Genomic DNA, 223609 nt, shown 5'->3' on the forward strand with positions numbered 1-223609 from the left:
TACCGAATTGTAACACATATCGCGGTTAAATTCTTTCAACTCGTGCCTTAGGTTACCTTTTGAAATCGCAATGGTTCCCGCTGGCAATGCCATTAATTCGGCATGTGGCGGATTATCATTTCAAAACGGTTAAACCTCTCGCATTCGCAGCATTATTCGTCAGCCCGCCCCCTGTGTGAGACGAAACGAGTAGGGCAACCTACTGGGATTCTTTGGAAAATACCCGCAATCCGCCAACCCATGTCTCCAGGACCGTCGTTTCATAGAGATCGGACGGCGAAGCGATCATGGGGTCGCGGTCGATTACAATGAAGTCGGCGCGCTCGCCCGGGACCAGTTTTCCGAATCGCCCTTCGGCAAAAGCAGCGTAGGCTCCGTCCGAAGTAAAACCTTTCAGCGCTTGTTCTCGCGAGACGCGTTCTTCTGCCCGCCAGCCGCCGAACGGTTCGCCATTCGCATCGGTCCGCGAGATCGCCGCAGCGAGTCCCGGGAAGGGATTCGGCGATTCGACCGGAGCGTCCGATCCAAAGGCGAGCTGACCACCGGTCTGCAAAATCGTCTGCCAGGCATAGGCGCCTTCGAGCCGGGGCTCGTCGAGGCGCGCCTCGGCCATGATGCGATCGGACGTCTGGTGGACCGGCTGCATCGAAGCGATGATCCCGTGCTCGCCGAATTTGGCGAGGTCCGAGGTGTCGACGATCTGCGCGTGCTCGATGCGCCAGCGGCGGTCGCCGCCATAGGTCGGCGCGAGTTCGCCGATCGCGTTCAGTACTTCGGCATTCGCCGCATCGCCGATCGCATGGATCGCGAGCTGGAAGTTGTCGAGCGCCGCGCGGCTCATCAGGTTGCGCAGGCGGGTGGGGGATTGCAGTGGCAGGCCCTTGTTGCCCGCTTCGTCGGCATAGTCTTCCTTGAGCCACGCCCCGCGCGATCCCAGCGCGCCGTCGAGATAGAGCTTCACGCCATTGAGACGCAGCCGGTCGTCATACAGCCAGGCCGAGGGGCCGGGTCCGCCGATCAGCTCCATCTGCTCGGTCCCGGACGCGTAGGAAATGATGCGCATGCGCAGCGTCCCGATGTCGCCCGCACGGCGGAAAGCCTGCCAGTCTTCGATGCTGGTGCCCATGTCGGCGCCGGTGGTGATGCCATAGGACAAAAGGATGTCCTGCGCTTTCTGCAAGGCGAGGTCGCGATCCGCCGGTGTCGGTTCGGGCACCACGCGCTGGACGAGCGAGGATGCCGCATCGACGAAGATACCCGAGGGCTTGCGCGAACCCGGCAGCCGCTCGATGCGCCCGCCATCCGGCGACACGCTGCTCTCGTCGATCCCAGCAGCCTTGAGAGCGGCGGTGTTGGCCCAGCCTGCATGGCCGTCCACCCGCTCGAGCCACACCGGGCGGTCCGATACCGCCGCATCGAGCTCGGCTGCGGTCGGGAAGCGGCCGAGGCCCCACTTCACCTGGTTCCAGCCGCGCCCGATGATCCACGGGCGGCCGGGATATTCGGCTGCATAGGCGGCGATCTTAGCCTGCGCTTCCTCGAGCGAATTGGTGTCCGACAAATCGAGGGTGAGCGCGCCGAAGCCGATGCCCATCACGTGAAGGTGCGAATCGATCAGCCCGGGGATGACGAAGCGCCCATCGCCATCGACGCGGTGGTCGACCTCAGCCGGTCGGCGGTCGCCCGCATCGAGCACCTGAAGGATGCGGCCATCGTCGTCGATCCACAGGCCAGTGAAGCGATCGACCTTGCCGTTTTCATCGATCGCAATGCCCTGGACATTGTCGACCAGCGTGTCTGCCGATGCCGAAGTCGCGGCGAGCGCGGCGAGGCTGGCTGCCGCATATGCGAAGAATTTCATCGTCGGTCGTTTCCTTCTGGAACCCTGCTTGTCGGCGCGTCGCCATGCCATTCCCGTGTCGCCTGCATTGCAGGGGCCGGGCAGTGCAATGGCTGCGCCTGAGAACATGGACAGCGGGTTAGGATAGATTCCGGGACATGCAAATGCTTCACCCGCGCGAAGACACAATTCGGTTCCCCAATTCCGACAATTCCCCTACGTCGCGCGGCCATGACGGGAAATGCACTCGAAGAACTGACTATCGACCACGTGCGCGCTGCGGCCGAACGGATTCGCGGCGCGGTGGTTCGCACGCCGACCATGTACAGCAAGACGCTGTCGGAAATTACCGGCGCGGATATCTGGCTGAAGTTCGAGAACCTGCAGTTCACCGCCGCCTACAAGGAGCGCGGCGCGCTCAACGCCTTGCTGCAACTGACCGAGGAGCAGCGCAATCGCGGCGTGATCGCGGCCTCGGCCGGCAACCACTCGCAAGGGCTGAGCTACCACGGCACGCGTCTCGGCGTACCTGTCACCATCGTGATGCCGCGCCCGACGCCGACCGTGAAGGTCATGCAGACCGAGAGCGTCGGCGGCAACGTCGTGCTCGAAGGCGAGACTTTCGACGATGCCTATGCGCATGCGCGCAAGCTCGAGAAGGAGCTCGGCCTCACCTTCGTTCACCCGTTCGACGATCCGCATGTCGCGGCAGGGGCAGGGACGGTCGCGCTCGAAATGCTCGAGGATGCGCCCGAGCTCGACTGCATCGTCACCCCGATCGGCGGGGGCGGCCTGATTTCAGGGATGGCCACGGTCGCCAAGGCGCTGCGGCCGGAGATCGAGGTGGTCGGCGTACAGGCGGAGCTGTTCCCCTCGATGTATTCGAAGGTGAAGGGCGAAGCGCGCGATTGCGGCGGCGACACGCTGGCCGAAGGTATCGCGGTGAAGGCGCCGGGCGAGTTTACCTCGCAAATCATTGCCGAGCGGGTCGACGACATCATCCTCGTCGGGGAGGAATGGCTGGAACAGGCGGTCTCGCTGTTGCTCCAGATCGAGAAAACCGTGGTCGAGGGTGCGGGTGCTGCCGGTCTCGCCGCGGTTCTCGCCAATCCCGAGCGGTTCGCCGGCAAGACCATCGGCCTCGTGCTGTGCGGCGGCAATATCGACACCCGCCTGCTCGCCAATGTCCTGCTGCGCGATCTTGCCCGCTCGGGCCGACTCGCGCGCCTCCGCGTCACGCTGAAGGACCGCCCGGGTGCGCTTTACAAGGTGATGAAGGAGTTCGACGAGCACAACGTCAACATCATCGAGATCTACCACCAGCGTATTTTTACCAGTTTGCCGGCCAAGGGTCTCATAACCGATATCGAGTGCGAAGCGCGCGACCGTAAACAACTCGATGCGCTGATCGAGGCGTTGAGAAACAAGGGTTATTCGGTGAGTCTCGTCGAACTCAACTGAGGCTCGTTTCACCGGCCTTCTGTGCAAATTAACCCTGATCCGACCATGTTTGATGGTTAAGGGACTTTTACCGCCGCCCCGGGACGGGCATAAGAGTTGTCCTGCAAAAAGCAGCGATTCTCGCAGCTATAGAGGAACAGCTTCGACCCGTGTCGGCCCCAGTTCGCTTCCCCCGCTTTTTCGTCACGTCGCCTGCGCCGTGCCCCTACCTGCCGGGTAAGAGCGAACGAAAGGTCTTCACCGAGCTGAAGGGCCCGCATGCCGACGAGCTCAACGAAGCTCTCGGCCGGATCGGTTTCCGCCGCAGCCAGACCGTCGCCTACCGCCCGAGCTGCCTCGATTGCCAGGCCTGCGTTTCGGTCCGCGTCGTCGCCGACGAATTCAAGCCGAGCGCGACGCAGCGCAAGAACATCCGCCGCAACCGCGATCTCGTGACTTCGGAATGCCGCCCGTGGGCGACCGAGGAACAATTCGAGCTGCTCCAGCGCTATCTCGGCGTGCGCCACCCCGAAGGCGGGATGGCCAGCATGGACGAGATCGATTACGCGGATATGGTGGAACATACGCCGGTAACGAGCTATGTCATTGAATATAGGGAGCCCTCGGAAGGGTCGGAGCCGGGTCGCCTTGTCGGCGCCTGCCTGACCGATCGACAGGGCGACGGGTTGTCGATGATTTATTCGTTCTACGACCCTGAGCATGAGGCAAGGTCGGGTCTTGGGAACTATATCATCCTGGATCACATTCGCCGCGCTGCGGCGCAGGGCTTGCCCTATGTCTACCTCGGTTACTGGGTCGATGGCTCCGACCGGATGCAATACAAGGTCCGCTACCGCCCGCTCGAAAAGCTCGGCCGTGGCGGGTGGGAGCGTTTCTCCCGCGACGAGCAGGACGCCGTTATCCGGCGCACCCTCGAACCCAGTAAGTCCGTGCCTGTCGACGGCATGGCGGCAAAGAACCCGACCTTCGCCAAATAACAGCCCTTTCCGCCTGACTGCCGCCGTCCTCGCCCTCGCGGCGATGGCGCAGCCTGCGTTTGCGCAGGATCGCAATGCGCCGCCACGGCTCGAAGACCTGATCCCGGATTCCGCGGTCGAAGACCCCGAAGCATGGGCAGGTGCGTCCGAGGAAGACGCCGTCGCGGAGGGCGAAGAGGCGGCAGCCGACGCGAGCGAACTCGATCCCGAAACCCCGATGGCCGAATTGCCCGAGCTGTCGGTCGAATGGCCGGACGAGGTCGAACTCCCGCCTTTCGAGCCGCTCGATCCGGAAGAGGACGCCAGGCTCGCTGCGGACGACGTGCCGCTCCTTCCGCCGCTACCCGAATCCGAGCTGGTCGAAATCGACGACGAACTGGTCCTCGCCCTCCCGCAGGATGAAGCGCTGTTCCCGCAGCGCCGCGAATTCATCGAGCGTTTCTCCGGCCTGTCGACGATCGAGGAACTGGACGGCGACGACGACAGCATCGCCCAGCTTGCCGCCCGTGCGCGCGAGGACGAGGAGCTGCTCATCCAGCTGCTGCGCATCTACGGTTATTACGACGCGCAGGTCGTCCGCTCGGTCGGCGGCATACGTCCGGGCGAGGACAATGGCGACACGCAACCGGTCGTGCGGTTCGATATCATCCCCGGCGTGCGCTACAATTTCGGCGAGATCGACCTCGGCAATCTGGCGAGCGCTCCCGATGCCGAGGCCTTGCGCGAAACCTTCGCCATCCAGACCGGCGATCCGCTGTCGAGCGACCGCATCGTCGAGCAACAGTTCGAACTCGACAAGGCCCTCGGCGAAACCGGCTACGCCTTCGCCGAGATCGATGCGCCCGAATTGCTGATCGACCACCGCGAAGTCTCCGGCGACCTGACCATGCCGGTCGAGCCGAACGGCAAATATGTCTTCGGCGGGGTCGAGAGCAATCTGCCGGACTTCCTGTCGAGCCGCCACCTCCAGACCATCGCGCGTTTCGAGGAAGGCGATGTCTACCAGCGCAGCCTCCAGTTCGACCTGCGCCGCGCGATTACCTCGACCGGCCTCGTCTCGAGCGTCACGGTAACCCCGCGCGAAGTGGAAGCGCCGAGCGGGGAGGAACCGGGCGCGGTGATCCTCGATGTCGAAATGGCCAAGGCCGAACTGCGCACTATCGCGGGGGCGATCGGCTACGGTTCGGAAGATGGTTTCCAGATCCAGGCGAGCTGGGAGCATCGCAATCTGTTCCCGCCCGAAGGCGCACTCAAAGTGTCGGCCATTCTCGGCACGAAGCAGCAGCTGGCGAGCGTAAGTTTCAAGCGGAACAATTTCCGCGCGCGCGACCAGGTGCTGACGCTCGATGCCTATGCGAGCGACATCGAAACCGACGCGGTCGAAGCGCGCACCGTGGCTTTCGTCAGCTCGTTCGAGCGGCTGTCGAACCTGCTGTTCCAGAAGCCCTTCAGCTGGTCGCTCGGCGCGGGCGTGCTCTACACTGACGAACGCAACCGAGTGATCGGCGGCGTGCCGCGGCCGCGTCAGGAATATCTGATCGGCGGCTTCTTCGGCCGCGCGACCATCGACACGAGCGATTCGTTGCTCGATCCGACCGAAGGGTTCCGCGTGACCGGATACCTTTCGCCCGAGGCGTCGCGTTCGATCGGCACGACCAGCTTCTACGTTCGCTCGCAGGTCGATGCCGCATTCTACCAGTCGGTCGGCGAAGGCACCGTGCTCGCCGGGCGCGCACGATTTGCCAGCATTCCCGGAGCCGCCCTGTTCCGCATCGCACCCTCGCGCAGGCTCTATGCCGGCGGCGGCGGATCGATCCGTGGCTATGGCTACCAGGCAGTCGGCCCCAAGAACGATTTCGGCGAACCGACCGGCGGCCGCTCGCTGGTCGAGGTATCGGCCGAAGCGCGGATCGACACCGGCCTGATGGACGGCGCCGTCTCCATCGTGCCCTTCATCGACGCCGGCACCGTCTCGCTCGGATCCGTCCCCGATTTCCGCTTCATCAAATACGGCGCGGGCGTGGGCCTTCGCTATGACACGGGCTTCGGCCCGATCCGCGTCGACGTCGGCGTGCCGCTCAATCCCGACCAGTTCGACAGCAAGGTCGCGGTCTATGTTTCGCTGGGCCAGGCTTTCTGATGTCGGAAGAAACGGAAGACCTGCCCGAAGAGACGCCGACCAAGCGTACCAGCTGGCCGCGCCGGCTGATCAAGTGGTCGGGCCGCATCCTGCTTGCGCTTTTGCTGGTGGTCACGGCGGGGCTGCTGGTCCTCAATTCGCCGATCGGCAAGCGCTTCATCACCGACCAGATCGCGAAGATGGCGCCTGCATCGGGCCTGCGGATCGAGATCGGCCGGATCGAGGGCGACCTTTACGACGATGCGATCCTGCACGACGTGGTGCTGTCCGACCCGAAGGGACGCTTCCTCACCATACCGCGAGTGGAGCTCGACTGGCGCCCGCTCAACTGGTTCACGTCCGGTCTCGACGTGCGCAAGCTGGTGGCCGAGCGCGGGACGCTGCTGCGCATGCCGGAGCTCGAACCGGGCGATCCCGACGCGCCGATCCTGCCCGATTTCGACATCCGCGTGGACCGTTTCGAGATCAACGAGTTCACCATTGCCGAAGGCGTCATCGACGAGAAGAGCCATCCGCTCGACCTGTCCGGCAAGGCGGACATCCGCTCAGGCCGCGCGCTGCTCGAAACCGAGGGGCAGTTCGGCAAGACCGACAGCTTCGCATTCCTGCTCGATGCGGAACCCGATGGCGACAAGTTCGACCTGGATGCGCGCTACGACGCGGATGAAGGCGGCGTGCTGGCAACCATGCTCGGCGCCGATGCTCCCTATACCGGCAGGCTGGTCGGCGACGGCACCTGGACCAAGTGGGACGGCGCTCTGGTCGTGCGTCGGCGCGATGCCCGCTTTGCCGCCCTGACCATCGAGAACCGCGCCGGGGAGTACACCATCGCGGGGCAAATCCGCCCGGCCGGGGCGCTCGAAGGCCTGCTTGCAAATGCCAGCGGCCCGGTGCTCTCGGTAGGCGCGATCGGGACGCTGGAAGACAGCGTGCTCGACGGCGAAATCGCCCTGCGCAGCCGCGCCCTGCGCCTGTTCGCCGATGGCGCGCTCGACCTTGCGGACAATGCGGCCGAGCGGGTCGTTTTCCGCGCGAATTTGCTCGATCCGGAGCTGTTCGGCGAAAGCCTGCGCCTCGAGGATGCGCGCCTCGCGGGCACCATCGATGGCGCGTTCCGCGACCTGTCGATCACCCACCGTCTCGAAGCATCGCGCCTTGTCTCGGGCGATGTGACTGTCGCCGATATCGCCCAGGCCGGGACGGCCCGCTACGATGGCAACCGCTGGCTCCTGCCGCTCGATGCGAGTGTCGCGTCCGTCGAAACCGGCAATGAATTTTTCGATTCACGCCTGCGCGGTGGCACGCTGGGCGGTACGCTGGTGTACACGGGCCGCGAATTGCGTTCCGACGACCTGCGCGTTGCCTTCCCCGACCTGACAGCGCAGCTTGCGCTGTTCGGCGATCTCCCGGCCGGGAATTATGGCATTGCCGGACCGGTCAATGCGCGCGGCATCGCGCTCGAGAACATCGGCACGGCAAGCGGCACGGCGAATATCCGCCTAGGTATCCCAGCCAATGGTGCCTGGAGCCTGCAGGCCGCGCTCGATGCCAGTGTCGGACAGATCAGCAACGACACCATCGCCAACCTCGCCGGCGATCCGATCAGGCTGGCAGGCAATCTGTCGCTGTCCTCGGGCGCGCCCATTGCGTTCAACGACTTCACCCTGCGCGCCGAGCGCCTCACCATGACGCTCGACGGGCGGATCGAGGAAGGCACGCCTTCGCTGGTCGGCAGCGGGACGCAGGCGCAATATGGCGACTTCACAGTTACCGCGACGCTGGCCGACGATGGACCGCGCGCCGAGCTGGTTTTCGCCTCGCCGCTACCGGCCGCCGGGCTTGAGAACGTGCGCGTCGCGCTCGCGCCTTCCGAGAATGGTTTCGATATCGAGACCGAGGGCGGCTCGCTCCTCGGACCGTTCAGCGGTGAGCTCGAATTTATCTCACCCGAGGGTGGGCCGAGCAGCATCGCGATCGAAAGGCTCGATGTCTGGAAGTCGCGCGTGACCGGCAATCTCGAACTGACAGACGGCGGAGCGAACGGGCGGCTCGCGGTATCGGGCGGCGGTCTCGACGGGCGGATCGGGCTTGCAACGCGCGACGGCGGGCAGGGCTTCGCGATCGATCTCGAGGCGAACCAGGCCGAGTTCGCCGGGCCGACCACAATTCGCCTCGGGCGCGCAGACATCGAGGCGCGCGGGTTCATCCCGGGCAGCGCATCGCTCACCCGCGAGACACTGCTAGAAGGCAGCCTCTATGCCGAGGGGCTGGACTTCGGCGGAGTGTTCCTCGGCCGGGCGGCAGCGAATGCGAATCTCAAGGGCGGACGCGGCGAAGTGACCGCTTCGCTTTCGGGCCGCCGCGGAAGCCGTTTCGGATTGCAGGTCAATGCCGACATCATGCCCGAACGCATCGCGGTCGCCGGGCGCGGCACCTATGCCGGCGAGCAGATCCGCTTCCCGCGCCGTGCGGTCTTCACGGCTCTGGGCGACGGTGGCTGGGAGCTCCAACCGACGCAGCTGTCCTATGGCGACGGCGCGACGATCGTCTCCGGCTCCTTCGGCGGAGGCGATACGAAGCTGCGCTTGCAGATGGACGAGATGCCGCTCTCGCTGGTCGACCTCGCGGTGACCGATATCGGCCTTGGCGGGACCATCTCGGGCGTCGTCGATTACAACGACAGCACCGGCGCTCCGCCGACCGGCGAGGCGCGGGTCAAGGTCGACGACCTCACGCGTTCCGGCCTCGTCCTCACATCGCGCCCGGTCGACCTCGCCCTCGTGGCGGATCTGACGCCGAGCGCATTCGCCGCACGCGCGGTGATCGACGATAGCGGGAAGCGGCTCGGCCGCGTGCAGGCGCGGGTCAGCAACATGGCCGCTTCGGGTTCGCTGTTCGACCGCGTGCTGGAAGGCGACCTGCTTGCCCAGCTGCGCTACGACGGTCCGGCGGATGCGCTCTGGCGGCTCGCTGCGATCGAGGGTTTCGACCTCACCGGCCCGCTCTCGGCAGCAGCCAATGCGACCGGCACGCTTGCCGATCCGCGCGTGCGCGGCTCCATCTCGAGCGACAATTTGCGGGTCCGCAGCCTCATTTCCGGGACCGACGTGAAGAACGTCTCGGCGCGCGGCACCTTTGCCGGATCGCGTCTGCGCCTCACGCGCTTCTCCGGTTCGACCGACAATGGCGGGACCGTCTCGGGAAGCGGCACGGTGGACCTCGTCGACCTGGGCGAGCGCGGTCCGGCGATGGATATCAAGATCGCCGCGAAGAACGCGCAGTTGCTCAATGCGAATGGCCTTAGCGCGACGCTGACCGGTCCGCTGCGCATCGTCTCCAACGGCATCGGCGGAACGATTGCCGGGCGGGTGCGGGTTGATCGCGCGAACTGGCGCCTGGGTGTCGCGGCCGATGACTTGAGCCTGCCGCAAATCCGCACGCGCGAGATCAACATCCCTGCCGATATCAGGCCGCCGCGCGCTGCGAGCCAGCCGTGGCGCTATCTCGTCGATGCTACGGCGACGAGCCGGATCGATGTCGACGGCATGGGGCTCGACAGCGAGTGGGGCGCGGACATCATCCTGCGCGGCACGACCGACGACCCGCGTATCGGCGGCGAAGCGCGGGTGGTGCGCGGATCCTACAGCTTTGCGGGCACGCGGTTCGAACTGACGCGCGGCCAGATCGACTTCGACGAAAACGTGCCGATCGACCCGCGCCTCGACATTCGCGCCGAAACGCAGAAGGACGGTCTCGATGTCACCGTGTTCGTGACCGGAAATGCGCTGCAGCCGGAAATCCGCTTCGAATCGAGCCCGCCTCTGCCCGAGGAGGAAATCCTCGCCCGCCTGCTGTTCGGCGGCTCGATCGCGAACCTCTCGGCGACCGACGCGCTGCAACTGGGTGCCGCAGTCGCGAGCCTGCGCGGCGGGGGCGGTATGGACCCGATCAACAAGCTGCGCAGCGCAATCGGCCTCGACCGCCTGCGTATCGTCAGCGCCGATCCCGCGCTCAATCGCGGCACCGGCGTCGCGCTCGGCAAGAATATCGGTCGCCGGTTCTACATCGAGATCATCACCGACGGGCGCGGCTACAGCGCGACCGAGGTCGAGTTCCGCGTGACGAACTGGCTGTCCCTGCTCGCCACGGTCTCCACCATTGGGCGCGAGAGCGTCGTCGCGGAGATCAGCCGCGACTACTAGTTCGCGGCGGGCTCCTCTGCGGGCAGCGAAACGAGCGGCTGGTCGATCTGCAACAGCGCGCCATTGCCGGTAATCGTTTCATCGGCTGCAAGACGCGTTGTCGCGGTGCCACCCGAATGCCGGGCCACGATGACATCCCCGTCGAGCGAGAATTCCACCGTTCCGCTGCCGAATGTCGAGACCGTCACCGGCCCGCCATTCGTCTCGATGGCCGAGCGGATCGAGGCGGAATCGAGCTGGCCGGGAAGGATATGTTCACGCAAGACGGCTGCGACGAGCGCTTCTTCGCCCTCGTTCACGCTCAGCGAGCCATTGGCCGGCGCAAGCAGCGTATAGCCGCCCGGCCCGTCGAACACGCCGGACAGGCCGGTCGCCGAAAGCGCCGCAGCAACGTCCGTCGTCAGCGAATTGCCCTCGACCGCTTCCATCATGCTGCCGGCTTCCTGCGGCCCGGCGGGATCGCTCTCGGCGGTGCACGCGGCAAGGGGAAGGGCGACGCTCGCGGCGAGCGCGATCAGGTTGCGTTTCATCGGGTTCTCCCTCAATCGACCAGAAGTTCGATCGCCGCCGCGACGAGGCGCGTTTCGGGGTCGATCTGGTACACATAGCCATCGGAATAACGGTAATAGGCGTCCTGCCTGTCGTAGTAGCGATCGCGATAGGCGTAGGGGACGTTGTAGACGTCGTAGCCCCTCGGAACCGGCTGCCCGACAGTGAAGTCGTCGCCCGTCAGCAGGGCGGCGATCGAGGTGATGGCCGCCGTTTCCGGATCGACGCGGTAGACCACGTTGTTGGCGTAGCGATAGCGATCGCGCTCGAGGCCATAGTAATCGACGTAATAGTCGCGCAGCTGGACCGGCTGGTAATAGTCGGGCCACGGATTGCCGATGCTCAGCGCGCCGCCGAGCAGCGGGATCGAGGCGGAAATCCGGCCGCCGTCGCCAAGGCGCAGCAGGAAGCCGTCGTCGTAGAAGAAACGTCCGCCGCCTAGGCCGCCGTAGCCGAAGAAGTTCGGATTGTAGGCGCGCTTCTTGGCGAGGCCCGGAGGCTGGCAGCCGTTGTATTTCTTCGCGAGGCCGGGCGGGCACCCGTCGTAAAGAGCCACACGGCGATCGTAGTCGCGCAGGACCGAGAAACCGCGGTCGCTCTGGACGAAACCACCGCGGTCGTTACCGCGTCGCACGGCAGGAGCGTTACCGTTGCCATTACCGCGCCCGTTTCCGCGCGCCTCGACAGGAAGGACGCGCGAAGCGGCGCGGGACGCATTGCCGTTTCCATTGCCATTTCCGCGATTGCCCTGGGCGTTCTGGTTGCCCTGGTTCGCGCGGCGGAGATCCGGGCCGCGATCATTCCCGCGCGTCTGCACGCCGCGGTTCGCATTGCCGTTCCCGCGGTCGGCCCGGTCGTTGCCGCGCTGTTTCGCGCCGCCACCGGAGTTGCCGCGCTCTGCCTTGGCGGACTGGTTGCCCTTACCCTGACCCTGGCCCTGTCCGTTGTTCTTGCCCGGCTGGGCCGCGAGCGGGGCGAGCGCGGTCGCCGCGAGGGCGAGGCCGGCTGCCGTTGCCGTGAGAATTCGCATTTCCACATCTCCTTTGGCAGACCAAACGGTCTCGCTGCCAACCCGGTTCCAGCAGGCTAATGCGCGTGGTTACCCGGACGCATAGAGTTCCGCCTCTGCCGCACGGCGGCGGGTCAGGCCCTTCAGAATGCGGCCAGCTGCACGATTCCAGCGACCGAATTCCGCCTTCGCAGCGCAGAAATCGCCGCTGCGGTGCAGCTTGGTGAGGGTCGCCCGCGCGATCGCGCCGGTATTGTAGTGGAAGCTGACCAGCGCGTCGAACTGCGCCTGCGTTGTCGGCGCGCCATCGAGTGCCCGGCCAACTTCGCGCGCATAGCGTTCGAGATCGCGCGCTAGCCGCTCGTCGCACTCGCCCTGTGTCCACACCGTGCCCGGTCCGATGCCCGTGCCGGTCGCGCCCCAGCCGATGGTCCACGGATCGCCGCCGCTTGCGGGATCTGGATAGGCCTCGACCATGCCGTCGGTTCGCAGCCGTGCGCAGCCCTCGAACCGCTTGATGAGCGCGATGCCCTGCGGCCCGACCTGTTGGAAAGTTACACATGTTACGCTGTTCGCTTGTGTTGGCGCGTGGCCATCGAGCGCGGCATCGAGGCGGTCGACCTCGTGCTGGCGAAAGCCCCGGCCGAGAATGGCGCGAACGGTGTCGAACACGGGCTTGCGGATAGTCGTCATGGCTTGGTCTCCGGGAAAAAGGGGTGGGGAGACCGGACCAGTTGGCAGAATTCTTCCGAGTAGGAAAATGCAGCGATCTATAAAAGGCATTAAGTCACTGAATTAATAGGGTAAAGCCGACGATCAGCGCGACTGCGAAGTAGCCCGCGCAAAGAAGAAGGGCGCCCGGATCGCTCCGGACGCCCTTTCCTGTCTCGAAAAACCGAGGCGCTTACGCGCTGTAGTACATGTCGAACTCGACCGGGCTCGGCGTGGTTTCCCAACGCGAGACTTCTTCCCACTTGAGTTCGCAATAGGCTTCGATCTGGTCCTTGGTGAACACGTCGCCCTTGAGCAGGAACTCGTGGTCCGCTTCGAGCGATTCCAGCGCTTCGCGCAGGCTGCCGCAGACGGTCGGAACATCGGCGAGCTCTGCCGGCGGCAGGTCGTAGAGGTTCTTGTCCATCGCTTCGCCCGGGTGGATCTTGTTCTGGATCCCGTCGAGGCCGGCCATCAGCAGCGCCGAGTAGGCGAGATACGGGTTGGCCATCGCATCGGGGAAGCGGAACTCGACGCGCTTCGCCTTCTCGCCCGCACCGTAGGGGATGCGGCAGGAAGCGGAGCGGTTGCGCGCCGAATAGGCGAGCAGGACCGGAGCCTCGAAGCCCGGGACCAGGCGCTTGTAGCTGTTGGTCGTCGGGTTGGTGAAGGCGTTCAGCGCCTTGGCGTGCTTGATGACGCCGCCGATGTAATAGAGGCAGTTGTCCGACAGGCCGGCATAGCCATTGCCCGCGAAGGTCGGCTTGCCATTGTCCCAGATCGACATGTGGGTGTGCATGCCAGAGCCGTTATCGTCCTTGATCGGCTTCGGCATGAAGGTCGCGGTCTTGCCATAGGCATGGGCGACCTGGTGCACGACGTACTTGTAGATCTGCATCTGGTCGGCGGTGTGGACCAGCGTCGAGAAGGTCAGGCCGAGTTCGTGCTGGGCTGCGGCGACTTCGTGGTGGTGCTTGTCGCAGTTGAGGCCCATCTCGATCATGGTCGCGACCATTTCGCCGCGGATGTCGACTGCGCTGTCGACCGGAGCGACCGGGAAGTAACCGCCCTTGGCGCGCGGACGGTGGGCGAGGTTGCCCGCTTCGAATTCCTTGCCCGAGTTGGTCGGCAGCTCGACATCGTCGATCGCGAAGCCCGAACCGGCATAGCCGTCTTCGAAGCGCACGTCGTCGAACATGAAGAACTCGGCTTCAGGGCCGACGTAGACGGTGTCGCCGACACCGAGTGTCTTCATGTAGTTTTCCGCGCGCTTGGCGGTCGTGCGCGGGTCGCGGCTGTACCAGTCGCCGGTCGAGGGTTCGACGATGTCGCAGAAGACGATCATCATCGGGGTCGCGCTGAACGGGTCCATGTAGACGCGCTCGAGATCCGGCTTGAGGATCATGTCGCTCTCGTTGATCACCTTCCAGCCGGCGATCGAGGAGCCGTCGAACATCAGGCCGTCCTCGAACTCGTCTTCGCCCATGACGCTGGCGACCATCGAGAGGTGCTGCCATTTGCCCTTGGGATCGGTGAAACGCAGATCGACCCATTCGATCTCGTTTTCCTTGATCTGTTTCACGATGTCTTTTGCAGATGCCATGTTCGATCCTCTTTGGTGTCTCAGGGCAGTGAATATCCGGCCTGTCGCGCCCGCCCCCGGGGCGCGGCGGCCCTATCGGTCAAATCGCGTCGTCGTCCTTTTCGCCCGTGCGAATGCGCAGCGCGCTCTCGATCGGGGAAACGAAAATCTTGCCGTCGCCGATGCGGCCCGTCTGGGCGGAGGCTGCAATCGCTTCCACCACCTGCTCGGCGAGCGTGTCGGACACGACCACCTCGAGCTTCACCTTGGGCAGGAAATCGACGACGTATTCGGCACCGCGATAGAGTTCCGTGTGGCCCTTCTGGCGCCCGAAGCCCTTGGCCTCGGTGACGGTGATGCCGGACACGCCGACTTCGTGCAGCGCCTCCTTCACCTCGTCGAGCTTGAAGGGTTTGATGATCGCTTCGATCTTCTTCACGTGATCCCTCTTGTCCTGCGCCTTTGGCCGACACCGCATTGCGGTACCGGCGACGGCACGATGCCTCGCGTTTTCTATAATCAAGAAGCGTGCCAATCGGCTCGAAGTTCCGGTGGCACAGCGGATCGTTCGGGAATCGACGCAATTGCGTCGGTCGGGGCGGACAGGGCTCAGGCAGCAGACGGAAAATCGGGCCGCATTTGCTCGGATTCACGGCAAGCCCTGCCTAATTTTTAGGCAGAAAGCGAGAGCCCCGTTTCCTCCGGCAAGCCGCACATCAGGTTGAGCGACTGGACCGCGGCCCCGCTCGCTCCCTTGCCGAGGTTGTCGAGCAAGGCGACGAGCCGCGCCTGCGAGCCATCGGCCGAGCCGTAAACTGCAAGCTTCATGCCGTCCCACGGCGCGGCATCCTTGCGCAGCAGCAGTTCGGCAGGCGCCTCGTCCGAGGTATCGACCGTCACGATTGCCGACCCGGCGTAGAATTCCGCCAGCGCATCGCGCAGGTCTCCCACTGAACCAGCCCCGCCAATCGCGCTGAGCGGCAGCGGAACTTCCACCGCCATGCCGCGCATCGCGTCGACCACGGCGGGTGCAAAAACGGGCGGGTGGGCGAGGCCGGCATAGCGCTGCATTTCGGGCAGGTGCTTGTGCCCCATGGCGAGGCCGTAGCCGCGCCAGGCGATGCCGCGATCTTCCTCGAACCGGTCGATCAGCGCATTGCCGCCGCCGGAAAAACCCGAAACCGCGTTGACCGTAAAGGGCCAGTCGGCAGGTAGCAGCCCGGCGCGCACAAGCGGCGCGACGAGGGCGAGGAAGCCGGTCGGATAGCAGCCCGGATTGGCGACGAAACGCGCCGAGGCGACGGTCTTGCGCCCGACCAGTTCGGGAAAGCCGTAGGCCCAGCCATCGGCAACGCGGTGCGCGGTCGAGGCGTCGATCACGCGGGTCGCCGGGTTGTCGATCAGCGCGACGCTTTCGCGCGCGGCATCGTCGGGCAGGCACAGGATTGCGACGTCGCAGGCGTTGATCGCCTCGCGCCGGGCGCCGGTGTCCTTGCGCTTGTCGTCACCGAGGACGAGCAGTTCGAACTCGCTGCGGTTCGCCAGGCGGTCGCGGATTTCGAGGCCGGTCGTGCCTGCCGCGCCGTCGATAAAGATCGTGCTGGTCACTGCCCGTCGGGCGCGAGCGCGGAAAGCGGGATCCAGCCGCTCGGCCCTTCCGGACCGACGCAGCCCCACGCCCAGTTGCCGGCCGTATCGAGCAGTTCGAAACCGCTCCCGGCAGCAAGCGTCGCGACTTCCGTGCCGTCCTCGCGGCCTGCAAGGCGCAGGACGACATCGGCATCGCCGATCGTGCGCTGCTGCGGCACGGCATAATGCGGCACGAGGTAACGACCGGCGAGTGCGATATGCGCGATATCACCGCGCAGCGGCAGCGTACCCGGCGCGGGTCGCTTGACCGGCCCGTCGAGCCGTAGAGCCTCTGTCGGCACCTGGTACTGCTTTGCTTCGCTCACTGTCGTTTCGTCTGCCTGTCTGGTGCTGGCCGCACAAGCGGTGGCGCGCGCTTATCCTCGGATAACGTTCACGGCAAGGTCGGCGCGCAAAATCACGCCTTTCCGTAGCGACCCTGCAGCATGTGGAATGCCGCGCGCAGGCCATATGCCGCGCCGCCCTTGGGCCGCCCGGGCTTGGCCGTGGGGCGCCATGCGAAGGTGTCGAAATGCGCCCAGTCGATCCCTTCGCCGACGAAGCGGTCGAGGAAGAGGCCTGCGACGCTCGCCCCGGCAAAGGCATTGCCATGCGCGTTGTTGAGATCGGCGATGTCCGAATTGAGCCATTCGCGATAGGCTTCGGGCAGCGGCAGGCGCCATGGCTCGTCGTCATGCGCCTTGCCTGCCTCGATCAACTCCGCGGCGGTTTCGTCGCGCCGGGTCATCAGCGCGGGCAGGTCCGGGCCGAGCGCGACGCGCGCAGCGCCGGTCAGGGTCGCGAAGTCGATGATGAATTCCGGCTCCTCCTCGCTCGCACGGCTCAGCGCATCGCCGAGGATGAGGCGGCCTTCGGCATCGGTGTTGCCGATCTCCACCGTCAGCCCCTTGCGCGTCCTGAGCACGTCGCCCGGGCGGAAACTGTTCGAGGAAATCGCGTTCTCGACTGCGGGGACGAGCACATGCAGGCGCACCGGCAGCTTCGCGCCCATCACCAGGTCGGCGAGCGCGAGGGCGTGGGCCGAGCCGCCCATGTCCTTCTTCATCAGCTTCATGCCGGCAGCGCTCTTCACGTCGAGGCCGCCGGAATCGAAGGCGACACCCTTGCCGACGATGGCGATCTTCGGGTGCTTCTCGTCGCCCCATTCGAGGCGGATGAGGCGCGGCGCGTGGCTGCGTGCGGCAGCGCGGCCGACGGCGTGGATCATCGGGTAATCCTGCTCCAGCGCATCGCCCTTGGTGACGGTGAACCTGGCATTGTGGCGCTTGGCGATGGTCTCCGCCTCGGCCTCGATCGCAGCAGGACCCATGTCCTCGGCCGGCGTGTTGACCATGTCGCACACGAGCGCGGTCGCAGTCGCTTCGGCGACGGCGGCGTCGATCTTCTTGACCTCCTTGGTCAGCAGCACCCGCGCGCCGGTCGGCTTTTCTTCCTTGGCATAGCGGTCGAAGCGGTATTGCCCGGTGATCCAGCCGAACATGGCGGGGCCCGGTTCGCCTTCCGCGCGCCGATAGGTGCCTTCGGGCAGCGCCTCGGCCAGTTTCGCCATGCACCAGCTCGACAGCTCGTCCGGATTGGCGACACCGCCCACTGCGAACCAGCTGTCGCCATCGGGCACGATGCCGACCTGGTAACCGCCGCCGTCGAACTTCTGCGCCTCGAGCGCGGCACGCTGGCCGGCCGAAAGCGACTTCGCCCAGGCGGGGAAGCCGTCGGCATTGACGAGGTGGATGGTGATGGCGTCTTGCCCGCGGTCGGGCTGGATCAGGTCGCTGTAATCGGTCATGCCATTCCTACTAGCCGAACGCGCGCGCGTTCCAAGCTCGCAATTCGTGCGCGCAGTCGCTACATGGCAGCGCATGACCGAATACCAGCTGATCGAAGGCGACGAGACCGTCTACCGCGACGGGTCCATCAAGCTCCACGGGCCGGAAGGCTTCGAGGGGATGCGCAAGGCCGGACGCCTTGCCGCGACCATCCTCGACGAGATCGCGCAATATGTCGTGCCCGGCGTCACCACCGGCGAACTCGACGAGCGCATCCTGTCGATGATGCTCGACGGCGGCTCGGTGCCCGCGACCATGGGCTATCGCGGCTATGCGCACAGCTGCTGCATCTCGATCAACCACGTGGTGTGCCACGGCATCCCGAGCGAAAAGACGCTGAAGGATGGCGACATCGTCAATATCGACGTGACCCCGCTGCTCGACGGCTGGCACGGCGATACCAGCCGCATGTTCCTCGTTGGTGACGTGCCCTTGAAGGCGCGCCGACTGGTCGACGTGACCTACGAATGCCTCATGATCGGTATCGAGAAAGCCCAGCCCGGCGCGCGGCTCGGCGATATCGGTGCCGCGATCGAAGAGCACGCCCGCCAATTCCGCTACGGCGTGGTGCGCGAGTTCTGCGGCCACGGCCTCGGCCGCCTGTTCCACGACGCGCCCGAAGTCGTCCATGCAGCGAAGGCGGGGACGGGCCCGGAGCTCAAGCCCGGCATGTTCTTCACCATCGAACCGATGATCAACCTCGGCAAGCCGTGGGTGAAGCTGCTCAACGACGGCTGGACTGCGGTGACGCGCGACAAGTCGCTTTCTGCGCAGTTCGAGCATTCGATCGGCATTACTGAAACCGGCAACGAGATCTTCACGCTGAGCCCGAAAGGACAGCACCAGCCGCCTTACGATATCTGATAGTTTCCAACCGCAATCGAGGGGGATGAGCGATGAGAGACAATCTGAAACGCGCGGGGCTTTCGATCCTCGCAGGCACCAGCCTTGCGCTGGCCGCTTGCGGAGGCGCTGGCGAGACGGCCGAGGGCGACGATCCGGGCATGCCCGAGATCACGACCTACGATGCCGACGTCGAGCCTGATACGATCGCCATACCGGACTGGTTTCCCGACACGATCTACCTTCCCGTGGATTTCCGGCCGCTCGGCAAGATGGAGATCGGGACGCGCAATTATCTCCTGCGCGGCACGACTGCGATCGACCCGGCGCAACTGATGGAAACCTACCGGACCAAGCTTGCCGAGGCGGGCTACGAGGTCACGCCGGTCGAGCGGATGGCAGAGCCTGACAGGGAAGTCGTCTTCAAGGGGAACGGGCTGGAGAGCGGACGCGTCAGCTATTCCGAGATCGACGGACGCGACCAGCTCCAGATCGATTTCGCGAAGGAATAGCGGGCGGGCAGCCTAACCCTCGCGTGCGGCCCGGATGGCTGCGGCGCCGGCAAACGGCGTGATTGCGACCAGCACGAGACTGATAGCCGCGCACAGCGCGACGGCGCCGTAGTCCTGCCTTTCGAGCGCGCCTGCCCCGAAGATCAGCACCGGCACCGCCAGCGGGATCAGCAGGAGGCCCGACAGCGCCGCTCCGCCGCGAAGACCTGCGGTAAGCGCAGCGATTGTCACGCCGATCGCGGCGAGGCCCGGCGTCCCGGCGATAAGGCCGATGAGCACGAAATGCAGCGCCGGCCCGTCGAGGTTGAGCAGGGCTGCTGCCGGAAAGCAGGCGACCAGCAGGAATGGCGCGAAGCTTAGCCAGTGGGCGATGAGGCGGATCGCGACGACCAGTTCCTCGCTCACGCCGCGTAGCGCCAGCTGGTCGAACACGCCTGCATCGAGGTCGGGCTGGATCAGCCGATCGAGCGGCAGGATGCTGGCAAGCAGCGCCGCGACCCAGATCACCCCGCCGCCGGTCTTGAGCAGCGTCGGCGCGTCCGGTCCGACGGCGAAGGGAAACAACATCGCCACCGCGAGGAAGAACAATAGCGGCAGCACGCTGCCACCGCTGCGTCCGCCCGGCATGAGCGTGGCGAGGTCGCGTTTGAGCAGCGGGCCGATCACGCGGCGAACTCCCCGATTTCGAGGCGCGAAAGCCCGTCCATGCGGAACGGCTGGTGCGATGCGACGACCGCGATGCCGCCTGCCGCGCAATGCTCCGCCACCAGCGTCTCGACCAGCTCGACTGCCGCGCTGTCGAGGCCGTTCAATGGCTCGTCGAGCAGCCAGATCGGGCAATGCTGGCCGAGCAGGCGGGCAAGGGCGGCGCGCTTGCGCTGGCCGGTCGAGAGGTAGCGCACCGGCACGTCGAGCAATTCGCCGAGGCCGAGGCGCACGAACTCGTTGTCCGCCGCACCGTCGATCCGCTGCCAGAAGCCCAGCGCCTTGCCGAGCGGCGTTCGCTCGTCGAGGGCGGGGCGCTCGTCGATCAGGCCGATCGCGCCGCTCCGCTCGACCTCGCCCGCATAGGGCGAAAGCAGCCCTGCAAGGATGCGGATGAGGCTCGATTTGCCGATGCCGTTGGGGCCGGCAAGATGCAGCGCTTCACCCGGTGCGAGGCTGAGGTCCAGCCTGCTGAACAGGATGCGCTCGCCGCGCCGACAGGCCAGTTCACGCGCGGTTATGCTGCACTCTTGCATGAGGGCGAGCACTAGGCGAAAGCGCCACGCGTAACAAGCGAAGGGAGCAGCGCGAATGTCCGTAGCCGAATTGACCCAGTCCGAGCGCGAGGACCTGCTGACGGCGCATCCCCAGTGGTCGCTCGCCCGCGACGGCAAGGCGATCGAACGCAAGCTGCAGTTCGAGGATTTCAACGAGGCATTCGGCTTCATGACGCGCGTCGCGCTGCTTGCCGACAAGCACGACCACCATCCCGAATGGTTCAACGTCTACAACAAAGTCGAGATCACTCTGACCACGCACGATGCGGGCGGCCTGTCGGTTCGCGACGTCGCCATGGCGGCGGCGATAGACGCGATGGTGGGCTGAACGCAGCTTGCGCTCGCTCGCCGCCCTCCTGCTGGCTTTCGGGCTCGTCCTTCCGGCGGCTGCGCAGGACGAGCAGGAAAAGCCCTCCTGGGTCGGCGTGTGGGAAGGGACCATCGGTCGCTATCCGGTCGTCGTGTGCCTCGACCAGCGCCGCAATGGCGACGGGCAGGGCAGCTATTACTACCTCAGCCAGCTGAAGCCGATCCGGCTGGAAAGCCGCGAGAGCATCGACAGCTGGATCGAGGGCAGCTCTTACAGCGAAGACGGATCGCAAGACCCGCCACGCTGGGCGATCGCGAGCGTCTCCCACGATCGCATTGGCGGCAGCTGGCATCAGGGCGAGCGGAACTTGCCGATCGCTCTTACCCGCATTCCAGAGGGTGCGGAGGAAAGCTGGTTCGCCTGCGAGTCGAGAAACTACCTCGAGCCCCGGTCCTTCGCGCCAGACTTCGAGACGAGCGCGGACAGTATCGAGGGACTGGATTTCGCCCGAATGACGTTCCTCCCGCCTGCGCACCTCGAAGACGTGCATGTCGGCGGCTTCTCCTTCGCCCCGTCGCAGCCCGGCGATCCCGCGATACTCGACTGGCTCGCCGCGCGCCTGCCGAGCGGGAAGGTCGAGGACGATGTCATGCAATGCATGGCCGGCGCGATTTCGCTGCACGGTGTCGATGGCTATTTCGAGCGCTCGCACAGTCCGGTCTTCGCCAATGGTCAGCTGCTATCGCTCGTCAGCGGCAACAGCAGCTATTGCGGCGGCGCGCATCCCAATCACTGGCAGGAATATTTCACTTTCGACCGGCAATCGGGCGAGCAGCTGGACCCGGCCGACTGGTTCGTCGCGGAAGGCATTGCGCGCGGCGAATATGGCGGCGTGCTGATGCAACCGGCCCTGCGCGCGATCGTCATGCAGCGCTGGCCGGACGAAGAGACGGACAACCGCGAATGCGCGGGCTTCGCATCGGATCATGAGTGGTGGAGCTACCTGGTCGAGCGCGACGGCATTCGCTTCCAGCCCGACCTCGCCCACGCCATCACGCCGTGCGAATATGAAGTCTCCGTGCCGTGGGGCGAGCTCGAACCCGTGCTCAGCGAAGGCGGCAAGGCACTGCGCCAGCGCGCGGAGCGCTAGCGTCCGAGCGGGCGCAGGCTCGAGCGGGTCTGCTTGCGCACGCGGCCCGGCATCCAGCGCGCGGCGAAACCCATCTGCTTGGCGGTCTTGCCGACCAGCGTGTGCAGCTTGTCGCTGTGAACCGCCTGCCATGCCGCATCGGCGACTTCGCTGACGGGCGTGATTTCCAGTCCCGCATCCTCGACCCGCTGGCGGACGCTTTCGTTGGTCTTGGCATTGGGGCTGTGTTCGAGCAGCGGCGTGTCGATGAAGCTTGGGCACAGCGAGCGCACGTTGATGCCGTCTTCCGCCCATTCGCCATCGAGGCTCTCGGTCAGCGCGCGCACGCCGAACTTGGTCGCCGAATAGACGCTCGCACCCGGCGTTCCGTAAATCCCGGCCGCGCTCGCGGTGTTGAGCAGGCAGCTTCCCGGCGCGGTCTTCTTGAGGTGCGGATAGGCCGCCTGCGCACCGAACAGCGCGCCCTTCAGGTTGATGTCGAGGCAGCGCTCGATTTCCTCGACGCTGTTGTCGACCAGCGATCCGCCGATCGGGATGCCGGCATTGTTTGCCAGCACGTCGATCCGGCCGCCTGCGGCCTTGGAAAACGCATCGAGCGCTACGTCCCATGCAGCGCGGTCGCGCACGTCGAATGTGTGGCAATAGGAAAAGCCACCGGGCAGCATTTCGGCAGTGGTCGCCATGCCTTCGGCATCGATATCGCCGAGGCCGACGAACCAGCCCTCCGCCCCGAATTTGCGAGCGATCGCGCGCCCGATTCCCGACGCGCCGCCGGTGATGAAGATAGCCTTGCGCTCGCTCATGTCGTCCTCTCCCAAAAAACAAGCCGCGCGAGATGGGTAATCCCGCGCGGCCCGTTTGGCCAGAAACTTAATCCGCGAGTCAGCCGCCGAGTGCGTCCGTCAGGCCCTGGACGTGCTCGGCACCCTCGACGATTTCCGCAGTCGAGCCGGAGACCGTGTCGCCGATCGGCTCCGAGCGTCCGCCGAGGCAAGTCGCGAGGAAATTCTCGGTGATCGCGTTGAAGGCGATGTTGTTGTTCGGCTTGGCGAAGCCGTGGCCTTCGTCCGGGAAGAGGACATAGGTCACCGGGATGTTCGCCTGCTTCATCGCATCGACGATCTGGTCGCTTTCCGCCTGCTTGACGCGCGGGTCGTTGGCGCCCTGTCCGATCAGCAGCGGCTTGGTGATCTCGCCGGCCTTGTAGAGCGGGCTGCGCTCTTTCAGCAGGGCGAGGCCTTCCTCGGTGTTCGGGTTGCCCATGCGCTCGTGGAACTGCGCGATCATCGGCTCCCAGTAGGGCGGGATCGATGCGAGCAGGGTCTCGAGATTGGACGGGCCGACGATGTCGACGCCGCAGGCAAAGGTTTCCGGCGTGAAGGTCAGGCCGGCAAGCGTCGCATAGCCGCCGTAGGAGCCGCCCATGATGGCGACCTTGTCCTTGCCGGTGATGCCCTTTTCGATCGCCCAGTTCACCGCGTCGATCAGGTCGTCATGCATCGCCTCGCCCCATTCGAGGTCGCCGGCGGAGATGAAGTCCTTGCCGAAGCCGGTCGAGCCGCGGAAGTTCACGCTCATCACGGCATAGCCGCGGTTGGCGAGCCACTGGTGGTAGCTGTTGTAGCCATAGCCGTCGCGCGCCCACGGGCCGCCATGGACCAGCAGCACCATCGGCACCGCTTCGTCCGGCACGCCGTCGCCATCGCTGTCGCTGCCCGGCGGGAGCGTCAGGTAGGACGGCAGGGTGAGCCCGTCGCGGCTGGTGATTTCGAGCGGCCACATCGGCTGCAGCGGCGCGCCGACCAGTTCGGGGCGGGTGGTGTAGAACTCGGTCAGCGTGCCGGCCGAGCGGTCGTAGATGAAGGTCTTGGACGGCGCGGTCAGCGGATCGTTCCACACGACCCACTTGGTGTCGTCCTCGGTCCGCGACTGCACGCCGAACTCGCCTTCCAGCCGTTCGCCGAGCCAGTCGAGCGAGGCCTTCACGTCCGGGTCGATCGCGGTCCATTCGGTGGTGAGATAGGTGAAGCTGTATGCCTCGATCTCGCCCGTCTTGGGATCGGCCATCGCGCCGCCGATGTCGGCCTTCTCGTTCTCCGCGATAACGGTCTTCTCGCCGGTCGCGACGTCCTGCGCGATCAGCGCGGCGGTGTTCCTTCCGCGGCTGTCGATCCAGTACATCGTCTTGCCGTCGGTGGTGAAGCCTGCCGGCTGGGTGGTCAGCGAATCCGCGAGGCCCGTGCTTTCGGTCGCCTCGGCAGCAACCTCGCCATCGGTGATCGGGAAGAAGTCCATCCCGCCGCTCGGGTTCGGGCGGATCGCCATGCGCAGGTCGAGATTGTCGTCGGCGAGGAAGCCGGCGAAGCCGTTGTTCTCCATCACCAGCGTCAGTTCGCCCGTGTTGAGGTCGAGCAGGTGCGCATCGAAGAAGCGCGCGTCGCGGTTGTTGAGGCCGACGAGGATCTTGTCGCGGATCGTCTCCGACGTGCCGATCACCTGGACGCGGGTGTCCTCGAACGGGGTGAGGTCGGTTTCCTCGCCGCTTTCGATGTTGATGCCGTAGAGCAGGAAGTTCTCGTCGCCGCCCTTGTCCTGGATGTAGAGCAGGCTCTGGCTGTCGGGCGACCAGAAATACTGGCGGATCGGGCGGTCGGTGGCAGAGGTCATCGCCTTTGCGCTCGAAGGATCGTCGGCCGGGGCGAGCCAGACGTTGAGCACGCCGTCCTTGGGCGCAAGCCAGCTGAGCCATTTGCCATCGGGGCTGATCCGGCCCGCAGTGCGCGTCGGATTGCCGAACAGGTTTTCGCGCGGGATCAGGGGGGCGGCTTCGGCGGTGTGGTTCATCGATACTCCGTCGGATTTGTGATGGTCGGCGCTTGCCGCATTGGGCACGGCCATGGCGAGAGCGGCCATGGCACAACCGGCGAGCAGCGTCTTTTGTTTCATTGAAAACATTCGGTTCCTCCCAAGGTTTGACAAGGGTGCTTTACATACGCCGCGATCACCTCGCCATGTCGTTTCGACGAACTGCCGACCAGATGCGACCATCGTCCCGCATGCGCGCATCGTGGAAGCGCGAGACCGGTTAACGCCCGCCTAGGCAGCCTACCGAATTGTTATTGCACGACGAAGGCCGGAATATGTCTTGCCCGTGACCGCATTTCGGATGGCCGGGCGCAGGGGAGGCAAGAGCGTGGCGAAGCGATCAGGAACGGGGCCGAAGCAGCCATGGCGCAAGCCGGGTGTCCGTCAGGTAACCCCGATCGGGAGAACAGCCGGCGGGGTCGTGAAGCGCGCTTCGACCGAGACGATATTCTACTTTCCGTCCTGAACTGCGCCGCCTCAGAGCGCGGGATTGTTGTAGCTGTGCCAGGTCAGGATGGCGATGGACCCGCGATGCGGGCTCCAATCGTCGGCTAGCGCGCGGGTGGTCTTCTCGCTCGGGCGCTCTTCGTGGCCGAGGATCTTGCCGATGCCTGCCTGCACGGCGAGGTCGCCCGCGGGCCAGATGTCGGGGCGTCCTTCGGCGAACAGCAGGTAGATTTCCGCCGACCAGCGCCCGATGCCCTTGATCCGGGTGAGCTGTTCGATCGCTTCCTCATCATCGGCCGGCAGCTTCTCGAAATCGACCTCGCCCGCTTCGACCAGTTCGCACAGGCTGCGGGCATAGCCCTGCTTCTGGCGCGAGAGGCCGCAGGCGCGCAGCGTGTCGAAATCGCGCTCCAGCAAGCAGGCGGGGGTGAAGTCTTCGCCCAGTTCCGCCTCCAGCTTGTTCCACATCGAAGATGCCGCCGCGACCGAGACCTGCTGGCCGACGATCGTGCGCAGAAGCGTCTTGTAGCCGGTCGGCCGGATGCGCGGTTCGGGATAGCCGACGCGCTCCAGCGCACGCGCTATTCCGGGCTCGCGCGCGGCGACATGGTCGATGCCCGCCCTGATCTGTTCTGCGCTCAATCCCATGGCCGCGTTTGTCCCGTCCCTTGCCAAATGCGCGACCTTTGCTTAGCAGCCGCGCCCGAAGGCCTTTTGGTCGAAAGCAAACGGAAAGCAAAGCCACATGCCCAAGCTGATCGTCGTCAACCGTGCCGGTGAAGAAAGCGAAGTCCAGGTCGAGGACGGCCTGACCGTGATGGAAGCCATTCGCGACAACGGCTTCGACGAGCTGCTCGCGCTGTGCGGCGGTTGTTGCTCGTGCGCGACCTGCCACGTCCATGTCGACCCCGCCTTCCAGGACAAGCTGCCGGAAATGAGCGAGGACGAGGACGACCTGCTCGAATCCTCCGACCACCGCGAAGCCAATTCGCGCCTGTCGTGCCAGATCCCCTTCACGGGCGAGCTCGACGGCCTAAAGGTCACGATCGCGCCGGAAGATTGATTTGCATACGGCGTAGCGCATCTGCGTTGCGCCTGCCGTGGGGGCGGCCTAGCTCGCTGGCATGATTGCTCCTCCCCCGCGCAAAGATACGCTCGAACTGATCGGTAATACCCCGCTCGTCCTGCTCAAGGGAGCGAGCGAGGAAGCCGGCTGCGAAATCTACGGCAAGTGCGAGTTTGCCAATCCCGGTGCCTCGGTGAAGGACCGGGCGGCGCTCGGCATCATCCGCGATGCGGAGGCGAGCGGCGACCTGAAGCCCGGCGGCTGCGTGGTCGAGGGGACGGCAGGCAATACCGGCATCGGCATCGCGCTGGTTGCCAATGCGCTCGGCTACCGGACGATCATCGTGATGCCGGACAACCAGTCGAAGGAAAAGATGGACACGCTGCGCGCGCTCGGCGCCGAGCTGGTGACCGTCCCGCCGACCAAATATTCCGACTGCAACCACTTCGTCCACACCTCGCGCCGCCTGGCGGAGGACACCGAGGGCGCGATCTGGGCCAACCAGTTCGACAACACCGCCAACCGCAAGGCGCATATCGAAGGCACCGCGAAGGAGCTGTGGGATCAGCTCGAAGGCCGCATCGACGGCTTCACCTGCGCGGCAGGGACGGGCGGCACGATCGCGGGCGTGGGCATGGGCCTCAAGGAATTCGACGAGAACGTGCGCATCGCGCTGACCGACCCGCATGGCGCGGCGCTCTACAACTATTTCGCCAATGGCGAGCTCAAGGCCGAAGGTTCCTCCGTCGCAGAGGGCATCGGGCAGGGCCGGATCACCGCCAATCTCGAAGGCGCGCCGATCGACACGCAGTTCCGCATTTCCGACGAGGTCGGCCTCGGCTGGGTCGCCCGCCTGCTGCGCGAGGAGGGGCTGTGCCTCGGCCTGTCGAGCGGGATCAACGTCGCGGGCGCGATCGAGCTCGGCAAGCAACTAGTCGCCGAAGGGCGCAAGGATGCGCGCGTGGCGACGATCCTGTGCGACACCGGATTCCGCTATCTCTCGACGCTCTACAACCGCGAATGGCTCGAGGCGAAGGACCTCCCGGTATTCGACTGGCTGGCCGACTGACGCGTCTAATCCGATTGACGCTGCACCTGCGCGCCCTGTAGCGTCGCGCGCATGGCAACGAACTTGCTGGAACGAATTTTAAAGCAGCCCGACAAGGATGCTCCCCCGCCGCCGCTCGGCGGGACGCGGTCGGAAGCTGCGCATCGCCTGCAGATCGGCCTGTCCGGCATTGCTGCCATGGTCCTGCTGGTTGCGCTGGCCGATACCATCCTCAGCCGCGCCGAGCAGACCGAGGCTTCCGCCGTGCCTGAAGCGGCGGCGACCGTAAAACCGAGCGAGACTGCGGTTCCGCAGCACGACCCGCTTGCCGAAGCGGGCGTCGTGCCCGACCTGCCGGCATCGCCCACTCCCACGCCGTCGCAGGAGCCCGCCATCCTTCCCGAACAGGGCGGAGGCAGTGGCGAGGACTAAGCTCGCGCTCGGCGCGGTCCTGCTCGTTTTCGTGCTGGCTTTCATCGCGTGGAGCGTGGCCCCGCGCGAGCGGGAGAAGCCCGCGCTCGGCCTCATGACATCGCTGCCGATCTACTGGTCCGAGGCAAGCTCGATCGAGGACATGCTGGCGCAGGATAGCGAGCCGCACTGGGTCCGCGCGCGGCTGGAGGAAGACTTCCGCCTCGTCCCGCTCGACAGCCTCGCCGTGCCGGGAAGCGCGGGCGAGGTCTCCGAGAGGCTGGCCCCGCTCGAGCGCCTGCTGCTCGCACAGCCGGCCGCCTTGCCGCCTGCCGACCTGGTCGCGCTCGACAGCTGGGTGAGGGGAGGAGGGCACCTGCTCCTGTTCGCCGACCCGATGCTCACCGCGCACAGCGAATTCGGCCTCGGCGACCGGCGCCGCCCGCAGGCCATCGTGATGATCGATCCGCTGCTCGCCCGCTGGGGCCTCGACCTCCTGTTCGATGAAGAGCAGACGGCAGGCGAGCGGTTGGAGGCTTTCGATACCGGCACGGTCCGATCCGGCCCGGTGAACCTGCCGGGACGTCTGGCAACGCGCGAAGGTTTCCCGACGGCTATGGAAGCTTGCTGGATCGCGGCAAACGGCCTTACCGCAAACTGTTCGATCGGTGCGGGCGAGGTGCTGGTCGTCGCCGATGCCGCCCTGCTGGAGGAACCGGACGATGGCGTCCTTACCGGCCGGGAAGAGGCCCTCGACCATCTTCTCGGGAGCCTTTCATGGCCGGGCTGACGAGTCGCACGGGAATTTGCGGGCAGGGAGCGGGACTCGCATGGGGACTCTACGGGAAAGCACGGAACTTGCTGGCTTTTCAGGGCTGTGACAGGCTTGATGAGAGGGGCGCGTTAAGGAAATATCTGCAATAAAAACAACACTCTGACGGGTTTTCCCGGGTAATCCCTTAATTTTCCCTTTTATCCCCGCGTGCTGCGGGTTAATACCGTCTTCCATCAGACAGGTTGTCTTTCGCTGCGCTTCGTGGGGACGAAGCGAGCCGCCATCGCTTACGCGCGGGCGGAGACGGGGAAGGCGTGCCTGCGGCAGGGAATGGCGAGGGGTGCGAAAGTCGCAGTGACGGGAGTGCGGGTCAGCTACAGCGGACAGGCCTATTCGCCGGCAGGCGACAAGGGCCGTTTCGTGCTGCCTCCGCGGTTCCGCAAGGCCGTGAAAGAGGCCAGCGGCGACAACCGCATCCTGTGCATCGACAAGCACCCCAAGTGGAAATGCCTCGTCGGCTTCGGCCTCTCGCGCGAGGAAGAACTGCACGACCAGCTCGAGCGCGAATACGAGTCCGCCGACCGCCACGGCCGCGACTTCGACTACGACGAGCGCATGAGCCAGCTGTTCGGTTTCGAGCAGGTCCCCTTCGACGACAGCGGCCGTTTCGTGATGCCGACCTTCCTGCTCGGCTTGGCCGATATTTCCGACGGCCTGTTCTTCCGCGGCGGTGGCCGGTTCTTCACGATCTGGAATCCGGAACAGCTCTACAAGATGGGCCCCGAATGGGAGGCTGCGCAGGCCGCCTGCCGCGTGCTCGTGGACGAAGCCGGATCGAAGGGGCGCAAGAAATGAGCGCTTCTGACACCCAAGCTCCCCACATCCCCGTCCTGCTCGACGAAGTGATCGCCGCGCTCGCCCCGCAGCCCGGCGACGTGATCATCGACGCCACCTTCGGTGCAGGCGGCTACACCCGCGCGCTGCTCGATGCCGGCGCGACCGTCCATGCCTTCGACCGCGATCCCGACGCGATCGAGGCAGGAAGCAAATGGCCCGAAACGCGCGAAGACCCGCCGGCTCTCGTGCTGCACCCGCGCCGCTTTTCCGAAATGCTCGACGCCATGAACGAGGCGGGCATCCGCCAGGTCGACGGCGTGACGATGGATATCGGCGTTTCCTCCATGCAGCTCGACCAGGCCGAGCGCGGCTTCGCCTTCTCCAGCGACGGCCCGCTCGACATGCGCATGAGCCAGGAGGGCGAAAGCGCCGCCGATTTTCTCAACACCGCCGACGAGGCGACCATTGCCGACGTCCTCTACCAGTATGGCGAGGAGCGCCAGTCGCGCCGCGTCGCGCGCGCCATCGTGGCGGCCCGTCCGCTGGAGACGACCGGCGAGCTGGCCCGCGTCGTGCGCAAGGCGCTGGGTCACAAGCCGCACGACAAGAAAGACCCTGCGACCCGCAGCTTTCAGGCGATCCGCATCCATGTGAATGCCGAGCTCGACGAACTGGCCGAAGGCCTCGCCGCTGCCGAAGCGCTGCTGCGCGAAGGCGGGCGGCTCGCGGTGGTGAGCTTCCACAGCCTCGAGGATCGCATCGTCAAGCGCTACTTGCGCGAAGCATCGCAGACCGGCGGCGGCTCGCGCCACCTGCCGCAGGTCGATACGGCAGAGCCGATCTACCGCAAGGTCTCCAAGGCGATCCGCCCGGGCGAGGCGGAGCTTGCCCGCAACCCGCGCGCCCGCTCCTCCACCCTGCGCCACGCGATCCGCACGGGCACTCCGGCGAGGGAGGCGGCATGATGTCGACCGGATCCCGCCTGCGCCAGATCGGCTGGGCCGTTGCGCTCTCCATCTGCATCACCGGCTTCGTCGCGCTGACGTTCCGGGTGAACGCGGTGAAGAGCGAAGTGCGCCTTGCCGAGCGCCAGATCATCGCGCTCGAACGCGAAAAGCAGCTGCTCGAAACCGAGTTCCAGACCCGCGCCAACCAGCAGCAGCTGGCCGACTGGAACCGCCTCGAATTCGGCTATGAAGCGCCGACTGCCAAGCAGTACCTCGAAAACGAGCGCCAGCTTGCAGCGCTCGGCGTGCCGCGCGGTATCGGCGCGCCAGATCCCATTCGCGTCGCCCGCGCGCCTGTCGCAGCGGAAGAGGAGGGCCTGCTCGCCATGGTCTCGCCGCTGACCGGCGAAGCGCTGGAAGACAACCAGCCGGCGCGCGAGAAGGACGAGCCGCGCTCGCCCATGTCGGCGCAGCGCTCGCTCGCCGACCGCCTCGCCATGGACAACCCGCTGCGCGGTGCATCGGTCGAGGTGAACGAATGAATGCGCTGACGATCAGCACGGCGATTTCGACCGGCCGTGTGCAGCTCGTCACCATGCGCCAGACCTCGCTCGACACCGCACGGATGCGGGTGCTCTGGGTCGCGGTCATTTTCGCGCTGGTTGCTGCCGCTGCGGTCATGCGCATCGCCTATTTCGGCGTAAGCGACCGCGCGATCCGCGCGACCTCGCTCGAAGAGGCGCTGATGCCGCCGCGCGGCGAGCTGACCGATCGCAACGGGGTCCCGCTCGCACGCGCATTTCCTGCCTATGCGCTGTGGTACAACCCGAAGGCGCTGGGCGATCCGTCCGATCCGCTGGTGAAAAGCCCGCAAGAGGTCGCCGCGCGCCTGAAGGCGATCTTCCCCGAGATCGACGAAGTCGAAGTCGCCGAGAAGCTCGCCTCGGGCCGCGCCGGTTACCTTCGCCGCCGCGTGCTGCCCGAAGACGCCAACCGCGTGCAGGACATCGGCGAGCTTGCCCTCGAACTCCCGCGCGAAACGGAACGGCACTATCCGCAAGGCGCGATGGCCGCGCACGTCCTCGGCTTCGTCGATTCCGAAGGTCGCGGCAAGGTCGGCATGGAACAGGTGCTCGACGAACACCTGAGCAATCCCGTCACCCGCAACCAGCCCGTCGCGCTGTCGATCGACATGCGCGTGCAGGGCGCGCTTGAAGACGAGCTGCGCCGCGGCATGCTGTCGGTCAACGCAATGGGCGCTGCCGGTATCGTGCTCGACGTCGATACGGGCGAAGTCCTCGCCCTCGCATCGCTGCCCGAATTCGATCCCAACAAGATCGACGCCGAGGGCCAGAAATACATGTTCAACCGGGTGACCAACCAGGTCTACGAGCTCGGTTCGACGTTCAAGCCGCTCTCCGTCGCAGCCGCCATCGATGCAGGCGTCGTGCGCGATTTCGGCAAGCGCTACGATGCCAGCCCCGTGAAAGTCGGGCGCTTCTCCATCAAGGACAGCCACGCCATGGGGCCGAGCCTCAACGTGGCCGAGACGCTGATCCATTCCTCGAACACCACGACCGCGCGCATTGCCGACGAACTGGGCGCGGAAAAGCTGCGCCGCACGATGATCGACCTCGGCATGAACGAGCGGCCCTACATCGAGCTTCCCGCGAAGGGGCATCCGATCTGGCCGGGCGACGACTGGCCGCGCTTGCGCAACATGACCGTGAGCTACGGCCACGGCATCGCGGTTACTCCGCTCCACCTCGCGAGCGCCTATGCGGCGATGGTCAATGGCGGCATCTGGCGGCCTGCGACGATGAAGAAGCTCGAAGCGGGCGAAGCGCCCAAGGGTCGCAGGGTATTCAAGGCATCGACCTCCAGCCGCATGCGCCAGCTGCTGCGCATGATCGCGATCTACGGCACCGGCCGCAATGCCGATGCACCGGGCTTCCGCGTCGGCGGCAAGACGGGTTCGGCGGAAAAGCCGGGCAGCGGCGGCTACCGCCGCACCTCGCTCGTATCGACCTTCGCCGCAGCCTTCCCGATGGACCGCCCGCGATACGTCGTCGTGACCATGCTCGACGAGCCCAAGGGCACCACCGCAAGCTCCTTCCAGCGCACCGCCGCATGGAACGCCGCGCCGATCGTCGGCCGCCTCGTCCCGCGCATCGGCCCGCTGCTCGGCGTCATGCCCGACGACACGCGTGACGTGGACATCTCCGACCTGAAGCCGCTGATCGGGAAGGAGCACTGATGCGCCTTTCCGCTCTCGCAGCCAGTGCCGGCGTGACCCTGTCCGAAGGGGCGGAGGCGCAAGTCACCGGTTTCGCCATCGACAATCGCAAGGTCGCACCCGGCACCGTGTTCGGTGCTTTCCAGGGCAGCAAGGTCAATGGCGAGGACTTCATCCCCGCCGCCATCGAAGCCGGTGCGGTCGCCGTCATCGCGCGGCCCGAAGCCCGGGTCGAAGGCGCGATCCACATCGCGAGCGTCGAACCGCGCAAGACCTTTGCCGAGATCGCCGCGAAGTTCTTCACCCCCGTCCCCGCCACCGTCGTCGCAGTTACCGGGACCAACGGCAAGACCTCGACGGTCGAGATGACGCGCCAGCTCTGGCGCATGGCGGGCCACCGCGCCGCCAGCATCGGCACGCTCGGTGTTACCACGCCGGAGGAAAGCGTCTCGACCGGGCTGACGACGCCCGACATCGTCACCTTCCTGTCGAACATGAGCGGCCTTGCGCGCGAAGGCGTGAGCCACGTCGCCTACGAGGCATCGAGCCACGGCCTCAGCCAGTATCGCAACGAGGGGCTGCGCGTCGCCGCGGCGGGCTTCACCAATTTCAGCCGCGACCACCTCGATTACCACAAGGACATGGAAGACTACTTCGCAGCCAAGATGCGGCTGTTCGACGAAGTGGTCGCCGACGATGCGACGGCTGTGGTCTGGACCGGCGATAGCGAGTGGGCCGGCCGGGCCATCGAACATGCGAAGAAACGGAACCTTCGCCTGTTCACGGTGGGGGAGCAGGGGGAAACGATCCGCCTGCTCACCCATACGCCGACCCAGCTGGGGCAGGAACTCACCATCGAATTCGACGGCCAGCAGCGCACCATCAAGCTGCCGCTGATCGGCGCCTACCAGTCGGCCAATGCGCTCGTCGCAGCCGGCCTCGTCATCGCGACGGGCGGTGATCCTTCGCAGACGCTCGATGCCGTCTCGCGCCTCCAGCCGGTGCGGGGTCGTCTCGAGCGGGCAGTCATCAGCGGGCAAGGTACGCCGGTCTACATCGACTACGCGCACACGCCCGACGCTCTCGAAGCCGCGCTGGTCGCACTTCGCCCCCACGTCAAAGGCCGCCTGATCTGCGTATTTGGCGCGGGCGGCGACCGCGACCAGGGCAAGCGAGGGCCGATGGGCGAGGCCGCATCGCGCTTTGCCGACCACGTCATCGTCACCGACGACAACCCGCGCGGAGAGGACCCGGCGGAAATCCGCCGCGCGATCCTCGAAGGGGCGGGCGAGAACGTGACGGAAGTCGGCGACCGGCGCGAGGCGATCTGCCGCGCGATCGAGTTTGCAGAAGGCGAGGACATCGTCCTCATCGCAGGAAAAGGCCACGAGAAGGGCCAGATAATCGGGTCGGGAGACACTATGCGGGTTTTGCCGTTCGACGATGTCGAAGTCGCGCGCGAATGCGCGACGGCGCTCAACAAGGAAGCATGGGGCAAGGGCGAATGAGCGTCGCGAAGAAGATCCATCCGGCGCTGCGCGAATGGCCGCTCAACCTGCGCGACCGCCTGCCGCTCGCGCTGTGGGACAGCGAGGCGATTGCCGAGGCGACCGGCGGCACGGCGAGTGCGGCCTTCCAGTGCGCCGGCGTCGAGATCGACAGCCGCGACGTGCGCGAAGGCGACCTGTTCTTCGCGCTCAAGGGCGAGGCGATGGACGGCCACCGCTTCATCGACAAGGCATTCGAAAACGGCGCGGTCGCTGCCGTCGTCGACCGCCCCGTCGAGTATCCGCACATCCTGGTCGAGGACACGGGCGAAGCCCTACGCAGCCTCGCCGCCGCCGCGCGCGACCGTTCGAGCGCCGTCCGCATCGGCGTGACCGGCTCGGTCGGCAAGACCGGCGTCAAGGAAGCGATCTTCACCGCGCTCGAACGCGCGAGCCGGGGCAACACGCACCGCAGCGTGCGTAGCTACAACAACCATGTCGGCGTGCCCCTCTCGCTCGCCCGCATGCCCTCGCGCAGCCGCTTCGGCGTGTTCGAGATGGGCATGAACCACGCGCAGGAGATTTCCGGCCTCACCGCGCAGGTGAAGCCGCATGTCGCGGTCATCACCACCATCGCGCCCGCCCATATCGAGAACCTCGGCTCGATGGAGGCTATCGCCGACGCCAAGGCGGAGATTTTCGAAGGCCTCGTCGAAGGCGGCACTGCCGTCATCCCGGCCGACAGCGACTGGTTCGAACAATTGCGCGACCAGGCGATCAAGCAGGGCGCACGCGTCGTCTCCTTCGGCCGGTCGGACAAGGCGGATGTGCGCCTGCTCGATGCGATCCCCTCGGCCAATGGCGGCTCGCTCGTCACTGCCGACATGGGCAGCGAGCGCGTGTGCTTCACCGTCGCCGAACCGGGCGATCACTGGATTTCCAACTCACTCGCCGTGATGGCGGCGGTCCGTGCGGCCGGGGGCGACCTCGGCGCTGCGGGACTCGCGCTTGCGGAGATGGGCGGATTGAAGGGACGCGGTGCGCGTCACGAGCTTCGCGTGCCCAAGGGCAAGGCGCTGCTGATCGACGAAAGCTACAATGCCAATCCCGCCTCGATGCGCGCGACCCTGCGCCAGCTGGGCCAGACGCCGGCCACCCGCCGCGTCGCCGTGCTCGGCAGCATGAAGGAACTCGGTGATTTTGCTGACCGTTTCCACGAACAGCTCGCCGAACCGCTGGCCGAGGCGAAAGTCGATTACGCGTTGCTGGTGGGCGACGAGATGCGCGCCCTCGTGCGGCACTTGGGGAAAGGCGGCGGCAATGCGCTTGCCGAGGGACTCAGCTTCGCCCATTGCCAAGGACCTGCCGAGGCGATCGCGGCACTGGAGGAATACGGGCTGAACGCGGGCGACGCGGTGCTGGTCAAGGGCTCCAACTCGGTCGGCCTGGGCAAAGTGGTAGCTCATTTTACGAGCCGGGATGGCTGAATGCTTTATCTGATTGCCGAGTGGCTGAACTTCGAGGGCCTGTTCAACCTCGTCCGTTACCAGACCTTCCGCTCGGGTGCGACGCTGATGACCGCGCTGGTCATCGGCCTGATTATCGGTCCGCGTTTCATCAGCATGCTGCGTGTCCGCCAGGGCAAGGGGCAGCCGATCCGTAGCGACGGGCCCCAGACCCACCTCGCCAAGGTCGGCACGCCGACGATGGGCGGCCTGATGATCCTCATCGCGCTGACCGTATCCATGCTGCTGTGGATGGACCTGCGCAGCCCGTTCGTTTGGGCCTGCCTCGCGGTGACCGTCGGCTTCGGCCTGATCGGCTTCATGGACGATTACGACAAGGTGACGAAGAACAGCCACCGCGGCGTGTCGGGCAAGGTCCGCCTGCTGATGGAATTCGCTGTCGCTGGCGTCGCGAGCTATTTGATCGTCAGCCAGATCAACACCAACCTCTACGTGCCCTTCGTCTCCGGCGTCTCGATCCCGCTCGGGCCGTTCTACTACGTCTTCGCAGCCTTCGTCATCGTCGGCGCGGGCAATGCGGTGAACCTGACCGACGGGCTGGACGGGCTGGCAACCATGCCGGTCATCATCGCCGCTGGCACTTTCGCGCTGATCGCCTACCTCGTCGGCCGCGTCGACTATTCGGAATACCTCGGCATCCCGCATGTGCCGGGCGCGGGCGAACTGGCGATCCTGTGCGCCGCGATCATGGGGGCGGGGCTCGCCTTCCTGTGGTTCAATGCGCCGCCGGCCGCCGTCTTCATGGGCGACACCGGCAGCCTCGCACTCGGCGGGGCGCTCGGCGCGATTGCCGTGGCGAGCCACCACGAGATCGTCCTTGGCATCGTCGGCGGCCTGTTCGTGGCCGAAGCGCTGTCGGTCATCATCCAGGTCTTCTGGTTCAAGCGAACCGGCAAGCGCATTTTCCGCATGGCGCCGATCCACCACCACTTCGAACAGAAGGGCTGGGCGGAATCGACCGTCGTGATCCGTTTCTGGATCATCTCCATCGTCCTTGCACTCATGGGGCTGGCAACGCTCAAGCTGAGATGATCACCTCCCCCGCCTTTGCCGGCAAGCGGTATGCCATCCTCGGTCTCGCCAGATCGGGCCTCGCGGCGGCGGAAGCACTGCTCGCCAGCGGGGCCGAGGTCGTGGCGTGGGACCGGCAGGACGTTGCCCGCGAAAAGCTCGAAGGGCGTTGCCGCATCGCCGATCCGCTCGACATCGACCTGACCGGTTTCGACGGCGTGGTCGTGTCGCCCGGCGTTCCGCTCAACACCCATCCCATCGCAGGTCATGCCGCGAAATTCGGCGTGCCGGTCATCGGCGACATCGAGCTCTTCGCGCTCGCCCGGGCCGATCTGCCGCCGCACAAGGTCGTCGGCATCACCGGCACCAACGGCAAGAGCACGACGACCGCGCTGGTCGCTCATATCCTTGAAGAAGCCGGTGTGCCGGTCCGCCTCGGCGGCAACATAGGCGTGCCGATCCTCGGCGAAGACCCGCTGCCCGAAGGCGGCGTCTATGCGCTCGAACTGTCGAGCTACCAGATCGACCTCACGCGCTCGCTCGCCTGCGAGGCTGCGGCACTGCTCAACATCACGCCCGACCATCTCGATCGTTACGACGGGTTCGAGGCCTATGCCTTCTCGAAAGGCCGCCTGTTCGCGATGCAGAGCGTCTCTCAATTCGCCGTCTTCGGCACGGGCGATCCCTCGACGCGGGCAATCGCCGAGGCCGAGCGGGCGCGCCGCCCCGCAGGCCGCGTGGCGGATATCGAGAAAGAACCCGACGCCGATCTCCAGCGCGACTGGCCTGCCTTGCAGGGACCGCACAATCTCGAAAATGCGGGCGCGGCGATCGCCCTCGTCGAGGAACTGGGCGTCACGCGCGAGCAGTGGGAGCCGGCCATGCGCAGCTTCGCCGGCCTGCCGCACCGCATGGAGTTCGTCGCCGAGCACGGCGGCGTCATCTACATCAACGACAGCAAGGCAACCAACCAGGCTTCGGCCGCACCGGCGCTGGCCGCCTATGCGCCCGACCCGGCAATTCACGGCGGCACGCCGCGCGTTCACTGGATCGTCGGCGGCCTGGCGAAGGAAGACGGCCTCGGCGAATGCGAGGCGCATCTCGGCAATGTCGCTGCCGCCTACACCATCGGCGAGGCCGGTCCGCGCTTTGCCGAATTGCTCGACGGACGCGTGCCGGTGACCCGCGCCGAACTGCTGTGCGAGGCAACCCGCATCGCGAGCGAAGTCGCGCGGCCGGGCGATGTCATCCTGCTTTCGCCCGCCTGCGCCAGCTTCGACCAGTTCCGCGACTACGAGAAGCGCGGCGAGCACTTCCGCCAGATCGTCGAGGCGATCACCGGCGAGACCCCGCCGATGGCGGACGGCCTCCAGGGGAAATCGGCGGCATGAGCGGTACCCAACCCTACATCCCGCGTCCGGGCGAACGGATTGCGAAGCCGGACCGGTTCCGCGGCTCGCGCCTGTCGGAACTGAAGATCTGGTGGCGCGAGATCGACCGCGTGCTGCTGTTCCTGATCCTCATCCTGATGGCGCTGGGGACAGCTGCCGTCGCCGCCGCATCCCCGGCAAGCGCAGGCCGTCTCTCGACGAGCGACGTGCAATTGCCCGATCTCTATTTCTACTGGGCGCACCTGCGCTGGCAGGCGCTGGGGCTGATAACGCTTTTCGCCGCTTCGATGCTCAGCCTCGACAATGCGCGCAGGCTCGGCGTGCTGCTGGCTGCGGCGATGCTGAGCGCACTGTTCCTCGTCCCGATCATCGGGCACGAGGTGAACGGGGCGAAGCGCTGGATCAATCTCGGCATGCGTTTCCAGCCGTCCGAATTCTTGAAGCCGGGCTTCGCTATCGCGCTCGCCTGGATCCTGACCTGGCGCCTGCGCGACCCGCACCTGCCGGTGCTCGCGGTAGTTACCGGTGTGATGGGGCTGGTTGGGCTGTTGCTCATGCTCCAGCCGAACCTCGGCGCGACGATCCTGTTCGGCGGCGTGTGGTTCGTGCTGGTGCTGCTGTCCGGCGTCAGCATCCAGCGCATCGGCATGCTGATGGGCGGCGGCGTGGTCCTGATGACACTCGCCTATTTCTTCTATCCGAACGCGCAGAACCGCATCAATTCCTTCCTCGGCGGCGGGACCGCCTTCGACCAGGTCGACCTCGCCGAGCGCACGCTGCTGGCAGGTGGCTGGACCGGCAGCGGATTGTGGCTCGGGGTGCGCAAGATGAACCTGCCGGAAGCGCATACCGACTACATCTTCTCGGTCATCGGCGAGGAATTCGGCCTGATCGTCTGCGCGCTGATCGTGCTCCTCTATCTCGGTATCGTCGTGCGGGTGTTGGTGCGCCTCGCTGACGAAGAGAACCTGTTCGTCCTTCTCGCAGGGGCCGGGCTCGTCACCCAGATCGGCGGGCAGGCCTTCATCAACATTCTCGTCAACCTGCAGCTTTTTCCGTCTAAAGGCATGACGCTGCCCCTCGTGTCCTATGGCGGTTCCTCGACCATTGCCGTATGCCTCGGCGCAGGGTTGCTGCTCGCGATAACGCGGCGCAATCCCTTCCTGACGCGCGAGACCCCCGGATTGCGCGCCAAGCTGTCGGAAAAGCTCTTGAGCGAGGAAAGGAAACGCGCATGAGCGGCGCGAACCGCCACTACGTCCTGGCTGCCGGTGGGACCGGTGGTCACCTGATTCCGGCGTTCGCGCTGGCAACCGAACTCGACCGGCGCGGCCACCATGTCGCGCTGATCACCGACGAACGCGGCGCGGACATCCCGGGCAAGCCGGATTTCCTGCCTGCGCACGTCCTGCCCGCAGGCCGCTTCGGCAAGAACCCGCTAAACTGGGTCAAGGGCGCACGCGCGGTGATGCAGGGCCGCTCGATGGCGCTGCGCCTGTTCGAGAATTTCCAGCCGAGCGCGGTCATCGGCTTCGGCGGCTATCCCTCGCTACCCGCGCTGCTCGCCTCGGTCTCGGCCGACATCCCGAGCGTAGTGCATGAACAGAACGCAGTGCTCGGCCGGGTGAACCGACTGCTTGCCGGACGCGTGCAGGCGATTGCGACCGCCTATCCGGAAATACAGCGCCTCAAGTCCAAGCATGCAGGCAAGGTGCATCTCGTCGGAAATCCGGTGCGCCACAATGTGCTCGACCTGCGCGAAGAGCCGTTCCCGGCCTTCAGCGAGGACGGCCTGCTGCGCGTGCTGATCACCGGCGGCAGCCAGGGCGCGCGCATCCTGTCCGAAGTCGTGCCCGATGGCCTCGCCATGCTCCAGCCGGCGCTGCGCCAGCGGCTGCAGGTTACCCAGCAGTGCCGCGCGGAAGACATCGACGCGGTGCGCGAACGCTATCGCTCCCACGATATCCCCGCCGAACTCGCGACCTATTTCGAGGACATGGCAGCGCGCCTCGCCGATGCGCATCTGTTCATCGGGCGCGCGGGCGCATCGACCATTGCCGAGCTGACCGCGGTCGGCCGTCCGGCGATCCTCATCCCGCTGCCGATCGCGACCGACGACCACCAGGCTGCGAATACACGCGAACTCGCCAAGGCGGGCGGCGCGCGGATGATCCGGCAGGAGAAATTCACCGCAAAGGAACTCGCCAAGCAGATCCAGGCGATGGCGCAGCACCCCCAGACGCTCGCAACCGCTGCGCATGCGGCGTGGAACTGCGGCAGGCCAGATGCGGCATCGGACCTTGCCGACCTCGTCGAAAGCTTTGGCGGGGACGAGCTGATGGATGTGATCCGCGTCGGCGGCAACAATGCGCGCGGCGCTTCGCAGGGCGTTCCCGCGGGGCAGGGCAGCGCGAGGGAGATCGCCGAATGAGGGGCGTACCGACAGATATCGGCACCATCCATTTCGTCGGCATCGGCGGCATCGGCATGTCGGGCATCGCCGAGGTGATGAACAACCTCGGCTACACGGTGCAGGGCTCCGACATCAACGAAAGCCCGGTGGTCGAGCGGCTGCGCTCGCAGGGAATTTCGGTGTCGATCGGGCACGAGAAGGAGCATGTCGAAGGCGCTTCGGTCGTCGTCACCTCGACTGCGGTGAAGCGCACCAATCCCGAAGTCGCGCATGCGCTCGAAAACCGCATCCCCGTGGTGCGCCGCGCCGAAATGCTCGCCGAGCTGATGCGCCTCAAGAGCACGATCGCAGTCGCCGGCACGCACGGCAAGACGACGACAACCAGCATGATCGCCGCGCTGCTCGATGCAGGCGATGTCGACCCGACCGTCATCAACGGCGGCATCATCGAACAATACGGCTCCAACGCGCGCCTCGGCGACAGCGACTGGATGGTGGTCGAAGCCGACGAGAGCGACGGCAGCTTCCTGCGCCTCGACGGGACGATCGCGGTGGTGACCAACATCGATCCCGAGCATCTCGACCATTACGGCGATTTCGACGGGGTGAAGGACGCCTTCGTCGAGTTCATCCACAACGTGCCCTTCTACGGCGCTGCGGTACTGTGCATCGACCACCCGGAAGTGCAGGCCGTGATCGGCAAGGTGCGCGACAGGCGCGTCGTCACCTACGGTTTCTCGCTCCAGGCCGATATTTGCGGCGTCAATGTGCGCCCGCACGAGGGTGGCAATGTGTTCGACGTGATCGTGCGCCAGCGCGGCGAGGAAGACCGCCGGATCGAGGGCGTGAAGCTGCCCATGCCGGGCCGCCACAACGTGCAGAATGCGCTCGCCGCGATTGCCGTCGCGATCGAGATGGGCTGTCCCGACAGCGTCATCATCAACGGCTTCGGCAGCTTCGGGGGTGTGCGCCGCCGCTTCACCAAGGTCGGCGAGATCGACGGCGTCACCGTGATCGACGATTACGCGCACCACCCGGTCGAAATCCGCGCGGTGCTCTCGGCAGCGCAGGAAAGCGCGCGCGGCCGTGTCATCGCGGTTATGCAGCCGCACCGTTACACGCGCCTCAACGATCTGATGGACGACTTTCAGAACTGCTTCAACGACGCGGACGAGGTCTTCATCACGCCGGTCTACGAAGCGGGCGAGGACCCGATCGAGGGCGTGAACGCACAATCGCTCGTCGCGGGCCTCAAGTCGCGCGGCCACCGGTCGGCTGCGACGGTCGCGGACCTTAAAGACCTCGCCGGCAAGCTCGCAAGCGAGATCAGGGATGGCGACATGATCGTCTGCCTCGGCGCGGGCGACATCACCAAGTGGGCGGCCAAGCTCGCCCCAGCGATCGAGGAGGCGCGAGCATGACGGTCCGCCAGCCCGACGACTGGCCGATGTACGACACCGGCGGTGCGCCCGACGCGGAAGTCGAAGTGGAAGGCGCGGTCAACATGCCCGTGCCGACCGGCGGCATTCGCGGCAAGCTGACGGCCAATGCCCCGCTCGCCAAGCTCGTCTGGTTCAAGACCGGCGGCAATGCCGACTGGCTGTTCGAGCCTGCGGATCTCGACGACCTGCGCGAATTTCTCGAGCGGCTCGACGGGCAGACCCCGGTCATGGCGCTCGGCCTCGGCTCCAACATGATCATTCGCGATGGTGGCATCCCCGGCGTCGTGCTGCGTCTCGGCAAGCCGTTCGCACAGGTCGAGGTCGAGGACGGCCACGTACTGAAATGCGGAGGCGGGGCGAGCGGTATCCTCGTCTCCTCCACCGCACGCGATGCGGGGATCGCAGGGCTCGAATTCCTGCGCGGCATCCCCGGCACGGTCGGCGGCTTCGTGCGCATGAACGGCGGCGCCTATGGCCGCGAGGTGTCCGACATCCTGATCGAGTGCGACGTGGTGATGCCCAACGGCGAATACCTGACGCTTCCGGCAGCCGACCTGCAATACAGCTATCGCCACTCGGCGCTGCCGGAAGGTGCGACCGTGGTGTCCGCGCGCTTCCAGGGCACGCCGGGCGATCCGGAGGAAATCGGCGCGGAAATGGACCGTATTGCGCAGGCTCGCGAGGAATCGCAGCCGCTGCGGACCAAGACAGGCGGTTCGACTTTCAAGAACCCCGACGGGCAAAAGGCTTGGCAGCTGGTCGATGCAGCCGGATGCCGCGGCCTCAAGCTAGGCGGTGCGCAGGTGAGCGAGAAGCACACCAATTTCCTCATCAACACCGGCGATGCGACCAGCGCCGATATCGAAGCGCTGGGCGAAGAAGTCCGCCGCCGCGTCTATGAAAACTCGGGCGTGACGCTCGAATGGGAAATCCAGAGGGTTGGCAGGCCGTGACGCTCGACACAAAATACCACGTTGCGGTCCTGATGGGCGGCTGGGCGAACGAACGGCCGGTCAGCCTGATGTCGGGCGAAGGCGTCGCCAAGGCGCTCGAGGCGCGCGGCCACACGGTTACGCGGATCGACATGGACCGCACCGTCGCTGCGAAGATCGCAGAGGCTGCACCCGATGTCGTGTTCAACGCGCTCCACGGCGTTCCGGGCGAGGACGGGACGGTGCAGGGCATGCTCGACCTGATGGGCGTGCCCTATACCCATTCCGGCCTCGCGACCTCGGTCATCGCGATCGACAAGGAACTGACCAAGCAGCAGCTCGTCCCGCGCGGTATTCCGATGCCGGGTGGCCGTATCGTGAAGAGCGAGGAGCTTTACGAGAAGGACCCGCTGCCGCGTCCCTACGTGCTCAAGCCGGTCAACGAGGGGTCCTCGGTCGGCGTGGCGATCGTCACCGACGAGAGCAATTACGGCAATCCGATCCGGCCCGATGCGAAGGGCCCGTGGCAGGAGTTCAGGCAACTGCTCGCCGAACCCTTCATTCGCGGGCGCGAGTTGACGACGGCGGTGATCGACGGACCGGACGGCCCGCGCGCGCTGACGGTGACCGAACTGGTGCCCAAGTCCGGCTTCTACGATTTCGACGCGAAATATACCGACGGGATGACCGAGCATGTCTGCCCCGCCGATCTGCCGGAAGAGATTACTGCGCTGTGCCTCGATCTGGCGGTGCGCGCGCACAAGGCGCTCGGCTGCAAGGGCACGAGCCGGACCGATTTCCGCTGGGACGACGAGAACGGGGTCGACGGGCTGTTCGTCCTCGAAACCAACACGCAGCCGGGCATGACGCCGCTCAGCCTCGTGCCCGAACAGGCGCGGCACTGCGGCATGAGCTACGAAGACCTGGTCGAGGCGATCGTCGCGGAGGCGCTTCGCACGCACGCAAACGGAGGGGGCAATGGCACGGATCAAGCGTAAGGCACAGGGCGTCCGCCGCTCCGCCGCAGCGCGTAGCCGGGCGAACACCGCGCGCAAGGCCAAGGCGCGCACCGGCTCGATGCTCGACAGCGCGATGGCCGTGCTGCCGTTCACCGAAGAGCAGCTCCAGCGCATCTTCCTCGCCGTCATTCTCGGCGCCGCCGCAGCGCTGGCCTGGTTCGTGGCGAGCCTCGCGGGCGTTCCGGCCATGGCGCAGCACCAGATTGCCGGGCTCGCTTCCGATGCAGGCTTCGAGGTCCAGCGGGTGCAGGTGACCGGCGTCGACCGGATGAACGAGCTCAAGGTCTACGAGCGGGTCCTCGGAGAGCGTGACACGCCGATGCCCAATGTCGACCTCGATCTGCTGCGCAACCGCCTGCTCGAACTGAGCTGGGTCAAGGATGCGCGCGTTTCGCGCCAGCTGCCCGATACGCTGGTGATCGATATCGTCGAGCGCACCCCGCATGCTGCGCTGCGCAAGGCCGACCGGCTGGTGCTGATCGACCCGACGGGCGCCGAGCTGGAGCCGATTACCGAGGGCAATGCCAAGGGCATGCTGGTGATTTCCGGCCCCGGCTCGAACAAGCAGGTCGCCTCGCTGACCGAACTGCTCGATGCCGCGCCTGCGCTGAAGCCGCAGGTGATCGAGGCGGAGTGGATCGGCAATCGCCGCTGGAACCTGACCTTCGGCACCGACCAGGTGCTCGCCCTGCCGCAGGGGGACGAGGAATCGGCAAAGGCGCTGGTCGCCTTCGCGACGCTCGACGGACGCAACCGCCTGCTCGGCGGCAAGGTGGCGCATTTCGACATGCGCGTACCGGGCCGCGTCCACATGCGCATTCCGGGCCTCTCGCAGCAGACGCTCGAGACGGGGAGCGGCGAATAATGGCGCTGCCCCGCATCAGCCGCGTCTACGGCGCCGTCAACATCGGCAGCTTCCGCATTTCTGCGATGATCATGGGCGTGTCCGAAACCGGCGAGATGGTCGTCCTCGGTTCCGGCCACCGCCAGAGCCAGGGGATTAAGCGCGGCTATGTGACCGACATGGCCGCCGCGACTTACGCTATCCGCGATGCCGTCGAACGCGCCGAGAAGAACGCGGGCACCAGCGTATCGAGCGTATGGATCGGTTGCGCCGGTGCGGGCCTCGCGAGCCGGGTCGCCAAGGTCGAGATCGACATCGGCGGGCGCCGGATCGAGGAAGAGGATATCGAGCTGCTGCTCGTAACCGCGCGCGACAATATCCAGCCCGACGGGCGCATGGTGCTCCATGCCCTGCCGGCGCATTACACGCTCGACGGGGCGCATGGCGTCGCCAATCCGAAGGGCCTGCACGCCGAACAGCTCGGCGTCGATATCCACGTGATGCTCGCCGACGGTGCGCCGGTGCGCAACCTCACCGAAGCGGTGCAGAACGCACATCTCGAAGTCGAAGCGGTCGTCGCCGCTCCGATCGCGGCGGGCCATGCCTGCCTTACTCCCGAAGAGCGCGAGCTCGGTACGGCGCTGGTCGAGATCGGCGGCGATGTGACCAATGTCTCGGTCTATGCCGCCGGAATGCTGCTCGGCCTCAAGTCGATCCCTCTGGGATCGGGCGACATCACCGACGCCATTGCGAGCGCTTTTGGGATCCGCCGCTTCCAGGCGGAGCGCCTCAAATGCGTTGCAGGCTCGGCCATCGCCAGCCCGACCGACCACCGCGAGCTGATCCCGATCAATGGTCCGGGCAGCGAGGATACCGCCGGGCCGACCGCGCGCGGGGCGGACGACAAGAACCGTATCCCGCGTGCCGAGCTCGTCTCGGTCGTTACCGAGCATCTGGCGCGGCTGACCGACCAGATCGGCAAGGCGCTGAAGGAACTGGGCTTTTCAGGAGCGCAGGGCGGGCAGGTGGTCCTGACCGGCGGCGGCGCGGAACTCGCCGGCCTCGCCGAATTCGCCCAGAGCGCGCTCGGCCGCCCGGTCCGCATCGGCAAGCCGCCGGAGCTTCGCGGTCTTCCCGAAGCGCATGCGACGCCGGGCTTCACCACGCTTGCCGGGCTATGCCTCTATGCCTCGGACGACCCTGTGGATATCCGCACCATCGATCCGGCTTTTACCCAGCATGTCCGGCTCGACGGAAAGGCGCTGGCGTCGAGGCTCCTGCGCGCCGTGAAGGAATACTTTTAAGCTGTGCAAAAAGCGTCTTAACCACTGTGGATAAGCGGTTATCCCCTATGCCCGCAGATTCGCAATTGTGTCAGACTGACACGCAGTATTTCAAATCCAGTTTTTTCCCGTGGAGGGACACACCATGAGCATCAATATCGGACCGCCGGCATCTGACGAGCTGCGCCCCAGGATCACCGTGATCGGTGTCGGGGGTGCCGGTGGCAACGCCATCGCCAACATGATGGCGGCCGAGATCGAGGGTGTGGAGTTCGTCGTCGCGAATACCGACGCGCAGGCTCTCAACAACTCCGCTGCAGAAACCCGCATCCAGCTCGGTCCGGACATCACCGGCGGCCTCGGCGCAGGCGCCCGCCCCGAAGTGGGCAAGGCCGCTGCCGAAGAAACCGTGCAGGAACTTGAAGACCTGCTTGACGGCGTGAACATGGTCTTCATCGCGGCCGGCATGGGCGGCGGCACCGGCACCGGTGCAGCGCCCGTCATCGCGGAAGCCGCCCGCCGCAAGGGCGTGCTGACCGTCGGCGTAGTGACCAAGCCGTTCCTGTTCGAAGGCACGCGCCGCATGCGCGCTGCTGAATCGGGCATCGAGGAACTCCAGCGCCACGTCGATACGCTGATCGTCATCCCGAACCAGAACCTGTTCCTCGTCGCCAAGGCGGAAACGACTTTCAAGGAAGCGTTCCAGCTGGCCGACGAAGTGCTCCAGCAGGGCGTGCGCTCGATCACCGACCTCATGGTCATGCCGGGCCTCATCAACCTCGACTTCGCCGATGTGAAATCGGTGATGGAGGAAATGGGCAAGGCAATGATGGGTACCGGCGAAGGCGAGGGCGAGAACCGCGCTCTCGAGGCCGCCGAACGCGCCATCGCGAACCCGCTGCTCGACGGCGTGTCGATGCAGGGCGCGAAGGGCGTCATCATCTCGATCATCGGCGGCGAAGACATGAAGCTGCTCGAGGTCGACGAAGCCGCGAACCACATCCGCGAGCTGGTTGACGAAGATGCGAACATCATCTGGGGCTCGGCCTTCAATCCCGACCTCGACGGCAAGATCCGCGTGTCGGTCGTCGCGACCGGCATCGAAGGGTCTGCTGCAACCGGCGATGCAGGCGGCCACTCGCGCGGTCTCTCGCTGTCGGAAAACCGCGCGCCCAAGCGCCCGGTGCTCGAACTCCCGGGCGAGGACGCGGAAGAGGACACCTTCGCCGCTCCCGAACCCGAGGCTGAACAGCCGGAAGAAGAGCCGATGTCGCTCGGCGGCTTCGCAGTCGACGATGAAGACGAAGACGGCTTCGAGGACGACGTGGACGAGATCGTCGATCCGCTCGCCGGCATGCGCAACGACATCCCGGAAGCCTATGAAGGCGAGGATGCCGACGACGGCCAGATGCCGCCTCCTGCCGAGGATGCCGGGCAGGCTGCTGTCTCCGAAGGTTTCGGCGACGACGGCGACGATGGTTGGGGCGACATTCCCGATGCGCCGACCGGTGAAGACGAAGCGCAGGGCGAACCGCTCGACCTCGGCCTCGAAGGCGAGGAAGTCGGCGGTGCGGGCCAGGCCGGCGTCGGGCAGGACGACCTGCTCGCCGATGCGGACCGACTTGCCGAAGACGACCAGCCGCTCGAAGTGAAGACCGGTGGCGGTCGCCGTCGCGGGCTCGTTTCCGGAGGTGGCGAGTCCTCCGCCGGAAGCACGCTTTTCGAACGCATGGCCAATCTCTCGCGCGGATCGTCGAGCGACGAAAGCGAAGACGACGACGAGGATGGCGACGACAAGGACGGCGGTTCGCTCAACATTCCGCGTTTCCTCGGGCGCCAGAACAACCAGTAAGGGCCGCCGCCACGGTTCCGCTCGCATTAAGGACATTTGGTCGATTGTGCCGTGCCTGAGCCCCGCATAGGGGCAATAGGCTGCACTACGCATGACGGATCGAATGCAGGACTGGATGACTTCTAAAGCCGTATGGCCCGCAGCCCTCGTGGCGGCGCTGGGCCTGCCCGCGGGCGCTGCTCAGGCGCAAGGCGCGGTAACCCCCATTTCGCAGGCCATGGTGCAGGCAGTCCCGCCGGCCGATGCCGCTGCGCTCAACGCCGCACTTCGTCGACTGGCGCGCAATGCGGGCGATATCGATGCGCTGATCGATGCCGGAAACGCGTCGCTGGCGCTCGACGATATCGATGCGGCGCTCGGTTTCTTTAGCCGGGCGGAAGAGCTTTCGCCGCAGAATTCGCGGGTGTTGCTCGGCCTGGCCCGCGCAACAGTGCGTTCGGGAGAGCCGCTTCGTGCGCTCGGCCTGTTCGATGCGGCGCAGGCAGCCGGTGTCGAGCGGCGGACGATGGCCGCAGACAAGGGTCTTGCCTACGACCTGCTCGGCGATGCGATTTCCGCGCAGCAGGAATATCGCTTCGCGCTTGCTTCGGGCGAGCAGGACGATCTGCGCCTCCGGCTGGCGATCAGCCAGGCCATTTCGGGCGACCGCGAAGGGTTCGAGACGACCATCTACCCGCTCGTTGCGCGCAGCGATCCGGCGGCCTTCCGCACCCGTGCCTTCGCCATGGCGATCCTCGGCGAGGACGACGAGGCGGTGGCGATCGCCGATGCGGTCATGCCCAAGCTCATGTCGACCCGCATCGAGCCGTACCTGCGCTACATGAAGCGCCTCACCCCGTCGCAGCAGGCGGCTGCGGCCAACCTCGGTATCTTCCCGCGCGCTGCGCAGATCGGGCGGGACAGTCCGCAAGTCGCGCAGTATCGCCAGAGGGGCGGGCGGCCCGGGGCGGATACGCGCCTTGCGCCGCAGGGCGAGCCGCTCGGCCGCCGTGCCGACCGCTCGAGCCAGCGCCGCCGCCCCGATCGTGCGCGCAGCACGGCGACGACGACGAGCGAGCCGCCCGCAGATATCCAGCGCGAAGTCGCCCGGGTTGAACGCCAGCGCGCGTCCGATCCGATGCAGCGCGCCAGTGCGCGCCCGGTGATCGTTCGCCGCGTCGAAGCTGAGCCCGCACCAGCGCCTGCTCCGGCCCCAACTCCGGCTCCGACCCGCGCCGCCGTAGAAACCCAGCCTGCACCGCAGCCGGTCGAACAACCTGCCGCCCGGATCGCAGCTCCCGAGCCGCAAGCCGCTTCCGAGCCGGTTCGCTTCGCAAGTACGGGCGAGCTGGAACCGGTCTCGCAGCCCGAGACGCAGGCGAACACCGGCGTCGCCTTCCGCCAAGTGGTGGAGCGCCAGTCCTCGCCGCCCGAACAGCTCGCACGGGCCGACGTATCTCCGTCGCCCGGCTTCGACCTGGCGGACCTTCCCGGTTCGACGCAGCAAGCACCTGCCCCGCTGCCGGAGCCCGAACCCGAACCCGAACCCGCCCCGAGCGTCGCCGATGCCTTCGCCGCATTCGCCGATGCCAACACGCAGGTCTCGCCTGCAGGCAGCGGGGCGGTCGACATCACCGCGATCAAACCGCCGCGCGAGGTGGAGCGGGCAGAGCCTGCACCGCCGGCGCATCCGCGGCGCTACTGGGTCCAGGTCGCAACAGGCCGTGATCGCGGCGCCCTGCGCTTCGACTGGCGGCGTATCGCGCGCGAGGCCGACGGGCTGCTTTCCGACTTGCAGCCTCATGTGACGCCATGGGGGCAGGCCAATCGCCTGCTCGCCGGTCCCTACGGCAGCGCCCAGGAAGCGCGTAATGCCATGAATGAATTGAAGAAAAACGGCATAGACAGCTTCACCTACACGAGCCCCGAAGGCGAAGAGATCGAGCCACTCGGCTGACGCCGCGTGTGTTTTTGCACAAGCTGTAAACAGCCAAATTCAGTTCTCCCCAGCGCCAAGCGACTGCGGCATTGCGTAGTTACGCCTTCGTCAAGCATTCACCCTGACATGCTCGAAGGCCTCCCCCATGTCGCTCGCTGAAGACAGGTTCGCCCAGGCGGACGACACCGCGCCGGTCGACATGCTGGCAGCCCTGTTCGAGGCGCGCGGTTGGCCGTTCGAAACGCCTTCGCAGGAAGAAATCTCGGGCGAAATCCAGGGCAGCTGGGGCAAGTATCAGGTCCGCGCCGTATGGCGGTCGGAAGACAATGTCCTGCAGATGCTCTGCCTGCCTGACATCCGCGTCCCGAAGGACAAATGCGCGCCCGCTTACGAGTTGCTCGCGCTGGTCAACGAGCAGATGTGGCTCGGCCATTTCGACATTTGGTCCGCCGGCCGCGTGCTCGTCTATCGCCACGGCGCGCTGCTGGGCGACGATGGTTTGCTGAGCCTCGACCAGGCTCAGGCGCTGGTGGAAACCGCGATCGAGGATTGCGACCGGTTCTACCCGGCATTCCAGTTCGTGCTGTGGAGCGACCGCACCCCGCGCGAGGCGCTCGACAATGCGCTCGTCGACGCGATGGGAGAGGCCTGACGCCTAGCGGCAGGTCGCTCGGCCCGCTAGGGCTGCTCGCATGACATTCTCGAAGATGCTTATCGTCGGTTACGGCACCATGACCGGTGCGATGGTCGAAGGCTGGCTGCGTGCCGGGCACTCGCGCGATTCCTTCGAGGTGTATCACCCGACGAAGACCGAGGTCGAGCGCGGCCTCGCGGTCCACAACACATGGCCCGAGGCCCAATACGACTTCGTCCTGCTGGGCGTGAAGCCGCATATGATCGACGATGTCGCCGGAGGTATCGCGGGCGTTTGCGGAGCCAATACCGCCATCCTCTCGGTCCTCGCAGGCGTCGAGCTGGACAGTCTCGCCAGCCGCTTTCCGTCGGCCGGCGGGGTGGTGCGCTTCATGCCCAATCTCGCGGTAGCGATCGGCAAGTCGCCCAATGCGCTGATGGCGAAGGGAATAGGCGAGGAGACCAGGGCCGAAGTCACCAAGCTGGCATCGGACCTCGGAACGGCGGAATGGATCGAGGACGAGGCGCTGTTCGACCTCGTTACCGCGCTCGCCGGATCGGGGCCGGGCTTCGTCTACCGCTTCATCGACGCGCTTGCTGCCGGTGCGACCAGGCTGGGCCTGCCAGCTGAACAGGCCGAGCGGCTGGCGGTCGCGATGGTCGACGGGGCGGGCTCGCTTGCAGCCGGATCGGAGCATTCTCCGCGCGAACTGGCGCGCCGCGTGGCGAGCCCCGGGGGCATGACGCAGAAGGGCCTCGACGTACTCGACGAAGGGTCGGCGCTGCAGGAACTGGTTACCGAATGCCTGCGCGCAGCACGCGATCGCGGCCGCGAAATGGCTGATTCTGCACGGAAAAATGGTTAACTTGCATTCCCCGCAATTTGTCCGGTTTTCCTTGAAAATCGGGTAGTTTCACCCGATATTACCTCCAGAGCCGGGGCCTATCGGGGCGCCGGAAAAACGGAGTTAGGATCGCAAATGGCTGATTGGAACGACCCCCGCCGGACGGGCTCGGGCGTTGGCACGACCCCCGGCATCGACGGCCGCGTAGAAGAACGCGTCGTCTTCGACGAGGGCCTGCGCAAGCACATGCTCTCGATCTACAACTACATGTCATCGGGCGTGCTGCTTTCGGGCATCATCGCTATGCTGTTCGCCAACTCGGGCATGGCCGCGACGCTGTTCGCCGGCGGTCCGCTGATGTGGCTCGTCATCCTGTCGCCGCTGGCCATCGTCTTCGCGATGAGCTTCGGCCGCAACAAGTTCAGCACCTTCACGCTGCAGGCGATGTTCTGGGCCTTCGCCGCCCTCATGGGCCTGTCGCTTTCGCGCATCTTCCTGCTGTTCAGCCTGGAATCGATCGGCGTGACCTTCTTCGCCACCTCGGCAGCCTTCGCGGGCCTCAGCCTGTGGGGCTACACCACGAAGAAGGACATCTCGGGTTGGGGCGCGTTCCTGATCATGGGCGTCGTCGGCCTGATCGTCGCTTCGCTGCTCAACATGTTCTTCTTCCAGTCGCCGGGCTTCCACCTCGCGGTGGCCGGTATCGGCGTGCTGATCTTCGCAGGCCTTACCGCCTACGACACGCAGGCGCTCAAGCGTGAGTACCTCGCCGTGCAGCATGCCAAGATGACCAACCCGGCCGTCGCGGCGCAATTCCCGATGGGCAAGCTGGTGATCCTGGGCGCGCTGACGCTGTATCTGGACTTCATCAACATGTTCCAGTTCCTGCTGAGCTTCCTCGGCAGCCAGGAATAGTCGCAAAAAAGACTCGTCTCATCGTGCCCGGGGCGTTTCCCACGCCCCGGGCATTTTCTTTGGTGGAAAGCCTAGGTATCGTTGCCCTTCACGCCAGCGCAATGTCGCAGGTGATACAAGACTGCCGCGCTTGAGGAGGGCCGCACCCATGTTCCGCAAGGACGCCACCAAGATTCGACTGCTCGCCGTACTCGGCGGGCTTGCCGCGCTCGCGGCCTGTGCCACGCCGCCACCGCCGCCGCCGCCACCCCCACCGCCGCCCCCCCCGCCGCCGGTGAAGATCATCCCGCCGCGCCCGACGCCGCCGGGTAATGCGGTTCTCGGCATGTACATCCCGCCCAAGGACGAGTTCGGCGTGCGCCGCACGGTCAATTACGGGCTGTCGACCGCGCAGACGGTGTGGAACTTCCGCTCGGCGCTGAATGTCGCCGCACTCAACTGCCTCAACCCGCAATATTCGTCGATCCTGCCGGCCTACAGCGAGATGCTGACCAAGCACGATCGCACGCTGCGCCAGGTCAACCGCACGCTCGATTCCGAGTATCGCCAGCTGCACGGGCGTAACTTCCGCCCGGCGTTCGATGGCTACATGACGCAGGTCTACAACTACTACGCCCTGCCGCCTGCCCAGACCGCGTTCTGCCGCACGGCGACGCAGGTCGCGACCGAGCTGACGATGGTGGAGTCGGGCGCGCTCGAATCCTTCGCGGTGCTCAACCTGCCGCGGATCGAGAAGGTGTTCCACGACTTCTACTCCGACTACGAGCAGTACCTCGTCGACGTTCAGGCGTGGGATGCGCAATACGGGCCCAACCGCAATGTCGTAGGCGGACCGATCTTCACGAACGGAACCTATTCCGACACCCAGCAGGCGCAGCTCCAGCAACAGACGGGCAATGCGATCTACTCGGTCGATGTCGCACCGTCCGATGCGAGCGAACCGGTCCTCGTCGAGCAGCTTCCGAGCGATAGAACTGTCACTACCGATGGCGCCAACCCGGGCTTTTCGCTCGGCGCGGATGCACAGGTTAGGACCGATGCCGATCCGGTATTTGTCAGCGAACCGGTGGTCGAACCGATTCCGAGCGGCGGAGACGGACCGGGCTGATCCGGCTCGCATTTCCGCTTCCCCAAGGCGCGCGGTGGAGCTAACGCTTCGCCGCACCGGGGCCGTAGCTCAGTTGGGAGAGCGCGTCGTTCGCAATGACGAGGTCAGGGGTTCGATTCCCCTCGGCTCCACCATTTTTTCTCCTTCCGCACGCCATCCGGCGCGCGAAATCCTCGCTCATGCGCCCGATGGGCGCGTCGCTGCGGGCGGCGCGTGAGATAGTTGGCGCCCTTGCGGCCCCTTGCAGGACCGGACTGGCGAGAAAACCAACTGATCTTCAATGACGCCTGGTCGCGGCAGTAAAAGGCCGACTGGCCGTCACGACCAAGCGGCCCATGTGTCACATATGCTGGCACTTTGGCCGCCAACACCCTACTTGGGCGCCCATGCACTTTTTGGATCAAGCTAAGATATTCCTGAAGTCGGGTGCCGGCGGGCCGGGTGCGGTCAGTTTCCGGCGCGAGGCTTATGTCGAGTACGGCGGGCCGGACGGCGGCAATGGCGGCGACGGCGGCGATGTCGTGTTCGAGGCCGTTGCCGGTCTCAACACGCTGATCGACTTCCGCTACGCGCAGCACTTCAAGGCGCCGCGCGGCGACCATGGCATGGGCAAGAACCGCACCGGTGCGAGCGCCAAGCCGCTCGTCATCAAGGTGCCGGTCGGCACGCAGGTCCTGTCCGAAGACAAGGAAGAGGTACTCGCCGACTTTACCGAGGTCGGCCAGCGTATCACCTTCCTCGAAGGCGGCATGGGTGGCCGCGGCAATGCGAGTTACAAGAGCTCGACGAACCGCGCGCCGCGCCAGCACCAGCCGGGCGAGCCGGGCGAGGAAATGTGGGTCTGGCTGCGGCTGAAGCTGCTGGCCGACGTCGGCCTGCTCGGCCTGCCCAATGCGGGCAAGTCGACCTTCATCAACCAGGTCTCGAATGCGAAGGCGAAGGTGGGGCATTATGCCTTCACCACGCTCGTCCCCAAGCTGGGCGTCGTGCGCCACAAGAGCCGCGAGTTCGTGCTTGCCGACATTCCGGGCCTGATCGAGGGCGCGGCGGAAGGCGCGGGCATCGGCGACCGGTTCCTCGGCCATATCGAGCGTTGCCGCGTGCTGATCCACCTCGTCGATATTTCGGGCGAGGATCCGGCAGAAGCGATGAAGACGGTCAATGCCGAACTCGAGGCCTATGGCGCAGGGCTGGCGGACAAGCCGCAGCTCATTGCGCTCAACAAGCTCGACCTTGCCGACGCGGAGCTTGCAGAAGGCTTCGCCGAGGAACTGCGCGCTGCAGGGGCCGACAAGGTGTTCGCGATTTCCGGCGCGACGGGCGAGGGTATCGAGCAACTGCTCGACGCGGTGCTCGCGCATTTGCCCGATCGCACCGCGACCGAGACCAATGCTGCCGAAGTCGAAGCCGAGGACGAAGCGGGCGAGTGGTCCCCGCTCGACTGACGATTTCCCGATGACGATCACCGACCTCACGCATCTGATCGATCCCGGGCATGCGCCGCGCGTCGTGCTCAAGGTCGGTTCGTCGCTGCTGGTCGGGCCGGACGGTCTAGCGCGGCGCGACTGGCTGACTGCCTTCGCCGCCGAGATCGCCGAAATGCGCCAGCGCGGGCAGCAGGTCGTGGTGGTCAGTTCGGGCGCGATTGCCCTCGGCGGGGCCGAGCTGGACCCCTCGCGCGATCCGCGCCGCACGCTTGCGGCCGCGCAGGCTTCCGCCGCGGTTGGCCAGATCGCACTTGCCAGCCTGTGGTCGGACAAGCTCGCCGGACATGGCCTCGCGGCAGGACAGATGCTGGTGACATTGGACGACCTCGAGGACCGCCGCCGCTACCTCAATGCCTCCGCTACGCTCGAACACCTGCTCGAGGCGGGCGTGGTCCCCATCGTCAACGAGAACGACAGTGTCGCGACCGAGGAAATCCGCTTCGGCGACAACGACCGGCTGGCAGCGCGCGTTGCGCAGGCAGCGGGCGCCGATGCGGTGGTCTTGCTGTCCGATGTCGACGGACTGTTCGACCGCGATCCGCACGAGGAGGGCGCGCAGTTGCTGCGCCAAGTGGACGGGATCGACGCCGAAATCCTCGCCATGGCGAAGGCAGGGTCGAGTTCCGGTATGGGCTCGGGCGGCATGGCATCGAAGCTGCAGGCGGCTCAGATCGCCGAGCGCGCAGGGATCGCGCTTGCCATCGTCAACGGGACGCAGGAGCGCCCGATTGCGCGCGCGACCGGGGAGGGCATCGGCACGCTCTTCCTGCCCCAGCGCAAGGACGGCGCACGCAAGGCGTGGCTCGGCGGCAGGCTTGCCCCGTCAGGTACGCTGCGGGTCGATCCGGGCTGCGAGGCGGCACTGCGCGATGGCGCGAGCCTGCTGGCCGCCGGAGTGGTCGGCGTATCGGGCCGGTTCGAGCGCGGCGACCTCGTCCGCATCGACGCGATGAAGGGCGGCACGATCGCGCAGGGCCTCGCCGAATATTCCGCCCATGAATGCCAGGCTATCGCCGGCCTGCGCGAAGAACAGCAGGCCGAGCGGCTCGGCTATGCGCCGCGCTCTGCCGTGGTCCACCGCGACCATCTGGTGATCCTGTGAGCGAGGCGAAACCCATCGCGATTACCGGCGGGACCGGTTTCGTCGGCCAAATGGTGCTCGACGTGGCGCAGCAACGCGGCCTTCCGGTCCGCTCGCTCGCCCGCCGCGTGCCGGGCGACCGCACCGGTGTCGACTGGGTGCAGGGCGACCTTGCCGATGCGGGCGCGATGCAGGCGCTGGCGGAAGGTAGCGAGGCGGTCGTCCACATCGCCGGGCTGACCAACGCGCCGGACCCGGCGCATTTCGAGGCGCCCAATGTCGAGGGCACGGCGCTGATGATCGAGGCGTGCAAGGCGGCGAAGGTGAAGCGCTTCGTTTTCGTATCCTCGCTCTCGGCACGTAAACCGGACCTCTCGGCCTATGGCGCATCCAAGGCAAAGGCCGAGGAGCTGGTGCAGGCGAGCGGCCTCGACTGGACCATCGTGCGTCCGCCGGCCGTCTACGGTCCGCGCGATGTCGACATGTTCGAGCTGTTCCGCAGCGCGCGCATGGGCCTCGTCCCGCTTCCGCCGGGCGGGGCAACATCGATCATCCATGTCGAGGACCTTGCGCGGTTGCTGCTCGACCTGCCCGATGCGCAGCCTGCGCTCTCCCGCAAGAAGGTCTTCGAACCCGACGATGCGCGTGAAGGCGGGTGGAGCCACAAGGAACTCGCTGCCGCGATCGGCGATGCGGTGGGCCGCAAGGTCTTCGCACCGCATCTCCCTGCCGGTGTGCTGACTGCTGCCGCCCGCGTCGATCGCCTGATGCGCGGCGACAAGGCCAAGCTGACGCAGGACCGCGTGGGCTACATGTGCCATCCGAACTGGGTCGCTCGCTCCGACCGCGCAGTGCCGGGCAGCGTCTGGCAACCGCAGATCGGCGGGGCTGAGGGGCTGAAAGCGACCGCGGACTGGTACCGCCGCGAAGGCTGGCTCTAGCCTAGAGGAACGGCTCGTAGCCCGGGGGCAGGTCGTCCTCGCCCGGCTGGTGGATGCCGCATTCGGTCTTGTCCCAACCCTTCCAGCGCCCCGAACGCGGGTCTTCGCCCGGCGCGACCTTGCTGGTGCAGGGCGAGCAGCCGATGGAGGGATAGCCGCGCTCGACCAGCGGATGTGCGGGAAGCTCATGCTCGGCGAAATAGGCGGCGATCCGCTCGGCATCCCAGTCGATCAACGGGTTGATCTTGAGGCGGCCCTGCGCATCCGACGTGTCGATTTCGAAGCGCGGCAGGTTGGCGCGCGTCGCGCTCTGGAACGCCTTGCGGCCGGTGAAGCTTGCATCATACTGCGAAAGCGCCTTGGCGAGCGGCTGGACCTTGCGGATTTCGCAGCAGCCGTCAGGATCGTAGGACCAGCGAAGTCCCGTCTCGTCCTTCGCCTGCAGCGCCTCGAGGTCGGGGTGGAGGATGATCAAATTGGTCAGCCCGAGCCGGTCGATCACGAGGTCGCGATAGGCCAGCGTCTCGGGAAAATGCTTGCCCGTGTCGAGGAACATGACCGGCGTTGCAGGATCGACCTGCGCAAGAAGGTGAAGCAGCACAGCGCTTTCCGCGCCGAAGCTAGAAACCGTGGCAACATCGCCGGCAAGATTGTCGCGGATCACCGCCTCGAGCATTTCCTCGGTCGAGGACCCGCGGAACATGCGGTTGAGGCGCACCGCGTCGTGCTCGGTAAAGCGCGGCCCGGTGTCGAGGCGGTCGATCGCGCGAAGCTCATTCATGGCGCTTGCTCCAGATTGGCTGGCGCGCATCGGCGGCCGACTGGTAGACATGCGGCCAGCGTTCGAGCGCGGCCTGGGCGTCGTCCTTGTCGAGCGGCGAGTCCGGCGCGAAGGCGTCGAAACCGCAGCGGCGCATATAGGCGATCTGGTCGACGAGCACGTCACCCACGGCGCGAAGCTCGCCCTCGTATCCTGCCTCGCGCAGCACGCGGGCCGAGGAATAGCCGCGCCCGTCGCCGAACGCTGGGAAGTTCACTTCGACCAGCGCCAGCCGTTCGAGATGCGGGAGCAGCTCGCGCGCATCGTCGCCCGGCTCGATCCGCACGGCAGTCGCATTGGACTGGTCTACGAAGGAATCGACCGTAACGGCCGCGTGATCGACCGGCTCGTCGTCGCGGAAACGGAGTTGCACGTCGTCGGGGCTGGTGCCGCCAACGCTGTCCTGAACGCGGTCAGCCATAAAGCGCCTCCTTGAACGGGGTCATGCCGATACGGCGATAGGTGTCGAGGAACCGCTCGCCATCCTCGCGCTGGGCGAGATAGACGTCGGTCGCCTTCTCGACGGCGTCGATAATGCCGTCCTCGTCGAAACCGGGGCCGGTGATCTTGGCGAGCGAAGTATCCTCCGCCTCGCTGCCACCGAGCAGCAGCTGGTAGTTCTCGACGCCTTTCTTATCGACGCCGAGAATGCCGATATGGCCCGCGTGGTGATGCCCGCAGGCATTGATGCAGCCCGAGATCTTCAGCTTCAGCTGGCCGAGCTCGCCCGTGCGGCCCTTCTCGGCGAAACGGTGCGAGATGCGCTGCGCGATGGGGATCGAGCGGGCATTGGCGAGGCTGCAATAGTCGAGGCCGGGGCAGGCGATGATATCCTCGATTGTGTCGAGGTTGGGCGCGCCGAGACCGGCAGCCTCCAGCTTAGTCCAGAGCGCATGGAGGTCGGCGATGCGGACATGCGGCAGGACGATGTTCTGCGTGTGCATGACGCGCAGTTCGTCGAAGCTGTATTCCTTCGCGAGGTCGGCCATCAGGCGCATCTGGTCGGACGTCGCATCGCCCGGGATACCGCCGACCGGCTTCAGGCTGACGACCGCGCTGACATAGGCATCGTGCTTGTGGCGATGCGTATTGCGATCGACCCACAGCGAGAAATCGGGGTCGGAGCGGTCGACGGTCTTGGGGCCGTCCACGAAGGCCGGGTCCTCGAAGAAGGTTCGAATGCGCTCCAGCTCGGCGAACGGCGGTTCGATGCCGAGGTCGAGCATGTGGGCGAATTCTTCCTCGACCTGGCGCGCGTATTCCTCAGCGCCGAGTTCGTGGACGAGAATCTTGATGCGCGCCTTGTACTTGTTGTCGCGCCGTCCGTAGCGGTTGTAGACCCTGAGGCAGGCCTCGGCATAGGTCACCAGCCGGTCGAGCGGCACGAATTCGCGAATGCAGGGCGCGATCATCGGGGTGCGGCCCATGCCGCCGCCGACGTAGAACGCCGCGCCCAGTTCGCCTGCATCGTTCCTGACGATCTGGATGCCGATATCGTGCAGCTTCATCGCCGCGCGGTCGGTATCCGAGGCGATCACCGCGATCTTGAACTTGCGCGGCAGGTAGCTGAATTCGGGGTGGAAGCTCGACCACTGGCGCAGCAGTTCGGCATAGGGGCGCGGGTCGACCAGCTCGTCCGCCGCAGCGCCCGCGAAGTGGTCGGAGCTGATGTTGCGGATGCAGTTCCCGCTCGTCTGGATGGCATGCATCTCCACCGCAGCGAGGTCGGCGAGGATGTCGCCTGCGTCTTCCAGCTTGATCCAGTTGTACTGGATGTTCTGGCGCGTGGTGAAATGGCCGTAGCCGCGGTCGTACTTGTCCGCGATATCGGCCAGCGCATGCATCTGGCGCGAATTGAGCGTGCCATAGGGGATGGCGACGCGCAGCATGTAGGCGTGGAGCTGGAGATAGAGACCATTCATCAGCCTGAGCGGCTTGAACTGGTCCTCGGTCAGCTTGCCTTCGAGACGGCGGCGGGCCTGGTCGCGGAATTCCGCTACGCGCGCATCCACCATCTCCTGGTCGTATTGGTCGTAGAGATACATCAGATCACCCAGTCTCGGTGGTCGGGATCGGCAGGCTTGAGCGTGAGGTCGGGGCGCACGGTCGGGCCAAGGGCACGCACGCGGTCCTTGATGTGCGCGGGGCGCGGGCCGTCTTCAGTGCGCTCTGCATCGATCGCGTAGGAGGCATTCACCCGGCGGGCGGATTCCTCGCTCGCCATTATTTCATCCGCGCTGTCGCCCACGTCGACTGCGTGTTCGACATGGAGCGACCAGCCGGTGCCGTCCCACCAGACGACTGCGCCGGTCTTGAGGTCGTTGCCGGTAAGGATCTTCATCGGGCAGCCTCCAGCGCGACATTCGCAAGCGCGGTATCGGTGCGTGCGGTTACTTCGCCGATGACAATGAGTGCCGGGCTCTTGACCCGCTGCTCGACGACGAGGTCGGGGAGACCGGCAAGCAGCCCGCGCAGCACGCGCATCTGCGGGCGCGCGGCGTTCTCGATAACGGCGACGGGCATGTCGGGGGCCAGCCCGTCTTCCATCAGCTTTTCGGCGATCTGCGGCGCGGTTTTCACGCCCATGTAGATCACCAGCGTGCGGCCCTTGCCGGCGAGGCCCGACCAGTCCTGATCCTTGAGGCCCTTGCACTGGCCCGCGACGAAGCTGACGATGCTCGAGGCTTCGCGGTGGGTGAGGGCGATCTGGGCTGCGGCGGCGGCGCCGTTGGCGGCGGAAATGCCGGGCACGATCTCGACCGGGACGCCGGCTGCATGTGCAGCTTCGGCTTCCTCGCCGCCGCGTCCGAAGACGAGCGGATCGCCGCCCTTGAGACGCACGACATCGCGGCCCGACAGCGCTTCGCGCACCAGCAGGGCGTTGATGTCCTCCTGCGGCAGAGTGTGTTTCGAGCGCTGCTTGGCGACCGAGACGAGCCTCGCGTCATCGCGTGCCAGTGCCAGGATTGCGGGATCGACCAGACCGTCGTGGACGATCAGCTCGGCGCGCTCGATCAGCCGCGCGGCGCGCAGCGTCAGCAAGTCCGGGTCGCCCGGACCCGCGCCGACGAGGTAGATGGTGCCTGTTTGTGCCATGCAGCGCGAAATGCGCCGCAGCCCCGTTCATCGCCAGCGAGAATGGATGTCAGCAAAGACAGGAAAGTTTTTGAAAGCGGATGTAACCTGCCGGGTAGTTCAGCTTTCTTCCGTCGAGACGCGCTGCGAAATCGCCGCGACGAGCTGGTCGAACTGCTCGTTCGAACGCAGGTTGAGGTCGCGCTGCGGGAACGGAATCTCGATGTCGTTTTCCTGGAACAGGTCCCACAGTTTCTTGAGCACCTGGCTCTTGATGTTGCCGACGCCTTCTTCCGGGTCGGTGATCCAGCAATGGATGATGAAGTCGACCGAGCTTTCGCCATACTGGTCGAGCCAGATGGTCGGCGGCGGGGTTTTCTTTACGCGTTCGCAGCTCTTCGCCGCTTCCAGCATCAGCTCTTCGGCTTTCTTGATGTCGCAATTGTAGGACACGCCGACCGGCACCTGCATGCGCACGTTGCGGCTGGAATAGGACCAGTTCTCGACCTGATTCACCATCAGGTTCTCGTTCGGAATGAGATATTCCTTCTGGTCGCGCGTCGTGATCGAGACGGCGCGAATGCCGATCTTGCGGATCTGGCCGAAGGTCGAATTGCCCGCCTGGTCGGCAACCGCGATCACGTCGCCCGGCTTGATCGACTTGTCCATCAGCAGGATGATCCCGGCGATCAGGTTACCGAATGTCTTCTGCAGGCCGAAACCGATGGCGAGGCCGAATGCGCCGCCGAAGAAGGCAAGCGCGGTCAGGTCGATGCCGAGCAGGTCGATGCCGAGCAGGATCGCGATCGCCCAGACCGCCAGCGTGATGAGCTTGTCCGCCAGCAGCTTCTGCGACGGGTCGAGCTTGGTTGCCCGGCGCAGCAGCGCGTGGAAGCCGCGGCTGGCAAGGAAAGCGCCTGCGACGACGCCGAGAATGACGATCAGGACGATCAGCCCGTCCCACAGCGAGATGCGCATGTCGCCGACCGACAGCGCAATGGCATCGAGCGTGTCGACGATCCCGCCGACGGTCTCGCTCTTCTCGCTGACCGCGTCCTTCAGGTCCTGCGAGGCGGAGACGGCTTCGGTCGGCGTGGGCTCGGGCGTCGGCGCGACATCGGCAATGGCGCGCAGCGGCTCGCCGGTTTCCGGGTCGACCAGCACTTCGCCCGTCTCCGGATCGAGCATCTGGACCGGCTGCGGGGCGGGAACGCCCATCAATTGCTCGCCCGTTTCGGGATCGAGCAGCGGCTCGCCCGTCTGCGGGTCCTTCAGCGGCACCGCCTGCGGCGCATCGCTGGCGCTGCCGGTCGGCGTCGCGGTTTCGAGCGGGTTTTGCGCAGGTGTGGCGGTTGCGGTCATTCTTGGTCCATTGCTTCGAAGCCGCGCGCCAGGTCGCGGATGAGGTCTTGCGGGTCTTCTAGGCCGATGGCGAGGCGAATGCCAAGCCGGTCGGCCTCGTCCCAGCCTTCCGGCGGCCACGGCGTCGCGCTGCGGATGGAGGCGGGGTCGAAGGGAAGGGCGAGGCTTTCGTAGCCGCCCCAGCTATAACCTATACCGAACAGCTCGAGCGTATCGACGAAGCGCGCCCGCGCTGCCTCGTCGCGGCCCTTGAGGACGAAGCTGAACAGGCCGCATCCGCCGGTGAAGTCGCGCTTCCAGAGCGTATGGCTCGCATCGCCTTCGATCAGCGGGCACATGACATGTGCGACCTCGGGCCGGGTCTTGAGCCATTCGGCGAGCTGCCGCGCGGTATCGACTGTTCGCTCGAGCCGCAGGCCCATCGTGCGCAGGCCCCTCAGCGCGAGGGCGGCATCGTCCGGCGAGACCACATGGCCGAGCGCCTGCGCGGTATTGCGCAGCTTGCGGTACCAGCGCTCTCCTGCGCTGGCGGAGCCCATCATCATGTCGCTGTGGCCGCCGACATGCTTCGTCAGGCTCATGATCGCGATGTCGCAGCCGTGGGAGAGCGCTGGGAAGCCGAGCGAGGTCGCCCAGGTGTTGTCGATCAGCGAAACCGCGCCCTTCTCTCGAGCGATCGCGGCGAGGCGCGGGACATCGCAGATTTCCATCGTCAGGCTGCCCGGCACTTCGAGCATGACCGCGCGGGTTTTGTCGCAAAATACGTCGCCGAAGCAGTCGAGATCGAACGGATCGAAGAAGCGCGTTTCGACACCGAACGTCTTGAGCAGTCCGAGTGCATTGAGCCGCGTCGGCTCGTAGACATTGTCCTGCACCAGCAGCACGTCGCCGGGTTTCAGCACCGAGAGCATCGCCCCGGTGATCGCCGCCACCCCGCTCGGGTAGAGTACCGTTCCCGCCGCGCCCTCTTCCAGCCCGGTCAGGGCATCGGACAGCGCCCACTGCGTCGGTGCGCCGCGGCGGCCGTAATAGAACTGGCCGTCCCTGTTGTTGCCGATCGCCGCCTTGCGCTCGGCTTCGCTGTCGTAGAGATGCGTGCTGCCGCGCCAGACGGGCGGATTGACGACTGGTCCGGTCCATTCCTTGCGCCTTCCGGCTTCGACCAGCCGCGTGCCTTTTCCGTGCTTTCCCCCCGAACCTGTCATGCTAGCGCGCCTCACCCGTTTCTTTCGGCGTGTCGGGATCTGCGCCCCATTCCGCCCAGCTTCCATCGTAGAGCGCACCGTGCCCGTGGCCGAGCAGGCGATGCGCGAACAGCACCACCGACGCCGTCATCCCGCTGCCGCAGCTGGCGATCAGCGGCTTTGCTGGGTCGAGACCCGCAGCAAGGAAGGCATCGTGCAGCGAAGCGCGGTCGAGGAAAGTCCCGTCCGCATTGAGCAGCTTGCGAAAGAAAAGGTTCTTCGCGCCCGGGATATGCCCCCCTTCGAGCCCGTGAACTGTATCCACGCTCGCCGCGCAGAACCGCTCCGCATCGCGCGCATCGACGAGTTGCTCGTCCTGCGAGGCGATGTTGGCGAGTACATCGGCCTTGCTCCGCACACGTTGCGCGTCGCAGTCCGCGCATGAGAAGCCGGTCGCCTCGGCCTGCACTTCGCCGCTTTGCGTCGCGCGATCCTCCGCCCGCCACTTCTCGAATCCGCCGTCGAGGATGGCGACATGATCGATGCCGGCGGTGTGGAGGATGAAGAAGGCCCGCGCCGAGCTGCGCAGCATGGAATTGTCGTACAGGACGATGCGCGCGCCTGCCGGCACGCCGAGCTGCGAGAGCCGATCCGCTACCTGCTCGCCGCGCGGCAATGCCTTGGGCACGCTCGAAGTCTCGTCGACCAGCGAGGCGAGATCGAGGAAACGCGCGCCGGGAATATGGTTTTCGAGAAACTCGGCCCGCGCATCGCGCCCTGCATTGGGGAGGTGCGCGGAAGCGTCGAGAACGACGAGGTCATCCTCGCCCAGATGCGCGGCAAGCCATTCGCTCGAAACGAGTTTGTCCATCCGCCCTGACTAGCGTGCCCAAGCGGGCAGGCCAAGCAGGATGACCGGGCGCAGTCAGCCGATCGGGCGCAGGCCGATTTCGCGGTAGGTTTGCGCCATTTCGTCGAGCCGGAACGGGTTGAGCCGGTCCGACATGGCGACCTGCTTGCGGCCGACGACGAAGGTGCGCGTGACCGGCTCCATCCCCTCGGCCGTGACCCGCAGGCGCAGCAGCGGCACGAAGAGATGGGCTTTGCCTTGCCGGATCAGCCGGATATCGGCGAGCGGCAGGCGGTATTCGCCGGTCAGTTGCTTGCTGCCGCCCGATGCAAGGACATCGATCGTCGAAAGCGCCGGAAGCGTGACCGACTTGGCGGCGACCTGCTGTTCGACCGGCAGCGAGCTGTGCGCAGTGGTCATGTCCGCTTCGACCTCGACACCGCGCAGCGGCTCGCCAGACCTGTTGGTCAGCGTGATCGAGTAGGACAGCGTGGCGTTGCGGAAGCTGCGGCCGAGCGAAATCGCCTTGGCCTCGATGCGCAGGCCATCGCTGGCAGGCGCGGGTGCAGCGGCTGGCTTTTCGGGCGCCTTGGCCCCGCCGACCTTGGGCTTCTCGATAGTCGGCGGCGTGCGCACGGCAGCCGTGCGGCCGCGCAGGGCGATGAAGCCGAGCGCGCCGAGCAATGCAGCGGCGATCGCGCCGATCAGCCACCAGACCCAGCCAAGCGGGGTTTCCGCTTCGGGAATATCCTCGGTCGTTTCGGACACCGGAGCCTGCGGTGCAGGGGGCGCAGCCGGGAGCGAAATCTCGGGTGTAGCCTGTGCGTCCGGCGTTATCGCGGCGCCGCTCGTCGGCACCGGCTGGGGCGCGGGCGAAGCAGGCGTGGTCGATGCAGGCGCGGGCTGCGGACGGGCAGGCGTGAACCGCTCGGGCGCAGGCGTCGGCGTGCTGCGCGCAGCGGGAGCCTGCGTTGCGGTCGGGGTGGGCGAGGGCGTCGGCGCGGGTGCGGAGGTGTTCGCGGCGCGCGGACGGGTGCGGATCGGTGCTTCTGGATCGACGGGGCCCTGGACCGCCGGGCCGGTCGGCGTCGGCGTTGGCTCCGGCTGCAGCTGGAAATCGCGCAGCGACGGCGGCGCTGCGAGTGCGGGAGCGGCCACGAGGGCGATCAGGGGAAGAAGGGCAGGGACGAAACGCATTGTCGGTCTTTGTGTGGGTTCGCCAATCGAAGCGAGGGGCGCGCTGAATAGGCTCTGAACCCGCCGAGCGCTACCGGTGACTTGTGCTGGACGCGCGATCGCGGCATGGGCGCGGCATGAGTGACACACATTCCGGCGACAAGGGCCGTCCGCAGTTCCTCGGCCAGCAGACCCCGCTTCCCGCTTCGCCCGAGGAAGCGGTGCTCGATTACGTGCCCAATCCGCGCAGCGGCGCGCTTTATCTCGTGCGCTTCGCCGCGCCCGAGTTCACGTCGCTGTGCCCGGTCACCGGCCAGCCCGACTTCGCGCATCTCGTCATCGACTATGCGCCCGGCGAGACAATCGTCGAATCGAAGAGCCTCAAGCTGTTCCTCGGCTCGTTCCGCAACCACAACGGCTTCCACGAGGACGTGACGGTCGGCATCGGCCAGCGCCTCGCCGAGGAAATGAAGCCGAAATGGCTGCGCATCGGCGGCTACTGGTACCCGCGCGGCGGCATCCCGATCGACGTGTTCTGGCAGACCGGCGCGCCGCCCGAAGGTCTTTGGGTGCCCGAACAGGGCGTCCAGTCCTACCGCGGACGCGGCTGAGGATTTCCTCGAAAACACGCGCGCAATGCCATCAAGATGGCATGGCCTGAACCTACTGCGCCCGCTAAGCCGGGGCGGTGGGGAGTATTGAACTTTGACCTGGCTGACGCCGGACCGGCGCCGCCTGCTCGGCATCGTGCTGCTGGTGCAGGCGATCGTCTGGCTGGGCATCATTCCCCTGTTCGATGCCGAGACCAACAGCATCGACTATGTGAAGATCACCGGCTTCGAACATGCCGAGGTTGAGGACCCGGCGTGGGAGACTGTCGCTTCGGCCGACTTCGAGGAAACCGAGCCGGTCCTGCGAATCTGCTGCGATGCCGGCTATCACGCGGTGCGCATGACCTTCGACCTCGATGAGGTGCCGGAGGAAGGGCTCGGCCTTATCCACGAGCTTTACGCGCCGACCTTCGAAATCCGGCTCAACGATGTGCTCATATACGAGGAGGGATCGCTCGATCTCGACGCGATCGGCTTCGAAGGGCTCGGCCACCGGGCGATAACGCCGCTGCCGTCTGCCGTCCTGCGCGAGGGCGAGAACGAGCTGGTCTATACCATCGCGCAGAAAGAAGGCTGGCTCGCCTCGACCGCGAGCTATTCGCTGATCGCAAGCCAGGCCGAGCTGGACCGCGTGTTCGGCCACCGGCTCTTCATGCTCAACGAATACAAGTTCATCAGCATCACCATCGGCTATTTCGTCGCGCTGCTGGCGTTCCTCGGCTGGGTGAGAGGCGACAGGCAGCCCTACCTGTTCTGGCTCGGCACTCTGGCGACGCTCTGGGCATTCGGACTGCACCAGCAGAAATGGCACGATCTGCCCCTGCCGGCAGACTGGCGGGCATTGCTGATGGGCGTGCTCCTGATTGCGCTCGCATTCGCGTGGGTCATGACGATTAACGCCTGGGGACCGGGCCGGGTGCGCCGCGTGGGACTGATATCGGCGGTTCTCATGGCAATCCTGACGGCGGCGTCGATAGCCGCCTATCTGTACCAGCTCTCGCATGGCGAGATCCTGATCAGTGCCGAGATCGTGGTCTTCATCGCAACTGCGCTCGGCGGGCTGGGCTTCATCGGCCTGCTGCTCGCCAAGCTGCCGAAGATATCGCGCACGCTGCATTGGGAGTTCGCCATCTTCTTCGCGATGGCGGTGTTGCTGCTACGCGAGCTGGCGATACGGATATTCGACCTGCCGATGATCCTCGCGCTCGACTACGTCCTGCCGCTGCTCCTCGTCGCGCTCGCCGCTGCCTTCTTTGCGCGCAACATCCGCCTGTTCCGTTCCTCCGAGCAGATCAACGCATTGTTGCAGGAACAGCTCGACGAGCGGACCGCGCAACTTGCCGTGGCGCACGAGCGCGAGAAGGTGCTCGTGGCCGAGCAGGCCTACCAGGAAGAGCGCCAGCGGATCCTGCGCGACATGCACGACGGCCTCGGCTCGAGCCTGATGTCGATGCTGCTCGCCGCACGGCGGGGCAAGGCCGATCCGGAGCGCGTTGCGAACGGCCTGCAGGGTGTCATCGACGAGATGCGCCTGCTGATCGATTCGATGGATACGGTCGGGGAATCGCTGCAGTCCGCGCTCAGCCTGTTTCGCAACCGTGCCGAAGAGCGCGTGCCCGAAAGCGGCTTTTCCCTGACGTGGGAGGATCGCTCGGACGGGCAGCTACCCGAGCTGCCGCCGCGCACGGTGCTGCAGGTGTTTCGCGTCATGCAGGAAGCGCTGACCAATGCCCTCAAGCACAGCACGGGCCGGTCGATCACGATCCGCGTCGAACCGGGCGTAATCAGCGTGATCGACGATGGCGACAGCTTCGACGGCCCGCGCGACGGGGGACGCGGGCTGGAGAACATGGCGGCCCGCTCGCGCCAGATCGGCGGCGACTTCACGATCGGACGTGAAGAGGGGAAGACCGTGGCGCGGATTACGCTGCCTACTTCCTGACCCGCCAATCGCGCTTGTAGGTCGATTCCTCGTGATATTTGCGCTGCTGCGCCTCCGCCTGCTCGGCCAGTTCTGCCTCGCTCGAGACACGTGCCTCGCTATCCTTGACCAGCGTGTCGCGCCTGATTGGAATGACCTGCGCTATCGGCGTGCCTTTCGGCAGGACATGGTCGCCCACCGGGCCGGTCCAGACGAAGGGGAAGTTCACCGTCGTGTCGAAGCGGTCGCAATCGACGAAGCCGGAAAAGCACTGGAACGGCAGGTCCAGCCGCGCGAGCGGGTGGGTGAAGAGCACCGAATAGCCGTCCGGAACCTTGATCCGCCACGGGTTCATGAACTTGAGCGGCATGACGGCTTCGAACGGCGGTTCGGGACCGCCGATCTGCGAGGGCAAATGGTGGGACACCGGCTGGAAGGGAAAGTCCGGCTGCCAGCCCATCTCGATCGCCATGCGGTCCTGCGGGATCCTCAGCAGCACGTCGCACGGCAACGGGATGATGAAGCCGAGCGAGAAGGCATCGGTCATCGGCATGCAGGCCTTGGCCGTCATGCCGGGCATGCCGTGTTCGTCGGGAATGCCGAGTTCATGCGGTAGGCGCTTGAACCAGTCCGGCGCGAAGCGGATCGCCTTTTCCGGCGTCGGGATGAGGCCGTCCAGCTCCGGATCGCACAGGAATTCGACCCTCGGTTCGTCCTGCATTTCGTCCGGCATCTCGTCCCCCCTCTCCGGCGCATCCTAGCCCCTTTCCATGGGCGAAAACAATCGGTTGACTCAGGTTGCCCGAGCAAACATTCTCGCCGCATAGAGGGGGATAATGATGGACGACGCTACCCGCACGCAGCTGATGTTCCAGGCGCAGAAGAAGTCGACCGGGGCAGCCTATGTGCTCTGGTTCTTCCTCGGCGGGTTCGGCGCGCACCGGTTCTATCTCGGCCAGACGGGAACTGCGGTCGCGCAGCTCCTCCTGCTGCTGTTCGGCTGGATCCCGCTCGGCCTCGGCTGGCTGGTGCTCGGGGTGTGGTGGCTTATCGATGCATTCCTCATCCCCGGCATCATCGAGCGCGAGGATATGGCGACGATCCAGCGGCTTGGCGGCATGCCTGCCACGCGCGGCCCGGCCTATCGCGACCAGGTTCGCCCGGCGCAGCGCGACTACTGAGCGTCAGGCCGCGCTCCGGCGCAATTCGAAAATCGCGACGCTTTCCGCCTTCTGGAGCGGCATGGGCAGACCAGCCTCGGCAAGCCAGCTGCCCGAATAGCGCACGGTGTCCTCGCGCATCCGGTCGAAGATCGCAGCCTGCGGCCAGCTGAAACCCGGCTGCTGCGCGATTTCGAGCAGGCCGACATCCCAGTGATCCGCATCAATCGCGAAGGGCAGGCATAGCGGGCGAGGGCGCTTGTCGCTCGCCGGTTCGGTGCGGATGCAGAAGAGCAGCTTGTGATCCTCGGTCCCCTGCGCCTGCCAGCGCAGCCCGTCCGGGCCTTCGCCCAAATCGACGCGGCCTGCATGGAGGAGGTCGCGCCACTGCTTGTAGAATGCAATCCACCGGGCGAGTTCGGCGCGATCCTCCTCCGGCAGCCGCTCCGGGTCGAGTTCGACGCCGAGATGCCCCATGCAGGCAATCGCCGCGCGGAAGGCGAGCGGGTGGCTGCGCCCCGTAGCATGCGCCGGGCTGGCTCCGACATGCGAGCCCATGATTTCCGGCGGCAGGAACGCAAGGAAGCCGCGCTGCATCGCAATGCGCGAGACCGCGTCGATATTGTCGCTCGTCCAGAAACGATGGACGTAGCGGGCCATCCCGGCATCGCTGCGCCCGCCGCCTGCCGCGCATCCTTCGATCTCGACGTGCGGGTGTGCAGCGCGCAGGCGCTCCAGCAAGCGATAGGTGCCAAGCGTCTGACCCGCGCCGCCCGACGGGGCATGGGCGCGGTTTTGGTCCCATTTGAGATAGGAGATCGGGGCCGAACGCAGGATCGTGTCGAGCCGCTCGAACAGGTAATCGCGCACGTCCTCGCGCCGCATGTCGAGCACGAGCTGGTTGCGCGCAGTCGGGCGGGGGCGACCTTCGCTCGCCAGCGCCCAGTCGGGATGCGCGCGGTAGAGATCGCTGTCGGGATTGACCATTTCCGGCTCGACCCACAGGCCGAACTGCATGCCGAGGCCTTCCACCTCGCGGGCCAGCGGGCCGAGGCCGTCGGGATATGTCTCGCTATCGGGCTCCCAGTCGCCGAGCCCTGCGCGGTCGTTGCGGCGGCCCTTGAACCATCCGTCGTCGAGAACGAAGCGCTCGATACCGATGGATGCGCCCGCCTCGGCAAGGCCTTTCATCCTCTCGGCATCGTGATTGAAATAGCACGCTTCCCAGCTGTTGAGATGGACCGGGCGCGGGCTCATGGCGTCGCCGGGCCAGGCGAGAAGCGTGCGCACGGCCGCATGTTGCTGCGCCATCGCGCCGTTGCGACCATGCGTCGAAATGGCGAGGAATGCATCGGGCGCCTGCCAACTTTCGCCCGGCTCTAGGCGGATTTCGCCCGCCATGGCGTTCGTTTCTGCGACCAGCGTATGCGTGCCCTCGATCTGCCGTTCGACCGCGAGAGTGCTATCGCCCGACCACGCGAGTTGCGCGGCGATGGCGAGACCCGAATGCCAGGTGCACCCTTCGCCGAGCACATAGAGCCCGGGCGGCCCGCCATGCCCTGACACGCCTTCGCGCGTCGCGCGCTCCCAACGCTGCTGGGGCAGCGGCTCGCGGCATTCGGCAAGCTCGGCAATGTGCCGTCCGCGCCACGACACGATCTCGCGCGACTGGGCCGGAAGCGGCAGGTGGAGGCTCGCAAGCCGCGCGACCGAGATCGGGCGGTCGCCTTCGTTTGTCAGGCTGGTGCGGAACCGGAAAGCACCGCCTGCGACAGTCGTGATTTCGAGCGAGACGGCGACACCGGCCACCTCGTCCCGAAACTCGGCCCTAAGCGCGCTGTCCGAAAGGTGCGCAGTGCAGGACGTTGCCGCGAATTCGACCACGCGTCCTTCTCCATCGGCCAGTTCGACCAGCGGCGGCCCGAACCACCCGAGCGCGCGGGATGGCATGACCGGAACCGCGATGTCCGTATCGAGCGCAAATGTCGCCAGCCCGCGGCCGTCGGCATCCGCAGGCAAGTCATCCGCGTTCACCCGCACTCCGCAATGTCGCCAGAGCAGGCCGCGCTCGGCATCGTTCTCGAATACGAGGCTCGCCTGGTCGGTGTGAAGCGCGAGGATGTCCGCCATCACCTAGGCCCGGCGACCTTGGACCAAGTTGGCAGGTACGGGCATTCTCGGTCCTTTCTTTTGCTCGACGCGGCGCTCTTGAGGCGGCGGTGGTTCTCCTTGGACCGTTGGACAGCGCGCGGGCGAATGCAAGGATTTAGAAGTTTCACCTCGCCAATCGGCTCCGTACCGCACCGGGCAGCCTGCGCACCGGTTCTGACGAGCTTGGACCGCGCCTTTGAAATCCCATAATTTCGAGCGACGGGGATACCTTTTGCCCGCTGGTTGTTCAGGAACGGAGGAGGCGCCTTTGTCCGACACCATCTCCGTAAACGGCACATCGCATCAATTGCCCGACGAGCCCCGCACGACCCTGCTCGATTTCCTACGCCACGATCTCGGCCTGACCGGCACCAAGAAGGGCTGCGACCATGGCCAGTGCGGAGCCTGCACGGTCATCGTCAACGGGATCCGCATCAACAGCTGCCTGACGCTGGCGGTAATGCATGACGGCGACGAAGTGACGACCATCGAAGGTCTCGGAACGCCCGAGCAACCGTCCGATCTGCAAAAAGCTTTCTACGAGCATGACGGCTTCCAGTGCGGCTACTGCACTCCGGGCCAGATATGTTCTGCCACTGCGATGCTGCAGGAATTTGCCAACGCCTGGCCCAGCGATGCGAGCGAAGACCTCGAAGGCGCGATGAAAGTCACCGGCGAAGAGATACGCGAACGCATGAGCGGCAACCTTTGCCGCTGCGGGGCCTACGCCAACATTGTCGCTGCAATCCGCGAAGTGGCGGAGAAAAGCGCATGAGGCCCTTCGCATACGACAAGGCGCGCAGCATCGAGGAAGCGGCGAGCATCGTTTCGGACGAGAACGCGATGGCGATCGCCGGGGGGACCAATCTCCTCGACCTGATGAAGCTGCAAGTCGAAACGCCGGAGCGACTTTCCGATATCAATCGCATCGGCTTCGGCGAGATCGAGAACACCGCCGATGGAGGCCTTTCGCTCGGCGCGCTGGCGACGAATACCGAAACCGCCGTGCACCCGCGCGTTCGGGCCGATTACCCGGTCCTGTCGCGTGCGATCCTTGCCGGCGCGACCCAGCAGCTTCGCAACAAGGCGACGAACGGCGGCAATTTGTGCCAGCGCACGCGGTGCTTCTACTTCACCAATATCGACCAGCCCTGCAACAAGCGCGAGCCCGGAAGCGGCTGCGGCGCAATCGACGGTATCGCGAAACTGCATGCCATCCTTGGCACGAGCGAGCAGTGTATCGCGACCTATCCAGGCGACATGGCGGTAGCGCTCAGCGCGCTCGATGCGCAGGTCCAAATCGCCTCGGCCGATGGCGCGAAGCGGACGGTACCTGTGCGCGATTTTCACTGCCTGCCGGGCGACACGCCCTGGCGCGAAAACGTGCTGGATGACGGGGAGATCATCACCGCCATCACCCTGCCTCCACCGGTGAAAGGCACCCAGATCTATCGCAAGGTGCGCGAGCGATCGTCCTATGCATTCGCCCTGGTTTCGGTCGCCGCCATCGTCGAGATCGAGGACGGCCTCTTTTCGCGGGCGGACCTCGCCTTCGGCGGCTTGGCGCACAAGCCGTGGCACGATCCGCGTATCGGCGAAGCGCTTATCGGCCAGCCGCCGACGCGCGAGGCGTTCGATGCCGCCGCCGACATACTTCTCGCCGATGCGCGGGGCTTCGGCGAGAACGACTTCAAGATACCGCTCGCCCGGCGGACCCTCCACGCCGTCCTCGTACATGCAGCGGAGGAAGCGGCATGACCGTTCACATGAAGCAGGACGAGCCCGACCGGTCGAACCGCCTCGACGCCATGAAGCAGGGGGTGCTCGGCAAGGGCATCCCGCGCGTCGAAGGCTTGGCCAAGGTTACCGGTACGGCCCCCTATGCTGCCGAATATCCGATCGAGGGATGCGCCGAAGGCGTGCTGGTAACCTCGACCATCACGCGCGGTGAAGTTGTCGCCTTGGACAAGGATGCCTTGCTCGAAATGCCGGGCGTCATCGCAGTCATCGACGATCCCGCACTCACCACCCGCGCTGCGCAAGGTACGGCCGATGAAGCCCCTAAGCAGGGGCCGAAGACGGTTTGCTACTGGGGCCAGCCCATAGCCCTCGTGGTTGCCGAGACGTTCGAACAGGCGCGCGATGCGGCAAAGCATCTCGCCGTGGAATATCGGGAAGAAGAGGGCGCTCCTCTCGATCCGTCGGACGTCGAACCCGAAGAGCAGGAAGACGAAACGGTCCGGCAAGGTGATCTCGCCCATGCGATGACCGAAGCGGCGCATCAGGTCGACCTCACCTATACGACCAAGGGGCATGCCTCCGCAGCCATGGAACCGCACGCGGCAATCGCGCAGTGGGACGGCGAGAAGCTGACGGTCCACGCGTCGCTGCAGATGCTCAACTACAACATCAGCGAACTGGCCGATGCGCTGGACATGGATGAGGACGACATTCGCCTGATCTCCCGCTTCGTCGGCGGAGGGTTCGGTTCCAAGCTCGGCATCAGCGAAGAAGTGGTCGCGGCGGCAATCGCAGCGAAGAAGCTCGATCGACCGGTCAGGGTCGTCCTTTCCCGGCAGCAGGTCTTCCAGTGCATCATGCGCCGGTCCGAGACGACCCAGCGCCTGCGGCTCGCAGCGGACGAAAATGGCAAGCTCACCGGCTTCGGCCATTATGCGCTCGCGTCGAACCTGCCGGGCGAAACTTTCGTCGAACCGGTCCTGCAATCCTCGCACTTCCTTTACGGCGGCGAGAACCGCGAGCTCATGCTCGAAGTGGCCCGTATCAATCGCATGACGGCCGGCTCGGTTCGCGCTCCGGGTGAAGCGGTCGGGATGCCTGCACTCGAAAGCGCGATGGACGTACTGGCGGAAAAGGCGGGTATCGATCCGGTCGAACTACGCCTGCGAAACATTCCGGAGCAGGACCCGGAGGAAGGCCTGCCGTTCTCCTCGCATAAGCTCGCAGAGTGCCTGAAGCAGGGCGCGGAGGCGTTCGGCTGGGACAGCGGCCTGCGCAAACCGAGGCAAAACCGGGACGGCGAATGGTGGATCGGTACCGGGATGGCCAGCGCCGCGCGCGTGCACAACATCGCGGAAGCGAAGGCCGCCGTAACCTTGAAGGCGGACGGAACGGTGCTGGTCGAAACCGACATGACCGATATCGGAACCGGTACCTATACCATCCTGGCGCAGCTTGCGGGCGAAATGCTCGGCAGCGCGCCGGACAGCGTGCTCGTCGAACTGGGTGACACAAGCTATCCGCGCGGCCCCGGCTCGGGCGGCAGCTGGGGTGCTGCTTCCATCAGTTCGGCAGTGTATGTCGCTTGCCAGGCGATTCGCGAAGAAATCGCAGGCAAGCTGGGGGTGGACGAAACCGAGCTCGATCTCGCGAACGGCAAGGCTGCTTCGGGCGAGACACTGGTCGACCTGCTCGATGGAAAAGACATCGCACGGGAAGGGCATTACGAACCCGGCGATATCGAAGACGACTATACCGCATCGGGCTTCGGGGCGTTCTTCGCGCAGGTTCGCGTCAATCGCTTCACCGGGGAGACGAGGGTCGACCGGATGCTCGGCGCGTTCGGCTTCGGCCGGGTCCTCAACTACAAGACGGCGCGCTCGCAATGTCTCGGCGGTATCACCTGGAGCATCGGCGTGGCGCTGACCGAGGCGCTGGAATTCGATCCGCGTGACGGGCACCTCGTCAATTGCGACCTCGCCGAATACCATGTTCCCGTGCACCGCGACGTGCCCGACCTGGAAGTGGTGCTGGTCGAGGAACGCGATCCTGCAGCGAGCCCCATCCAGGCCAAGGGTATCGGCGAGCTCGGCATGTGCGGCGGCGCAGCGGCAATCGCCAACGCCATCTACAACGCATGCGGCGCGCGCCTGTTCGACTATCCCATGACGCCCGACCGCGTCCTTGCCGCGATGCCGGAATGATGTTGCGTCACGCACCGGTGAGCGAGGTCCGGGACGACGATCACCGGGCACTCGCCGCCGCCTGCGAGCCCGGCGTCGGCCTGTGCACCATCGTCGGCATCGAAGGCAGCTTCTCGCGGCGGCTGGGGGCGCAACTGGCGGTGAGAGGCGATGGGACCACCGTCGGGAGCCTCGCCGATGGGTGCCTTGAATCGCAGCTGGCATCGGACATGAGGGATGTCAGCGAACCGCGCGTGATCCGCTACGGCGCGGGATCGGGAAAGATCGACTTCCGCCTGCCTTGCGGTGGCGGGCTCGACATACTGCTCGATCCCTCCCCTGACCGGGCCGGGTGCCGCCGGGCGATTGCCGCACTGGCTGCACGTTCGCCGGCTGAAGTAATCCTGCCGCGCAATCCGTTGCTCATGAAGCGGAAATACCTGCCTTCGCTTAGACTTGCGGTTTTCGGCGAGGGGCCGGAGCTTGACGCTTTGGTAGAACTGGCGCGCACGATGCGCCTGGAAATCGCAGCTTTCGACAAGTCGGCGTTGTCGCTCGGCAGGCCTGCATCCGATTGCCGACTGGACCGATGGACCGCAGCGCTTTTCCTGTTCCACGATCACGAATGGGAAATGGCCCTGCTGGAGCAAGTGCTGGCGAGCGAAGTGTTCTTCATCGGCGCACAGGGCGGGGAGAACGCGCGGATTACGCGGTCGCTCGGACTGGCTGGCCGCGGCATTCCCGAAGAGCAGATATCCCGCATCCGCAGCCCGGTCGGGCTTATCCCGACATGCAAGACGCCGGCGACCATGGCCCTTTCGGCCCTCGCGCAGATAGTCGCGGAATATGAGCTTCTGCGGTCCGGTGATTGAGGAAGGAATTGCCTTCGTCCTGCTGGCAGCCGGTCGCAGCGAGCGTTTCGGAGGCGACAAGCTGGTCGCTCCGTTCAAGGGCAGGCCGCTGTGGCAATGGGCTGTCGATGCGGCAGAGGAGGCGGGCTTTGTCGAGCGGTACTTCGTCGTCGGCCCCCACTCGTCTCTCGAAGCTCCTGCAGGATGGCAGGAAGTCGTCAGCTTGGACGCCGCGCAAGGGATGGGACGGTCGATCGCTGCCGGGGTTCGTGCGGCGAGCCATCATCACCGTGTCGTGATCGGCCTAGCCGACATGCCCATGGTGACTGCCGAGCATTTGCGCAGGGTCGCGTCCGGTACGGGCACGAGCTTCACGCGCCAGAAGGATGGAAAGCCCGGATGTCCGGCGGCATTCGGGCCTGAATCCTTCGAAAAGCTAATTGCACTGAAAGGCGATCGGGGGGCTCGAAGTCTCGACCTGCAGGATTTCGCGGTCATCGAACCGGAAAATCCGGGTGTGCTGTTCGACGTGGATACTCGGGAAGACATTCGTATTTGAGGGGATTTATCCGCCGCGCGACAGGCGCCCCGGGGAGAGCTTTGCCGCTATCACAGAAACGTCGGAGAGATCTCTCAGCGATGGTGCCGGCTAGAGGAGTCGAACCCCTGACCTGATGATTACAAATCAACTGCTCTACCAACTGAGCTAAGCCGGCACATCACTGTCGAGCGGCGCCCGCTAGCCTCATAACGCGCCGAATGTCCAGCCTTCTGTGCGCGCGATGTCCTCGGTGAGACCGGCGGGGTTCCAGCGCGCAGGATCGCGGTGGACCTTGCGCAGCCATGCTGCCGTCAGCAGCGCGTCGGAGGAATGGTCGTCGAGCGCGCCGCTCCCTGCGACTGCAGGCGAGCCGAGGGTGGCGAGGGCGGTGTTCAGATCCTCGAAGCTGCGAAGTTTGCTGCGCGAGGCGGACCGCTCCGCTTCAAGGGCAGCGAGCGATGTGTAGATCTCGACGATGACCGATCCTTGATCCGGTAGCGGATCGACCGGCCAGACCGGCACGCGCCCGTCCAGACGATGCAGAAGCCGCATCCCGGTCAGGCTCGACTTGCCGACCTGCGCTGCGCCGACGAGATTGAAGTTCGAATAAGGCTTGCACCCCATCGCCGCCTGCGCGTGTTCGGTCACGCGGAAACGCCCGCGGCCATGCCCGGCGCCGTCGCAGCGGAAGTGCTCGCCCTCGCGGTTGCCGTGGCGGCGATAGAACGGGGAAAGCTGCGGGTGGTCGACGAAGCTGCTCGCCTCGAGATTGGGATCGCCCTCGCACAATTCGTCGATCATGCGCCACAATGCACGCGCATCGCTCGGGCTGTCGGGATGGCCTGGAAAGAACGCCCCGCAATCGGCGAAGGGCAGCGATATGCCGAGGTCCATGCCGACCAGCGTGTTCGCCGGAAGCTCGTCACGCAGGAGGTGCAGAACTTCTTCGCGCGACCAGCTTGCGTTGCGATCCACCAGGACCGGCGCTCCACCGTCAGCGACTGCAATCGCGACCGCGATCCCCTTCTGCCGAGGGCCCTTGGCGCCCGACCAGTCGATCGCGACGAAATGCTCGAAATCACGCATGGCCGCGTTCGCTGCGCAGCTTCTCCCAATAGGCGATGCGTTCGCGCACCTTGCGCTCGAACCCGCGTTCGACCGGGGTGTAGTAGGTCTGCGGGTCCATCTCCTCGGGCCAGTAGTTGGCGCCTGAGAACCCGCCGTCGGCATCGTGGTCGTAGGCGTAGCCCTTGCCGTAGCCGATATCCTTCATCAGCTTGGTCGGTGCGTTGAGGATGTTCTGCGGCGGCATCAGGCTGCCGGTTTCCTTCGCGCTCCTCCATGCGGCTTTCTGCGCCTTGTAGGCGGCGTTCGACTTGGGCGCGGTGGCGCAATAGAGGCACGCCTGCACGATCGCGAGTTCGCCCTCCGGGCTGCCGAGAAATTCGTAGGCGTCCTTTGCCGCGAGGCACTGGGTGAGCGCCTGCGGGTCGGCAAGGCCGATATCCTCGCTCGCGAAGCGGACCAGCCGCCGCAGCACGTAGAGCGGTTCCTCGCCCGCCGTCAGCATGCGCGCGAGATAATAGAGCGCCGCTTGCGCATCCGAGCCGCGCAAGCTTTTGTGCAGCGCGCTGATGAGGTTGTAATGCCCCTCGCGGTCCTTGTCGTACACCGCCACGCGGCGCTGGAGGAAGCTGCCGAGAGCGGCGGGATCGAGCGGCTCCCCGATCTTCGCGTTGTAGAGCGTTTCGGCCTGGTTGAGCAGGAAGCGGCCATCGCCATCGGCACTCGCGATGAGCGCGGCGCGCGCTTCCGCGGTCAGGGGGAGGGGCCCTTCGAGCTCCTCCGCCCGGTCGAGCAGCTTGCCGAGCGCGTCGGCATCGAGCCGGTGCAGGATCAGCACCTGCGCGCGGCTCAGCAATGCCGCGTTGAGCTCGAAGCTCGGGTTCTCGGTCGTCGCGCCGACCAGCGTCACGGTTCCGCGCTCGACGAAGGGCAGGAAGCCGTCCTGCTGGGCACGGTTGAAGCGGTGAATCTCGTCCACGAAGAGCAGCGTGCGCTGCCCCGCCTTGGCGGCAGTGTCGGCAGCGGCGAAGGCCTTTTTGAGGTCGGCCACGCCGGAAAAGACGGCGCTGACGCTTTCGAACCGCATTCCGACGGCGGCCGCGAGCAGGCGCGCGATGCTGGTCTTGCCGGTACCGGGCGGACCCCACAGGATCATGCTCGACAGGCGGCCGGCGGCGACCATGCGCCCGATCGCGCCCTCGGGCCCGGTCAGGTGATCCTGTCCGATGACCTCTTCGAGCGAGCGGGGGCGCAACCGGTCGGCGAGCGGCGCATCCTCGCGCGGCTCGTCGGCTGCTTCTTGCTGTGCGGGATCGTTTCCGAAAAGGTCGGCCATTGCCAGCTATCTAGGAGGCGTCGGGCAGGATTGCCAATGGCTTGGTAAAGGCGCAAAACCCTGCCCGTTCGAGGGTCGCACCTTGAGGGAGGGGATATCATGAACACCGCTACGAAAGCGCCATGGCACCTGTGGGCCGTCGGCATAATGACGCTGCTGTGGAACGGGGTCGGCATCTGGAGCTACATCAGTACCCAGACCGGCAATCTCGAAGGCTTCGGCATGTCGAGCGAAGCGATCGATTACGTCACCGGCTTCCCGGCCTGGGCCGACGCGCTGTGGGCGCTCGGCGTATGGGGTGCCTTTTTCGGCTCGGCACTGCTGCTGCTGCGTTCGCGCTGGGCGGTCGTGTCGCTGATGATCTCGATCGTCGGGCTGGTCGGGACGACCGTCTACCAGCGCGTGCTGACCGAGCTTCCGGCAGACATGTCGGGCTGGGGCATCGCCATCGCGATCTGGGTGATCACGCTCTTCCTGCTGTGGTATGCGATGAAGATGCGCCGCGAAGGCGTGCTGCGCTAATCTAGCCGCGCTTTGCTTCGACCAGGCGGAGGTAGGTGTCCGCAACCGCCTGGTTGATAGCGTCCCAGTCGTAATTCTTGCTCTTCGCTTCGCCTGCCGCGCCGTGCTTTTCGCGCAGCGCGTCGTCCGTGCAGTAGGGCGCGATGGCGTCGGCGAAGGCCTTGGCCGAACCCGGCGGCACGAGCCGCCCGTTCACCCGGTCTTCGACGAGGCTGGAGGAGCCGGTCGCACCGGCTGCCACTACGGGTAGCCCGCAAGCCATCGCTTCCAGCGTGACATTGCCGAAGGTCTCGGTGATCGACGGGTTGAAGAAGATGTCGCCGCTCGCCAGCGCCCGGCCGAGGTCGGCGCCGGTCTGGAAGCCGACGAAAGTGCCGCCCGGCAGTGCCTTTTCAAACCAGCTTCGCGCCGGACCGTCGCCGATGACGAGAACCTTGTGCGGAACCTGCTGCTTGCGCAAGTCGACGATCGTTTCGGAAAAGATGTCGAGGCCCTTTTCCATGACCAGCCGGCCGAGGAAGACGATGGCGACGTCGTCGTCCTCGATCCCGTTCTCACGGCGCCAGGCGAGGTCGCGCTTTTCCGAGGCGAAGACTGAGCGATCGACGCCGCGCGACCAGATCGAGATATCCTCGTGCATGCCCTGTTCGAGCAGCGTGTCGACCATGCTCTGCGAAGGTGCGACCAGCGCGTCGCAGCGGTTGTAATAACGGCGCATGATCGCCTCGAGCCACGGCTCGGTGAAGCCGAGGCCGTAGTAGCGCGGATACGTCTCGAAGCGCGTGTGAACCGAAGCGAGGACAGGGATGTCGTGCGACCGCGCAAAGCGCACCGCCGCGTGCCCGGTCGGGTCGGGCGAGGAGGTGTGGACGACGTTGGGCTTGAAGGCTTCGAGGTCGGCGCGGTTCGACTTCGACAGGCCGAGCGGGACGCGATATTCGGCGCGGCCCGGGATGGCGACGCTCGGCACGCTGACGAGATCGCCGGTCGGCTCGAACGCCGGTTCCTCTACCGTCGGGGCATAGACACGCAGCGCAGCGCCTTGCCGCAGGAGGTATTCCGCCAGCCGGTTGAGCGCCTGGTTCGCACCATCGCGTACGTAATTGTAGTTGCCGCTGAACAGCGCAATGCGAAGGTCTGAGGTCTGCATTGCAAGCGCCCATAGGCGGGAATTCGGCACTTGGCGAGGGGGAGGGCCTCGGCGAGCGCATCTGCGCAACGTCTCGCCGAGTTCCATGGTTTCGTATGCAACCAAATGCGCGCTTGACTCGTTGCAACGCAACATTACTGCCGCCAGCGGGCCACGCGGTCCCAACGCCGCGCGTGCTCTCTGCAAGGAGAGAATACATGACTACCGAACCGACGCTCAAACCCGAGCGCCCTTTTTTCTCGTCCGGTCCCACGGCAAAGTTCCCGGGCTGGTCCTTCGACAAGCTGCAAACCGAATCGCTCGGTCGCTCGCACCGGTCCGCGACCGGCAAGGCGCGCCTGAAATACGCGATCGACCTGTCGAAGGAGATGCTCGGCGTTCCCGAAGACTATCTCGTCGGCATCATGCCGGCTTCCGACACCGGCGCGCTCGAATGCGCGATGTGGACCATGCTCGATCCCGCGCGTCCCGCGACGGTCGCTGCATGGGAGAGCTTCGGCAACGTCTGGATCCAGGACGCGGTCAAGCAGCTCAAGCTGCCGAAGCTGACCACGCTCGACGCCGATTACGGTGAAATCCCCGACCTCGCCTCGATCCCGCAGGACAACGACGTCGTCTTCACCTGGAACGGCACCACTTCGGGCGCGAAGATCCCGAACACCGACTGGCTCGCCCCGGGCCGCGAGGGTGTGACCATCAACGACGCCACCAGCGCCATCTTCGCGATGGAAATGGACTGGGCGAAGCTCGATGCGACGACCTACAGCTGGCAGAAGGTCATGGGTTCCGAAGCGCAGCACGGCATGCTGATCCTCAGCCCCAAGGCCGTTGCCCGCATCGAGGAATATGATCCCGAATGGCCGCTGCCCAAGCTCTTCCGCCTGAAGAAGGGTGGCAAGATCAACACGAGCATTTTCGAAGGCGCGACGATCAACACGCCCTCGATGCTGGCGACCGAGGACTATATCGCCGCGCTCGAATGGGCGCAGGCTCTGGGCGGCCGCAAGGCGATGTTCGAACGCGCCGACGCGAATGCCAAGATCGTCACCGACTGGATCGAATCGACGCCCTATGTGCGCAACATGGTCTCCGACCCTGCCAAGCGCACCAACACCGGTGTGTGCTTCGTCTTCCAGGGCGACTGGTATGAAAGCCTGTCCGACGAGGACAAGGCGGGCGTGCCCAAGAAGATCGTCAAGATGCTCGAAGATCGCGGCATCGGCTACGATTTCAACGGCTACCGCGATGCCCCGCCGTCCCTGCGCATCTGGTGTGGCGGCACGGTCGAGCAGGAAGATCTGAAACGTCTCCTTCCGTGGATCGAGTGGGCCTACGAACAGGTCAAGAGCGGCAGCTGACGCGCTGCCAGGCTTTTTTCATCGTCATTCCCGCGAAAGCGGGAATCCAGCCGAACGATAGGTCTCGATAGCTCTGGATCCCCGCCGTTGCGGGGATGACGACTTCAAAACTGGAATATTGTCATGAGCAAACCCAAAGTCCTCATTTCCGACAAGATGGACCCGAATGCCGCGCGCATTTTCGAAGAGCGCGGCTGCGAGGTCGATGTGAAACCCGGCATGACGCCGGATGAACTCAAGGCCGTGATCGGCGAATACGATGGCCTCGCCATCCGTTCGTCGACCACCGTGACGCCCGAAATCCTCGACGCGGCGACCAATCTGAAGGTCATCGGCCGTGCCGGCATCGGTGTCGACAATGTCGATATCCCCTATGCCAGCGGGAAGGGCGTCGTCGTGATGAACACGCCGTTCGGCAATTCGATCACCACTGCAGAGCACGCCATCGCGCTGATCATGGCAGTCGCCCGCCAAATCCCGTCGGCGGATCGCCGCACGCAAGCCGGCGAATGGCCGAAGAACGATTACATGGGTGTCGAAGTGACCGGCAAGACGCTCGGCCTGATCGGCGCGGGCAACATCGGTTCGATCGTTGCCAGCCGCGCGCTCGGCCTCAAGATGAAGGTCGTCGCCTACGATCCTTTCCTGACCGAAGATCGCGCGGTCGAACTCGGCATCGAGAAGGTCGATCTCGAAGGCCTGCTCGCACGCGCCGACTTCATCACGCTGCACACTCCGCTGACCGACCAGACCCGCAATATCCTGAGCCGCGAGAACCTGGAAAAAACCAAGAAGGGCGTGCGCATCGTCAATTGCGCGCGTGGCGGCCTGATCGACGAGGCGGCACTCAAGGACCTGCTCGAAAGCGGGCATATCGCCGGTGCCGCGCTCGACGTGTTCGAGACCGAACCGGCCAAGGACAGCCCGCTGTTCGGCACGCCCAACTTCATCTCGACCCCGCACCTGGGCGCATCGACTACCGAAGCGCAGGTCAATGTCGCGCTGCAGGTCGCCGAGCAGATGGCGGATTACCTCGTCAATGGCGGCGTCACCAACGCGCTCAACATGCCGAGCCTCAGCGCCGAGGAAGCGCCGAAGCTCAAGCCCTACATGGGTCTGGCCGAGAAGCTCGGTTCGCTCGTCGGCCAGCTGGCACATGGCAATCTGACCAAGATCAGCATCGAGCGCGAAGGCCATGCTGCCGAGCTTAATGGCAAGCCGATCGAAGGCGCCGTGCTCGCCGGTCTGATGAAGCAGTATTCGGACACGGTGAACATGGTCAACGCGCCCTATCTGGCGAAGGAGCGCGGTCTCGACGTGCGTTCGGTGCGTCACGACCGCGAAGGTGCCTACAACACGCTGATCCGCGTCACCGTCGGCACCGAACAGGGCGACCGGTCGGTTGCCGGCACGCTGTTCGGCAACGACAATCCGCGCCTGGTGGAGATCTTCGGCATCGGGATCGAGGCCGAACTTGCCGGACACATGCTCTACATCGTCAACGAGGACGCACCGGGCTTCATCGGTCGCATCGGTACGCTGCTCGGCGAGCACGGGATCAACATTGGCACCTTCAACCTCGGTCGCCGCGATGCGGGCAGCGAAGCGATCCTCCTGCTGAGCGTCGACCAGCCGATCCCCGATGCTGTGATCAAGGATGCCTGCGCGCTGGAAGGCGTGAAGGTGGTGAAGGCGCTGGAATTCTGATGCCTTTTAGGGCAGGGGGCCGCGCGTCATGACGAAACCCGACGACCTCCTGCCTGAAGGCCTCGAAGACAAGCTGCCGCGCGAAGCGGCGGTGCTGACCCATGCGATGCGCGCTGCCCTCGGTGTGTTCGATTCGCATGGATACGACCGGGTGCGTCCGCCGCTGGTCGAGTTCGAGAAGGCGCTTGCGGGCCGGATGGAAGGCGTGCGCGCCCAGCGCATGTTCCGCTTCGTCGACCCGCAGAGCCTGCGCACGCTTGCGCTGCGCTCGGACCTCACTCCGCAAGTCGGCCGGATTGCTGCGACGAGCCTCGCCGATACACCGCGCCCGCTGCGCCTGTGCTACGCCGGCGACACTGCGATCATCCGCGCCGACCAGCTCGACCCTTCGCGCCAGCGCCTGCAAATGGGCGCCGAACTTATTGGGAGCGATAGCGCCGCTGCTGCCGCTGAAGTCGCAAGCGTCGCGCTCGATGCGCTTGAGGCGGCTGGGGTTACGAACATCTCGATCGACTTCACGCTGCCCGACCTTGTCGACACGCTGTCGGCAAAGGCGCTCCCGCTCGAACCCTCGCAGGTCGAGGCGGTTCGTCGCGAGCTCGACACCAAGGATGCAGGCGGCCTCAAGGCGGCAGGCGGCGAAGCCTATCTTCCGCTGCTTTACGCGGCAGGTCCGTTCGACGAGGCGATCGCGCGCCTTGCCGACATCGATGCAGGCGGCGCGCTCGCAACGCGGATCGAGGGCCTGCGCACTGTCGCCGAGCGCATCGGCAACCGCGCACGTGTCACGCTCGACCCGAGCGAGCGGCACGGGTTCGAATACCAGAGCTGGTTCGGCTTTACGCTTTATGCCGACGGCGTGCGCGGCGCGCTGGGTCGCGGCGGAACCTATGCCATCGGCGGTACGGACGAGGTCGCCACCGGCTTCTCGCTCTATGGCGACCGCATGGCGGAAGCGCTCGACGAACCGGCTGCCGGCAAGGCCGTCTTCCTGCCGCTCGGCCACGATGCAGGAGCTGCGGCGAAACTGCGCGCCGAAGGATGGCGCACCGTCGCCTCGCTCGACGGGAGCGAAGACGCGGCGGCCCTCGGCTGCACCCACCGCCTCGAAGGCGGCGAGCCGGTCGCTCTCTAGCTGTTGAACTTGCCCGGCTCGGGACCGATGCGTCCGTCCGGATCGTCCAGCGCGTCGATTTTCGCCATCTGCTCGGTGGTCAGCTCGAAGTCGACGGCGGAGAAATTGTCGCGAATGTGATCGGGATTGGTCGAGCGCGGCAGTGTGCTGAGGCCATGCTGGATATGCCAGCGGATCACGACTGCTGCGGGCGACTGGCCGGTTTCCTCGGCAATCGACTTCACCGCATCGCTGCCCATCGCATTGCCCTGTCCGAGCGGCGACCAGCTCTGTGTCACGATGCCCATCTCGTCATGCACGCGGCGCATTTCGCGCTGCTGGAACGTGGGGTGCAGTTCGATCTGGTTGAGCGCAGGCACGACGCCGGTATCGTCGACGATGCGCTTCAGGTCTTCCTCGCGGAAGTTGGAAACGCCGATCGACTTCGCCTTGCCCTGGTCGCGCAGTTCGATGAGTGCCTTCCACGTATCGACGTAAAGGCCCTTTTCGGGACACGGCCAGTGGATCAGCAGCATGTCGACATGGTCGCGGCCCAGCCGCTCGAGGCATTTGTCAGCCGCTTTCAGCGTGCGGTCGTAGCCCTGGCTCTCGTTCCAGATCTTGGTCTGCAGGAAGATGTCGGACCAGTCGCCGATGCCTTCGCCGACACCGCGCTCGTTCTGGTAGATCGCGGCGGTATCGATCAGCCAGTAGCCGGCATCGATCGCCGTGCGCACGGCCTCGGCCGCGTCGTCCTGGTCGATCTCCCAAGTGCCGAAGCCGAGCTGCGGGATCTGGCGATCGTCGTTGAGGGGAAGGGTGGGATAGTTTTTCGTTTCGCTCATGCCCGAACTACGAATGGAGCATTGCGCAGTTCCGCGTCACGCGCCTTGACTTGGCCCATGCTGGCGCTCTAACCCGCGCGGCGCATTCGGAGCCCGACGTGCTCCGCCGTTTCATCCGTTTCGCCGAGTCCTGTCGAAGGGCGTTTCCGGATCCACCTTGGCAGGGTGGAGGAGTATAAGCATGGCCAACGTAACCGTGATCGGCGCCCAGTGGGGCGACGAAGGCAAGGGCAAGATCGTCGACTGGCTGGCAAGCCGCGCCGACGCCGTCGTCCGCTTCCAGGGCGGTCACAATGCCGGCCATACGCTGGTCGTCGACGGCAATGTCTACAAGCTCAGCCTGCTGCCTTCGGGCATCGTGACCGGCACGCTTTCGATCATCGGCAATGGCGTCGTGCTCGATCCGTGGCACCTCAAGAGCGAGATCGAGAAGCTCGAAAGCCAGGGCGTCACCATCACCGACGACAATTTCGCGATTGCCGACAATTGCCCCCTGATCCTGCCGATCCACCGCGACCTCGACGGCCTGCGTGAAACGGCTGCGGGTGCGGGCAAGATCGGGACGACGGGGCGCGGCATCGGTCCGGCCTACGAGGACAAGGTCGGTCGCCGTGCGATCCGCGTGTGCGACCTTGCCCATCTCGACAGCCTCGAGCCGCAGCTCGACCGCCTGTGTGCGCACCACGACGCGCTGCGTGCCGGTTTCAACGAACCGCCGGTCGACCGCGAGCGTCTGCTCGACGACCTGCGCGAGATCGCGCCTTTCGTGCTCAAGTTCGCCCAGCCGGTGTGGAAGCGCCTCAAGAAGGTGCGCAAGGCGGGCGCGAAGATCCTGTTCGAAGGCGCGCAGGGCGTGCTGCTCGATATCGATCACGGCACCTATCCCTTCGTCACCAGCTCCAACACCGTGAGCGGCACTGCGGCGAGCGGCAGCGGTCTCGGCCCCAATTCGACCGGCTTCGTGCTTGGCATCGTGAAGGCCTACACCACGCGCGTCGGCTCGGGCCCGTTCCCGACCGAACTCGACGACGAGATCGGCCAGCGCCTCGGCGAGCGCGGGCATGAATTCGGCACCGTTACCGGTCGCCAGCGTCGTTGCGGCTGGTTCGACGCGGTCCTCGTCCGCCAGAGCTGCGCGATCAGCGGCGTGACCGGCATCGCGCTAACCAAGGTCGACGTGCTCGACGGGCTGGAGAAGGTGAAAATCTGCACCGGTTATCGCCTGCGCAACAACGTCTACGACTATTTCCCGAGCCACGCGGCGGATCAGGCCGAAGTCGAGCCGATCTACGAGGAAATGGACGGCTGGCAGGAATCGACCGCCGGTGCGCGCAGCTGGGCCGACCTTCCGGCGAATGCGATCAAGTACATCCAGCGCGTGCAGGAACTCATCGAGACGCCGGTCGCCCTGGTTTCGACCAGCCCCGAACGCGATGACACTATCCTGGTGCGCGATCCCTTCGTAGACTGACGGCCATGCGCCGCCTTGTCGCCCTCTCGCTGCTCGTCCTCGCCGCCTGTGCGCCGGTCGAGCGTGCGCCACTGGCTGGCAAGGCGGACTTCGTGCTCGTCGACAAGTCGGACCGCACGCTCACGCTGATGCGCGATGGCAAGGTGCTGCGCGAATACACCGGCATCGCCTTCGGTGACGAACCTTCGGGCCACAAGCGCTTCGAAGGCGACGAGCGCACGCCGGAAGGGCTCTACACGATCGACACGCGCAACCCGGACAGCGCCTATTACCTCTCGCTGCGCATCTCCTATCCGAACGAGCAGGACCGCGCCTATGCCGAGGCCCAGGGGCGTTCGCCGGGAGGGGACATCTTCATCCACGGCCAGCCCAACAACTCGCCGTTGTCCCGCCTGCCGGGCGACTGGACCGACGGCTGCATCGCGGTGAGCAATGCCGAGATGGACGAGCTGTGGCAGGCGATCGAAGACGGCACCCGGATACGCATTCGTCCTTGACTTGATCCTCATTTGTTCTCAACCTGTTCCGATTGGAGCAGGAGTCGCAGATGCAGGCCGATTTTACCTACGAACCCGCCGAGGCGGCGAACGACCCGGCAGGCGTGCCGCTGACCGTTTCGGTGTTCGCGGACCGTGCCCATCTGCGCGACCAGATTGCGGAAGATGCACGAGCCGCAGGTTTGCGCATCGGGCAGGTGGGCGACATCGCGCAGGTGCTCGACGGCGAAGCGCGGCCACTGGGCGACATCGTGCTGCTCGACTGCCCGATTGCCGAGGGGGAGCGTCTGGCTGCATTCGCGCGGCTCGACATGCGCGTGGCACGTTCCGGTGCGAAGCTGGTGGTGTCGACCAGCGTCGATGCGCTCGACGCGGTGTTCGGTTGCTTCGACCAGTCGCGCGCGCAGATACTCGTCGATCCGTCTCGCGGAGAGCGGGTGATTGCGCTCGGCGGACTGCTGACGGAAGTGCCGGGCATGCGCCTGCGCGAACTGGCGGAAACCGACCGCATGACGCTTATGCGCCTGACCGAGCAGGTCGGGCAGATTGCCGAACGGCTGGAAAGGCTCGACCAGCGCGGCATGGCGCAGGATGGCGGCGCATTCCGCTTCGAATCGCCGACTTCGGGATATCGCTCCGGCGCCGACGACGGCTCGGCGCGCCTGCGCACGCAGAAGCCACCGCTGCCCGATCCGCGCCTCGTGCGCACGATGATCCGCCAGCGCCGCTTGCGCGACGAGTTCTTCGATGCCGAACTGTTTGCCGATCCGGCGTGGGACATCCTGCTCGACCTTACCGCTGCGCGAACGGAGCATGTGCGCGTCTCGGTCAGCTCGCTGTGCATCGCCGCAGCCGTCCCGCCGACGACTGCGCTGCGCTGGATAACCCAGATGGTCGAAAGTGGCCTGCTCGAACGTCTGCAGGACGATACCGACAAGCGCCGCGTGTTTATCGGCCTGTCCGACAAATCGGCAAATGCGATGGCGAGCTATTTCGCTGCGCTCGGGAAGAAGCGGGCTGCGGCCTGAGCGATCAACCGTCGCGCCGCAGGATCACTGTCAATTCGTCCTCGTCGACGGCGGGGCTGTGACCTGCTTCAAGGACGCGCCGTACCGCATCGGCGCGTGACCGGTCGAGGACTGCCGCCGGAATATCGGGTGCGTGGAATACCGTGTCCGCCATGCCGAGCAGGCGCGCCTGCCGCAGTGTCAGGTCTTCCGGATCGTCGCTCGCAAGCGTGAATTCATGCGTTCCGGTGGCGCGGCGGGACTGATCGCCTGCCAGCCATTGATCGAACCGTCGGGCAGAACTCTCGTCCAGAACGTCGAGCATGCCGCCTTCGGCCAGTGCGGCATCGATCGCCTGCCTGCGCTCTCCGCCATCGGGAAAGCGAACGCGCATCGCATCGCGCGCCGCCTCGAGCCTGCTCGCCAGCTTGCCGAGCGATTGCGGCAGGATCTGTTCGATCCGCAGGCGAAGCTGCTTGGCAAGACCGGCCGATGCGCCCGAGGTGCCGATGGCGATCAGCACCGGATCGCGGTCGAGAATGCTCGGCGTGGTGAAATCGCACAGTTCCGGGCGGTCGGCGACGTTGACCAGCAGACCCTTCGCTTTCAGTCGCCGCGCGATCGCCTCGGCCTTGCGCGGGTCTTCCACCGCGATGAATGCGAGCGATGCGTAATGCGCCTCCGCCTCGCCGCAGGGAATGCCGCCCGCGCGTTCGACCAGCCGCTGTTTGGCCTCGCCCATCGCCCCTTCGGAAACGACCACCACGCGCTGTCCGGCAATGCGGTGGAGCAGGGGGAGCGAGCGGATCATCGAGCGGCCCCTAGAGCCAGGCGGGCACGCGCTCGGCCGCCATGATCTCGCCGGCGGGCAGGCGGTCGGCGACGACTTCGAACCGGTCCCCATCGACCAGCACTTCGGCGACGAAGCCGCGGCTGTTGTAGGAGGATGCCATGGTCGCACCATATGCGCCTGCAGTTCGGAAAACCGCGAGGTCGCCTGCCGCCACCGCATCACATTCGCGGCCCATCGCGAAGGTATCGCCGGTCTCGCAAATCGGACCAACGATATTGGCAGTCATCCGCTCGCCGGTCGGTTCGACCGCCTCGAAATCGTGCCAGGCGCCGTAGAGGGCCGGGCGGGCGAGGTCGTTCATGGCGGCATCGACGATGACGAAAGGATCGTTAATCCCGCGCTTCACGCGGATCACGCGCGTCAGCAAAACGCCGGCATTGCCCGCGATCACGCGGCCCGGCTCGAACATCAGCTGCACGTCCCAGCCGCGCGTCGCCCGTTCGACCATCGCGCCATATTCGGCAGGAGGCGGAAGCTCCTCGCCCTTGCGATAGGGAACGCCGAGACCGCCGCCGAGATCGACATGGGTCACCTTGCGCCCGTCCGCCCGCAGCGTTTCGACGAGCCGGCCGATCTTGCCGAACGCCGTCTCCAGCGGCTCCAGCGTGCCGAGCTGGCTGCCGATGTGGATCGCCACGCCGCGCAGGTCGAGGCCGGGAAGTTCCGACAGACGGGCATACATGGCCGGTGCATCGCCGATGGGCACGCCGAACTTGTTGTCCGCCTTGCCGGTCGAAATCTTGTCGTGCGTGCCGGCATCGACATCCGGATTGATCCGCAGCGCACAGCGCGCCTTCAGGCCGAGCGCGGCTGCGATCTCGGCAAGCTCCTGCCCCTCTTCTTCGGATTCGATGTTGAACTGGCCGATGTCCGCGTCGAGCGCGTAGCGCAGTTCCTGCTGGGTCTTGCCGACGCCGGAGAACACGATGTCCTGCGGGGCCATGCCTGCGGCCATCGCGCGGGCAAGCTCGCCGCCGGAAACGACGTCCGCGCCGTAGCCTTCGCGCTGGAGGACGCCCAGCACGGCAAGGTTCGGATTGGCCTTGACCGCAAAGGCGATGTGCGGGTTCTTCAGCCCCGACAGCGCCTCACGGAAGACGCGCGCATGGCGCACCAGCGTGGCGCGCGAATAGACATAGACCGGCGTGCCGACTTCGCGGGCAATGCGCGGGAGCGGCACGTCCTCGGCATGCATGACGCCGTCGCGGATCTGGAAATGGTCCATCGGTGGTGCTCAGCGATCCTCGGGCGGCGGAAGGTCGAAAGGATCGTCCTCGCGCTCTTCGGAACGGCGGCGCAGTTCCACGCTGCGTTCCGGCACGGCGAGGGGGTCCGGTTCGAGCAGTTCGCTCGCCTCGGGCGTCGCCTCCGCACCGAAGGGCGTGACTGGCAGGCCTTCACCCGGCGCAGTCTCCAGCGGCGCACGCTGGCCGCAAGCTGCAAGGGTAAGTCCAAGTCCCACAAGAAGAGCGGTTTTCGTCATCATTCCATTCCCAGCGCGGTTCGAGCTTCGGCCACCCGCTGCCTTACCTGTTCGGGCGCGGTGCCGCCATAGGAGGCGCGCGATGCGACCGAGGCGTCGACCGAGAGCGCAGCGAACACGCGTTCGTCGATACGCTCGTCGATCGCCTGCAGTTCCTCGAGCGTCAGCGCGTCGAGTGCCACGCCCTTGCTTTCGGCCAGCTTGACCGCCGCGCCGGTGATGTGATGCGCCTCGCGGAACGGAATGTCCGCCTCGCGCACGAGCCAGTCGGCAAGGTCGGTCGCGGTAGCATAGCCGAGCTCCGCCGCCTGGCGCATCCTTCCGGTCTGGAAGCTGCAGTCGGCGACCATGCCGGTCATGGCCGCGATGCACAGGTCGAGCAGTCCCGCGGCCTCGAAAACCGGCGGCTTGTCGTCCTGCATGTCCTTCGAATAGGCGAGCGGCAGGCCTTTCATCGTGACCATCAGCGCGGTCGCCGCACCGACGATGCGCCCCGCATGACCGCGCACCAGTTCGGCCGCGTCTGGGTTCTTCTTTTGCGGCATGATCGAACTGCCGGTCGACAGCGTATCGGGCATGCGCGCAAAACCGAAGGGCTGGCTCGCCCAGATGATCATCTCTTCCGCGAGGCGCGACAGGTGAAGCGAGCACTGGGCGGCAGCCATCAGGTAATCGAGCGCAAAGTCGCGGTCGCTTACCGCATCGAGGCTGTTGCGCGTCGGCCGGTCGAAGCCGAGCACCTCGCTGGTCGCCTCGCGGTCGATATCGAAGCCGGTCCCGGCAAGCGCCGCGCTGCCGAGCGGGCTTTCGTTGAGCCGCTCGCGGGCCGCCTCGAAGCGGGCGATGTCACGCCGCGCCATCTCGTAGTAGGCCATCAGGTGGTGGCCGAGCGTGACCGGCTGTGCGGTTTGCAAATGGGTGAAGCCCGGCATGATACTGTCGGTGTGCTCGCCTGCGCGGGCGACCAGAGCGCGCTGGTATTCGCGCAGGCCCGCAAGCGCGCGGTCGATCGCCTCGCGCACCCACAGGCGGAAATCGGTCGCCACCTGGTCGTTGCGGCTGCGCGCGGTGTGCAAACGCCCTGCAGCCGGACCGATGAGCTCGGCGAGGCGGCTTTCGACGGTCATGTGGATGTCTTCGAGGTCCCAGTCCTCGGGCACGCCGTCCCGCTCGTATTCGCCGGCGATCGTATCGAGCCCGCCGAGGATCGCCTCGCAATCCTCGCGGCTGATGATGCCCTGGTCGGCGAGCATGGCTGCGTGTGCCTTCGAGGCCGCGATGTCCTGCCGCCAGAGCGCCTTGTCGAACGGAATCGAGGCATTGATTTCGCGCATGATGGCGCTAGGCCCTTCCGCGAACCTGCCACCCCACATCTGGTTGGAGCCCGAATTGTCCTTGCGCTGGTCGCTCACTCTCGTCGCCCTGACACTGCCTCTTGCCGCGTGCGATAGGCAAGCACCCGAGGAGGCGCAAGAACAGGGCGCATTGGAGAGCGAGAAGGCAAGCTTGTCCGGCACGATCGATCGCAGCCGTGCAGGCGAGCTGATGCCGGCGGAGCTGGTACGCGATCCGGCAGGGCGCGAGCTCAATCTCGGCGCGCTCCAGGGACAGCCCGTGCTGGTCAATTTGTGGGCGACATGGTGCGCCCCCTGCGTCGTCGAAATGCCGATCCTCGACGATCTGGCTGCCGAATACGACGGCGCGCTGCGCGTAGTGACCGTGAGCCAGGACATGCAGGGTGCGGAGAAGGTCGTGCCGTTCTTCGAGAAGAATGGCTACGAGATGCTCGAACCGTGGCTCGATCCCGACAACAAGCTGGGCTTCGCACTGGGCGACGGGGTCCTGCCGGTCACCATCCTTTACGATGCCAGCGGGCGCGAGGTGTGGCGCGTCTCGGGCGAATACGACTGGGCCGGCGCGGAAGCGCGCGAGGCCATTGCGGAGGTTGTGGAGTAGGGAGCTCGGGCTGCGCCGCCTCCCTCGCTGTTCGTGAAAGTTCTTCGTCCTTCACGAAGAACTGGTGGGCGATGACAGGCTCGAACTGCCGACCCTCTCGGTGTAAACGAGATGCTCTACCAACTGAGCTAATCGCCCTTCCCGGCTAGCGGGTGCGCTGCACATAGCGGGCGCTGGTTTAAATTCAACTGGTCTTGTTGCTCGCGAGTGGCTTTCGAGCCGTCATCATCATGCTTTTCCAGAGATAGGGCGCCCGCCCGAGGCCGCTGAAGCTCTCGATTTCAAATCCTTGCGCCGCAAGCAGCGCCTCCAAGGTCTTCCGGCTGAAAAACTTGATGTGTCCGCCATGCCAAAGCGCAGTGTGGTGATGGTCCCACTTGCCTGCGAGCGACAGGGCGAGGTTCTTCCAGTACCCGTGATAGGGAGTGGTGACGATGAAGTGCCCGCCGGGTTTCAGCGCCTCCCATGCGAAGCGAGCAAGCTCGTGCGGCGCGAACAAGTGCTCGACCACTTCCGTGCTGACGACCGCGTCGAATGGGGCGCCGTCGAGAACGGTGCCGCTAGCTGCGAAGTCGGCGCGCGAGAATTCGAGTTCGGGATAGTGCTTACGGGCGATCGCGATCCCCTCTTCATCGCCATCGATCCCGAGCGTCTTCATCTCTGCTGCGGCAATTTTCGCCGTCACGGAGCCGTTGCCGCAGCCCGCATCGAGAACCCTGAGCGCGCCGAGCGCCTCCAGCTTCGCGACGATCGCGGGCGCGATGTAGTCGGTCGATCCCGGTGCGTGTTCGGTCCAGCCGTAATTCTCGGTGATGGCGCTCATGACGGGGGGATATGCGGGAGCGTCTTCACAGAGGCAATGCGCGCGCACCGACTATCCTTGTGCTTTTTCCGGGTTGGGATATTGGCGTGCCATGACCAGCCGGATCACAGTCCTCGCCACCGGTGGCACCATCGCGGGCATTGCGGGCTCCGCGATTGCGAAGGACTATGTCGCCGGGCAGATCGATATCGAGGCCTATCTCGAGCAGGTCGGCGGGCTGGGGCTGGAAGCGGAGTTTTCCGGTCGGCAGATCGCCAATATCGATTCGGCCGATATCGGTCCCGAGGTATGGAACGCGCTGCATCCCGCGGTGATGGAGGCGCTTGCCGATGAGAGCTGCCAGGGCGTCATCGTCACCCACGGTACCGATACGCTCGAGGAAACCGCGTTCCTGCTCGACCTGACGCTGCCGGCGAGCAAGCCGGTCGTGCTGGTCGGGGCCATGCGCCCGGCGGATGCAGTCGGCTATGACGGCCTGCGCAATTTCGCCAACGCGGTGCGCGTGGCGGGCGACAGGCAGGCGGCGGGGCGCGGCGTGCTGGTCGTGATGGGCGACCGCGTGTTCGGCGCGCGAGACGTGCGCAAGGTCCGCACTCGGGGCACGGACGCATTTCGCGGCTTTCCGCGCGAGTCCGTCGGGCTAGTAACACCTGCCTCGCTCGAATGGTTCGGCGCGCCCTGGCGGGTCGATGCGAGCGCCCAGTTCGCATGGCAGGACGAGCTACCCGATGTCGGTATTCTCTTCGCCCATGCCGGGCTGGATGCCGCTTCGGTCGCGCGCTTCCTCGGCGAGGACATGCGCGGCGTGGTCGTCGCCGGCGTGGGCGAGGGGAACATGTCGGAAGCGGTGCGTCAGGAGCTCGTCGCGCGGCGCAAGCAGGGCCTGCGAGTCGTTCGCGCCAGCCGGGCCGACGAGGGGCTGGTAGACCGAGAGCCGGAGGACGATGGGAACGGCTTCGTCGCCGCCCGCGCGCTCAATCCGCAAAAGGCGCGCATCCTGCTGCAGCTGCTGATCGCGCACGGGGTCGACGACCCCGCGGCGATCCAGCGTGCATTCGACGGAAGCTAGCCGAAGCTTAGCTCCACGGCGTGACGAGATACTTCTCGCCGGTCTTCATCGCGCGATAATCGGTCACCGCGTCCTTGGTCAGCATTTCTTCGAGATTGACCCGGCGTTTGTAGCTGCTGGCGAAGGTGGTGGTGAGGTTGTCGAGCACCCGCTGGCGCATGCGCATCATCGTTTCCATGCCAGCCTGCTGGAGGAACGGGGTGAGCAGCCAGCCCGAAAGCGTCCAGCCGAAGCCGTAGCTCGGCGTCAGGATGGTCGGACCCATGTCGAGGCGACCGTAGATGAACATGCGCTTCGCCTGGTTCGAGCCGTAGCGCGAATATTCGGTCATCTTGCTGACCGCGACCTGCTCCATCGCCTTGAACACATTGTCGACCGCCTGCCCGCCGCCGATCGGGTCGAAGCCGTAGAAGGCGTCGGTCGCATCGATCGCTTCGCGCAGCTGCTTCATGAAGTCGTCGTCGGACGAGTTCACGATGTACTTCGCACCGAGGCCCTTGAGCAGGTCGACATGCTCGGCCTTGCGCACGATGTTGACGAGTTCGATGCCGTCTTCCTGGCAGATCTTGATCAGCATCTGGCCGAGGTTCGACGCCGCTGCAGTGTGCACGATCGCCTTCGCGCCATCCATCTTGGCGTTCTCGACGAAGCCGAGGGCGGTCATCGGGTTGACGAAGGCGCTCGCGCCGTCCTCTGCCGAATGGTCGCCGAGCGGCAGGCACATCGCGGCCTCGGCGATGACATATTGGCTGTAGGCATTGCCCGGCACGCAGGCGACGCGCTGGCCGTCGAGCGCCTTAGCCATCTCGCTGTCGCCCGTCGCGACGACGGTGCCTGCGCCTTCATTGCCTGCCGGCAGCTTCTGGCCGTGGCGCGCCTTGGAGCCGGTGTTGAACGGCTCGGGCATGTTCGCGACGTATTTGCCCTGCGTGTACTGGGCGTTCTCGAGGTCGGCCGCACCGGTCAGGATCGCGAGGTCCGACGGGTTGATCGGCGCCGCTTCCATCCTGACGAGGACCTGGTTGCCGGTCGGCTCGGGAACGGTGACCTCCTCGATCTCGACGGTCAGCGTGCCGTCCGCTTCGAGCGTGGTGAAAAGCTGTTTGCCGGTGGTGGTCATTTCTCGTTCTCCTCTCCGGGATAGGTTGCGGCCACGAAGTAGAGGCCGTGCGGGGGTGCGTTCAAGCCCAGTTCCTGTCTGTCGCGTGCAAGCAAAGCTTCGCCGACCTGCTCCTCGCGCCAGCGGCCCATGCCGACGAGCGCGAGGCAGCCGACCATGCTGCGCACCTGGTGGTGCAGGAAGCTGCGCGCCGCGGTGCGGATTATCACATGCTCGCCTTCGCGGCTGACGTCGAGATGGTCGAGCGTCTTGACCGGGCTCTGCGCCTGGCAGTGGACGGAACGGAAGGTGGTGAAATCGTGGTGCCCGACCAGCGCCTGCGCCGCGCGGTGCATCGCTTGGTGATCGAGTTCCTGCGCAACCTGCCACGCCCGGTTGGCTTCCAGCGTCAGCGGAGCGCGGCGGTTGCAGATGCGGTATTCGTAGGAACGTCCGGTGCAGGAGAAACGCGCGTGCCACTCGTCGTCGACCTCGCGGCAGTCGAGCACCGCGATCGGGTCGGGCCTGAGGTGATAGTTGAGTGCTTCCATCAGCCGGAAGGGCTCGATGTCCTTCTCGATATCGAAATGGCTGCGCATCGCGAGCGCGTGGACGCCGGTATCGGTGCGCCCGGCGCTGTGCAGGGTAACGGTCTCTCCGGTGACCTTGTGCGCCGCTTCCTCGAGCGACTGCTGCACGCTCGGCCCGTGCTTCTGGCGCTGCAGGCCCTGGAACGGCGTGCCGTCGAATTCGATGGTGAGCGCGAAGCGGGTCATATCCAACGCGCCGTCATTCCCGCAAACGCGGGAATCCAGAATTGATGGTCGCTTGGTCGCCCTGGATCCCCGCCTTCGCGGGGATGGCGAGGGGGAGATAGGGCTATCACGCTATCGTCATTCCCTTGTCGACCGGCTTGCCGCGCAGGAAATCGCTGCGGTCCATCGCAGGCTTGCCGGCGCGTTGCAGTCGCAGCGGCCGGATTGCGCCTTCGCCGCAGGCTATCGCGAGGTCATCGTCGAGCACTTCGCCGGGTTTGCCCGATGCCTCGACGACTTCGGCGCGCAGGAACTTCACCCGCTCGCCGTCCAGCTCGCTCCATGCGCCGGGGAAGGGGGCGAGGCCGTGGATGTGCCGCATCACCTCCTGCGCCGGCTTCGTCCAGTCGATGCGGGCCTCGGCCTTGTCGATCTTGGGCGCGTAGGTCGCGTCCTCGTCGTCTTGCGCAACAGGCACGTGGATCGCGAGATCGCGCAGCGTGCCGACCATGAGCTGCGCACCGAGATGCGCCAGTTCCTCGGTCAGTTCGCCGGTGGTCTTCTGGTCGATCGTGGTGCGCGCGGTTGCCAGCATCGGGCCGGTGTCGAGCCCTGCTTCCATCTGCATGATCGTCACGCCGGTGGTCGGATCGCCCGCCATGATCGCACGGTGGATCGGCGCGGCACCGCGCCAGCGCGGCAGGATCGAGGCATGGACATTGAGGCAGCCGTTCGCAGGGGCATCGAGGATCGCCTGCGGCAGGATCAGCCCATAGGCCGCCACGACCGCGACATCGGCACCGAGCGCGCCGAATTTCTCCTGCTCCTCGGCCGATTTGAGCGACTTGGGAGAGCGCACTTCGATGCCGAGCCGCTCCGCTACCTTCTGCACCGGCGAGGGCTGCAGCTTCTTGCCCCGTCCCGCCGGGCGCGGCGGCTGGGTGTAGACCGCGACGATCTCGTGCGCCGCCTTGTGCAGCGCTTCGAGCGTCGGCACGGCGAAATCGGGCGTTCCCATGAAGACGATGCGCATAAGAGAGGGTCGGACCTTTCGTTGACTAGGCGCAGCCCCTATCTGTCAGGCCATGGCATCGCAAGAGATCGAGGCACTTAGCGCAGCACTCGCCCGCCTGCCGGGTCTCGGCCCGCGTTCCGCGCGGCGTGCGGTGCTGTGGCTGGTCAAGCGGCGCGAGCAGGCGCTGCCGCAATTGCTCGATGCGATGGAGCAGGTGCGCGACCGGCTGGTCGAATGCGACGTCTGCGGCAATATCGATACGCAGAACCCCTGCGGCATCTGCGCCGATCCGCGCCGCGACGCGAAATCGATCTGCGTGGTGGAGGACGTTTCCGACCTATGGGCACTCGACCGCGCGAAGCTGTTCACCGGCACCTATCACGTGCTCGGCGGAAGGCTCTCGGCACTCGACGGCGTGCGGCCGGAGGATCTCAATATCGCCAGCCTGCTCGACCGGGTAGAGAAGGGCGGGGTCGACGAGGTGGTCCTCGCGATGAACGCGACGCTCGAAGGGCAGACCACCAGCCATTACATCGCCGAACGGCTGGAGAGCTTCCCGGTGCGCATCACCCAGCTCGCTCACGGCCTGCCGGTCGGCGGTGAACTCGACTATCTCGACGAAGGTACGCTCGCGCAGGCCCTTAGGGCGCGCAGGCCGGTTGGATAGGCGATCAGACTGATCGCAATGCTGCGCTTGCTAAGCGCGGCGCCCGACCCTATTTTACGACCATGGCTATCCGTGAAATTCTCGAAGTGCCGGATCCCCGGCTCAAGGTCGTGTCCGAACCCGTGACCGAGTTCGACGACGAGCTGAAGACGCTCGTCGAGGACATGTTCGAAACCATGTACGATGCACCCGGCATCGGTCTCGCCGCGATCCAGGTCGGCGTGCCGAAGCGCGTGCTCGTGATCGACCTGCAGGAGCCGGATACCGAAGCCGAGCCGGAAGATTGCGGCGATAGCGGTTGCGGCCACAAGCATTACCCGGTGAAGAACGATCCGCGCGTCTTCATCAATCCGGAAATCCTCGATCCGTCGGAAGACCTTGCGACCTATCAGGAAGGCTGTCTTTCGGTCCCCGAGATCTTCGCCGACGTCGATCGCCCGGCGACCTGCCGCGTGCGCTACCAGGACCTCGAGGGCAAGACCCACGAAGAGGACATGGACGGCCTGCTCGCGACCTGCCTGCAGCACGAGATGGACCACCTCGAAGGCATCCTTTTCATCGACCACCTCAGTCGCCTGAAACGGCAGATGGCGCTGAAGAAGCTCGACAAGCTGCGCAAAGCAGCCTGATCGCCCGGACACAACGAAAAAGCCCCGCTCACCGGCGGGGCTTTTTGTTTGTGCGATCGGCAGCGGATCAGGCGGCTTCGACCATTCCTTCGAGCGCCTTGACGCAATCTTCCATGCACTCGCGGCACATCCGCTCGCAGCGGCGGCAATGGTCGTTGTCGTGCTTGGCGCACTCCTCCGCGCAGACCTTGCACGCGATGATGCAGGCTTCGAGCAGCGACTTGATGACGACGGTCTTGCCATGAGTGCGGCGCGCGGCAACCGTGCTGACGGCCTGGCAGATGTCCGAACAGTCCGAGCACTTGCGGATGCATTCGGACATGTCGCCGTCTTCGCCGTTGCAGGCATCGATGCAGGAATTGCAGATCGCCGCGCAATACATCGCGTGCTTCACCGCCTCGGCGAGTTGTTCGTTGTAATCCGACCCGACCTGCGGGTGCTCCTTGATCATTTCCTTGATCGACATGGGAAAATTCTCCTTTCGGGTAAGGAAGCGGGCGGGGCTGGGGATTGTTCCGCTTCGGAGCGAATGGGTCCTTGGCGCGTGGCGACGTTCCGACTATGTTCTGCTGATGGATGCAGTTTCTATCGCTCTGATTTTCGTCGCGCTGCTTGTCGGCGCAGGCATTGGCTGGTTCGTCGGATCGCGTCCCGCGGCCGACTGGAAGTCGCGCTTCGAAGGGCGCGATGGCGAGGCGAAGGAGCTGGACGAGAAGTTTCGCAAGGCCATCGTTGACCTCGAAAATGCGAGCGTCCGGGCTGAACGGGCCGACGAGCTTGAGCGCAAGCTGGACGGCACGCGCGAGGAACTGACCGCACTCAAGGCGCAGGCCGCCGGTTTCGAGGAGCAGAAGCGGCTGCTCGAGGAGAGCCGCGAGAAGCTGCTCAAGGAATTCGAGAATACCGGCGCCAAGGTGCTCGATGGTGTGCAGGCCAAATTCTTGGAACAGGCCAGCGAGCGCTTCGGCCATGCGGAGAAATCCTCCGAAGAGAAGATCAAGGCGCTGCTGACCCCGGTGGGCGAACGGCTGAAGAAATACGAAGAGCAGGTCGAGACGTTGGAGAAGCAGCGGGTCGACGCCTTCGGACGGCTCTACCAGCAGATCACCGAGATGCAGCGTGGGCAGGAAGAGGTCCGGCGCGAGGCGCAGCGGCTTGGCAACTCGCTGACCAATGCGCCCAAGGCGCGCGGCCGGTGGGGCGAGCGGGCATTGCAGAACGTGCTCGAACAGTGCGGCCTTGCCGAGCACACCGATTTCCATCTCGAACAGTCGATGGAAACCAGCGAGGGGCGGCTGCGACCCGATGCGATCGTCAATGTTCCGGGCCAGAAGAAGCTGGTGATCGACGCCAAGGTTTCGCTCAACGCCTACCAGGCCGCGTTCGAGGCGGATGACGAGGGGGAGCGCAAGCGTCACCTCGACCTGCATGCGAAGTCCATGCGCACCCACGTCCAGACGCTCGGTTCGAAGGGCTACCAGAGCCAGTTCGACGATGCGCCGGACTATGTGGTTATGTTTGTGCCGGGCGAGCACTTCGTCGCCGCCGCTCTCGAACACGATCCGGAACTGTGGGATTTCGCCTTCCACAATAAGGTGCTGCTCGCCACCCCGACGAATCTCGTCGCCATCGCGCGCACTGTCGCGCAGGTCTGGCGGCAAGACACTATCGCTAGAGAGGCGATGGAAATCGGCAAGGCCGGGGCGGAACTCTACGACCGTCTGGCGGTGGCGGCCGAGCATATGAAGCGCGTCGGCGGCGGGCTGGAAACCGCGGTCAACAACTACAACAAGTTCGTCGGCAGCTTCGAGCGCAACGTCCTCTCGTCCGGTCGGCGACTGGCCGAGAAGGGCATCGAGATCGGCAAGCGCGAAATCGAGGAAGTGCCCAAGGTCGAGGCCAGCCCGCGCTACAACAACGACGATGCCGCGAAGATCGAGGATGAGACCGGGGACCAGCGCGACGCGGCGGAATGATTTTCAGGGGAGGGGCAAGTGAAGCCAATCGGACTTATCGCGGCAATCGGCCTTTTCGCGCTGGGATCGCCCGCGCATGCCGAGCGCTTCGAGCCCCGGAACGAGTGCGCTGATTTTGAAGACGCGGAAGCATTCCGCATGGCGCTCGCGACCGCTGTAGCCAATCGCGACGAGGCCATGCTCGAGCCGCTGGTCGATTCCGAGATCCTGCTCGACTTCGGCGGCGGCTCGGGCTGGGAGACGATGCGGGAACGTCTGACATCGGACGATTACCGCCTGTGGGCCGAACTCGACAAGATTCTCCGCCTCGGCTGCGCGATCGAAGAGGACGGCGGAATGATGGCGCTGCCGTGGTACTGGACGCAGGACCTCGGTCTGGAAGACCCGTTCTCGACCATGCTCGTTGTCGGTTTCGATGTCCCGCTGCGCCAGGGCCGAGCCCCTGACTCCCCGCTGCTCGACCGGATCAGTTGGCAAGCCGTGACGCTGCTCGATGACTGGACGGACAATCCCGAAGCGCTCGTCCATGTACAATTTCCGAGCGGGCGCAAGGGCTACATCGCGTGGAAGAACCTGCGCTCGCAGGTCGATTACCGGCTACTTGCCGAAAAGGACGAAGACGGCACATATCGCATCACGACCTTCGTCGCCGGCGACTGATCAGCCCTCCAGCGAGTCCAGCACCTCGTAGGCCAGCACGGCGGCTGCAACCGCGGCATTGAGGCTGTCGGCACGTCCGCGCATCGGCATGGTGACGCGCAGGTCGCATTCGGTCTCGTAGGCTTCAGGTAGTCCTTGGGACTCGTTCCCTACCATCACGAAGCACGGCGCGGCATAGGGCGCCCCGCGATAGGGAACCGCCTCGCGCAGGCTGGCCGCGACGAGCTGGCCTTCGCCCTCGCGCAGCCAGGGCACGAATTCCTCCCACCGCGCCTGTACGACGCGCTGGGTGAAGACCGCCCCCATGCTCGCGCGCACCGCTTCGACGCTGAACGGGTCGGCGCAGTCGTCGAGCAGGATCAGCCCGCCGGCCCCGACCGCATCGCCGGTTCGCAGCATGGTCCCGAGGTTCCCGGGATCGCGCAGCGCTTGCGCGACGAGCCAGATCCTCGCCTTGGATCGGTCTAGGCTTTCGAGCGACGTATCGAACTCGGCAAAGACGCCCGCGACGGCCTGCGGATTGTCCTTGCCGGTAATCTTGGCGAGGATGTCTCCGCTGGTCTCGATGATCTCGCCGCCCTTCGCATCGACCGCATCGACCAGCGCATCGACCAGCGGGTGCGGGTCGCGCCCCTCGGCCATGACGAGGATCTCGGGCACATGGCCGCATTCCCGCGCGTCGGTGAGCAGGCGCAGGCCCTCGGCAAGGAACTTTCCCTCGCGTTTGCGGTGCTTCTTCTCGCGCAGCGAGCGGATAAACTTGACCGTCGGGTTGGAGAAACCGGTAACCTGCCGACGGTTCGCGCCGGCGCTCATTCCTCGCCGAACCCGTTTTCGACCAGCGCGGACAGATCGGCCAGAACCGCCTCGGCATTTTCGCCCGCGACGATCAGTTCGACCGTGTCGCCCTTGGCAGCGCCGAGCATCATCAGCCCGAGGATGGAGCCGCCCGCGGCCTCGTTGCCGTCCTTGGCGACCTTGACCTGCGTAGTCGCGGGAAGTTCCGCCACGGCACCGACGAACTTTGCGCTCGCCCGCGCGTGCAGGCCGCGCTGGTTGACGATGGTGATCGTCTTGCGATGTTCGCTCATGCTGCGTCCGTCTTGGATGCCTTGCCGTCCTGTCCGAGCAGCTCGGAAGCGACGGTGATGTAGGATCGGCCGGCTTCGCGCGCGGCGCAGACGGTGGTGTAGACGTCGTGCTTCTGGCGCGCGCCGGCAAGGCGGATCAGCATCGGCAGGTTGATGCCGGCGATGACCTCGACCCGACCCTGTTCGAGTAGCGAAATCGCCAGGTTCGAGGGCGTTCCCCCGAACAGGTCGGTCAGGATGATGACGCCGGAACCGCTGTCGACTTTCTCGATCGCGGCGGAGATTTCCTCGCGCCGCTGTTCCATGTCGTCATGCGGGCCGATGCAGACCGTCTCGACGGCTTCCTGCTCGCCCACGACATGCTCCATGGCATGCACGAATTCCTCGGCCAGATTGCCATGCGTGACTAGGATCAGTCCGATCATAGGGAAATGGGGGTCTTCGTTTCTGCCCTGAAAGCCCCCGCGGCGCGGATGGGAGCGATTCCATGCTTCATGTCTTGGGCCCTTCGATTTCGTCGGCCGCGCGCGAGCCCAGGTTGCGGTGGAGGACCGTGGGCGAAAATCCTGCGTCGCGCAAGGCCTCCTCCATCAGCGATGCGGTGAAGACCGAGCGATGGCGCCCGCCCGTGCAGCCGAAGGCGACGTTTACATAGGCCTTCCCCTGTTCGCGGTAGCGCGGGAGCAATGTCAGCAGCAGGTCGCGCATCTGGCCGAAAGCTGTGTCGAACGTCGGATCCTTGCGGATATGCTCGCCGACAGCGGGATCGAGACCGGTCTGTTCGCGCAGTTCATCGACCCAGTGCGGGTTGTCGAGGAAGCGCATGTCGAACACGAGATCGGCAAGCGGCGGCGTGCCGCGCGCGAAACCGAAGCTGGAAATGATTACCGACATGTCCTGCGGCGCGCTCGCCGAGAAATTCTCGCGGATGGCCTGCTTGAGGTCGTTGCTCGAATATTCGGTCGTGTCGATCACCACGTCGGCCCAGCGCCGCAGCGGTTCGAGCAGTTCGCGCTCGGCCTGGATGCCGACACGGACCGGCCGGCCACTGGCCATCGGGTGGCGACGGCGCGTCTCGTTGTAGCGCCGTTCGAGCTCGCCGCTCGCGCAGTCGATGAAGACGGTGGTGAGGAGGATGTCCTCCTCGCTGCTCAGTTCCTTCACTCGCTCGATGATGTCGGAAGGCACGAAGCCGCGCGTGCGGCTGTCGAAACCGATTGCAAGCGGGCCGAGCTGGCGTTCCTCCGCCTCGCTGCCGATCAGCCGGTCGAGCAGGCGGATGGGGAAATTGTCGATCGCTTCCCAGCCCAAGTCTTCGAGCACGCGCAGGGCGGTCGTCTTGCCCGCGCCCGACAGGCCGGTGACGAGCAGGATGTGCTGCCGTCCGTCCTCGCTTGCCTGTGCCGAATCGCTGGTCATGCTTGGCGCGGTGTGCGCCTTGGCGCGGCGCATGAAAAGACCCTATCCGCCTTTGCCGTCCGCCGGGTGGGGCAGTCCGTGAAGGAGAAGCGCCTGTTCTGCGCGGATCGCATCGGCGATGCCATGAAGGGCGAAGCGGATGGAGGGAACCGCGATCCCTTCCAGCTCGGTGCGGTCGGCCGCCTCGATGAAACGCGGCGCGCCAGGATCGATTTTGAGAACCATCGACACAGGCGCTTGTGTGCAATCGAAGCTGACGATGCCGACGTTGCGGATTTCGAATTTTCCACGCGTTGCAGGTGGCGGTGCGGCAATCAGGCGTGATCCGTCCCGCTCGAGCGAAACACCGTCGTCGCCGATCAGCACCGCGCCGCGATCGATCAGGGCCAGCGCGAGCGAGCTCTTGCCTGACCCCGGCGGTCCCGCAATCAGCAGGGCGCGCCCGTCGATCGCGACACCGGTGAACTGGCGCAGCGGCATCTCTGCTACGTGCCCGAGCGGCGCACCGTCGGCAAGCGCAGCAGGAGGCGTGCGCCTTGCTTGCCGTCCTTGCGGCTCTCGGCGACGAGGTCCCCGTCATGCGCCTCGGCGATGGTACGCGCGATGGCGAGGCCTAGGCCACTGTGGTGACCGAAATCCTCGGCATCGGGGCGGATCGAGTGGAAGCGCTGGAAGACCTTTTCGCGCGCTTCTTCAGGAATGCCGGTGCCTTCGTCCTCGACCGCCAGCGACACGCATTCGTCGTCGATCGAGATTGCGATATCGATTGCTCCCCCGGGCGGTGAGAAAGACACGGCATTGTCGAGCAGGTTCTCGATCACGCGCTCGAGCCGCACCGGAACGCCGCGCACCACCGCTTGCCCCATCGGCTGGCGCAGACGGACGTCGTGCCCGTCGTTTTCCGAACGGTTCTCGCGTCGGTCGATGATCGCCTGTGTCAGCGCACCGAGGTCGATCGGCTCGAAAGTGGCGCGCGAGATTTCGGCGTCGACGCGGCTTGCATCGGAGATTTCCGTCACAAGGCGGTCGATCCGGCGCACGTCATGCGAGGCGATATCGAGCAATTGCTTGCGCAGCTCGCCATCGTCGACCCGGCCGAGCGATTCCACCGCGCTGCGCAGCGAAGCGAGCGGGTTCTTGATTTCGTGGGCAACGTCTGCGGCGAAATGTTCGACCGCGTCGATCCGTTCGCGCAGCGTATCGGTCATGTCAGAGACCGCGCGGGCGAGCAGGCCGATCTCGTCGTGCCGCTCGGGCAGGCGCGGGACTTCGACATCGCGTTCACGCCCGCTGCGCACGCGCTGGGCGGCCTTGGACAGGGTGCGAAGCGGCAGGACGATCGTTCGCGCGAGGTAGAGCGAAAGCAGGATCGAGGCGATCAGCGCGAGGAACACCGCGACCCCCAGCGTCGAGCGGGCGCTGCGCACGGCTTCGGTGATGTCGACCGCGTTGCGCGTCGTCAGCAAGGTCGCGCCCTGCTGGCCGACCGGTGCGGCTGCGGTGATGACGGGCGACCCATCGCTCCAGTCGCGCAGCTTGATCTGGCTCAGCCCGGTTTCGCGGGCAGCCTTCAGTTCGGGCCAGGCATCGGCGTTCTCGCTTTCCGGCTCGACGTAATCTTCTACTGGCGGAGCGGAAACGACGGCATCGACCAGCTTGTCGAGCGTCTGGGCGAAGTCTTCGCTCCAGTCGTCCTTGCTGGTGTCGGAGAAGGTGAAGGACGGCTCGTCTAGCGCGAAGCTGTCGGCCCACAAGAGGCCTTCTGCATCGAACATGCGTAGCCGCATGCGCTGTTCCTTGCCGATCTGGACGAGCAACGCTTCCTGCCGCTGGCGGGTCGCACCGGCGAGAGCCTCTGCCGTGATCTGCGCCTCGATGCGGGCAAGCTTGTAGCGCTCGTTGAGCAACTGCTTGCGATAACCGTCGAGATAGAAGATCCCGCCGCCCAGCAGTGCAAGCGGCAACAGGTTGACCGCGAGGATGCGGACGGTGAGGGAGAACCGGCTCGCCAGGCTCGATTTCTCGAGCCCCGCGTCGAGCCTGCCGGTCAGGCGCGTATTAGCCATCGGAGAAGCTGTACCCCGCGCCGTAGAGCGTCTCGATCGCACCGAATTGCTTGTCGACGCCGCGGAACTTGCGGCGCATGCGCTTGATATGGCTGTCGACCGTCCGGTCGTCGACGAAGATGTCGTCCGGATAGGCCGCGTCCATCAGCTGGTTGCGCGACTTGATGACACCCGGGCGGATCGCCAGCGCTTCGAGGATCAGGAACTCGGTCACCGTGAGCGAAACGGGCTTCCCGTCCCAGCTGACATAGTGGCGCGCCGGGTCCATCAGCAGGCGGCCGCGCACGATCTGTTCGCCCTGCTTTTCGGCAGTCTCGCTGCCTTCGCTCGTCTGGGCGATGGCGCGTGCCTCGCTGCGGCGCAGGCAGGCGCGGATGCGCGCGACCAGCAGGCGCAGGCTGAAGGGCTTGGCGATATAGTCGTCCGCGCCGAGTTCGAGGCCGGCTTCCTCGTCCTGCTCGTCGTCCTTGCTGGTCAGGAAGATGACCGGCAGCGAGGAATTCTCACGCAGGCGGCGCAGCAGTTCCATCCCATCCATCTTGGGCATCTTGATGTCGAAAACGGCGAGGTCCGGCGGGTTCTCGAGGAGCGCCTTGAGCGCCGCTTCGCCATCCGAATAGAGGCGCGTAGCGAAGCCTTCCGCCTGCAGCGCGATCGAGACGGTAGTGAGAATGTTGCGGTCGTCATCGACCAGCGCGATGACCTGCTGGCCTTCCCTTGGTGTCGACTGGTTTTCCGACATGAACTCTCCGCAATTCACACCCTTGCCGGGGTTGGCGCGACGCTAGCCGCTTACGCTTGGCGAGACAACGCGATAGCGGCCCTGGTGCGAGATATAGGATTCGCTCCACAGTCCGCCGCACTACGGTTTGACGCGGTGGCAGTGCGACATTATGCGCATCCGGAGACGCAATGCATACCTATGCATGGCGAATCGGGTCGCGCCACGGACGGCCCGATATCCCGTATCGCAGGAGACCTCAGTGACCATCGCGCTTTCCCACTCGCTCGCCTCCCAGGGGATCGAGACCGACGCAAAGATTCACCCGAACCTCGGCACCGCGCAGCTCGTCGAGCATGCGATCGACAATGGCGAGGGCCGCCTGTCGAAATACGGTTCGCTGGTGGTCGAAACGGGCAAGCACACCGGCCGCAGCGCGAAGGACAAGTTCATCGTCAAGGACGACGAGACGGCCGACACCGTGTGGTGGGGCAAGACCAACGTCGACATGACGCCGGAGCATTTCGCCGCGCTGAAGGAAGATTTCCTCAAGGCCGTCGGCGAGAAGGAAACGCTCTACGTCGCCGACCTGTTCGGCGGCTCGCAGCCGGAACACCGCGTGAAGGTGCGCGTGATCAACGAACTCGCGTGGCACAACCTCTTCATTCGCACGCTGCTGTGCCGTCCGACCGCGGACGAGCTCGAAGGCTTCGTGCCGGAATACACGATCATCGACCTGCCGACCTTCCGCGCCGATCCCGAGCGTCACGGGACCCGCAGCGAAACGGTCGTCGCCGTGAACCTGTCGGAAAAGCTCATCCTCATCGGCGGCACGAAATATGCCGGCGAAATGAAGAAGAGCGTCTTCGGCATCCTCAACTACCTCCTGCCGACCAAGGGCGTGATGCCGATGCACTGTTCGGCCAATGTCGGCCCGGACGGCAAGACGGCGGTCTTCTTCGGCCTTTCGGGCACCGGCAAGACCACGCTTTCGGCCGATGCCAGCCGCACGCTGATCGGCGATGACGAGCATGGCTGGTCGGACACGGCGGTCTTCAACTTCGAAGGCGGCTGCTACGCCAAGATGATCCGACTGTCGGAAGAGGCCGAGCCGGAAATCTACGCCACCACCCGCATGTTCGGCACCGTGCTCGAAAACGTGGTGATGGACGAGCAGACCCGCGAACTCGACTTCGACGACAACTCGCTCGCCGAGAACACCCGCGGCGCCTATCCGATCGACTACATCCCGAACACGAGCGAGCACAATCTCGGGCCCGTTCCGAGCAACGTCGTGATGCTGACCGCCGATGCGTTCGGCGTGCTGCCTCCGATCGCGCGCCTCACTCCCGACCAGGCGATGTATCACTTCCTGTCGGGCTACACCGCGAAGGTTGCCGGCACCGAAATCGGCGTGACCGAACCGGAAGCGACCTTCTCGACCTGCTTCGGCGCGCCCTTCATGCCGCGCCACCCGAGCGTCTACGGCAACCTGCTCAAGGAGCGCATCGCCAAGGGCGGCGTGCAGTGCTGGCTGCTCAATACCGGCTGGACCGGCGGCAAGTACGGCGTCGGCAACCGCATGCCGATCAAGGCGACCCGCGCGCTGCTCAACGCCGCGCTCGACGGCAAGATGGACGATGTCGAGTTCCGCAAGGACCCGAACTTCGGTTTCGACGTGCCGGTGAGCGTTCCGGCGCTCGAGGAAGCAGGTATCGACCAGACGATCCTCGACCCGCGTTCGACCTGGGCCGACAAGGACGAATACGACCGCACCGCGCACAAGCTGGTGCAGCTCTTCGTCGACAATTTCGCGCAGTTCGAAAGCCACGTCGACGAAGGCGTGAAGCAGGCGGCTCCGCAGTCGGCGGCACAGGTCGCCTGAACCAGATCAAGAGCTGGAGAGGAAAGGCTCCCTTCCCGATAGCGGGGAGGGAGCCTTTTTCTTTGCACATGGGTCGCCCATGATGGGCAGCGAATCGAAAGAGGGAGGTGATTGATGAGCCTGTTCGACAGTATTCTCGGCCAAGTCAGCGACAATCCGACGGTCAAGAACATGGCCGAGAAGTTCGGCATCGACCCGGCCGATGCCGCGAAGGCGGTTGCCGCGCTCGGAGAAGCGCATCAGGACCCGCGCGACACGATCGAGGTCGCACAGGCGAAGACCGGCATGGATGCAGCCATGCTCAATCAGATCCGCGATGCGATTGGCGGGGAAGGGTCCCTTTCCAAGTTCGCCTCGATGCTCGACCGCGATGGCGACGGCAGCCCGCTGGACGATATCGCCAGCATGGCGAGCAGCTTCTTCGGCAAGAAATAGCGCGCGCTAGCTGCTCGTCGCGATGCTCGGCTGGCCGTAGACGGTGAAGCTGGCCCACAGCTTGGGATCGTCGCGGAACGGGTAGTTGCCCTTCGAATCCCTGTAATCGCGGGTCATGCGCTGCGCTTCCTGCATCGCGATCTCCGGCGCCTTGCCCTTCTTCAGCTGGTCCATGAAACGGGTCATCAGGATGAGGGTCGCCTTGTCGCTGACGTTCCACAGGCTCGCGATAACCTGGCTGGCGCCTTTCGCGGTCCAGGTGCGTGCGACGCCGAAACCGCCGCCGTCCATGTAACGCCCGAGGCCGGTCTGACATGCGCTCATCACGACGATGGGGTTGTTCTCGCGCATACCGTCGAAGCGTTCCTGCCGGATATGGCCCGGGCGGTAGTGGCTGTTGCCGGACATGGCGATGAGCCCCTGGGTGAGCGGATTGACCTTCTGGTCGGCGATCGCGTGCGTCGCGATGTAGATCATCCCGGCTTTCGGCCGCTCCTTGATTGCGGAGACCAACGCCTGCCGCGTCGCATCCTTGCCCATCAGCACGCGCGACTTGTCCGGATCGACCCGCGATGCGACGCGCTTCGCTTCCAGCTCGGCACCGGGCAGGTCCTTCCAGATATAGACCGGATCGTCCGACAGGTCGGGATTGCCGACGATCACAGCCTGTTCGAGATCGAGCCGCCTGTGGTCGAAACCGAGATCTTCGCCTGCCAGCGATGCGATGTCGGGCAGAACGACGAACGACCAGTTCTCATACGCCTCGCGGCCACCAAGCTTGAGCGCGGCATAGGGCGCAGTACCGGTGTCGCGCGTGCCGACGATCAGCAGGCGCCCCTGTCGTTCTGCAAGCGCCTCCCCGACGATGCGCGGGAGCAGCTGCTCCGCCGTTTTCGCGAGCGTCTCCTCGCGCTTCGCTTTCGCCTCCTCGGTATTGTCCTCGGCGCGAAGCTGGCGGAGGTCGGCCGGGGTGGGAGCAGGCTCGCCGCGCAGGCGCGGTGCGCGAACTTCGGCAAAGCGGTTGACCCCTATGCCTTCCGTCAATTGGCCGAGACCCTGGTAGGGATTGCCGCTGTTGCTCATGATGATCCCGCCATCGGGCGAAAAAAGCCATGCGGTGACGAAGCTCCCGTCGAGTGAATGGACCAGCGCGTAGGTCGGCACGCCGTCTTCCGACAGGCGCGCGAGGTTGGCCTTGATCTGTTCGAGGTCGCGCTGGGCGCGTTCGAGGTCCTTGTCCTTGCCCGGCTCGACGACGTAGCCGGTCAGCTCCTTCGTGCGCATCACCTCGGCGAACAGGCGCGAGCCGGCAAGCATCTCCAGGAGCTGGTTGCTCTCCCACTCCATCAGCGGGACGGTCATGTCTATTTCGTAGGAGGCGGGCCCTGCAGGTTGCGCGTCAGCTGCCTGTTCGGGAAGGTCGGCGAATTGCGCGATCTCCTCCGGCGGGGACGCGGTCTCTTTCGGCGCGTCCTCGCAGGCGCTGAGGCACAGGGCGGCTGCACAAATGGCGACAATGTAACGCACGACGACTCCCCATCATCCTGCGATCCCGTCGGAGGAGGAAACGCTCGGCGAGGCGGTTTGTCAAATCGTCGCGAGCAGGCTCAGGCCGTAGTGCGCTCCACATAGCGCGCGACATTCTTCGCCAGCACGTCGAGCGGAGCGTTGCCGCCGAGGATGACGGCGTCGTTGAACGCCTTCATGTCGTAGGCCTCGCCCAGCGCACTTTCCGCAAGCGCGCGCTGGCGCACGATCTCGCTGTGACCGACCTTGTAGCCGCAGGCCTGGCCCGCCCAGCTGCAATAGCGATCGACTTCGCTCTCGACCTCGGGTCGCTTCGAGCCGTTGCGCTCGACGAAGAAATTGACCGCACGCTCGCGGCTCCAGCGCTTGTGGTGGAGACCGGTGTCGACGACCATGCGGCAGGCACGGAACGCGAGGCTCTGCAGATAGCCGAGGCGCCCGACCTTGAAGTCGTCATAGGCGCCGAGCTCGTCCGCCAGCTGTTCGCCGTAGAGCGCCCAGCCTTCGCTGAAGGCATTGAAGGCGAGGATCGAGCGGATCAGCGGCAGGCGGTTGGAATATTCGCCCTCCCACACATGGCCCGGGATGGTCTCGTGATAGGTGAGGTCGGCAAGGTCGTATTTGCGGTGAAGATCGGTCGTGCGCAGGTTGATCCACATGCGACCGGGGATCGTGCCGTCCTTGCTCCCCGCACCGCCATAGGCGCCCGGCGCTCCGGGTTCTTCGGCGAGGGGCAAGCGGCGCACTTCGAGGTTCGGGTCGACCAGCGTGTTGAAAGCGCGCGGCATCTGCGACTTGATCCAGTCGATCCGGTCGTTGATGAAGGCCATGATCTCTGCCCGGCCCGGATCGCCTTCCTTGAACTTGTAGCGCGAGTCCTCGGACAGAGCCTGCATCCGCTCTCCGACGCTGCCAGTGGTGTAGCCGATTTCCTTCAGGATCGGGTCCATGCGGGCATGAAGCGCTGCGAGTTCTTCGAGGCCGCGTTCATGCACCTCGTCCGGCGATAGCGTCGTCGTGGTGCTGGCGCGCAGGCCCCAGGCATACCACTCGTCGCCGCGCGGGCGCGCCCACAGCCCGGGATCGGACGTCGCGACCTTCTGCTGCGCATAAAGCTCGGCAAGCTGCGCTTCGAGCGCGGGTGCGACCCGTTCGGTGACGATCTTGCGAGCACGGCCCGCCGCGACACCTGCATGCTCGTTCTTGGACATGGCGAGCGGTGCGACGAGCGCGCCGCCTCCCATCGCGTCCTGCAAGGTCGTGCGCATCTGGTCGACTGCCTTGGCGAGCAGGAAGTCCGGCGGAACGACGCCCATGCCGCGCGCCGCCTTCATCCGGCCCAGTTCGCCATTCAGGACTTCGGGCAGCTGCTCCAGCCTTGCGACATAGGCGTCGAAATCCTCGGCCTCGCGCAGCGGATGGGTGGAATCGAAGAAGCGCGGTGCATCGAGGTAGGTGCCGACGTTCTGGATCACGACATAGGGCGTATTGCGCCAGCTGCCGACGGCGACATCGCCATAGGGCAGGGCGAAGCCATCGAGCGCGGTCGAATAGGCGCTTTCGACGACATCGAGATTGGTCACCGTGTCGGCATCGAGGCCTTCGCGCGGGTATCGCTTCACCAGCTCCAGGTCGCGCCGCAGCTGCGCGGCATAGGCAGCTTGGCCCTGTGCCGACTGGTCTTCCATCCTGGAGCGCAGCGACGCGTAATTGCCGGTATCGACGCCAAGGGAGGTTGCCCGTTCCGGCTCGTGTTCGAGCAGGCTGTAGGCCACGCCTTCGAGCAGGCGGTCGGCACCGATCTGGCGGGCTTCGTCGAGCGCGCCGGGGCGCACGGCGTAGGAGGCGCAGCCGCCAAGGGTGAGCGCGGTCGACGCGCCAAGTCCGGCGAGGACCTGGCGGCGGGTGATGTCGAAATGCTGGGAGTTCATGCGCGGTGTGTGACGCGGCTCCGCGAAACTGTCAAAGCCTCTCTTGAGGCGGCCAGCCGGTTTCGCGCGATATCTTTCCACCCGAGCCGCGATTGGCTAGGCGTTGGTCATGGACCTGATACTCTCGCTCGTCGTTCTCGCCGCGATCGGCCTTTGCATCGCTGCATGGTTTGCGTGGAAGCGCGGTTCGCGCCAGCAGGCCGTCCTGATGTTCGTGCTGGCGCTGGTCGGCGTGGTGAACGTGCTGATCTGGACCGTTCCCGACAGCGAAGGAACGTCGCCGGTCGACAAGATCGAGGCGGCGACGCCCTCCGGGGACGGCTCCTAGTCGGGAAGCTGCCAGCGCACCGCGTTGCGATAGGTGCCCGGCGACTTGATCCCCTTGCTGTCACGGGCCGCGCTGAACCTCGCGCGGCGTTCGATCAGCCGGCACGTCGCATCATCAAGCTGCGAGTGGCCGCTGCTGCTCGTCACGCGGCAGGTCTCGACCCTGCCGTTCGCGCCGACGCGCACTTCGAAACCGACCGTGCCCTGCAGTTCGCGGGTGATCCAGCTCGACTTGTAGTCCGCCGTCGTGACCCAGCCGCCCGGGTTGTTGCTCGGCTTGGCAGGGAGCGGATCGAAGGTCGGTTCGGGCTTGGGCGTGGGTTTGACGAAGGTATCGCCGCGCGGCGGGACTTTCTCGAGGATCGGCCCGAGTGGCGGAAGCTCGACGGTCGTCCCGAGGTCGGGCGGCGCGGTCGGTATGCTGACCGGCGGTTCCGGCGTGTAGATGTCGGGCGCCTGCGGGGTCTGCGTTTCGACCTGTTCGGGCTCGATTTCCTGTTCCGGAGGCGGCGGATCGAGCTCGAACTCGGTCGCCGGCAGGGGTTTTTCTTCGGTGATGTAGGGCATGACCGTCGAAAGACCGGTGATCAGGATTCCGCCGATTGCGGCATGGATCGCGATGACCCCTGCAATCGCGGTGATCCGGCCGTTCGAGGTGTTCTGGTCGACATAGGCCATTGTGCTTCTCCTCTCCTGCGAGGCGGCACGACCCGAGGCCTCGCGACTCGTGCAATGTTACAACATCACATACTGAGGGCAAGGCTTTTCGCGTGGCGTTTTGCCACTGGTTTCAGGAGGCTAGGAGAAGCGCGGCCGCGAAGGCCCGCCGATCACTTGATCGGGCAGGCCGGGTCGAGGCGGAAATCGAGGTAGTTGTCGACCGATGCCATCAGCTCGGCCTGCTCGTTCTCGAAGAAGTGGTTCGCGCGCGGAATTTCTTCGTGATGGATGGTAATGTGCTTCTGCGTGCGCAGCTTGTCGACCAGCTTCTGGACGGCTGCGGGCTGCACCACCGTATCCGCCGCACCCTGGATGAAGATACCCGAAGCCGGGCAGGGGGCGAGGAACGAGAAATCATACATGTTCGCGGGCGGCGCGATCGAGATGAAGCCGCGGATCTCCGGGCGGCGCATGAGTAGCTGCATGCCGATCAGCGCGCCGAAGCTCACGCCGGCGACCCAGGTCACCTGCGCTTCTTCGTGGATCGACTGCACCCAGTCGAGCGCAGCAGCGGCATCGGAAAGTTCGCCGATGCCGTTGTCGAAGCTGCCCTGGCTGCGGCCGACGCCGCGGAAATTGAACCGCAGCGTGGCGAAACCACGGTCGACGAAGGTCTTGTAGAGCCGCTGCGTAATCTGCTCGTTCATCGTGCCACCACCCTGCGGGTGCGGGTGGAGGATCATCGCAACCGGCGCACGCGGGCGCGGCGGCGGAGAGAAACGACCTTCGAGGCGACCCTCTGGGCCGGGAAAAATCACTGTGGGCATCGCTATATACCTGTCCGAATGGATGCCGCGCGGCTGGCGCGCGAGAAGTCGCTGGCTATATAGTGTTTGTTCGATAAATCGCAATCATCGTAACCATAGGCGCATCCCATTTCCGAACGCATCTATCTCGACCACGCCGCGACCAGCCCGATCCGGCCCGAAGCGCTCGCCGCGATGGAGGAAGGTTTCGCGATCTGGGCGAACCCGTCGAGCCCCCATGCCGAGGGCCGCAAGGCCAAGGCGGCGCTGGAAGATGCGCGCGCCCGGATCAAGCGCTCGCTCGGCTGGGACGGCGAGGTAATCTTCACCAGCGGGGCGAGCGAGGCTGCGGCCTTGGCCCTGCGCAATGCGAAGGCCGGCGCGCGTCTCGTATCGAGCGTCGAGCATGATTGCATCCTCGGTACCGTCCCCGATGCCGAGCGCCTGCCCGTCGCAGCAGATGGAGCGCTGGACCTGGAAGTTCTTTCTGAGGCTGTGCAGCGCGAGAGGCCACTGGTTGCGGTCCAGCACGTCAATTCCGAGACCGGGAACCGGCAGGACCTCGAAGCAGTCATGCGGATCGTCTCCGAAGCGGGCGGGTTGCTCCTCGCCGATTGCGCGCAGAGTGCGGGCAAGATGCCGCTTCCGCCGTGCGACATGGCGATCGTCTCGGCGCACAAGTTCGGCGGGCCTATCGGCGTGGGCGCATTGCTCTTGTCCGACTACGCGCTGCTCGAACCGGTCGGCGGGCACGAGCGCGGCTATCGGCGCGGGACGGAGAACATGCCCGGCGTCCTCGGCATGGCCGCGGCGCTCGAAGCTGCAGGCGATACCTATGTCGAGACGGACGTGATGGAGCCACTCGACGCGTTAGGCGGTTCGCTGGGTCTCGCCGACCCGACGCCCTATATCCGCGCGCTTTCCATGCCGAACATGGGCGCGAGCGCGCAGGTGATGCGGCTCGACATGGCGGGGATCGCGGTTTCGCAGGGCAGCGCCTGTTCGAGCGGGACGATGAAGGTCAGCCGGGTGCTGGAGGCAATGCAGGTCGATCCGGCTGTCGCTGCGAATACGATCCGCGTCAGCGTCGGCTGGAACACGACCCGCGCCGAAGTGGAACGTTTCTGTGAGGTCTGGCTTGAGATGGCAGGACGATGATTTACCTCGACTACCAAGCCACGACCCCGCTCGCCCCTGAAGCGCGCGACGCGATGCTACGCTGGCTCGACGGGCCGGACGGGACCGGCTTCGGCAACCCGCACAGCGCACACCGGATGGGTCGGCAGGCGGCTGCGGCGGTCGAACTCGCACGCGACCGCGTGGCAGCACTGTTCCCGGCGGGCGGCAAGGTCATCTTCACCGGCAGCGCGACCGAGGCGATCAATCTCGCCATTCGCGGCACGGCTTCGCGCGGCGGGACGGTCTCGGTCTCCGCCATCGAGCATGCAGCGGTGCTCGATACGGCGAAATCGTGCGGCAAGTGGCATGAGCTTAACGTCGCGCAGGACGGGCAGTGCAATGTGAAGCAGGATCCGCCGTCCGATACGCGCCTCATCTGCGTCATGCAGGTAAACAACGAGATCGGCACCATCCAGCCGACGCTCGACTGGCATCGCCGTGCCAAGGAAATGAACGCGCTCTACCTGTGCGATGCGGTGCAGGCCTACGGCAAGATGGAAGTCACCGGCGCGGACATGATCGCCATCAGCGCGCACAAGTTTCACGGGCCCAAGGGCATCGGCGCGCTGTGGGTGCGCGACGGGCTCGAGCTGGAGGAAGTGCAGACCGGTGGCGGGCAGGAATTCGGCCTGCGCTCCGGCACGCTCAGCCCCGCGCTATGCGCCGGTTTCGGCGCGGCGGCCAAGGAAGCGAAAGACCGGATGGCGCAGGATGCCGAGCATATCGAACAGCTCTGGTCCCGCGCCCGCGAGCTCTTCTCCGACTGGACGCTCAACGGTAGCGAGGACGCGCGCTGGCATGGCAATCTCAATATCCGCCGCGAAGGCCTCGATGTCGCGCGGCTGATGAGCGACTGCCGCAATGTGATGTTCAGCGCGGGCAGCGCCTGTGCCAGCGGATCGGGCCGGCCGAGCCATGTGCTCAAGGCGATCGGCCTGTCCGACGAGGAAGCGAAAAGCTCGATCCGCCTCGGCTTCGGTCGCTACACGACGATGGAGCAGATCGAAGAGGCGGCGCAGGCGATCAATACCGCTGCAAAGGAGCAGGGCCTGTGAGCGTCCGGGTCGCTTTCACCACTGCAAAGGGCGAGCGCGTCGAAGCCGAGGGCGAAGCGGGCATTCCGCTGCTCGAGGTCGCACAGGCCGCCGGAATGCCGCTCGAGGGGACATGCGAAGGGCAGATGGCCTGCTCGACCTGCCATGTCGTCATCGCGCGCGAGTGGTTCGGCAAACTTGTGGAAGCGAGCGAGGAGGAAGAGGACATGCTCGACCTCGCCGCCGGTGTTCAGCCGACCAGCCGCCTGTCTTGCCAGATCCTGCTGTCGGACGATCTCGACGGGCTGGAAGTCTCCATCCCAGCCGAAAGCAACGACATGAGCGGCTTCTAGCTTTCTGCGGTTTCCCTCTCGCGCTTGCGCCAGAACCGGATGCGCAGGCCGAAGCGGTGGAGTATCCAGCGGATCGCCAGCAGGAAGAGCGTAATCGGGACCAAAGCGGTCGCAATGTAGATTAATGCCGAAACGGTGACGCCCAGCGTGCTGCCGATTGACGCTATCGCGTCCCTGACCGGTTCGACGAAGCCGACCTGCCTGTTGGTCCACGCGGTGTTGTACTCGATCGAGACCATGCTGAAGCGGATCCGGTTGCGCAGCTCCTGAAGCTTGGAGCGGGTGGAATCGATCTCCTGATTGATTTCCGCCACCGCCTTTTCGGCTTTCACAAGCTCGTCGACCGAGCCGCGATTGCCTTGCAGAATCGCGGTCAGCTTGTCGCGCAGGACCAGCCGCGAGGCGAGGCGCGCTTCCGTGTCGATGATCGTTTCCGACAAGTCTTCGCCGTCGACCACGAAGGAGACCTGTTCTCCGCCTAGTTCTTCCGCCGGCGCTCGCAGCGCATCGCCGAATGCACGCGCCTGGTTTGCCTCGACTTGCAACTGCAGCTGCCCGTAACCGTCGTATCCGTCGCTCCCGGCCTGCGACATGCGAAGAATCCGGCATTTGGGGCCGAGACCTTCGCACAGCGCGACATGTGCCTTTTGGAGTTCGGGGATGTCTTCCTGATCGATCTGGAAGCCGAAGCTGTAGGAATAGGCGATGCTCGATTGTGCGGGCTGCACCTGCGCCTGCGAAGTCTCTGCTGTCTCGGTTCGACGCGCAACCTGCCGCACGGCACTGCCTGGTCCAGCCGACGGGCCCGAATCGAACATGTTGAGCGGGCCGCTGGACTGGGCTTCCCAGAAGCCGAACTCATTTACCGGAGCATCACCGACCGCCTCGGGTTCGATCCGCTCGACAACCGCCTCGGCCTCGTTCACCTGCTCGCTCTCCCCGCAGGCTGTGAGCGCGAGTGCGGCGAGCGCCGGGAAGACAAAAGATTTCCGCATTTCAATCCCCTCCGCTGGTGTGCTGCAACATCCGGCAGAGTGCTGCAAGGGGGTGAGGGGGCGCCCTGGGGGACAGTTGCGGGCACCCCCTCGCTTCGCCGCCCGCCCTTGGAGGAGCGGCAGGCGGCGAATGGGGTCAGGCTTCGGTCGGATGCGGGTTCATCCGGCGATTGATCGCGCGGCCCGCGTAGACGATGCCTCCGATCGGCAGCAGCACGGCGCCGAGCAGGATCAGGGCCGCGATGACGAAGCCGAAGATCGAGCCGAGCGATCCCACCGCGCCCTGGATCGGCGAGAGGAAGTCGCCGGCGACCGGCGTGCTGCTTTCGTAGGAGATGTTCATCCGCGTGTAGGCGACGCGGCTCTTCATTTCCTTCACCCAGGCGCGGGCCTGGTCGATCTCCTGGTTGACCTGCGCGACGCTGCGTTCGGCCTCGACCAGTTCGGCCACCGTGCCGCGCCGCGTCTTGAGGACTTCGAGCAGCCGGTCGCGCAGCACCGTGCGGGCGCGCAGGCGGGCCTCGGTGTCGACGATCGCCTTGGAGAGGTCTTCACCCTCGATCGAATGGGTCACCTGTTCGCCGTCCAGCATTTCCGCCTCGGGAGAGAGCTTTGCGCCAAATTCGCGCGCCTTGTCGGCCGCGACCGCGAGCTGGAGCGTTCCGCGCGCATATTCGCCGGTTTCGCCTTCGTGATCCATCGAGAGGATCCGGCAGGTGTAGGGCCCTTGCGCTTCGCACAGGTCGGCGTGTTCCTGCTGCAGCTTGGCGATGTTGTCGCCCGGAAGGCTGAAGCCGTAGCGGTAGATGTAGGCGATCTTCGGGACGTTGAGCGGGATGTCGCCTGAGGGAACTTCGCTTGCCATGGGGTCCGCCGAAGCCTCGACGGCGGCATCTGCGCTCGCTTCCATTTCGGCGATTTCGGACGGAGCCTCGGCCATGTCGACTGCGGCTTCCTCGTACATCGCTTCACTGCTCTGGTCGGAGCAACCGGCGAGCAATGCGCCAGCCGCAACCACACCCAGAAAACCTGCTTTCAGTTCACGCCTCATTTCAGCCTCCTTTTGGCCATAATTTAGCCACAATTGGGCGAGGCGTGCCTCATTCGTCAACCCCCAAACGCAAAAAGCCCCGCCGCATCGCTGCGGCAGGGCCTCTCAAATATCTGAATTATCGAAGGTTTATGCGGCCTTCTTCATTTCTCCGCCGAGGCGCGAAATGAGGGCCTTCGAGAAGGCCGGAATGTCGTCGGGGTTGCGACTCGTGATCAGGTTTCCGTCCTCTGCGACTTCCTGGTCGACCACATTTGCGCCTGCATTGGCGAGATCGGTGCGGACCGACGGCCACGAGGTGACGGTCTTGCCCTTCACGATGTCTGCTTCGACGAGCATCCACGGGGCATGGCAGATTGCTGCGATCGGCTTGTTCGCCATATCGAACCCGCGCACGATTGCCACGGCGCGTTCGTTCATGCGCAGGATGTCGGGGTTGATCTGGCCGCCCGGGAGGAGGAGCGCGTCGTAGTCGCCGACTTCGACTTCATCGACCGTGATGTCGACCGAGACCTTGTCGCCCCAGTTCTTATCGTTCCACCCGGTGATTTCACCGTCCTCGAGGCTGGCGACGGTCGTTTCGATTCCGGCGTCTTCGAGATTGGCCTTCGGCTTCATGAGTTCCGATTGTTCAAAGCCGTCGGTGGCGAGGATCAGTACGCGTGTCATGAGTAACTCCTTGATTTGCTGTTACCCGATCTACGCGTGGGGAAAGCCTTGCGTTCCGGCCTGTTAGGCGAGTTGAGGCGGTGATAAGGCGAGTTGCATGTCCGTTACCGAAGACGAAAAAGACCCGTTCGACGCGATCGTCGATGCTCCGTTCGATTCCGCGCTTGAAGAGCGTTATCTCGTCTATGCGCTCTCGACGATTACCGCCCGTTCGCTGCCCGACCTGCGCGACGGGTTGAAGCCGGTCCACCGCCGCCTGCTATGGACCATGCGGCAGCTGAAGCTCGACCCGAGCAACGCCTTCAAGAAGAGCGCGCGGGTGGTCGGCGAGGTCATCGGTAAGTATCACCCGCATGGCGACGCGGCGGCCTATGACGCGATGGTCCGCCTCGCGCAGGATTTCGCGCTGCGCTATCCGCTGGTCGAGGGGCAGGGCAACTTCGGCAATATCGACGGCGATAATGCCGCCGCCTATCGCTACACCGAAGCGCGACTGACCAAGACGGCGATGCGCCTGATGGCAGGCCTCGACGAAGGAACGGTCGATTTCATCCCGACCTACAATGGCGAGGAGGAAGAGCCCGAGCTGTTCCCCGGCCTGTTCCCCAACCTGCTCGCCAATGGCGCGAGCGGTATCGCGGTCGGCATGGCCACCAACATCCCCTCGCACAACGTCACCGAGATCATCGACGCGACGCTCGAGCTGATCGACAATCCACATGTCGAGCATGCGCGGCTGATGGAGTTGTTCAAGGGTCCGGACCTGCCGACCGGCGGCCTGATCGTCGACAGCCCGGAGGCAATCTCCAATGCCTACGAAACCGGGCGTGGCAGCTTCCGCATTCGTGGCCGTTTCCATGCGGCGGAGGCCGAGAAGGAAGAGGACCGCGATGCCGGGATCGAGCGGCTCGGCGGCGGCCAGTGGCAGCTCGTCATCAGCGAAATCCCGTACCAAGTGCAGAAGGGCAAGCTGATCGAGCAGATCGCCCAGCTCATCGCCGACAAGAAGCTGCCGATCCTCGACGATGTGCGCGACGAGAGCGACGAGAACATCCGCATCGTGCTCGTCCCGCGCAGCCGCAATGTCGATGCCGAACTGCTCAAGGAAAGCCTCTACAAGCTGACCGACCTCGAGACGCGCTTCGGGCTCAACATGAACGTCCTCGATGCGACGCGCACGCCCATGGTGATGGGCCTGAAGGAGCTGCTCGAACACTGGACGCGCAGCCAGATCGAGATCCTCCAGCGCCGCAGCCAGCACCGGCTCGACCAGATCGCCCGCCGGTTGGAACTGGTCGAAGGCTATATAATCGCTTTCCTCAACCTCGACCGCGTGATCGAGATCATCCGCTACGAGGACGATCCCAAGGCGGTGATGATGGAGGAGTTCAAGCTCACCGACCGCCAGGCCGAAGCGATCCTCAACATGCGCCTGCGCAGCTTGCGCAAGCTGGAGGAAATGCAGCTGCGGCAGGAGAAGGACGACCTGCTGAAAGAGCAGGACGAGCTGAACAAGCTGCTCGGTTCGCCCGCCCGCCAGCGCACGCGCCTCAAGCGTGATCTCAATGCCCTGCGCAAGGAATATGCCGAGGACGCCAAGCTCGGCCCGCGCCGCACGACGATCGAGGAAGCTGCCCCGACGGTCGAGTTCAGCATGGATGCGATGATCGAGAAGGAACCGGTCACCGTCATCCTGTCGCAAAAGGGCTGGGTGCGCGGCGCGAAAGGCCATGTCGATCTCGATACCGAGGACCGGCGCGGCGACTTCAAGTACAAGGAGGGCGACGGTCCCGCCTTCGCGCTGCATGCACAGACGACCGACAAACTGCTGATCGTGGCTGACAACGGCCGCATCTATACGCTCGGGGCCGACAAGCTTCCGGGCGCGCGCGGCTTCGGCGAACCGATCCGCAACATGCTCGACATCGATGCGAATGCGCAGATCATCGGCGTCATCGTCTATCGCCAGAAGGGCCAGATGCTGCTCGCCGCGACCACCGGCAAGGGCTTTGCCGCGCAGATGGACGAGATCCTCGCGGAGACGAAGAAGGGCCGCCAGGTCGTCAACCTGAAGGGCGATGCCAAGGTGCAGGTGGTCCGCGAAATCGCCGAGGAGCACGATCACATCGCGGTGGTCGGCGACAACCGCAAGCTGGTCGTCTTCAGCCTCGAAGAGCTGCCGATGCTAGCGCGCGGGCAGGGCGTGACGCTGCAACGCTATCGCGACGGCGGGCTGTCGGATGCGACGACCTTCAAGCTGGAGGACGGCCTCAGCTGGACGATGGGCGGGAAGGGCGACCGTACCCGTACGGAGAACGAGATCTGGCAGTGGAAGGTCGCACGCGGTGCTGCCGGACGCCTGCCGCCGCAGGGTTTTCCGCGCGACAATACATTCGACTGACCCGGCTCAGGATCGAGCAAAGAAAAAGGGCCGGAAGCGTCAACCGCTCCCGGCCCTTTTTTCTAAAACGCTTCGAGCTTACTCGGCAGCGTCTTCGCTCGCAGCTTCCGGAGCAGCGGTGGCGGCAGCCTGTGCAGCCAGTGCTTCTTCGATCTGCGCTTCGGTGAAGATCACGGCGAGTGCATCACCCTGCATGGTGAAGTTCTCGCGAACCAGTGCGAACGGGCCGTCTTCGCGGGCGACGACGACGTTGTCGCCTTCGACGCTCTCGACGACACCGAGGGTGACACCGCCACGGGTGACGACGGTCGCGCCGGCAACGAGAGCCGCATCGCGCTTGGCGTCCACTTCAGCCATCTGGCCGTCGATCATGGCGTTGAGCTGGTCCTTGGTGACCGTGATGGTCGGGCCGGCTTCGCTGGTGCCGAAGGCGGTGGTCGGCAGGGCAGCGACGTGCTTGCCGGTGTTCAGGCTGACGGTGCCGTTCTCGACCTTGTCGACGGTGCCGACCGGGTTGCCCTGCGGGCCGAGGACGGTTGCACCGGCGACGAGGCCGTTGTCCTGCGCTGCGAGCGGGCTGGCGAGAAGTGCGGCGGCGGCGCCGGCTGCGAAAATACGATTGATCATGTTCTGTCTCTCCGTCTTTCGGACGTTGTTTGTCATCCGCAGCGCACCCCCGGGCGCGACAGGCGAACTAGTATGAAGAGGCGGGATAGGATCACACGAGGGACCCATGGCGACCCGCAGGTCTCGACCCGAAGGGGCCGAATGGCGCGGTCAAATGCCAGCGCGAGGCTGGTCTGACAACCCCTGCCTTCTAGCCAATCAACGATGAAGGGGACCTGAAGGTTTCCGTCAGCTGCGTTTCTGCAGGAATTCCTGCAAGATAGCCTCGACCCGCTGGCGATCGGGAAAACCTTCCGCGATCCACCTGGCTTCGACCGCGCGCAGCGTCCTCGCGACCTCGGGACCGGTTGCGATTCCGCGCTGGACGATTTCGCCGCCCTTCATCGGCAGCTGCGGGATATCCCACCCTCGCAGCGGAGTCGTCGAAGCTCCCTGGAGCAGGAGCCGGTCGATCGCGCATTCGCGGCTCTCGGTGTAGGCGAGGGCGCGGGGATCGGCGACATCACCCTCGTTCCGCTCGGCAGCGCAGGTCAGGCGCTCGCGCTGCTGGCGTGAGAGGCGCAGGCGTGCGGCAACGGTCTCGGCCACCGGGCGAAGGGCAGGCAGCAGGGCGGCGAGGCGGCGGATCGGATCGGGCGCTTCGCTTTCGCGCCGCTCCGTCTCGATCGACGCCTTGAGCGCCTCCACACCCTTTTTGCAACACTCCGGCAGGACGACCGGGAGCACGCCGAGCCGGTGCATCCGGGCCACGGTCTCGCTCGGGTCGGGCAGGGAGAGCAGCGACAGCAGTTCCATAGCCACGCGCTCACGGCTCAAACCCTTGAGCGTTTCGGCCAGTTCGGCGCAGGCCGCTTCCGCCGTTTCGTCGAGCTCCGCGCCGAAGCGGGCCTGGAAGCGGAAGTAGCGCAGGATGCGTAGGTGATCTTCGCGAATGCGCTGGTGGGCATCACCGATGAAGCGCACGCGCCGTGCTGCAAGATCGTCGATCCCGCCGAAGTAGTCCTCGATCTCCAGTGTGTCGGGATGGGCGTAGAGAGCATTGATGGTGAAATCGCGCCGCGCGGCGTCGTCGCGCCATTCGCTCGCGAAAGCGACCGTCGCGCGGCGGCCATCGGTCGAAACATCTTTGCGCAGCGTCGTGACTTCGACCGGGCCGGTGGGCAGGATTGCAGTGATCGTGCCGTGGTCGATGCCGGTCGGGACGGTGCGGATGTCCGCCTCCTTGCAGCGCGCCATGACCTCGTCGGGCAGCAACGGCGTCGCCGCGTCGATATCCTTCACCTCGATATCGAGCAAAGTGTCGCGCACGGCCCCGCCGACCCAGCGGACGTTCTCGATCCCCAGCGCAGCGACGAGGCGCGCAAGGTCGTCGCGCCGGGTCCACGGGGCAGGAGGCAGGGTCTTGCTCATGCGCGCGCTATAGTCCGCCCCGGTCAGTCGAGCCAAGCCAGTCGGCGCGAGAGGTTGGAGATAATCGCGGCCGTAACGCCCCAGATGCGAAAGCCCTCGTAATGCATTTCGAGGTAGCGGCGCATGTCGCCCTTCCAGAAGACCTCGTTCTCGGTCCAGTTGTCGGGGTGCATCAGGAGGTCGAGCGGCGCTTCGAACCATGCCTCGACCTCGCGCGGGTTCGGGACAAGGGGAAGGTCGGGCGGCACGACGCCCAACACCGGCGTAATGTCGAAGCCGGTGCCTGTCTGGTAGCGATCGGTCGTGCCGATCAGCCGCACGTGGGTGCGGTGAAGCGCAAGTTCTTCCTCCGCCTCGCGCAGGGCGGCTTCGACGGCGTCCTCGCCCGGATCCTGCTTGCCGCCGGGGAAGGCGACCTGCCCGGGGTGGTCGCGCAGGTAGTCGGGACGCTTGGTCAGGATAACGCCGGGCCGCTCGCGCTCGGTAATCGCGATGAGGACAGCAGCCTCTGCCGTCCGGTCGAGGTCGGCAAAACGCGCATCGCTCATCAGGTCGGGGATGTCTTCCCGGTGCCCCTCGTCGAACAGGCGGGTCAGTCGGTTGAAGAGATCGCTCATGCCGGGAGGAGGGAGAATTCCGCGCCCTGGCTGCTGACGGTCCAGTCCTCGCCCTGCTGCAAGGCGATCTCGGCCAGCTGGGCGTAGGTCGAGCGATTGAGCCGGGCTTCGCAACCGCGCCGTACGCCGAGATAGATCGCGGGCGTTTCCTCGCTGCCTGCTGCCCGAAGCGGATGGTCCGCATCGGCGACAACCAACTCGTCGGTATTGAGGCGGAAAGCGAGGCCGCCGTCCCGCTCGACCACGTCGACAGCGATGAAGGCCGCATCCTCGACTTCGATCGACTGCTTCTCGAACGGCGTTACCAGCCAGTGTTGCCCGTCCTCGTCGCGCTTGAGCAGGCCGGAGAAAGCGCGGACCATCGCCTTGCGCGAAATCGGGCTGCCATCGTGATACCACGTGCCGTCCGCCGCGATGCGCATCAGGCTGTCGCCCGTGCTTTCGGGCGACCATTGCTCGACCGGCGGGAGTTTGCGCGCGGCAACCTGCTCGGCCACTTCGGCGAGCGTGAGGGAGGCCAGTTCGGGTGGTGGTTCGTACGGCATTGGGTTTCCGATGCCAGAACGCAGCTAGCTCGCCAAGGCTCCCGGCCAGGGGCCTAGCATGCCTTCCTCGGGCAGCACCGCCGGATTGTCGCACCTTACGAGCAGGCGCGCATGGTCGACCGGGCCGGGGCAGTGCCATTTGGCGGTCGGTTCGGCAGTGAAGCCGAAGAAGCGACCGTAATATTCCGGATCGCCGATCATGACCTGGGGCAGGGCGGGCGCATCGCTCGTCGCGCTGGCCGCGACCGCCTCTAGCGCGGCAATCATCAGCATCTTGCCGAAGCCTTCGTTCTGGCGCTCTGGCACGACCGCGACCGGGCCGACCATCAGCAGCGGCGAGTTCCGCCCCTCGGGATCGGTCAGGGCGACCGGCCAAAGCTGGATCGTGCCGACGAGATATTCGTCTTCGTCGAGCGCGGCGAAGCTCAACCCGTCGAGCCATTCGACGCCCTCGCGGATGCGATAGGCGGTGCGCGCATGCCTATCCTCGCCGAATGATCGGTCGAGAAGCTGTTCGATCATTTCCGGATCGACAGCGGAAAGGGGGACAAGCGTCGCCATGGCGCGCGCCGATAGGGCGGGCGTGCCGCCCTGTCGATCAATTTCGCCTGTAGCCGCCTATCGCCTAGCTTGCGGGGGTGAGGCGCAGCAGCTTGCCGCCTTCGCCGTTCTGCAGGACGTAGAGCGCACCGTCCGGGCCTTCGAGCACTTTGCGCAGGCGTGCGCCCATCTCGTATCGCCCGGCCTCGCGCGCCGTAGTGCCGTCGAATTCGACGCGGACGAGAGCTTCGGAGCGAAGGCCCGCGATCACCGCATTGCCTTTCCAATCCGCGAAGAGGTCGCCGTTGACGAAAGTGAAGTCGCCCGGCGCGATGACCGGCGTCCAGCCCAGCTCGGGTGCTTCGAATTCGGAGCGGGTCGCGTGATCGGGGATCGGGCCGCCGTCGTAGTGGATGCCGTCCGATACGGTCGGCCAGCCATAGTTCTTGCCGCGCTCGACGAGGTTTAGCTCGTCACCACCGCGCGGGCCGTGCTCGATCTCCCACAGCTCGCCCTTGGCATTGAACTGCAGGCCGAGGATGTTGCGATGACCCCACGACCAGATCTGGTCGCTCGGGCTGCCCTGGCTAGCGAGCGGATTGCCCGCTGCGGGCGTGCCGTCGAGGTTCAGGCGAACGACCGTGCCGAGCGTGTTCGAGGTGTCCTGCGCCGGTTCCATCTTCTGGCGATCGCCGCTCGCGATGAAGAGGTATTTCTCGTCCGGCGAGAATGCGATCCGATGCGAATAGTGGCCGCGGCCGCTTACCTTGGGTGCCTGGCGCCAGATGACGTTCATGCCTTCGATGCGGCAGGCATCCGCTTCTTCGCAAACCAGCGTGCCGCGACCGACGACCGCGCCGCGCGTGTCGCCTTCGCCGGCTTCGGCCCAGCTCAGGTAAATCGTGCGGCGATCGAGCGTGCTGCTCGCTTCGGACTTGAGGAAAGCAACGTCACCGAGGCCGCCCTGGCCGCCGTAGTCGACGGTGGGGACACCGGTAACCGTGCCGAGCCGGCCCGACGCGACGTCGAAGAACTTCATCGTGCCCGGCTTTTCCGTGATGAAAAGCACCTGCGTACCGGGCGCGAATGCCGCAGCCCAAGGCTCGTTATAGGTGCCGTGTTCGGTGACCGAGAAGGGGCCCACCTGGTAGGCATCGGTAGGGGCGGGCGTCGAAACGGCCTCGCGCGAGCTGTCCCCATAAGCTTCGGTCCCGCAGCTTGCGAGCGCGAGGACGGCGGGGGATAGGAGAAGGGCGAGCGAAGAGTTTTTCATCATGGTCATGACCTGCGGAACACCTGACAACGGAATTTGTGCCGAGGACCTCGTTTTCGGCGTCGATGAAGCCGGACGCGGCCCCCTGGCCGGCCCTGTTGTCGCGTCTGCGGTCGCGCTGTGCAAGCCCCGGCCTGGCGGCCTGGACGACTCCAAGAAACTCACCGCCGCCCGCCGCGCGAAGCTCGATCTGGCGATCCGCGAACGCTGCGCATGGTCGGTGGCCGTGGTCGATGTCGAGGAGATCGACCGGCTCAACATCTTCGGCGCGACCATGCTCGCCATGACACTGGCCGTTGCGCAATTGGCCGAGGCACTCGGCGCCGAGCCGCGCAATGTCCTGATCGACGGCAATGCCACGCCGGAGGGTCGCCGCGCCGAATGGTGCTGGCCGGCCAAGGCAATCGTCGGAGGCGACGGGATCGAGCCGGCGATCTCGGCTGCCTCGATCGTCGCGAAGGAATGGCGCGACCGGATGATGCTCGAAGCGGCGCAGGAGCACCCCGAGTACGGGTGGGAGCGGAACAAGGGATACGGCACCAAGGATCACATGGAGGCGCTGCGCATCCATGGCCCGACCCCGCTGCACCGGCGCAGCTTCGCACCGGTTTCGCAGATGGTCCTGCTCTAGGTCAGCATCTCGCGGGCTTCGGCTGCGACGACTTCGGCGATTGCAGCAAAGCTCTGCGCATAGGCAGCTCCATTGCGCCACACGGCTGCAACCGAGCGTTCGACGTTCCAGCCCTCGACCTTGATGCGCTTGACCATGTCCTCTCCGCCGGTTTCGGAGCGCAGGTAAAGCTCCGGCAGGATCGCCATGCCGAGGCCCGAGCCTGCCATCTGCCGCAAGCTGTCGAGGCTCGTGCCCTCGTAGTCGCGCAGCAGTTCCGCCTCGTACTGGTTGCAGATGCCTTCGATCTGGCGGTGGTAGTGGTGCCGCGGATCGAGGCTCAGGATCGGCGCGCCGCGCAATGCTTCTCGCGGCAACGGCTCGCGTTTCAGCAAAGCGTTGTCCGGGGTTGCGACGAGGCACAGCGGCTCGCGAAACAGCGGTTCGATATGCAGGTCGCCGCCGGGTACGGGGAGGGGGGCGAGCATCATGTCGAGCGCGCCGTTGCGTAGCTCGTTGAACTGCTCGTCCGGAATGCCTTCGCGAATATACAGCCGCAGGTTGGGGTGCTTCTGGTGCAGCCGCACGACCGCCAGCGGCATGAGATAGGGCCCGATGGTTGGCGATACGCCGACGCGGATCGTGCCGGCCATGCCGTCCTCGTGCGCGGCGGCGAGCGCCTTGATCTCCGCGACGTCGCGCATGACCCGCCGGGCGCGGGCCACCACGTCGCGCCCGATCGGTGTCAGTCGTACCGGCCGCCCACGCTCGACCAGCTTCGCGCCGAGCCTGTGCTCGAGCTCTCGAATCTGCTGGCTGAGCGTCGGCTGCGAGACATAGGTGGTGTCCGCTGCACGCCCGAAATGGCGCGTGTCGTCGAGGGCGACGAGGTACTGGAGCTGTCTGAGCGTAGGCATGATAGATGCAAACTATTGGACCGCGATTTTCGTTCCAATTGGAATTATCGCCTGCCTCGCAACATATCGCTCCTGCAACAGGGCAGTCGGTTCAACGGAGGCAGTAATGGAAGGCTACATTTCTAAGCTGCGTCGCAGGCACCGGCGCCTCGACAGGCTGATCGACACCAGCAAGGCCGCGGGCAAGCAGGAGGATGTGAAGATCCTCAAGCGCATCCGGCTGAAGCTGAAAGACCGGATCGTCGCTGCGCAGAGAAATCTCCAAGGCTCAGCGTAGCGACACGGCGGCGTACGGGGTCCTCTTACCCCATCCCCTCCCCCTCAGGGCCCCGTACGCCGCACAATTTTCCCCTCGAGAACAGAACCACCGGAGCATCCCATGGTCGTCCGTACCGCTGCGCAGTCGCTGCGTGCCTTCATGCAGGAAGAAAGCGCGGGCGGTATCGTGCTGATGGTTGCGGCAGTGCTTGCGCTCCTCGCGGCGAACAGCGTGCTGGCACCGGGCTATTTCGCAATGCTCCAGACCGAGATCGCGGTCACCGTGGGCGGTGGCGGGATCGAGAAGCCCGCGCTGCTGTGGATCAACGACGGGCTGATGGCGGTGTTCTTCCTCCTCGTCGGTCTCGAAGTGAAGCGCGAGGTCCTGACCGGCCAGTTGTCGAGCTGGTCGCAGGCCTCTCTTCCCCTGTTCGCGGCACTCGGGGGGATGATCGCGCCGGCGCTCGTCTTCGTCGCCATCAACTGGTCGAACCCGGAAAACCTCAACGGCTGGGCGATCCCCGCCGCGACCGATATCGCCTTCGCGCTCGGCGTGCTCGCGCTGCTGGGCAGCCATGTTCCCGTGGCATTGAAGGCATTGCTGCTCGCAATCGCGGTGATCGACGATATCGGCGCGATCGCCGTCATCGCGATCTTCTACACCCCCGGCGTCGAGACCGGCATGCTGCTGGCTGCGACTGCAACGCTGGCGCTGCTGTTCGGCATCGGCCGGGCGAGGGTGAGTTCGTCGATCCCCTACATCATCCTCGGTGCAGTGCTCTGGTTCTTCGTCCTCAAGTCCGGTGTCCATGCGACGCTTGCGGGCGTGGCTCTCGCCATGGCTATCCCGCTGCACGACCGGACCGGCGATGCCGTGCTCGAGCGGATGGAACACGCGCTGCATCCGTGGGTTGCGTTTCTCGTGGTTCCCATTTTCGCTTTCGCCAACGCCGGAGTGACGCTGATCGGGCTCGAGCCGTCCGCGCTGCTTGCGCCGCTGCCGCTTGGCATTGCGCTCGGCCTGCTGGTCGGCAAGCAGATCGGCATCGTCGGCTTCGCCTGGCTTGCGGCGAAGACCGGTATTTCGCGACTGCCCGAGGGTATTTCGTGGCGCCAGCTGTGGGGGCTTTCGCTGATTGCCGGTATCGGTTTCACCATGAGCCTGTTCATCGGCAACCTCGCATTCGTCGACGCGGCGCAGGTCGATGCGGTCAAGCTGGGCGTACTTGCAGGTTCGCTCGTCTCCGCCCTGGCCGGGATCGCCTTGCTGCGCACAGGACGCGTGACGGCCTGATGGGCGGCGCGATCCTGCTAGTGCTCGGCGGCCTCGTCGGGCTGGCCATCGGCGGCGAGCTGCTGGTGCGCGGCTCGGTCGGCATTGCGCGCTACCTCAAGATATCGAGCCTCATCACCGGTCTCGTGATCGTCGGCTTCGCGACGTCGATGCCGGAGATGGTGGCGAGCATCCAGGCGGCGATGATCGGTTCGCCCGGTATCGCCTGGGGCAACATCGTCGGCTCCAACATCGCCAACTCGCTGCTGATCCTCGGGTCCGCCGCGCTGATCGCACCGATTGCGCTGACCGGCCTCGGCAAGCGCGATGCGAATGTAGCGCTCGGTGCCACCGTGCTGCTAGTTGTGCTGGCATATCTGCAGATCGGCCATCCGCTGATCGGGGCAGGGCTGCTGTTCTGCATCGTCGCATACATCGTGTGGCGCTACACCCACCCGCGATCGCTCGAGGAAGACGATGACGGTGAGGACGGCCCGCAACGCACTTGGCTGGCGGTGCTCTTCTTCCTTGCCGGCCTCGCGATCCTGATTTTTGCCGGAAAGATACTCGTCGATGGCGCCGTCGACCTGGCGCGCCTGTTCGGCCTTAGCGAGACGGCCATCGGACTGACGATCGTCGCAGTCGGCACTTCTCTGCCGGAGCTCGCCGCGTCCGTTGCCGCAGCATGGCGAGGGCGCTCTGGCCTAGCGCTGGGCAACGTCATCGGCTCCAACATCTACAACATCCTGCTGATCGGCGGTGCGACCATGAGCATCGCGCCGGGGGCGCTACCTGCCGACATCCTTGGCCTCGAGCTCGGCTTGCTCCTCGTGTCCGCAATTGCGATCGCGGCCCTGATGTGGCGGGCGCCGTCGATCTCGCGCCCGGTTGGCGGGCTGCTGGTTCTGATCTTCTTCGCCAACACCGGACTGCTGCTCCTGCAATAAATCGCTTCGAGCGAGTCATTGGTGCAACACCCCATCATGTCGAGTCACGACAAAGTGCGCAGACTCAACATCTTGTGGGGGACTCTTTCTGTTCTTTCATGGTTAGCGGCCCGTTAACCATATGCTGCGATCATTCGGTGCTTGACGCGGAGTCCGGTTGGACTCACCCTGTGGATAACTCGCGTATCCTGAAGTTGGGGGAAATATCGAATGGGGGTCATCGAGACCACGAAAGCGCGTGCTGCGCGCACCAGGACGGCTGTTGCCAAGCCCGTCGCACCGCTGCCGGTGGGCCAGATCCTCGACGGCGACTGCGTCGAAGCGATGCGCCGTCTGCCGGACGCCTCGATCGATCTCGTCTTTGCCGATCCGCCCTACAACCTCCAGCTGGGCGGCGACCTCAACCGTCCGGACGGTAGCCATGTCGATGCCGTAACGGACGAATGGGATCGCTTCGACAGCTTCAAGAGCTATGACGATTTCACGCGCGCCTGGCTGACCGAGGCCAAGCGCATCCTCAAGCCTGATGGCGCGCTGTGGGTCATCGGCAGCTATCACAACATCTACCGCGTCGGGGCGATCCTGCAGGACCTGGGTTTCTGGATCCTCAACGACATCGTCTGGCGCAAGTCCAACCCGATGCCGAACTTCCGCGGCACCCGCTTCACCAATGCGCATGAGACGCTGCTTTGGTGCAGCCAGGGCGAGAAGGCGAAGTATCACTTCAACTACCGCGCGATGAAGACGCTCAACGACGAGCTCCAGATGCGCAGCGACTGGGTCCTGCCGATCTGCGGCGGCGGCGAGCGGCTGAAGGAAGGCGGGCACAAGGTTCACCCGACGCAGAAACCCGAAGCGCTGCTCTACCGCGTGCTTCTCTCGACAACCGAAAAGGGCGACGTCGTGCTCGACCCATTCTTCGGCACCGGCACCACCGGCGCGGTCGCCAAGCGCCTCGGCCGCGAGTGGATCGGCTGCGAGCGCGAGGGCGTTTACCGCGATGCCGCGCTCAAGCGGATCGAGAAGGAACTGCCGCTCGACGAAAGCTCGCTCCAGACCATGCAGAGCAAGCGCTCGGCGCCCAAGGTCGCGTTCGGCGCGCTGGTCGAGAACGGCTATCTCAAGCCCGGTACCGAGGTGTTCGACAAGAAGCGCCGCTGGGTCGCGAAGGTACGTGCCGACGGTTCGCTCATTTACGAGAAGAAGACCGGCAGCATCCACGGCCTCGGCAAGGAATTGCAGGGCGCGCCGAGCTGCAACGGCTGGACCTTCTGGCACTACGAGGACGGCGGCGAAATCAAGCCGATCGATGCCGCGCGCCAGACTTACCTGCTGGCGGTCGAGGACTAGATTTCCTACTGCTTTGGCGAAGGTCCATCGGCGGTTGCCGGTGGGCGAGCCTGATTTCCCGCCGGAGCCGCGTGCATGACCAAGTCTGTCTACATCCGCCCCATCGGCACCACACCGAGCCCGCAGGCAGAGCATGGCAATGCCGTGCGGATCGCAGGCGGAATGACCTATGCGCACCGCTTCGCCGTCATCGTGCGCGAGGGCGGGGCGGTGATCGACCGCTTCCTCGCCTCGCCGGAAACGATCGACGACGTGCTGGGCGATCTGTCCGACGACATTGCCGCGGAAGCCGAACGGCAGTGGACCGCGCTGCGCTTTGCCCACCCGGCATTGCAGCTGGGCGACAGGTCGATCCATCTCGACCAGCCGCAGGTCATGGGCATCCTCAATGTGACGCCCGACAGCTTTTCGGATGGCGGCGAATTCATCGAGCGGCCCGAAGCCGGACGCGCCCACGCGGCGGCAATGCTTGAAGCCGGGGCTGCGCTGATCGACATCGGCGGTGAAAGCACGCGGCCCGGTGCCGCAGCGACCTGGGAAGGCGACGAGCTGGAGCGCGTCGTTCCGGCAGTCGAATATTGCAGCGCGATGGGTGCGGCGATCAGCGTCGATACGCGCAGGCCAGCCGTCATGGAGGCTGCGCTCGATGCAGGGGCGCATCTCGTCAACGACATATCCGCACTGCGCTACGATCCGCGCAGCCGCGAATTCGTAGCCTCGCGCGCTTGCCCCGTCGTGCTGATGCATGCGCCCGGAAACGGCGACAACCCCCATGCGGGCGGCGATTACGAGGCGGTCGTGTTCGACGTGTTCGACGGCCTGAAGGAACGCCGTGACGAGGCTATCGCGGCCGGCATCCCGCAGGAACGCATCATCCTCGATCCCGGCATCGGCTTCGGCAAGTCGCTGGCCGAGAACCTCGCCGTCATGAATGCGCTGGCGATGTACCATGCGCTCGGCTGTCCGCTGCTGCTGGGCGCGAGTCGCAAGCGGATGATTGGGGCGCTGAGTAATGAAGCGCCCGCCGAACAGCGCCTCGGCGGCAGTATCGCCCTCGCGATCGCGGGCATGAATGCAGGCGTCCAGTTGCTGCGGGTCCACGACGTTCCGCAGACGGTGCAGGCGCGCAATGTCTGGCGCGGCCAGCGCGATGCGGCGCTGACCGATTTCGCCGAATTGCCGGGCAGCTAGGACCCCGGCGAAGCGGCTGAGCCTGCCAGCAGGCCGCCGTCGAGGGTCAGCTCCGCGCCGGTCGTATAGGCGCTCTCGTCGCTGGCGAGGAATACGCACATGGCGGCGACCTCCTCGACCGTGCCGAAGCGCTTGAGCGGCGTATCGGAAACCAGCGCTGCCATCTTCTCCTCGCGGTCGGGGCCGTCGCCCAGCATCGGCTCCCAGATAGGGGTGAGGATTGCAGCGGGATGGACCGAGTTGCAGCGGATCTTCCAGCCGTGCTGCGCGCAATAGAGCGCGACCGACTTCGAGTGGTTGCGGATCGCCGCCTTGCTCGATGCATAGGCCGCAGCGCCGGGGATGCCGACGAGGCCCGAGCGCGAGGACATGTTGATGATCGAGCCTGTCCCCGCTGCCTTCATCGCGCGGATCGCGTAGCGGCAGCCGAGGAATGTGCCGTCGTTGTTGACTGCGTGCACAGCGTGCCAGTCTTCCAGCGAGGCGTTTTCCGGATCATGCGGGCCGGGAGAGCTTTCGAAGCCCGTGATGCCCGCGTTGTTGACCATGATGTCGATCGCCGGATGCGATTTCTCGAGCGCGAGCCAGGCCGCCTCGTCGCGCACATCGAGCTTCAGGAACTCGCAGCCGATCGCCTCTGCAGCGGACTTGCCCTCTACCTCGTCGATATCGGTCAGCAGGACGCTTGCGCCCTCGCGGACGAATGCTTCGCAGATGCCGCGCCCGATCCCGCGTGCGCCGCCGGTTACGACAGCCCGTTTTCCCTTCAGCCGACCAGTCATGCGCAGGCCTCATCGCCGGGCCGGAGCTTGCATCCGGTTTCGAGCATGTTCTTGGCCCGCGTGCTGTCGGCCGGGCCGCTGTCGCCATTGTCGTAGTCCTCGGCGAGCCAGAAGCAAGATTCGGCTTCGGCAAAGTCGCTACACGCACGGCCGAGGTAAGTGCGGATCAAGTGCTGGTCCTCATCCTCGCCATGGAGCTCGACAGCCTCCGCCGCAGCGATGCAGGATTTCGACGAAGCCCCGGCAGGCGCGGGCGGACAGGCGCCCTTCGCAGCCATTAGGACGTCTGCATTCTCGATCGGGCCGAACTGGTATTTGCCCAACAGGTCCAGAAACTCGGAACACGTCTCGTAATTGCCGCGCTCACAGCCGAGCGCGAACGCTGCCTTCGCAACTGCGGGATTCTTCTCGACTTCCCTCCCGGTGAGGTGTGCAAGACCGTAGAGCGAACATCCGTCGCCATCACCTGCTTCGCAGGCCGATGCGAGCAGCGAATAGCGCAGTTCGGTGTGGACCGCTGCAATCTCGGGATCGACCTGTTCCCGCGACATCTGGAAATAGAGGCTTATGCAGGAACTCGCGCTACCGCGCGCGCAAAGGTCCTGCGCCATGCTGCGGTAAAGCGGGTGGTCCTTGTAGTCACTGGTCACGATAGAGCAGGCGAGATTGGTCCGGCCCTGTTCGAGCATCGCATCCGGCGTTTCCAGGCAGAGGTTGATCGTGCGCCGCGTCGCGGCAGCGTGCTCGCCTCGCTCGCGCTGCGCCTTGATGTCTTTCAGTTCGGCAAAAACACGATCCTGATGGGCCTTGAATGCATCATCCTGCGCGCCGACCGGCGCGAGCGAGAGCGAACCGGCGAGCGCCGCCAATAGAATGGTCCTGAATCGATCGAGCATACCACCTCCCCCTTGGGGTAAGTGATAGCTGCTCAGTCGGTCTTGTCGATGCCCCTGCGGCGATCGTCGGGTCAGCTGCCGATGCGCTCGACAAGCCGTGCGATCGTCTGGCCCATCCAGGCTTCATCGACATCTTCATAGCGCGCATGGATCGGCTCGCCCTGTGCGACCGTGTAGGCGCTGCGTTCGATCGGGCCGATAGCGGCGATCGCGCGGCCCTTGTCGAGCGCAACACCGAGGCCGGCAACGCGCTGGCCGTGGACCTTGACGACGAAGCGCTTGGTATTTCCCTCGCCGCCTTCCTCGTTGATCTCGACATCGGTCCGGTCTGCGACAGCACCTTTGACGAGTTCGACGAGCCGGACGAGCTTGGGTGCTTCATCACGCGCCCAGCGCATGCGTTCGTAATTCTCCGCGTTGATCTTGCGCGAAAGACGGTCGAGCGCATCGCGCACGGAATCGTCGGAAGTGGCGGCAACAGGGGTGGAAACGGGGCCGTCGACCATGTGGGAAATCCTATGCGGCGTTGTCGATGCCGAGATCGGCGAGTTTGCGGTAGAGCGTGGAGCGCCCGATGCCGAGACGGCGGGCGACTTCGGTCATGCGGCCGCGATAGTGGCCGATGGCGAGGCGAATGACGTCGGCCTCGATCTCTTCGAGCGGGCGCAGGTTGCCGTCGGCTGCGTAGAGCATGACCCCGACGCCTTCCTGTATCGGCTTGGCGCTTTCCTCGCGGATCTCGCCGAGCAGCTCGGAAAGCTGCGGGAAGTGGTCGATGGTCAGCGTCTGCCCCTCGCAGAAGACTGCTGCACGGAACAGGACCGCCTGTAGCTGGCGGACATTGCCCGGCCAGTCGTAGGCCGACAGCAGCGTCAATGCGCTGTCGCTGATCGAGAGCGAGCGAAGCCCCGGCTGTTCCCCGATCTTGCCGAGGAAATAGCGCGCGAGCGCCGCGATATCGCCGGGCCGTTCGCGCAGGGCGGGCATGGTGATCTTGGTGCTGGAGATTTCCTTCAGCAGATCCGGGTGGAAATGCCCCTGATCGTTGAGATCGGCGAGCGGCAGGTTGCTCGCGCTCAGCAGGCGCACATCGACGCGGAAGCCGTGCTTCGCGCCGACCGGACGGACGATGCCGCTGCGCAGCGTCTCGGCAAGCTTGGCCTGCAGATCCTCGCTCAGCCGGTCGATCTCGTCGATCACCAGCGTGCCGCCGTCGCAGTGCTGCAAGGCGCCGATCTGGCGGTCGAATGCACCCGGAAAGGCGTTCTGCTCATGTCCGAAGAGGACGGATTCGATGGAATTCGCCGGTACGCCGCGGGCGTTGATCAGGCGGAAAGGAGCCTTGGCGCGCGGGCTTGCCGCATGCATCGCACGCAGCAGCATTTCCTTGCCGGTGCCGCTCTCGCCCTCGATCAGCACGCTGCCGTGGCCGCGCGCCGCCTTGGCCGCCTTTGCCAATGCCGCCCGGAAGTTGGGCGCGGTTCCGATCATCGAATCGAAGTCGAGCAGCGGCGAGAGTTTCTCGGTCAGCGGCTGCAGTTCGTCGCGCGGCGCTTCCTGCTTGGTTGCACTGCGCAGCGCCTGCATCAACCGGTCCGGAGCGACCGGCTTGATGAGATAATCGTTTGCGCCTGCGCGCATTGCCTCGACTGCCAGCAGCGGGGAGGCGCTGGCGGTCAGCATGAGGATTGGCAGGCCGGGGCGGCGTTCCTTCAATTGGCGAATCAGCTCGCAGGCATCGTCACCCGGCACCCACTGGTCGAGGATGATGGCGGACAGCTGCATGCCCTGCCGCGTGCCAAGGGTGGCAATCGCCGTCTCGGAATCGGACACGACGAGCGTGCGCCATCCCTCGCGTGCAGCGAGTGCGGTGATGAGCCGGCTCTGCGCCGGTTCATCGTCGATAAGCATCAGCAAGCGCGAATCGCTTTCGGCCATGTGTCCCGTCCGTCCCATGGTGAAACAGGCGTCCCGTTTAGGGTCAGGGAGTAAAGGTCCGATTAAGGGTAAGAACTGCTCGTCGCGCTCTTGAAGCGCTTCACCACCCGCGATAGACCCTGCGCCGATACGAAAACTCTATTGGGGAACCCAAGAATGTCCGCAAACGACATGAAAGCTGCTGAAAAAACCTATGGCGGCTTCATCGCATCGCTCAAATGGGCCGTGCCGCTGATTGCCCTGATCGCCCTCGTGGTGGTCGTGCTGATCGCAGACTGATACCGAACGTATCTTGCGCATAGCGACCCTGAAAGAGCGCGCAGCGGGGGAAACGCGCGTTTCAGTGACGCCCGAGACGGTGAAGAAATTCATCGCACTCGGAGCGGAAATGGCTGTCGAGGAGGGCGCCGGGGAGGGCGCCTCAATCTCCGACGAGGCCTATCGCGAAGCCGGAGCAGAAGTCACCACCGGGCCGAAAGCGGTCGCGGGGGCCGACATCGTGCTCGGCGTCCAGGCACCTGACGTCATGACGCTCGCCGGAGCGAAGGATGGCGCGTGGGTGGCTGCCACCTTCGATCCCTTCCGCGACAAGGCGCGTGTCGAGGCCTACGCGAAAGCGGGCTTCGAGGCGCTGTCGATGGAATTCATGCCGCGCATCACGCGTGCGCAGAGCATGGACGTGCTCTCCAGCCAGTCGAACCTTGCAGGCTACAAGGCGGTGCTCGCAGCGGCGGACGAGTTCGGCCGCGCCTTTCCGATGATGATGACTGCCGCTGGGACGATCCACGCGGCGAAGGCCTTCATCATGGGTGTCGGCGTTGCAGGCTTGCAGGCCATCGCGACCGCTCGCCGCCTCGGTGCGCAGGTTTCCGCGACCGACGTACGCTCGGCGACCAAGGAGCAGATCCAGTCGCTCGGCGCGAAGCCGATCTTCGTCGAAAGCGTCGAGGGTATCGAGGGCGAAGGCTCGGGCGGCTATGCCACCGAGATGAGCGAGGAATACCAGAAGGCGCAGGCCGAGCTGGTATCCGGCCACATCGCCAAGCAGGACATCGTCATCACCACCGCGCTCATCCCGGGCCGCGATGCACCGCGCCTGATTTCGGACGCGCAGATCGCGACGATGAAACCGGGCAGCGTGATCTTCGACCTCGCCGTAGCGCAAGGCGGCAATGTCGAGGGGAGCGAGGCCGACAAGGTCGTGGTGAAACACGGCGTGAAGATCATGGGCTTCTCCAACACGCCCGCGCATCTCGCCGCCGATGCATCGGCGCTGTTTGCGCGCAACCTCTACAACTTCCTCTCCGCCTTCTGGGACAAGGACGCGGGCAAGCCGGTTCTCGACGAGGAAATCGGCGATGCGATCCGCCTGACGCAGGGCGGCAAGGTCGTAAACGAGAGGCTCCAAGGGTGAGGGCGCTAGTCGCACTCGCTGCACTGTTACTGCTTGCCGGAAATGCGCCGGAAGAAGAGCCGCAGGGCGAGCCGCCGCATCCTATCGAGGGCGAATGGACGGTCGATTTGCGGCTGTCGATTTCCGACCCGCCCTATACGCAGCCGATGGAAATCCGCCTGTCGCACACCAACGAAGTGACCGGCATTTTCTACGGCTCGCAGATCGAGGCCGGGAAGCTCGGCTCGGCTCAGGGGCGCGAATGCATCGCGTTCCGCACAAGCGACAATTCGGGTGCCTACCAGCATTCCGCCTGCCTCGTAGGCGCGGTGCTGGTCGGACAGAGCTGGTCGGAGGGGCGCGGCTTCGTACTGCCGTGGACCGCCACTCCGACGGCATCGGGGGACTGACATGGACTTCATTTCCATCCTATCGATTTTCGTGCTGGCGTGTTTCGTCGGCTATTACGTGGTCTGGTCGGTTACGCCCGCGCTGCACACGCCGCTGATGGCGGTGACCAATGCGATTTCCTCGGTGATCATCGTCGGCGCGCTCATCGCGAGTGCCGAGGCGGGTAGCCTCGTTGCCAAGTGGCTCGGCCTTGCCGCCGTCGTACTGGCTAGCGTGAACATCTTCGGCGGCTTTGCCGTCACCGAGCGCATGCTCGCGATGTACAAGAAGAAGGAGAAGAAGTGATGTTCTCCTTCCTTGCAGCCGGGGCCGAAAGCGGCGGCGTGAACCCGTGGGTTGCGCTCGCCTATCTCGTTGCTGGCATCTTCTTCATCCTGGCGCTTCGCGGGCTTTCGAGCCCGAGCACCAGCCGCGCGGGCAACCGCTTCGGCATGGCAGGGATGCTCATCGCCGTCATTACTACGCTGGTGACGCACGAAGTTGCGAGCCTGCCGGAAATCGGCGTGGCGATGTTCCTCGGCGGGATCATCGGCTTCACCATCGCGCGGCGCATCGCCATGACCGCGATGCCGGAACTGGTTGCTGCGTTCCACTCGCTCGTCGGTCTCGCTGCGGTGCTGGTCGGCTGGGCGGCCTATCTCGAACCGGGTGCTTTCGGCCTACTCGATGGCGATACGATTGCGACTGTCAGCCGCGTGGAAATGGCGCTGGGCGTCGCGATCGGTGCGATTACCTTCTCAGGCTCCGTGATCGCCTTTGCCAAGCTTTCGGGCAAAATGAGTGGCGCGCCGATCCTGCTGCCCGCACGTCACGTAATCAACCTCGGCACGCTGGTCGCCATCATCGTGCTGACCGCGCTCTTCGCGATGGGCCAGGTGGCGAGCCAGGAATATTTCATCGCCATCACTGTGCTGGCATTCGTCGTCGGTTTCCTGCTGATCATCCCGATCGGCGGGGCTGATATGCCGGTCGTGGTCTCGATGCTGAATTCCTATTCGGGCTGGGCCGCTGCGGCGATGGGCTTCACCCTCGGCAACACCGCGATGATCATAACTGGCGCGCTGGTCGGCGCGTCGGGTGCGATCCTCAGCTACATCATGTGCCGCGCGATGAACCGCAGCTTCATCTCGGTCATTGCGGGCGGTTTCGGTGCCGATGCGAGCGCGGGCGGCGGCGGTGGGGGCGAGCAGCGTCCCTACAAGACCGGCAGCGCGGAAGACGCCGCCTACATGCTCGAACAGGCCGAGAAGGTCATCATCATCCCGGGCTACGGCATGGCGGTCGCGCAGGCGCAGCATGCGCTGCGTGAAATGTGCGACCTGCTCGAAGAACAGGGTGTCGAAGTGAAGTTCGCCATCCACCCTGTCGCGGGGCGCATGCCGGGGCACATGAACGTGCTGCTGGCCGAAGCGAGCGTCGATTACGACAAGGTCTTCGAGCTTGAGGACATCAATAGCGAATTCGCACAGGCCGATGTCGCCTTCATCATCGGCGCGAACGACGTGGTGAACCCGGCCGCCAAGACGGACAAGAGCTCGCCCATTTACGGCATGCCGGTGTTCGACGTCGACAAGGCCAAGCAGGTCTTCTTCATCAAGCGCTCGATGGGCGGGGTCGGCTATGCGGGCGTCGACAACGACGTTTTCTACATGGACCAGACCGTGATGCTGCTGTCCGATGCGAAGAAGATGGTCGAGGAAATCGTGAAGGCGCTCGACTGATGCGGCTTCTGCTGCTGCCGCTCGGCGCGGCGCTGCTGCTGACCGGCTGCATCGACAAGATCGCGGAGAGCCGCGTCAAATCCGCACTGCTCGATGCAGGGCTGAGCGAGCGCAACAGCGCCTGCATGGCCGAGCGGATGGTCGACCGCCTGTCGATCTCCCAGCTGCGAAAGCTGGAGAACCTCGCCCCTCGCGAAGGCGAACCGAAGAAGCCGACGTCGCTCTCCGGTTACGTAGAACGCGTCCGCCGTGTCGGGGATGTCGAGGTTCTGACCGTGACCAGCAGTTCCGCCGCCCTGTGCGCAGCGGGCTTCGGCTGAGCGCCGTCAGGCGCGGGTGAAATTCGCCGTCCGGCAGAACAGCAGGACGCAGCCCTTCACCTTCAGCGTGTTACCGCTGCGCCAGACCTGCGCATCGAAATAGCGTCCGTCTTCCGGGCTATAGCCTTCACCCTTGAAGCGGCTGCCGTCGGCGGTGAGGTCCCAGAAAATCCGGAGGCCAAGCAGCTTGCGATCGCGCAGGGCCGCCTTGGGGTTCTCCGTATCGCGCGCACCGCCTGCCGGTTCGGGCACGAGAAACCGGTCGATCCGCCCGCACATCGCATTGCCGCACTTGTAGAACGCGATGACCGAACGCCCGTCATCGGTCTTCCATTTGCCCTCGATCGAAGCGGGCGAAGCCTGCGCCGTACCGGCAGTCAGGGCGGCTCCGGCAAAGGCCAGGGCAAGTGCAATCTTCCTCATTCGGGCATCCTTTCGCGTTTCCTAGTGATACGCTGCGCAGCGGGACTTGGTTTCACCGGCCACTTCGCGCAGGATGGCCGCAAGAGGGAGAGATTGCCATGCCGAAACTGAACCTTGCCTGTTGCGCCGCTTTCGCAGCGCTCGTCGCCGCCAATCCGGCACTGGCCGAAACCATTACGGTCGAAGCGGGCGAGGGCGCACAGGAACGGCTGCAGGAAGCGCTGATCCTTGCAGGCGAGGGCGACGAGATCGTCCTCGGCGAAGGGCGCTTCGTCCTGACCGACGGCCTCAGCCTCGATGTCGACGGAGTGACCGTGCGCGGTGCGGGGATGGACGAAACCGTGCTCGATTTCACGACCCAGCAGGGTGCGGGCGAAGGCCTGCTGGTGACGAGCGACAATGTCACCCTGCGCGACTTCGCGCTGGAGAACCCGAAGGGTGACGGGGTCAAGTCAAAGGGCGCCGACAACATCGTCTACAGCCGCATCCGCGTCACCTGGACCAACGGGCCCGACCCGGACAACGGTGCCTACGGCATCTATCCGGTCGAAAGCACCGGCGTGCTGGTGACCGGATCGAAAGTCTCGGGCGCGTCCGACGCAGGGATCTATGTCGGCCAGAGCAAGGACATCACTGTCCGCAATTCGATCGTCGAGGCGAATGTCGCCGGGATCGAGATCGAGAATAGCCGCAATGCGCTGGTCGAGAACAATATCGCCACGCGTAACACCGGCGGCCTGCTCGTATTCGACCTGCCGAACCTGCCGGTGATGGGCGGCGGCAACGTGATCCTGCGCCGCAATCTCGTGGTCGACAACGACACGGCGAATTTCGCGCCGCCGGGCAATATCGTCGCCGGCGTAAGGCGCGGAACGGGCATCCTGGTGATGGCCAACGACGGCGTGCTGGTCGAGGACAACATCCTCGAAAACAATCCCACGGCGCATGTGATGGTGATCGCCTACACCCAGCCCTACGAGGACGAGCGCTACAATCCCTTCGCGCGCAATGTCGTTGTCGGCGAGAACACATTCGGTCGGGGCGGCGACGATCCGCAGCTCGATGGCGGCGAGATGCTGGTCGCAGCCTTCGGCGGCTCGCTGCCGCCGGTCATGTGGGACGGCGTGGCCGAAGGCGATACCGGCCTGACCGTGGTCGATGGCGTTGCCGGCTGGTCGCTCAATCTCTCATCGCCCGGACAGGACCCCGCAACCGGTTCGCCCGGACCGCTGCAGGTCGCGCAGCCGAGCTATGAATTCGACACCGCATCGGTGGGCGCACCGGCTGAACTGGAGGCGCGGATCAAGTGAAACGCGGAGCTGCCCTCCTGCTGGCCGCTGCCATCGCCGCCCTGTCGGCGGTTGCGACATCCGGTGCTGATGGCGGAGCCCGCGTGGATGTGACGCAGGAGCCCGGGCCGGTCAGTGTCAATGGTCACCAGATCGCCAACGGCCTGCCGAGATTGCTGTCGCACTACGGCTTTTTCAGCGACCTTGCCGGTCAAGCGCCAGCTTACCCCGTCACGGAATATCGCCTCAACACGCCGTTATTTTCCGACGGGGCGGAAAAACTCCGCTTCGTATATGTGCCGGGCGGCGAGAAGGTGTCCTTCGACGAGGCGGGCAGGCTGCAATTCCCGGTCGGCAGCGCGCTGATCAAGACCTTCGCTTTCGGCAAAGGCGCGGACCGGCGGCTGATCGAAACGAGGGTGCTGCTCCACCGCACCGATGGCTGGATCGCGCTGCCCTATCGCTGGAACGAGGAGCAGACCGACGCGACGCTCGTCGTCGCAGGTGCGCGCGAAGATGTCGTGACGCCTTCGGGCGAGGCGATCAGCTACCGCATCCCCAACAAGAACCAATGCAAGGAATGCCACGGTCAGAACGATGCGGTGGTGCCGATCGGCCCGCGCATCCAGAACCTGCACCCCGCCATGGTCATCGGCCTTACCGGTGACCAGCCGCAGGGCACGAACACTTTTCCGGTCTGGGAGCATCGCGCCGATGCGCCGGTAGATGCCGCCGCGCGCGCCTATCTCGACGTCAATTGCGCGCATTGCCATCGCCCCGGATCGACCGCATCGAACAGCGGGCTCGACCTGCGCTGGGAACAGGACGATCCCCAGGCGATCGGCTTGATGAAGCGGCCTGTTGCAGCGGGCAGGGGCTCGGGCAATCTCCTGTTCGATATCGTCCCGGGCGAGCCGGAACAGTCGATCCTGCTGCACCGCATGGCAAGTCCGGAACCCGGTGTCGCGATGCCGGAGCTGGGTAAGTCGACGATCGATCATGACGGTGTCGAGATCGTCAGGCGCTGGATTGCCGGGATGCCAGCGCAGACGCGCGCGGAATGATCGTCCGGGGCTGACGAGGAAGGAAGCAAACGACAATGCTGAAATGGACCTTGCGCATTCTCGGAGTGCTTCTCGCGATCCTTGTCATCGCGTTCCTGCTCTTTCGCGCGCCAGATACCGACCCGGCAGAGATGCGCGCGAAATACGGCGGTGAGAGCTCGCAGTTCGTCGCGCTCGACAAGGGTCTCGAAGTGCATTTGCGCGACGAAGGTCCGCGCGATGCGCCCGCGATCATCCTGCTCCACGGCTCGAACGCCGACCTGCATACGTGGCAGGCATGGGCAGACGGCCTTGCCGAGAAGTACCGCGTCATCCGTTTCGACCAGCGCGGCCACGGCCTGACCGGCGGCACCGCAGACGAGGACTACGCCACCGCCGCCTATGTCGCGGATGTCGACCGGGTGGCGGATCATCTCGGGCTCGAGAAATTCGTCCTGGCGGGCAATTCGATGGGCGGCGGGATCGCGATGCAATATGCGCTGGACCGCCCGGAACGGTTGGCTGGACTCGTCCTCGTCGATGCGGGCGGGGCACCAGTGAAGCGGGAAGGGGGCGGCAACATGGCCTTCACCCTTGCGCGCATCCCGGGCGTAAGCAGCCTCGTCAGCCAGATCCTCCCGCGTTCGCTCGTCGAGCGGAGCCTCAAGCAGAGCGTCTCGAACCAGGATGTCGTGACCGAAGAAGCGGTCGACCGATATTGGGAGCTGGCGCGCTATCCCGGCAACCGTACCGCGACCCGCCAGCGCTTCGGGCGGAGCTATTCGACCTTCACGCCCGAGCAGATTGCGCAGGCGAAGGTTCCGACATTGGTGGTCTGGGGGGAAGAGGACAGCCTGATCCCCTATTCGGCAGCGCAATGGTACATGGAGCACTTGCCCAATGCGACGCTCGCCAATTTTCCCGGCATCGGACACCTTCCGCAGGAAGAAGCGCCCGAACAGTCGCTCGCAGCGCTCACTTCGTGGCTGGACGGCTTGCAATTGACCGCCGTTGCGGAAAATTAAGGCGCGTCCGTCCATTCAGGGCGGGAATCCAAGTATAAACCATCAGGGAATCCGGCGGACGAGCGCTTCGCCGGCACAACAGGGGAATTTCGCGTGCGCAAGCTCGGGATGATTGGCGGCATGAGCTGGGTGTCGACGCACACCTACTACGAATGCATCAATCGCTACGTCCAGAAGCGGACAAGTCCGATGAGCAGTGCACCGCTGCTCATCGAAAGCCTCGATTTCGCGCAACTCTATGGCCTGCGCGAAGCGAGCGATTGGCAGCGCGCGGCACAGACCCTCTCTGAAAGCGCGAAACGGCTGGAAGGCGCCGGGGCTGAGCAGATCATCATCTGCGCCAATTCGATGCACCGCGTTTACGACGATGTCGCCGCCAGCGTTTCGGTGCCCATCCTCCATATCGCCGAATGCGTCGGCGAACGCATGGCGAAGGACGGTGTGAAGAACGCGGCCCTGATCGGAACACGCAATGTCATGACCGAAAGCTTCTATCGTGAGCGGCTCGTGAAGCACGGCGTGGATCTTCCCGCACCCGAAGTGCAGAACGTGGAACTGCTCGATCGCTACATCTACGAAGAGCTGATGGTCGGGAAGGCGACGCGCGATGCCGAGCGGGCGCTGAAGACGATCATCACGAAGAAGGCGCAGGATGGCGCGAAGGCTATCGTCCTCGCCTGCACCGAGCTCGAGCTGGTCGTAGATACGCGGGCCAATGTGCTGCCGATCTACGATTCGGCGCGGATCCACTGCGAGGCCGCGGCGGAATGGATTATTGCCGGATAAAGTCGAGATACAGTATTTGATTTCAAGCGGAACGAAATTCGTGGTGAATTGCCACTAGAAACCGGTTGCAATCACAATTCCACCTGTCAGTCTGTCTGCCTCCAATTCTTGGAACGGGACTGAAAAACATGACAACGAAATGGGTCGGCCGCTTTGTGGTCGCTAGCGGCGTCGCACTTGCCGCAGCAGCCTTCTCGACGCCCGCAGCGGCGCAGAAGATCGAAAACAGCTACATCTGCGTGTTCAAGGCGAACGCTGTCGCCAAGGACGCCGTGCCGGGGGAGGCACGCCGTTCGGTCAATGCGCAGGGCGGGCAGGTCAAGCACGTCTACCGGCACGCTATTCGCGGCTTCGCGGCCAACATGAATGCGCGCGCGGTCGAGAACATGCGCCGCGCCAATCCGCGCATCGCCTATTGCGAGCAGGACCAGGTGATGACCGGCTTCCCGAAACCGGACAAGCCCGGCAAGCCGGGTGGCGGTGACGGCGGCGGCGGTGGCGGCACCTCGACGCAGCAGACGCCCTGGGGCATCACCCGCGTCAACGGCGGCGTCTCGGGCGCGACCGGCCGTGCTTTCGTCATCGACAGCGGAATCGACGGTTCGCACCCCGACCTCAACGTCAATGAAGGGCTCAGCGCCTACTTCGTTGGTCGTAACTGGGACGACCAGAATGGTCACGGCACCCACGTCGCAGGCACCATCGCGGCGATCGACAATAACATCGGCGTCGTCGGCGTCGCTGCCGGCGCCGAAGTGGTCGCCGTGCGCGTGCTCGACCGTCGCGGTTCGGGCTCGACCAGCGGCGTCATCGCCGGCGTCGACTATGTCGCGTCGGTCGGCCAGCAGGGCGACGTTGCCAACATGTCGCTCGGTGGCGGTATCTCCACCACGCTCGACAATGCTGTCGTGAACGCTTCGGGCACGGTGAAGTTCGTTCTTGCCGCCGGTAACGAAAACCAGGACGCGAACAATTCGTCGCCTGCCCGTGCCAATGGCAACAACATCTACACCGTCTCGGCGATGGATTCGTCCGACCGCATCGCGAGCTTCTCGAACTACGGCAACCCGCCGGTCGATTTTGCGGAGCCGGGCGTGTCGATCCTGTCGACCTACAAGGGCGACGGTTATGCCACGCTCAGCGGTACCTCGATGGCTGCACCGCACCTCGCGGGCATCCTGCTGCTCGGCCAGGTCCGCAGCGGCGGCCAGCTGGCTACCGACAAGGACAACACGAAGGACACGATCGGCATCCACTGATCGCATGTCCTTATGCACAAGGGGCCGTCCGGTATCGCACCGGGCGGCCCTTTCCGTTGGCTGGGTCCAATTACCGTTGCCCGATTGTTCCCGTTGTCGCCGTGGCAATGCTGACCTAAGCCGCGCAGCAATGACACGAGCCAGTTTTGCAGCCGATCCAGCCAAGACACGCGGGCGCGAGTTCGACGAGAACCGCGACGGCACCCGCGGCCCCCGCAGCGAATTCCAGCGCGACCGCGACCGGATCATCCACTCGATCGCCTTCCGCCGCCTCAAGTCGAAAACGCAGGTGTTTATCGCGCCCGACGGCGATCACTTCCGCACGCGGCTGACCCATAGTCTCGAGGTCGCCCAGATCGGCCGGGTCATCGCGCGTACGCTCGGCCTCGACGAAGACCTCACCGAAGCGCTGTGTCTGGCGCACGATATCGGCCACCCGCCTTTCGGCCATGCGGGAGAGATGGCGCTTTCACAGGCGACGGCCCGTCACGGCGGCTTCGATCACAATGCCCAGTCGCTTCGCACGCTGATGCGACTGGAAAGCCCCTATTGCGAGCATCCGGGCCTCAACCTCACATGGGACCTGCTCGAAGGCATGGCCAAGCACAATGGCCCGATCCCGGCGGACAACTGGGCGTTGGAAGAGCTGGACGAGGCTTTCGATCTCGAACTCGACCGCTGGCCGAGCCTGGAGGCACAGGTCGCCGCGGTCGCGGACGATATCGCTTACGACAATCACGACATCGACGATGGGCTGCGCGCTGGTTTCCTCGATCTCGACCAGTTGCTCGAAATGGATTTCGTCGCGGACCAGTGGCGGGATGTCGAACGCCGCTTTCCCAACGCGCCGCACGATCGCAAGATGCGCGAGCTGGTGCGCGGCCAGATCGGCCTGATGGTCAATGACGTGCTCGAGCACACGCGCGAACTTACGCGCGACGTTTCAACCATCGAAGAGGTGCGCGGCGCGGGCCGGATGCTGGCGGGTTTCTCTCCGGCGATGGCGCGGGAAGAACGCACGCTGAAGAAGTTCATGTACGACAATCTCTATTATCACGAGGAACAGCTCGCGACGGCCGAGCGTGCCCGCGACGTGGTCGCGCGCCTTTATGCCGCCTACGAACAGGACGAGAGTTTCCTGACGGACGGCTGGCGCGAGACGCTGCCCGATGCCGAACCGGCTCGCACACGGCATATCTCGGACTTCATCGCCGGCATGACCGATCGCTACGCCATCGACCAGTTTGCCCGCATCTACGGCAAGCGTCCCGAGGGGCTGAGCAATGTCTGATTCCATCCGCATCGTGCTGGTCGGCGCGTCCGGCCTCGTCGGCGGCGAGGTCCTCGCCGAGGCGGTCGGCAGGGCGAATATTCGCATGCTCGCTCTCGGCCGCAGGGAGGCCCGGCTCCCGACTGGCGCTACGATGGAGCAAGTCGTGGCCGACCCCGCCGAATGGGGCAAGGTGATGCAGCAGTTCCGCCCCGATGTGCTGATTAGTGCGCTCGGCACTACGATCGGCAAGCAGGGCGGCGACAAGGACAAGTTCCGCGCGGTCGACTTCAATCTCGTGGTCGATACGGCGCGAGCCGCGCATGAGGCAGGCGTCGAACGATGCGTTGCCGTAAGCTCCGCGAATGCCGATGCGAGCAGCAGGTTCTTCTACATGCAGGTCAAGGGCGAGGCCGAGCAGGCGCTGATGAAGGTCGGCTTCAAGCGTCTCGACATCCTGCGCCCTGGCCTCCTGCGCGGAAAGCGCGTGGACGACCCGCGCACGCTCGAAAGACTGGCAATGGTCGCAAGCCCGTTCACCGATCTGCTCATGCAGGGCAAATACCGTTCGGGCCGCTCGATACCGGCGCGCACGGTGGCACAAGCCGCATTGGCGCTCGCCCAGCGCAAGGCTGCGGGCAAGTTCCGCCACGAACACGATGCGATAAGACGCGCTGCGAAGGAACTGCCGCAACTCGCTGAATAAGGGGAATTTCGATATGTGGGACGGGATTTTCGGCGGCGCCAATATCTTGGCGATGATCTGCTGGCTGGCACTTATCCTTCTGCCGCGCTGGCCTGCGCTTTTGTCGGCGCTGCTCTATCTCGGTGTCGGCCTCTTGTGCCTCGTCTACGCGGTCGGTCTCATCTCGATCGTCGGCGGCTTCGTCGATCCGGTCGGCCCCGATACCGGCTCCAACTTTTCGTCGATCGAAGGAGTGCGGGCGATCTTTGCGAGCGACGGCGGAGTGACCGTGGGGTGGGTCCACTATCTCGCTTTCGACCTGTTCGTCGGGCTGTGGATCGCCAGGGATGCCGATGCGAAGGGTTTCAACCGCTTCGTCCAAGCCCCGATCCTGCTGGCGACTTTTCTCGCCGGTCCGCTCGGGCTGTTCGTCTGGCTGATCGTGCGCGAGAAAGCGGCGCGCAAGCTCGGTCGTCCGAGCTGACAATGGAACCGGAATCAAGAGCGCCCGCCGGGAGGGGGATCCGGCGAGCGCTTGCGACCCTCATGGGGTCAGGCCTTCGTTGGGCCTAGATGATCAGGTTTCGTCGTCGACTGCGTCGGCAGCAGACTTGAGGTCGGCACTCACGCCGCGCACCGTGTTGCAGGCGGTCGCGCTGAGCGCCATGACGCCGAGGCTCGCAGCCAGGATAATCTTGCGGATCATGGTTGTTCCTTTCCGGCCCTTGCGGCCACTCGAATGATCAACCGACGATATGCCGCGCGGGTTCCCGCAGCACAATGACTAGCTTGAAGGATGCGTTGGTCTGCCCCACATGCGCGGCGTGGAATTGCTGCGTTTCCTGACCTTTGCGAGCGACGCCGAAATTGCGGGCGTCTGGGGCCTCGGATTCGTGCTTCTGGCGGTGATCGCGGGATTTGCGGAACATCGCCGCACAAAGCGCGCGCGAATCGAAAGCGTAGGATGGGTCCCGTGGTTCGGCATTTCCCTGCTGAGCCTGATCATCGGCGCAGGGCTCATCGCCCTGTCCGTGAAGGGGATCGCAGCGGGGTAGGGCGCAGGTCTCTTTAGAGAGCAGGTCTCCTTAGAGACACGCCTCCAGATAAGCTTGGTCGAAGCCGAACTGGCGCGCTTTTTCAAGCGTGTAGGGGCGCAGGCCGCTCGAGCGGAACTCGCCGAGGATCTTGCCGTCCTCGCTCTCGTCCAGATACTCGAACTTGAACAGTTCCTGCGTCACGATCACTTCGCCTTCCATCCCGATCACTTCGGTGATGTTGGTGGTACGGCGCGAACCGTCGCGAAGGCGCTTTACCTGCACGATCAGGTCGACCGATTCGGCGATCTGGCGGCTGATGGCTTCCTTCGGGATCTTGATGTCGCCCATCAGGATCATGTTTTCCATACGGCCGAGGCACTCACGCGGCGAGTTGGCGTGAAGCGTACACATCGAACCGTCGTGGCCCGTGTTCATGGCGGCGAGAAGGTCGAAACATTCCGCGCCACGAATCTCACCCAGGATAATGCGGTCAGGACGCATACGCAGGGCGTTCTTCACGAGGTCGCCGATGGTGATGGCGCCCTGGCCTTCGAGGTTCGGCGGACGCGTTTCGAGCGGCAGCCAGTGCGGCTGCTGCAGGCGAAGCTCGGCCGCGTCCTCGATGGTGAGCACGCGCTCGCCCGGGTCGATCATCTTCGAAAGGGCGTTGAGCATGGTCGTTTTACCCGAACCCGTACCGCCCGAGATAACGATGTTCATCCGGCAAGCGCCCGCGATCTTGAGCGCGGTACACATCTTCTCGCTCATCGAACCGAAGTCCTTGAGCATGTCGAGCGTGATGGGCTTCTCGGAGAACTTACGGATCGAGATCGCGGTGCCGCGCAGCGAGAGCGGCGGCACGATGACGTTCACGCGGCTACCGTCCTTGAGACGGGCGTCGGCAAGCGGCGTGGTCTGGTCGACGCGGCGGCCGACCTGGTTCACGATGCGTTGCGCGATCTGGAAGAGGTGCTGTTCGTCGCGGAACTTGATCGGCGCGATGACCAGCTTGCCCTTTTTCTCGATGTAGGTCTGGTCGGGGCCGTTGACCATGATGTCCGAGACATCCGGGTCGTTCAGCAGTTCCTCGAGCGGGCCGAAACCGAGCAGCTCGTCGATCAGGACCTTCTCGAGCGCGAACTGCTCGCGGCGGTTGAGCGTGACCTTCAGCTCGGCCAGCACTTCCATGATGATCGGACGGAATTCTTCCGACAGTTCATCCTTGGTCAGCGTGGCCGCCGCTTCCGGGTCGACGCGTTCGAGCAGGCGCGGGAGCACCTGTTCCTTGATCTTGTGGACCGATGCCTCGAAGCCGCCGATCTCTGCCTGGCCGGAGTGAACCTGGTTCGCCCGGTCGGTGAGACGCGTCATCGCATCGTCTTTGTTCGGAGGTGTGCTGCCGCCCGACTGTGGGGAAGGTGCAGGCGTAGCCGCTTCGCCCGGAAGCGGCGGGAACTGCTCGCCGCCCGAGCCGGAGTTTTCCTGGCCGCCCTTGTCGCCACCGCGCATGGGGCGGGCAACACCGAATTGCGGACGCGCGCCCGGCTTCATTCCGCCAGGTCCGTTCTTCCGTCCGAATGCGCTCATCGTCGCCCCCAAAAAAGTCCAAATTCCATGCAGTCAATCGGCGCACATGGCGAAGAGTGACTTGCTAGAAATGGTGAATAATCCGGAAACCTTATTTTTTTCCTAAAATCCCCGTGCCGGGCGGGAAGGCTTTCCAACTTCGCGCGAAGCGACTAGCGGCGCTGTCTCGAACAGGCGACGGGGCGAATTGGGCATGCAGGACAACGAGCGGCAGGGTGTGGCGCTAGCCCTTGCCGGTTTCGCGTGCCTCGCCTTCGGGGATGCCGTGATCAAGACCATGGCGGGCGAGTGGTCGCCTATCGCGGTTGCCGCGCTTCGCTTCACCATTGGGCTCAGCGGGCTCGCAACCATCCTTGCGCTGCGCGAAGGGAGGCGCGGGTTCGTGCCGCGCAATCCGTGGCTCCAGGCTGGGCGAGGCTTATGCCTTGCAGCAGCCACAACGTGCTTTTTCTCGGCGATCTTCGTCATGCCGCTGGCGGAGGCGACCTCGCTGATCTTCCTGTCGCCGATCATCGTCGCACTGCTGAGCGGGCCGCTGCTTGGCGAGAAGGTTCGGCGCGTGACATTCGCCGCTTCCGCCATCGCGTTCGTCGGAGTGCTGGTTGTCCTGCGCCCGAACCTTGCGGATGTCGGCATCGTAGCCTTGTTGCCGGTTGCCGCTGCCCTCTTCATCAGCCTGATGGTGATCGCCAATCGCGCCTCGGCAGGGCAGGGCAGTTCGCTTTCGATGCAGGTCTTCATTGCTGCCGGTGCGACCCCGATCCTGATCGTCGCTGCGATCGCCGGGCATTTCTCGGGTATCGAAGCCCTGCGCATCGGCGTGCCGGACTGGACGGTCGTCGCGCGCTGCGCTTTCGTAGCGGTGACGGCCAGCAGTGCGCACTGGCTGGTCTATCTCGGCACCACGCGGGCCGGGGCGGCGACCGTCGCGCCGATGACCTATGTCCAGCTGCTCGTCGCGGTCGGCCTCGGCTGGTGGTGGTTTGGCGATGCGCCCGATCTCGTTTCCCTGGCAGGTGCAGCGATCATCGTTTCGGCCGGCCTGTTGCTCTGGAGATCGGGCAGAGCGGTAAAGGCGCCAGTCAGCGATTGAAAGCTAGGGCGTAATCGCTACACGAAGCGCAAACGATTTTAGGCCATTGGCAGCGCGCGCCATATAACGGCCAACAGAGGGACAGCATCAGCTATGTGCGGAATTATCGGTATCGTCGGGACTGAACCGGTCGCGGATCGGCTCGTCGACGGGCTCAAGCGGATGGAATACCGCGGCTACGACAGCGCGGGCGTCTGCACGCTGCACGATGGCGATATGATCCGTCGCCGTGCCTCGGGCAAGCTGGGCATTCTGGTCGAGGAACTGGCCGACAATCCGGCACCCGGCGTCGTCGGCATCGCGCATACGCGCTGGGCGACCCACGGCGCACCGACCGCCGAGAACGCGCATCCCCATGCGACCGACAAGGTGGCGCTGGTTCACAACGGCATCATCGAGAACTTCAAGAGCCTGCGCGACGAACTGCTCGCCGACGGCCGCACGCTGGAGAGCGAGACCGACAGCGAAGTCGTCGCGCACCTTATCTCGCGCGAAGTGGAGAACGGCGCATCGCCGCAGGAAGCGGTCAAGACCGTATTGCCGCGCCTTCGCGGTGCCTTCGCACTGGCTATCGCCTTCCGAGACCACCCGGACATGCTGATCGGCGCGCGCCTCGGCTCGCCGCTGGTCGTGGGACACGGCGAGGGCGAGATGTATCTCGGCTCCGACGCACTCGCGCTCGCACCGCTGACGCAAAAGATCGCCTATCTCGAAGAAGGCGACTGGGTCGTGATCACTCGCGACACGGTCGATATTTTCGACAGCGAAAACAACGCTGTGACGCGCGAGGTCACGACTTCCGGCGCATCGGCGGCGGCAGTCGAGAAGGGCAATTACCGCCACTTCATGCAGAAAGAGATCTTCGAGCAGCCGACCGTCGTTGCGCAGACGCTTGCGAGCTACATTCGTCAAGCCGACGATACCGTGGCACTGCCGCAGATCGACTTCGACCTGTCCTCGATCAACCGCATCACCATCGTTGCCTGCGGCACATCCTATTACGCCGGCATGGTCGCGAAATACTGGTTCGAGCAATTCGCCCGCGTCCCCGTCGACATCGATGTCGCGAGCGAGTTCCGTTACCGCGAGCCGGTCCTGGAAGACGGCGGGCTCTCGCTCTTCATCTCGCAAAGCGGCGAGACGGCCGATACGCTTGCCGCGCTGCGCCACTGCAAGGAAGCGGGCCAGACCATCGGGGTCGTCGTCAACGTCCCGACTAGCTCCATGGCGCGCGAGGCCGACTTGCTCCTGCCGACGCATGCAGGCCCGGAAATCGGCGTCGCCTCGACCAAGGCCTTCACCTGCCAGCTCGCCGTGCTTGCCGCGCTCGCAGCGCATATGGCTGTGAAGAAGGGGCTGATGAGCCGCGACGAGGAGCACGAGGTGGTCCAGCACCTGCTCGAAGCGCCCGCGTGCCTTAATGCAGCGCTCGACCATGACGACGATATCGCCAGCATGGCGCACCTCATCGCACCGGCGCGTGACGTGCTTTATCTCGGCCGCGGCCCCGACTTCCCGCTCGCGCTCGAAGGTGCGCTGAAGCTCAAGGAAATCAGCTACATCCATGCCGAGGGCTATGCCTCGGGCGAGATGAAGCACGGCCCGATCGCATTGATCGACGAGTCCGTTCCGGTGATCGTGCTCGCACCTTCCGGCCCACTGTTCGAGAAGACCGTCTCCAACATGCAGGAAGTGCGTGCCCGCGGCGGACAGATCGTGCTGATCTCCGATGCGGAAGGTCTCGCCGAGGCTGGCGACGGGTGCATTGCGACGATCGAAATGCCCAAGGTCCACCCGCTGATTGCGCCGCTGGTTTATGCCGTCCCGGTGCAGCTGCTCGCCTACCACGTGGCATGCGTGAAGGGGACCGACGTCGACCAACCGCGCAACCTGGCGAAATCCGTTACCGTAGAGTGAGTTAGAAGGCCGAAATCGGAAATTTGCGGAGGCGGATTTTTCCGTCTCCTTTACGGCCTCATAACCTTTCTTGCTTACCCGCGTGTGGGTGAGCAAGAACCCCTCCGATTTGCCGTCGCTGCCGGGCAGCCTGCCTGCGCTCGCCGTGCTGGGCATCAAGAGCCCTGCAACGGGCGACTGGCAGCGCCTGCGCGGCCTGCAGTATGCGAGCATGCGACGACCGCGCCCCGTGAGGGTTCTCGGACAGGCCGTCGGTGCGGTGCTGATCGGATGGATCACCTTCGCGCTTGTCCATCCAGCCCTCATCGCCGCGTGGCTCGGATACATGGTCTTCGCGATCTGGCAGGTGCAGAAGACCGTCGGGGTCCTCTTCGATGCCGACATGCGCAAAATCCGCCGATGCGAAATCCGCAATCACACGCTCGCGACATTGGCGACGAGCGTCGGCTGGGCGCTGCCGCTGGTAGCGGTAGCGATAGTCGGCACTCCCAACGATTTCCTGTTGTGCTGGATCGTGCTCGCCACGCTGATAACCGGGTCCGCGATGTTCCAGGCTGCCTTGCCGCAGTCGACCGCGATCTTCGCCACGACGCTGACGATCGTCGGGGTCGCAGTGGCTCTCGTCACCGCCCAGTTCGTCATCGTGCCGGCAATCGTCCTTTTCTGGGGTCTCGTCATGGGCGGAACGATCGGGACGGCCCGCATGCACCTCAAGGGCCGCATTGCCGAGGCGGGGATGGCCGAGAAGAATGAGGTGGTCTCGCTGCTGCTGCGCGAATTCGAGGAGAACCAGGGCGACTGGCTGTGGCAGATCGATACGAACCGCCGCGTGCGCACTGTATCGCCGCGCTTCTCCTACGCCCTGGGCCGTCCTCCCGAAGAGGTGGAGGGGATGCCCTTCATGCAGCTTATCGCGGGCGATGCCTGGCAAACCGGCCAGTTCGCACCCAGCCTGCACGACCTTGCCGAGCGCCTGAAGCGCCGCGAGAATTTCTCCAACCTGATCGTCAAGGTTGCGATCAATGGCGAGAACCGCTGGTGGGAGCTTTCCGGAACGCCGATCCTCGACGAATCCGGCAACTACATGGGATTCCGCGGCGTCGGCTCGGACGTGACCGAGCAGCGGGAATCGAGCGAGAAGATCGCCTATCTCGCGCGCTACGATACGCTTACGGGCCTACCCAATCGCCTGATGCTCAACGAGGCGTTGCGCGATGCTCTCAAGTTCTCCGAGCAGTGGCGCACGCGCTGCGCTTTCCTGATGCTCGACCTCGACCGCTTCAAGGCGGTGAACGATTCCCTCGGCCACATGGTCGGCGACAAGCTGCTCGCCGAAGTCTCGACCCGGCTCAAGGAACTGACCGACGAGAACGCGATGTGCGGACGCCTGGGGGGCGACGAGTTCGCGGTAGTGATCCGCGATGCTTCGGAAAAGGGCTGTATCGAGCGGCTCGCCAAGAAGATCATCGCCCGCCTTTCGCAGCCTTACGACATCGACAATCACACGCTTTATGTCGGGGCCAGTGTCGGCAGCGCTATCGGCCCGCGCGACGGCAAGACCGTCGAAGAGCTAATGCGTAACGCCGACCTCGCGCTTTATCGCGGAAAGGACGAAGGCGGCGGCGAACACTTCGCTTACGAGCCTAGTTTCCACGCCCACGCAGAAGAGCGCCGCCAGCTCGAATTCTCGCTCCGCAGGGCGATCGAGCGCAAGGAACTGGTGCTCAATTTCCAGCCGGTCGTCAGCGCCACGACGGAAGAACTCGTCAGCTTCGAAGCCCTTGTGCGCTGGAATTCGAGCGACCACGGTTTCGTCAGTCCGGGCAAGTTCATTCCGTTGGCCGAAGATACCCGCCTGATCGTGCCGATCGGCACCTGGGTGCTGGAACAAGCCTGCCTCGAAGCGATGCGCTGGCCCTCGCATGTGCGCATCGCGGTCAACGTCTCGGGCGAGCAGCTGGTCGAGCCGGAATTCACCAATACGGTCGTTCGCGCGCTCTCGAAGAGCGGTCTGGAAGCCGCGCGGCTCGAGATCGAAGTTACCGAGAGTATCTTCCTGCGCGATGCGGATGTTGCACGCGCTGCGCTGGAACAGGTCATGGCGCTCGGCTGCACGGTCGCGCTCGACGACTTCGGAACGGGGTATTCCTCGCTCGGCTACCTGCGCAAACTGAGCTTCTCGACCATCAAGGTCGATCGCACCTTCGTACAGGGCGCGGCGCAGAACAGTGCGGAGAGCCTCGCGATCATCCGCGCGGTGGTAGCGATGGCGGACAGCCTCGGCATGACGACGACTGCGGAAGGCGCGGAAAGTCCGGAGCAGGTCGAGCTCATCCGCAAGCTCGGCTGCACCAAGATCCAGGGATACTACTTCGGCCGTCCTATGCCGTCCGAGGAAGTCATGGGAATGTTCCGCCACCAGTCGGCGGCATCTGCCTGATCCGGCGCGTCAAGCGTCGAGCAGGCTGCCGACCACGCTCTCGAACAGACGCCGGCCGTCGGTGCCGCCATGGGCCGGATCGACCGCGCGTTCGGGGTGGGGCATCATGCCCAGCACATTGCCGCGATCGTTCAGCACGCCCGCGATGTCGCGGCGCGAGCCGTTGCAGGTCTCGAGATAGCGGAATGCGACGCGGCCTTCGCCTTCGAGCCGGTCGAGCGTGTCCTCGTCGGCAAAGAAGTTGCCGTCATGATGCGCGACCGGAATGCGGATCGTCTCGCCCTGCTCGTAACCGCTCGTGAAGAGCGACTGGCTGTTCTCGACCCGCAGCGGAACCGTGCGGCAGATGAAGTTCTGGCTCGCATTGCGCATCAGTGCGCCGGGCAGCAGACCGCTTTCGGTCAGGACCTGGAAGCCATTGCATACGCCGAGGACCGGCACGCCGCGCTCTGCTGCTTCGACGACGGCGCGCATGATCGGGCTGCGCGCTGCCATCGCGCCGGAGCGCAGGTAGTCGCCATAGGAAAAGCCGCCGGGCAGCGCGATGAAGTCGAGGCGGTCAGGCAGGGCGCTTTCGCCGTGCCAGACACGGTGCGGCGCGGTGCCGGAGACCAGCTCCAGCGCGACCGCCATGTCCCGGTCGCAGTTCGATCCCGGAAAGGTGATGACGGCGGAGCGGAAGCTCATGCGGCGACCTTCTCGATGCGGTAGTTCTCGATCACCATGTTGGCGAGCAGCTTGCGGCACATCGCGTCGAGGTCTTCGTCGCTGACGTTGTCGTCGACATCGAGCTCGATCAGGCGACCGGCGCGCACATCGTTCACTCCGTTGAAGCCGAGCCCTTCGAGTGCGTGGTGGATCGCGCGTCCCTGCGGATCGAGCACACCGGACTTGAGCGAGACGTGTACCTGGACCTTCATGGGGGCGCTGCCTTCCTGCGACGTCAATTGGAATTCGGCTGGCAGCCTATAGCCGCTCGCGCCGGGAAGGCAATCGGCGGGGGTGACGCATATCCGCAACAATCGCTGCGGCACTTTTGTGACACCGAGGGGGAATCATTGCATTTTCGAGACAATTGGAGCCTTAGGCGCGCATCGCCACCGTTATCCGGCGGGGCCAGCAGGGATCATTGCCCGTCCGGATACAAAGTCGTTCACAAATCCCCCCAAGGACCCACCGATGTCCAACCCTCTCGAAACACTCCGCAATATCCGCTTCGGTGCCAGCCTCGGCGCCATCGCTCTCGCTTTCACCGGCGCTCCGGCAATCGCTCAGGATGCCGGCGAATCGCAGGCTGAAACGCCTTCGGGCGAGCTCGACGTGATCGTCGTCACCGCCAACCGCCGCGAGGAAAACCTGCAGGACGTTCCCGTCTCGGCAGCCACCCTCCAGCCCGACCGTATCCAGAACCTCTTCGCTGCCGGCGCCGACAACACCGCGCTCGCCGCGCAGGTTCCGGGCCTCTTCGTCGAGAGCTCCAACGGCCGTGCAGCGCCGCGCTTCTACATCCGCGGCCTCGGCAACACCGACTTCGACCTTGCCGCATCGCAGCCGGTTTCTGTCGTCTATGACGAAGTCGTCCTCGAGAACGTGACGCTCAAGGCGTTCCCGATCTTCGACGTCGACCGCATCGAAGTCCTGCGCGGTCCGCAGGGCACGCTGTTCGGTCGCAACACGCCCGCCGGTATCGTCAAGATCGACACCGTGAAGCCGGGTGACGCCTTCGAAGTCCAGGGTTCGGCTAGCGTCGGCAGCTTCGGTTCGGTTTCGATCGACGGCGGCGTGACCATTCCGCTGGTTTCCGATCTCGCTTCGCTGCGCCTTTCGGGCATGTGGGCCCAGCGCGACAACTGGGTCGACAACGGCTTCACCGGCGAAGAAGACGCGCTCGGCGCCTATTCCGACGTCGCCGGCCGCGCCCAGCTGCTGATCACCCCGAGCGAGCGCCTGTCGATCCTCGGCAGCTACTCGATCCGCGACCTGGACGGCACCTCGACGCTGTTCCGCGCCAACATCCTCGGCCCGGGCAACAACGACCTCAACGCCAACTACGACCGCGACACCGTGTTCTACGATGCAGGTGCGGACAACCAGGCGAAGTACAAGGCACAGATCGCAACCGGCAAGATCGACTACGACGCCGATGTCGCAACGATCACCTCGATCACCAGCTGGGCTTCGAGCGAAGGCTCAAGCCGCGGTGACATCGACGGCGGTTTCGGCGCCAGCTTCCTGCCGATCATGGGCCCGGGCTTCATCCCGTTCCCGTCCGACACGCAGGACTCGATCGAACTCGACCAGTTCACCCAGGAAATCCGCATCGCCAGCAACGGCGGCGGCGCTTTCCAGTGGCAGGTCGGCGGTTTCTATTTCGATAGCGACTTCGACGTCACCACCGTCGGCTTCGACTTCCCGCCGTCCGTCACCGTCAATCACACCAACGAGAGCTGGGCCGTCTTCGGCCAGGTGACCTCGCAGGTGACCGACACGATCAAGCTGACCGGCGGTCTCCGCTACACCGACGACCAGAAAGACTTCGTGGTCAAGGCCGGCGCTGCTCCGCAGCCGCGTTCGGTCAGCGACAACCGCGTAAGCTGGGATCTCGCTGCCTTCGCCGAAGTGAGCGACGATGCGAGCGTCTATGCCCGCGTCGCCAGCGGTTTCCGCGCCCCGACGATCCAGGGCCGCGACGTGGCCTTCTTCGCGCCGCCGTCGGTTGCGACGAGCGAGAAGATCATGAGCTACGAAGTCGGCTTCAAGTCGGAGCTGGCCGATCGTCGCATCCGCCTGAACGGTGCTGCCTACTTCTACAACATCGAGGACCCGCAGTTCTCGGCAGTTGGCGGTGCAGGCAACCTTGTCCAGCTGGTCAACGCAGCGGACGGTCGCGGCTGGGGCTTCGAGCTCGACTCGGCATTCCAGGTCACCCCGGAATTCCTCGTCACCCTCGGCGTCAGCTACAACAACACCGAAATCCGTGACGAGAACCTGGCTGTCGGCATCTGTGCGCAGTGCACCGTGACCGACACGATCGTGAACATTGCCGGCACCGACCGCGCGCTGGTGGACGGCAACCCGTTCCCGAACGCTCCGGAATGGACCGGCGACATCACCGCTCGTTACGGCCTGCCGGTCGGCAACAGCGGCGAGTTCTTCGTGTTCACCGACTGGACCTACCAGGGTCACACGAACTTCTTCCTCTACGAGAGCCTCGAGTTCTTCGCCGACAACCAGATCGAAGGCGGCCTGCGCGTCGGCTACGCTGGTAACGACGGCCAGTGGGAAGTTGCCGCATTCGCGCGCAACATCACCAACGAGGACAATGTGAAGGGCGGCATCGACTTCAACAACAACACCGCGTTCGTCAACGAACCGCGCGTGTTCGGCCTGTCGGTGCGCTACAGCTACTGATCCGGCGGCGCTTCGGCGCCACGCTGAAGACAGGGAAGGGCGGGCCGGTCGGTCCGCCCTTTCTTGTATGTACTACTCGGCTTCGGCTGGCTCTGCGTCTGCGGGTGTAGCCGGCACGATGCGGACTTCGAGCGCCCCGGCAGGATCGAGGAAGCGCTCGGCGGCCTGCATGATCGCCTCGGGCGTGATCCCGGCGATGACTTCGCGGGCTGCGAAGAAGCGCTGGACATCCTCGGGCCGCGACTGCGCACGATCGACGAACGAGAGCCAGCCGTTGTTGCTCTTCAGCGCATTGTCATAGCCTTCGAGCAGCGGTCGACGCGCACGTTCGAGCGTGTCCTCGTCGACAGGCTCGGACCGAAGCTTCTCGACGACAGAGAGCATCGCGTCGCGAGCTTCGTCGAGCTTGGCGACATCGAGCCCGGCGTAGAGGCTGAACACACCGTAGTCCGTATAGGTGCGCGACATGCTGTTGCTCGAACCCGGCGAATAGGCCTGGCCGAGGCGCTCGCGCAGTTCTTCCTGCAGGCCGAGGCGCGCAACGCGCTCCAGCATCTCCATGGTGAGGTAAAGCTCGAGATCGTCGCCATCGGTGGTCGGCCACAGCAAACGCAATTGCGACTGGTCGCTCGCGCCGATGTGGGTGATGACGCGCGGGCTGCGATCTGCGGTGAAACTGCGCTTGCGGGCTTCCTCGCGCTCGAGGAAGTCCGGCTCGCGCGCAGGCAGGGCTCCGAATGTCGTTGCAACGGCCTCTATTGCTTCGTCAGGATCGAAATCCCCCACGAAGGCGAGTTCGATTGCGCCGTTCTGCAGGCGATCTCCGATCGAATTTTGCAGGTCGGCATAGGTGAGTGCCCGCGCCTCGCTTTCAGGGCGCAGCGAGAAGCGTGGATCGCCGTCGGACAGGATCGAGCCGATCGTATTGGCATAGGCAGCGCCTGGCGTTGCATTGAGCGACTTGTAGAAATTCGCGACGCTGCGCCGATACTGGGACTCGCCTTCCGGGCGATACCCGGGATCGGTCAGCCCTGCGGCGAGAAGCTGCATTTGCAGGAGCAGGTCGCGGCGCGTCGTCGTGCCGCCCGAGGTAAAAGTTTCGCCGCCGCTTCCGAGCGAGAAGCCGACGCTGCGACCGGCAAGAACCGAAGCAAGCTCGTCGCGCGAATGCTCGCCGAGGCCGCCCGCCGCAATGAACCCGGTCAGCGCGGTGGCCGAGGGATTGTCCTTAGTGTTGAGCAGGTCGCCGCCGTCGAGGTTAAGTCGCCAGCGGATACGGTCCTGCGTCAGGTCGGTGGTCTTGAGATTCAGCCGGACGCCGTTCTCGAAGACAATGCGGCGGATGCCGAGTTCCTCGTCCACCGTGTCGGAGACTACCGTGCCCGGCTCGCCGAAATCGGTGTAGGCGAACTCGGCAGCGTCTTCGAAGACCGGCTTTTCGATCTTTGCTGCCATGGCGGTGGTCCATGCCTTCTGCAGCGCCTCGGCCCCGCCATCGGGAGCCTTGCGGCCGCGGAAGCGGATGAGCGGATCGACCAGCGCAGCGGCGTCCTCCTCCAGCGCAGCGAACACGGTTTCGGGCGTGATCGTGTCGACATAGGCCTCGAAACGTTCGAGCGAGGACTGCGGCGTCGAGGGAACGACATCGTCGTTGATGAGCGCCAGCGCGCTAGCCTCGTGCGAGGCATTGGTCCGCGTATCTGCCGCCGAAACGGCGTTTTCCAGACCGTTGCGGGTGCGCGCCACCTGCTCGGCCACTTCGGCTTCGGAAAAGCCGTAGGCCGTTGCCGTGCGCAGCGCCTTGATGCCCGCTTCCATGCCCTTGCGCCATCCGCCGTCGGGAGTGGCGATCACGAGATTGGTCGCGCGACCGGCCTCGAAGATATCGCTCGTCCCGAAGCCAGCGGAGCGGAAAGGGGCGTTGTCCTGCGAGGCGATGCGCGACAGGCGGCGGCTGATAATGCCGTAGCCGACTTGGCGCAGGATGTTCATCCGCCGATTCTCGGCCGTATCGGGGCGATCGACATAGGGCTGGAGCCGCGAAATCGTGACACGCTCCGACAAGGCGGGATCGATGTAGATATCGACCTCGCCCGTGCGTTCGAGGTCGATCGGACCGACCACGGGTTTCTGCGGCAGCGGCGCGGCTCGCCAGCTTTCGAAATGGGTGCGGATCGCCTGCTCGACGGTCTCGGGTGCGAAGTCACCGATGACGACCAGTGTCGTGTTGGCGGGGACGTACTCGCGCTCGTAGAATGCGCGGAACTGCTCTGCGGTGGCGTTCTCAAGCACTTCGGGCAGGCCGATGGGCAAGCGCTGCGTATGGAGCGCTCCCGGCGTCTGGAATTCGAGCCGGTCGACCAGTTCGCGGAAAGCGAAGCTATTGCGGTCGCGCCGCTCGGCGAGGATCACGCCGCGCTCGCGGTCGATGGCCTCCGGATCGAGCGTCAGCTCGCTCGCCGTCTCGCGCATGATCATCAGCGCGGTGTCGAGCAGGTCGGTATCGTTGCGCGGCAGGTCGAGCTTGTAGATCGTCTGTTCGAAGCCGGTGCTGGCATTGGTGTCCGCCCCGAAGGCAAGCCCCTCGCGCTCGAGCAGTTTCACCATTTCGCCTTCGGGAATGCGCTTCGAACCGTTGAAGGCCATGTGCTCGAGAAAATGGGCGAGCCCGCGCTCTTCCTCGCGTTCGGACAGCGAGCCGGAATCGATGATCAGCCGGACGATGCCCGTCCCCTCAGGCCTGTCGTTCTGCCGGATGACATAGCGCATGCCATTGTCGAGCTGGCCGAAAACATAGGCCGGATCGACCGGGATATCGCTTTCCTCGAAAGCCCAGACAGCGTCCGCGACCTCGGCAGCTTCACTGGCAGGCTCGGGTGCGGTTTCCTGCGCGTGGAGGGGCAGGGCGGTGGAGGCCAGAAGGGCCGCAAGGACAGGAAATTTCATAAGGCAAGGAGTGCCTTAGCCTGCCCGCGATGACAAGGGAGTGAACGGCGTCAGAGCTTCTTGATTTCGAGCTCGGCGAACTTGCGGAATATGCCGTTGGGGAAGATCTCGATATAGGTCTCGAAAGCTTCGCGCGTGCCGATCGACTTGGCGGCTTTCCAGCCTTCCTTGTCGAGCGCCTTGTCCACCGCAGCTTCGTCGATCCCTGCCGCTGCCGCCAGCGGAGCGGCGATCGAGCGAGCGGCCTTGGCGACGCTCTGTTGCTGTTCGCGCGTCAGGTAAAGCTTCTTGCCGCCGACCGATCCGGAAATGAACGGGCGCTGCTCCTTCCCGGTCATGTCGAGCACGTCGTCGCGCACCATCCCGCTCAGCATTTGGACAGGTTCGAGTTCGACGAGACGTTTCGCGAGCGACTGGGCGAAGGGCGAATTGTCGCCCGCGCCATCCAGCGCCTGTTGCCCCGGCGCCGCGGCGAAAATCACCAGCATGCTGTCACGCTCTACTGCGGCAAGACCTTGCGGCATCGAGCGGGTCGCCGCTTCCCAGTTGCGGGCGAAGGGATTGTCGCGGCAGGCGTCGATCAATGCGATGCGCAGTTTCGCGCCATGCAGCGCATCGAGCGCGAGTTCGAGTTCGATCGCCTCGTAGGCAAGGTCGGACGCGCTTGCGAGCTTCGCATTGGTCGGGACCAGCCAGTTCTCGCCCTTACCTTCGATGCCGTGCCCGGCGTAATAAATCAGCGCCGTGTCGGCTCCGCGCGACTTCTTTCCGAAGTCCCTCAAGGCCTTGCGAAAACTGTCGAAATCGACGTCGCTGACTTCGATCACCTCGTCGAAGCCGGCATCGCGAAGGGCTTGACCGACGAGTTTCGCATCTGACGGAGGGTTGGGCAGCCGCGTGGTCGCTTCGTATTGCGAATTGGCGACGACAAGCGCGACTTCGCGGGCCTGCACAGGCGCAATTGCCAGCGCAGCAAGCAGCAAAGCCGAGATCAGTCCGCGTGCCATCAAGTCTCCCCGCACGCACCATAGCGCGTGGCGAACCGGATTGGAACGGGGCCGCCGCAGCGGGCGGCTTACTTCTTCTTGGTATGCCCGCGAACGCGCCCGCGATGCGCGGAAAGGTCGAAAACCTCGCCCGGGCCGCTGTTCTCGCCATCGAGCAGGCCGAGGCGACGCGCGACTTCCTGATAGGCCTCTTCCTCGCCGCCGAGGTCGCGGCGGAAGCGGTCCTTGTCGAGCTTTTCGCCGGTCTTCATGTCCCACAGGCGGCAGCCGTCCGGGCTGATCTCGTCGGCGAGGATAATGCGGCTGTAGTCGCCGTCGAAGATGCGCCCGAATTCGAGCTTGAAGTCGACCAGGCGGATATCGATCGCGGCGAACATGCCGACGAGGAAATCGTTCACCCGGATCGCCATGCTGGCGATGTCCTGCATTTCTTCAGGACCGGCCCAGTTGAAGCAGGCGATATGCTCTTCGGCGATCAGCGGATCGCCCAGCGCGTCGTCCTTGTAGTAATATTCGATCAGCGTGTGCGGCAGCGGATCGCCTTCCTCGAGGCCGAGGCGCTTGCAGATCGAACCGGCGGCGACATTGCGCACGACGACTTCGATCGGGATGATTTCGACCTGCCGCACCAGCTGCTCGCGCATGTTGAGGCGGCGGATGAAATGCGTCGGGATGCCGATGTGCGAGAGGCGGGTGAACACGAACTCGCTGATGCGGTTGTTGATCACGCCCTTGCCGTTGATCGTGCCGCGCTTTTCCGCGTTGAACGCGGTCGCATCGTCCTTGAAATACTGGATGATGGTGCCCGGCTCGGGACCTTCGTAAAGGATCTTGGCCTTGCCTTCGTAGATCTGGCGGCGACGCGACATGTGCGGCTTCCTAGCTTCGAGGCTTGCAGCCCCGCAAAAATACGGAGCCCCGGCAGCGCAAAGCGTCCGCTTCACAAGGCCGGGGCTTGGGGGAGCGCCATACAGCGATTGCAGGCGCGAAGCAATTGCCAGCCCGCGACGCGGCGATTAGCGCATGTCCCATGACCCATTACCGCTATCGCCATTCAGGATGCCTGGTCGGTTCGCAGATCGAACTGCCCGAATGGGAGGCGTTCGCGGTCGAAGGGAAATCGGAACCGGCAGAGGTATCGATCGAGCTCGGCACGGTCGAAACTGCCGAACTCGAACGGGCCGATGCGGACCATGTGGCGTTCGAGGTCCAAGGCACCGGCCGCTGGGCGATATCGGCGGGTAATCGCATCCTGATCGATGCCGAAAAAGCAGCGCAGCCGGAGGAGTCGCGACTGTTCACTCTCGGAAGCGCGTGGGGTGCGCTCGGCTACCAGCGCGGCTGGGCAATGTGGCATGCGAGCGGCGTTGCCATCGGCGGGAAGGCTGCGCTGTTCTGCGGCGACAGTGCGCAGGGCAAGTCGACCATGGCAGGCGCACTCGTTTCCCGCAGCCATCGACTGGTGGCTGACGACCTGTCACGCGTTTCGATCGAGGATGCCGCGATCTTCCCCTCCGCCTCCCGGTTGAAGCTGTGGGACGTCGCTTTGGAGCAATTCGGCTGGTCGTCCGGCGACCTGCAGCGCGACCACTTCCTCGACGCACGGTTCCACAAGCCGGTTGCCGACGCGATGCCGCCGGATAGCCCGATCGGGATCGGCGCGATCTTCGTGTTGCAATGGGGCGATGCCGTGAATCTCGAACGGCTGCGCGGTAGCGAAGCGGTGACGGAGCTTTCTGCCGCGACGATCTATCGCCGCGAATTCCTCGAACCGATGGGCCGACTCACAGAGCACGTCGTCGGCTGCACGAAGCTTGCTGGCCGGGTCCCGGTCTATCGCCTCACGCGGCCACTCGACTTTGCGCACATTGACTCGGTCTGCGAGGCCATCGAAGAGGTCATGCAGAAATAGACAAGAAGGGAAGAGGTTATGGACGTTTCGAAGCTGATGTACCGCGACGGGCTGCTCGACGGCGAGCGCATTCTGGTGACCGGCGGCGGTACGGGGCTGGGGCGCGAAATGACCGAGGCTTTCCTCAAGCTCGGCGCGACGGTCTATATCTGCGGTCGCCGCCAGAACATGCTGGACGACACGGCAGGCGAACTGATGGCGAAATACGGCGGCAAGGTCGTCGGCCATGCTTGCGACATTCGCGACGCCGATGCGATCCATGAGATGGTCGATGCGATCTGGGCCGATGGCGGCGCGGTTACCGGTGTAGTGAACAACGCGGCTGGGAACTTCATCAGCCGGACCGAGGACCTTTCGGTCAACGGTTTCAACGCGATTTCCGACATCGTCTTTCGCGGGACCTTCTACGTCACGCTCGATATCGGCAAGCGCCTGATCGAGGAGAAGAAGAAAGCGAGCTTCCTCTCCATCCTAACCACCTGGGTCTGGAACGGCGGGCCTTTCGTGGTGCCTTCCGCCATGTCGAAATCCGCGATCAACACGATGACGCAAAGCCTCGCGGTCGAGTGGGGCCGCTATGGCCTGCGCTTCAATGCCATCGCGCCCGGCCTATTTCCGACCGAGGGGATGAGCGCGCGGCTTTCCCCGGGCGGGCGGGGCGACAATTCCTCCGACCGGATGAACCCCATGGGTCGGCACGGCGAAATGCACGAACTCGCTAATCTCGCCGTGTTCCTGATGGGACCGGGAGCGGAGTGGGTGAACGGCCAGACCATCGCCATCGATGGCGCCGGCTACCAGGCGAACAGCGGCAATTTCTGGCAGACGCTCTCGCCCCTCGGCGATGCCGAATGGGAGCAGATGCGCGCGATGATCAAGGGCACCAACGCCAAGGACAAGGCTCAGCGTTCGACATGAGCGTGAAGGGCACGGAACGCGACGCCGCGTTCTACGATGCTAAGGTCCTCGAGGTCGAGCATTGGACCGTGCATTACACCCGGTCCCACTATTACCCGGTCTGGACCGTGATCGCCGATCGCTTGCGAAGCTCGGAAAACGGGAAAGTCCTCGATATCGGGTGCGGCCCGGGCCAGGTCGGGGCGATGCTCGCTGCGCGCGGGCTCGACAATTACCTCGGCTTCGACCTCAGCCCGGGAATGGTCGAACAGGCGCGGCGTGCCTGTCCGGAATTCGAGTTCCGGGTCGGGAACATCCACGAAAGCGATGTGCTCGAAACCCACGACTACGACACGGTAATCATGCTCGAATTCCTCGAGCATATCGAAGCCGATCTGTCGGTCGTCGAGCGGATCAGGCCCGGCACGCTCATCCTTGGAACCGTGCCCAACTTTCCTGCACGCTCGCATGTTCGCCACTTCAAGAACGTCGAGGAGGTGCGGGCGCGCTATGGCGGGCTGATCGAGGATCTCGATGTCAGCGAGATACTGGCAAGCGAATTCGGCACGAAGTTCTTCGTGTTGCAGGGTGATCGCAGCGATCAGGGAAAGTGATGGTGCCTCGGGGCGGATTCGAACCACCGACACCGCGATTTTCAGTCGCGTGCTCTACCAACTGAGCTACCGAGGCATATCCCGCGAGCCGTCCTGAAGGACGCGCCAGCGATTGGAAGCGCGCCTATGGCGAAGCGGGCCGCGCTTGGCAAGGGGTAATTGCCCGACTTAAGGAGCCCTGTGGTTCAGCGTCGTATTCCTGCGTCTCCGATGAGTTCAAACGGTGCCCACGCGCTGGGATGGGCGAATGTGGTGTCGAACCCGTCGACGATTTTCCCATCGGCCGATTCGTCGTTCCTCAGCTCGCCCATAGCTGCTGCAAAGGCTTCCGCGCGGCTCATCGACGGATCGTCGCGCGAGAGTTCGATCGTCTTCACCGTCAGTCGAGCAGCTACGTCGTCCCGCACCGGCCAATGAGACGCGAGCAGGTTGCTCGCCCCTGCGTAAAAGAAGGCCCGAGCCAGCCCGGACAGGCCCGCTGATCCGCTCGACCCGTCTCCGGCTGCGGTGTTGCAGGCAGAGAGTATGACCCAATCGGCATTAATCCGCATCGCTGCGACTTCAGATGCCGTGAGGTATCCATCGTCGACCTGGGTTCCATCCACCGGAGGCGTGAAGACGAGCCCCGGCTCAGCTGCGCCGACCTCGCCAGCGGTCAGTCCGTGCGTGGCGAGAGCGACCACACCGACATTGGATAGGTCGGCCTTCTTGAACGTGGCCTCGGTGGCGTCCGGACCGATGAGCAGTGCGTCGCTATCGGCGTCGAACGCCTGCGCCATCTGAGTGAGTTCTCGCCTCGTGCCTGGCAGGCGCGAAAGCTGTCGCAGAACCTCCACATCGGCGACCGGACCCGTATCGCTCCGGGTCAGTAGCGTTGCGAGCTGTTCGGGCGTTGCACCCCGAGAGCCCCGCCCGCGGGTCAGTGCTTCGCCTTCGAGTACCGGATCGCCAAATCCGCGGAAGTCGACACCGGTCGACAACTCTTCGCGGCCATATCGTCGCTGAAAGGCAAGTGCTTGCAGCGAAGGGATGCGCACGATGTTCGCCTCGCCAGCGAACCATTCCGTTTGCCGCAACGCTTCCGGATCATCGTCATTTCCGGTCGGGGTTTCGGCCACAAGTATGCCCAGTGGCAGGGAGCTAAGCGAACCGCCTCCTGCGTAGAACAGGTGCCGCTTTTCAGAAAAAGCATCCTCCAGCGGGGCTATGAGCTCAAGATACAGGCGATGTGCCGAAGTCCGATCGAAACCGTTCGCTCCGCCATCCACATCAGCAGTCCAAGCGTCGATTTCAGCGTCGGTAGCTTCGATATTTCCGCCGCTGAACCACAATAATCGCCTGACCATTGCCGCGACCTCGGCTTCGTTCAGGTCGCTTCGGTGCCAGCGCAATTCGTCCGCAGTCACGGCCATTATGTGCGTACCGAATTCGCTGGGCAGGATAAGCAAGGCCGCTTCGTCGCTGCCAAGCGTGGCCTGGGCATCGGCAAGGGAAAGCGGGGCCGGCTGTATCAGCTTGAAGTAATCCGGCGCGGCCTGCTGGAGGGTCAGAGTGATCGCGCGGTATTCACGGGATAATTCCGCGATCGCTTCGAATTCCCGTCGCTTCTCGATCTCCTCTCGAGTGCTGCCCGGCAGTTCGACGTTCCAACTATCGGCATCCACGCCTCGATGCGGTGCGAGAACTTCGAGCAATTGCCGACGTCGCGCCACGAGCTGGGAGACCTGCTGATCCCCACCGAATTCGGCCTTGTCGGCCATCGCGTAGGCAAGTGAAAGGCTCGTCCGGTCCGCCAGCGCATCTTGGATCGCGGCGAAGGCCACCGCTCGCGCTTCGCCCCGCCGCGTAGGAGTAGCTTGTGCCAGTGACCAGCTCGCATCTGCGGCTTCCTGGAATGTCTGATTGTACCCGATGATGCGCGCGAGATTGGTTTCGTCGAAGACTGAGCCGACCTGCGACTGGCGAAACTCGCGAAAATCCTCCGCTCGCTTTTTCGCCATGGGAAAGGCGTTCGCCGCATTCGGCAGATCGAGAAGGTAGCGGTCGACCGTCAACGACTCGACGCCGTCGATCCGGTTCGAGTATTCGTTCGAGTAGAGAAGGCCCGCGGCCATGTTGGCTTCGGTCGATTGTTTCACCTCGCGCAAGACAAGATCCGCGGCGTCGAAGCGTCTTAGTGCGATTAGCGTCATCGCGTGACGCAGGGCGATCTCGTCGGCGTAGACCTGTCCGTTCTGGCGGGCGTCTGTCACCAGCCGCCCAAAATATGGCTCCGCCACTTCGGGCTGGCCGGTCGCGAGAGCGCCGTCGGCAATCTCTTCGGCGAGCGCTTTCATCGCTTCGGACTTGCCGAATTCGTTACCTGCTTCCTCGTAGGCAGAGAAAATGTCCGGTCCGATTGCCGCGTTGCATCGAGCCACGATCTGCTTGGCAGCGGGTGTCAGAATGAAGGGATTTTCCGGATTGACCTCGATTTGATCGTAGCAGGCATTCCGCTCTTCCTCGAGCACCGGAATCCGGGCGAGGGCGGCCAATGTCGGGTTGCTGGCAGCATCCTCTCCGCCGAGTGCAGCGCGGAATGCCGTAGCTTGGGCATTGGCGCCCATGGCTTCGAGCATGGCGATGCCTTCCTTGGCCCCTGCCTCCTCGGCAAGGATCGAGCAACTTGCGGTTTGGCCGCAAATTCGCTCCGCCCCTTCCAGAATACGGTTGGCCTTGTCGGTCAGGTTGGCCGCGAAATGGTCTGCCGCAGACAGCAGAACGACTCGCAACACGCGTGGGTCATCCACCGGGACCAGCTTTGCGAGCGCAGGGATCATCTTGTAGGACCATTCTGCGGCGACGGTCAGATTGCCTGCGCGCAGGTTCTGGTAGCGGTAATTGACCAACCAGTTGAAGCCGCTGATCTTCGAGTTGTAGTCGAACGCCTCGTCCAATTCGCCGACGGCAGCAGATTCGCTCGTTTCGCCACGATATTCGAGCACGGAAGCTAGGGTCTTGACCTGGTTGGCTCCGGAATCCTGCAGCGCGTCGCCTTCGATCGGCGGTCCGGCAATTTCCTCGTTTGCGATAATCGACAAGTAGTGACGAAGCGCGACTTCGAGATCTTCGAGCTGGTGCGGGGGCGCAGCATCGAACGCCGCCCGCCGGAGCTCGGCGGTCTGCTCCTCGCTCATCGAAACAAGCTGGCGGAAGGATAGGCCGGAAATATCCGGAGAAGGCGTGAGGGCAGCGATATAGCCCCTGACTGCACGCTGGTATGGGTAGCTCGAAGGGCCGTAGTCGGTGAATGCGCGCACCCTAGAATGGGTGATGAAAAGCTTATCGAGCCAAGCTTTCTGGAGCCTCGGCCTGTCGTTCGCTTCCTCTGCAGCTTCGATTTCGAGGTCGAGCCAATCGAGCCAGTTGCGCAGACGGTCATTCCCGTACTCCACCCCTTCCACCGGGGGAGGTGCATTCTCGCGAAACTGTTCGATTTCCGAGGGGGAGCGCTCGGTCCACGCGGTGGGGGTCACCACCAGGAAGCGGCTCATATCGACCGGACGTTCTTCGAACTTCAACCCATCTTCGCCGGCCTCGTCCCAAATGGCCTCGAAGCCATCAGAAAGACGCTCGTAGACGTTTGGTTCGGACTGCGCCTGAGCACTTCCAGGCAATACTGCTGCCAAGGCCACCCCACAAAATAGCGAAATGGCACGAATTGGCATTGTCAGTCCCCCCTGTCTCCCGCCGCCATGTCGTCAGGCGATGCCGGCGGTCCCGGAACAGAATAACCATCGTTGAACCACTGTGCCAAGTCGCGGTCCTTGCACCGGCTGGAGCAGAACGGGGCGAATTCTTCGACGCGCGGTTTCTTGCAGATGGGGCAGGGCTTGTTCGGCTTCGTCATAGTGGCACCGCCTGCGCGAAAGCGGCGGAAATCGCAAGGGCGGGGTCGGGCGCGACGCGGATCGTGCGGCCGGTCCGGCGGGCAAGCTCATCCAGCCACTCGGGACGCAGCGCCTTCTCGACGGCGGGATGACAGCGCAGTTCGATCGCGCCAGCGTCGGCGATCTCCTCTGCTCGCCTCAGAAGCAGGCGCGCCCCGGCTTCGGCTGGCTGGTGTTGGAGGCGGTGCAGGATCGACTGGCGCTCGAGCCGCGAGACGAGCTGGACGAAACCGAAACCGTTCATTGCGGTGCGCTCATGCGCCCAGTCGGACAGCGCGAGGTCGAGCGCGCGGTCGACTTCACGGCGCGCATCCTTTTCCTGCAGGGTGGGGAAATCGATCCCGATCGAACCGCCGAGATCGAATAGCGCAATGGAACGCGCCAGTGGGCCGACGGCCTTGAGGGCGAGCTCACGCGGCGGGAGGTGCCCGTCGATATCGACCAATGTCATCGCCGGCGTGGGAGAGAATTGCAGCGACCCTCCGGTGAAGTCGTGGGTGCCGATCCATGCCTCATCCAGCACCTCTTCCCACAAGTCTTGCGGGAAGCGGCGCACTACGCGGCCGCCGGTATCCTCCGCCAAGGATGGCGCGGGACGGCAATCGGCCTGCGTCGGGCGAGCCTGCGCGAGCTTGCCTCGCATGCGCTCGAAGATGCGCGGGCGCGTAACTTCGAGCCGGATCGGTGCGCCTTCTGCTGCGTTGCCGGGCAACCGGTCGACCAGCGCCTCCTCACCATTGGCAAAGCGCGCACGGCCGCGCCGCGAGCCCGAAGGCTTCGCGATCAGCACAGCGTCTTCGACCAGACCGCGCTGAAGTTCACCGTGCCAGGCAATGCGCGCGGCAATCGCCTGCTCGTTCTCGACCAGCAGAGCCCGGTCTTCGCCGATCCCCTGCTCGATTAGCCACTCAGCCAATGGAAAAGCCCGCCGATTTGAGGAGAGTGCGCGTTTCGTAAAGCGGCAGTCCGACCACGCCCGAATGGCTGCCCTCGATCCAGCTGATGAGGCCTTCAGCGCTGCCTTGGATGGCGTAGCCGCCTGCCTTGCCTTCCCATTCGCCGCTGGCGAGATAGGCGGCGATCTCTTCTTCGGTGAGGCGCTTGAACTTGACCGAGGTTTCGCTCAGCCGCTCGCGGATCGTCCCGTCGGGATAGCGCAGCGCAATTGCCGAAAGCACGCGGTGGCGGCGGCCGGACATGAGTTTCAGGCAAGCGCGAGCCGTCGCCTCGTCCTCTGCCTTCGGCAAAATGCGCCGGCCGACGGCAACCACCGTGTCGCCGGCCAGGACATGGAAATCGTCGCTCGCGGCGGCTTCGGCCTTCTCGCGCGCCATGCGCTTGGCATAATCGCGCGGCAGTTCGGCCTTGTGCGGCGTCTCGTCGATATCGGCGGGCGCGATGGCGGAAGGTGTCACACCAAGGCGCGCCAGAAGCTCCCGCCTGCGCGGGCTGGCCGAAGCGAGGATGAGAGAAGGTGCGGTCAAACCCGCGACCGCTTATTGCGGGCCGGGGCCGCCACGGCCGGGCATGAAGCGGTAGGTGATGCGCGCCTTGGTGAGGTCGTAAGGCGTCAGTTCGCAAAGGACCTCGTCGCCGACGAGAACGCGAATGCGGTTCTTACGCATCTTGCCGGCCGTGTGGCCGAGCACTTCATGGCCATTTTCAAGCTCAACCCGGAACATCGCGTTCGGCAGCAATTCCACCACCTTACCGCGCATCTCGAGGAGTTCTTCTTTTGCCATGTGTGTCGCTAATCCGTGTTGTTCGTCGATAAATGTTGCGCGCCCATAGCTGTGCGAGGGAAAAAAGGGAAGAGTTGAGCGTAGTCGGAGGGTGCAGGCGCAAAAGCGCGTACTGCGACAAATGGTTACGATTGATCGATTGCCCCCTTCGACCGGTTGAGAGAAACGCCCCCTGATGTCTCCCCGCCTACTTCTCGCAGGCTGTGCCTGTATTGCGCTCGCCATTCCTACCGCTTCCATCGCCCAGGACCAGCAGGGCGAGGATGCGCCCGTCGACGATCGCCGCGTCGGCCCCGACGGGCAGATCCTCGTCACGGCGGAGCGTATCCGCGGGCAGGTGCTGACCGACCAGCCGCCCGTTATCGAGCTCGAGGAGGCTGATATCGCCGCCTTCGGGGTCAATTCGATTGCCGACCTCGTCACCGTCCTCGAACCGGCAACCGGCTCGAACCGCGGGCGCGGGGGCGGACGACCGGTGTTCCTGGTGAACGGCATTCGTGTCGGCAGCTTCCGCGAATTCCAGTCCTATCCGCCCGAGGCGATCCGCAAGGTCGAGGTGCTGCCGGAAGAGGTGGCGCTCAAGTTCGGCTTCCCGCCCGACCGGCGCGTGATCAACTTTATCCTCAAGCCCAATTTCTCGACCGTGACTGTCGAAGCCGAATATGAGCAGCCGGGCATCGGTGGCTATTCCGCGACCGAGCAGGAAGCGACGCTGCTGCGTATCAACGAGGCCGGGCGTCTCAACCTCAATATCGAACACCGCGATGTCTCCCCGCTGACCGAGGACGAGCGCGACCTCATCCAGACCGAGGGTAGCGTGCCCGACGTTGCGGGTGATCCGAACCCGGCCGAATTCCGCACGCTCGTTGCCGACAGCGAGAGCTGGGAAGGTTCGGCCAATTACGCGATGTCCTTCCTCGAAAGCGGCGGATCGCTGAGCCTCAACCTGACCGGCCAGCGCACGGACTCGCTTTCGCTTTCGGGCCTCGACACCGTGCTGCTGACTGCGCCGAACGGCGACCAGCTCCTGCGCACCTTCAACGCGGACGATCCGCTGGCGGTCGATACGCGTGTCGACACGATTTCGAGTTCGGCGACGTACACGCGGCCCGTCGGCCTGTTCCAGCTGACGGCGACCGCCGATGCGAGCCGCGCCGACACGACGCGCAGGCTCGAGCGCAGGGTCGATACCACCCAGCTGGTCGCCGATGCGGCGGCCGGTCTTGTCGCGATCGACGGGCCGATCCCTGTTTTAGCCGATGCGGGTTTCGATACCAGCACCTCGGAGGTGTGGGACGCGAGCGCCAAGACGACCTTACGCGGGGTTGCGGCCTCGCTGCCCGCTGGCGACCTGTCGACGACATTCGACTTCGGCTTCGACTGGACCCGGATCGAAAGCGACGACACCCGCAGCGCGACGGCAAGCCGCCTCACTCGCGGCGACATCAATGGCGGGGTGAGTGTCTCGATCCCCATCGCCGACCGGGATTCGGGCGTGTGGGATGCGATCGGCGACATCACGCTCAACGGGCGGCTGGCGTTCAACCACCTGTCGGATTTCGGCACGCTGCTGCGCTGGAATGCGGGCGTAAGCTGGGCGCCGACCGACAAGCTCAATTTCCAGGCAACCTACAGCTGGCGCGAGGCGCCCCCGGCACTGTCGCAACTGGGCAGCCCGATTACCCAGACCTTCAACGTGCCGGTGTTCGATTTCCAGCGCGGCGAAACGGTGCTTGCGACGATCACCAGCGGCGGCAATCCAGCGCTGCAGGCCGAAACCCAGTCCGACTGGAACTTCGCCGCGAACTGGGAGCTGCCTTTCGTCGACAACATGACCCTGCGCGCGGAATACACGCGCAATAGGTCCGACGATGTTTCCTCCGCCTTTCCGGCCCTGACGGACGATGTCGAGGCGGCCTTCGCCGACCGAGTGACGCGCGATGCCGACGGCCGCCTGCTCGCGATCGATCGCAGGCCGGTGGATTTCGCCGAAGTTCGCTCGGACCGCGTTTCGTTTGGCCTTTTCTGGCGCGGCTCTTTCGGGAGCGCCCGTCCTGGTGGCGAAGGCGGCGAGCAAGGCCGCGGTGGCCCGCCGGCGGGAATGCGGGGCGGTGCGGGCGGCCCTCCGCCCGGTGGCGGTCAGGGCGGCCCCGGTGGTCGTTTCGGACAGATGAGCGAGGAACAGCGCGAACAGTTCATGCAGTTCCGCCAGCGCGTCTGCGCCGACGATGGCGAGCAGTACCTTCTCCAGCTTGCCGAAGCGGTCGAGCGGGGCGAAGCGCCCGAAGGCATGGAAGGCTTCGATCTCGAGCGAGCCCAGCGCATGCTGTCGCGTTTCCGGGGCGAGGACGGGACGATCGACCGCGAGCGGCTCGGCCAGTTCCGCACGATGATCTGTAGCCGCGAAATGCCCGGAGGCGGTCAGGGCCAGCAGGCTGCTGGCGGCGAACGGCGTGGCGGTGGCGGAGGCGGAGGCGGCGGGATGATGGCCCGCGCATTCGGCGGCGGCGATGGCCGCGGGCGCTTCTTCTTCAGCCTCAACCATTCGATCGAACTTGACCGGACGGTGCTGATTGCGCCGGGCGGCCCGGTGCTCGACCTGCTCGACGGGGACTCGCTGACCAACAGCGGCACGCCGCGCCATACCTCGCGCCTGGAAGCGGGCATGTTCCGCGGTGGCTGGGGTATGCGCGTTTCCGGCCAGTATGTCGGCGAGGCCCGCATCGATGGCAGCGGAGCGCCGGGCACCACCGACCTCTTCTTCGACGATCTCGCGACGGTCGACCTGCGTCTGTTCGCCGACCTGCAGCAGGTCACCGGCAGCGAGAGCGCGTGGCTCAAGGGCCTGCGCGCATCGCTGCGGCTCGACAATGTGTTCGACGGTCGTCGCCGCGTGGTCGATTCCAACGGCGACACGCCGGTGAGCTTCCAGCCGCTGCTGATCGACCCGACGGGCCGCTACATCGGCGTCGAGCTACGCAAGCAGTTCTAGGTCAGTTGACCAGCCGCGTCTTCGGGAAGGCGAGGGTGGCGAGGCCGGTCGGGCGGAAGGGCTTCCATTTGCCCTCGGCCTGAGCGAGCCGGTCGGCAATCGCGATCATCACGGCAGGGTTCACCCCGAGGCCGCAATGGCTGGCGAGAACCTCGATGTTCTCGACCTCGCCTTCGCCATGCTGGACCGAACCGCGCCAGTGCACCACGCCGTCGGTCTTGGTGAGGATCGAGGTTGTCGGAACCGGCGGAGCTTCGGCCAGCTGGCGGAAGTTGCCGCCCTGCATCGGCTCGGGTTCCTCGCCGTTGAGATATTCGAACAGGCGGCGCGCATTGGTATGATTGCGATCGTCGCTGATCGGGCTGCCGAGCGAGATGACCAGACGAACCTTTTCCGGCGCTTGCTTGGCGAGTTCGCGCGCGAACACGCCGCCGAGGCTCCAGCCGACGATCGACACCTTGCGGTCGTGGCGGTCGTAGAGCTCCTCGACGCAGCCCATCATCGCTTCGACGCGGGCATTGTCGACCCGCACGTTGCGACCGAGCTTCCAGCCTTCGACATCGTAGCCGAGGTCGGAGAGCAGGCGGCGCATCGGGCGGGTGGAATAATCCGACGCCATGAAGCCGGGCAGCACGAGAACACCATGGCCATCGCCCTTCGGCAGCCCCGAAAGCAGCGGGCGCGCCGCATAGAAGCTCGCCAGTTCCGCCATTGCGCGGCCGGGTTCGGCAAGCGTCAGCAGGCGGCTGGGCGGGCGGGCGTCGGTTGCGGCCGCGGCCGTAGCGCTGGTCATTTCTTGGAGGTTCCTTTCCTGCTCCCGGCGGCTTTCGAACGCGCCGTTTTTGTTTTGGTGCCCGTTTTGGTGGCGGTCTTCGCCGCTGCGGGCTTGCTTGCGACCCGCTTCTTCGGGGCGGGTTTGGTTGTCTTTGCTGCCGCTTTCGCCGCAGGCTTGCGCTTTGCAGGCGCTTTCGCCTTTGCAGCGGGTTTCTTCTTCGTCTTCGGATCGGCGGCCTTGGCTGCGGCTGCCTTGAGTTCCTCGAAGCTCTTTTCGATGCATTCGACGTAGAATTCGGGATCCGGCATCATTTCGCGGTCGGCGGTGAAGCTGATCGTCGCTTCCTTGGTGTAGCTCTGCACGACATGGGCGAGACCCATACCGTCGGTCAGGCAGATCAGCCCCATCATGCTTTCGAGCCTTGCACCGGCGGAATAGATCGGCACCGGTGGGCCAGGCACATTGGTCACTACCGTGGTGAAAATCGGGCCGACCCCGCGATTGGCGAGGCTGAGGCGCGTGTAGAGCTGCGCGCCGAGCGCCATGTAGAGGGCAGGGCTTACCTTGCTGACCTCTGTCATGTTGCGCGCACCGATGGCATCGGTCATCGCCTTGGAATTGGTCGTCCGGTTGTGGACATAGGCCAGCCGTTCCGCAGCATCGGCTATGTGCGTGCCGAGCGGAGCGACCATGGCGGCGACCTGGTTGCCCATGTCGCCCTTCTCGCCCGACGAGCGCACCGAAATCGGCGCCATTGCGGTCAGCGTCTTGTCCGGCAGTTCCTTCTTGCTTTCGAGGTAGCGCCGCATCGCCCCGCCGATGATGGCGAGGAACACATCGTTGACCTTGCTGTCGGGCACCAGCGCGCGGATCGCCTTGATCTCGGCGAGCGGAAAACTGCGCCCCTCGACCACGCGGTGGGGCGAAATCTTGCGATTGAAGCGCGTTTTCGGCGCGATCATCTCGCGCGACAGGTCGAACTCCTTGGTGACCAGCCCCTTGATCGCATTGGCGATACCCGGAGCTGCCTTCGCCGCGACTTCAAGTTGCTTGAGCGGGTTGGTCATCGCGTTGAAATAGCTCTTGCCGAGCAGTTCGACCGCGTTGGGAATCTTCTCCGGCTTCCATGTGTCGGGGAAATCCGGGGGCGGGTCGCCTGGGTTGAGCGTGTGGGTGACCTCCATCAGGTCGATCCCGCTCATCCCGTCGATCGCGGCATGGTGGACCTTCGTGATGTAGGCATAGCTGCCCTTCGGGATGCCTTCGACATTGTCGAGACCTTCGACCACGGTGAATTCCCATGGCGGGCGCTCGAGGTCGAGCGGGCGGGCGAAGATGCGCGCCGCCTGAATGCACAGCTGCCGCCAGTCGCCCGGCTTGGGCAGTGCAACGTGGCGCACATGGTATTCGAGATCGAAATCCGGGTCCTCGACCCAGTAGGGATAGTCGAGGTCGAACGGCACCCGCACCAGCCGTTGGCGCAGTGTCTTCGACATCTTCATTCGGTCATCTAGGAAACCGAGGATGTCCTTGAACCGGACGAAACCTCCGGGCGCCGTCTCGGGATTGTATATCAGGATCGAGCCGATGTGCATCGGCGAGTTGCGCGTTTCGAGCGCAACGAAGCTGGCATCCATGCCCTGCAGCTGGCGCAAGGGCTATCTCCTGCGAACGGCCCACGTTTGCGCGGGTCCAAGTTGCACAGGATTACCAGCTTTGTGCGCCGCGTCAAAGGCGGGGCGCATAGGGCGCGTCAGGCGTAGGCTGCCTCGGCAGGCGGGGCGAGGTGATTGCGCAGCGAGCGGGCGAAATCCTCGCGGGTCTGGGCGCAAACCTTTGCTGCATATCGGCGCATCGGCGCGAGTGCGACATGCAGGCTCGAACGGCTGATGTGCAGGTCGTCGATGAAGTGATCCATCTCGCCGGTGTGGCGCAGCCTCACGCCTTGCATCTGGGGGATCGACTTGAGGTCGGCTTCCACCAGACCGTATTGCAGCAGCCCGCGATAGCCGACGCGCTCGCGCAGCCCGTCGACGACACGCAGTTCGAAGCGCTCGGCAATGCGCGAAAGTTGCGCATCGGTGCGGGCCAGCTGCGAGGTTTCCGATCCCCGGATACGGTTCTTGGCGACGATCCAATCGGGCTTGCGCATCTCGCGCCGCGCGAGTTCCTCGCGCAGGTCGAGAACGGTTCGCGCGAACATCGCCGGCGAACGGATATCCTGCGAAACCGGATCGAAATGAGCCAGCATGTCGAGGTCGAAGAAGGACGCGTTGACCGGCGTCACGATCGTGTCGGCAATCGCCATGGCGCGGCGGACGACAGGATTGTCGTGGCCCGGAGCGTCGATGACGATGATGTCGCACTGGTTTCCGACGCGCATGATCTCCTGCAGCAGCATCGCCGTGCTCGGCAGCGAAGGCGCGCAGACGCGCGGGGTCGGCAGGTCGAGCCCGAGGCAGACGGCGGTACCGTGACGGTTCTCGATCGAGCGGGACAGGCTGCGCTGGCGGCGGTCGAGGTCGACTGCGAGGACGCGGTGGCCACGGTTGGCGAGGCGAACGGCGGTGTTGAAGGCGAGGGTCGATTTGCCGACGCCGCCCTTCTCGTTGGCGAAGAGAATGATGTGAGCATCCGGCCGCGATCGACGGACGATGTCGTCGACTACGCGCTTCGGGCTCTCGCCATTGTCGTAACTTGCGATTTCGGTCCTTGCCGCGTCGCGCAGATTTTCCTGCGTCATCCCCAACCTCGTCGTTGCGCCCCGAGGGTCTCCCGATTCGGCATCATGCCGATTCACAACTTATCCACAAGGTATTTAACAGGGGGTTCTCAATTGCCGGACTTGGTGAATGACGGTTTCACCATGCGTCGGGCTTGAATCAGAGCGCTTCGCCTGCGGCCATTCCGCTCGCCCAGGCCCATTGGAAATTATAGCCGCCAAGCCAACCGGTCACATCGACCGCTTCGCCGATCGCGAAGAGGCCGGGGACACGCATGCTCTCCATCGTCTTGGACGAAAGCTCACTGGTGGAGATGCCGCCGACGGTCACTTCCGCCTTGGCAAACCCCTCGCTGCCGCTCGGCCGGAACTGCCAGCGCCGAAGTTGCTCCTCCGCGCCGCGCAGGGCCTTGTCGGGAAGGTTGCCGAGGTCGCCGGGCAGGGCGATCTTCTCGTCAAGTATGTCCGCCAAGCGGTCGGGCAGGGCTTCGCGAAGGAGCGATCGGATCGTCGACTTCGGGTTCGAACGCTTTGTCTCGAGGAGCCAGTCGGTCTCGCGACCGGGCAGGAAATCGATCGTCACCGGGTCACCGGGGCGCCAGTAGGAACTGACCTGCAAGATCGCCGGGCCGGACAGGCCGCGATGGGTAAACAGCGCAGCTTCGGGAAAGCGTGCCTTGTTCGCCTCGGCGACGACTGGCGCGGAAACGCCCGAAATCTCGCGGAACAGGACCTCATCGCCGCCGAGCGTCAACGGAACGAGGGCCGGTCGCGGCTCAACGACTTTGAGCCCGAACTGGCGAGCGAGTTCGTAGGCGAAGCCGGTTGCGCCCATTTTGGGGATCGACGGACCACCGGTCGCGATGACCAGTTTTGGCGCACTGTATGTGCCGTTCTGTGTCGTGACGGCGAAATCGCCTGCATGTTCGACCGAGGCGATCTCCTCGCCGCATTTCACCGTCACATCGCCCTTGGCGCATTCGTCGAGGAGCATGTCGACGATCTGCTTGGCCGAGCCATCGCAGAACAGCTGGCCGAGCGTCTTTTCGTGCCAGGCGATCCCGTAGCTCTCGACCAGATCGAGGAAGTCGCGCGCGGTGTAGCGGGCGAGGGCGCTCTTCGCGAAATGCGGATTTGCGGAGAGATAGTTCGCCGGACCGGCGCCGATATTGGTGAAATTGCAGCGCCCGCCGCCGGAGATGAGGATCTTCTTGCCCGGTTTCTCCGCCCGCTCGAGAACCAGCACGCGCAGGCCCCTCTGGCCTGCACGCGCGGCGCACATCAGGCCGGCTGCGCCTGCGCCGAGAATTATCGCATCGAAATTTTCACTCACCCGCGCCCCATCGCGGCTTTGCCATTTGGGCGCAAGATTCCTATCTGCCTTGCGATGGCTCGCACACCGGCAGGATCACCGCACGACCCGCGCGGCGCGGAACGCTTCAACGAGGAGCGTGCCGCCTATACGGTCGCGAGCGCGCAGCCCGATCTCGAGGCGGGCGTCACCGCGATCCGCGAGACGGTGAAGGTGCTGAAGCCGCGCCCGGGCGTCTATCGCATGCTCGATGCGCGCGGCGACGTGCTCTACGTCGGCAAGGCGCGAAGCCTGAAGGCGCGGGTGGCGAACTACACGCAGGTCGCAAATCTCTCCAACCGGCTCCAGCGCATGGTTAGCCAGACGCGCCGGATGGAAATCGTCGTCACCAATTCGGAGGCCGAGGCGCTGCTGCTCGAAGCGCAGCTGATCAAGCGTTTCCGCCCGCCGTTCAACGTGCTGCTGCGCGATGACAAGAGCTTTCCCTTCATCCTGCTGCGCGCCGACCATGCCTTCCCGCGCATCCACAAACATCGCGGAGCGCGCAAGGCGAAGGGCAATTACTACGGACCTTTCGCGAGCGCGGGGTCGGTCAACAAGACGCTCAATGCGCTGCAAAAGCTCTTCCTGCTGCGGAGTTGCACCGACAGCTTCTTCAACAATCGCGACCGGCCTTGCCTGCTCTACCAGATCAAGCGCTGCTCGGCCCCTTGCGTCGGCCGGATCGACGAGGAAGGCTACGACGAACTGGTCCAGCAGGCGAAGGACTTTCTGTCGGGCAAGTCTTCCGCCGTTCAGGCCAATATCGAGAGGCAGATGGCCAAGGCGGCCGAGGAGCTGGACTTCGAGACCGCCGCGATCCTGCGCGACCGGTTGCGCGCTGCGACCTTCATCCAGGGCAGCCAGGCGATCAATGCCGCAGGTGTAGGCGATGCGGATGTTTTCGCGCTGGCAAAGAAGGGCGGACAGATCGGTCTGCAAGCCTTCTTCATCAGGGGCGGCCAGAACTGGGGGCACCGCGCCTTCTTCCCAAAGAACACCGGAGATGTCGGAGAGGACGAAGTGCTCGCCGACGTGCTGCTGCAATTCTACGAGGAAGTCCCGCCGCCGCGCACGATCCTGGTCGATCGCGAATTGCCCGAACAGGAGCTGATCGAAGCGGCGCTGTGCGAAAGCGCAGGCCACAAGGTCGCGATCTCGATCCCGCAGCGGGGCGATCGCCGCAAGCTGATGGACCAGGCGAAGCGCAATGCGGTGGAGGCGCTCGAACGTCGTCTCGCCGAAAGCGGGACGAAGGCCAAGGTCATGCGCGAGATGGCCGAATTCCTCGAATTGCCCGAGGTGCCGCAGCGTATCGAGGTCTACGACAACAGTCACATCCAGGGCGCCAAGGCAGTCGGCGCGATGGTCGTTGCCGGGCCGGAAGGCTTCATCAAGGGCCAGTATCGCAAGTTCAATATCAAGAACGCGCAGACCAACGACGACTTCGGCATGATGCGCGAAGTCATGCGTCGCCGGTTCGAGCGCGCGATGAAGGAAGACCCGGACCGCGAGACCACCGGCGACAAGGCGGTGTGGCCCGATCTCGTCCTGATCGACGGCGGCAAGGGCCAGATGTCGAGCGTTCGCGATACGCTGGAAGAGCTGGGCATCGAGGACGTCCCGCTGATCGCCATCGCCAAGGGCCCGCACCACGGGCGCGAGGGGAGAGAGGTGTTCCACTTCCCCGACGGACGCGAGAAGACGCTGCCGACCAATTCGCCCGTGCTGTTCTACCTCCAGAACCTGCGCGACGAGGTGCACCGCTTCGTCATCGGAGCGCACAGGCAGAAGCGCAGCCGCGCGATCAGCGCCTCGCCGCTCGACGAGATTCCCGGCATCGGCCCGACCCGTAAACGCGCGCTGCTGCTCCACTTCGGTACCGCGAGCCGCGTGCGTGCAGCTGCGCTAGACGATCTCAAGCGCGCGCCCGGCATCAGCGAAGCGGTGGCGCAAAAGATCTACGACTTCTATCATGCAAGCGGGTAGCTGCTGACGGGAGGGAGCGGATTGGCCGCCAAAGGCGCAGTTTCACGCTGGCTGAGAATAGCCGCGCTGGCATTCGGCCTGTTCGTATTGCCGTTCCTGATCCTGCTGCCTGCGACGCCCTATCTGATCGAGTTCGCACGCGAGGCCGGGTCGCGATCGCCCACGCTCGCGTTCGTCACCATCATCGGCCTGTTCTGCCTCGACGCGGCGGCGTTTATCCCGAACGGCCTTGTCGGCGCATTGGCTGCACAGGCGCTCGACTGGCCTGCCGCAGCCGCCTCGGTCTGGATCGGGCTGATGACCGCGAGCAGCCTGAGCTACGCGCTCGGCTACTTCGCCGGTCGCCCGCTCGCGCGAAAGATCGTCGGCGCGGACGACCTCGCCGCCGCACAGGAGCGCGCGAAGGGCATCACCAGCCTCGTCCTGTTCATGACCCGCCCCGTACCGGTCATTGGTGAGACGATCCTCGTTGCCTCGGGAATCGCGAGCTATCCGTTCCGGCGGTTCTTCGTCGCGGTCGGCAGTGCCAATGTGTTCGTCACCGCGACCTATGTCGGGCTCGGGAAATACTTCGGTTCGGTCGATCCGGAGAGGGTCTTGATTATCGCGACTGTCGGCATTCCGCTCGTTGCGGGCGCGGCATACTTGCTCGTCCGTTTCGCGCGCAGCCGTCTCGCGAGAAAGGCCTCGGCCGAGCGCGAAAATTGACATGGATCAATGCGAGAGGGGATGCTGCCGCCTAACTTCGAGTCGTCAATTCGAGGAGGCTGCCATGCGTTCGATACTGGTCCATATGTATGACGATGAGGGTCTGGATGGCCGCCTGGCCGTCGCCGGAGACCTTGCCCGCGCGTTCGAGGGGCATGTGACCTGCCTCAACGCGATCCCCTACGAGGCATCGGCGCCCGGCGAACCGTTCGGCCTCGCCTTCGCCGCCATGATCCCTGTCATGCGCGAAAATGCGGCCAAGCTGAAAGAGCGTGTGACGACCGACCTCGCCAACGAGGATTTCGCGTGGGACTACATCGAGCAGTCGGGCACGGCATATCCCTGCCTGCTGCACAATGCGACGCTGGCCGATGTCGTCGTGATGGGTACGGCGGAGCCGAAGATCGGTGGTGGCGCTCCCTCGGCCACACTGGGAGCCTTCATCACGCACACGCGTACGCCGACGCTGGTCGTGCCCGAGGGCTGCGACAAGATAGAGGTCGGTGCGCCTGCCTTCGTCGCCTGGAACGGCTATCCCGAAGGCTCCAACGCCCTGCGGGCGGCCATGCCGCTGCTCCAGCGCGCGTCGAAAGTCTATCTAGCCTCGGTCGACGAGGGTCAGGACGAACCGGGCCGCGACTTCCCGCGGCTGGACGGGGCGCACTACCTCGCCCGCCATGACATCGAGGCGGAAGTCATCTCGCTGCCGAAGAGCGACAAGAAGGTCGCCGATGTCCTTGCAGAAGCTGCTGTCGCCCGCGATGCCGGCCTCATGGTCATGGGCGCCTATGGCCGCAGCAGGCTGTCGGAAATGGTCTTCGGCGGCGTGACGCGGCAGATGCTCAAGAGCCCGCCGATGCCGGTCCTGATGGCGCACTGAGGCGCCGCCCGCTCAATCGACGATTGCGTGGGGCAGGAAGCGAGCGAGGTCGCGGGTAATCGGGCTCGCGTCCTCGCGGATCGACATGGCGACCGCATCGTCGCCGACGATCCAGCTGCCGATGACGGCGTGATTGTTGCCGTGGCGCGCAATCGGCGCATAGCCCTGGATGATGCCGCCTTCCGCGCCATAGCCTTCTTCCGGTCCGCGATGGTGCTCCTGCCCGTCGAACAGCGCGATATCGGCGCCTTCGCGGCTGAAGAAGGGTTTGAAGACGTGCGGCCCGGACGCCATTTCGAGCGCCTCTGGACTGTCGGCGAAATAGGCGGGCAGGAGGTTGCGATGACCCCTGTGGCGCTCCCATAGCAGCGGCAGCATCGCCTTGTTCGACAGGATCGCCTTCCACGCCGGTTCGATGAACATGGTCTTGGACTGCGCGACCTTCTTTCCGAAGCTCTCGCGCATCATGTCTTCCCACGGGTAGAGCTTGAATAGCGCGCCGATCCGGTAGCCTTCCGCGTCGACGAAATTGCCGGCATCGTCGATCCCGATATCGTCCACACCGACGAAGCGCGTTTCGAGCCCGGCCTGCCCGGCAAGATCCTCCAGATAGAGCACTGTCGAGCGGTCTTCGAGATGGGTCTCCACTGCCGACAGGTGCAGCAGGCTGCCCTTGGTCAGGATCTGCCCGAACCGCTCGATCAGCGCTTCGTGCAGCCGGTTGAACTGGTCCGCGCTCTCGGGCAGCTGGCCGGACGCGACGACATCCTCGAGCCAGCCCCACTGGAAGAACGCCGTCTCGTAGATGCTGGTGGGCGTGTCGGCATTGAATTCGAGCATCTTGGCCGGGCCGCTGCCGTCATAGGCGAAGTCGAACCGGCCGTAGAGCGACATGTCGGTGTCGTGCCACGAAGCGGCAACGATATCGCGCATGTCCTCGGGTATCGCGAGCTTCTCCATCAGCTCCTGCGAACCGCAAGCCTCGTCCACAAGAGCCATGCACAGCGCGTAGAGCTCGGTCGAGGGATCCTCGATCTCGTCTTCGACTTCCCGCAGCGAAAACTGCCAATAGGCGCTTTCGTCCCAGTAAATCTCGCCATCGACATGATGGAACAGGAAACCGTTTTCCTTGGCGATTTCCTGCCAATTCGGCCTCGGCTCGATACTGACGCGCTGCATTCTTGCGATCCCCTTGAAGTCGCTCACTTTCTGGTAGGGTTTTTCGTTTAAGCCAACAATCGAAAGGGTTTGCACGGGGGATTTTTTGATGACGAGCACCACGAACCAGCGCCGGAAACGGTCGGGACGCGTTGCGTTGACGACGATGGCCGCACTGTCGGGTACGGCGCTGCTGGCCGCTTGCGGTGAAGGCGAGACCATGCCGGCCGCGAATGCCGCGCAGGCACCTGCGAAAGCGGGCAAGCCGGCCGACGCGCAGGAGGTCCAGGTGTTCGAGAACGTCTTCGAATGCGCGAAGAAAACCGACAATACCCGCGCCGAATGCGCCGAGATGCGCAAGGAAGCGCTGGCCGTCGCCTCGAAAGAAGCTCCGCGCTACCAGGCGATCCAGGATTGCGAGCAGGAATATGGCGAAGGTCGCTGTGTTTCCGAGGAAGAGCCGACCACGCGTCGCCGCCACTTCTCGCCGTTCCTCGCGGCCTTCATCTATCACAAGAGCGACCGCCGCCCGACGCCGCTGTTCCGTGGCCGCGACGGTGCCTTCAAGACGCCGAACGGCATGCGCCTCGGCTATGCCGGCCAGCCGGGCAAGTATTACGCAGGCTCGCGCGCTTTCGAGAAAGCGAAGACCGTGCCGAAGGTAAAGCCCGCTTCGAAACTCGCCGCTCGCGGTGGTTTCGGTGAGCGTGCGGGCAAGTGGAACCTCAACGACCGCAACGGTTCGACCGGTTCGCGCATGAGCAGCCGGGGCGGCTAGGCTTCGTCCTTGCCCTTGCGGCGACGCATCATGCCTTCCTGGGCGACGCTGGCGATCAGCTCGCCCTTCTGGTTGAAGATCCTGCCGCGGTTGTAACCGCGACCCGACCCGCTCCACGGGCTTTCGGTCGCGTAGAGCAGCCATTCGTCGGCGCGCGCTTCGCGGTGGAACCAGATCGCATGGTCGAGGCTTGCCCCGACCAGCTCGCCGCGCATCCAGCTAAGGCCATGCGGCAGCGCGCTGGTGCCGAGCAGCGTGTAGTCGCTCGCATAGGCGATGATCGCGCGGTGCAGCGCCGCATCGTCCGGTAGCGGGGCGACCGTGCGGAACCAGCTGTGCGCCATCGGCGGCTTGGGTTCGCTGTTCATCCAGTGCAACTTGTCGGTCGTGCGCATCTCGATCGGGCGAGGGCGGGTCATGAGCTTCTTTTGCTGCTCGCTCATCCGGTCGCCGCGCGCTTCGACGACCTTGCGGCGGATTTCCATGTCGGACTTCAGGCCTTCCGGGCCGGGCACGTCGGGCATGGCGTAATCGTCATGCTCGAGACCTTCCTCGGGCGCCTGGAAACTCGCCGTAAGGTTGAGGATGGGCTTGCCGTTCTGGCTCGCAACGACCCTGCGGTTGGCGAAGCTGCGGCCTTCGAAATCGCGCGCGGTCGCATAGTCGATCGGCGTGCCTTCCTCGCCGCCACGCAGGAAGTATGCGTGGAGCGAGTGGGCGTGCTTGCCTTCGCCGACGGTCCCCTGTGCCGCCTGCAGCGCCTGGGCGATTACCTGTCCGCCGAAAACTCGACCGATGCCGTCCTTCTGCGGCGCGCCGACGAAGCTGTCGTCGCCCACCTGTTCGACGGTGAGAAGGCGGATAAGCCCGTCGACGACGCGGGCGGGATCGAAGTCATCACTCATGCACGCGCTTTGCGGCGCTGCGCGGTCGAGGTCAACGAAGGATGCGCAGTTTCCGCAATGCGCGATAGGCAATGGACTTGCCGCGGTTGGATGCGGGCCAGCGCCCCGGCGCCTTCGGTTCGAGGCCGAAGCGGCGCAGGTGATGGTTGAGCGCCCGCGCGTCAGCCTCCGCAAAGCTCCAGTCGCTTCGCCAGGTAATCGACAGCGAAATCGAGCTTTCCGGCCCGTTGCGCACGAAGTGAGGCGCCATGACCGGCACGAACAGCGCTTCGCCCGGTCCGATGGCGAATTCCCTGCCACCTGCGGCAAGATCGTCGGTCCAAACAAGCTCGCGAGCGCCGCCCGTATGGTAGCTTTCGTGCATCGTATCGGCTGCGAAACGCGCATCGCCCGCCGGGAACTGCGTCATCGTCTTCGACCCGGCGAGCTGAAGTAGAATGTTGTGCTCCGGATCGAAGTGATAGGGTGTGACGGCATTCGGGCTCGAGATGAAGACGAACCCTTGCGGCTTCATCAGCGCGCCGGTCTTGGCCTCGATCTCGCCCCGAATTTCCCCGAGAAGCGAATGGAGCAGGTCGGCATAGGCCGGCACCTGCTCGATGTTCTTGAGCACTGCCCAGCTGTTGCTCGTCGCGATGTGGCGGATCGTCTCCTCGATGGTCCTGCCGGTCGCTCCCGGTTTGCCGTCGATACCGATCGGCAGGTCGCCCCGGTTGAACTCGATCGAGCTTTCCGGAAGCTGCCCCGCCAGTTCGGCCAGCGCATCGAGCTGCAACATCGCATGCAGGTCGAGGTGGTGGGTGAGGACGTGCGGCGTCTCGGGATAGTTCAGCGCGAACCTCGCGCGCGCGTCCTCGCCGAAAACGGGCAGGCTGCGCTTTTGAGCTACGTCGAATTGATTGGGCGCACCCATGGTCAAATCCCTTCCAGTTCGGTTCCGGTTTCGCGCTTAAGGATCCGGCGGCAGATCGCCTGGCGAGCGCTGCCCCCGATTGCGATGGAGATACGCACCATGCTGCGCTTCTCGCGCCAGATGCGGTCGATCATCGGATGGTCGCTCGATGCGCAGCTGTCGCTCCAGGCGATATCGTCGCGATCGAGCACCTCGAGATTGAATTGCTGGAGGAGAACGCCGGGCGAGAAGCGCGCGTAATCCTCGTCGAAAGCGGTCTTGTAGGAGAATGCGCCGGGCGGGCCGAGGAGGTTCGCAAGCATGGCGATAGGCTTGCCGTCGAGCCGCAGGGCAAGGCGTTCGATCTGGCCGTGTGCCGCTGCTCCTGCCAGCGTCTCGCGAAACACCTGCGCCGTCGCGTGGTCGCTCGCGAGGGCGGAGCCGTTGCGACCCTTCCATCCCGCGGCTTCGAGAGCGAGGAATTCACCGGTCCAACGAGCGAGATCGCCGTCGCCACCTTCGCGAATGAAGTCGACCGTTCCTTCATCGGACAGGCGGCGCAACTGGCGACGCAGTTCCTTGCGTTTCTTGGTGCTCAGCGACTGCTCGAAATATTCGGTCGAGGAGAGCGAAGATTGCAGGAATGCGCGCTCCTCCCGGTGGACGATCGCAGCTGGGCGATTGTGTGCCTCAAGCACGTCGCGAAGGGCGGCGACCAGCGGGCCGTTCTCGTCGAGATGGGTGAGGTGCAGGAACAGCGCCGATCCCGCGCTGTCGTCGACCCAGTCAAGCAGGGCCTGCCAGAACGGTGCTTCGAAGCCCGCGCGCACCAACGGCGAACCTAGAAAAGCGTTGTCGTGCATCCAGTTGCGCAGGTGCGGCAACGGGTAACGGTAATACAGGCCAATGCGGGCAATCGGCAGCAGGCCGACGAGATCGCCGTCGACGCGCACGCAAAGCAGGTCGCAGCGGCCGCCGTTGTCGAACGCCTTCAGGGCCGGTTCGAGAGCCCAGGGGGCATGGAACGGGTTCGGCTCGCTCGCGCTGTGGGAGAGGCTTTGCCACTCGGCGCGGAATGCCTCGCTGCCCGCCGCTTCGCTCCACGGCAGCGCGGACACGGCAAGCCCGCCGGAAGCCAGGGCTTCGGCGGCGATGCGTGTCTCCGGGTCTGGCCGCGGGCGGCTGGCCATGTGTTAACCTTCGTCTGCCGTGGCAATGAGCGCCACGGTGCCGCCTTATCCGACAGGCGCTGAGGAAGAATTAACGCTGGCGAAGGTGTCCCAAAACGAAAGGCCCCGCCCGGATTGCTCCGGACGGGACCCCACTTTCGGTCGGGTATGACGATTTAAACGACCGAGTGACCAGCAAGCGCTGCAAGCAGAAGCAGTGCAACGATGTTGGTGATCTTGATCATCGGGTTCACGGCCGGACCCGCGGTGTCCTTGTAGGGGTCACCCACGGTGTCGCCGGTCACGGCAGCCTTGTGGGCTTCGGAGCCCTTGCCGCCGTGGTTGCCGTCCTCGATGTACTTCTTCGCATTGTCCCATGCGCCGCCGCCGGCGGTCATGGAAAGCGCGACGAAGAGGCCGCCGACGATGACGCCCAGCAGCATCGCGCCGAGTGCGGCGAAGCCGTTGTCCTGACCGGCGATGGCAGTGATCGCGAAGTACACCACGACCGGCGAAAGCACCGGAAGCAGCGACGGGATGATCATTTCCTTGATCGCGGCCTTGGTCACGAGATCGACCGTCTTGGCGTAGTTCGGACGGCTGGTGCCCTCCATGATGCCCGGGTCGTTCTTGAACTGCTCGCGGACGTCGACAACCACGTCACCGGCTGCACGGCCCACGGCGGTCATGCCCATCGCACCGAACAGGTACGGGAGCAGTGCGCCGAGGAACAGGCCGACGATGACGTACGGGTTCTCGAGGCTGAACGAGACTTCGCCATTGCTGGGATCGCCGTCGAGGAAGTTCGGGAAGAACACCCTGAGGTCGGTCGTGTAGGCAGCGAAGAGGACCAGCGCGCCGAGGCCCGCCGAACCGATCGCGTAACCCTTGGTCACGGCCTTGGTGGTGTTGCCGACAGCGTCGAGCAGGTCGGTTTTCTCGCGAACGGAGTCGTCGAGACCGGCCATTTCGGCAATGCCGCCTGCATTATCCGTCACCGGACCGTAGGCGTCGAGCGCGACGACCATGCCGGCCAGCGCCAGCATCGCGGTTGCACCGTAGGCAATGCCCATGAGGCCTGCGAGCTGGTAGGCGACGACGATGCCGCCGACGATCACGAGCGTCGGAAGCGCAGTCGATTCCAGCGAGATCGCGAGACCCTGGATCACGTTGGTACCATGGCCCGTTTCCGAAGCCTTGGCGATCGAGCGGACCGGACGGAAGCCCGTGCCGGTGTAGTACTCGGTGATCCAGATGATCAGGCCGGTGATGCCGAGGCCGAGCATGGCGCACCAGAACAGGTCCATGCCGGTAAACTCGACCATGCCCGTGCCCGGGTTGAGGATCGTGTCCATGCCCACATCGACCGAGCCGAGCGCACGCCAGGTGACGTACCAGATCAGCGGAATGGCCAGGATGGCGGAGACGAGGAAGCCCTTGTACATCGCACCCATCACGTTCGTGCCGTTGCCGAGACGAACGAAGTAGGTGCCGATGATGCTGGTCACGATGCACGCGCCGCCGATCAGCAGCGGGAGCGCCATGAGCGGCAGCAGCAGGTCGCCGACCGAGGTCAGCAGCAGGGCGGTGAGGACCATGGTCGCACCGACGGTGACGACATAGGTCTCGAACAGGTCGGCAGCCATGCCGGCGCAGTCGCCGACGTTGTCGCCCACGTTGTCCGCGATCACGGCCGGGTTGCGGGGATCGTCTTCCGGAATGCCTGCTTCGACCTTGCCGACGAGGTCGGCGCCGACGTCTGCAGCCTTGGTGAAGATACCGCCGCCGAGACGCGCGAAGATCGAGATCAGCGATGCACCGAAGGCGAGCGCGACGAGCGCGTCGATCACGACGCGGTCATTCGGCGCAAGGGCCATCGGGCCGATCAGTACGTAGAAGAACACCGCGATGGCGAGCAGCGCGAGGCCTGCCACCAGCATGCCGGTGATAGCACCTGCGCGGAAAGCGAGGGTCAGGCCCTGCTGCAGTCCGCTCTGTGCCGCGGCGGCCGTCCGAACGTTCGACTTCACCGAGATGTTCATCCCGATGTAGCCGGCGACCCCGGACAGGACAGCGCCGATCACGAAGCCGACAGCCGAAATCCAGCCGAGGAAGACCCCGACGAGAATGGCGACGACCACGCCGACCATGGCGATGGTGGTGTATTGACGGTTGAGGTAAGCCTTGGCGCCTTCCTGGATGGCGCCGGCAATCTCTTGCATCTTCTCATTGCCGGGTGCCGAGTTGAGCACCTGGCGGCTGGTGATGAAGCCGTAGACCACGGCTAGCAATCCCAGCGCGATTGCTATCAGTACGAGTGTCACGAAAATCCCCTCACAATTATGCGGGTGTTTCGGCCCGCTTTTGCGGGTCCGACCCAGAGGGTTGCCGGTATTAAGGGCGTAGTGCCTTCGCGCAAGTCCCTATCGGGCGAAATGCACGGCCTTCAGCGCCTCACTGCGTCTCAGTGGGTGTATCCAAGCCCCTCGGGGCTGTCGAAGGCGGTCCCGGAAACGACCAGCGGAGCGCTGCCCTGCGCTTCAACCGAGCCGATGCGGTGCGCCGAAACGGGCAGTGCGAGTTCTTCGGGCGCAGTAAAGAGGAGCGCGTAATCGTCGCCCCAAGTGCAGGCGGCTTCCCGCATAGGCCTGCCTTTGCTCCCGACATCGACCAGATTGCCCTGCGAGGCGCGCTGAATGAATCGGTCCGAATGCGGTACGGCGTCGAGTTCGATACTCAGTGTCACTCCGCTTGCCTCGGCGATCCGGCTGGCGTCGAGGAACAGGCCGTCCGACACGTCCATCATCGCGGTCACATGCGGTGCAAGGATCTCGCCCTCGGTCAACAAAGGACGGGGGCGAAGGAACGCCTCCACGAAAAGGGGATCGGGCACGAAAGGCTTAGGGATATCGCCCGCGAACCCAGGCTGGGGACCTGTCTCCTTTTCCCTTTCGAGCCGACGCAATTGCGCGAACCCGGCCATCGCCTCGCCGATCAGGCCGCAGAGATAGACAGCATCGCCCACCTGCGCGCCCGAACGCGACGGGACCGGGGTGTGTGACGCCCGGCCGATCGCGGTCAGGCCGAGCGTGCGCGGACCTTCCCCTCCAACGGTGTCGCCGCCGAGCAGGGGGACGTCGTATTCCCCGAGGATCGCCGAAAGTCCTTCGATGAAGCGAGCGTCGCCTTCACCAAGCGTGTGCGACAGCAGCACGCCCATCGGAACAGCGCCCTTGGCAGCGAGGTCGGAGAGGTTGGTCGCAACCAGCTTCCAGGCAATGTCGTAGGGGTCGGTGCCGGGCAGCCAGTGGGTTCCCTCGACCATCGCGTCATGGGTCAGGACGAGCGTTTCCGATCCGATTGTCAGGACGGCGGCATCATCGTCGAGGTTTCGAGCCCCGGGGTGCGTGGCAAGTACCCGCAATTGCTCGATAAAATCGAGCTCGCCGCTCACCGGGCCTCTTTCGCGATCGCGTCGAGAATGCCGTTGACGAATTTCGCCTCGCGGTCGTCGAAGAACGCCTTGGCGACGTCGACATACTCGTTGATCGCCGTACCGATCGAGATGTCCTGCCGCGCCATGAGCTCGTATGCGCCTGCACGCAGGATTTGCAGCATGGTCTTGTCGAGGCGGGCGAGTGTCCATCCGCTGGCCAGCTTGCCGACGATAGCCGCGTCGATCTCGTCGCGCCGTGCATGGACGCCGCTCACCACATCGTCGAAGAAATCGACGTCGGCGTCGGCATATTGCTCATTCTCGATTTCCTTGCCGAGCCGGTGCTGGTGGAACTCGTCGAGCAGGCGGGCAAGGGCGGTGCCTTCCATCTGCTGCTGGTAGAGCGCCTGTACGGCTGCGAGGCGGGCGGCCGCGCGGGCCTGCGAACGGGAGGTCATTTTTGCAATCTCAATTCGATGGATTTGGCGTGGGCGGGCAGGCCCTCTGCATTGGCGAGCGCGACGCCGGCCGGGCCGATTGCGCCGAGAGCGTCGGCACTGGCCGAGAGGAAGCTGGTGCGCTTCATGAAGTCGAGGACCGACAGCCCGCTGGAAAAGCGCGCCCGGCGGCCCGTGGGAAGGACGTGGTTCGGCCCTGCAAGATAGTCACCGATCGCCTCCGGCGTCATGCGGCCGAGGAAGACGCTGCCGGCATGGCGCAGCTCGGCAAAAAGCGCGTCCGGATCGTCCACCGCCAGCTCGACATGCTCGGCGGCAAGCCGGTTGGCGAGCGGAACGGCCTGCGACAGTTCCTCGACGACGATGATGACGCCGTGGTCGCCCCAGCTTTTCTGCGCAGTGTCCTTGGTCGAAAGCATGGCCGACTGCACGTCGACGCGGTCTTCCACCTTGAGCGCGAATTCCGCATCGTCGGTGATGAGGATCGACTGCGAAGTCGGGTCGTGTTCGGCCTGGCTCAGCAGGTCGGCCGCGATCCAGTCGGCATCGTTCTTGCCATCGGCGATAACGAGGATTTCGCTCGGACCTGCGACCATGTCGATCCCGACCACGCCGTAGAGCTGGCGCTTGGCTTCCGCGACCCAAGCATTGCCCGGGCCGGTGATGACATCGACTGGCTCGATGGTGTCGGTGCCGTATGCGAGCGCGGCAATCGCCTGCGCGCCGCCGATGCGCCACATGGTCTCGATGCCTGCGACATGCGCTGCGGCGAGGACCAGCGGGTTCACCTTGCCGCCCGGCGTGGGCGAGACGGCGATCACGCGCTCGACGCCTGCGACCCTGGCGGGAATGGCGTTCATCAGCAGGGATGAGGGATAGGCCGCCCGGCCCCCCGGAACGTACAGGCCTGCCGCATCGACCGACCGCCACTTCGCGCCGAGGCGCACGCCGGTATCGTCGGTGTAATCGCGGTCTTCGGGAAGCTGCGCCTTGTGATAGGCTTCGATGCGCTGTGCCGCGAGGAGGAGCGCGTCGCGCAGATCGTCCTCGAGCGCCTTGAACGCCTCTTCGAAATCGGCCGGTCCGTAAGCCCAGTCGCTTTTGCTCGACATGCTGTGCCGGTCGAAGCGGTCGGTCATCTGGACCAGCGCCTTGTCGCCCTGGTTGCGGACCTGCGCGATGATCGAGGCGACGTCTGCGGCCACGTCGTTCGCGCTCTCGCGCCGGTCGGACACGATTGCGTCGAACTTGCGCTGGAAATCGGCGTCGGTGGTGCGGAGAAGCTGCATCAGGCGGCCCGCTCCGCCGCATCGCTGCGGAAAGCCTCGACCAGCGCGGCGACACGCGCATCGGTCTTGAGCGCGGCGCGGTTGACTATCAGCCGCGCGGAAATGTCCATGATCTTGGAGGTTTCGACCAGCCCGTTGTCCTTGAGCGTCCGCCCGGTCGAAACAAGGTCGACGATCCGCCCGCACATGCCGAGGCTCGGCGCGATTTCCATCGCCCCGTTGAGCTTGACGCATTCGGCCTGGATGCCGCGCGCCTCGAAGTGGCGGCGGGTGAGGTTGGGATATTTGGTCGCGACGCGCACGTGGCTCGCCCCGTCGATGCTGGCTGCGCCATCCTTCGGTTCGGCGACCGAGAGGTGGCAGTGCCCGATATCGAGATCGACCGGGGCATAGAGATCGGCGTAGTCGAATTCCTCGATCACGTCCGAACCCACGATACCGACCTGCGCCGCGCCATGCGCCACGAAAGTCGCAACGTCGAAGGCGCGCACGCGGATCAGTCGCATGTCGTCGCGCGTGGTGGCGAAGGTCAGGCTGCGGTTGCCCTTGTCGTGGAACGCGTCTTCCGGCACGACGCCTGCACGCGCCATGACGGGAAGAGCTTCTTCCAGAATGCGGCCCTTGGGAATGGCGAAGGTCAATTGTCCGGTCATTGCGAGCGGGCAGATAGGTGGAAGGCAGGCAAAGGGCAATGGCGAACGGCAAGCGTGACACCTCGGCGAACTATGTCGTGACCGACCCCCAGGCGAGGGGACCCGAAGCGGTCGCCCGCTCGCTGGAGAACCAGGTCGCCTATTGCCGCGACAATGGCGCGCCGATCACTGCCAGCGTCTGCGAGGCACTGCGCAGCCTGCTCGACACCGACCGTGGTGGCATTGTGATGGAGCGGGTGCGCAAATGGGCCGGGCCCGCGCTTGCCGATGCCCTGCCGCTGCGCGTGGCGGGCGGTCTGCACGCATTGCACCTTTCCGGCGCGGAACCGGAGCTTCGCCCGATCTACGAGGGCCACGAGCCGACCGATACGCAGGATCGCATCGCCGCAGCTCTTGAAAAGCACGAGGCGTTCCTGCTCCCGTGGCTCGATGGCCCGCCGCAAACCAACGAGGCAGGGCGCTCTTGGGCCTTTGCCGCCGCCATGCTGTGGCTCGCGGACGAAGGGCTGCCGAACAGGTTCGAGCTGATCGAAATCGGATCGAGCGCGGGCATCAACCTGATGATGCGGCGATACCGCTTCGATCTCGGCGGCGTGACGGCGGGACCGGAGGGTGCGTCGATGCAGCTGACGCCCGAATGGCGCGGCAATCCGCCGCCCAATGGATCGTTCGAGATTGTTGGAGCGCGCGGCTGCGATGTCGCTCCGGTCGATTTGACCGATCCCGACCAAGCTTTACGGCTGCGCGCCTATATCTGGCCGGAATTCACGACGCGTTTCGCCCGGATGGACGCGGCGATAGAGGCTGCCGAGACCATGCCGCCCGATATCACCCGCAGCGGTGCCGGCGACTTCCTGACGGACGTGCTCGCCGAAGACCAAGAGGACGGCGTTACGCGCATCGTGATGCACTCGGTCGTCTGGCAATACATCCCGGCGCATGAGCGCGACCGGATCAACACGCTGATGGAAACGAGCGGAGCCGCCGCGACCGACGAAGCGCCACTCGCATGGGTGTCGCTGGAGGCCAATCGCGATACGCACCGGCACGAGCTTTCGGTCCGCTACTGGCCGGGCGGGGAGGAATGGACCAAGCTCGGCACCGCCCATCCGCACGGCGAATGGGTCGAGTGGGGTCTTTAAGCGGTCTTCGCCAGGAACGCTTCCATCGCCGCATTGAAAGCTTCGGGCGCTTCCCACGTCACGAAGTGCCCGCAGCCCGATACTCTCTCGATTGTGAGGTCGGCGACCACATCGTCGAGGCCGTCGAGGTTCTCCGGCGGCAGCGCCTGGTCGTCCATCGCCCAGATCACCAGTGTCGGCATTGCGAGCTTGGGCAGCGGGTAGGGCTCGTAATCCTCGGGTAGCTCGTAAGGGGCATCGAGGGGCAGGACTTCCATCGGGCTCGCCCGGTAGTAGTTCAGCATGCCGATGGCGGCATCGGGATCGGACCAGTCCTTCAGCATCCGCGCCTGCTCGGCCTCGTCGACCTCGGTCATCACCTTCCCGTCGAATGCCTTCAGCAGGATCGGGGCCAAGCCGTGCTCGCGAATGATCGGATCGTTCGCCGTGTCGCGAAAGGTCGTGAAATACTGGCTCGCCTCGCGCTGGGCGCGGTTGGTGTAGAGCAGCTTGGGGAACAGCGTAGGATGGGGTGCATTGGCGATGATCGCACGGGTCACGCGCCCGTTCATCATGCCGGTATATGCAACGCCCCAGGCGATCGCGCCGCCCCAGTCGTGGCCGACGATGGTGAAATTATCGATCCCAAGCGCATCTGCGAGCAGGAACACATCGCCGATCAGCTTGTCGGGCGTATATTCCTCGACCGCCTGCGGTTTCGATGACCCACGATAGCCACGCTGGTCGGGCGCGATACAACGGTACCGGTCGGAGAACTGCGCAATCTGGTTGCGCCAGGTCCAGTGGCTTTCGGGGAAGCCGTGCAGGAAGATCAGCGCTGGCGCATCCTTCGGCCCCTGGTCGACGACATCGAGCTCGATCCCGTTGGCAAGCGTGACGCGGGTCTGCTCCATCACCCTTCCTCGGCTTCCATTTTCTCCATGTAACCCGATGCGACCATGCCCGCGACCTGGTCGAATAGCTGGTCGGGGGTGCGGCGCATCTCGCCCATGGCTTCTTCCATGCCGCGCGCGACGATGATCTCGCGCTGGTTCGCCGCGACGGCATCGAGCATGGTGTTGGCCGCTTCGTCGGCGGGAATGCCATTGTCGATCACATCGTCGCTGCGCCCGCGTTTCTCGCCGCTGCCGGTGAGGGCATTGCGAGAAACGTCGGTTGCGACCGAGCCGGGGTAGATCACATGCACGCCGACGCCGTCGCGCGAAAGCTCGGCGCGCAGCGCATCGGCATAGCCGGCAAGACCGAACTTCGCTGCGCAATAGGCAGTGCGCATGGGCACGCCGACCTTGCCCGCGATCGACGAAATGAAGAGCAGCTTGCCGCTGCCACGGTTGGTCATGTGCTCGAGCAATGCCTGGCTCGCGGCAATCTGCGCGGTGAGGTCGATATCGATGATGTCGCGATAGACCTGCATCGCCGTCTTGGTCGCGCGGCTGCGCTGCGAGACGCCCGCATTGGCAACGAACCCATCGATACCGCCCGACCATTCGACCGCCTTGTCGCGCGCGGCGAGCATCGCGTCCTCATCGCGCACATCGAAGGGCAGGGTGAGCGTCTCGGTCGCAATATCGCCCGCGACTTCGGACAGGCGCGCCTCATCGCGGCCCGACAGGATGACCCGCGCGCCGCGCTTGCCGAGTTCGCGCGCAAGGGCCGCGCCGATCCCGCTCGATGCACCGGTGATCCACCAGCACTGGCCTTCGAAACTCATGATTCCCTCCCGATTGGATTTTTATGGATAGCTGACCGTCTTCGGCTTGTCGGGCAAGGGGATGTATTCCTCCTCGTCGCCCGGCACCGTGGGGAAACGGCCCTGCTGCCAGTCCTCGCGCGCCTGCCTGATCCGGTCGCGGTCGGAGCTGACGAAATTCCACCAGACATGACGCTTGGTCGCAAATGCCTCACCGCCGAGCAGCATGACCCGTCCGCCTTTTTCCGATTTGAGGGTCATGTTCCGCCCCGGCTCTAGGATCGTCAGCTCGTACAGGCCGAGCGGCTGGCCATCGACCTCGGCTTCGCCACCGACAAGCATCAAGGCGCGCTCGTCGGCGCTGATTTCTATCGGCAGCGACCCGGTCGGCGCGAGAACGATCTCGGCATAGATCGTGTCTGCATAGGTCGTCGTCGGCGCGCGCTTGCCCCACAGCTTGCCCATGATGACGATCGCCTTGGCGCATTGGTCCTCGACGACCGGCAGGTCCCTCTTCTCTTCGAACGCAGGATCGATTTCCTCGCGGCCATCGGGAAGGGCGAGCCAGGTCTGCATGCCGTAGAGCTTGGGCCCTGCATCGCGCTCTTCCTGCGGGCTGCGTTCGGAATGGACGATACCGCAGCCCGCCGTCATCAGGTTCACTTGCCCTGGCCGAATGGTCGAAAAGCTACCCAAGCTGTCGCGGTGGTCGATCGCACCCTGGAACAGCCAGGTCACCGTCGCGAGGTTGATATGCGGGTGCGGGCGCACGTCCATGCCTTGCCCAATATCCATCGAGCCGGGGCCGAACTCGTCGACGAAGATGAACGGGCCGACCATCGTGCGCCCCTTGCTCGGCAAGGCCCGGCGAACCTCGAACGCGCCGAGGTCGTGGGTGGTGGGCGTGATTGTCTGCTCGATCATGCGGTCGGGGCGGACGCCTGGATGGCAAGCGCGTGGACGCGCTGGCCGGGAATGTCGCCCAGCGCGCGGTTGACCATGCGCTGGCGCTCAAGCCGCGACTTGTCGGCAAAGGCGGTTGCTTCGATCACGACGGTGAAATGTGATTCCCCGCTGCCGTCGTCGCCCGAATGTCCATGATGCTTCGCGCTGTCGTTGATGACCTCGAGCCGCGTGGGGCTGAAGGCTTCGCGAAGGAGCTGTTCGATCTCGCTGGCTACGGTTCCGGTCATGTCGTCGGTTTGGGGGTTCCCATTCGCCTTGTCCATGCCCATCCTAATGTGCGTGAAGCAATCGAGGTTCCATGGCCGGTTCGAAGACAGCGACCGGATTTGCGAAGCGTCGGGCTGCCAGGAGCCGGGCGAATTCCGTGCGCCCGGCAATCGCGGGCACGGTTTCGACGGGCCGGGCAAGTATCGCTGGTTCTGCCTCGACCATGTGAGGGAATTCAACGCCGGCTACGACTGGTTCGAGGGGATGAGCGCCGAGGAAATCCTCGACGCGCAGGCCCCGGGCGCAGGCTGGCGGACCGAGAGCCCGAGCTTTAGGCCCACCGCCGGGGTCGACGGCATGCCGCGTTGGGCCGATTTCGACGATCCGCTAGATGCCATTTCCGCTCGTGCAAGCGGGATCAGGAGCAAGGCCGAGCGGCAGGCGAAAATGGCGATGGACGGCCGCTTCAGCCGCGAGGAGGCGGAGGCTCTGGAGACGATGGGCCTTGGCCTCGACACCGATCGCAGGCGCTTGCGGCGCCGTTATTCCGAGCTGGTCCGGCGATACCATCCCGACCGCAATGGCGGGGATCGCAAGTTCGAGACACGGCTAAACCGCGTCGTCGAAGCTTACCAGCTCCTGCGCAAGAGCCACGCCATCGCCTAACCCGCGATTGCTGCCTCGATGGCGGCGTGGTCGATCTTGACCATCTGCATCATCGCCATGTTGACCCGCTCGCGCACCGCCGGGTCGTCATGCCCGAGCCCGTCCATCAGGACATGCGGGACGACCTGCCAGCGCAGGCCGAAGCGATCGGTCAACCAGCTGCATGCCATGGGCGAACCGGTCTCACCCAGCAGCGCATCCCAGTAGCGGTCGGTTTCTTCCTGCGTTTCGGTAAAGACCTGCAACGAGATCGCGTTGGTGAAGCTGTCGTCATGGTTGCCGTTCATCGCCATGACCGGCCTGCCGAGCAGCGTCAGGTCGATCGTCAGGACATCGCCCTTCTTGCCGCCCGGCCAGTCCGAAGGGGCAGCGTTGACCGCGTGGATTTCGCTGTCCGGGAACAGGTCGCAATAGAAGCGGGCGGCATCCTCCGCCCCGTCCTTGAACCACAGGCAGAGCGCCGTCTTTTCCCTAGTCATCGGACGTCTCCGCCATCGCCGCCATGTCTATCGCATTGGCTTCCTGCTTCGCCGGGCGGGCATTGATGCGCTCGCGATAGGCGGCAAAGGCGGAGCGCTCGGGAATGGTGCCGAACTGCAGGCCCCAATCGACCTGGCTGCCGACATAGACATCGGCCATGGTGAAGCGCTCGCCGCACACGAACTGGCGCTCGGCAAGCCAGCCTTCGAGCGTGTCGATGGTCAGGTCGAACGAGCCGAAACCGGCCATGCCGCTGCGTTCTTCCGGTACATCCCAGCCCATCGATTTCGCCACCACCGCCTGCTCCAGCGGTCCGGCGGCGAAGAAGAACCAGCGGAAGTAGCTCGCCTTCTCGTGCGCGTCGGGGAGCAGCCCCGCATCCGGGTGCGTTTCGGCGAGGTAGTGGCAGATGGCCGCTGCCTCGGTCACCACATGGTCGTGCCCGCCGTGATGATGCACCAGCGTGGGCATCTTGTTCATCGGGTTGATCGCCTTGAAGCTCTCCGGGCGGGTGTCCCAGGTGTACATTTGCGTGTCGTAGTCCGCGCCGGCCTCGTGCAGGGCCCAGCGCGCGATCATCCCGCGGCTCATCGCAACGGTGTGGAAGGTGAATTCCGCCATGTCCGTATTCTCCCTACTTGCGATCCGAATAGATGGTGCGGAAACCGCCGAAGATCATGCGCTTGCCGTCGAACGGCATCTCTGCCGGCGGGTTCTGCATGCGCTCGTCCTCCATCATTTCGGCATGGGCCTGATCGGCGGATTCCTTGCTGTCGAAGATAGCCCATGAGAAGACGATCTTCTCGCCATCCTTTGCAGCGACCGCCTTGCGGAAATCGGTATGCTCCCCGTCGGGAACATCGACTTCCCAGTTCTCGACCACTTCGAGCGCGCCGTATTCGAGGAAGATCTTGCCCATCTCCTCCGCCATGTCGCGGTAGGCGGCTTCGTTTTCCTCCGGCACTGCGAGAACGCATCCCATCACATGCATCGCAACCTCCTCTTCCCGCGAGGAGTTATGCGCCCGGATTATGACGATAGGAAGGACTTACTGGCGGAAGGCCCAGCGCAGCGTGCGCCCGACCGATTGCGCCGCGAATTTCGCTGGCAGTGCGGCGAGGCCCGGTTCGCGCAGGTCGAGCATGTCGCGCGCCCATACCGGCAGCAGGTCGACCGCCGCCGTGCCGATCGCCGCCTGGACACCGGGCGGTGCGCCCTGGGGGCGCTGGTTGAGGACGAGGTTCGCGACTTCCTTCGCCTCGGCGCGCGCGACGAGCTCGCCGCGCATTTCGCGCAGCAGCTTCTCGGCCTCGTTCTTGGTCTCGGGCACGGGATCGGCGCCCAGCCGGCGCGCGATCTCGGCGAACTGGCGGTAGTATTCGTCCTGGTCGGCGAATGGCATCGAAGGCCGAACGTAGCGCAGGTAGGCTTCGAGGAAGCTTGTCGCCTCCGCCACATGGACCCAGGCGAGCGTGCGCGGATTGGTCGCCGAATACTGCGATCCGTCCGGGAGCGTGCCCGAAACCTGCGAATGGATCGCGTTAACCCGCTCGATCGCTTTCGCCGCCTCTTCGTGATGGCCGAAGGTCGTCACGGCGATGAAGCGAGCGGTCCGCCGCAGCCGCCCGTGCATGTCGGCGCGAAAATTCGAATGGTCGAGCACGCCTTGCAGCGCATGCGGGTGGAGCATCTGCAGCAGCAGCCCGCGCACCCCGCCGATCATCATCGAGACGACATCGGCATGTACCAGCCTGATCGGGCTGTCCTTTTCGAACAATGCCTCGTCGGACACCGGGACCGGTTGTTCGCCGCCCTCGACATCGTTGAAGACCGCGCGCACGCGCTCGACGAGGCGTTGGCGGACACGTTCGGAAGGGCGGAGCGATGCCATGCGCTGCCAATATAGGTTTTCGGCAGGCGAATGGAATGTTGCAAACCTCCCGCTTGCGAGGCAGGGCGCAGCCGTATAGTCCCGCCGACGAAATGAACGACATGACCGAAAAGAGCTTCGAAGCTTCCGACAAGACGATCCTCGCAGCGCCCGACACCGAGGTGGACGTGCGCGAAACCTTCGGGATCGATATCGACTGGAAAGTCCCGGCCTTCTCGAAGGCGGACGAGCGCGTTCCCGATCTCGACGAGAGCTACGTTTTCGATCCGGAAACGACGCTCGCGATCCTCGCCGGCTTCGCGCACGATCGCCGCGTCATGATCCAGGGCTATCACGGCACCGGTAAATCGACTCACATCGAGCAGGTTGCAGCGCGCCTCAACTGGCCGTGCATCCGCATCAACCTCGACGCGCACATCAGCCGTATCGACCTTATCGGCCGCGACGCGATCGTGCTGCGCGACGGCCTGCAGGTCACCGAGTTCCGCGAAGGCCTGCTGCCGTGGGCGCTGCAGCACCCGGTTGCGCTCGTGTTCGACGAATACGACGCCGGTCGTCCCGACGTGATGTTCGTGATCCAGCGCGTGCTCGAGCAGCAGGGCAAGCTGACGCTGCTTGACCAGAACCGCGTGATCCGTCCGGATCCGAACTTCCGCCTTTTCGCGACCGCCAACACCGTCGGCCTCGGCGATACGAGCGGGCTGTATCACGGCACGCAGGCGATCAACCAGGGCCAGATGGACCGCTGGAACATCGTCGTCGGTCTCAATTACCTGCCGGCAGAGACCGAGCAGGAAATCGTCGCCGCGAAGAACCCGAAGACCGATCCCAAGGTCATCGCCGACATGATCAAGGTCGCCGACCTGACGCGTCAGGGCTTCATCAACGGCGATATCTCGACCGTGATGAGCCCGCGTACGGTTATCACCTGGGCGCAGAATGCCGACATCTTCAAGAACGTCGGCTTCGCGTTCCGCCTCAGCTTCCTCAACAAGTGCGACGAGGCCGAGCGGATGCTGGTGGCCGAATATTACCAGCGCGTCTTCGGCGAAGACCTGCCGGAAAGTGTCGTCAAGCAGGGCTGACCGGCGCGCAACCGTTCTCAGCCGCCGTTCATGAGATGACTTGCAAAAAGACCCTCGCAATTAGTGTATTGTTGGGGTAACACAGTAAGCGATGTTCGCGCTGTTCCGGAAAGGCAAGGGTAAGAAGGGCTCGTCCTCGCATGGCGGGTTCTACCCGTTGCAGGAGCCTTATGGCTCTGCCTTGTCCGAGGAAGACGACGGCTACAACTACCGCTCCGGCAGTCGCTCGCTCGATTTCGACGGGTGGGACGACCGGCTTGATCGCCTCGACCGGCAGATCGCGCGCGAGGATCGTACTCGCCAGCGTTGGTGGCAGCCGAGCTACTGGAAAGGCCGCCGCAAGCGCTGGTGGTTCGTGCGCATTGTCGCCGGCATATTCGCGCTGTTCATCGCGCTTATCGCCTGGCTCGCCATCACCGCGCCGCTTTCCAAGTCGCTCGAGCCGATCGCCGCGCCGCAGATCACGCTCCTTGCAGCCGACGGCACGCCGATCGCCCGCAATGGCGCGATCACCGACGAGCCGGTCGATATCGACACCCTTCCGCCGCATGTCGTCGACGCATTCCTGTCGGTCGAGGACCGGCGGTTCTACGACCACTGGGGGATCGACCCGCGCGGCATCGCGCGAGCTGCCTGGACCGGCTACGGCGGCGGCAGCACGATTACCCAGCAGCTTGCAAAATTCACTTTCCTCACGCCCGAACGCAGCCTGTCGCGAAAGGGCCGCGAGATGCTCATCGCGTTCTGGCTCGAAACCTGGTTGACGAAGGACGAAATCCTCGAACGCTACCTGTCGAACGCCTATTTCGGCGACAATGTCTACGGTCTGCGCGCCGCTTCGCTGCACTACTTTTATCGCAAGCCGGAGAACCTGCGACCCGAGCAGGCTGCGATGCTCGCAGGCCTCGTCCAGGCACCTTCGCGCTACAATCCGCGCAAGCATTACGACCGGGCGGAGCGCCGCATGCGCGTGGTCCTCTCGGCGATGGTCGCGAATGGCAAGCTGACCGAGGCGGAGGCCGCGCGGATGCGCTCGCCGCGGATCGACCACCGTGCGAAGGACGACTTGCCGACCGGGACCTATTTCGCCGACTGGGCGCTGCCCGAGGCGCGCAAACTGTCCGACACCGGCTATTCGCGCCAGACGATTGCCACGACGCTCGATTCTCGCCTGCAGAATATCGCGCGGCGGGCGGTTTCGAGCCACGGCCTCGGCGATGCGCAGGTGGCGCTCGTCGCGATGCGGACCAATGGCGAAGTCGTCGCGATGATCGGCGGGAAGGACTACGGCGCCTCGCCATTCAACCGAGCCACGCAGGCACGCCGGCAGCCGGGCTCGACGTTCAAGCTGTTCGTCTATCTCGCCGCGCTCGAAGCCGGGATGGAACCGGACGACACGATCGACAACAGCGCGATCGAAAGCGGAAGCTACCGCCCCAAGAACGCCCGCGGGCGCTATTCCGACAGCATCACGCTCGAACAGGCTTTCGCGACGTCGAGCAATGTCGCAGCCGTCCGCCTGTTCAACCAGGTCGGCGATGAGGCGGTCATCAAGGCCGCGCGCGATCTTGGTGTCACTTCGCCGCTCGCGACCGGCGATCCGAGCCTTGCTCTCGGCACGTCGGAGATGACCCTGCTCGAACTGACCGCCGCCTATGCCGGCATTGCGGGTAACAGTTTCCCGGTCGAGCCGCGTGCATTCCCGGCCGAAGAAGCGGGTTGGTTCGACTGGCTGTGGGACGGGAAGAAGAGCCTTTCGTCGAGCGATCACTCGGCGATGGAGGCAATGCTGCGCTCGGCAATCAATTCGGGTACCGGCCGGGCGGCAATGCTGCGCGGTCCCAACTTCGGCAAGACCGGGACGAGCCAGGATTATCGCGACGCGCTGTTCGTCGGCTATGCGGGCGATCTCGTCGTTGGGGTCTGGGTCGGCAAGGACGACAATACGCCGCTGAACGGCGTGACCGGGGGCAGCACGCCTGCACGCATCTGGCGCAGCTTCATGACCCAGGCGCTGGGCGAGGCGGAAACCCCGCGCGCCGGTCCGCGCCCGAACCCGAGCGGCCCGGTCCAGCCGATCGACGAAATCCCGCTCGACGAAAACGGCTCGACCCTGCGCTTCCGCGAAGACGAGGTGACCGTGTCGACCGAGATCGAAGGCGTGCCGGTGGAATTCCGCCTCAACGAGGACGGACTTGAAGTCGAACCCGTAGAATAGCGGCTCAGCCTTCGGGCGTTGCCATCAGGATGTTCATCACCGCAGTCGCAACAGGTCGCTGGCGATCGCCCTGCCACGCCTCGACCGTCAGGTTCGCATTGCGCCGCCCGAGCTTGGTGATCCGCGCCTTGGCATAGGTCGTCTCGCTCTTTGCAGCGGCGAGGAACTGCACGGTGATGTTGATCGGCTTGAGCTGTGGCTGGACCTCGCGCTCGGCGAGGGCCGCGCGCAGGGCCGCATAGCCTGCCGTCTCGAGCAGGCCGCTCGTCGCGCCGCCATGGAATACGCCGGGCCGCCCTTCGACGTTGGAGGCGAAGGGAACGACGAGAACCGGCATGCCGTCCTCGAAGCTGTCGACCTCGATCCCGAGCGAGCGCGCATAGGGCGTCAGTTCGCGGCTGGCATCATTGCGGGACATTGCGCGTGTCCCCCGTGATCGACATGAAAACACCCGCGATGTGAGCCACCGGATCGTCCGGATCGCCATCATGCGCGATGCCGCGCACGAAGGCGGCCGAGCGGGTCAGGCGATAGCACTCCGAGCGACCGATGACCGCCGCCCGTTCGCGCGCAGGACGCTGGTAGTCGACCCTCAAGTCGAGCGTGGCGATGGCTTCGAACCGCTTCATCTTCGTCCAGATGCACAGGCCCGATGCCATATCCATCAGGCTGACGATCGGGCCGGAGGCGAGCACATGGCGGTCCGCTTCGCCGAGCAGGTCCTCACGCCACGGCAATTCGAGCTCGACCCAGTCATCGCCCGAGGCGCGGAACTTCATCCCGAGCCAGCCGGGATGCCCGTGGTCGAGCAGGAAGCGGGCGGCGCGGCCCGGGTCGAATTGTTGATCGTCGTCGCTCACACCGGCGCGCTTAGCTGGCGCGTCGAACAGGTTGCAATGTTTTAATTTCAGCTTCCGCGCTGCCGCCGCCAGCACGTCCCGGCGAGGCAAATCACGCCCGCCAATCACTGAAAGGGACGCACATGAACCTACCCAAGATCGAACTGTCGGACATTCCCGACCTCGATGACGCCGCCGGCCTGTTCGGGACCATGTCGGATGTCGCCAGCGCGGCGACCGACGACCGCGTCGTGGTGATCATGGTCTTCGTCTACGAGACGATGCCGCCGGAAGCGCTGCTGCTCTGACGGCCATGATCATTCGAGAGGAATTGGCGAAGCTGCGGAGCGATCCGGCTCCGCAGCACCAGGCGCAGGCGGCCCTGGAGCACTGCCTCCAACAGTGGCGGGAAGCGGAGGGACGCGAGTTGTTGCGCGAGCTTGCCGAGTATGGGGCGGGGCGGTCGCTCGGCGAATGTCCGGCGCTTACCGTGTGCTTGGCGGACGGAGAGCACATCGCATCGCTGGTCCGCAGCTTGATCGAGTGCCTCGCGCGCCATCCGTTCGGCCATGTCCCGATGCGTCACCAGCTTTCCGACGGCGTCGGCCTGATCGAGATCGCGCAGGCTGGCCGGAGCGCGCTCGGCCTCGTGCTTCACGAGCGGGACTGTGTCTCGAGAGAGCCGTCCTCCGCAGCCTTCGCCGATCTCGAACGGCACGAGCTGTTGCTGGCGGGGCGGGGCAGGGCTGTCGTGCTCGAGCGGCTGGACGGTGCAGCGCCGCACCGGACCGAATTGCCGCTGGAGAAGGGATCGCGCCTTAGCCTTGCCGGAACACGACGGACGAAAGTGGTGCGGGAGGTCCGGGAGCCAATCGTCACGCTGCGGCTCACACGCACGCCGGAGCGTCCCGAAACGACCGAAGAGGTCTGCTGCGACACCGGTCGCGTCCTCCATCGGGCTGCCTCCAACCGCGAGGAAAGCTGCGACGAGATGGCCATCGCATTGCTCACCGCGATGGAACGGTGCGACGCGATCCCGCAGATTGCCGAGAAGGCGCGCAGGGGGTCGAGCAGTCTGAGATGGCAGGCGCTGCGCCACAGCCTCGCGCTCGATACCGGGATAGGGCTTGGCCTTCTTTCCGACTTCGCCAGGACATCCGATGACCCGTTGGCCGAACCTGCGCGAAGACTGCTCCAGCAACTCGGCGAAAGAGAACCGGGAGGCGCGCAATGCCTCGCGAACTGACCCCCAATACTGCGCCTGAGCGGATCGGACTGGACGAGTGCGTCGAACTTCTGTCCGAGCGCCGCTTCGATCCCCGCGACGAAGACAGCCTCAAGGGTGCGGCGAAACTCCTCGCCCGCCTCGGCGCGAACGATAGCTTCCTCGGCGACCTGCTGGTGGACCGGCTCGCCGATCGCGCCGAATCATCGCTTCCGACAAGCGCCTACAGCCCGCAATCCATCATGCTCAGCGAGGCACGACGGGGCTTCTTCCTGCGTGCCAATATCTGGCCGTCCGAGAACGACAGCTGCCTGCGCAGGAGCGGGGCGCATAATTTCGCCTATGGCGCGCCGCACGATCACAATTTCGATTTCCTCACCGTCGGCTATTTCGGTCCCGGCTATCGCAGCGACTATTACGAGTATGATTATACAAAGGTTGTCGGCTATCCCGGCGAACAAATCGACCTGCGCTTCGTCGAACGCAGCGCGCTCTCCAAGGGGCGCCTGCTGCACTACCGCGCACACCGTGACGTGCATTCGCAGTTGCCGCCCGAAAGCCTGTCGGTATCGCTCAACGTGATGGCCTGCGACGCCGCGCAGGGATGGCACGACCAGTATGCTTTCGATCTCGAGCGGCGGGCGGTGACGCGCATTCTCAATCCGTCGTCGACCGAAGTCTTCCTGCGCATGGCCGTGGCCTTGGGAGGGGAGGAGGCCGGGGAACTTGCGGAGCATTGGGGCAGGTATCACCCGAGCGACCGGATCAGGCTCGCCAGCTTCGAGGCACGGTCGGATACGGCGGACTTGGCAAGGCGCGAGACCATTTGGCGTGAGGCCGAGGCCGCGGGGAGCCTGCTGGTGACGCAGGCTGCGCGGAAGGAATTGGCGAAGCTGGAGCCGGCCTAGAAGCTGCTGCCGGCGAGCGTATCGATCGCGCTTTGCAGGATGATCGCGGCGGCGTGGCTGTCGATCCGCTCGGCGCGCTTCTTGCGGCTGACGTCCTGCCCGATCATGTCGCGCTCCGCGCTCGTGGTCGACCAGCGCTCGTCCCACAGCAGGATTGGCAAGCCCAGCGCCTGCTCGAGATTGCGCGCATAGGCGCGGGTCGATTGCGCGCGCGGGCCTTCGGTCCCGTCCATGTTGCGCGGCAGGCCGAGGACGATGCCCTTGATCCTGCGCTCGTCGATGAGCGGCTTCAGCGCCGCGACATCCTTGGAGAACTTGCCCTTGGCGATCGTCTTGCCGGCCGTGGCGAAGGACCACGAGGCATCGCAGGTCGCGACCCCCACCGTCTTGGTGCCGAGGTCGAGGCCGAGCAGGGCACCCCCGTCGGGGAAGTGCTCCCTGAAATCGAGGGCGCTCTCGGCGATCAGCTCGTTTCTCCGAGCGCTTCGACGCGCTTGACCACGTCCTGCTGTATGTTCCGCCAGAACAGCGGGATGTCGTAGACGTGGTAGTTGTTGCCCGGCAGCACCGCGCTGCCCATTTCCGGCGGGTCGCCGATCAGCAGGATGCCGCGCTCGTCGCAGCGGGCAGGGACCGCGCCGGGGACGAGCTCGCCGCTGGTAAATTCCGGCTCGGGGACGAGCGTCCCGCGATTGGCGGTAACGTCGGCCCTGCCGTTTACCGTGCCGGTAAGCGGGTTGGTGCACAGGATCTTGCTGTCGCCACGCAGTTCGCCGTCGAAACCGGTCGAGGCTGCGTAGGTCGCGAGCAGGTCGCTCGGGTCGGCCGGTTCGGCAAAGCTCGACCAGCTCAAGATGCAGCCCGTCTGGTTGGCGGTGGCGCAGGCAGGGAAGCCGAGCGCGGGAAGGTCGTGCTCGACCGAGATCGGCCAGCCCACGGCATAGATACCCGCGATGCGCGACGCCTCTTCGCTGCCCGCGACCTCTTCGCGCAGCAGGCGCAGCAGGTGAAGCGAGCCCTGGCTGTGTCCGGCAAGGACGATCGGCGTATCGTCGGCGACGGTTGCGAGGAAGAACTCGTAGGCCTGCTTCACATCCGCATAGGCCGCGTCGAGCGCGCGTTGTGCCTCCGGAGCATCGGTCAGGAAAGCGCCCATTGTCGCCTGCCGGTAGCGCGGTGCCCAGATCTCGCTCGCCTTGTTGAACGGGCTTGCCATGCCGCGGATGTAGACATTGGCAATACGCTGGCTTTCCGCATCGTCGAGCGGGGCATTCCACGCGGCGCTATCGAGATAGCTGGTGGGGTGAATGAAGAAGACGGCAAACTGGCCGCCAGGTTCGGCAGGTGCGGGAATCGAGCGTTGCTCGCCGCGGGTCGCCGGTTGCCAGCGGGCCGGATCGTCCAGCCCCTTGCCCGGACGCGAAAGCCACATCTCAGGCGCGGCATAGGCGTTCGCCTCGAGCGGGTCCTGTTCGACGAACTCGCTCGACGGCACGAAGGCCATGCGGGTGAGGTCGGTCCAGAAGATGTTGAGCACGAATGCGCCCAGCACGACCAGCATCAGGATGCCGGCGAAGAAATAGAGGAATTTACGTGCCATCTGCAGTCTCGGGGGTCTGGTTCTTGAGTTTCTCGTCGGTCCGCTTCGCGCGCTGTTCGAGGGCCACCTTGATCATCGCCAGCAGCGGGTCGGCGAGGAACAGACCGAGGATGCCGAACAGGATGCCCATGATGAGCTGTGCGGCGAGCACAAGCGCCGGGGCGAGGTCGACGGTCTTCTTGGCGATTAGCGGGATTACGACATAGCCGTCGAAGGTCTGGACGAGGAAATAGACGAAGATGGTGTAGAGGCCCATGTCCGTCCCGCCGGAGAAGCCGACCAGCACCATAAGCGCGCCCGCAATCAGCGCGCCGATATTGGGAATGAAGGCGAGCAGCCCGGTGAGGATGCCGAGCAGCACCGCCATCGGGACGCCATAGGCGGCCAGCATGATCCAGGTGAAAACGCCCTCGAACACCATGCCGACGAGGCGGCCGGCCATGAGGCGGCGCATCGTGTAGCCCATCTTGGCGACGGTTTCGTAGAACTCGCTCCGGCGGTGGCGGGGCAGCATCCAGGCGACGCCCCGCTCGTAAAGCATCGGGTCGACCGCGATGTAGATGCCGATGATCGAAATGAGCAGGATGGTCGTCAGCCCGCCCATGATCCCGCCGATTGCGCGGGTTACGGTGCCGACCCCGCTGACGAGGCTCCCCGCCATCGATTGTACGTCGGCCTGGTCGACGGTGAAGCCCTGCTTCTCGAGCCAGGCGATCGCGACGCCGACCTGTTGCTCGACGATCTCGGGCAGTTGCGCCGCCTCGCGCGAAATCTGCGTCCCGGCATAGGTCGCGAGCCAGTAGCCGAAGCCAGCGGTCACGATCAGCACGATCGAGACCAGCCAGATGCGCTTGAGCGGGATGACGCGCTGGAGAAGCCTCGCCCCGCCGTCGATCATCGCCGCGAAGACCATCGCGCCGAAGATCACCAGCAGTGAGCGGGAAATGAAAACGAGGAATACGGTCGCGCCGATCACGGCGGTCCAGGCCACCGCCTTCTGCACTTCGCGGCGCATTTCCGGCGAGGTAATCCGCGACGGGCTGGTGCCTAGGTCGTCGAAGTCTTCCTGTCCTTCGCCAGAATCGCTCATTGCCCCTCCGCTTGCTCCTCGACCGGTGGCCGCAATGTCATCCAAGCACGGTCGCCGCGCAAGGCCCCGAACCAACTCAACGGATTGAGCGATGCCGTCCCGTCGAGCGAGAAGGTGATGAACTCGGCCCGTCCGCCGACGTTTTCGAGCGGCACCGGACCTCCGAGGCCGTAATTCTCGGTGAATTCGCGGCTGTCGGCGGAATGGTCGCGGTTATCGCCCATCATGAAGACATGGCCTTCCGGCACGAGCGTCGGCTCCATGTTGTCGAGATGCTGGCGGCGGTGATCGACCACCAGATAGGTCGCGCCATTGGGCAGCGTCTCGCGAAGCGTGGGTAGCTCGTAGACTTCGCGCCCGTCGTCGAGCTTGCGGCGGTACTGGTCGAAATAGCCGAGGCACGGCACCCCGTCGCACAGCTGCGCTTCGTCGACCGGGACGCGCACGGCCGGCTCGACTTCCTGCGGAACGGGCGTCCCGTTGAGGATGATCTGGCCGTTGCGGACTTCGATCGTGTCACCGGGCAGGGCGACGACGCGCTTGATATAGTCCTCGTCGCGGTCCGGCGGGACGGCGATGACGATGTCGCCATATTCGGGCGTATCGGGCCAGATGCGCCAGTCGCCGCGCGGCAGGACATGGAAGGATGCGCTGACCCAAGACCAGCCGTAAGGATATTTGCTCACCACCAGTCGGTCGCCGACCAGCAGGTTCGGCACCATCGAGGTCGAGGGAATGTAGAACGGCTTGGCGACGAAGGTGTGGAAGCCGAGCACTGCCAGCAGCATCAGCGCGAGGCCGCGGATCTCGGCCAGCCAGTCGACCTTCTTGTCCTCTTCCTCAGCGCTGTCGGCCTTGGTTTCGGATGCGCCGGGCGAAGCGGGATCGGCTGCGGTCTCGCCAACGGGCGTGGTCCCGGTCTCGGCTTCGGTCGCGGAGGTATGCTCGGTCATGGTCGCTTGCTTAGATGGGGCGGGCTTCGATGATGACGAATGCCTGCGCCCATGGATGATCGTCGGTGAGGGTGAGATGAATGACCGCCTCATGGCCCGCCGGCGTCAGTTCCGCAAGCCGCTTCGCCGCGCCGCCTTCGAGCTTGAGCGTGGGGGCGCCCGAGGGCGCATTCACGACGCCGATGTCCTTCATGAAGACGCCGCGCTTGAAGCCGGTGCCGACAGCCTTGGAAAAGGCCTCCTTGGCTGCGAAGCGCTTGGCGTAGGTCCCGGCGATGGTGAAGGGCCGCCGCCGCGCCTTGGCGCGCTCGACATCGGTGAACACGCGATTCTCGAAGCGCTCGCCGAAACGGTCGAGCGAATTCTGGATGCGCTCGATATTGCATAGGTCGGAACCGAGACCGATGATCATGCGGCTTGCCTCACCGCGCGTCGTCCATCAACTCGCGCATCTTTCGTACCGCCTGTTCGAGGCCACAGAAAACCGCTTCCCCGATAAGGTAATGGCCGATGTTGAGCTCCGCCAGTTGCGGGATGGCGGCGATGGGCTGGACGTTCTCGTAGGTCAGCCCGTGGCCTGCATGCGGCTCGATGCCGTTCTTGGCGGCAAGGGCGGACATGTCGGCGATGCGCTTGAGTTCGCTCGCGATTTTTTCGCGGTCGTCGTCGAGGAAAGCGTGAGCATATTCGCCGGTGTGGAATTCCACTACCGGTGCGCCGAGCCGCAATGCGGCATCCAGTTGGCGCTCGCTCGCCTCGATGAACAGGCTCACTCGGATGCCGGCCTCGCGCAGTTCGCTGACGATCGGCGCGATCTGGTTGTGCAGGCCTGCGGCGTCGAGCCCGCCCTCGGTCGTGCGCTCCTCGCGCTTTTCCGGCACGATGCAGGCGGCATGCGGTTTGTGGCGCAGCGCGATCTCGAGCATTTCCTCGGTCGCGGCCATTTCCAGGTTCAGCGGGAGGTTGGTCGCGGCCTGGATGCGAGCAAGGTCTTCGTCGCGGATATGGCGGCGATCCTCGCGCAGGTGCGCGGTAATGCCGTCCCCGCCGACAGCCGCAACGATCTCTGCCGCGCGGACCGGGTCGGGATGGTCGCCGCCACGCGCGTTGCGGATCGTCGCAACGTGATCGATGTTGACGCCGAGGCGGAGCCGGCCCGCCATCTACTTGCGGCTTCCCGGCTTGGTTATTTCGATTGCCGCGAGCTCTGCCGGCACTTCGTCTTCCGCATAGGTCGGGAAGTTGATCTGCACGAGCGGGAAGAACGGCACGCCGAGGTCCACCTCGCCGCCCGAGCGATCGATGAGTGAAACTTCGGCGATGACTTCGCCGCCTTCGCGGCCGACCGCATCGATCGCCTCGCGGCTCGACAGGCCGGTGGTCACGACGTCCTCGACCATCAGCACTTTCGCACCCGGTTCGAGAGCGAATCCGCGGCGCAGGTGGAAAGTGCCTTCAGGCCGTTCGAGAAACAGCGCGTCCTTGCCCAGGGCGCGGCCCATCTCGTGACCGATGATGATGCCGCCCATCGCGGGCGAGACGACCGTGTCGATCTGGCTGCGAATCTCTCGCGGGATTTTTGCGGCAATGGCGGCTGCGAGACGCCCCGCGCGTTCCGGGTTCATCAATACGCGGGCGCACTGGAGATAGAAGCCGCTGTGACGACCGGAGGACAGCTTGAAGTGCCCTTCGAGCAGGGCGCCGCTCGCGCGGAATTCGGAGAGAACGTCTTCTTCGGTCATGGTGGTGCTAGCTGGCTCCGAAACAGTCGGGAATCGAGGCATTGCCCGGTGGGCAACATGGATTGCGGATTTTTCTCCTAGAAGTGCTTGAGACAGGGGGCAAGCATGCGTATACGCGCCGCAGAATTGCCCCGGAGTGGGGCTGTTGCGCCTGCGCGACATCGCTTCAGGAATTGGCAGAAAGCGTTGAAAACGATGGTCTTCGGAATTCGCCCCAACCGGGCACTGCAGATGGTAACCCTGATGCTGGCGGCCCTGCTGCTGGCCCTCGCGCCGCAGATCGCGGTTGCGCAGGACACGGCCGAAGCACCGGCCGAGGCAGCCGAAGTGGCTGCTGACGACGGTGCGGCGACCGAGGCAGCTACCGGTGGTTACACGCCGCTCGGCCCGGACATGATCAAGGGCCAGCCGGTCGATGGTGAGATCAACCTGCAGCCGCAGTTCTCCGAAATCGGCCAGACCGCGAACGGCCTTCACATGGGCCTCGTTTGGGTCATGGTGATCATTTCGGTCTTCGTTCTCGCGCTGCTGATCTGGGTTGTCATTCGCTACAACCGCCGCGCCAACGCGACGCCTTCGAAGACGACTCACAACACGCTGATCGAAGTGGTCTGGACGGTCGTACCGGTCCTGATTCTCGTGGGCATCGCGATCCCGTCGATCAGCCTGCTTGCCAAGCAGTACGAATCGCCGCCGGAAGACGCGGTGACGATCAAGGCGATCGGCTACCAGTGGTACTGGGGCTACGAATATCCCGACAATGGCGGCTTCGAAGTCATCTCGAACATGATGCCGGAAGACGAAGCCATCGCGAAGGGCTTCCCGGGCCAGCTCGAAGTCGACAACCGCATGGTCGTTCCGGTGAATACGCCGCTGCGTATCCAGACGACCGCTGCTGACGTGATCCACTCGTTCGCCGTTCCCTCGCTCTGGTTCAAGCTGGACGCCGTTCCGGGCCGCATCAACGAGAAGCTGCTCGTGATCAAGGAGCCCGGCATCTATTACGGCCAGTGCTCGGAACTGTGCGGCATCAAGCACGCTTATATGCCGATCGCTGTCGAAGCGCTTCCGCGTGACCAGTGGGAAGCTTGGGTGCGCCAGCAGCCGGGCGGCACCGTCGCCGGTGACAACGACACTCCTGCAGAAGCTGCCCAGGAAGCTGCTGCAAACACCGATGCCCCGGCAGCCGATCCGGTTGCCGACCAGGATGAGCCGGTCGCGGCCAACTGATTAACCGAATAACGAACGATAGAGACTGACCATGGCCACTACCGCTGAAGGTTTCGACGCTCACCACGAGGACCACGCGCACGACGCCGACCACAAGCCCGGCTTCTTCGCGCGTTGGTTCATGTCGACCAACCACAAGGATATCGGCACCCTCTACCTGATTTTCGCGATCTTCGCGGGCATCATCGGTGGTGCGATTTCCGGCATCATGCGTGCCGAGCTCGCCGAACCGGGTATCCAGGTTCTCGGCTGGTACGTGAACCTCGTCGGTGGCGAGGCCAGCTTCGATGCCAACCTCCATGCCTGGAACGTGCTCATCACCGCGCACGGCCTGATCATGGTCTTCTTCATGGTCATGCCGGCCATGATCGGCGGCTTCGGTAACTGGTTCGTCCCGCTCATGATCGGCGCGCCTGACATGGCGTTCCCGCGCATGAACAACATCTCGTTCTGGCTGACGGTCGCGGGCTTCTGTTCGCTGCTGTTCTCGCTCTTCGTACCAGGCGGCCCCGGCGGTCTCGGTGCGGGCGTGGGCTGGACGGTCTATGCACCGCTATCGACGAGCGGATCGGTCGGCCCAGCGGTCGACTTCGCGATCTTCTCGCTCCACTTGGCGGGCGCGGGCTCGATCCTTGGTGCGACCAACTTCATCACCACCATTCTCAACATGCGTGCGCCGGGCATGACCCTGCACAAGATGCCGCTGTTCGTGTGGTCGATGCTCGTCACCGCATTCCTGCTGCTGCTCGCACTGCCGGTCCTGGCAGCCGCGATCACCATGCTGATCACCGATCGTAACTTCGGCACGACCTTCTTCGACCCGGCTGGCGGCGGCGACCCCGTTCTCTACCAGCACCTGTTCTGGTTCTTCGGTCACCCGGAAGTCTACATCATGATCCTGCCGGGCTTCGGCATGATCTCGCAGATCGTCGCGACCTTCAGCCGCAAGCCGGTCTTCGGCTACCTCGGCATGGCCTACGCCATGGTCGCGATCGGCGTCGTCGGCTTCATCGTGTGGGCGCACCACATGTATACCGTCGGCCTCGACGTTAACACGAAGATGTACTTCACCGCGGCGACCATGGTCATCGCAGTCCCGACGGGCGTGAAGATCTTCAGCTGGATCGCCACGATGTGGGGCGGCTCGATCGAGTTCAAGTCGCCGATGGTCTGGGCGCTGGGCTTCATCTTCCTGTTCACCGTTGGCGGCGTCACTGGCGTCTATCTTGCCAACGGCGGCATCGACGATGTGGTCCACGACACCTACTTCGTGGTGGCGCACTTCCACTACGTCCTGTCGATGGGCGCGGTCTTCGCTCTCTTCGCGGCCTTCTACTACTGGTTCCCGAAGATGAGCGGCCGCTGGCACAGCGAGCTGCTGTCGCACCTCCACTTTTGGGGCTTCTTCATCGGCGTGAACGTGATCTTCTTCCCGCAGCACTTCCTGGGTCTTCAGGGCATGCCGCGCCGCTATCCGGACTACGCTGAAGCGTACAGCTACTGGAACGAGATCTCGACGCTCGGCTATGCGATCATGGCCGGTTCGATGGTGATCTTCTTCGTCAACGTGGCCTACGCGTTCATCGCCGGCCGCAAGGCGGAAGACAACTACTGGGGCGAAGGCGCGACCACCCTCGAGTGGACGCTGTCGAGCCCGCCGCCGTACCACCAGTTCGAAACGCTGCCGGTTATCGAGGACCACCACGATTACCACGACCACATGCCTGCCAAGGCCTGAGGTCGGTCAGCAGCCACAAACAGCTCACGGCCGGCCCGAAAGGGTCGGCCGTTTGCTTATGAGCGGATGAGATGACGATGCCCGAAATGCGCAACATCGACGTCGGCGAGCTTTCGCTGCGCTGTGCCATCGAGGGTGCCGGGGCGGGCGAGCGCCCGCTGGTCATCTTCGTCCACGGCTTCCCGGAAAGCTGGTACAGCTGGCGCCACCAGCTCGCGCCCGTGGCCGAAGCCGGATTTACCGCCTGCGCGATCGACGTGCGCGGCTATGGCGGCTCGGACAAGCCCGAGCCGGTCGAAGCCTACGCGATGGAGCGGATCGTCGGCGATCTCGTCGGGTTGAAGAACGCACTCCAGCCGGACGCACCCGCAATCCTCGTCGGTCACGACTGGGGCGCGCCGATCGTGTGGAACACTGCGCTGACCAACCCGGAACATTTCCGCGCGGTCGCGGGCATGTCGGTTCCTTTCGCCGGGGTGCCGAGCCAGCCCTTCACCGAGGTCTTCCGCGAGCACTTCACCAGCCAGGGCAAGTTCTTCTACCAGGAATACTTCCAGAAGCCGGGCGTTGCCGAAGCGGAAGCCGAGAGGGACCCGCGCGATTTCGTCCAGCGCATGATGTACTCGATCAGCGGCGACGTGCCCGAGGGCGACTACTGGTCCAAGCCCTATGGCGCGACCTTCCTCGAAGGCCTGCCCGATCCGCAGCCGGTCGAATGGCTGACGACTGAAGACCTCGACTATTACGAAGGCGAGTTCCGCAATTCCGGTTTCCGCGGCCCGCTCAATCGCTATCGCAATCACGAGCGCGATTTCGAATGGCTGCAGGGCTGGAAGGACAAGCGCATCGAGCAGCCATCGCTGTTCATCGGCGGTACGCGCGACCCGGCGACCTTCCTGTTCGGAGCCGTGACCGATCCGGTCGCGCTGATGCGCATGTTCGCACCCAAGGTCGAAGGCCACATTCTCGAAGGTGTCGGCCACTGGACCCAGCAGGAGCGACCGGAAGAGGTCAACGCGCTGCTGATCGACTGGCTAAAGCGCCTTTGAGACACTATATGGCCGCCGATCCCATGACCCAGGCTTCGACCATCCCGCTCCCGGCCGACTGGCGCGATTTCTTCGCGCTGACGAAGCCGCGCGTCATGACGCTGGTGATCTTCACCGGCTTGTGCGGCCTGCTCGCCGCGCCCGGTTATATCAACCCGGTCATCGCCTTCACCGCGATCCTGTGCATCGCGGTCGGTGCAGGCGGGGCTGCGGCGCTCAATATGTGGTGGGAAGCCGATATCGATGCCGGCATGAAGCGCACCTCGGCGCGTCCCATTCCGATGGGACGGATGAAGCCGACCGACGCGCGCGATTTCGGCATCATGCTGTCGGGCGCATCGGTGATGACCATGGGGCTTGCCGTAGGCTGGCTCGCGGCGAGCCTGCTCGCGCTGTCGATCTTCTACTATGCGGTCATCTACACCATCTGGCTCAAGCCGCGCACACCGCAGAACATCGTCATCGGCGGCGGTGCCGGTGCATTCCCGCCGCTGATCGGCTGGGTTGCTGTGACCGGTGAAGTGACGGCCATGCCGCTGCTGCTCTTCGCGATCATCTTCATGTGGACCCCGCCGCACTTCTGGGCGCTCGCGCTGTTCGTGCAGACCGACTACGCCAAGGTCGGCATCCCGATGATGCCGGTGGTGAAGGGCGAGGCGAGCACGCGCCGCCAGATCATCATCTATTCGATCCTGCTGGTGCCGCTCGCCGCGGCGCCGTGGTTCATCGGCGGGACCGGCGCGATCTACGGTGTTGCAGCGCTTTCGCTCTCGCTTGCATTCCTTGCGCTTTCGGTCCCCGTCGCTTTCCGGCAAGCTCAGGCAGGAGACGGTATGAAGCCGGAGAAGCGCCTGTTCGCTTTCAGCATCCTCTATCTCTTCGCCCTGTTCGCAGCGCTGGTTGTCGACAGGGTCGCGTTTTACCAAGGATGGATCGCATGACCCCCGAAGAAGAAGCCGAGTTCAAGAAGCGCCGAAAGGGACGTAACTATGTCCTCGGAGGCCTTCTGCTGTTCATGGTGATCCTGTTCTACGCGATCACCATCGCCCGGATCGGGGGGCAGTGATGAGCACTGCGACGCTCGAGAACCGCAATACCCGCACGGCGATGTTCGCCTTTCTCGGCGCGCTCGCCATGCTCGGCCTCGGCTATGCCGCGGTACCGCTCTACGACCTGTTCTGCCGCGTCACCGGATTCGGCGGCACGACCCAGCGCGCGACCGAGGCGCAGGCCGATCTCGCGGCGCGCATGGGCGCCAGCGCCGGCGGCAAGGAAATCTCCATCCGCTTCGACGCGACGACCGCCGGCGACATGCCGTGGACCTTCAAGCCGGTGCAGGTGACCGAGAAGGTCCAGATCGGCCAGCGCGACCTTGCCTTTTATACCGCTCGCAATGACAGCGACGTGCCGATCACCGGCACCGCGACCTTCAATGTCGAGCCGGAACAGACGGGCAAGTATTTCAACAAGATCCAGTGCTTCTGCTTCACCGAACAGACCCTGCAGCCGGGCCAGGAAATCCGGATGCCGGTGCTCTATTACGTCGATCCCGCGATCCTCGATGACGAGAATGCGAAGGGCGTCGAGCAGATCACTTTGAGCTATACCTTCCACAAGGCTATCGATCAGGGCGAGAAACCCGCTTCGTGACACTGGACCTGCCCGCATCAGGCGATTAAGGGCAGGCGCAACAGTTCTGACAGGACAAGAGACTCATGGCTGGCGCTAAGAACCACGACTATCATATCCTTCCGCCCGACATCTGGCCGCTGATCGGCTCGATTTCGGCCCTGACCTTCACCACCGGCATGGTGTTCTACATGCACGAGATGGCCAATGCCTGGCTCATTCTCGGCCTCGGCATCGCCGGCCTCATTGCCACCTTCTTCAGCTGGTTCGGCAATGTCGTGAAGGAAGCGCAGACCGGGTACCACACGCCGGTCGTGCAGCTGCACATGCGCTACGGCATGATCCTGTTCATTGCTTCGGAAGTGATGTTCTTCGTCGGTTGGTTCTGGAGCTGGTTCGACTTCGCGCTGTTCCCCTCGGCAATCTCCGAGGTGATCGGCGGCCAGTTCCCGCCCGCCGCGATCGAAGCGGTCATCGACCCTTTCAGCCTGCCGCTGCTCAACACGCTGATCCTGCTGTGTTCGGGCACCACGGTTACCTGGGCGCACCACTCGCTGATCCACGGTGACCGCGAAGGCCTCAAGAAGGGCCTGTGGGCGACCATCGCTCTCGGCGCGGTCTTCACCGCGATCCAGGCTTACGAGTACGCCCACGCGCCGTTCGGCTTCGGTGGCAACACCTACAGCTCGGCCTTCTACATGGCGACCGGCTTCCACGGCTTCCACGTCCTCATCGGCACGATCTTCCTGATCGTCTGCCTTGTGCGCAGCTACAAGGGCCACTTCACCCCGCGCCAGCACTTCGGCTTCGAAGCGGCTGCGTGGTACTGGCACTTCGTCGATGTGGTGTGGCTGTTCCTCTTCGTCGTCGTCTACATCTGGGGCGGCTGGGGCGCAGAAGTCCACTAATGCCATCCGGCTTGCCGGATAATTCGAAGGGGCAGCCCGGCCAGTCACCAGACTTCGGCTCGGCTGCCCTTTTCGGTTTGTGCCCGTCCTGCGGAGAGCGGACGCTGTTCGACGGTGTCGCGCGCTTCGCCGATCGCTGCTCGAACTGCGGGCTGGAATTCTCTCGCTTCAACGTGGGCGATGGTCCGGCTGCATTCCTGACGCTGATCGTCGGCGGGCTGGTGACGATCCTTGCCGTGTGGCTGGAGCTTGCCGTGTCGCCGCCGTTCTGGGTCCATGCGCTGATCTGGATCCCGCTGGTCGCCGTGCTGGTCGTCGGCGGGCTCAGGGTGGCCAAGGCGGCGCTCCTGTTCTCCGAATACCGAAACCGCGCGCGCGAAGCCGGGAGCAAGGAATGACCCTGCGCGATATCCCAGTCATCCCAACCATAATCGTCGCCGCTGCAATCGCGACGATGATCGCGCTCGGCTTCTGGCAGCTGGGCCGTTCGGAAGAAAAAGCCGAACTGCTCGTCCGCTACCAGACCGCACCGGTCGATGGCGCGACGATCGCCTATCCTGACCCCGGAACCGATATCGAGCCGCTGCTCTACCGAAAGGTCGAGGCGGTGTGCGAAACCCCGTCCGACGTGCGCGGCGTTGCCGGGACGAACGTGCTCGGCGTGAAGGGCTGGGCGCATGTCACCGACTGCACGCTCGCCAACGGAGCGGAAGCGCGCGTCGATCTTGGCTGGTCGCGCAATCCGCAGTCGCCCGGATACGAGGGCGGGGCGGTGAGCGGCATCCTCGCTCCCAATGGCCGCATCGTTGCCGACCCGCCGCTCGCCGGCCTCGGCCCGCTTGCGAAGCCCGACCCGGCCGACCTGCCGAACAACCACCTCGCTTACGCGGGCCAGTGGTTCTTCTTCGCCCTGACCGCGCTGGTCATTTACATCCTCGCGCTGCGCCGGCGCCGCAGGTCAGCTTGAGCGCTCCCAAGCCTCGCTCGCTTGCCGCGCGCAAGGTGCGGGGCTAACCGCCGAAGCATGAAATACGTCTCCACCCGCGGCAGCGCACCGGCGCTCGACTTCGAAGGCGTCACCCTTGCCGGGCTCGCCTCCGACGGGGGCCTCTATGTGCCCGAGGAATGGCCGAGCTTCTCTGCCGACGAGATCCGCGCGATGCGCGGGCTGCCGTATGCGGAGCTAGCCACGCGGGTAATGCTGCCCTTCGTCGAGGGCAGCCTGTCGGAAGAGGAACTGCGCGGCTTGTGCGAGCAAGCCTATGGCCGCTTCGCCCATGCTGCCGTCACCCCGCTCAAGCAGTTCGACGAGCAGCAATGGCTCCTCGAGCTGTTCCACGGCCCGACGCTAGCCTTCAAGGACGTTGCACTGCAGCTGCTTGGGCTGCTGTTCGAGACCTTCCTTGCGCGAAGCGATGATCACCTGACGATCGTCGGCGCGACCAGCGGCGATACCGGTTCCGCCGCGATCGATGCGGTTGCCGGGCGCGAGCGGATCGACATCTTCATGCTGCATCCCGAAGGCCGCATCAGCGACGTTCAGCGCCGCCAGATGACCACGGTGCTGGCGCCCAACGTCTACAACATCGCCATCGACGGCAGCTTCGACGACGCGCAGGCGAGCGTGAAGCGCATGTTCAACGATCCCGAAATGACGGGGCGCTTCCACATCGGCGCGGTCAATTCGATCAACTGGGCGCGGCTGATGGCGCAGGTGGTCTATTACTTCGCCGCCGGCCTGCAGCTCGGCGCGCCCGACCGGGAGGTCGCCTTTAGCGTACCGACCGGTAATTTCGGCGACGTGTTTGCCGGCTATGTTGCATCGAAGATGGGCCTGCCGGTCGCCAAGCTGGTTGTCGCGACCAATGTGAACGACATCCTCCACCGCGCACTGTCCGACGGCGATTATTCGGCAGGCGAGGTCACTGCGACCGCCGCGCCGTCGATGGATATCCAGGTCAGCTCGAATTTCGAGCGCCTGCTGTTCGATTGCGGAGGCCGCGATGGCAAAGCTCTGGCCGAGCAGATGCGCGGGTTCGAGGCAAGCAAGGCAATGCGGTTGACCAATGCGCAGCGCGAGGGTGCCGCCCATCTCTTCACCAGCGCGCGCTGCGATGCCGACGAAATGGCACGCGCGATGCGCTGGGCCTACGAGCAATGCGGCGAGGTGATCGACCCGCACACCGCCATCGGTCTGCACGCGGCGCGCGAGCTTTCGCTCGATCCGTCGATACCTGTGGTCACCCTTGCCACCGCACATCCGGCGAAGTTCCGCGATGCCGTCGAGCGCGCGACCGGAGTGCGTCCGCCGCTTCCCGCCCGTGTCGGCGACCTGTTTTCGCGCGAGGAACGCTTCGATAGCCTCAGCGGCGATTACGATGCGATCGCTGCTTACGTGGCCGAAAAGGCAACCCCGACGAACTGATGGCCGAGATAGACGACAAACCCCTGCTGATGGTGGGCGAGGCGTGGGACGACTACGGCCTCGTCGACAGTGGCAATGGCCGCAAGCTCGAACGCTACGGCCCCTACCGCTTCATCAGGCCCGAGCCGCAGGCGATGTGGCAGCCGCACCTCGACGCATGGGACGCGCATGGCGAATTCGTCCCCGGTTCGGACGAGGACGGCGGTGGGCGCTGGCAGTTCGACAAGCCGGTGCCGGAGGATGGCTGGCCGCTGGCGTGGAACGAGGCGCGCTTCACCGCGCAATGCACGCCGTTCCGCCACCTCGGCTTCTTTCCAGACATGTCGCCCGTGTGGGAGTGGATGCGCAGTCGCCTCGAAGGGCTCGACGAGGCCGAGACGATGAACCTCTTCGGCTACACCGGCGTCGGTTCTCTGGCGCTCAGCC

The 223609-nt window shown here is 65.0% G+C and carries 221 protein-coding genes and 4 tRNA genes (1 of these 225 only partly in view); 116 read left to right on the top strand and 109 right to left on the bottom strand.

Annotated features, from left to right (window positions below; genetic code table 11):
• Positions 1-199: 199 nt before the first annotated feature.
• Positions 200-1861, bottom strand: a complete 1662-nt coding sequence (locus EO245_RS05695; RefSeq protein WP_128892017.1) for an amidohydrolase — start codon at positions 1859-1861, stop codon at positions 200-202.
• A gap of 210 nt (positions 1862-2071) precedes the next feature.
• On the opposite strand from EO245_RS05695, the gene EO245_RS05700 reads away from it, so the two are divergent.
• The 4 genes from EO245_RS05700 (at position 2072) to EO245_RS05715 (ending at position 10620) form a co-directional block, all read left to right on the top strand.
• Entirely contained in the window at positions 2072-3301 is a 1230-nt protein-coding gene (locus EO245_RS05700) for a threonine ammonia-lyase (RefSeq protein ID WP_128892018.1), read from the top strand.
• A 149-nt stretch (positions 3302-3450) separates the two neighbouring features.
• Positions 3451-4278, top strand: coding sequence for an arginyltransferase (locus EO245_RS05705; protein ID WP_128892019.1), 828 nt, complete (start codon positions 3451-3453; stop codon positions 4276-4278).
• Between the two features lie 43 nt (positions 4279-4321).
• Positions 4322-6418: an autotransporter assembly complex family protein gene (locus tag EO245_RS05710; RefSeq protein ID WP_128892020.1), complete on the top strand. Its 2097-nt coding sequence runs from the start codon at positions 4322-4324 to the stop codon at positions 6416-6418.
• Positions 6418-10620, top strand: a complete 4203-nt coding sequence (locus tag EO245_RS05715) for a translocation/assembly module TamB domain-containing protein (RefSeq protein WP_128892021.1) — start codon at positions 6418-6420, stop codon at positions 10618-10620. Before EO245_RS05710 ends, EO245_RS05715 begins: the two co-directional genes overlap by 1 nt.
• Here the strand turns inward: EO245_RS05715 and EO245_RS05720 are convergent.
• The 8 genes from EO245_RS05720 to EO245_RS05755 form a co-directional block, all read right to left on the bottom strand.
• A complete protein-coding gene (locus EO245_RS05720; RefSeq protein ID WP_128892022.1) occupies positions 10617-11150 on the bottom strand; it encodes a fasciclin domain-containing protein in 534 nt (177 codons plus the stop codon). The genes EO245_RS05715 and EO245_RS05720 overlap by 4 nt on opposite strands.
• 11 nt (positions 11151-11161) lie before the next feature.
• On the bottom strand, positions 11162-12199 hold the full coding sequence (locus tag EO245_RS05725; RefSeq protein WP_128892023.1) for a hypothetical protein: 1038 nt from the start codon (positions 12197-12199) through the stop codon (positions 11162-11164).
• A gap of 69 nt (positions 12200-12268) precedes the next feature.
• A complete protein-coding gene (locus tag EO245_RS05730; RefSeq protein ID WP_128892024.1) occupies positions 12269-12871 on the bottom strand; it encodes a lysozyme in 603 nt (200 codons plus the stop codon).
• Between the two features lie 211 nt (positions 12872-13082).
• Positions 13083-14492: a type I glutamate--ammonia ligase gene (glnA, locus tag EO245_RS05735; protein ID WP_128892025.1), complete on the bottom strand. Its 1410-nt coding sequence runs from the start codon at positions 14490-14492 to the stop codon at positions 13083-13085.
• Positions 14493-14571: 79 nt separating this feature from the next.
• On the bottom strand, positions 14572-14910 hold the full coding sequence (locus EO245_RS05740; RefSeq protein ID WP_128892026.1) for a P-II family nitrogen regulator: 339 nt from the start codon (positions 14908-14910) through the stop codon (positions 14572-14574).
• Between the two features lie 233 nt (positions 14911-15143).
• Complete coding sequence (argC, locus tag EO245_RS05745) at positions 15144-16079, bottom strand: N-acetyl-gamma-glutamyl-phosphate reductase (protein WP_128892027.1); 936 nt, start codon at positions 16077-16079, stop codon at positions 15144-15146.
• Positions 16076-16426: a hypothetical protein gene (locus EO245_RS05750; RefSeq protein WP_234026974.1), complete on the bottom strand. Its 351-nt coding sequence runs from the start codon at positions 16424-16426 to the stop codon at positions 16076-16078. Before EO245_RS05750 ends, argC begins: the two co-directional genes overlap by 4 nt.
• A gap of 92 nt (positions 16427-16518) precedes the next feature.
• The gene (locus tag EO245_RS05755) at positions 16519-17907 is read right to left on the bottom strand and encodes a M17 family metallopeptidase (protein WP_128892028.1); all 1389 of its coding nucleotides are present in this window, start codon (positions 17905-17907) and stop codon (positions 16519-16521) included.
• 73 nt (positions 17908-17980) lie between these two features.
• Here EO245_RS05755 and map point away from each other — a divergent pair, with 73 nt between their 5' ends.
• Both map and EO245_RS05765 read left to right on the top strand, forming a co-directional pair.
• The gene (map, locus tag EO245_RS05760; RefSeq protein WP_128892029.1) at positions 17981-18811 is read left to right on the top strand and encodes a type I methionyl aminopeptidase; all 831 of its coding nucleotides are present in this window, start codon (positions 17981-17983) and stop codon (positions 18809-18811) included.
• 32 nt (positions 18812-18843) lie between these two features.
• Positions 18844-19302, top strand: coding sequence for a hypothetical protein (locus EO245_RS05765; RefSeq protein ID WP_128892030.1), 459 nt, complete (start codon positions 18844-18846; stop codon positions 19300-19302).
• Positions 19303-19314: 12 nt separating this feature from the next.
• On the opposite strand, the gene EO245_RS05770 is transcribed toward EO245_RS05765, so the two are convergent.
• Both EO245_RS05770 and ccmA read right to left on the bottom strand, forming a co-directional pair.
• The gene (locus tag EO245_RS05770) at positions 19315-19968 is read right to left on the bottom strand and encodes a heme exporter protein CcmB (protein ID WP_128892031.1); all 654 of its coding nucleotides are present in this window, start codon (positions 19966-19968) and stop codon (positions 19315-19317) included.
• Positions 19965-20543 (bottom strand): heme ABC exporter ATP-binding protein CcmA, encoded by a 579-nt coding sequence (gene ccmA, locus EO245_RS05775; protein WP_128892032.1) that lies wholly within the window; start codon positions 20541-20543, stop codon positions 19965-19967. The genes EO245_RS05770 and ccmA overlap by 4 nt, the downstream gene beginning before the upstream one ends.
• Before the next feature lie 55 nt (positions 20544-20598).
• Here ccmA and EO245_RS05780 point away from each other — a divergent pair, with 55 nt between their 5' ends.
• Together EO245_RS05780 and EO245_RS05785 are read left to right on the top strand one after the other, a co-directional pair.
• Entirely contained in the window at positions 20599-20892 is a 294-nt protein-coding gene (locus EO245_RS05780) for a 4a-hydroxytetrahydrobiopterin dehydratase (protein WP_128892033.1), read from the top strand.
• A gap of 7 nt (positions 20893-20899) precedes the next feature.
• A complete protein-coding gene (locus tag EO245_RS05785) occupies positions 20900-22024 on the top strand; it encodes a hypothetical protein (RefSeq protein WP_128892034.1) in 1125 nt (374 codons plus the stop codon).
• Here the strand turns inward: EO245_RS05785 and EO245_RS05790 are convergent.
• From EO245_RS05790 to EO245_RS05800, 3 genes are all read right to left on the bottom strand, one after another.
• Entirely contained in the window at positions 22021-22827 is an 807-nt protein-coding gene (locus tag EO245_RS05790) for an SDR family oxidoreductase (RefSeq protein WP_128892035.1), read from the bottom strand. The genes EO245_RS05785 and EO245_RS05790 overlap by 4 nt on opposite strands.
• A 79-nt stretch (positions 22828-22906) precedes the next feature.
• Positions 22907-24970 carry a S9 family peptidase gene (locus tag EO245_RS05795; protein ID WP_234026975.1) on the bottom strand — a complete coding sequence of 688 codons (2064 nt, stop codon included), beginning with the start codon at positions 24968-24970 and terminating at the stop codon, positions 22907-22909.
• A 396-nt stretch (positions 24971-25366) separates the two neighbouring features.
• Entirely contained in the window at positions 25367-25984 is a 618-nt protein-coding gene (locus EO245_RS05800) for a DNA-3-methyladenine glycosylase (protein ID WP_128892037.1), read from the bottom strand.
• Positions 25985-26081: 97 nt separating this feature from the next.
• Here EO245_RS05800 and EO245_RS05805 point away from each other — a divergent pair, with 97 nt between their 5' ends.
• The 29 genes from EO245_RS05805 (at position 26082) to EO245_RS05945 (ending at position 56784) form a co-directional block, all read left to right on the top strand.
• Positions 26082-26399, top strand: coding sequence for a 2Fe-2S iron-sulfur cluster-binding protein (locus EO245_RS05805; protein ID WP_128892038.1), 318 nt, complete (start codon positions 26082-26084; stop codon positions 26397-26399).
• Between the two features lie 61 nt (positions 26400-26460).
• Entirely contained in the window at positions 26461-27471 is a 1011-nt protein-coding gene (locus EO245_RS05810; protein WP_128892039.1) for a cysteine synthase A, read from the top strand.
• 51 nt (positions 27472-27522) lie between these two features.
• A complete protein-coding gene (locus EO245_RS05815) occupies positions 27523-27882 on the top strand; it encodes a hypothetical protein (protein WP_128892040.1) in 360 nt (119 codons plus the stop codon).
• Complete coding sequence (locus tag EO245_RS05820) at positions 27869-28651, top strand: DUF4350 domain-containing protein (protein WP_128892041.1); 783 nt, start codon at positions 27869-27871, stop codon at positions 28649-28651. Before EO245_RS05815 ends, EO245_RS05820 begins: the two co-directional genes overlap by 14 nt.
• Positions 28652-28990: 339 nt before the next feature.
• Positions 28991-29491: a division/cell wall cluster transcriptional repressor MraZ gene (locus EO245_RS05825; protein WP_370246177.1), complete on the top strand. Its 501-nt coding sequence runs from the start codon at positions 28991-28993 to the stop codon at positions 29489-29491.
• Positions 29488-30438 (top strand): 16S rRNA (cytosine(1402)-N(4))-methyltransferase RsmH, encoded by a 951-nt coding sequence (gene rsmH / locus EO245_RS05830; RefSeq protein WP_128892042.1) that lies wholly within the window; start codon positions 29488-29490, stop codon positions 30436-30438. Before EO245_RS05825 ends, rsmH begins: the two co-directional genes overlap by 4 nt.
• Positions 30435-30962, top strand: a complete 528-nt coding sequence (locus EO245_RS05835) for a hypothetical protein (RefSeq protein WP_128892043.1) — start codon at positions 30435-30437, stop codon at positions 30960-30962. The genes rsmH and EO245_RS05835 overlap by 4 nt, the downstream gene beginning before the upstream one ends.
• The gene (locus EO245_RS05840; protein WP_128892044.1) at positions 30959-32677 is read left to right on the top strand and encodes a penicillin-binding protein 2; all 1719 of its coding nucleotides are present in this window, start codon (positions 30959-30961) and stop codon (positions 32675-32677) included. Before EO245_RS05835 ends, EO245_RS05840 begins: the two co-directional genes overlap by 4 nt.
• Positions 32677-34164 (top strand): UDP-N-acetylmuramoyl-L-alanyl-D-glutamate--2,6-diaminopimelate ligase, encoded by a 1488-nt coding sequence (locus EO245_RS05845; RefSeq protein ID WP_128892045.1) that lies wholly within the window; start codon positions 32677-32679, stop codon positions 34162-34164. The genes EO245_RS05840 and EO245_RS05845 overlap by 1 nt, the downstream gene beginning before the upstream one ends.
• Entirely contained in the window at positions 34161-35630 is a 1470-nt protein-coding gene (gene murF, locus EO245_RS05850; RefSeq protein WP_128892046.1) for a UDP-N-acetylmuramoyl-tripeptide--D-alanyl-D-alanine ligase, read from the top strand. The genes EO245_RS05845 and murF overlap by 4 nt, the downstream gene beginning before the upstream one ends.
• Positions 35631-36701: a phospho-N-acetylmuramoyl-pentapeptide-transferase gene (gene mraY / locus EO245_RS05855; protein WP_128892047.1), complete on the top strand. Its 1071-nt coding sequence runs from the start codon at positions 35631-35633 to the stop codon at positions 36699-36701.
• On the top strand, positions 36698-38071 hold the full coding sequence (murD, locus tag EO245_RS05860) for a UDP-N-acetylmuramoyl-L-alanine--D-glutamate ligase (RefSeq protein ID WP_128892048.1): 1374 nt from the start codon (positions 36698-36700) through the stop codon (positions 38069-38071). Before mraY ends, murD begins: the two co-directional genes overlap by 4 nt.
• Positions 38068-39309, top strand: a complete 1242-nt coding sequence (locus EO245_RS05865) for an FtsW/RodA/SpoVE family cell cycle protein (RefSeq protein WP_128892049.1) — start codon at positions 38068-38070, stop codon at positions 39307-39309. The genes murD and EO245_RS05865 overlap by 4 nt, the downstream gene beginning before the upstream one ends.
• Positions 39306-40502 carry an undecaprenyldiphospho-muramoylpentapeptide beta-N-acetylglucosaminyltransferase gene (gene murG / locus EO245_RS05870; RefSeq protein ID WP_128892050.1) on the top strand — a complete coding sequence of 399 codons (1197 nt, stop codon included), beginning with the start codon at positions 39306-39308 and terminating at the stop codon, positions 40500-40502. The genes EO245_RS05865 and murG overlap by 4 nt, the downstream gene beginning before the upstream one ends.
• Positions 40499-41905, top strand: coding sequence for a UDP-N-acetylmuramate--L-alanine ligase (gene murC / locus EO245_RS05875; protein WP_128892051.1), 1407 nt, complete (start codon positions 40499-40501; stop codon positions 41903-41905). Before murG ends, murC begins: the two co-directional genes overlap by 4 nt.
• Before the next feature lie 83 nt (positions 41906-41988).
• A complete protein-coding gene (gene murB, locus EO245_RS05880; RefSeq protein WP_234026998.1) occupies positions 41989-42879 on the top strand; it encodes a UDP-N-acetylmuramate dehydrogenase in 891 nt (296 codons plus the stop codon).
• Positions 42849-43856: a D-alanine--D-alanine ligase gene (locus EO245_RS05885; protein ID WP_128892053.1), complete on the top strand. Its 1008-nt coding sequence runs from the start codon at positions 42849-42851 to the stop codon at positions 43854-43856. Before murB ends, EO245_RS05885 begins: the two co-directional genes overlap by 31 nt.
• The gene (locus EO245_RS05890) at positions 43837-44742 is read left to right on the top strand and encodes a cell division protein FtsQ/DivIB (RefSeq protein ID WP_128892054.1); all 906 of its coding nucleotides are present in this window, start codon (positions 43837-43839) and stop codon (positions 44740-44742) included. Before EO245_RS05885 ends, EO245_RS05890 begins: the two co-directional genes overlap by 20 nt.
• Positions 44742-46025, top strand: a complete 1284-nt coding sequence (gene ftsA, locus EO245_RS05895) for a cell division protein FtsA (protein ID WP_128892055.1) — start codon at positions 44742-44744, stop codon at positions 46023-46025. The genes EO245_RS05890 and ftsA overlap by 1 nt, the downstream gene beginning before the upstream one ends.
• 124 nt (positions 46026-46149) lie before the next feature.
• Complete coding sequence (ftsZ, locus tag EO245_RS05900; protein ID WP_128892056.1) at positions 46150-47856, top strand: cell division protein FtsZ; 1707 nt, start codon at positions 46150-46152, stop codon at positions 47854-47856.
• Between the two features lie 91 nt (positions 47857-47947).
• Complete coding sequence (locus tag EO245_RS05905) at positions 47948-49792, top strand: SPOR domain-containing protein (RefSeq protein ID WP_128892057.1); 1845 nt, start codon at positions 47948-47950, stop codon at positions 49790-49792.
• A gap of 127 nt (positions 49793-49919) precedes the next feature.
• Positions 49920-50426 carry a YbjN domain-containing protein gene (locus EO245_RS05910; protein ID WP_128892058.1) on the top strand — a complete coding sequence of 169 codons (507 nt, stop codon included), beginning with the start codon at positions 49920-49922 and terminating at the stop codon, positions 50424-50426.
• Between the two features lie 40 nt (positions 50427-50466).
• Entirely contained in the window at positions 50467-51273 is an 807-nt protein-coding gene (locus tag EO245_RS05915) for a pyrroline-5-carboxylate reductase (RefSeq protein ID WP_128892059.1), read from the top strand.
• A 114-nt stretch (positions 51274-51387) separates the two neighbouring features.
• Positions 51388-52167, top strand: a complete 780-nt coding sequence (locus EO245_RS05920; RefSeq protein ID WP_128892060.1) for a Bax inhibitor-1/YccA family protein — start codon at positions 51388-51390, stop codon at positions 52165-52167.
• 148 nt (positions 52168-52315) lie between these two features.
• Positions 52316-53275: a hypothetical protein gene (locus EO245_RS05925; protein WP_128892061.1), complete on the top strand. Its 960-nt coding sequence runs from the start codon at positions 52316-52318 to the stop codon at positions 53273-53275.
• A 58-nt stretch (positions 53276-53333) separates the two neighbouring features.
• Positions 53334-53409 (top strand) — tRNA-Ala (locus EO245_RS05930).
• Positions 53410-53661: 252 nt separating this feature from the next.
• Complete coding sequence (gene obgE / locus EO245_RS05935; RefSeq protein ID WP_128892062.1) at positions 53662-54720, top strand: GTPase ObgE; 1059 nt, start codon at positions 53662-53664, stop codon at positions 54718-54720.
• 10 nt (positions 54721-54730) lie between these two features.
• A complete protein-coding gene (gene proB, locus EO245_RS05940) occupies positions 54731-55864 on the top strand; it encodes a glutamate 5-kinase (RefSeq protein WP_128892063.1) in 1134 nt (377 codons plus the stop codon).
• Positions 55861-56784 carry an NAD(P)-dependent oxidoreductase gene (locus EO245_RS05945; protein WP_255416956.1) on the top strand — a complete coding sequence of 308 codons (924 nt, stop codon included), beginning with the start codon at positions 55861-55863 and terminating at the stop codon, positions 56782-56784. Before proB ends, EO245_RS05945 begins: the two co-directional genes overlap by 4 nt.
• A gap of 1 nt (position 56785) precedes the next feature.
• On the opposite strand, the gene EO245_RS05950 is transcribed toward EO245_RS05945, so the two are convergent.
• The 9 genes from EO245_RS05950 to EO245_RS05990 form a co-directional block, all read right to left on the bottom strand.
• A complete protein-coding gene (locus EO245_RS05950) occupies positions 56786-57565 on the bottom strand; it encodes a phosphoadenylyl-sulfate reductase (RefSeq protein ID WP_128892065.1) in 780 nt (259 codons plus the stop codon).
• Entirely contained in the window at positions 57558-58025 is a 468-nt protein-coding gene (locus EO245_RS05955; protein ID WP_128892066.1) for a DUF934 domain-containing protein, read from the bottom strand. The genes EO245_RS05950 and EO245_RS05955 overlap by 8 nt, the downstream gene beginning before the upstream one ends.
• A complete protein-coding gene (locus tag EO245_RS05960) occupies positions 58018-59649 on the bottom strand; it encodes a nitrite/sulfite reductase (RefSeq protein ID WP_128892067.1) in 1632 nt (543 codons plus the stop codon). Before EO245_RS05960 ends, EO245_RS05955 begins: the two co-directional genes overlap by 8 nt.
• A complete protein-coding gene (locus EO245_RS05965) occupies positions 59649-59945 on the bottom strand; it encodes a DUF2849 domain-containing protein (protein WP_128892068.1) in 297 nt (98 codons plus the stop codon). Before EO245_RS05965 ends, EO245_RS05960 begins: the two co-directional genes overlap by 1 nt.
• Positions 59942-60700: a uroporphyrinogen-III C-methyltransferase gene (gene cobA, locus EO245_RS05970; protein WP_128892069.1), complete on the bottom strand. Its 759-nt coding sequence runs from the start codon at positions 60698-60700 to the stop codon at positions 59942-59944. Before cobA ends, EO245_RS05965 begins: the two co-directional genes overlap by 4 nt.
• A gap of 99 nt (positions 60701-60799) precedes the next feature.
• Positions 60800-62041: a mechanosensitive ion channel family protein gene (locus EO245_RS05975; RefSeq protein WP_128892070.1), complete on the bottom strand. Its 1242-nt coding sequence runs from the start codon at positions 62039-62041 to the stop codon at positions 60800-60802.
• Entirely contained in the window at positions 62038-63246 is a 1209-nt protein-coding gene (metC, locus tag EO245_RS05980; protein WP_128892071.1) for a cystathionine beta-lyase, read from the bottom strand. The genes EO245_RS05975 and metC overlap by 4 nt, the downstream gene beginning before the upstream one ends.
• Before the next feature lies 1 nt (position 63247).
• Complete coding sequence (locus EO245_RS05985; RefSeq protein ID WP_128892072.1) at positions 63248-64096, bottom strand: sulfurtransferase; 849 nt, start codon at positions 64094-64096, stop codon at positions 63248-63250.
• A 54-nt stretch (positions 64097-64150) separates the two neighbouring features.
• The gene (locus tag EO245_RS05990; RefSeq protein WP_128892073.1) at positions 64151-65272 is read right to left on the bottom strand and encodes a hypothetical protein; all 1122 of its coding nucleotides are present in this window, start codon (positions 65270-65272) and stop codon (positions 64151-64153) included.
• 116 nt (positions 65273-65388) lie between these two features.
• Between EO245_RS05990 and queF the strand changes: the two genes are divergently transcribed.
• Positions 65389-65862, top strand: a complete 474-nt coding sequence (gene queF / locus EO245_RS05995) for a preQ(1) synthase (protein ID WP_128892074.1) — start codon at positions 65389-65391, stop codon at positions 65860-65862.
• A gap of 94 nt (positions 65863-65956) precedes the next feature.
• The gene (locus tag EO245_RS06000; protein ID WP_128892075.1) at positions 65957-67804 is read left to right on the top strand and encodes an ATP-binding protein; all 1848 of its coding nucleotides are present in this window, start codon (positions 65957-65959) and stop codon (positions 67802-67804) included.
• Here the strand turns inward: EO245_RS06000 and EO245_RS06005 are convergent.
• Positions 67794-68516 (bottom strand): hypothetical protein, encoded by a 723-nt coding sequence (locus EO245_RS06005; protein WP_128892076.1) that lies wholly within the window; start codon positions 68514-68516, stop codon positions 67794-67796. The two genes, EO245_RS06000 and EO245_RS06005, sit on opposite strands and share 11 nt — an antisense overlap.
• 103 nt (positions 68517-68619) lie before the next feature.
• On the opposite strand from EO245_RS06005, the gene EO245_RS06010 reads away from it, so the two are divergent.
• Positions 68620-68964 carry a TM2 domain-containing protein gene (locus EO245_RS06010; RefSeq protein ID WP_234026976.1) on the top strand — a complete coding sequence of 115 codons (345 nt, stop codon included), beginning with the start codon at positions 68620-68622 and terminating at the stop codon, positions 68962-68964.
• 3 nt (positions 68965-68967) lie between these two features.
• Here the strand turns inward: EO245_RS06010 and EO245_RS06015 are convergent, their stop codons facing one another.
• Positions 68968-71073: an alpha-galactosidase gene (locus EO245_RS06015; protein ID WP_128892077.1), complete on the bottom strand. Its 2106-nt coding sequence runs from the start codon at positions 71071-71073 to the stop codon at positions 68968-68970.
• Between the two features lie 289 nt (positions 71074-71362).
• Between EO245_RS06015 and EO245_RS06020 the strand changes: the two genes are divergently transcribed.
• Genes EO245_RS06020 through EO245_RS06040 form a run of 5 tightly spaced genes read left to right on the top strand, consistent with a single transcriptional unit; the run spans position 71363 to position 76427 of the window.
• Positions 71363-71869: a 2Fe-2S iron-sulfur cluster-binding protein gene (locus EO245_RS06020; protein WP_128892078.1), complete on the top strand. Its 507-nt coding sequence runs from the start codon at positions 71363-71365 to the stop codon at positions 71867-71869.
• A complete protein-coding gene (locus EO245_RS06025) occupies positions 71866-72852 on the top strand; it encodes a xanthine dehydrogenase family protein subunit M (protein WP_128892079.1) in 987 nt (328 codons plus the stop codon). Before EO245_RS06020 ends, EO245_RS06025 begins: the two co-directional genes overlap by 4 nt.
• Positions 72849-75038, top strand: a complete 2190-nt coding sequence (locus EO245_RS06030) for a xanthine dehydrogenase family protein molybdopterin-binding subunit (RefSeq protein WP_128892080.1) — start codon at positions 72849-72851, stop codon at positions 75036-75038. Before EO245_RS06025 ends, EO245_RS06030 begins: the two co-directional genes overlap by 4 nt.
• Before the next feature lie 17 nt (positions 75039-75055).
• On the top strand, positions 75056-75889 hold the full coding sequence (locus EO245_RS06035) for an XdhC family protein (RefSeq protein ID WP_164931267.1): 834 nt from the start codon (positions 75056-75058) through the stop codon (positions 75887-75889).
• Positions 75864-76427, top strand: coding sequence for an NTP transferase domain-containing protein (locus EO245_RS06040; RefSeq protein WP_128892082.1), 564 nt, complete (start codon positions 75864-75866; stop codon positions 76425-76427). The genes EO245_RS06035 and EO245_RS06040 overlap by 26 nt, the downstream gene beginning before the upstream one ends.
• Before the next feature lie 81 nt (positions 76428-76508).
• On the opposite strand, the gene EO245_RS06045 is transcribed toward EO245_RS06040, so the two are convergent.
• From EO245_RS06045 to EO245_RS06055, 3 genes are all read right to left on the bottom strand, one after another.
• A tRNA-Thr gene (locus EO245_RS06045) sits at positions 76509-76584 on the bottom strand.
• A 29-nt stretch (positions 76585-76613) separates the two neighbouring features.
• On the bottom strand, positions 76614-77495 hold the full coding sequence (locus EO245_RS06050) for a hypothetical protein (RefSeq protein WP_128892083.1): 882 nt from the start codon (positions 77493-77495) through the stop codon (positions 76614-76616).
• Positions 77488-78810, bottom strand: coding sequence for a replication-associated recombination protein A (locus EO245_RS06055; protein WP_128892084.1), 1323 nt, complete (start codon positions 78808-78810; stop codon positions 77488-77490). The genes EO245_RS06050 and EO245_RS06055 overlap by 8 nt, the downstream gene beginning before the upstream one ends.
• A 99-nt stretch (positions 78811-78909) precedes the next feature.
• On the opposite strand from EO245_RS06055, the gene EO245_RS06060 reads away from it, so the two are divergent.
• Positions 78910-79332 carry a hypothetical protein gene (locus EO245_RS06060; RefSeq protein WP_128892085.1) on the top strand — a complete coding sequence of 141 codons (423 nt, stop codon included), beginning with the start codon at positions 78910-78912 and terminating at the stop codon, positions 79330-79332.
• A gap of 1 nt (position 79333) precedes the next feature.
• Here the strand turns inward: EO245_RS06060 and EO245_RS06065 are convergent, their stop codons facing one another.
• Positions 79334-80482, bottom strand: a complete 1149-nt coding sequence (locus EO245_RS06065) for a glycosyltransferase family 1 protein (RefSeq protein ID WP_128892086.1) — start codon at positions 80480-80482, stop codon at positions 79334-79336.
• A 197-nt stretch (positions 80483-80679) separates the two neighbouring features.
• Here EO245_RS06065 and EO245_RS06070 point away from each other — a divergent pair, with 197 nt between their 5' ends.
• From EO245_RS06070 to EO245_RS06080, 3 genes are all read left to right on the top strand, one after another.
• Positions 80680-81840 carry a phosphoserine transaminase gene (locus tag EO245_RS06070; protein WP_128892087.1) on the top strand — a complete coding sequence of 387 codons (1161 nt, stop codon included), beginning with the start codon at positions 80680-80682 and terminating at the stop codon, positions 81838-81840.
• A gap of 123 nt (positions 81841-81963) precedes the next feature.
• Entirely contained in the window at positions 81964-83547 is a 1584-nt protein-coding gene (gene serA, locus EO245_RS06075; RefSeq protein WP_128892088.1) for a phosphoglycerate dehydrogenase, read from the top strand.
• A gap of 28 nt (positions 83548-83575) precedes the next feature.
• Positions 83576-84682, top strand: a complete 1107-nt coding sequence (locus EO245_RS06080; protein WP_128892089.1) for an ATP phosphoribosyltransferase regulatory subunit — start codon at positions 83576-83578, stop codon at positions 84680-84682.
• Here EO245_RS06080 and EO245_RS06085 read toward each other — a convergent pair.
• The gene (locus tag EO245_RS06085; protein WP_128892090.1) at positions 84679-85506 is read right to left on the bottom strand and encodes an aldo/keto reductase; all 828 of its coding nucleotides are present in this window, start codon (positions 85504-85506) and stop codon (positions 84679-84681) included. The two genes, EO245_RS06080 and EO245_RS06085, sit on opposite strands and share 4 nt — an antisense overlap.
• 181 nt (positions 85507-85687) lie before the next feature.
• On the opposite strand from EO245_RS06085, the gene EO245_RS06090 reads away from it, so the two are divergent.
• From EO245_RS06090 to EO245_RS06100, 3 genes are read left to right on the top strand one after another with little or no spacing between them, the layout of a single operon-like run.
• On the top strand, positions 85688-86977 hold the full coding sequence (locus EO245_RS06090) for an adenylosuccinate synthase (RefSeq protein ID WP_128892091.1): 1290 nt from the start codon (positions 85688-85690) through the stop codon (positions 86975-86977).
• A gap of 5 nt (positions 86978-86982) precedes the next feature.
• Positions 86983-87474, top strand: a complete 492-nt coding sequence (locus EO245_RS06095) for a murein L,D-transpeptidase family protein (RefSeq protein WP_128892092.1) — start codon at positions 86983-86985, stop codon at positions 87472-87474.
• Between the two features lie 32 nt (positions 87475-87506).
• Complete coding sequence (locus tag EO245_RS06100) at positions 87507-88502, top strand: winged helix DNA-binding protein (RefSeq protein WP_234026977.1); 996 nt, start codon at positions 87507-87509, stop codon at positions 88500-88502.
• A 4-nt stretch (positions 88503-88506) separates the two neighbouring features.
• Here EO245_RS06100 and EO245_RS06105 read toward each other — a convergent pair whose 3' ends face one another.
• From EO245_RS06105 to argH, 4 genes are read right to left on the bottom strand one after another with little or no spacing between them, the layout of a single operon-like run.
• The gene (locus tag EO245_RS06105; RefSeq protein WP_128892093.1) at positions 88507-89292 is read right to left on the bottom strand and encodes a bifunctional precorrin-2 dehydrogenase/sirohydrochlorin ferrochelatase; all 786 of its coding nucleotides are present in this window, start codon (positions 89290-89292) and stop codon (positions 88507-88509) included.
• Positions 89293-89302: 10 nt separating this feature from the next.
• Positions 89303-90559 (bottom strand): diaminopimelate decarboxylase, encoded by a 1257-nt coding sequence (gene lysA / locus EO245_RS06110; RefSeq protein WP_128892094.1) that lies wholly within the window; start codon positions 90557-90559, stop codon positions 89303-89305.
• A gap of 9 nt (positions 90560-90568) precedes the next feature.
• Entirely contained in the window at positions 90569-90817 is a 249-nt protein-coding gene (locus EO245_RS06115) for a lipoprotein (RefSeq protein ID WP_128893480.1), read from the bottom strand.
• Positions 90817-92190 carry an argininosuccinate lyase gene (gene argH, locus EO245_RS06120; RefSeq protein WP_128893482.1) on the bottom strand — a complete coding sequence of 458 codons (1374 nt, stop codon included), beginning with the start codon at positions 92188-92190 and terminating at the stop codon, positions 90817-90819. Before argH ends, EO245_RS06115 begins: the two co-directional genes overlap by 1 nt.
• Positions 92191-92323: 133 nt before the next feature.
• On the opposite strand from argH, the gene EO245_RS06125 reads away from it, so the two are divergent.
• Positions 92324-92773 (top strand): TlpA disulfide reductase family protein, encoded by a 450-nt coding sequence (locus EO245_RS06125; RefSeq protein WP_234026978.1) that lies wholly within the window; start codon positions 92324-92326, stop codon positions 92771-92773.
• Between the two features lie 62 nt (positions 92774-92835).
• Here the strand turns inward: EO245_RS06125 and EO245_RS06130 are convergent.
• Positions 92836-92911: transfer RNA gene (locus EO245_RS06130), tRNA-Val, on the bottom strand.
• 46 nt (positions 92912-92957) lie between these two features.
• Complete coding sequence (locus EO245_RS06135) at positions 92958-93596, bottom strand: bifunctional 2-polyprenyl-6-hydroxyphenol methylase/3-demethylubiquinol 3-O-methyltransferase UbiG (RefSeq protein ID WP_128892095.1); 639 nt, start codon at positions 93594-93596, stop codon at positions 92958-92960.
• A 91-nt stretch (positions 93597-93687) separates the two neighbouring features.
• Here EO245_RS06135 and EO245_RS06140 point away from each other — a divergent pair, with 91 nt between their 5' ends.
• On the top strand, positions 93688-94665 hold the full coding sequence (locus EO245_RS06140; RefSeq protein ID WP_128892096.1) for an asparaginase: 978 nt from the start codon (positions 93688-93690) through the stop codon (positions 94663-94665).
• Between the two features lie 7 nt (positions 94666-94672).
• Here EO245_RS06140 and EO245_RS06145 read toward each other — a convergent pair whose 3' ends face one another.
• The 3 genes from EO245_RS06145 to fmt all read right to left on the bottom strand — a co-directional run bounded on the left by EO245_RS06145 (position 94673) and on the right by fmt (position 97552).
• Entirely contained in the window at positions 94673-95785 is a 1113-nt protein-coding gene (locus EO245_RS06145) for a zinc-binding dehydrogenase (RefSeq protein WP_128892097.1), read from the bottom strand.
• Entirely contained in the window at positions 95782-96540 is a 759-nt protein-coding gene (truA, locus tag EO245_RS06150; RefSeq protein ID WP_128892098.1) for a tRNA pseudouridine(38-40) synthase TruA, read from the bottom strand. Before truA ends, EO245_RS06145 begins: the two co-directional genes overlap by 4 nt.
• Positions 96541-96646: 106 nt before the next feature.
• Positions 96647-97552, bottom strand: a complete 906-nt coding sequence (fmt, locus tag EO245_RS06155) for a methionyl-tRNA formyltransferase (RefSeq protein WP_128892099.1) — start codon at positions 97550-97552, stop codon at positions 96647-96649.
• Positions 97553-97604: 52 nt separating this feature from the next.
• On the opposite strand from fmt, the gene recR reads away from it, so the two are divergent.
• Both recR and def read left to right on the top strand, forming a co-directional pair.
• The gene (gene recR / locus EO245_RS06160; protein ID WP_128892100.1) at positions 97605-98201 is read left to right on the top strand and encodes a recombination mediator RecR; all 597 of its coding nucleotides are present in this window, start codon (positions 97605-97607) and stop codon (positions 98199-98201) included.
• A gap of 62 nt (positions 98202-98263) precedes the next feature.
• Positions 98264-98830: a peptide deformylase gene (def, locus tag EO245_RS06165; protein ID WP_128892101.1), complete on the top strand. Its 567-nt coding sequence runs from the start codon at positions 98264-98266 to the stop codon at positions 98828-98830.
• Positions 98831-98897: 67 nt separating this feature from the next.
• On the opposite strand, the gene EO245_RS06170 is transcribed toward def, so the two are convergent.
• Positions 98898-99296, bottom strand: a complete 399-nt coding sequence (locus EO245_RS06170) for a four-helix bundle copper-binding protein (RefSeq protein WP_128892102.1) — start codon at positions 99294-99296, stop codon at positions 98898-98900.
• A gap of 106 nt (positions 99297-99402) precedes the next feature.
• Between EO245_RS06170 and rmuC the strand changes: the two genes are divergently transcribed.
• Together rmuC and EO245_RS06180 are read left to right on the top strand one after the other, a co-directional pair.
• Positions 99403-100806 (top strand): DNA recombination protein RmuC, encoded by a 1404-nt coding sequence (gene rmuC, locus EO245_RS06175; protein ID WP_128892103.1) that lies wholly within the window; start codon positions 99403-99405, stop codon positions 100804-100806.
• An 18-nt stretch (positions 100807-100824) separates the two neighbouring features.
• Complete coding sequence (locus EO245_RS06180) at positions 100825-101466, top strand: hypothetical protein (protein WP_128892104.1); 642 nt, start codon at positions 100825-100827, stop codon at positions 101464-101466.
• Here the strand turns inward: EO245_RS06180 and EO245_RS06185 are convergent, their stop codons facing one another.
• The 7 genes from EO245_RS06185 to EO245_RS06215 all read right to left on the bottom strand — a co-directional run bounded on the left by EO245_RS06185 (position 101467) and on the right by EO245_RS06215 (position 106784).
• Positions 101467-102282: an RNA methyltransferase gene (locus EO245_RS06185; RefSeq protein ID WP_128892105.1), complete on the bottom strand. Its 816-nt coding sequence runs from the start codon at positions 102280-102282 to the stop codon at positions 101467-101469.
• Positions 102279-102557 (bottom strand): HPr family phosphocarrier protein, encoded by a 279-nt coding sequence (locus tag EO245_RS06190; RefSeq protein WP_128892106.1) that lies wholly within the window; start codon positions 102555-102557, stop codon positions 102279-102281. Before EO245_RS06190 ends, EO245_RS06185 begins: the two co-directional genes overlap by 4 nt.
• Positions 102554-102982 carry a PTS sugar transporter subunit IIA gene (locus tag EO245_RS06195; RefSeq protein ID WP_128892107.1) on the bottom strand — a complete coding sequence of 143 codons (429 nt, stop codon included), beginning with the start codon at positions 102980-102982 and terminating at the stop codon, positions 102554-102556. Before EO245_RS06195 ends, EO245_RS06190 begins: the two co-directional genes overlap by 4 nt.
• Before the next feature lie 67 nt (positions 102983-103049).
• Positions 103050-103976 carry an RNase adapter RapZ gene (rapZ, locus tag EO245_RS06200; RefSeq protein ID WP_128892108.1) on the bottom strand — a complete coding sequence of 309 codons (927 nt, stop codon included), beginning with the start codon at positions 103974-103976 and terminating at the stop codon, positions 103050-103052.
• Positions 103977-104018: 42 nt separating this feature from the next.
• Positions 104019-104456: an HPr kinase/phosphorylase gene (locus EO245_RS06205; RefSeq protein WP_128892109.1), complete on the bottom strand. Its 438-nt coding sequence runs from the start codon at positions 104454-104456 to the stop codon at positions 104019-104021.
• A gap of 5 nt (positions 104457-104461) precedes the next feature.
• Complete coding sequence (locus tag EO245_RS06210; protein WP_128892110.1) at positions 104462-106042, bottom strand: cell wall metabolism sensor histidine kinase WalK; 1581 nt, start codon at positions 106040-106042, stop codon at positions 104462-104464.
• Positions 106035-106784, bottom strand: a complete 750-nt coding sequence (locus EO245_RS06215; protein WP_128892111.1) for a response regulator transcription factor — start codon at positions 106782-106784, stop codon at positions 106035-106037. Before EO245_RS06215 ends, EO245_RS06210 begins: the two co-directional genes overlap by 8 nt.
• Before the next feature lie 241 nt (positions 106785-107025).
• Between EO245_RS06215 and EO245_RS06220 the strand changes: the two genes are divergently transcribed.
• Together EO245_RS06220 and EO245_RS06225 are read left to right on the top strand one after the other, a co-directional pair.
• The gene (locus EO245_RS06220) at positions 107026-108648 is read left to right on the top strand and encodes a phosphoenolpyruvate carboxykinase (RefSeq protein WP_128892112.1); all 1623 of its coding nucleotides are present in this window, start codon (positions 107026-107028) and stop codon (positions 108646-108648) included.
• Between the two features lie 114 nt (positions 108649-108762).
• Positions 108763-109083 (top strand): hypothetical protein, encoded by a 321-nt coding sequence (locus EO245_RS06225; protein ID WP_128892113.1) that lies wholly within the window; start codon positions 108763-108765, stop codon positions 109081-109083.
• 6 nt (positions 109084-109089) lie between these two features.
• On the opposite strand, the gene EO245_RS06230 is transcribed toward EO245_RS06225, so the two are convergent.
• The gene (locus EO245_RS06230) at positions 109090-110610 is read right to left on the bottom strand and encodes a CHAT domain-containing protein (protein ID WP_128892114.1); all 1521 of its coding nucleotides are present in this window, start codon (positions 110608-110610) and stop codon (positions 109090-109092) included.
• An 80-nt stretch (positions 110611-110690) separates the two neighbouring features.
• Positions 110691-112541 (bottom strand): DUF885 family protein, encoded by a 1851-nt coding sequence (locus EO245_RS06235; RefSeq protein WP_128892115.1) that lies wholly within the window; start codon positions 112539-112541, stop codon positions 110691-110693.
• A 109-nt stretch (positions 112542-112650) separates the two neighbouring features.
• Here EO245_RS06235 and EO245_RS06240 point away from each other — a divergent pair, with 109 nt between their 5' ends.
• Positions 112651-112869: a hypothetical protein gene (locus EO245_RS06240; RefSeq protein WP_128892116.1), complete on the top strand. Its 219-nt coding sequence runs from the start codon at positions 112651-112653 to the stop codon at positions 112867-112869.
• Here EO245_RS06240 and EO245_RS06245 read toward each other — a convergent pair.
• Positions 112866-113546: an energy transducer TonB gene (locus EO245_RS06245; RefSeq protein ID WP_128892117.1), complete on the bottom strand. Its 681-nt coding sequence runs from the start codon at positions 113544-113546 to the stop codon at positions 112866-112868. The two genes, EO245_RS06240 and EO245_RS06245, sit on opposite strands and share 4 nt — an antisense overlap.
• Positions 113547-113698: 152 nt before the next feature.
• A complete protein-coding gene (locus EO245_RS06250) occupies positions 113699-114355 on the bottom strand; it encodes an alpha/beta hydrolase (protein ID WP_128892118.1) in 657 nt (218 codons plus the stop codon).
• 120 nt (positions 114356-114475) lie between these two features.
• Here EO245_RS06250 and EO245_RS06255 point away from each other — a divergent pair, with 120 nt between their 5' ends.
• From EO245_RS06255 to EO245_RS06265, 3 genes are read left to right on the top strand one after another with little or no spacing between them, the layout of a single operon-like run.
• Positions 114476-115492, top strand: coding sequence for a cysteine desulfurase family protein (locus EO245_RS06255; protein WP_255416964.1), 1017 nt, complete (start codon positions 114476-114478; stop codon positions 115490-115492).
• A complete protein-coding gene (locus EO245_RS06260) occupies positions 115489-116568 on the top strand; it encodes a cysteine desulfurase family protein (RefSeq protein WP_128892120.1) in 1080 nt (359 codons plus the stop codon). Before EO245_RS06255 ends, EO245_RS06260 begins: the two co-directional genes overlap by 4 nt.
• Entirely contained in the window at positions 116565-116900 is a 336-nt protein-coding gene (locus EO245_RS06265; RefSeq protein ID WP_128892121.1) for a 2Fe-2S iron-sulfur cluster-binding protein, read from the top strand. The genes EO245_RS06260 and EO245_RS06265 overlap by 4 nt, the downstream gene beginning before the upstream one ends.
• Here EO245_RS06265 and EO245_RS06270 read toward each other — a convergent pair.
• The 3 genes from EO245_RS06270 to EO245_RS06280 all read right to left on the bottom strand — a co-directional run bounded on the left by EO245_RS06270 (position 116897) and on the right by EO245_RS06280 (position 119615).
• On the bottom strand, positions 116897-117895 hold the full coding sequence (locus EO245_RS06270) for a DUF4349 domain-containing protein (protein WP_128892122.1): 999 nt from the start codon (positions 117893-117895) through the stop codon (positions 116897-116899). The two genes, EO245_RS06265 and EO245_RS06270, sit on opposite strands and share 4 nt — an antisense overlap.
• 136 nt (positions 117896-118031) lie before the next feature.
• A complete protein-coding gene (locus tag EO245_RS06275) occupies positions 118032-118946 on the bottom strand; it encodes a DUF4349 domain-containing protein (RefSeq protein WP_128892123.1) in 915 nt (304 codons plus the stop codon).
• A gap of 129 nt (positions 118947-119075) precedes the next feature.
• Positions 119076-119615, bottom strand: coding sequence for a type 1 glutamine amidotransferase domain-containing protein (locus EO245_RS06280; RefSeq protein WP_128892124.1), 540 nt, complete (start codon positions 119613-119615; stop codon positions 119076-119078).
• Positions 119616-119712: 97 nt separating this feature from the next.
• Here EO245_RS06280 and parC point away from each other — a divergent pair, with 97 nt between their 5' ends.
• On the top strand, positions 119713-122016 hold the full coding sequence (gene parC / locus EO245_RS06285; RefSeq protein WP_128892125.1) for a DNA topoisomerase IV subunit A: 2304 nt from the start codon (positions 119713-119715) through the stop codon (positions 122014-122016).
• Positions 122017-122094: 78 nt separating this feature from the next.
• On the opposite strand, the gene EO245_RS06290 is transcribed toward parC, so the two are convergent.
• From EO245_RS06290 to EO245_RS06315, 6 genes are all read right to left on the bottom strand, one after another.
• The gene (locus EO245_RS06290) at positions 122095-122643 is read right to left on the bottom strand and encodes a hypothetical protein (RefSeq protein ID WP_128892126.1); all 549 of its coding nucleotides are present in this window, start codon (positions 122641-122643) and stop codon (positions 122095-122097) included.
• A 228-nt stretch (positions 122644-122871) separates the two neighbouring features.
• The gene (locus tag EO245_RS06295) at positions 122872-124053 is read right to left on the bottom strand and encodes a CCA tRNA nucleotidyltransferase (protein ID WP_128892127.1); all 1182 of its coding nucleotides are present in this window, start codon (positions 124051-124053) and stop codon (positions 122872-122874) included.
• A gap of 23 nt (positions 124054-124076) precedes the next feature.
• A complete protein-coding gene (locus tag EO245_RS06300) occupies positions 124077-124670 on the bottom strand; it encodes a CoA pyrophosphatase (protein WP_128892128.1) in 594 nt (197 codons plus the stop codon).
• Positions 124667-125215, bottom strand: a complete 549-nt coding sequence (locus EO245_RS06305) for a DUF1285 domain-containing protein (protein ID WP_128892129.1) — start codon at positions 125213-125215, stop codon at positions 124667-124669. Before EO245_RS06305 ends, EO245_RS06300 begins: the two co-directional genes overlap by 4 nt.
• Before the next feature lie 24 nt (positions 125216-125239).
• Positions 125240-125776, bottom strand: a complete 537-nt coding sequence (locus tag EO245_RS06310; RefSeq protein ID WP_128892130.1) for a GNAT family N-acetyltransferase — start codon at positions 125774-125776, stop codon at positions 125240-125242.
• 64 nt (positions 125777-125840) lie between these two features.
• Complete coding sequence (locus EO245_RS06315) at positions 125841-127031, bottom strand: PQQ-dependent sugar dehydrogenase (protein ID WP_128893483.1); 1191 nt, start codon at positions 127029-127031, stop codon at positions 125841-125843.
• Between the two features lie 4 nt (positions 127032-127035).
• Here EO245_RS06315 and EO245_RS06320 point away from each other — a divergent pair, with 4 nt between their 5' ends.
• Positions 127036-127659, top strand: a complete 624-nt coding sequence (locus EO245_RS06320; protein ID WP_128893484.1) for a ribonuclease HII — start codon at positions 127036-127038, stop codon at positions 127657-127659.
• Here EO245_RS06320 and EO245_RS06325 read toward each other — a convergent pair.
• On the bottom strand, positions 127656-128555 hold the full coding sequence (locus EO245_RS06325) for a hydrogen peroxide-inducible genes activator (protein ID WP_128892131.1): 900 nt from the start codon (positions 128553-128555) through the stop codon (positions 127656-127658). The two genes, EO245_RS06320 and EO245_RS06325, sit on opposite strands and share 4 nt — an antisense overlap.
• 106 nt (positions 128556-128661) lie before the next feature.
• On the opposite strand from EO245_RS06325, the gene EO245_RS13375 reads away from it, so the two are divergent.
• The 5 genes from EO245_RS13375 (at position 128662) to folP (ending at position 133574) form a co-directional block, all read left to right on the top strand.
• Positions 128662-128832 (top strand): hypothetical protein, encoded by a 171-nt coding sequence (locus EO245_RS13375; RefSeq protein ID WP_164931268.1) that lies wholly within the window; start codon positions 128662-128664, stop codon positions 128830-128832.
• 102 nt (positions 128833-128934) lie between these two features.
• Positions 128935-130107 carry a Na+/H+ antiporter NhaA gene (nhaA, locus tag EO245_RS06330; protein WP_128892132.1) on the top strand — a complete coding sequence of 391 codons (1173 nt, stop codon included), beginning with the start codon at positions 128935-128937 and terminating at the stop codon, positions 130105-130107.
• Complete coding sequence (locus EO245_RS06335) at positions 130107-131033, top strand: calcium/sodium antiporter (RefSeq protein ID WP_128892133.1); 927 nt, start codon at positions 130107-130109, stop codon at positions 131031-131033. The genes nhaA and EO245_RS06335 overlap by 1 nt, the downstream gene beginning before the upstream one ends.
• 210 nt (positions 131034-131243) lie before the next feature.
• On the top strand, positions 131244-132383 hold the full coding sequence (locus tag EO245_RS06340) for a site-specific DNA-methyltransferase (protein ID WP_128892134.1): 1140 nt from the start codon (positions 131244-131246) through the stop codon (positions 132381-132383).
• 75 nt (positions 132384-132458) lie between these two features.
• Positions 132459-133574 (top strand): dihydropteroate synthase, encoded by a 1116-nt coding sequence (gene folP, locus EO245_RS06345; RefSeq protein WP_128892135.1) that lies wholly within the window; start codon positions 132459-132461, stop codon positions 133572-133574.
• Here folP and EO245_RS06350 read toward each other — a convergent pair.
• The 4 genes from EO245_RS06350 to EO245_RS06365 all read right to left on the bottom strand — a co-directional run bounded on the left by EO245_RS06350 (position 133571) and on the right by EO245_RS06365 (position 137190).
• Positions 133571-134356 carry an SDR family oxidoreductase gene (locus tag EO245_RS06350; protein WP_128892136.1) on the bottom strand — a complete coding sequence of 262 codons (786 nt, stop codon included), beginning with the start codon at positions 134354-134356 and terminating at the stop codon, positions 133571-133573. The genes folP and EO245_RS06350 overlap by 4 nt on opposite strands.
• Positions 134353-135252, bottom strand: a complete 900-nt coding sequence (locus EO245_RS06355; protein ID WP_128892137.1) for a hypothetical protein — start codon at positions 135250-135252, stop codon at positions 134353-134355. The genes EO245_RS06350 and EO245_RS06355 overlap by 4 nt, the downstream gene beginning before the upstream one ends.
• Before the next feature lie 71 nt (positions 135253-135323).
• Positions 135324-135758, bottom strand: coding sequence for a hypothetical protein (locus EO245_RS06360; protein WP_128892138.1), 435 nt, complete (start codon positions 135756-135758; stop codon positions 135324-135326).
• A gap of 10 nt (positions 135759-135768) precedes the next feature.
• Entirely contained in the window at positions 135769-137190 is a 1422-nt protein-coding gene (locus tag EO245_RS06365; RefSeq protein ID WP_128892139.1) for a sigma-54 dependent transcriptional regulator, read from the bottom strand.
• Between the two features lie 156 nt (positions 137191-137346).
• Here EO245_RS06365 and EO245_RS06370 point away from each other — a divergent pair, with 156 nt between their 5' ends.
• From EO245_RS06370 to EO245_RS06395, 6 genes are read left to right on the top strand one after another with little or no spacing between them, the layout of a single operon-like run.
• Positions 137347-137469: an aa3-type cytochrome c oxidase subunit IV gene (locus EO245_RS06370; RefSeq protein WP_128892140.1), complete on the top strand. Its 123-nt coding sequence runs from the start codon at positions 137347-137349 to the stop codon at positions 137467-137469.
• Between the two features lie 13 nt (positions 137470-137482).
• On the top strand, positions 137483-138604 hold the full coding sequence (locus EO245_RS06375) for an NAD(P) transhydrogenase subunit alpha (protein WP_128892141.1): 1122 nt from the start codon (positions 137483-137485) through the stop codon (positions 138602-138604).
• Complete coding sequence (locus tag EO245_RS06380; protein WP_128892142.1) at positions 138601-138993, top strand: hypothetical protein; 393 nt, start codon at positions 138601-138603, stop codon at positions 138991-138993. Before EO245_RS06375 ends, EO245_RS06380 begins: the two co-directional genes overlap by 4 nt.
• A gap of 1 nt (position 138994) precedes the next feature.
• The gene (locus tag EO245_RS06385) at positions 138995-139279 is read left to right on the top strand and encodes an NAD(P) transhydrogenase subunit alpha (protein ID WP_086436397.1); all 285 of its coding nucleotides are present in this window, start codon (positions 138995-138997) and stop codon (positions 139277-139279) included.
• Positions 139279-140715, top strand: coding sequence for an NAD(P)(+) transhydrogenase (Re/Si-specific) subunit beta (locus EO245_RS06390; RefSeq protein ID WP_128893485.1), 1437 nt, complete (start codon positions 139279-139281; stop codon positions 140713-140715). Before EO245_RS06385 ends, EO245_RS06390 begins: the two co-directional genes overlap by 1 nt.
• Complete coding sequence (locus EO245_RS06395) at positions 140715-141035, top strand: hypothetical protein (RefSeq protein ID WP_128892143.1); 321 nt, start codon at positions 140715-140717, stop codon at positions 141033-141035. Before EO245_RS06390 ends, EO245_RS06395 begins: the two co-directional genes overlap by 1 nt.
• A gap of 6 nt (positions 141036-141041) precedes the next feature.
• On the opposite strand, the gene EO245_RS06400 is transcribed toward EO245_RS06395, so the two are convergent.
• Positions 141042-141458, bottom strand: a complete 417-nt coding sequence (locus tag EO245_RS06400) for a DUF2147 domain-containing protein (protein ID WP_128892144.1) — start codon at positions 141456-141458, stop codon at positions 141042-141044.
• Positions 141459-141556: 98 nt separating this feature from the next.
• Between EO245_RS06400 and EO245_RS06405 the strand changes: the two genes are divergently transcribed.
• From EO245_RS06405 to EO245_RS06440, 8 genes are all read left to right on the top strand, one after another.
• Positions 141557-142768, top strand: a complete 1212-nt coding sequence (locus EO245_RS06405; protein WP_128892145.1) for a parallel beta-helix domain-containing protein — start codon at positions 141557-141559, stop codon at positions 142766-142768.
• Positions 142765-143811: an SO2930 family diheme c-type cytochrome gene (locus tag EO245_RS06410; protein ID WP_234026980.1), complete on the top strand. Its 1047-nt coding sequence runs from the start codon at positions 142765-142767 to the stop codon at positions 143809-143811. Before EO245_RS06405 ends, EO245_RS06410 begins: the two co-directional genes overlap by 4 nt.
• Before the next feature lie 35 nt (positions 143812-143846).
• Complete coding sequence (locus tag EO245_RS06415; RefSeq protein ID WP_234026981.1) at positions 143847-144815, top strand: alpha/beta fold hydrolase; 969 nt, start codon at positions 143847-143849, stop codon at positions 144813-144815.
• Positions 144816-144908: 93 nt separating this feature from the next.
• Complete coding sequence (locus tag EO245_RS06420) at positions 144909-145601, top strand: aspartate/glutamate racemase family protein (RefSeq protein WP_234026982.1); 693 nt, start codon at positions 144909-144911, stop codon at positions 145599-145601.
• A 128-nt stretch (positions 145602-145729) separates the two neighbouring features.
• A complete protein-coding gene (locus EO245_RS06425; RefSeq protein WP_128892146.1) occupies positions 145730-146860 on the top strand; it encodes a S8 family serine peptidase in 1131 nt (376 codons plus the stop codon).
• A gap of 130 nt (positions 146861-146990) precedes the next feature.
• The gene (locus tag EO245_RS06430; RefSeq protein WP_128892147.1) at positions 146991-148151 is read left to right on the top strand and encodes a deoxyguanosinetriphosphate triphosphohydrolase; all 1161 of its coding nucleotides are present in this window, start codon (positions 146991-146993) and stop codon (positions 148149-148151) included.
• Positions 148144-148836, top strand: coding sequence for an NAD(P)H-binding protein (locus EO245_RS06435; RefSeq protein WP_128892148.1), 693 nt, complete (start codon positions 148144-148146; stop codon positions 148834-148836). The genes EO245_RS06430 and EO245_RS06435 overlap by 8 nt, the downstream gene beginning before the upstream one ends.
• A gap of 13 nt (positions 148837-148849) precedes the next feature.
• Positions 148850-149299 carry an ABA4-like family protein gene (locus EO245_RS06440; protein WP_128892149.1) on the top strand — a complete coding sequence of 150 codons (450 nt, stop codon included), beginning with the start codon at positions 148850-148852 and terminating at the stop codon, positions 149297-149299.
• A 93-nt stretch (positions 149300-149392) separates the two neighbouring features.
• On the opposite strand, the gene EO245_RS13540 is transcribed toward EO245_RS06440, so the two are convergent.
• Positions 149393-149521 (bottom strand): hypothetical protein, encoded by a 129-nt coding sequence (locus EO245_RS13540; RefSeq protein ID WP_255416959.1) that lies wholly within the window; start codon positions 149519-149521, stop codon positions 149393-149395.
• Positions 149522-149630: 109 nt separating this feature from the next.
• Between EO245_RS13540 and EO245_RS06445 the strand changes: the two genes are divergently transcribed.
• Complete coding sequence (locus EO245_RS06445) at positions 149631-149870, top strand: hypothetical protein (RefSeq protein ID WP_164931269.1); 240 nt, start codon at positions 149631-149633, stop codon at positions 149868-149870.
• A gap of 30 nt (positions 149871-149900) precedes the next feature.
• Here EO245_RS06445 and EO245_RS06450 read toward each other — a convergent pair whose 3' ends face one another.
• Positions 149901-151439 carry a CpaF family protein gene (locus tag EO245_RS06450; protein ID WP_128892151.1) on the bottom strand — a complete coding sequence of 513 codons (1539 nt, stop codon included), beginning with the start codon at positions 151437-151439 and terminating at the stop codon, positions 149901-149903.
• Positions 151440-151632: 193 nt separating this feature from the next.
• On the opposite strand from EO245_RS06450, the gene EO245_RS06455 reads away from it, so the two are divergent.
• From EO245_RS06455 to EO245_RS06465, 3 genes are all read left to right on the top strand, one after another.
• Complete coding sequence (locus tag EO245_RS06455) at positions 151633-152532, top strand: DMT family transporter (RefSeq protein ID WP_128892152.1); 900 nt, start codon at positions 151633-151635, stop codon at positions 152530-152532.
• Positions 152533-152625: 93 nt separating this feature from the next.
• A complete protein-coding gene (glmS, locus tag EO245_RS06460; RefSeq protein WP_128892153.1) occupies positions 152626-154449 on the top strand; it encodes a glutamine--fructose-6-phosphate transaminase (isomerizing) in 1824 nt (607 codons plus the stop codon).
• 88 nt (positions 154450-154537) lie between these two features.
• Entirely contained in the window at positions 154538-156889 is a 2352-nt protein-coding gene (locus tag EO245_RS06465) for a bifunctional diguanylate cyclase/phosphodiesterase (RefSeq protein ID WP_234026983.1), read from the top strand.
• Between the two features lie 9 nt (positions 156890-156898).
• Here EO245_RS06465 and purQ read toward each other — a convergent pair whose 3' ends face one another.
• Positions 156899-157576 (bottom strand): phosphoribosylformylglycinamidine synthase subunit PurQ, encoded by a 678-nt coding sequence (purQ, locus tag EO245_RS06470; RefSeq protein ID WP_128892154.1) that lies wholly within the window; start codon positions 157574-157576, stop codon positions 156899-156901.
• Positions 157573-157809, bottom strand: coding sequence for a phosphoribosylformylglycinamidine synthase subunit PurS (purS, locus tag EO245_RS06475; RefSeq protein ID WP_128892155.1), 237 nt, complete (start codon positions 157807-157809; stop codon positions 157573-157575). Before purS ends, purQ begins: the two co-directional genes overlap by 4 nt.
• Positions 157810-158068: 259 nt before the next feature.
• Between purS and EO245_RS06480 the strand changes: the two genes are divergently transcribed.
• The gene (locus tag EO245_RS06480) at positions 158069-160300 is read left to right on the top strand and encodes a TonB-dependent receptor (protein WP_128892156.1); all 2232 of its coding nucleotides are present in this window, start codon (positions 158069-158071) and stop codon (positions 160298-160300) included.
• A gap of 72 nt (positions 160301-160372) precedes the next feature.
• Here the strand turns inward: EO245_RS06480 and EO245_RS06485 are convergent, their stop codons facing one another.
• The 3 genes from EO245_RS06485 to purC form a co-directional block, all read right to left on the bottom strand.
• Positions 160373-163246, bottom strand: a complete 2874-nt coding sequence (locus tag EO245_RS06485) for a pitrilysin family protein (RefSeq protein WP_128892157.1) — start codon at positions 163244-163246, stop codon at positions 160373-160375.
• Positions 163247-163296: 50 nt separating this feature from the next.
• Positions 163297-164253 carry a caspase family protein gene (locus EO245_RS06490; protein WP_128892158.1) on the bottom strand — a complete coding sequence of 319 codons (957 nt, stop codon included), beginning with the start codon at positions 164251-164253 and terminating at the stop codon, positions 163297-163299.
• Between the two features lie 68 nt (positions 164254-164321).
• Positions 164322-165122 carry a phosphoribosylaminoimidazolesuccinocarboxamide synthase gene (gene purC, locus EO245_RS06495; RefSeq protein ID WP_128892159.1) on the bottom strand — a complete coding sequence of 267 codons (801 nt, stop codon included), beginning with the start codon at positions 165120-165122 and terminating at the stop codon, positions 164322-164324.
• Positions 165123-165283: 161 nt separating this feature from the next.
• Between purC and EO245_RS06500 the strand changes: the two genes are divergently transcribed.
• From EO245_RS06500 to EO245_RS06510, 3 genes are read left to right on the top strand one after another with little or no spacing between them, the layout of a single operon-like run.
• Positions 165284-166165 carry a hypothetical protein gene (locus EO245_RS06500; protein WP_128892160.1) on the top strand — a complete coding sequence of 294 codons (882 nt, stop codon included), beginning with the start codon at positions 165284-165286 and terminating at the stop codon, positions 166163-166165.
• An 18-nt stretch (positions 166166-166183) separates the two neighbouring features.
• The gene (locus tag EO245_RS06505) at positions 166184-167083 is read left to right on the top strand and encodes an SDR family oxidoreductase (RefSeq protein WP_128892161.1); all 900 of its coding nucleotides are present in this window, start codon (positions 166184-166186) and stop codon (positions 167081-167083) included.
• Positions 167080-167676 (top strand): bifunctional 2-polyprenyl-6-hydroxyphenol methylase/3-demethylubiquinol 3-O-methyltransferase UbiG, encoded by a 597-nt coding sequence (locus EO245_RS06510; protein ID WP_128892162.1) that lies wholly within the window; start codon positions 167080-167082, stop codon positions 167674-167676. The genes EO245_RS06505 and EO245_RS06510 overlap by 4 nt, the downstream gene beginning before the upstream one ends.
• Here EO245_RS06510 and EO245_RS06515 read toward each other — a convergent pair.
• The 6 genes from EO245_RS06515 to infA all read right to left on the bottom strand — a co-directional run bounded on the left by EO245_RS06515 (position 167677) and on the right by infA (position 173347).
• A tRNA-Phe gene (locus EO245_RS06515) sits at positions 167677-167752 on the bottom strand.
• 109 nt (positions 167753-167861) lie between these two features.
• Complete coding sequence (locus tag EO245_RS06520; RefSeq protein WP_128892163.1) at positions 167862-171383, bottom strand: CHAT domain-containing protein; 3522 nt, start codon at positions 171381-171383, stop codon at positions 167862-167864.
• A 2-nt stretch (positions 171384-171385) separates the two neighbouring features.
• Entirely contained in the window at positions 171386-171565 is a 180-nt protein-coding gene (locus EO245_RS06525) for a DNA gyrase inhibitor YacG (protein WP_128892164.1), read from the bottom strand.
• Positions 171562-172521, bottom strand: coding sequence for a ribonuclease (locus EO245_RS06530; protein WP_128892165.1), 960 nt, complete (start codon positions 172519-172521; stop codon positions 171562-171564). Before EO245_RS06530 ends, EO245_RS06525 begins: the two co-directional genes overlap by 4 nt.
• Positions 172514-173089 carry a nucleoside triphosphate pyrophosphatase gene (locus tag EO245_RS06535; RefSeq protein WP_128892166.1) on the bottom strand — a complete coding sequence of 192 codons (576 nt, stop codon included), beginning with the start codon at positions 173087-173089 and terminating at the stop codon, positions 172514-172516. Before EO245_RS06535 ends, EO245_RS06530 begins: the two co-directional genes overlap by 8 nt.
• Positions 173090-173101: 12 nt before the next feature.
• On the bottom strand, positions 173102-173347 hold the full coding sequence (gene infA, locus EO245_RS06540; RefSeq protein ID WP_047806247.1) for a translation initiation factor IF-1: 246 nt from the start codon (positions 173345-173347) through the stop codon (positions 173102-173104).
• A 175-nt stretch (positions 173348-173522) separates the two neighbouring features.
• Between infA and EO245_RS06545 the strand changes: the two genes are divergently transcribed.
• Positions 173523-176339: a hypothetical protein gene (locus EO245_RS06545; protein ID WP_128892167.1), complete on the top strand. Its 2817-nt coding sequence runs from the start codon at positions 173523-173525 to the stop codon at positions 176337-176339.
• A 1-nt stretch (position 176340) separates the two neighbouring features.
• Here the strand turns inward: EO245_RS06545 and EO245_RS06550 are convergent, their stop codons facing one another.
• The 4 genes from EO245_RS06550 to EO245_RS06565 form a co-directional block, all read right to left on the bottom strand.
• Positions 176341-177132 (bottom strand): triacylglycerol lipase, encoded by a 792-nt coding sequence (locus EO245_RS06550; protein WP_128892168.1) that lies wholly within the window; start codon positions 177130-177132, stop codon positions 176341-176343.
• Positions 177129-178769, bottom strand: a complete 1641-nt coding sequence (locus tag EO245_RS06555; protein WP_234026833.1) for a wax ester/triacylglycerol synthase family O-acyltransferase — start codon at positions 178767-178769, stop codon at positions 177129-177131. Before EO245_RS06555 ends, EO245_RS06550 begins: the two co-directional genes overlap by 4 nt.
• Before the next feature lie 98 nt (positions 178770-178867).
• On the bottom strand, positions 178868-179857 hold the full coding sequence (locus tag EO245_RS06560) for a division plane positioning ATPase MipZ (RefSeq protein ID WP_128892169.1): 990 nt from the start codon (positions 179855-179857) through the stop codon (positions 178868-178870).
• A gap of 139 nt (positions 179858-179996) precedes the next feature.
• Positions 179997-181169 carry an NAD(P)/FAD-dependent oxidoreductase gene (locus tag EO245_RS06565; protein ID WP_128892170.1) on the bottom strand — a complete coding sequence of 391 codons (1173 nt, stop codon included), beginning with the start codon at positions 181167-181169 and terminating at the stop codon, positions 179997-179999.
• 54 nt (positions 181170-181223) lie between these two features.
• Between EO245_RS06565 and uvrC the strand changes: the two genes are divergently transcribed.
• The 3 genes from uvrC to EO245_RS06580 all read left to right on the top strand — a co-directional run bounded on the left by uvrC (position 181224) and on the right by EO245_RS06580 (position 184764).
• Complete coding sequence (gene uvrC, locus EO245_RS06570; protein ID WP_128892171.1) at positions 181224-183176, top strand: excinuclease ABC subunit UvrC; 1953 nt, start codon at positions 181224-181226, stop codon at positions 183174-183176.
• Positions 183177-183197: 21 nt separating this feature from the next.
• Positions 183198-183884, top strand: coding sequence for a VTT domain-containing protein (locus EO245_RS06575; protein ID WP_164931270.1), 687 nt, complete (start codon positions 183198-183200; stop codon positions 183882-183884).
• A 64-nt stretch (positions 183885-183948) separates the two neighbouring features.
• Positions 183949-184764 carry a universal stress protein gene (locus EO245_RS06580; protein ID WP_164931271.1) on the top strand — a complete coding sequence of 272 codons (816 nt, stop codon included), beginning with the start codon at positions 183949-183951 and terminating at the stop codon, positions 184762-184764.
• A 12-nt stretch (positions 184765-184776) separates the two neighbouring features.
• Here the strand turns inward: EO245_RS06580 and EO245_RS06585 are convergent, their stop codons facing one another.
• Positions 184777-185943 carry a glutathionylspermidine synthase family protein gene (locus EO245_RS06585; protein ID WP_128892174.1) on the bottom strand — a complete coding sequence of 389 codons (1167 nt, stop codon included), beginning with the start codon at positions 185941-185943 and terminating at the stop codon, positions 184777-184779.
• An 88-nt stretch (positions 185944-186031) separates the two neighbouring features.
• Between EO245_RS06585 and EO245_RS06590 the strand changes: the two genes are divergently transcribed.
• On the top strand, positions 186032-186700 hold the full coding sequence (locus EO245_RS06590) for a DUF1190 domain-containing protein (protein ID WP_128892175.1): 669 nt from the start codon (positions 186032-186034) through the stop codon (positions 186698-186700).
• Here EO245_RS06590 and EO245_RS06595 read toward each other — a convergent pair.
• From EO245_RS06595 to hisG, 8 genes are all read right to left on the bottom strand, one after another.
• A complete protein-coding gene (locus EO245_RS06595; protein ID WP_128892176.1) occupies positions 186697-187605 on the bottom strand; it encodes an acyl-CoA thioesterase II in 909 nt (302 codons plus the stop codon). The two genes, EO245_RS06590 and EO245_RS06595, sit on opposite strands and share 4 nt — an antisense overlap.
• A gap of 31 nt (positions 187606-187636) precedes the next feature.
• The gene (locus EO245_RS06600) at positions 187637-188518 is read right to left on the bottom strand and encodes a cupin-like domain-containing protein (protein ID WP_164931272.1); all 882 of its coding nucleotides are present in this window, start codon (positions 188516-188518) and stop codon (positions 187637-187639) included.
• Between the two features lie 2 nt (positions 188519-188520).
• Positions 188521-189687, bottom strand: coding sequence for a GNAT family N-acetyltransferase (locus tag EO245_RS06605; RefSeq protein WP_128892177.1), 1167 nt, complete (start codon positions 189685-189687; stop codon positions 188521-188523).
• 155 nt (positions 189688-189842) lie between these two features.
• Positions 189843-191990 carry a sodium-translocating pyrophosphatase gene (locus EO245_RS06610; RefSeq protein ID WP_128892178.1) on the bottom strand — a complete coding sequence of 716 codons (2148 nt, stop codon included), beginning with the start codon at positions 191988-191990 and terminating at the stop codon, positions 189843-189845.
• Between the two features lie 140 nt (positions 191991-192130).
• Complete coding sequence (gene thiL / locus EO245_RS06615; protein ID WP_128892179.1) at positions 192131-193120, bottom strand: thiamine-phosphate kinase; 990 nt, start codon at positions 193118-193120, stop codon at positions 192131-192133.
• Positions 193117-193560 (bottom strand): transcription antitermination factor NusB, encoded by a 444-nt coding sequence (gene nusB, locus EO245_RS06620; RefSeq protein ID WP_128892180.1) that lies wholly within the window; start codon positions 193558-193560, stop codon positions 193117-193119. Before nusB ends, thiL begins: the two co-directional genes overlap by 4 nt.
• Positions 193557-194849 (bottom strand): histidinol dehydrogenase, encoded by a 1293-nt coding sequence (gene hisD / locus EO245_RS06625; protein WP_128892181.1) that lies wholly within the window; start codon positions 194847-194849, stop codon positions 193557-193559. Before hisD ends, nusB begins: the two co-directional genes overlap by 4 nt.
• A complete protein-coding gene (gene hisG / locus EO245_RS06630; RefSeq protein ID WP_128892182.1) occupies positions 194849-195502 on the bottom strand; it encodes an ATP phosphoribosyltransferase in 654 nt (217 codons plus the stop codon). Before hisG ends, hisD begins: the two co-directional genes overlap by 1 nt.
• Before the next feature lie 38 nt (positions 195503-195540).
• Between hisG and EO245_RS06635 the strand changes: the two genes are divergently transcribed.
• Positions 195541-196644: a DUF2332 domain-containing protein gene (locus tag EO245_RS06635; RefSeq protein WP_128892183.1), complete on the top strand. Its 1104-nt coding sequence runs from the start codon at positions 195541-195543 to the stop codon at positions 196642-196644.
• Here EO245_RS06635 and EO245_RS06640 read toward each other — a convergent pair.
• From EO245_RS06640 to EO245_RS06655, 4 genes are read right to left on the bottom strand one after another with little or no spacing between them, the layout of a single operon-like run.
• Entirely contained in the window at positions 196641-197537 is an 897-nt protein-coding gene (locus EO245_RS06640) for an alpha/beta fold hydrolase (protein ID WP_128892184.1), read from the bottom strand. The genes EO245_RS06635 and EO245_RS06640 overlap by 4 nt on opposite strands.
• Positions 197537-198355 carry an SDR family NAD(P)-dependent oxidoreductase gene (locus tag EO245_RS06645; RefSeq protein ID WP_128892185.1) on the bottom strand — a complete coding sequence of 273 codons (819 nt, stop codon included), beginning with the start codon at positions 198353-198355 and terminating at the stop codon, positions 197537-197539. The genes EO245_RS06640 and EO245_RS06645 overlap by 1 nt, the downstream gene beginning before the upstream one ends.
• 21 nt (positions 198356-198376) lie before the next feature.
• The gene (locus tag EO245_RS06650; protein ID WP_128892186.1) at positions 198377-199258 is read right to left on the bottom strand and encodes a pirin family protein; all 882 of its coding nucleotides are present in this window, start codon (positions 199256-199258) and stop codon (positions 198377-198379) included.
• Entirely contained in the window at positions 199255-199527 is a 273-nt protein-coding gene (locus EO245_RS06655) for a BolA family transcriptional regulator (RefSeq protein ID WP_128892187.1), read from the bottom strand. The genes EO245_RS06650 and EO245_RS06655 overlap by 4 nt, the downstream gene beginning before the upstream one ends.
• A 52-nt stretch (positions 199528-199579) precedes the next feature.
• Between EO245_RS06655 and EO245_RS06660 the strand changes: the two genes are divergently transcribed.
• On the top strand, positions 199580-200173 hold the full coding sequence (locus EO245_RS06660) for a DnaJ domain-containing protein (RefSeq protein WP_128892188.1): 594 nt from the start codon (positions 199580-199582) through the stop codon (positions 200171-200173).
• Here the strand turns inward: EO245_RS06660 and EO245_RS06665 are convergent.
• Genes EO245_RS06665 through EO245_RS06680 form a run of 4 tightly spaced genes read right to left on the bottom strand, consistent with a single transcriptional unit; the run spans position 200170 to position 202544 of the window.
• Entirely contained in the window at positions 200170-200652 is a 483-nt protein-coding gene (locus tag EO245_RS06665) for a VOC family protein (protein ID WP_128892189.1), read from the bottom strand. The two genes, EO245_RS06660 and EO245_RS06665, sit on opposite strands and share 4 nt — an antisense overlap.
• Positions 200645-201274, bottom strand: coding sequence for a glutathione S-transferase family protein (locus EO245_RS06670; protein ID WP_128892190.1), 630 nt, complete (start codon positions 201272-201274; stop codon positions 200645-200647). Before EO245_RS06670 ends, EO245_RS06665 begins: the two co-directional genes overlap by 8 nt.
• Before the next feature lie 13 nt (positions 201275-201287).
• The gene (locus EO245_RS06675; protein ID WP_128892191.1) at positions 201288-201644 is read right to left on the bottom strand and encodes a DUF1428 domain-containing protein; all 357 of its coding nucleotides are present in this window, start codon (positions 201642-201644) and stop codon (positions 201288-201290) included.
• A gap of 57 nt (positions 201645-201701) precedes the next feature.
• Entirely contained in the window at positions 201702-202544 is an 843-nt protein-coding gene (locus EO245_RS06680) for an oxygenase MpaB family protein (RefSeq protein WP_128892192.1), read from the bottom strand.
• A 92-nt stretch (positions 202545-202636) separates the two neighbouring features.
• Between EO245_RS06680 and cobS the strand changes: the two genes are divergently transcribed.
• Both cobS and EO245_RS06690 read left to right on the top strand, forming a co-directional pair.
• Entirely contained in the window at positions 202637-203629 is a 993-nt protein-coding gene (gene cobS, locus EO245_RS06685; RefSeq protein WP_128892193.1) for a cobaltochelatase subunit CobS, read from the top strand.
• A 91-nt stretch (positions 203630-203720) separates the two neighbouring features.
• Positions 203721-205847, top strand: coding sequence for a transglycosylase domain-containing protein (locus tag EO245_RS06690; RefSeq protein ID WP_128892194.1), 2127 nt, complete (start codon positions 203721-203723; stop codon positions 205845-205847).
• Between the two features lie 4 nt (positions 205848-205851).
• On the opposite strand, the gene EO245_RS06695 is transcribed toward EO245_RS06690, so the two are convergent.
• Together EO245_RS06695 and EO245_RS06700 are read right to left on the bottom strand one after the other, a co-directional pair.
• Positions 205852-206265: a PaaI family thioesterase gene (locus EO245_RS06695; protein ID WP_128892195.1), complete on the bottom strand. Its 414-nt coding sequence runs from the start codon at positions 206263-206265 to the stop codon at positions 205852-205854.
• The gene (locus EO245_RS06700) at positions 206252-206626 is read right to left on the bottom strand and encodes a PaaI family thioesterase (protein WP_128893492.1); all 375 of its coding nucleotides are present in this window, start codon (positions 206624-206626) and stop codon (positions 206252-206254) included. Before EO245_RS06700 ends, EO245_RS06695 begins: the two co-directional genes overlap by 14 nt.
• A 203-nt stretch (positions 206627-206829) precedes the next feature.
• Between EO245_RS06700 and EO245_RS13380 the strand changes: the two genes are divergently transcribed.
• Genes EO245_RS13380 through EO245_RS06710 form a run of 3 tightly spaced genes read left to right on the top strand, consistent with a single transcriptional unit; the run spans position 206830 to position 208819 of the window.
• Positions 206830-206994 carry a hypothetical protein gene (locus EO245_RS13380; RefSeq protein ID WP_164931273.1) on the top strand — a complete coding sequence of 55 codons (165 nt, stop codon included), beginning with the start codon at positions 206830-206832 and terminating at the stop codon, positions 206992-206994.
• 5 nt (positions 206995-206999) lie between these two features.
• Positions 207000-207932 (top strand): hypothetical protein, encoded by a 933-nt coding sequence (locus EO245_RS06705; protein ID WP_164931274.1) that lies wholly within the window; start codon positions 207000-207002, stop codon positions 207930-207932.
• Entirely contained in the window at positions 207917-208819 is a 903-nt protein-coding gene (locus tag EO245_RS06710) for a transposase (protein WP_128892197.1), read from the top strand. Before EO245_RS06705 ends, EO245_RS06710 begins: the two co-directional genes overlap by 16 nt.
• Here EO245_RS06710 and ruvX read toward each other — a convergent pair.
• Genes ruvX through pyrE form a run of 7 tightly spaced genes read right to left on the bottom strand, consistent with a single transcriptional unit; the run spans position 208816 to position 214204 of the window.
• The gene (gene ruvX, locus EO245_RS06715; RefSeq protein ID WP_128893493.1) at positions 208816-209286 is read right to left on the bottom strand and encodes a Holliday junction resolvase RuvX; all 471 of its coding nucleotides are present in this window, start codon (positions 209284-209286) and stop codon (positions 208816-208818) included. The genes EO245_RS06710 and ruvX overlap by 4 nt on opposite strands.
• The gene (locus EO245_RS06720; protein ID WP_128892198.1) at positions 209283-210419 is read right to left on the bottom strand and encodes a DUF3089 domain-containing protein; all 1137 of its coding nucleotides are present in this window, start codon (positions 210417-210419) and stop codon (positions 209283-209285) included. The genes ruvX and EO245_RS06720 overlap by 4 nt, the downstream gene beginning before the upstream one ends.
• The gene (locus EO245_RS06725; RefSeq protein WP_128892199.1) at positions 210409-211509 is read right to left on the bottom strand and encodes an AI-2E family transporter; all 1101 of its coding nucleotides are present in this window, start codon (positions 211507-211509) and stop codon (positions 210409-210411) included. Before EO245_RS06725 ends, EO245_RS06720 begins: the two co-directional genes overlap by 11 nt.
• Entirely contained in the window at positions 211506-212462 is a 957-nt protein-coding gene (gene lepB / locus EO245_RS06730; protein ID WP_128892200.1) for a signal peptidase I, read from the bottom strand. The genes EO245_RS06725 and lepB overlap by 4 nt, the downstream gene beginning before the upstream one ends.
• 10 nt (positions 212463-212472) lie before the next feature.
• The gene (acpS, locus tag EO245_RS06735) at positions 212473-212874 is read right to left on the bottom strand and encodes a holo-ACP synthase (RefSeq protein ID WP_128892201.1); all 402 of its coding nucleotides are present in this window, start codon (positions 212872-212874) and stop codon (positions 212473-212475) included.
• Between the two features lie 10 nt (positions 212875-212884).
• Positions 212885-213625 carry a pyridoxine 5'-phosphate synthase gene (locus EO245_RS06740; protein ID WP_128892202.1) on the bottom strand — a complete coding sequence of 247 codons (741 nt, stop codon included), beginning with the start codon at positions 213623-213625 and terminating at the stop codon, positions 212885-212887.
• Positions 213626-214204 carry an orotate phosphoribosyltransferase gene (pyrE, locus tag EO245_RS06745; RefSeq protein ID WP_128892203.1) on the bottom strand — a complete coding sequence of 193 codons (579 nt, stop codon included), beginning with the start codon at positions 214202-214204 and terminating at the stop codon, positions 213626-213628.
• A 231-nt stretch (positions 214205-214435) separates the two neighbouring features.
• On the opposite strand from pyrE, the gene coxB reads away from it, so the two are divergent.
• The 11 genes from coxB to EO245_RS06795 form a co-directional block, all read left to right on the top strand.
• On the top strand, positions 214436-215434 hold the full coding sequence (coxB, locus tag EO245_RS06750; RefSeq protein WP_234026834.1) for a cytochrome c oxidase subunit II: 999 nt from the start codon (positions 214436-214438) through the stop codon (positions 215432-215434).
• A 31-nt stretch (positions 215435-215465) separates the two neighbouring features.
• Positions 215466-217172, top strand: a complete 1707-nt coding sequence (ctaD, locus tag EO245_RS06755; protein WP_128892205.1) for a cytochrome c oxidase subunit I — start codon at positions 215466-215468, stop codon at positions 217170-217172.
• A gap of 71 nt (positions 217173-217243) precedes the next feature.
• A complete protein-coding gene (locus EO245_RS06760; protein ID WP_234026835.1) occupies positions 217244-218221 on the top strand; it encodes an alpha/beta fold hydrolase in 978 nt (325 codons plus the stop codon).
• A 23-nt stretch (positions 218222-218244) separates the two neighbouring features.
• Entirely contained in the window at positions 218245-219162 is a 918-nt protein-coding gene (locus EO245_RS06765; protein ID WP_128893495.1) for a heme o synthase, read from the top strand.
• On the top strand, positions 219159-219287 hold the full coding sequence (locus EO245_RS13545) for a hypothetical protein (protein WP_255416932.1): 129 nt from the start codon (positions 219159-219161) through the stop codon (positions 219285-219287). The genes EO245_RS06765 and EO245_RS13545 overlap by 4 nt, the downstream gene beginning before the upstream one ends.
• Positions 219287-219871 carry a cytochrome c oxidase assembly protein gene (locus EO245_RS06770; RefSeq protein WP_128892206.1) on the top strand — a complete coding sequence of 195 codons (585 nt, stop codon included), beginning with the start codon at positions 219287-219289 and terminating at the stop codon, positions 219869-219871. The genes EO245_RS13545 and EO245_RS06770 overlap by 1 nt, the downstream gene beginning before the upstream one ends.
• A gap of 65 nt (positions 219872-219936) precedes the next feature.
• Positions 219937-220758 carry a cytochrome c oxidase subunit 3 gene (locus tag EO245_RS06775; protein WP_128892207.1) on the top strand — a complete coding sequence of 274 codons (822 nt, stop codon included), beginning with the start codon at positions 219937-219939 and terminating at the stop codon, positions 220756-220758.
• Positions 220758-221156, top strand: coding sequence for a DUF983 domain-containing protein (locus EO245_RS06780; protein ID WP_128892208.1), 399 nt, complete (start codon positions 220758-220760; stop codon positions 221154-221156). The genes EO245_RS06775 and EO245_RS06780 overlap by 1 nt, the downstream gene beginning before the upstream one ends.
• Complete coding sequence (locus tag EO245_RS06785; protein ID WP_128892209.1) at positions 221153-221725, top strand: SURF1 family protein; 573 nt, start codon at positions 221153-221155, stop codon at positions 221723-221725. The genes EO245_RS06780 and EO245_RS06785 overlap by 4 nt, the downstream gene beginning before the upstream one ends.
• Positions 221726-221782: 57 nt before the next feature.
• The gene (thrC, locus tag EO245_RS06790; protein ID WP_128892210.1) at positions 221783-223183 is read left to right on the top strand and encodes a threonine synthase; all 1401 of its coding nucleotides are present in this window, start codon (positions 221783-221785) and stop codon (positions 223181-223183) included.
• On the top strand, positions 223183-223609 hold the start of the coding sequence (locus EO245_RS06795; RefSeq protein ID WP_128892211.1) for a class I SAM-dependent methyltransferase. Its footprint extends 461 nt past the window's final position; the window shows 427 of its 888 coding nt (coding positions 1-427); its start codon is at positions 223183-223185; the stop codon falls past the right edge of the window. Before thrC ends, EO245_RS06795 begins: the two co-directional genes overlap by 1 nt.

The sequence above is a fragment of the Erythrobacter sp. HKB08 genome, assembly GCF_004114695.1.
Taxonomy (GTDB): domain Bacteria; phylum Pseudomonadota; class Alphaproteobacteria; order Sphingomonadales; family Sphingomonadaceae; genus Parerythrobacter_A.

Excerpts from the sequence above, each read along its gene's own strand:
- EO245_RS05950 (WP_128892065.1), bottom strand. The coding sequence starts at position 57,565 with ATGAATGAGCTTCGCGCGATCGACCGCCTCGACACCGGGCCGCGCTTT.
- EO245_RS05795 (WP_234026975.1), bottom strand. The coding sequence starts at position 24,970 with ATGAAACAAAAGACGCTGCTCGCCGGTTGTGCCATGGCCGCTCTCGCC.
- murF (WP_128892046.1), top strand. The coding sequence starts at position 34,161 with ATGAGCGTCGCGAAGAAGATCCATCCGGCGCTGCGCGAATGGCCGCTC.
- murC (WP_128892051.1), top strand. The coding sequence starts at position 40,499 with ATGAGGGGCGTACCGACAGATATCGGCACCATCCATTTCGTCGGCATC.
- EO245_RS06365 (WP_128892139.1), bottom strand. The coding sequence starts at position 137,190 with ATGGCCGAAAGCGATTCGCGCTTGCTGATGCTTATCGACGATGAACCG.
- EO245_RS06720 (WP_128892198.1), bottom strand. The coding sequence starts at position 210,419 with ATGGCACGTAAATTCCTCTATTTCTTCGCCGGCATCCTGATGCTGGTC.
- EO245_RS06705 (WP_164931274.1), top strand. The coding sequence starts at position 207,000 with ATGATCATTCGAGAGGAATTGGCGAAGCTGCGGAGCGATCCGGCTCCG.
- EO245_RS06635 (WP_128892183.1), top strand. The coding sequence starts at position 195,541 with ATGGCGAACGGCAAGCGTGACACCTCGGCGAACTATGTCGTGACCGAC.
- EO245_RS06560 (WP_128892169.1), bottom strand. The coding sequence starts at position 179,857 with ATGACGCAGGAAAATCTGCGCGACGCGGCAAGGACCGAAATCGCAAGT.
- EO245_RS06485 (WP_128892157.1), bottom strand. The coding sequence starts at position 163,246 with ATGAAATTTCCTGTCCTTGCGGCCCTTCTGGCCTCCACCGCCCTGCCC.
- EO245_RS06445 (WP_164931269.1), top strand. The coding sequence starts at position 149,631 with ATGCGCGGCGTGGAATTGCTGCGTTTCCTGACCTTTGCGAGCGACGCC.
- EO245_RS05790 (WP_128892035.1), bottom strand. The coding sequence starts at position 22,827 with ATGAGCGAGCGCAAGGCTATCTTCATCACCGGCGGCGCGTCGGGAATC.
- EO245_RS06400 (WP_128892144.1), bottom strand. The coding sequence starts at position 141,458 with ATGAGGAAGATTGCACTTGCCCTGGCCTTTGCCGGAGCCGCCCTGACT.
- EO245_RS05990 (WP_128892073.1), bottom strand. The coding sequence starts at position 65,272 with ATGCGTTTCGTCCCTGCCCTTCTTCCCCTGATCGCCCTCGTGGCCGCT.
- EO245_RS05695 (WP_128892017.1), bottom strand. The coding sequence starts at position 1,861 with ATGAAATTCTTCGCATATGCGGCAGCCAGCCTCGCCGCGCTCGCCGCG.
- EO245_RS06450 (WP_128892151.1), bottom strand. The coding sequence starts at position 151,439 with ATGAGCGCATTCGGACGGAAGAACGGACCTGGCGGAATGAAGCCGGGC.
- EO245_RS06595 (WP_128892176.1), bottom strand. The coding sequence starts at position 187,605 with ATGAGTGATGACTTCGATCCCGCCCGCGTCGTCGACGGGCTTATCCGC.
- EO245_RS06370 (WP_128892140.1), top strand. The coding sequence starts at position 137,347 with ATGTCCGCAAACGACATGAAAGCTGCTGAAAAAACCTATGGCGGCTTC.
- EO245_RS06320 (WP_128893484.1), top strand. The coding sequence starts at position 127,036 with ATGACCTGCGGAACACCTGACAACGGAATTTGTGCCGAGGACCTCGTT.
- lysA (WP_128892094.1), bottom strand. The coding sequence starts at position 90,559 with ATGGACCATTTCCAGATCCGCGACGGCGTCATGCATGCCGAGGACGTG.
- cobA (WP_128892069.1), bottom strand. The coding sequence starts at position 60,700 with ATGGCACAAACAGGCACCATCTACCTCGTCGGCGCGGGTCCGGGCGAC.
- EO245_RS13545 (WP_255416932.1), top strand. The coding sequence starts at position 219,159 with ATGACCCCCGAAGAAGAAGCCGAGTTCAAGAAGCGCCGAAAGGGACGT.
- EO245_RS06295 (WP_128892127.1), bottom strand. The coding sequence starts at position 124,053 with ATGAGCAAGACCCTGCCTCCTGCCCCGTGGACCCGGCGCGACGACCTT.
- EO245_RS06360 (WP_128892138.1), bottom strand. The coding sequence starts at position 135,758 with ATGGTCGACGGCCCCGTTTCCACCCCTGTTGCCGCCACTTCCGACGAT.
- EO245_RS06300 (WP_128892128.1), bottom strand. The coding sequence starts at position 124,670 with ATGAGCGATCTCTTCAACCGACTGACCCGCCTGTTCGACGAGGGGCAC.
- EO245_RS06785 (WP_128892209.1), top strand. The coding sequence starts at position 221,153 with ATGACCCTGCGCGATATCCCAGTCATCCCAACCATAATCGTCGCCGCT.
- parC (WP_128892125.1), top strand. The coding sequence starts at position 119,713 with ATGTCCGTTACCGAAGACGAAAAAGACCCGTTCGACGCGATCGTCGAT.
- EO245_RS06250 (WP_128892118.1), bottom strand. The coding sequence starts at position 114,355 with ATGCCCACAGTGATTTTTCCCGGCCCAGAGGGTCGCCTCGAAGGTCGT.
- EO245_RS06390 (WP_128893485.1), top strand. The coding sequence starts at position 139,279 with ATGTTCTCCTTCCTTGCAGCCGGGGCCGAAAGCGGCGGCGTGAACCCG.
- pyrE (WP_128892203.1), bottom strand. The coding sequence starts at position 214,204 with ATGACCGAAGAAGACGTTCTCTCCGAATTCCGCGCGAGCGGCGCCCTG.
- map (WP_128892029.1), top strand. The coding sequence starts at position 17,981 with ATGACCGAATACCAGCTGATCGAAGGCGACGAGACCGTCTACCGCGAC.
- EO245_RS05865 (WP_128892049.1), top strand. The coding sequence starts at position 38,068 with ATGAGCGGTACCCAACCCTACATCCCGCGTCCGGGCGAACGGATTGCG.
- EO245_RS06015 (WP_128892077.1), bottom strand. The coding sequence starts at position 71,073 with ATGGCGGACATCCTCGCGCTTCACACCGACCAGGCGAGCCTCGTATTC.
- uvrC (WP_128892171.1), top strand. The coding sequence starts at position 181,224 with ATGGCTCGCACACCGGCAGGATCACCGCACGACCCGCGCGGCGCGGAA.
- EO245_RS06690 (WP_128892194.1), top strand. The coding sequence starts at position 203,721 with ATGTTCGCGCTGTTCCGGAAAGGCAAGGGTAAGAAGGGCTCGTCCTCG.
- EO245_RS06235 (WP_128892115.1), bottom strand. The coding sequence starts at position 112,541 with ATGAACTCCCAGCATTTCGACATCACCCGCCGCCAGGTCCTCGCCGGA.
- EO245_RS06205 (WP_128892109.1), bottom strand. The coding sequence starts at position 104,456 with ATGCCGCTGCGCCAGTTCACCGGTGTCGCGATCGACGGGCGCGCCCTG.
- EO245_RS05725 (WP_128892023.1), bottom strand. The coding sequence starts at position 12,199 with ATGCGAATTCTCACGGCAACGGCAGCCGGCCTCGCCCTCGCGGCGACC.
- EO245_RS06640 (WP_128892184.1), bottom strand. The coding sequence starts at position 197,537 with ATGGAGCAGACCCGCGTCACGCTTGCCAACGGGATCGAGCTCGATGTC.
- EO245_RS06040 (WP_128892082.1), top strand. The coding sequence starts at position 75,864 with ATGAGCTTCTGCGGTCCGGTGATTGAGGAAGGAATTGCCTTCGTCCTG.
- argH (WP_128893482.1), bottom strand. The coding sequence starts at position 92,190 with ATGTGGGGTGGCAGGTTCGCGGAAGGGCCTAGCGCCATCATGCGCGAA.
- EO245_RS05835 (WP_128892043.1), top strand. The coding sequence starts at position 30,435 with ATGATGTCGACCGGATCCCGCCTGCGCCAGATCGGCTGGGCCGTTGCG.
- EO245_RS06135 (WP_128892095.1), bottom strand. The coding sequence starts at position 93,596 with ATGAGCGCCATCACCGAGAATTACGGCTGGACCGAACACGCACCGGGA.
- EO245_RS06085 (WP_128892090.1), bottom strand. The coding sequence starts at position 85,506 with ATGAGCGAAACGAAAAACTATCCCACCCTTCCCCTCAACGACGATCGC.
- EO245_RS06545 (WP_128892167.1), top strand. The coding sequence starts at position 173,523 with ATGTCTCCCCGCCTACTTCTCGCAGGCTGTGCCTGTATTGCGCTCGCC.
- EO245_RS05960 (WP_128892067.1), bottom strand. The coding sequence starts at position 59,649 with ATGTATCTCTACGACCAATACGACCAGGAGATGGTGGATGCGCGCGTA.
- def (WP_128892101.1), top strand. The coding sequence starts at position 98,264 with ATGGCTATCCGTGAAATTCTCGAAGTGCCGGATCCCCGGCTCAAGGTC.
- EO245_RS06600 (WP_164931272.1), bottom strand. The coding sequence starts at position 188,518 with ATGGGTGCGCCCAATCAATTCGACGTAGCTCAAAAGCGCAGCCTGCCC.
- EO245_RS05845 (WP_128892045.1), top strand. The coding sequence starts at position 32,677 with ATGCGCCTTTCCGCTCTCGCAGCCAGTGCCGGCGTGACCCTGTCCGAA.
- EO245_RS06395 (WP_128892143.1), top strand. The coding sequence starts at position 140,715 with ATGCGGCTTCTGCTGCTGCCGCTCGGCGCGGCGCTGCTGCTGACCGGC.
- EO245_RS06405 (WP_128892145.1), top strand. The coding sequence starts at position 141,557 with ATGCCGAAACTGAACCTTGCCTGTTGCGCCGCTTTCGCAGCGCTCGTC.
- EO245_RS05715 (WP_128892021.1), top strand. The coding sequence starts at position 6,418 with ATGTCGGAAGAAACGGAAGACCTGCCCGAAGAGACGCCGACCAAGCGT.
- EO245_RS05730 (WP_128892024.1), bottom strand. The coding sequence starts at position 12,871 with ATGACGACTATCCGCAAGCCCGTGTTCGACACCGTTCGCGCCATTCTC.
- EO245_RS06700 (WP_128893492.1), bottom strand. The coding sequence starts at position 206,626 with ATGAAGTTCCGCGCCTCGGGCGATGACTGGGTCGAGCTCGAATTGCCG.
- murG (WP_128892050.1), top strand. The coding sequence starts at position 39,306 with ATGAGCGGCGCGAACCGCCACTACGTCCTGGCTGCCGGTGGGACCGGT.
- EO245_RS06355 (WP_128892137.1), bottom strand. The coding sequence starts at position 135,252 with ATGCTCGATCGATTCAGGACCATTCTATTGGCGGCGCTCGCCGGTTCG.
- truA (WP_128892098.1), bottom strand. The coding sequence starts at position 96,540 with ATGACCCGCTTCGCGCTCACCATCGAATTCGACGGCACGCCGTTCCAG.
- EO245_RS13380 (WP_164931273.1), top strand. The coding sequence starts at position 206,830 with ATGAACCTACCCAAGATCGAACTGTCGGACATTCCCGACCTCGATGAC.
- rapZ (WP_128892108.1), bottom strand. The coding sequence starts at position 103,976 with ATGACCAGCGATTCGGCACAGGCAAGCGAGGACGGACGGCAGCACATC.
- EO245_RS06500 (WP_128892160.1), top strand. The coding sequence starts at position 165,284 with ATGACCCATTACCGCTATCGCCATTCAGGATGCCTGGTCGGTTCGCAG.
- EO245_RS05805 (WP_128892038.1), top strand. The coding sequence starts at position 26,082 with ATGCCCAAGCTGATCGTCGTCAACCGTGCCGGTGAAGAAAGCGAAGTC.
- EO245_RS06025 (WP_128892079.1), top strand. The coding sequence starts at position 71,866 with ATGAGGCCCTTCGCATACGACAAGGCGCGCAGCATCGAGGAAGCGGCG.
- hisD (WP_128892181.1), bottom strand. The coding sequence starts at position 194,849 with ATGCAGCTTCTCCGCACCACCGACGCCGATTTCCAGCGCAAGTTCGAC.
- EO245_RS06695 (WP_128892195.1), bottom strand. The coding sequence starts at position 206,265 with ATGTCCCGCAATGATGCCAGCCGCGAACTGACGCCCTATGCGCGCTCG.
- EO245_RS06655 (WP_128892187.1), bottom strand. The coding sequence starts at position 199,527 with ATGACCGGAACCGTAGCCAGCGAGATCGAACAGCTCCTTCGCGAAGCC.
- metC (WP_128892071.1), bottom strand. The coding sequence starts at position 63,246 with ATGACAGGTTCGGGGGGAAAGCACGGAAAAGGCACGCGGCTGGTCGAA.
- ftsZ (WP_128892056.1), top strand. The coding sequence starts at position 46,150 with ATGAGCATCAATATCGGACCGCCGGCATCTGACGAGCTGCGCCCCAGG.
- EO245_RS06505 (WP_128892161.1), top strand. The coding sequence starts at position 166,184 with ATGGACGTTTCGAAGCTGATGTACCGCGACGGGCTGCTCGACGGCGAG.
- EO245_RS06435 (WP_128892148.1), top strand. The coding sequence starts at position 148,144 with ATGTCTGATTCCATCCGCATCGTGCTGGTCGGCGCGTCCGGCCTCGTC.
- EO245_RS06170 (WP_128892102.1), bottom strand. The coding sequence starts at position 99,296 with ATGTCGATCAAGGAAATGATCAAGGAGCACCCGCAGGTCGGGTCGGAT.
- glmS (WP_128892153.1), top strand. The coding sequence starts at position 152,626 with ATGTGCGGAATTATCGGTATCGTCGGGACTGAACCGGTCGCGGATCGG.
- EO245_RS06060 (WP_128892085.1), top strand. The coding sequence starts at position 78,910 with ATGAACACCGCTACGAAAGCGCCATGGCACCTGTGGGCCGTCGGCATA.
- EO245_RS06350 (WP_128892136.1), bottom strand. The coding sequence starts at position 134,356 with ATGACTGGTCGGCTGAAGGGAAAACGGGCTGTCGTAACCGGCGGCGCA.
- EO245_RS06260 (WP_128892120.1), top strand. The coding sequence starts at position 115,489 with ATGATTTACCTCGACTACCAAGCCACGACCCCGCTCGCCCCTGAAGCG.
- EO245_RS06770 (WP_128892206.1), top strand. The coding sequence starts at position 219,287 with ATGAGCACTGCGACGCTCGAGAACCGCAATACCCGCACGGCGATGTTC.
- obgE (WP_128892062.1), top strand. The coding sequence starts at position 53,662 with ATGCACTTTTTGGATCAAGCTAAGATATTCCTGAAGTCGGGTGCCGGC.
- rsmH (WP_128892042.1), top strand. The coding sequence starts at position 29,488 with ATGAGCGCTTCTGACACCCAAGCTCCCCACATCCCCGTCCTGCTCGAC.
- EO245_RS05815 (WP_128892040.1), top strand. The coding sequence starts at position 27,523 with ATGGCAACGAACTTGCTGGAACGAATTTTAAAGCAGCCCGACAAGGAT.
- EO245_RS06590 (WP_128892175.1), top strand. The coding sequence starts at position 186,032 with ATGACGAGCACCACGAACCAGCGCCGGAAACGGTCGGGACGCGTTGCG.
- EO245_RS06245 (WP_128892117.1), bottom strand. The coding sequence starts at position 113,546 with ATGGCCTATGTCGACCAGAACACCTCGAACGGCCGGATCACCGCGATT.
- EO245_RS06480 (WP_128892156.1), top strand. The coding sequence starts at position 158,069 with ATGTCCAACCCTCTCGAAACACTCCGCAATATCCGCTTCGGTGCCAGC.
- EO245_RS06315 (WP_128893483.1), bottom strand. The coding sequence starts at position 127,031 with ATGATGAAAAACTCTTCGCTCGCCCTTCTCCTATCCCCCGCCGTCCTC.
- EO245_RS06760 (WP_234026835.1), top strand. The coding sequence starts at position 217,244 with ATGACGATGCCCGAAATGCGCAACATCGACGTCGGCGAGCTTTCGCTG.
- EO245_RS06385 (WP_086436397.1), top strand. The coding sequence starts at position 138,995 with ATGGACTTCATTTCCATCCTATCGATTTTCGTGCTGGCGTGTTTCGTC.
- EO245_RS13540 (WP_255416959.1), bottom strand. The coding sequence starts at position 149,521 with ATGATCCGCAAGATTATCCTGGCTGCGAGCCTCGGCGTCATGGCGCTC.
- serA (WP_128892088.1), top strand. The coding sequence starts at position 81,964 with ATGAGCAAACCCAAAGTCCTCATTTCCGACAAGATGGACCCGAATGCC.
- EO245_RS06005 (WP_128892076.1), bottom strand. The coding sequence starts at position 68,516 with ATGCCGGACGAAATGCAGGACGAACCGAGGGTCGAATTCCTGTGCGAT.
- EO245_RS06210 (WP_128892110.1), bottom strand. The coding sequence starts at position 106,042 with ATGGCTAATACGCGCCTGACCGGCAGGCTCGACGCGGGGCTCGAGAAA.
- EO245_RS05915 (WP_128892059.1), top strand. The coding sequence starts at position 50,467 with ATGACATTCTCGAAGATGCTTATCGTCGGTTACGGCACCATGACCGGT.
- EO245_RS06195 (WP_128892107.1), bottom strand. The coding sequence starts at position 102,982 with ATGATCGGACTGATCCTAGTCACGCATGGCAATCTGGCCGAGGAATTC.
- EO245_RS05710 (WP_128892020.1), top strand. The coding sequence starts at position 4,322 with ATGGCGCAGCCTGCGTTTGCGCAGGATCGCAATGCGCCGCCACGGCTC.
- EO245_RS05925 (WP_128892061.1), top strand. The coding sequence starts at position 52,316 with ATGTTCCGCAAGGACGCCACCAAGATTCGACTGCTCGCCGTACTCGGC.
- mraY (WP_128892047.1), top strand. The coding sequence starts at position 35,631 with ATGCTTTATCTGATTGCCGAGTGGCTGAACTTCGAGGGCCTGTTCAAC.
- rmuC (WP_128892103.1), top strand. The coding sequence starts at position 99,403 with ATGGATGCAGTTTCTATCGCTCTGATTTTCGTCGCGCTGCTTGTCGGC.
- EO245_RS05720 (WP_128892022.1), bottom strand. The coding sequence starts at position 11,150 with ATGAAACGCAACCTGATCGCGCTCGCCGCGAGCGTCGCCCTTCCCCTT.
- infA (WP_047806247.1), bottom strand. The coding sequence starts at position 173,347 with ATGGCAAAAGAAGAACTCCTCGAGATGCGCGGTAAGGTGGTGGAATTG.
- EO245_RS06090 (WP_128892091.1), top strand. The coding sequence starts at position 85,688 with ATGGCCAACGTAACCGTGATCGGCGCCCAGTGGGGCGACGAAGGCAAG.
- EO245_RS06270 (WP_128892122.1), bottom strand. The coding sequence starts at position 117,895 with ATGCGGAAATCTTTTGTCTTCCCGGCGCTCGCCGCACTCGCGCTCACA.
- nhaA (WP_128892132.1), top strand. The coding sequence starts at position 128,935 with ATGGTCGTCCGTACCGCTGCGCAGTCGCTGCGTGCCTTCATGCAGGAA.
- EO245_RS06140 (WP_128892096.1), top strand. The coding sequence starts at position 93,688 with ATGACCAGCCGGATCACAGTCCTCGCCACCGGTGGCACCATCGCGGGC.
- EO245_RS06585 (WP_128892174.1), bottom strand. The coding sequence starts at position 185,943 with ATGCAGCGCGTCAGTATCGAGCCGAGGCCGAATTGGCAGGAAATCGCC.
- glnA (WP_128892025.1), bottom strand. The coding sequence starts at position 14,492 with ATGGCATCTGCAAAAGACATCGTGAAACAGATCAAGGAAAACGAGATC.
- EO245_RS06095 (WP_128892092.1), top strand. The coding sequence starts at position 86,983 with ATGCGCCGCCTTGTCGCCCTCTCGCTGCTCGTCCTCGCCGCCTGTGCG.
- ftsA (WP_128892055.1), top strand. The coding sequence starts at position 44,742 with ATGGCGCTGCCCCGCATCAGCCGCGTCTACGGCGCCGTCAACATCGGC.
- EO245_RS06765 (WP_128893495.1), top strand. The coding sequence starts at position 218,245 with ATGACCCAGGCTTCGACCATCCCGCTCCCGGCCGACTGGCGCGATTTC.
- EO245_RS05920 (WP_128892060.1), top strand. The coding sequence starts at position 51,388 with ATGGCTGATTGGAACGACCCCCGCCGGACGGGCTCGGGCGTTGGCACG.
- queF (WP_128892074.1), top strand. The coding sequence starts at position 65,389 with ATGAGTGACACACATTCCGGCGACAAGGGCCGTCCGCAGTTCCTCGGC.
- EO245_RS06710 (WP_128892197.1), top strand. The coding sequence starts at position 207,917 with ATGCCTCGCGAACTGACCCCCAATACTGCGCCTGAGCGGATCGGACTG.
- EO245_RS05890 (WP_128892054.1), top strand. The coding sequence starts at position 43,837 with ATGGCACGGATCAAGCGTAAGGCACAGGGCGTCCGCCGCTCCGCCGCA.
- proB (WP_128892063.1), top strand. The coding sequence starts at position 54,731 with ATGACGATCACCGACCTCACGCATCTGATCGATCCCGGGCATGCGCCG.
- EO245_RS06335 (WP_128892133.1), top strand. The coding sequence starts at position 130,107 with ATGGGCGGCGCGATCCTGCTAGTGCTCGGCGGCCTCGTCGGGCTGGCC.
- EO245_RS06740 (WP_128892202.1), bottom strand. The coding sequence starts at position 213,625 with ATGGCGGGCCGGCTCCGCCTCGGCGTCAACATCGATCACGTTGCGACG.
- EO245_RS06550 (WP_128892168.1), bottom strand. The coding sequence starts at position 177,132 with ATGACCAGCGCTACGGCCGCGGCCGCAACCGACGCCCGCCCGCCCAGC.
- murB (WP_234026998.1), top strand. The coding sequence starts at position 41,989 with ATGCCCGTGCCGACCGGCGGCATTCGCGGCAAGCTGACGGCCAATGCC.
- EO245_RS06415 (WP_234026981.1), top strand. The coding sequence starts at position 143,847 with ATGCTGAAATGGACCTTGCGCATTCTCGGAGTGCTTCTCGCGATCCTT.
- EO245_RS06225 (WP_128892113.1), top strand. The coding sequence starts at position 108,763 with ATGAGCCTGTTCGACAGTATTCTCGGCCAAGTCAGCGACAATCCGACG.
- EO245_RS06070 (WP_128892087.1), top strand. The coding sequence starts at position 80,680 with ATGACTACCGAACCGACGCTCAAACCCGAGCGCCCTTTTTTCTCGTCC.
- EO245_RS06050 (WP_128892083.1), bottom strand. The coding sequence starts at position 77,495 with ATGCGTGATTTCGAGCATTTCGTCGCGATCGACTGGTCGGGCGCCAAG.
- EO245_RS05965 (WP_128892068.1), bottom strand. The coding sequence starts at position 59,945 with ATGAAGATCCTTACCGGCAACGACCTCAAGACCGGCGCAGTCGTCTGG.
- EO245_RS05905 (WP_128892057.1), top strand. The coding sequence starts at position 47,948 with ATGACGGATCGAATGCAGGACTGGATGACTTCTAAAGCCGTATGGCCC.
- EO245_RS05840 (WP_128892044.1), top strand. The coding sequence starts at position 30,959 with ATGAATGCGCTGACGATCAGCACGGCGATTTCGACCGGCCGTGTGCAG.
- EO245_RS05700 (WP_128892018.1), top strand. The coding sequence starts at position 2,072 with ATGACGGGAAATGCACTCGAAGAACTGACTATCGACCACGTGCGCGCT.
- EO245_RS06185 (WP_128892105.1), bottom strand. The coding sequence starts at position 102,282 with ATGAGCGCCGGCGCGAACCGTCGGCAGGTTACCGGTTTCTCCAACCCG.
- EO245_RS05885 (WP_128892053.1), top strand. The coding sequence starts at position 42,849 with ATGGGAAATCCAGAGGGTTGGCAGGCCGTGACGCTCGACACAAAATAC.
- EO245_RS05975 (WP_128892070.1), bottom strand. The coding sequence starts at position 62,041 with ATGACCGCAACCGCCACACCTGCGCAAAACCCGCTCGAAACCGCGACG.
- hisG (WP_128892182.1), bottom strand. The coding sequence starts at position 195,502 with ATGACCGGACAATTGACCTTCGCCATTCCCAAGGGCCGCATTCTGGAA.
- EO245_RS06055 (WP_128892084.1), bottom strand. The coding sequence starts at position 78,810 with ATGGCCGACCTTTTCGGAAACGATCCCGCACAGCAAGAAGCAGCCGAC.
- EO245_RS06520 (WP_128892163.1), bottom strand. The coding sequence starts at position 171,383 with ATGCCAATTCGTGCCATTTCGCTATTTTGTGGGGTGGCCTTGGCAGCA.
- EO245_RS06145 (WP_128892097.1), bottom strand. The coding sequence starts at position 95,785 with ATGACCACCACCGGCAAACAGCTTTTCACCACGCTCGAAGCGGACGGC.
- EO245_RS06650 (WP_128892186.1), bottom strand. The coding sequence starts at position 199,258 with ATGATCGAGCAGACAATCACGCCCACCACCCACGACCTCGGCGCGTTC.
- folP (WP_128892135.1), top strand. The coding sequence starts at position 132,459 with ATGACCAAGTCTGTCTACATCCGCCCCATCGGCACCACACCGAGCCCG.
- EO245_RS06580 (WP_164931271.1), top strand. The coding sequence starts at position 183,949 with ATGCGTTCGATACTGGTCCATATGTATGACGATGAGGGTCTGGATGGC.
- EO245_RS06510 (WP_128892162.1), top strand. The coding sequence starts at position 167,080 with ATGAGCGTGAAGGGCACGGAACGCGACGCCGCGTTCTACGATGCTAAG.
- EO245_RS06290 (WP_128892126.1), bottom strand. The coding sequence starts at position 122,643 with ATGATCAATCGTATTTTCGCAGCCGGCGCCGCCGCCGCACTTCTCGCC.
- EO245_RS06325 (WP_128892131.1), bottom strand. The coding sequence starts at position 128,555 with ATGCCTACGCTCAGACAGCTCCAGTACCTCGTCGCCCTCGACGACACG.
- EO245_RS06065 (WP_128892086.1), bottom strand. The coding sequence starts at position 80,482 with ATGCAGACCTCAGACCTTCGCATTGCGCTGTTCAGCGGCAACTACAAT.
- murD (WP_128892048.1), top strand. The coding sequence starts at position 36,698 with ATGATCACCTCCCCCGCCTTTGCCGGCAAGCGGTATGCCATCCTCGGT.
- EO245_RS06340 (WP_128892134.1), top strand. The coding sequence starts at position 131,244 with ATGGGGGTCATCGAGACCACGAAAGCGCGTGCTGCGCGCACCAGGACG.
- EO245_RS06310 (WP_128892130.1), bottom strand. The coding sequence starts at position 125,776 with ATGGCGACGCTTGTCCCCCTTTCCGCTGTCGATCCGGAAATGATCGAA.
- EO245_RS05800 (WP_128892037.1), bottom strand. The coding sequence starts at position 25,984 with ATGGGATTGAGCGCAGAACAGATCAGGGCGGGCATCGACCATGTCGCC.
- EO245_RS06030 (WP_128892080.1), top strand. The coding sequence starts at position 72,849 with ATGACCGTTCACATGAAGCAGGACGAGCCCGACCGGTCGAACCGCCTC.
- lepB (WP_128892200.1), bottom strand. The coding sequence starts at position 212,462 with ATGACCGAGCATACCTCCGCGACCGAAGCCGAGACCGGGACCACGCCC.
- EO245_RS05755 (WP_128892028.1), bottom strand. The coding sequence starts at position 17,907 with ATGACCGATTACAGCGACCTGATCCAGCCCGACCGCGGGCAAGACGCC.
- EO245_RS06605 (WP_128892177.1), bottom strand. The coding sequence starts at position 189,687 with ATGGCCAGCCGCCCGCGGCCAGACCCGGAGACACGCATCGCCGCCGAA.
- EO245_RS06670 (WP_128892190.1), bottom strand. The coding sequence starts at position 201,274 with ATGGCGGAATTCACCTTCCACACCGTTGCGATGAGCCGCGGGATGATC.
- EO245_RS06665 (WP_128892189.1), bottom strand. The coding sequence starts at position 200,652 with ATGACTAGGGAAAAGACGGCGCTCTGCCTGTGGTTCAAGGACGGGGCG.
- EO245_RS06215 (WP_128892111.1), bottom strand. The coding sequence starts at position 106,784 with ATGTCGGAAAACCAGTCGACACCAAGGGAAGGCCAGCAGGTCATCGCG.
- EO245_RS06010 (WP_234026976.1), top strand. The coding sequence starts at position 68,620 with ATGATGGACGACGCTACCCGCACGCAGCTGATGTTCCAGGCGCAGAAG.
- EO245_RS06680 (WP_128892192.1), bottom strand. The coding sequence starts at position 202,544 with ATGGCATCGCTCCGCCCTTCCGAACGTGTCCGCCAACGCCTCGTCGAG.
- EO245_RS05910 (WP_128892058.1), top strand. The coding sequence starts at position 49,920 with ATGTCGCTCGCTGAAGACAGGTTCGCCCAGGCGGACGACACCGCGCCG.
- EO245_RS06725 (WP_128892199.1), bottom strand. The coding sequence starts at position 211,509 with ATGAGCGATTCTGGCGAAGGACAGGAAGACTTCGACGACCTAGGCACC.
- EO245_RS06105 (WP_128892093.1), bottom strand. The coding sequence starts at position 89,292 with ATGATCCGCTCGCTCCCCCTGCTCCACCGCATTGCCGGACAGCGCGTG.
- EO245_RS13375 (WP_164931268.1), top strand. The coding sequence starts at position 128,662 with ATGGAAGGCTACATTTCTAAGCTGCGTCGCAGGCACCGGCGCCTCGAC.
- EO245_RS06780 (WP_128892208.1), top strand. The coding sequence starts at position 220,758 with ATGCCATCCGGCTTGCCGGATAATTCGAAGGGGCAGCCCGGCCAGTCA.
- nusB (WP_128892180.1), bottom strand. The coding sequence starts at position 193,560 with ATGACCTCCCGTTCGCAGGCCCGCGCGGCCGCCCGCCTCGCAGCCGTA.
- EO245_RS06275 (WP_128892123.1), bottom strand. The coding sequence starts at position 118,946 with ATGAGGCGTGAACTGAAAGCAGGTTTTCTGGGTGTGGTTGCGGCTGGC.
- recR (WP_128892100.1), top strand. The coding sequence starts at position 97,605 with ATGGCATCGCAAGAGATCGAGGCACTTAGCGCAGCACTCGCCCGCCTG.
- EO245_RS06645 (WP_128892185.1), bottom strand. The coding sequence starts at position 198,355 with ATGAGTTTCGAAGGCCAGTGCTGGTGGATCACCGGTGCATCGAGCGGG.
- ctaD (WP_128892205.1), top strand. The coding sequence starts at position 215,466 with ATGGCCACTACCGCTGAAGGTTTCGACGCTCACCACGAGGACCACGCG.
- EO245_RS05780 (WP_128892033.1), top strand. The coding sequence starts at position 20,599 with ATGTCCGTAGCCGAATTGACCCAGTCCGAGCGCGAGGACCTGCTGACG.
- EO245_RS06490 (WP_128892158.1), bottom strand. The coding sequence starts at position 164,253 with ATGGCACGCGGACTGATCTCGGCTTTGCTGCTTGCTGCGCTGGCAATT.
- purS (WP_128892155.1), bottom strand. The coding sequence starts at position 157,809 with ATGAAGGTCCAGGTACACGTCTCGCTCAAGTCCGGTGTGCTCGATCCG.
- EO245_RS06080 (WP_128892089.1), top strand. The coding sequence starts at position 83,576 with ATGACGAAACCCGACGACCTCCTGCCTGAAGGCCTCGAAGACAAGCTG.
- EO245_RS06675 (WP_128892191.1), bottom strand. The coding sequence starts at position 201,644 with ATGCATGTGATGGGATGCGTTCTCGCAGTGCCGGAGGAAAACGAAGCC.
- coxB (WP_234026834.1), top strand. The coding sequence starts at position 214,436 with ATGGTAACCCTGATGCTGGCGGCCCTGCTGCTGGCCCTCGCGCCGCAG.
- EO245_RS06280 (WP_128892124.1), bottom strand. The coding sequence starts at position 119,615 with ATGACACGCGTACTGATCCTCGCCACCGACGGCTTTGAACAATCGGAA.
- EO245_RS06115 (WP_128893480.1), bottom strand. The coding sequence starts at position 90,817 with ATGACGAAAACCGCTCTTCTTGTGGGACTTGGACTTACCCTTGCAGCT.
- cobS (WP_128892193.1), top strand. The coding sequence starts at position 202,637 with ATGAACGACATGACCGAAAAGAGCTTCGAAGCTTCCGACAAGACGATC.
- EO245_RS06440 (WP_128892149.1), top strand. The coding sequence starts at position 148,850 with ATGTGGGACGGGATTTTCGGCGGCGCCAATATCTTGGCGATGATCTGC.
- EO245_RS05955 (WP_128892066.1), bottom strand. The coding sequence starts at position 58,025 with ATGGCTGACCGCGTTCAGGACAGCGTTGGCGGCACCAGCCCCGACGAC.
- EO245_RS06525 (WP_128892164.1), bottom strand. The coding sequence starts at position 171,565 with ATGACGAAGCCGAACAAGCCCTGCCCCATCTGCAAGAAACCGCGCGTC.
- thrC (WP_128892210.1), top strand. The coding sequence starts at position 221,783 with ATGAAATACGTCTCCACCCGCGGCAGCGCACCGGCGCTCGACTTCGAA.
- EO245_RS06430 (WP_128892147.1), top strand. The coding sequence starts at position 146,991 with ATGACACGAGCCAGTTTTGCAGCCGATCCAGCCAAGACACGCGGGCGC.
- ccmA (WP_128892032.1), bottom strand. The coding sequence starts at position 20,543 with ATGCAAGAGTGCAGCATAACCGCGCGTGAACTGGCCTGTCGGCGCGGC.
- EO245_RS06305 (WP_128892129.1), bottom strand. The coding sequence starts at position 125,215 with ATGCCGTACGAACCACCACCCGAACTGGCCTCCCTCACGCTCGCCGAA.
- EO245_RS06425 (WP_128892146.1), top strand. The coding sequence starts at position 145,730 with ATGACAACGAAATGGGTCGGCCGCTTTGTGGTCGCTAGCGGCGTCGCA.
- EO245_RS05765 (WP_128892030.1), top strand. The coding sequence starts at position 18,844 with ATGAGAGACAATCTGAAACGCGCGGGGCTTTCGATCCTCGCAGGCACC.
- EO245_RS05810 (WP_128892039.1), top strand. The coding sequence starts at position 26,461 with ATGATTGCTCCTCCCCCGCGCAAAGATACGCTCGAACTGATCGGTAAT.
- acpS (WP_128892201.1), bottom strand. The coding sequence starts at position 212,874 with ATGATCATCGGTCTCGGTTCCGACCTATGCAATATCGAGCGCATCCAG.
- EO245_RS05985 (WP_128892072.1), bottom strand. The coding sequence starts at position 64,096 with ATGGACAAACTCGTTTCGAGCGAATGGCTTGCCGCGCATCTGGGCGAG.
- EO245_RS06775 (WP_128892207.1), top strand. The coding sequence starts at position 219,937 with ATGGCTGGCGCTAAGAACCACGACTATCATATCCTTCCGCCCGACATC.
- EO245_RS06240 (WP_128892116.1), top strand. The coding sequence starts at position 112,651 with ATGGACCTGATACTCTCGCTCGTCGTTCTCGCCGCGATCGGCCTTTGC.
- EO245_RS06455 (WP_128892152.1), top strand. The coding sequence starts at position 151,633 with ATGCAGGACAACGAGCGGCAGGGTGTGGCGCTAGCCCTTGCCGGTTTC.
- fmt (WP_128892099.1), bottom strand. The coding sequence starts at position 97,552 with ATGCGCATCGTCTTCATGGGAACGCCCGATTTCGCCGTGCCGACGCTC.
- purC (WP_128892159.1), bottom strand. The coding sequence starts at position 165,122 with ATGTCGCGTCGCCGCCAGATCTACGAAGGCAAGGCCAAGATCCTTTAC.
- purQ (WP_128892154.1), bottom strand. The coding sequence starts at position 157,576 with ATGAGCTTCCGCTCCGCCGTCATCACCTTTCCGGGATCGAACTGCGAC.
- EO245_RS06190 (WP_128892106.1), bottom strand. The coding sequence starts at position 102,557 with ATGAGCGAACATCGCAAGACGATCACCATCGTCAACCAGCGCGGCCTG.